We start from the raw sequence: 224,412 nt of genomic DNA, 5'->3' as shown, positions 1-224,412 counted from the left end.
CGCCGAGTACACGCTGGTCCCGGTCCGGCACGCGGTGCCGCTCGGCCCGGCCTCGTTCGACCTGGGCGCGGCGCTCGGTATCCCGTTCATGACCGCGCACCGCTGCCTGACCGCGGGCGAGTTCATGCCGGACAAGCTGCACGCCGGCGCGCTGAGCGACCACGTGGTGCTGGTGCAGGGCGGTGCGGGCGCGGTGGGCAACGCGGCGATCCAGCTCGCCAGGTGGGCCGACGCGTGCGTGATCACCACGGTGAGCAGCCCGGAGAAGGCACAGCTCGCGGCGGCGGCCGGCGCCAGCTTCGTGATCAACTATCGCGAGCAGGACGTGGTCGAGGAGGTCCGCAAGGTCGCGCCCGACGGGGTCCACACGATCGTCGAGGTGTCCGCCGCCCGCAACGCCGCCGCCGACGTGCGGATGCTGCGCACCGGCGGGGCGGTCTGCGTGTACGCCGACGACGGCGGCGGCGAGGTGACGTTGCCGATCCGGCCGCTGATGGGCCCGAACGCGCGCTGGCAGTTCGTGTTGATCTACACCGCGCCGAAGGTGGCGAAGGCGCAGGCGGTCACGGACATAGCGGCGGCGGTGGCGCAGGGCGCGATCCGGGTCGGCGAGGAGGCCGGGCTGCCGCTGCACCGGTATCCGCTGGCGGAGGCCGCCGCCGCGCAGCAGGCGGTGCAGGACGGCGCGGTGGGCAAGGTGCTGGTGAGCACCGCCGACGAGTAGACGACCGGATTTCCCCGACAGCCGGACAGACGCGAACAAGTTTCGCAACAATGACGGTGCGGGTCACACCCCGTAACGGACGGGCGGCCCCGGCGCGGTGCGAACGCCGGGGCCGCCCTCTGGGAGGAATGCCTGTTGGAAACGTGTTCCTGCCCGTATAGGCGACGGTACGCCGCGAAACGTTACGACGCGGTCAGTTCCCGCACGTCGAGCCCGCCGTCGGCGTACCGGGAGCGCACCACCTTCTTGTCGAACTTGCCGACGCTGGTCTTCGGCACCGCGTCGATGAACGCCCACCGCTCCGGCAACTGCCAGCGGGCCACCGACCCGGCGAGGAAGTCGCGCAGCTCCTCGGCGGTCACCGAGGCGCCCTCGCGGACCACGACAGTGGCCAGCGGCCGCTCGTCCCAGCGCTCGTCCGGTACGCCGACCACGCACGCCTCCAGCACCGCCGGGTGCGCCATCAGGGCGTTCTCCAGCTCGACCGAGGAGATCCACTCCCCGCCCGACTTGATCACGTCCTTGGCGCGGTCGGTGAGCGTGATGTAGCCGTCCGGCGAGAGCGTGCCGACGTCACCGGTACGCAGCCAGCCGTCCCGGAACTTCTCCTCCTCCGGGGCGTCGTCGCCGATGTACCGGGCGGTCACCCACGGCCCGCGTACCTCCAGCTCGCCCACCGACGTCCCGTCGGCGGGCAGCGGCTCGCCCGCCGGGCCGACGATCCGCGCGGTCACGCCCGCCGGGACGCGGCCCTGCGTGTAGCGGTAGCGCCAGGCGTCGTCGCCGGTCGCGCCGGCCGGTGCCCGGGAGACCGACCCCAGCGGCGACATCTCGGTCATGCCCCAGGCGTGGATGACATCGATGCCGTAGCGGTCGTGGAACGCGTGCATCAGCGCGGGCGGGCAGGCCGACCCGCCGACGATGACCTCCTTCAGCGAGGAGAGATCCACCTCGTGCGCGTCCAGGTAGGCCAGCAGATCGGTCCAGATGGTCGGCACCGCCCCGGCGAGCGTGGGGCGCTCGGCGGCGATCATGGCGGCGATCGGCTCGGCCTGGAGGAACCGGTCCGGCATGATCAGCGAGGCGCCGGAGAGGAACGCCGCGTACGGCAGGCCCCACGACATCGCGTGGAACATCGGCACGATCGCCAGCTCCCTGTCGTTCGGCCCGAGCCCGAAGCCCTCCGGCATGCAGACCTGGAGCGAGTGCAGGTAGATCGAGCGGTGGGAGTAGGCGACGCCCTTGGGGTTGCCGGTGGTACCGGAGGTGTAGCAGAGGGCGGCGGCGTCGCGCTCGTCCACCTCCGGCCAGTCGAAGTGGTCCGGGCGGCCGGCCAGCAGCGCGTCCCAGTGGTGCACGGTGATCCGGTCGCCGGCCGCGGCCAGCAGCGGGGCCGGGTCGCCGCCACCGACCACCACCACGTGGGTGACAGTGGTCATCTCGCCGATCACGCGGGCGAGCAGCGGGATGAGCGTGCCGTCGACGAGCACCACCCGGTCCTGCGCGTGGTTGGCGATGTAGGCGACCTGGTCGGGGAAGAGCCGGATGTTGAGCGTGTGCAGCACCGCGCCCATGCTCGGGACGGCGAAGTACGCCACCAGGTGCTCGTTGTTGTTCCACATGAACGTGCCGACCCGCTCGTCGCCGGTCACCCCGCACTCGTCCCGCAGCGCGTGGGCCAGCCGGGCGGCGGCACGGCCGACCTCCGCGTACGTCATCCGGCGGGGTTCGGCGCCGGTCCAGGTGACCACCTCCGCCGCGCCGTGCACGGTGGAGCCGTGTTCGAGGATCCGGGCGACCTGGAGAGGGGCGTCCATCATCGTGCTACGCATGGGTAACAACGTAGTGGTGGCGGTCACATCTGCGGAACCCCCCGGAATCGCCGAGGTGATCACGGATGATGCGTAGATTGTCCCGGTGAGCATCTCGTGGGCCGACTCGTACGTGGGGCAGCTCCGCGCCCTGGCCGGTGACCGCACCCTGATGTTCGTCGGCGCCCGCGCCGTGGTGCGCGACAACGCCGCCCGGGTGCTGCTGATCCAGCGGTCCGACAACGGCCAGTGGGCGTTGCCGGCCGGCGCCATGGAACTCGGCGAGTCGATCGCCGACTGCGCGGTCCGGGAGGTCCGGGAGGAGACCGGGCTGCGGGCGCTGCGGGTCAGCGCGTTCGCGCTCTACACCGGCCCGGACCGCACCCACACCAACATGTACGGGCACACGTACCAGGTCTTCACCACGGCGTTCCGGGTCGACGAGTGGGACGGCGAGCTGGCCCGGTTCACCGACGAGACCACCGACTCCGGGTTCTTCCACCCGGCGGACTTCCCGCACCCGCTGTCGTCGAGCGTGCACGAGACGCTCGCCGACCTGGACGTGTTCGAGCAAACCAACCGGCTGATCCTCAAGTAGCCGCCTGTCACAGCATCGTCTGCGACTTCGCCTCCATGTCGGCGGCGGCCTCCTCCTTCGACTCCTTCGTCAGCGGCTTGCCGCCGGGCGCGGGCGCCTTCCCGCCGATCGGGTCGGCGCCGCCGGTGGCCCCCTGCGGGCCGGTGCCGCGCAGCTGAAGGTTCGGCATCGCCAGCGTGACCAGCACCGCGACGATCGCGATCAGCCCGGTGGTCAGGAAGACCAGGTGCAGCGACTCGACGAAGGCGGCCTGGACGGCGGCGCGTACCGGCGCGGGCAGTGCGAGGATCGCCGCCGGGTCGTTGATCGAGAAGTTCCCGCCGGCCGACACCGCCGCCCGCTGCTCCGGCGGGAGCTGCGCCAGCGCGCCCGGCAGCCGCGCGGACAGCTCGGCGGTGAGCCGGGACGACAGCACCGCGCCGAGGATGGCCACCCCGAACGAGCCGCCGAGCGACCGGAAGAACGTCGCCGACGAGGTACCCGCACCCAGGTCGCGGACGCTCACCGCGTTCTGCACGGCCAGGATCAGCGACTGCATGCACAGGCCCAGCCCGACGCCGATCACCACCATGTAGCCGAACGCGAGCCAGAGCGAGGTGTCCACCTGGAGCTGCTGGAACAGCAGCATGCCGGCCACCAGCACGGCCGCGCCCGCCACCGGGAACCACTTGTACCTGCCGATCCGGCTCATCGCCCGGCCGGTGACGATCGAGGTGACGATGATGCCCGCCATCATCGGCAGCATCAGCAGACCACTGCGGGTCGGCGAGGCGCCCTTGACGATCTGGAGGTAGAGCGGGATGAAGATGATCGACCCGAACATCACCAGACCGAGCACGAAGCCCGCGCCGTTGGCGAGCGCGAACGTGGCGCTGCGGAACAGCCGCAGCGGCAGGATCGGCTCCCTGGTCCGGGCCTCCTGGACGACGAACAGCACGCCCAGCACCGCGCCCGCGGCGAACAGCCCGACGATCACGCCGGAGCCCCAGGCGTATTCGGCACCGCCCCAGCTCAGCGCCAGCAGCAGGCAGCTCACGCCGGCGACCAGCAGCGCCGCGCCGACCCAGTCGACCGTGTGCTCCCGGCGCTCGAACGGCACCAGGCGCATCACGTGCCAGCAGACCACGATGGCGAGGATCGCCAACGGCACGTTGATATAGAAGATCCACCGCCAGTTGTTCTCCGCGAAGTAGCCGCCGACCAGCGGTCCGGCCACCGACGACACGCCGAACACCGCGCCGAACAACCCCTGGTAGCGACCACGCTCCCGGGGCGACACCACGTCCGAGATGATGGTGAACGCCAGCGTCATCAGGCCACCCGCGCCCAGGCCCTGCACGCCCCGCGTGACGATCAGCTGGGTCATGTCCTGCGACAGCCCGGCCAGCAGCGAGCCGAGCAGGAACATCCCGATGGAGAACAGGAAGACGGGCCGGCGCCCGTACAGGTCGGCCATCTTGCCGTACAGCGGCGTCGAGGCGGTCGAGGCCAGCAGGTACGCGGTGACCACCCACGAGTAGTGGTTGATGCCGCCCAGTTCGCCCACGATCGTCGGCAGCGCCGTGCCGACGATTGTCTGGTCGAGCGCCGCCAGCAGCATGCCGGTCATCAGGCCGAACATCAGCAGGCGGATCTGGCGGGCGGGCAGCGCGGGAGAGCCGGTCTGGGCGGTCATCCCGCTTCCTATCCCACCGGGGGCGGATCATGCCCCCGGTGGGACGGCGAGTTCTCAGCGAGCGGTGTGCCGGCCCTCGGCGAACTCCTCGACGATCTTGGCGCAGAACGCCGGCAGGTCGTCCGGCTTGCGGCTGCTGACCAGCCCGTTGTCGGTGACGACCTCCTGGTCGACCCAGTTCGCGCCGGCGTTGGTGAGGTCGGTGCGCAGGCTCGGCCAGGAGGTGATGGTGCGGCCCCGCACCACGTCCGCCTCGACGAGCGTCCACGGGCCGTGGCAGATCACGCCGACCGGCTTGCCGGCGTCGAAGAACGCCTTGACGAACCGGACCGCCTCCGGGTCCGTCCGCAGGAAGTCGGGATTCGCCACGCCACCGGGCAGGACCAGGCCGTCGTACGCCCCGGCGTCCGCCTCCTTGGTGGTGACGTCGACCTGGTACTGCTTGCCGTGGTCGAGGTGGTTGAAGGCCTGGATCGTGCCGGACTCGATGGAGACCAGCTCGACCTGGGCGCCGGCGTTCTCCACCGCCTCCCGGGGCTTGGTGTACTCGACCTCCTCGACGCCGTCGGCGGCCAGGAAGGCGATGCGCTTGCCCTGAAGTGTCGCTGCCATGCTGCTCTCTCCTCTCCGGGGTACGTCTGCACGGTTCCCTCGCCCGATGCCGCGAAACCGGACGCATCGGGTGGCCCGCGTCGCGTTTGGCCCGACAGCCCGGGGGGATCCGCACAGGCATGGCAGGAGCAGCAGCGGAAGAGCGCCGGCTGGCCACCGTCGTGGCGAGCTGGCAGCAGCGCCCCGTGCTGGTCGTCGGGGACGCCATGCTGGACGAGTGGCGGTTCGCCGAGTCGGAACGGCTCTGCCGGGAGGCGCCCGCACCGGTCCTCACCCTGCGGCGGCGGATCTCCGCGGCCGGGGGCGCCGCGAACACGGCGGTGAACGTGGCGGCGCTCGGTGGCCGGGCCGCGCTCGTCGCCCCGGTCGGCGCCGACGTGGCCGGCGACGAGCTGCACGACTGCCTGGACCGGGCGGCGGTCTGGGACCGAACGGTGAGCCAGCCGGGCCGCCCCACGCCGGTCAAGCGGCGGATGCTCGCCGGCAACCAGATCCTGCTCCGCGAGGACTCCGGCGGTCCGGAGGACGGGCTGGACGCCGACGGCGTGGCCCGCCTGCTGACCGCGCTGCACTGTGCCACCGAGGAACTGCGGGCGGTGGCCGCCGGTCAGCCGCTCACGCTCGTGGTCTGCGACTACGGCCTGGGCGCGCTGCCCTCGGCGGTACGCGCCTGGCTGGTCGCCAACCGCGACCGGTACGGCACCGTGGCGCTCGACGCGCACGACCTGGCCGACTGGCGCGGGCTGAACCCGACGGTGGTGACGCCGAGCTTCGCCGAGGCGACCCGGCTGCTGGCCCGCGCCGCGGCCGGGTTCGCGCACGCCGGGCGGGGTGCCGTCCCCAGCGGCGACGTGCACCTGAACCACCCGGCGGAGACCGACGGCCCGTCCGAGCTGATGGTGGGCGCCGCCCCCGGCGGGTCCGGTGAGCGCGTACCGGGCAGCCCGCACCCGACCTCCGGCACGCCCGCCGCCGAGGCGCCGGCCGGCCCGACCGGCGAGCCGGTGCCGGGCGAGGAGCGGGTGGCGCTGACCGGCGACGGGCTGAGCGTCACCGGGACCGGCGTGACGGTGAGCGCGGCGGCCGGCGCCGGAGTGGACCGGGCGGTGCTGGCCGAGTCACGCCTGCCCGAGCTGCGGGAGCACACCGGCGCCGACGTGGTGGCGGTGACACTGGACACCGAGGGCGCGGTGGTCGGCGGCGCCGAGGGCGAACCCCGGCGCAGCCACAGCACCCCGGTCCCGGCCAGCCACGCGGTGGGTGCCGGGGACGCGTACCTGGCGGCCATGACGCTGGCGCTCGCCGCCGACGCGGGCCTGCCCACCGCCGCCCAGCTCGCTCAGCTCGCCGCCACGATCACCGTCGCGGACACCGGCACCTGCGTCTGCCGCCGGCAGGATCTGCTGGCCGCGCTGGGCACCGGCGCGGACGAGGGAGGGCACCCGGCCCTGGTCGGCGCCGACGAGCTGGCCGCGCTGGTGGGTGAGCACCGGCAGGCCGGGCGGTCGGTGGTGTTCACGAACGGCTGCTTCGACGTGCTGCACCCGGGGCACGTCCGCTACCTGACCCAGGCCCGCGCGCTCGGCGACCTGCTGATCGTGGCGGTCAACTCGGACGGCAGCGTACGGCGGCTCAAGGGCCCGGACCGGCCGGTCAACCCGGTCGAGGACCGGATCGCCCTGCTGGCGGCGCTGGCCTGCGTCGACCACGTGGTGGTCTTCGAGGAGGACTCGCCGGCCCGGCTGATCGAGGCGGTCCGCCCGGACGTCTACGTCAAGGGCGGCGACTACCCGCCGGAGATGGTGCCGGAGGCGCCGCTGGTCCGGCGGCTGGGCGGTCAGGTGCGCACGCTCGGGTACGTGCCGGACCGCTCCACCTCGGCGATCATCGACCGGATCCGCGCCCAGCAGCACAGCCCCGCCGTGGGCGAGGGCAGGCCGGCGTGACTCGTCCGCTCGACCCGGGCACGCCCGAACGGTTCCGGCACCACCGGCGGCTCGACGTGCTGATCCCCACCCGCAACCGCCCCGCCGAACTGGCTGTCACGCTGTCCGGGCTGGCCGCCCAGGTGGGCGTACCCGGGTTCGGGGTGGTGGTCAGCGACCAGTCCGACGGCGATCCCGCGTACGCCCATCCGGCCGCCGCCACGATGGTCCGCGCGCTGCGCCACCTGGGGCACCCGGTGCTGCTGACCCGGCGGCTGCCCCGGCGTGGCCTGGCCGAGCACCGGTCGTACCTGCTGGCCCAGTCGGCGGCCGACGCGGTGCTCTGCCTCGACGACGACGTGTGGCTGGAGCCGGGCGCGCTGTCCCGGCTGGTCACCGCGCTCGACGAGCTGGGCTGCGGGTTCGTCGGCAACGCGGTGCACGGCCTCTCCTACGCCGACGACGTCCGCCCGGAGACCCACCAGCACTACGAGGAGTGGACCGGGCCGCCGGTGCCGGAGCGCATCACGCCCGGCACGCCGCAATGGAACCGGGCGTCCATCCACCCGGCGGCGAACCTGCTGCACGTCACTGAGAAGCTGAACCTGGCGGCGGGCGAGTGGCGGGCGTACAAGATCTCCTGGATCGGCGGATGCGTGCTCTACGACCGGGCCAAGCTCGTCGAGGCGGGCGGATTCGACTTCTGGGAGCGGCTGCCCGAGCGGCACCAGGGCGAGGACGTCGCCGCGCAGCTCGCGGTGCTGGAGCGCCACGGCGGCGCCGGGGTGCTGCCCAGCGGGGCCTACCACCTGGAGTCGCCGACCACTGTCACCGAACGTGACGTGGAGGCGTGGGAGGTCGTGCTCAGCGAATCGCCCGCGGAGGTGTGAGCAGCTCCCGGGCCGCCTCGACCACCTCGGCCACTGGCACGTCGGCCACGAACGACACCCGGTGCGGGCACTCGCCGTCGCCCGGCCGGTGCGGGTAGATCCCGGGGGTGCAGTCGACGCCGCAGACCGGGCACCGGGTGGTCCAGGCGGCGATCGGGCGGTGCCGCCCGCGCAGCGGCGACGCCCCGTTGATCAGGTTGCCGACCCAGAACACGCCGACGGTCGGCGCGCCCACGGCGGCGGCCAGGTGCAGCGGGCCGGTGTCGTTGGAGACCACCAGCGCGCAGTCCGCGTACGCGGCGGCGAGCGCGCCCAGGCTGAGCGTGCCGACCTGGGGACGCACCGGCACACCGGCCGCCGCCACCACCGCGTCGACCGTCTCCTGCTCCGCCGGGGTGCCGGTGACCAGCACCTCGTACCCGTCTCCGGTCAGCTCCCGGGCGACCTCGGCGAAGCGTTCCGGCGGCCAGCGGCGCCGGGTGTCGGTGGCGCCCGGGTGCAGCGCGACCCGGGGCCGGGCGGGTTCGCCGAGCACGGCGGCGGCCTCCGCCCGGTCGGCGGCGGTGACCGCCAGCGCCGGGGTGATCGTGGTGGCGGGCGCCCCGACCAGGGCGGCCACCTCCAGGTAGCGGATCACCTCGTGCTGGTAGTAGACGTAGCGCAGCCACCGGTCCAGCGGCGGCGCTCCCTCGGCCCGCAGGCCGGCGGTGACCCGGGCGCCCAGCCCGGCCACGAACGGGTTCGAGTTGCCGCCGCCGCCGTGCACCTGCAACGCCAGGTCGAACCGTTCGGCGCGGGCGGCGGCCAGGAACGCCGGGACGTCACCGGATTCCTCGCCGGGCCCCGGGTCGCGGATGCCGGGCGCCGCCGGCACCACCAGCACCCGGTCCACCGGGCCGGGCCGGTCGCGCCAGAGCGCCGCGTGCCACGGCGCGCCGAGCAGCACGATCTCCGCCGACGGGTACGCGGACCGCAGCGCGTCCAGCGCCGGCAGGACGAAGACGAAGTCACCGAGCGCGTTGGCGCGCAGCACGGCGATCCGCTCGACGTCGGGGACACGCTCGCCGACCGGGCCGAGCACCGACGGCTCCAGGTCGCGGCGCGCCGAGCTGGAGTCGTCGGACGGACTGGTCACGCGGCCCTACGGCCTGTCGATCTCGTCGAGCGTGGTGTCCGGGTGGTGCAGCTCCCGGTCCGCGGCCGGGTCGGCGGGCATCGGCGTACGGTCGGCGCCCGGTCGCGGGCCGGTCCGGCCGACGGTGATGGTGCGCGGCGCGGGCCGGGACGCCCGGGGCAGGCGCACCCGGAGCAGGCCGTGGTCCATCACCGCGTCGATCCGGTCCGGGTCCACGCGGGACGGCAGGTCGACGCGGTATTCGAAGCCCCGGGTGGTGAATCCGCCCGGGATGCCGTGGTCGGCGTTCACCTCGGCCTCCGACCGGGCGCGTACGCACAGCTCCCGGTCGTCCAGCTCGACGGCGACCTCCTCCGGTGCCACGCCGGGAAGCCGGACGACCACCTCCCAGCCGTCGGCCGTCTCGGCCAGATCCACGTCCTGATTGCCGGACCGTCCACCGACCAGCCGGCTCAGCTCGGAGCGCAGCGACTGGAGCTCGCCCATCGGATCCCAGCCCTGCTGGCGGCCACGCCAGCCCTTCTGTTCGGTCATCGCACGTCTCCGATCCGCTGTGACGCCGAGGGGGGTCGCAGCGAGCTGGGCGCGTTGAGATCGTGCTCCGGGTCGACGCCGACACCGAGCCGGTCCACCAGCTCGCCGCCGAGCCACGCGCCGACCCCGAGGATCGCCAGGGCGACCACCTCGATGGCGACCAGCGCGCCGCCGGCCGCCCGCGAATCCGCGTTGAGCCGGACCGCCCAGACCGCGGCGAACAGCAGAATGACCGCCACGTTGGCGGCGGCGTGGGTGAGCCCGACCCGCTTGGCCCGGGTGCCGGCCGGCAGGGCGAGCAGGTCGAATGCCCCGGCCGCCGCGGCCAGCAGGCCGCCGATCAGACCGACGGTGATGTTCCAGTACGCGACCTCGGCCAGGAAGCCGGGCCCGCCGACGGTGTCCACCAGGTCGAAGATCACCGCGGTCACGAAGAGCGCCACCGGGAACATCACGAGCATCGGGTGCACGGGATGGCCGAGCACCTTGAGCCGGCTCTCCATCTCGGCCTCCATCCGTCGCTTCCGGACGCACGCTGCGAACCGGTCCCTACCCGCCGGTCCCCGGGGGCAAACCCCGCGCTCGACGCGCTCTCCTAGGCTGACAGTGGCGGATCACGGCCCGTCGCGGGTCGGAACCGCCGTCAAGGTCAACGGACGGGGGAGGAAGACGTGACGACCCGGGAGATCACCAGCGAGGCCGAACTACGCGAACTGATCGGCACACCGATGCCGCGGGCGGCCGCCAAGGACCGCCGTACGCTGCACGAACGCGACCGGGAGTGGCTCGCCGCCTCGCCGTTCTGCCTGATCGCCACCGCCGGCGCGGACGGCACCTGTGACGTCTCCCCCAAGGGCGACCCGCCCGGGTTCGCGCTGGTGCTCGACGACACCACGATCGCGATTCCGGAGCGGCCCGGCAACCGGCGGGCCGACGGCTACCGCAACATCCTGGCCAACCCGCACGTCGGGTTGATCTTCCTGATCCCCGGCCGCACCGACACGCTGCGGATCAACGGCCGGGCCCGGCTGATCTCCGACGCGCCGTGGTTCGCCGGCATGGAGGTCAAGGGCCACCGGCCGGTGCTGGCCGTCGAGGTCGCGATCGAGCAGATCTTCTACCACTGCGCCAAGGCGTTCCTGCGCTCCGACCTGTGGCAGCCGGAGACCTGGCAGCCGGACGTGCTGCCGACGCGGGCCCGGCTGATCAAGGAGGTGGAGGCCCCGGCGGAGAGCCTCGCCGACCTGGAGCGCCACTACGGCCCGGGCTACCTGGAGACGCTCTACCGCTGACCCGTCGCCCCGTCAGCGCTGGACGTTGCGCTTGCGTTTGCCCCGGCCGGCACAGCCGCGGCCGGCTGTCGCCGGTGCCGCCGGACGCGGCCGGCCGGGGCGGGCGGCGCCGTGACCGGGCCGGCCGGCGGGCCGGCGCCGGATGCGGGACAGCGTCAGCACCACCCCGGTGCCCAGGGCGGCCAGCCCGACCACACCGAGCACGCCCTGCACGCGTCCGCGGTGCCCGCTGAGCTGCCCGAAGTCGGTGACAAAGTCGCCCGGGTCCGCCGGGTTGACCCAGATCGGCACTTCGGTGCCCGCGGCCCGGCACACCTCGAAGCAGGCCACCTCCTGCGAGTGCGTCCGGCCGTCGACCACGTAACTGAAATACATGGTGCTCGACGAGGACTTCCGGTTGCCGCCGTTCTCGGTCACCTGATCGACGACGAGCGCCCGCGCGGGCGTACCCCGCTCGCGCAGCGTCGCTCCCCAGTCGTCGAGCGCCGCCTGCGTGTGGAACGGCAGCCAGAGCAGGGCGCCACCGGCGACCGCCAGCAGCACGTACGCGATGCCGGGCCAGGACGGCCGACGCATGATCACGCCGCCATCATGGCCGGGCGCCGCAAGCTACCCGGCCGGGGTGAAGCGCGCCGGCACGCCGACGTCGGACAGGGCGCGGGCGAGGTGCGGCGCTGTCGTCTTCACGTACGCCGCGCCGATGTGCGAGCCACCCCGGTAGATGAGCACGTTGCCGAACACCACCGGGCACCTGTCGGTCGGGCAGACGGCGTCGAACAGGTCGATCATCTTGACCTTCGGCGCGCCCGCGACCGCCTGCCGCTGCATCCGGTAGCCCGGGTCCTGGTCGTGCTTCTTGCGGTCGAACGCGCAGGCGGACAGACGTTTGCGGTTCTTGTCGGCGCAGGCCACCGCCGCGCCCGGATGCGGGTTGTTGGCGAGGACGACGACCTTGGTCCCCACCGAGTCGAGCTTCTTCCACGAGGCCCGTACGCCGGACACCATCGCGGCGACAGTGGCGCGCTTGCCTCCGCCGTCGAGGGCCGTCGACGCCGACTGGGAGGTGACCACGTAGTCGGGGCGCTCCTGCACCAGCCGGTCCAGCAACGAGCGGTTCCACTCGATGCAGTCGGTGTACGGCTTGCCGGACCCGTCGCCCTTGAGCACCTGGGCGCTGGTGAAGGCGCATCCCGCCTTCGCCATGACCAGCAGCTTCCAGTCGTTCTGGGCGGCGAGCACCTGGAAGGCGGGCAGCCACTGGTCCATCTTCGAGTCGCCGACGAGCGCGACAGTGGTGGACCCGTTCGGGACGCCGTACGTGCACGACAGCACCTCGGCGCCCTCGACCTGCTGGAAGCACTTGTCCCGGTTGGTGTCGGGCACGTCCATGAAGCCCTGCCGGATCTGTAACGGGTCCGGCGTGATCACGTCGAACCGCTCCGGGACCGGGCCGATCGGCGCGGTCCCGGGGGCTGTCGACAGAAGCGCGGCGCCCGGCGCGTACCGGCTCTTGGTGGTGGTCGCGGCGGCTGCCCACGCGCCCATCAGCACCAGCACCATCCCGGCGCAGATGCCGACGAGCGTGAAGTTGCCGCCCAGGCTCAACGCCAGACGCGGCGACGTGGAGATCTTCCGCGAGTAGCGCAGCGGATTCTCCACCAGCTTGAACGTGATCCAGGCCGGGATCACCGAGGTGAGCGCCACCAGCAGGCCCTCGGTCAGCGACAGGTCACCGAAGTGCGCTGCGGCCACCACGAGCATCGGCCAGTGCCACAGGTACAGCGAGTACGAAAGGTCACCGATCCACTGGAACGGGCGCATGCCGAGCACCATCACCGGCCCCCGGGAGCCGGCCGCGGCACCGGCCGCGATGACCGCCGCCGCGCCGAGCGTGGGCAGCGCCGCCGCGTACCCGGGCCAGGCGGTCTTCCCGCTGACCAGCAGCGCCGCCGCGACGATCGCGGCGAGGCCGAGCCACCCGAGGACGACCGCCACGGACCGGGGCATCCGGGCGGCGCGGACCGCCAGCAGCGCGACCGCCGCGCCGACCGCGAGCTCCCACAGCCGGGTGGTGGAGACGAAGAACGCGCGCTCGGGTGAGTTCGCCGTCTCGACGATCGACCAGACGAACGACGGCACCGCCAGCACCGCGAGACCGACCCACAGGACCGGCCGTACGTTCGCCCGCCGGAGGGTCCGCGCGGCGAGGATGGCCAGCACGATCAGCAGCGGCCAGAGCAGGTAGAACTGCTCCTCCACGGCCAGCGACCAGAAGTGCTGGACCGGCGACGGCGCGACGTCCTCGGCCAGGTAGTCGACAGCGCGGTCGGCGAACCGCCAGTTGACGACGTAGGTCGCCGCGGCGGCGATGTCGCCGCCGATGACCTGCCACTCACCCCGGGGTACGAACAGTCGGACCGCGACGGCGGTGGCCGCCAGCACCACAGTGGCCGCGGGCAGGATCCGCTTGGCCCGGCGCGCGTAGAAACCGGTGAGCGAGACCCGTCCGCTGCGCTCGATCTCCGAGATGAGCTGCCCGGTGATGAGGAAGCCGGAGATCACGAAGAAGACGTCGACGCCGACGAAGCCACCGGGGATGAACGGCAGCCCGGCGTGGTAGAGCAGCACCAGCCCAACGGCGACGGCTCGGAGCCCGGCGACGTCGGCCCGGAACCGGCTCGGCGTCGCCTCCTTGCCCGGCTCGCGTCCGGTCGCCGCGCCGGCCGGCCCCTCGACCGGCGAAGAGCCTTCCCGATCGGCACCTCTCGTCAACGGCGGGGAAGTCATCGCGATCCTCAAACTCTGCGGGCTGGGGCGAGGGAACGATAGCGGCTGGTCACGCGGGGGACAATCACGCCGCACAGCCTCGCGGAGCGGGTGCCGCGGCGCGCGGGCGCGCACTCCGGTGGCGACGAGCAGGCCGCTCCGACCCTAGACCGTCGCCCGGCGGCGTAGGGGGCAGGGTGGATACCGCGGGTGACGCCGGCCTGCGATGGGGTTGAATCGGCGGGTGGCGAAGACCCTGACGATCACCACCCGCAACGCGAGCTTCCAGCAGTGGCAGGCGCTGCTGACCAACCGCACCAAGCGGCAGCGCTCCGGGGAGTTCCTGGTCCAGGGGGTACGCCCGATCACCGTGGCGCTGGAACAGGGCTGGGAGATCCGCGCCCTCCTGTACCCGGACCGGCAGCCGGTGTCCCGCTGGTGCCGCGACCTGCTCGACCGCGCCGACGCCCGGCGGGTCGCCCTCGCGCCGGAGCTGATGCGGGAACTGAGCGGCAAGGAAGAGGAGTCGCCCGAACTGCTGGCCGTCGTGGCGCAGCCCGCTGACGACCTGGCCCGCATCCCGGTCGGCCCGGCGATGCTCGTGGTGGTCTTCGACCGCCCCAAGACCCCGGGCAACATCGGCACCCTGATCCGCTCCGCTGACGCCTTCGGCGCCTCCGGCGTGATCATCACGGGCCACGCCGCGGATCCGTTCGACCCGAAGGCGGTCCGGGCCAGCACCGGGTCGCTGTTCGCCGTACCCGTGGTGCGCGTCGCCAGTCACCGCGACGTCCTGGACTGGGTCGCCGCGGTGCGCGCGGACGGACTTCCGCAGGTCCAGATCATCGGTACGGACGAGCACGGGGACGTGGACGTCGCCGAGCACGACCTGACCGGCCCCACTGTCCTGCTCATCGGCAACGAGACGCACGGACTCAGCAAGGGCTGGCAGGAGGCGAGTGACCGGACGGTCCGGATCCCGATCGCAGGGGCGGCGAGTTCGCTGAACGCGGCGGCGGCCGGGACGGTGGCGCTCTACGAGGCGGCCCGGCAGCGCGCCGGGAGCCGGTAGCCGCTCGGCCCTGGCGCTGCGGGGAACAGGCGGCAGCCACCGCCTGCCGCGCCCCAGGCGCGCCGCTCCATTCGCCACCCAGCTTTGGCACTCATCGGTTGAGCGCCCCGACGCGAATCCGATTACCGTCAGGGTCCACCACCTCGAACTCACGTCCCCAGTCCTTCTGGCCGACGGCGTCCACGCCGCAGGCGGCCGCTGCGGCATCGATGTCATCGACATACAGGTACAGAAGAGTGCCGGACCGAGCATCTCCGGTGTGCTCAGACAGATGTATTTCAGCGTCGCCCCGGACAGTGCTGACGTAAAGCGGTAAGTCAGGAGCGAAACGGTGCTCCCACTGCTTGACGAATCCGAGGCGACCGAACCAGGTCGCGGTGGCGATCGCGTCCCTGGTCCACAGCACAGGTGCAATACGTTCGGTCATCGATGCAGTCTGCCGTGCCACTGGTCACCACGTCGACTGGGTCGAGCTGTGTCCAGATCGCCTCGGATTTCACGAGCCATGGGACGGGCTCTACGACACGTGACGCCTCACCGGCGCGGCACGTCAGAAGGCGGAACGGTTCGACGCTGACGGCTGGGCTGATCCGGCGGTGCCACTGATCCGGGTCCGTTTTGCCGCGGGACCGGTCGGGCAGAAGATCGTGGTGACCGCCGCCGATGAGTCTCCCACGATTGAATTCAGGCGCTCGGCTCGCCGTCAGGTTGCGCGGCTCGTCATCGTGCTCCTCGTGGGCGGGGCAGTAGGGGTTGTATTCAACCTTGCCCGAGGTCGGCAGTGGTGGGACGGGATGTTGATGCTTCCGCTCTGCTTGGCAGTTCTCATTTTCTCCGACCGCTTCGCCCGCCCGATGGGCAATGGCTACCGGTCACGGCTGCCCCTACGGCTAACCGGGGAGCATCTACAGGTTGCGGGGCCGGGCGACATCACCCTGTCTGTCGATTGGTCGAACATCGCCAGGGCTGAGATCCGCGGGGGGCTGGTGGCGTTCCTGGTGATTGAGCCGGTAGACCCGGATCAGGCGCGTCCCGCGATGAGGCGGTGGCAGTGGGCCGGGCATGGACAGAGCCGGCCGTACGAGATCGTCGTTCCGCTCGCCTACATGACTCCGGGGCGCGACCTGCTACGCCGCGAGCTGTCCCAGCGAACCGCTGCTGCTGACCGCCATGACGTCTGAGGTCGCGGCACGGGGCGCGGACAATCTGCGGACCAGCACGGGCGACGGTGCTGTCGTCGACCTTGGGAAACGGCGAAGCCCAGGCCGATGACCTGGGCTTCTGTACCGAGCCGCCTGACGGAATCGAACCGTCGACCTACGCATTACGAGTCAGCACCCGCTTCCTGCGTTCGTCGACGCTTCCCATGTAGCAGCGAGTGCCGTCGTCCGCGGCGGTTCACTCCCGCTCGACAGCTTGGCTGCTCGGATGGCTGCTCCCCGGCTCCGCGTGGACGGATGCGAACGCTCTCCCGGTTAGGAGGCGCAGGTGTTGAGCATGCCCTGCAGGGCGGACTTCTCGGAGGATTGAAGGGTCAGGCTCCAGTTGTACTTCACCGTGATCCACATCTTGCTGTAGGTGCAGCGGTACGACGTCAGGGGCGGCTGCCAGGTCGAGGGGTCCTGGTCACCCTTGGACTGGTTGACGTTGTCGGTGACCGCGATCAGTTGCGGGCGGGTCAGGTCGTTGGCGAAGCTCTGCCGGCGGCTCGTGGTCCAGGAGTTGGCTCCGGATCGCCATGCCTCCGCGAGGGGTACGACGTGGTCGATGTCGACGTCGGAGGCGGCGTACCAGGTCGCACCGTCGTAGGGGCTGTACCAGCGGCCGGAGGTAGCGGCGCAGGAGCTGTTGACCACGACGGAGGTGCCGTCGCGCTTGAGCACCTGTTCGCGGGTGTTGCAGGTGCCGGTGATGGTGATCCAGTGGGGGAACAGGTCCCGCGAGTAGCCGGCCGTCGAGCCCTGGGCTGCCACTGTCAGGGCGTTGAGCTGCGACTGCGCCGTCGCCTTGGAGGGGATGCCGGGCGGGGTAGCCAAGGCCGACTGGCCGTTCACGACGGCGAGAACGGCTCCCGCAAGGGCGGCGACAGTGACCGTGGCGGCACGGCGCCTGGCACGCGTGGTGAGAGTAACGGGCGTCATCGGCATGGCTGCGGCCTTTCGTCAGGGAGGGGACAGCAACCATCCCTGACGATCATGTCAATCGATCATCTTCCCTGTGAAGGACAGCTGTCCAGTTGTCGAGCATCGCGCCGTCTGGATGCTGTTCATCAGGCAGGCCACTCCGGCGACGTTCCCGTGGTACGCCGTGTCGATCCTCGGCGGCGCGTCAGGTCTGGTCACGTGTTTCGTGCGGGAGCCGCACGCTGTCCGTCGAGCCGGACGCGCTTGTCGGGTTCGCCCGTCAGGCCGACCGGGCCGCCTCCGACGTGCGGGAGATCCGCTCCTAACTCAACCGCCACGCCTTGGCGACCGGCGGCGAGCAGATTCAGATCGCCGGAGCCGACAGATCAGCGTCACCCTCAACATCTACGCGCACGTGGCTCCGGAGATCGCACGGGAAGCGGCTTCGCGGCCAGAAGGGGGCGCTGTGATCGGGTGAACAGGTTGGCTGCTCGCTCGGCTGCTCGGCCCTGCGGCGGTATGCGAAAGGCCCAGGTCATGATCGGCGATCAAGCCGGTGACCTGGGCCCTTCTATGGAGCCGCCTGACGGAATCGAACCGTCGACCTACGCATTACGAGTGCGTCGCTCTAGCCGACTGAGCTAAGGCGGCAACGATCGTCAAGTGTACGGCACGCCCCTCCGGAAGCCGAACCGGATCCCCCCGCCCCCGAACCCGGACACCGGACCACATCCGCCCCGCCACGGGAGAGACTTCGCGCGCCGTCCGGACTACCCTGCGGCGGGTGACCGACGAACCGCCGCGACCACCGGCTCCCGAGGCGCATCCCGGCGAGCGGGCCACCCGCCGCCCCCGCAGCATCGATCCCCGGGAGCTGGGTTTCACCCCGCGCCGGCCGGTGCCCTGGCTCGCGCCGCTGCTGCTGATCAGCACCGGCCTGCGTACGTTGCTGGCCATGCTGTTCGGGGCGTACCTGGACAAGCGCGAGTTGCAGAACGCGTTCGGCGACGGCACGTTCCGGCAGGTCGGGCCGGACGGCGGACTCTGGCTCGACTACGTGGCCGACCTGGGTGACGGCTTCGACGCCACGTACTCGGTGGCGTACCTGCTCGCCCAGCCGGAGCTGACAGTGGACGGGCATCGCCTCCCCCGTGCGCAGACGCTGGTGATGGGCGGTGACCAGGTCTACCCGGCGGCGGGCTACGAGGCGTACGAGGACCGGTGCAAGGGCCCGTACCAGGCGGCGCTGCCGGTCGCCCCGCCGGAGAAGCCGACACTGTTCGCGGTGCCCGGCAACCACGACTGGTACGACGGGCTGACCGCGTTCCTGCGCCTGTTCGTGCGGACCCGGGACCGGCACTTCGGCGGCTGGGGCACCGGCCAGTCCCGCTCGTACTTCGCGGTCGAACTGCCGGCCGGCTGGTGGCTGCTCGGCCTCGACGACCAGTCCGGGTCGTACCTGGACGACCCGCAGCTCACCTACTTCGACGAGGTGGCCCGCAAGCTCACCCCGGAGTCCAAGGTGATCCTGGCGGTACCGGCGCCGACGTGGGTCAAGGCCGTCGACCATCCCAACGCGTACGACTCGATCGACTACTTCATCCGTACCCTTGTCGCACCGACCGGGGCGCAGGTACGGGTGCTGGTCTCCGGCGACCTGCACCACTACGCCCGTTACGCCGGGCCGGACCGGCAGCTCATCACCTGCGGCGGTGGCGGCGCCTACCTGTACCCCACGCACCGGCTTCCGGAGAGGCTGGAGGTGCCGCCGCGTGACACGCTGACCCGGCGGGCCAGCAACACCCGGGAGTACGACCTGGCCGCGCGCTACCCGGACAAGGCGCGCTCCCGCCGGTACGGCTGGGGGATCTTCGCCCGGCTGCCGTTCCGCAACCCGGGCTTCACCACGCTGCTCGGCACCCTGCACACGTTGCTGATGCTGGCGATGGCCGGGGTGGCGGTGCAGCAGGAGGGCACCACCGAGCAGCGGCTGTTCAGCGTGCCGCTGGCGATCATGCTGGTGGTGGCGATGATGGCGGCGGTGTTCTTCGCCAAGCCGCCCACGGCGGGCGGGAAACGCCACGCCCGGCACTGGATCCTCGGGGTGGCGCACGGTCTGGCCCAGGTGGCGCTCGCGGCCGGGGGCACGTGGGTCTGGTTGCAGTTGCCGTTCTACGACTGGCCGTGGCCGCTGCCGGCGGTCGCCGCGGTGGTGCTCTACGGCCCGGTGAGCGGGTTGGTCGCCAGCCAGCTCGTGGCGCTCTATCTGCTGGTGGCGGGCGCGTTCGGGGTGAACCTGAACGAGTTGTTCGCGGGGCAGGGCATCGAGGACTCGAAGGCGTTCCTGCGGTTCCGGATCGACCCGGACGGCACGCTGACGATCTACCCGATCGCCGTCGACAAGGTGTCCCACGACTGGCAGCTCAACCCCGACGGCTCCCCCACCGCATCCTGGCTGACCCCGAAGGCCCCGCTGACCCCCCGCCTGGCCGAACCCCCGATCGTCATCCGCTGACCTCCACCACCCGGCACACACCCCGACCCCACCCCGTCGATCATGAAGTTGACGGCGGAGTCGATCACCATTTCGACCGCCAACTTCATGGTCAACGGGGAAGGCGAGGGAGAGGGAAGGGCGAGCGCCTTCAGGGCTGGGGGTAGTGCTGGTCGTGGGCCTGCCTCGGGCCGCAGACCGACGCCCGGGAGCACATCGAGCGGGAGCCGTCGGCGTCCAGGCGGACCGTGACCGCGTCGCGCGGGACGCTGTGGCCGACTACCTTGCCCTCGCCCTGCGGCGTGGACACCCGGCTGCCGACTGCCGGGGCCGACTCCTGGAACTTCTGGTACAGCGGGTGCTCGTACTTCAGGCAGCACATCAGCCGCCCGCACGCACCGGAGATGCGCAGCGGGTTGAGCGGCAGGTCCTGGTCCTTCGCCATCCGGATGGTCACCGGCTCGAAGTCGGTCAGGAACGTGGCGCAGCACAGGTCACGCCCGCAGGGACCGATGCCGCCCTGCACCCGGGCGGAGTCCCGGGCGGAGAGCTGCCGCAGCTCCACCCGGCAGTGCAGCGTCGCGCCCAGGTCGCGGACGAGCGAGCGGAAGTCGACGCGATGCGGCGCGGTGAAGTAGATCGTGGTGCGGTCGCTGCCGTTCTCCGGCGTGGCCAGGACGTGGTCGACGGCGACCACCTTCATCGGCAAACCGTGTTCGCGGATCAGCCGCTTGGCGGCCACCTTCGCCTCGGCCTTGCGCCGGCGCAGCATCTCGTCGCGGCGCAAGTCGTCGTCAGCGGCGATCCCGGCCAGCTTCGGGAAGCCGTCGGTGTCCTCGCTGACCCACTGCGCGGCCCAGACGCACTCGGCCACCTCGGGCCCTTCGTCGGTGGGCACCAGCACCCGGTCGCCCACCTGCGGGCGCAGTTCGCCCGGATCGAGGTAGTAGAGGCGCCCGTACCGGTTGAAGCTGACCGCGCAGAGCATGCCCATACGTCCCACCCTACGCGGATCGACGCCCACCGCACGGCGCACCTGTCGCCACCCGGTCACCCACCGCAGCGATCATCGTCGCCGGCCCGGCCGAACCGGCCCCATCGCCTCGCCCGGACGGCTGAATCTCCGTGGGGCCCCTGACAAACACCGCCCGGACGCGTTGAGTGAAGGCATACCTGCGGGGGGTGCAGGGGAAGGCCACGGCGTCGCCGCCGTCACCCGGCCACGGCCGGATCGGCGCGCGACGCCGTGGACCGTCAGTAGCCGATCCGGGTGGTACCGCCGTAGCGCGGGGCAATGGCGGCGCGGTCCCGCCACGGCGCCTCGGCCAGGCTCGGCCCCCACTGGCGCAGCAGCGTCTCGGCGCCGTCGTACGCCGCCCCGAGCACACCCAGGATCCTCGTGGCGATCTCGGCCGCGGCCGACGCCCCGGCCCGTCCGGCCTCGCCGCCCGGCCTCGTCGCCGCGTGCACCGCGACCGCCTCGGCCGAGCCCAGCACCTCGGCGAGCGCGCGGGCCAGCGCGGCCCGGCTGCCCTCCACCCAGCCGGCCAGCGCGTCGGCATAGCCCGCCGTCGACTCCAGCCGCCCGACCAGGCTCTCCGGCCCCTCGTCGAGGTGCCGCAGCAGGGCGGCACGTGCCTCGTCGTACGCCGACGCGGCAGCCCCGGACCAGGCGATCTGGTCGGCCAGCAGGGCGGACGTGTCGTCGTACCCCCGGACGAGCCGGCGCACGGCGTGGCCGGCGCCGGTCAGCGGCGCGGGATGCAGGTCGAGGAACTCGCGCACGGCCGCGCCGGGAAGCACCTGCATGCGGCGCAGCAGCGGCCAGAGCCGGTGCCCGTCGGGCGCACCGGCGGCCAGCAGCGTGTCGACGCGGGCGAGCAGGTCGAGCCCCGGCTCGGCGAGGCGGTCGAGGGCGTCCATCAGGCCTCCCGGGCCAGCCGCCGGGCGACCGCGTCGTCGGCGGCGGCGTAGCGGTCGGCGGCGCTGCGCAGCGCCGCCGCGGCGGCGGCCAGCCGGACGGCGGCGGCCTGCGCCTCGCGCGCCCGGTCGGCGGTCGCGAGGGTCCACTGGCGGTGCAGCGCGCGGCCCACCTCACCGGGGCGGCCGGTGGCGTGCGCCCCGAACGCGGGGTGCGGCGGGTCGGTGGCGGTCACCGTGCGGGAGAGGGTGGCGAGGGTCGCGCCGGCCTCGTCGAGGCGGGCGGCCAGGGCACGCAGCGTCTCCATGTCAGGCCCCCGCCAGCGGCCGGTAGGCCGCGAACGTCTCGTTGTGCAGCTTCTCCCGGGCCCACTGCGCCGCGTCGGCGGCGGCAGTGACCGCGGCCTGCACCGAACCGGCCACGTCGCGCGGGCTTCGGTGGTGCAGCGGGCCGAGGAAGCGCACGTCGGTGATCCGCCCGCCGGCGGTCACGACCACCTCGACGAGCCCGTCGGGTGAGCGGACGGTGACCTCGACCGTCGCGACCGCCTGGTCGAACTCGGCCTGCAGGTTCTCGATCCGGCGGTAGCGCCGCACCGCCTCCTCGATCCAGGCCTCGTCGATCTCGCCCCGCGGCATCGGCGGACTCCTCCCGGCCGGTCGGCCTTCACTGAGCGTGCCGCCTCGGTCACCGCGGCATCACCGGACCGTACCGCACGCCAATCGCGCGTGTCGATGCCCTGTGGACAGTGCGGAAGGGCCCGGCTCAGCCGCGCCAGAGGGCCAGCATCATCGCCTCCACCGCGATCCGCGGCTTGACGTTGGCCTCGATCGCCGCGCGGCACTCCAGCACCGCCTCCAGGCGGCGCAGCGAACCCTCGGCGTCCCACTTCTGCGCGCCCGCGCCGGCGAGCGATGCCGTGTCGGTGTGCACCGGGGCGACAGGCGCCCGCAACGCCATGATGAGCGCGTCCCGGTAGAACCCGGCCAGGTCGACCAGGGCCCGGTCCAGCGCGTCCCGCTGGGCGCGGGTGGCCCGCGACTTCTGCCGCTTCTCCAGGTCCTTGAGCTGACCAGCCGCGCCGCGCATCGCGCCGGCTGCGCCCCGGCCGGTGCCGCCCGCGCCGAGCGCGGTCTGCAACGCCGTACGCTCCGCCTCGTCGATCTCCGCGACGGAGGCGGCGGCCTCCGCCTCGGCGGCCTCGATCAGCGCCGAGGCCGCGTCGAACGCCGCGCCCACGCCGGTCAGCCGGCGCGGTACGGCCAGCACCGCGTCCCGCCGCTGCCGGGCCTCCGGGTCGCGGGCCAGCCGCCGGGCCCGACCCACGTGCCCCTGGGCCGCTGCGGCGGCCCACTCGGCCACGTCCGGCGCGATGCCGTCGCGCCGGACCAGCACCTCGGCCACCGCGGCCGGCGGCGGCTGCCGCAGCGGTACGACCCGGCAGCGCGACCGGATGGTCACGGAGATGTCGTCCGGGTGGGTGGACGGGGCGCAGAGCAGGAAGACGGTACGCGGCGGCGGCTCCTCGATCGCCTTGAGCAGCGCGTTGCCGGCGGCCTCGGTGAGCCGGTCGGCGTCCTCGATGATCACGATCTGCCACCGGCCGCCGGAGGGCGCGCTCGCCGCCCGCAGCACGAGGGCGCGCATCTCGTTGACGCCGATGGACAGGCCCTCGGGCACCACGAGGCGGACGTCCGCATGGGTGCCGGTGAGTGTGGTGTGGCAGCCGGGGCAGCTGCCGCACCCGGTGCCGTGCACGCACTCCAGGGCCGCGGCGAACGCGCGGGCGGCCACCGAGCGGCCCGATCCGGGCGGCCCGGTGAAGATCCAGGCGTGGGTCATCCCGGCGCCCGGATCGGCCGGTGCCGGCCCCGGGTCGCCGTCGTGCTCCTCGGCGAGCGCGTCGAGGTCGTCGTCCCCGCCCGCGGGGGCCGTCACCGGCGCGCGCAGCAGGGCGGCGGCCGAGGCGGCGGCCCGCCGCAGCGCGGCCACCGCCTCGTCCTGCCCGACCAGGTCGCCGAAGACACCGGTCATCGTCGGGTTTGCTCCATCGTCACCAGCTCCGCGTCGGATAACTCGGGCTGGACCGAGGTGTCCGGGCCCTGCGCCGGACGCGGGTGCACGATGCCGGCCGGATCGGCCAGCAGTTCGCTCACCCGGCGGGCGACCGCGTCGGCGGTCTCGTCGACCGGGCGGGACGCGTCGAGCACCAGGTATCGCTTCGGGTCGCCGGCGGCGAGGTCGAGGAAGGCGTACCGGACCCGCTCGTGGAACGTCAGCGACTCGGCCTCCAGCCGGTCGGTGCCCTCGTTGCGGTCCCGGACCCGACTCAGGCCGGTACGCGGCTCGACGTCGAGCAGCACCACCAGGTCGGGCTTGAGGCCGCCGGTGGCCCAGGAGGAGAGCCAGGAGACCTCGTCCACCGGCAGCGTCCGGCCGGCGCCCTGGTAGGCGAGCGACGAGTCGACGTACCGGTCGCTGATCACCACCGCGCCGCCCACGAGCGCCGGGCGGACGACTGTGGCCACGTGGTGCGCCCGATCGGCGGCGTAGAGCAGCGCCTCGGCGCGCGGTGACGGCGCCTCGCCGGGCGCGGTGCCGAGCACCAGGGAGCGGATCCGCTCGCCGACCGGCGTGGCGCCCGGCTCGCGGGTGACCACCACGTCGCGGCCCTGCGCGCGCAGCCGCTCGGCCAGCTCGGCGAGCTGGGTCGACTTGCCCGCACCCTCGCCGCCCTCGAAGACCACGAACAGGCCGCTGGAGACGAACGGCTCGGCCGGCATCAGCGGGCGGCCCCGGATCGAGCCCCACAGGTCGGCGAGGACCGGTACGCCCTTCTTGTCGTCCATCTGGCCGAACGCGCTGATTCCGGCGATGATGCCGGCCGCGCCGGCGGCGAGCAGCAGCAGGCGGGTGGAGGAGATGGAGATGCCCAGGTCGGCGATGGTGAGCTGGCGGGAGCCGCCGACGCCGACCAGGAGGCTGCTGAGCGCGATCGCCAGGATCAGCACCAGCCGGGTGCCGATCTGCACCACCGCGAAGACCCGGCCGCGCACCTCGTCGGCCACCTCGCCGCCGAGCAGCGTGGTGCCGGCCAGGAACGCCATGCCGGCCCCGGCGCCGACCAGGATCGCGCCGAGGATCGCCATGGACAGGTGGATGGCGAACGCGAGCACCAGCACGGAGGCGCTGGCGAGCACGATGCTCATGCCGAACCAGCGGCGGCGGGACATGTCCCGCACGATCATCGGCCCGAGCCCGATGCCGAGCGCCAGGCCGACGAAGATCGCGCCGAAGAGCAGCGAGAACGCGGCGTCGCCGGCGCCGAGCGAGTTGGCGAAGAACTTGCCCGTGCCGACCACGATGCCGCCGCCGGCGAACGCGCCGAAGATGCCCAGCACCAGGCCGCGGACGAGCGGGGTCTGGCCGATGTATTTCCAGCCCTCGGAGAACTGCCGGAACATGCTCTGCTCCGTACGCTCCGCCTCGGCGCGCTGGGCGTGGCTGATCTCCTTGATCCCGATCGCCACCACGAGCGCGGTGGCCAGGCGGGAGAAGGCGTTGAACCAGAGCGCGAGCTGGGCCGGCTCGGCCCAGTTCGGCAGGTCGCCGCCGAACGCGCCGGGCAGGCCGCGGGTCAGCACGGCCAGGGCGACGGCCGCGGCCACCGGCGTCAGGCCGTACGTGGTGATCAGCGTGAGCTGGTTCGCCGCCTCCAGCCGGGTGCGCGGGATGAGATTCGGGACCGCCGCCTCCTTGGCCGGGATCCACATCAACGTGATCGACTCGATCAGGAACGTGGCGATCAGCGCCCAGCCGACCACCAACCCGCCCGCGGCGCCGGTGAGCGCATACAGCGGGATCGAGGCGAACAGCACGAAGCGCAGCAGGTCGCAGATGACCATGGTCCACCGGCGGTCGAACCGGTCGGCGAACACACCCGCCACCGGGCCGAGCACCAGTGCCGGGAGCAGCCGGATCGCTGTCACACCGCCGAACGCGGCGCCCTGGGCGGTGCTGCCGGAGACCTGGGAGGCGGCGAACAGCGCGGTGGCGAGCAGGCCGAGCCAGTCGCCGAAGGAGGCGGCGCTGAGCACGATCCACAGCCTGCGGAACGGCCGGATGCGCAGCACCGACCGGATGGCGGCGGCACCGGAGTGGTCGGCGGCTGTCCCGGGTGACGACACGCCGGGCGACTCGCCGTTGTTCTGGCTTTCGATGGCCGTACCTCCACGTGCCGGCCCAGGTCTGGGCATCCCCGGTGGAACACTCTAGTCGCGCGGGAGGGGTCGCCCCCCGCGACATTCACCTGCTCGCCGAGCCTAGGCCGCCGGGACCACCGCCCGCAGCCCGGACAGACGCGAGGGTATTTCGCATTGTCGTCCAGACAGTTAGCGTGCAGACGTGGCCATCGACCGTGACAAACTTCGCGAGCGTCTCGACCGGGCGACCGCTCACCTCGACCCGCCGTACGCCGTGGTCGACCTCACCGCGTTCGACGCCAACGCCGAGGCACTCGCCGGCCGGTCCGGCGGCAAGCCGCTGCGCGTGGCAAGCAAGTCGGTACGCGTCCGCGAGCTGCTGACCCGGGCGCTCACGCGTCAGGGATGGCACGGCGTGATGGCCTTCACGCTGCCCGAGGCGCTGTGGCTGGTCCGCTCCGGGGTGAGCGACGACGTGCTCGTGGCGTACCCGACGGCCCACCGGGGCGGCCTCGCCGACCTGGCCGCCGACCCGGCGCTCGCCGACGCGGTGACGCTGATGGTCGACGACACCGCGCAGCTCGACCTGATCGACCGGGTGTGCCCGCCCGCGCGCCGGCCCGCGCTGCGGATCTGCCTCGACCTGGACGCCTCCTGGCGCCCGCTGGGCGGCCGGGTGCACGTCGGCGTGCGCCGCTCCCCGGTGCACAGCGCCACGGCGGCCGGCGCGCTCGCCGCCGCCGTCGCCGGGCGGCCGGGCTTCCGGCTGGTCGGCCTGATGTCGTACGAGGCACAGATCGCCGGCCTCGGCGACGCGCCGCCCGGACAGGCGGTGCTCGGCTCGGCGATCCGGGTGGCGCAGCGCGGGTCGTACCGGGAACTGCTGGCCCGCCGCTCGGCCGCGGTCAGCGCGGTCCGTGAGCACGCCGACCTGGAGTTCGTCAACGGCGGCGGCACCGGCAGCGTGGCCGCCACCAGCGCGGACCCCGCCGTCACCGAGGTCACCGCGGGCTCCGGCCTGTACGGGCCGACGCTGTTCGACGCGTACCGTGCCTGGCGGCCGAACCCGGCGGCGTTCTTCGCCTGCGCGGTGGTCCGCCGTCCGGCACCGGGGCTGGCGACGGTGCTCGGCGGCGGCTGGATCGCCTCCGGTCAGGCGGCGGACAGCCGGCTGCCGCGGCCCTGGCTGCCGGACGGGCTGAAGCTGCTCGGCGCGGAGGGCGCCGGCGAGGTGCAGACCCCGCTGGCCGGGACGGCCGCGGACACCCTGCGCGTCGGCGACCGGGTGTGGTTCCGCCACGCCAAGGCGGGTGAGCTGTGCGAGCACGTCAACGAGGTGCACCTGGTCGAGGGGGACGCGGTGGTCGCCACCGTGCCGACCTACCGGGGCGAGGGGCACGCCTTCCTCTGACGTGCCGCGACGTGACGACGGCGGGCCCCGGCGCACCCGGGAACCCGCCGCTCGGCGTGCCGCTCAGCCCTGGTGGACGACCTCCGTGGGGGCGTTCACCTGCCGGTGCAGGTACTCCCGGATGAGCGCCTTGGCCTCGACCAGCACCCGCTCGTCGCCGTCGGTGCGGCGGCGGAAGGCCAGCTTGATCAGGGCGTCCGCGGCCTCCACCGCGACCTCCAGGTGGAATCGCAGGTCGGGCACCCCGGCCAGGCCGAAACGCTCGGTGAGTACGCGGGCGAGCTGCTCGGCGATGACCCCGTTGTTGTCCCGCTGGTCGTCCAGCAGGTGCAGGTCGACCACGTCGCCGAAGTGCAGGGTACGGAAGCCGGGAACGGTGCGGTGCATCGAGATGTACTCGTCGATCGCCGCGTCGACCCCGTCCCACCAGTGGGTCAGGTCGTCCGAGGAGAACCGCTCGTCGAGCCGCTGGAGGTAGGACTCCATGGTGCGCAGGGTCAGCGCCTGCACGATGGCCCGCTTGTCCGGAAAGAACTGGTAGACCGACCCGATCGCCACCTCGGCGCGCTCGGCGAGCAGGGTCGTGGTCAGACCTTCGTACCCCACCTCGTCGACGAGCTCGGCGCAGGCGTCCAGCATCCGCTGGACCCGCGCGACACTTCGACCCTGCACCGGTACCCGACGCAGCGGCCCGGTCGTGGCGGCTGGTGTGGACACTCGGCGCCACCCCCCTTCGACGGATGAACATATCTGCACGTCACGAGTCTGTGACTACCGGTACAACGAGCCGGGCTCGATTGCGGTATTTACCAGGCACAACGTTCCTGATATGAATTCAGTTCATATTCATGTCGAGGAGTGGCCGCGATGACCGGTACCACCGCCACCTGGTCCAACTGGGCCGGCAACCAGCACAGTGCCGCGCTCCTCACCGTGCGCCCGCACAGCGTCTCCGACGTCGTCGAGGCGGTCAGTCAGGCCGCCGCGGCGGGCCGGACCGTCCGGGCCACCGGCAGCGGTCACTCCTTCACCGCCACCGCCGTCGCCGACGGGCACCGCATCGACCTCGCCGCGCTGGAGACGGACGTCACGATCGACGTGGCGCGCCGCCTGGTCACCGTACCGGCCGGGATGACGTTGCACACGATCAACGATCTGCTCGCGCAGCACGGGCTCGCGATGCCGAACCTGGGCGACATCGACGCCCAGACGATCGCCGGTGCGCTCTCCACCGGCACCCACGGCACCGGGGCGAAACTGGGCTGCCTGTCCACCTTCGTGGCCGGGCTGACGCTGGTCACCGGCACCGGCGAGGTGCTGCGCTGCTCGGCCGAGGAGAACCGCGACGTGTTCGACGCCGCCCGGGTCGGGCTCGGCGCGGTGGGCGTGCTGGTCGAGGTCACGCTGCGCTGCGTGGACGCCTTCGTGCTGCGCGCGCACGAACGCCCGGCCGCGCTCGCCGAGGTGCTCGACGACCTGCCCGGCCTGTACGACGCGCACGACCACGCCGAGTTCTACTGGTTCCCCTACACCGACCGGGTGCAGGTCAAGACCAACGACCGGGTACCCGCCGACGACCGGCCGCTGCCCGGATGGCGCGGCTGGCTGGACGACGAGTTCCTGTCCAACACCGTCTTCGCCGGCGCCTGCCGCCTCGGCCGCGCCGTACCCGCCCTCGCCCCCACGATCAGCGCCGTCTCCGCCCGCGCGCTCACCGAACGCACCTACACGGGCCGCTCCGACCGGGTGTTCTGCACGCCGCGCCGGGTCCGCTTCGTGGAGATGGAGTACGGCCTGCCGCGCGAGGCGCTGCCGACCGCGCTGGCCGAGCTGCGCCGGATCGTGGACCGGCTGCCGTTCAAGGTGCTGTTCCCGGTCGAGGTGCGGTTCACCGCCGCCGACGACATCTGGCTGTCCCACTCGTACGGGCGGGACTCGGCGTACGTCGCCGTGCACCAGTACGTGGGCATGCCGTACGAGCCGTACTTCCGCGCTTTCGAGGAGGTGGCGACGGAGTTGGGCGGCCGCCCGCACTGGGGCAAGCTGCACTGGCGCAATGCGGAGTCCCTCGCGACGGCCTACCCGAAGTTCGCCGACTTCCAGTCCGTCCGCGCCCGCCTGGACCCGTCCCGTGTGTTCCAGAACCCTTATCTGGCGCAGATCCTGGGCAGCTGAGGATCTTGGTACGAACCCGCCCGCCAAGGGGCGCTTCCGTACCAAGATCTCGGCGGCTGTCCACAGGGACAGCAGGGACGACGGGACAGCGGTTGAGATTCATGTGTGGAGATGCCGGGGGATGACGCGGACGAGTTGAGCTGGTTGCTGTTCCATCAGGAACGGGTGCTCGAAGCGACGCAGGCTCGACGGTTCCTGTCCGAGAAGGCGATCCGGCACCGGCTGTACAGCGGGCGCTGGCGGCAGGTGCACCGGCGCGTCTATGTCACCCACAACGGCCCGGTGGGTCCGAAAGAGTGGCGCTGGGTGGCTGTGCTCGCGGCGGGACCGGCAGCGACGCTGGGTGGACTCACCCCAGCCCAGAGATGGGGGCTACGGCGTTACGAGAGCCGGCTGGTGCATCTGCTGCTGCCGGCTCGGCATCAGGCGAGAACCCCGCCACCGGGCGTGCGGATCCATCGCACCACCGCACTGCCGCCGGAGGACGTGCTGGACGTCGGCAAGCCCCGCCGGACCATGCCGGCCCGCTCGCTCGTCGATGCGGCACAGTGGGCGGCGACCGACGAGGAGGCACGGGCTGTGGTCGCGGCAGGCTTCCAGCAACGCCTGGTCTGGGGCGACGACCTGCACCGGGTGCTGGAACGGCTCCCCCGGGCGCGTCGCCGTCGCCTGATCCTGGCGACCGCCACCGACGCGGCGGGCGGCGCCCACTCCCTCGCCGAACTCGATTTCCTCGACCTCGTCCGGCGGGCCGGGCTACCCGAACCGTCCCGCCAGGTCGTCCGCCGAGATGCCACCGGTCGGCGGCGTTACCTGGACGTCTGGTTCGAGCGGTGGCGGGTGCACGTCGAGATCGACGGTGGGCAGCACCTCGATCCGAGGACCACCTGGGCGGACATGCAGCGGCAGAACGACGTCTGGGCCACCGGTGACCGGGTGCTCCGCTTCCCCGCCTGGGCCGTCCGTAACAATCCCACCCGAGTCATCGCGCAGTTGCGTGCCGCCCTCCGAGCCGCAGGCTGGCCCGGCTGAGATCTTGGTACGAGCCCGCCCCTCCAGGGGCGTTCCCGCACCAAGATCACTCGTTCGGGGTGGAGGTCGCCTTCTTGGGGGCGGCCTTCTTCGCGGGGGCCTTCTTGGCCGCCGTCGTCTTCTTGGCCGCCGTTGTCTTCTTGGCCGCCGTCGTCTTCTTCGCCGGGGCGGCCTTCTTCGCCGCCTTCTTCTTCGGCGCCGGGCCCTTCGCGCGCTTCTCGGCCAGCATCTCCGACGCCTGCTCCAGCGTCAGCTCCTCCGGTGTCTGCCCGCGCCGCAGCGACGCGTTGAACTCGCCGTCGGTCACGTACGGCCCGAAGCGCCCGTCCTTGATCACCAGCGGTTTCTCGGTGAGCGGGTCGTTACCCATCTCCCGCAGCGGCGGCGCGGCGGCCCGCCGCTGGCGCGTCTTCGGGGCGGCCAGCAACGCCAGCGCCTCGTCCAGCGTGACGGTGAACATCTTGTCTTCCGAGTCCAGCGAGCGGAACTCGTCACCGCGCTTGACGTACGGGCCGTAGCGGCCGTTGTTGGCGAACACCTCGGCGCCGTCCGGGGCCACGCCGATCAGCCGGGGTAGGCGCAGCAGCTGCAACGCCTGTTCCAGGGTGAGGCTGTCCGGCGACTGCGAGCGCAGCAGCGACGACTTGCGCTCGCCGCTGGCCACGTACGGGCCGAACCGGCCGGACTTGAGCAGGATCGGCTCGCCGGTGGACGGGTCGTCGCCGAGCTTGCGCTCACCGCTGCCGCCGAGGAACAGCTCGTGCACCTTCTCCGGGGTCAGCTCGTCCGGCGCCAGCCCCTCCGGGATCGGCGCCCGGTCACCCTGCGAGCCGCTCTCCTCGCCCTCACCGGAGGGCGTGGGCTGCTCGCCGCCCGGCAGTTCGCGCTGCAGGTACGGCCCGTACCGGCCGACCCGGACGACGACCTCGCGGCCCTCGTCGTCGGTGAACAGCGGGATGGAGTTGACGCTGCGCGCGTCGATCTCGCTGAGGTTCTCGGTGACCAGCTTCTTCAGTCCACCGGCGTGCGCGATGGCCTGGTCGCCGGCGCCGTTGGTGCTGCCGAAGTAGAAGGAGGTGAGGAAGTCGACGGCGGCGTGGTCGCCACCGGCGATCTCGTCCAGCTCGTTCTCCATGCTGGCGGTGAAGTCGTAGTCGATCAGGCGCGGGTAGTGCCGCTCCATCAGCCCGATCACCGCGAACGCCAGGAACGACGGAATCATGGCCTGGCCGCGCTTCACCACGTATCCGCGGTCCTGGATCGTCTGCATGATCGACGCGTACGTGGAGGGCCGGCCGATGCCCAGTTCTTCGAGGGCCTTGACCAGCGACGCCTCCGTGTAGCGGGCGGGCGGCTGGGTGTGGTGGCCCTGCGCGGCCAGCTCGTCGGCGGTCAGCGGCTGGTCCTTGACCAGCGTCGGCAGCCGCCGCTCGGCGTCCTCCGCCTCGGCGTTCTCGTCGTCGCTGGACTCGACGTACGCGCGCAGGAAGCCCGGGTCGGTGATGGTCTTGCCGGTCGCGCCGAAGTCGGCCTCCTCCTGGGCGGAGGAGACGGCACGGATGCGCACCGACACGCTGGAGCCGACCGCGTCGGTCATCTGCGAGGCGATGGTGCGCCGCCAGATCAGCTCGTAGAGCTTGAACTCCTCGGCGGACAACTCCTTGGCCACCTCACCCGGGGTGCGGAAGTTGTCGCCCGCGGGGCGGATCGCCTCGTGTGCCTCCTGCGCGTTCTTCACCTTGCCGGTGTAGCGGCGCGGCTCCGGCGGCACGCTGCGCTCGCCGTACAGCTCGACGATCTGCCGACGGGCCGCCGCGATGGCCGTCTCGGACAGGTTCACCGAGTCGGTACGCATGTAGGTGATGTAGCCGTTCTCGTACAGGCGCTGCGCGGTGCGCATCGTCTGCTGCGACGAGAACCGCAGCTTGCGGGCCGCCTCCTGCTGGAGCGTGGAGGTGATGAACGGCGCGTACGGGCGGCGCCGGTAAGGCTTCTCCTCGACCCGGGTGACGGTGAACGGCTGGTCGGCCAGGCGGGCGGCCAGGCCCCGGGCGCCACCCTCGTCGAGGTGCACCACGCCCGCGCCGGGCCGCACCCGGCCGGTGGTCGGCTCGAAGTCCTTGCCGGTGGCGATCCGGTCTCCGCCCAGCGCGACGAGCGTGGCGTTGAACGTCCGCGGACCCTCGCCCGGCTTCGCCACCGCGAGCGTGGCCAGGATGTCCCAGTACTCGGCGGTGCGGAACGCCATCCGCTGGCGTTCCCGCTCGACCACGATCCGCGTCGCCACGGACTGCACCCGGCCCGCCGACAGCTTCGGCATGACCTTCTTCCACAGCACCGGCGAGACCTCGTAGCCGTAGAGGCGGTCGAGGATGCGCCGCGCCTCCTGGGCGTCGACCAGGTCGCGGTCGATCTCCCGGGGGTTCGCCACCGCGGCCTGGATGGCCGGCTTGGTGATCTCGTGGAAGACCATCCGCTTGACCGGCACCTTGGGCTTGAGCGTCTCCACGAGGTGCCAGGCGATGGCCTCGCCCTCGCGGTCCTCATCCGTCGCCAGGAAGATCTCGTCGACTTCCTTGGCCAGCTTCACCAGCTTGCTGATCTGCTGCTTACGGTCGGGCGAGACCACGTAGAGCGCGTGGAAGCCGTTGTCGACGTCGACGCCGAGTCGCGCCCACGGCTCACCCTTGTACTTCGCCGGGACGTCGGCGGCGTTGCGGGGCAGGTCCCGGACGTGGCCGAAGCTGGCCTCCACGACGTACCCCGGGCCGAGGTAGCCCGAGATCGTCTTGGCCTTCGCCGGTGACTCGACGATGACCAGACGGGTGGTTCCAGCGTTGCTCGGCACGTCTCTCCCCGACCTCACTCCTACGCCATGCCCGCTTCGGGCCGTGCTGCGCCACCCGGACCACAGGCGGTCCGGATGTCCAACGTAACGCGCCGTCCGCGTTCCGGGTTTCGTGGGCGGCAAACGGGCCGCCCTCCCGGCGATCGCCGGCCGCACCCTGCCGGACGGCGTCACGGTACACCGTGGGTAGGGCGACAGGCGGGTCACTGTGACGATCGCGTACCCCCGGCGGGGCCCTTCCCGGGTGTCCGGCTTCGGACAGCGGCGGTCAGGCCGGCGACCCCGGCCAGTCCGCCACCGGGGCCCTCGCCGGCCGTTCCCCCACCAGCTCCGCGAGCCGCGACATCCGCCGCCCGCCGATCCGGAACGCGGGGCCGCCTTCGTCCGGCTCGACGAACGCGGCCGGCAGGCCCACCGCCGCCAGCGCGGCGCGGACCACCGGCCAGGACTGCTCGTCGGCCGGGCCGAGCCGCAGCCGGAACCCGGCCGGCTCGGCCGTGCCGGCGGCCGCCGCCCAGAGCCGCAGCCGCCGCCCGTCCAGGTGGAAGCGGGCCGGTGGCCGCTTCACCGCGCCCCGCAGCCAGGCCCGCGCGAGCGGCGCCAGCATGCTCGTGTACGCGGTGCGCACCCGGTGCCGCCCGTCCTCGGTCGGCTCCCAGCTCGCCGGCACACCCCGGGCGCCCAGCTCGGCCACCAGCACGTGCACCCGCCAGGCGGCGTCGACCACCACGGAGATCCGGGCCGTGCCGCCCATCCGCCCCACCTCACCCGGCCCGGCGAGCAGGCCGGCGAGGTCCGCCAGCGTGGGGTCGGCCGCCTCGGTGGAGAACAGCGAGGGCTGGCGGGCCGGTTTCGGGGTGGGAGGGGTCAGCGACACTCCGGGACCTCGTCGAAGGCCTCTTTCAGCTCGGTCGAGTTGAGCTTGCTGGTGTCCAGCGCGCTCGCGTCGTACTCCTTGTTGAGCGTGTCCACGGCGGCGCGCACGCCGTCGTAGAACGGACCGGCCTGGGCGGTGTCGAGCCGGTCGACGGTGTCCCGGGCCCGGCCGTACGCGTCGCGCATCTTGCTCAGCGACCCCAGGAACCCGGCGGACACCTCGGCGCCGCGCTCGGCCTCGGGCACGCCTGCCTCCTCGACCTTGCGCCGGGCCGTCTCGCTGGCCTGTTCGGCGCCGGCGAAGAGCCGGACCAGGTTCTCCTTCGCCTGCGCCGGTGTGGTCTGCGCGGTCATCTGCTGCTGCGTGCTGCTGGTCAGCTTGGAGATCTCCGCGCGCCACGGGGTGAGCGCCTGGCACACCGACGCGGCCCAGACCCGGGGGGCGGGACCGCCACCGCATCCGCTGACGACGAGGATCAGCGTGGCCAGGACCACCGTGAGCTTTCCGGCGGTTGCCGCCCGGCGCGTACGCATGCGAAGCAGCGTACGACCTCCGGGCGGAACCGCCACCGGTCAGGTTTGCCGGGCCCGGGGTTCCCGGCCGGCCGGGGCCGGCCGGGAACCGTCGCGTGCGATCAGGCGTTCACCGTCTCCGGACGCTGGCCCGGGCTGCCGGCCCCGCTGTCCTCGTCGGTCATCGCCACACCCTTGCGCTTGCTGAACACCACGGCGCCCGCGATGACCAGCGCGGCGACCACGGCGATCGTGATACGCAGCGGGTTGTTCTTGTCGTCGCCCACGCTCCAGGCGACGACGGCCGGTGCGATCAGCAGCGACACCAGGTTCATCACCTTGAGCAGCGGGTTGATCGCCGGGCCGGCGGTGTCCTTGAACGGGTCTCCGACGGTGTCGCCGATGACGGTGGCGGCGTGCGCGTCGGAACCCTTACCGCCGTGCGCACCGTCCTCGACCAGCTTCTTGCCGTTGTCCCAGGCGCCACCGGAGTTGGCCAGGAACACCGCCATCAGCGTGCCCGCGCCGATCGCGCCGGCCAGGTACGCGGCGAGCGCGCCCGCGCCGAGGCCGAAGCCGACCGCGATCGGGGCCAGGATGGCCAGCAGACCGGGGGTCATCAGCTCGCGCTGCGCGTCCCGGGTGCAGATGTCCACGACCTTGCCGTACTCGGGCCGCTGGGTGCGGTCCATGATGCCGGGCAGCTCGCGGAACTGGCGGCGCACCTCCATCACCACGGCACCGGCCGAGCGGGAGACCGCGTTGATGGCCAGGCCGGAGAAGAGGAAGACCACGGCCGCACCGATGATCAGGCCGACCAGGTTGCGCGGGTTGGCGACGTTCAGCAGCTCGTCGATCAGCGCGGTGGTGTCCTGAGTCCCCGTCGCGTCCGCGTACGCCGTCTTGAGCGTGTCGGTGTACGAGCCGAACAGCGCGGTCGCGGCCAGCACCGCCGTGGCGATCGCGATGCCCTTGGTGATCGCCTTGGTGGTGTTGCCGACGGCGTCCAGCTCGGTGAGCGTCCGCGCGCCGTGCTCGTCGATGTCGCCGGACATCTCCGCCACGCCCTGCGCGTTGTCGGAGATCGGGCCGAACGTGTCCATCGCGACGATGACGCCGACCGTGGTGAGCAGGCCGGTGCCGGCCAGGGCGACGGCGAACAGCGACAGCGTGAGCGAGCTGCCGCCGAGCAGGAACGCGCCGAAGACGCCGGCGCCGATCAGCAGCGCCGAGTAGACGGCCGACTCCAGGCCGACGCTGATGCCGGCGAGGATGACGGTGGCCGCGCCGGTCTGCGAGCTCTTGCCGATGTCCTGCACCGGGCGCCGGTTGGTCTCGGTGAAGTAGCCGGTGAGCGCCTGGATCGCGGCGGCCAGCACGATACCGATCACCACCGCGCCGATGGCCACCAGCCGCGGGTTGCGGTCGACGTCGGTCAGCCCGCCCTCCAGCTCGGCGAACGTGGCCGGCAGGTACGCGAACGCGGCGATCGCGACGAGCACCGCGGCGATCAGCGCGGACAGGTAGAAGGCCCGGTTGATGGCGGTCAGGCCGTTGCGGTCGCTGGCGCGCAGGCGGGTGATGAAGACGCCGACGATCGCGACCAGCACGCCGATGGTGGAGATGATCAGCGGGAAGACCAGGCCGGTCTCGCCGAACGCGGCCCGGCCGAGGATCAGTGCCGCGACGAGCGTGACCGCGTACGACTCGAACAGGTCGGCGGCCATGCCGGCGCAGTCGCCGACGTTGTCGCCCACGTTGTCGGCGATGGTGGCGGCGTTGCGCGGGTCGTCCTCCGGGATGCCCTGCTCGACCTTGCCGACCAGGTCGGCGCCGACGTCGGCGGCCTTGGTGAAGATGCCGCCGCCGACCCGCATGAACATGGCGAGCAGCGCGGCACCGAAACCGAAGCCCTCCAGCACGGTCGGGGCGTCACCCCGGAAGATCAGCACGACCAGCGCCGCACCGAACAGGCCGAGGCCGACGGTGAGGAAGCCGACCACGCCGCCGGTGCGGAAGGCGATCTTCATGGCGCCCTCGCGCCCGCCTTCACGCTCCCGCGCGGCCGCCGCCACCCGCAGGTTGGCGCGGGTGGCCAGCCACATGCCGGCGCCGCCGATGAACGCGCTGAACAGCGCGCCCACCACGAAGAACGCCGAGCGGCCGACCTTCACCAGGGTCTCGTTGCCGTCGGTGTCGTGCACCGGCAGCAGGAACAGCAACACGACGGCGATCACCACGAAGATCGCCAGCGTGCGGAATTGCCGCAGCAGGTACGCCGACGCGCCCTCCTGCACCGCGCCGGAGATCTCCTGCATGTTCGTGGTTCCCTTACCGGCCGCCAGGACCGCCCTGGTGAGGGCGGCCGCGAAGACGAGCGCCACCAGCGCGATGACCGCGGCGATGACGACGTACGTCACGTTGGCTCCGGTAAGGGACAGTGCGCCGCCGTCGGCGGCCAAGGTCCCGGACATCTATGTCCTCCTGTACCGAACACTCGCGCCGGCTCGTGGAGACGCACGGGCCGACGCCTGGATGCGAACTCGCCAGCGCGCGCCATCCACCCGTTCCCGCTGGCCGCGGGCAGCGATCACTTGCTGACAACCCGGGTACTGTAGCCCTCCGGCGTGGCGGAGGTCACAGGCAGGGGGCACCGTGTCTCGATGATCTTCGTAACTGTGTTAGGCGAAAAAATCTGATATATGGCGCGGCCGATACGACGAGGCCGCGCTCCCCCCGAGGGAACGCGGCCTGCGTGTGCGGGTCGGGTCAGGCGCGGCCGGCCGGCCAGGACATCCGCACCTCGGTGCCGACGCCGTCGTCGACCGGGCGGACCTGGAGATCCTCCACGAAACCGGCGAGCAGCGCGAAGCCCACCCCGGTGGTGAGCGCGTCCTCGCTGAGCGACTCCTTGGCCAGCTCGTCCGGGCCCAGCGCGGCCAGGCCGAGACCAGCCTCGATCGGGGCCCGGTCCACCACCCGGACCGTGTAGCCGCCGCCGTCGGACATCTCCACATACACCGGTTCGGCCAGGCCGTACTGCCGGTGCAGCGCGACCGCCCTGGTGCACGCCTCACCGATGGCCAGGCGCACCTCGTCCAGCAGGTCCTCGCGTACGCCGGCCCGCCGGGCCACCGCGACGCCGACCAGGCGGGCGGTGCGCACGTGCACCGGGGCCGGAGAGAAGGACAGCTTGACGGTGGCCATCACGCGCCGGTGGAGTCGGCGGCGATGGCCGCGTCGACCGTCGGATGCAGCGGGAAGACCTGGTCCAGGGCGGTGATCCGGAAGATCTTGAGCAGCGGCTCCTTGTCGCAGACGAGCGCGAAGGAACCACCGGCCGAGCGCAGCCGCTTGAGCGCGCCGACGAGCACACCCAGACCGGTCGAGTCGAGGAAGTCCACCCGGCCGAGGTCGACCACCACGTGGCGGGCCCCGCCGTCGATCAACTCCAGGAGCCGTTCCCGCAGGCGGGGGGCGGTGTAGACATCCACCTCACCGCCGACCTCGAGCACCGTGTGCTCCCCCACGGCGCGGGTCGCCAGCGACAGCTCCATCGGCCCCTCCTCGGTAAACTCTCCTGGGCATCTAACCATCCCCCCGTGCGGCCCCCTCGGGTCACCGCCGGAGCTGTTCCCTTACCCCCACCCTGCGGTTTCCAATTCCGAACACCAGTGCGAGAGTGCAGGACGTGACCGACCACAGCCCCGGCCCACGGCGTGCGCCGGGCGAGCTGCTGCGCCGGCTGCGGCTGCGTCACCCCACCGACCCGGTCACCCACGTCGAGCGCGTCCCGGCCCGCGCCGGTGAGCCGGTCGGGTGGCCCGGCTGGGCGCCGGAGGAACTGCGGGCGGCGTTCGCGCGGCGCGGCGTCGTCGCCCCGTGGCGGCACCAGGCCGAGGCCGCCGAGCTGGCGTACGCGGGGCGGCACGTCGTGGTCGCCACCGGGACGGCGTCCGGCAAGTCGCTGGCGTACCAGCTTCCCGCGCTGAGCGCGCTGCTCGCCGACCCGCGCGCCACGGCGCTCTACCTGGCGCCGACCAAGGCGCTCGCCGCCGACCAGCTCCGCGCCGTCGCCGGTCTCGAACTCGACGGGGTACGCCCCGCCACCTACGACGGGGACACGCCGCGCGCCGAACGGGAGTGGATCCGCCGGCACTCCCGGTTCGTGCTGACCAACCCGGACATGCTGCACCACGGCATCCTGCCCGGCCACGCGCACTGGTCCGGGTTCCTGCGCCGCCTCGCGTACGTGGTGGTCGACGAGTGCCACACCTACCGGGGCGTCTTCGGCTCCCACGTCGCGCACGTGCTGCGGCGGCTGCGCCGGCAGTGCGCCCGCTTCGGGCGTACCCCGGTGTTTCTCCTGGCCTCGGCCACGTCGGGTGACCCGGCGACGGCGGCCGGGCGGCTCACCGGCCTGCGCGTCACCGCCGTCACCGAGGACACCTCGCCGCGCGGCGGGGTGACGTTCGCGCTCTGGGAGCCGCCGCTACTGCCGCCCACCGGCTCGGCTCCCGACGCCGACCTCGTCCAGGTCCGGCGCTCGGCGTTGCGCGAGACCGCCGACCTGCTCGCCGACAGCGTGGTCGAGGGGGTACGCACGCTCGCCTTCGTGCGGTCCCGCCGCGGCGCCGAGGTGGTCGCCGCGAACGCCCGGCGCTCGCTGGACGAGGCGGTCCCCGGTCTGGGCGATCGGGTGGCCGCCTACCGGGCCGGCTACCTGCGCGAGGAACGCCGCGAACTGGAACGGGCGCTGCTGCACGGCGACCTGCTCGGGCTCGCCTCCACCAACGCGCTCGAACTCGGCGTCGACCTGGTCGGGCTGGACGCGGTGCTGATCTGCGGCTGGCCCGGCACCCGCGCGTCGCTGTGGCAGCAGGCCGGGCGGGCCGGGCGCTCCGGCGACGAGGCCCTAGCCGTGCTGGTGGCCCGGGACGACCCGCTCGACACCTACCTGGTGCACCACCCGGAGGCGCTGTTCGGGCGGCCGGTCGAGGCGACGGTGCTCGACCCGGCCAACCCGTACGTGCTCGCGCCGCAGCTCGCCTGCGCCGCCCACGAGTCCCCGCTCACCCCGGCCGACCTGGACCTGTTCGGGGAGGGCGCGAAGGAGGCGGTGGACTCGCTGGTCGAGGCGGGCGCGCTGCGGCAGCGACCCACCGGCTGGTACTGGCGGCACCGGGAACGCCCCGAGGTCGACCTGCGCGGCGAGGGCGGCCCCCCGTTGTGCGTGGTGGAGGAGTCCACCGGCCGGCTGCTCGGCACCGTCGACGGCGGGTCGGCGCACTTCCTGCTGCACACCGGCGCGGTCTACCTGCACCAGGGCGTCTCGTACGTGGTCGACTCGCTCGACCTGGCCGACGGGTGCGCGCTCGTGCACGCCGAGGAGCCGGACTGGTCCACCCACGCCCGCGACGTCACCTCACTGTCCGTGGTCTCGGTCCGCTCGTACGTGGACGCCGGGCCGGTCGGGCTGTTCCTCGGCGAGGTGGACGTGACCAGCCAGGTGGTGTCGTACCAGCGGCGGCGCATCGCCACCGGCGAGGTGATCGACACCCGCCCGCTGGACCTGCCGGCGCGGGAGCTGCGCACCGTCGCGGTGTGGTTCACGCTCTCCCCCGAGTCGCTCACCGCCGCCGGTGTCGAGGCGGCGGACGTGCCGGGCGCGCTGCACGCCGCAGAGCACGCCGCCATCGGCCTGCTGCCGCTGATGGCGACCTGCGACAGGTGGGACATCGGCGGGCTCTCCACCGCGCTGCACCCGGACACCGAGGCGCCTACCGTCTTCGTCTACGACGGTCACCCCGGCGGCGCGGGTTTCGCCGAGCGGGCGTACGGCACCGCCGCCGCCTGGTTGCGCGCAACCCGGGACGCCGTCGCCGAATGCGGGTGCGAGACCGGGTGCCCGTCCTGCGTCCAGTCCCCGAAGTGCGGAAACGGCAACAACCCGCTGGCCAAGCCGGAGGCCGTGACGGTCCTCGACGTGGTGCTGACCAACCTCGCCACGGCCAGCGGCGAGGCGGCCGTGGCCGGCCCGGAGGCGGGCGCCGGCCCGGAGGCGGGCGCTGCCGGCCCGGACTCGGGTGGCCCGGAGCGCGGCGAGGTGTTGCCCCGGCAGGACGACCGGGCGGCCCGCCCAGCTCAGGCGGCCGGTGCCCCACCCGCCTGACCGCACCGGGCCGGTCGGGGCTGCCCGCCGCCACCTCGGGGAGGTTGCGGTATCGACAGGTGCTCGACCCCGCCACTTCCCCGAACTGGTGTCGATCAAGCTGGACCATGCGGCTCCGCGGGCGCCCAGGTGTCTGGTTGGTGGGACGGGTGCATGAGTGCGGGGCGGTCGGGGCATTGATGTATGGGAGCGCTTCCATGCATCATTTCCGGTAGCGCACAGGTGACCCGAGACCCGTCCCGCCGGAGGTGCCGCCGTGGCCGACACGATCGCCGAGACCGTCGAGCTGCTCTACACCATCGACCAGGAAAACCTCACCGCCGACCAGCAGATAGCACTGGGCACCGCGATCGCCACGCTCGCCCAGGCGGAACGGCTGGAACAGATCAACGAGCGTCTGCGCGGTATCCACCAGGTGCTGACCAGCTGGGCGATGAAGGCCACCGTCGACGGCGGCCGATGACCTCGCTGACCTGGCGCCTCACCCGGTGGGCCGGTGACGTGGCATCCGGGTGTGATCGGGTGAGCGGTGGCGGGCCTGCTGTGCAAGACTCCGGCGACCCCTCGAAGGAGATCACATGTCGCCCGACAACCTGCAGGCCCAGCACCGGTTCATCATCCGTCAGCGACTCCGGATGATGGTCAACCAGTACGAGGTGCACTCCGTGGCGCCCGACGGCTCCGAAGGCGGGCTGCTCGCGTTCGCGCAGCAGAAGCGGCTCGCCTTCAAGGAGCAGGTGACCATCTACACCGACGACTCCAAGCAGTACCCCCTTCTCGGCTTCAAGGCCCGTCAGCGGCTCGACCTCGGCGCCACCTACGACGTGACCGATCACGCGGGCAACCCCATCGGGCTGTTCCGCAAGGACTTCGCCCAGTCGCTGCTGCGCTCGACGTGGCACGTCGAGCAGCCCGGCCTGCCGCCCGCCACCGGGCAGGAGCGCAGCCTGCCGGTCGCGCTGCTGCGCCGGTTCGTCGACTCGCTCTCCTGGCTGCCGTACCACTTCGACTTCATGGCAGGCGGCCAGCCGGTGTTCTCGGTCGTCCGGAAGTGGGGCCTGCGTGACCGGTACTCCGTGGAGATCCAGCACCCGCAGATCGACCGTCGGCTGGTGATCGCCATGGCGGTCGGACTGGACGCACTCCAGTCCCGCTGACCTGCGGCCCCGGGCCCGGGGCCGGTCCTCGGTTCAGACGCGGCGTGCGCCGTCAGGACCGGGCCGGCCCGGCCCGGGACGTCGCGGTGGCGTCCCGGGCCAGCCCCGGCAGCGGTGCCACACGTACCCGGGCCGTGACGATCAGGTCCAGTCCGTCGGCCCGGCACCCGGTCATCCGGCCGCCGTTGGCCGAGACCAGATCGGCGGCGCGAGCGCAGGCGGCGTCGGCTCCGTCGAGCACCTGCACGGCACCCGCCAGCGCCCCGAAGTCCGCCGCGTTGCGGGCCTGATGCCGCGCGCACCGGGCCGCCCCGACCGCGGCACCGAACACGCCGACCAGCACGAACACCAGCCCGATCGCGAGCAGGCAGACGGTCGCGCCGCCCCGGTCGCCGTCAGCTCTCACGGCACCGGGCCCGGCGCGCCGGGCTCCACGGCGGCCACCGCCTCCCCGGACACGACCAGGCGAGGCAGCCGCGCGCCGAGCGCCCGGACCGGTGCCCGGACCGTCGCCGTGACCCGATCGCCTGCCACAGTCACCGACACCTCGGCGCCCTCCGGGGCGAACCGGCTTCCGGTGACCGTGCCGGACTCGCCCCGGGCCGCGGCGAGAGCCGCCTCCCGGGCCGCGTCGACACACGCGACCCGGGCACCCACCGCGTTCACCGCGGTCAACCCGGCGACGAGGAGCAGCATGAGCGCCGGCAGGCCGGCCGCCAACTCGGCGGTGAAGGAACCTCGCTCGCCCGCGACCCGCGAGCGCCACCGGCGCCGGACCACCCCGGCCCGGATCCCGGCGGCGACCCGGCTCGGGCCGGGCCCGGTGGACGCGCCGAGCGGGACCGCTGGTTCGCAGAGCCACCGACCAGCACGGCCGGCCCGCCGGCGCCCGATCACTTCAGGGCCCGGTCGATGACGGCGGTCAGCGCGGACTGCACGTTGCCGGAGGTGAGCACCTTCAGCAGGATCCCGGCGAACGCGACCGCGGCGAGGGTGCCCACTGCGTACTCGGCGGTGTTCATGCCGGCGTCACCCCGCAGGCGGGTGAAGAGCTTGCGCATGTCGTACGTCCCTTCTCGATGGTTCACAGCACGTCGCCGAGAACGGCGACGATCACCGGCACCAGACCGGCGAGAATGAAGGCGGGCAGGAAACACAGCCCGAGCGGCAGCACGATGAGCACGCCCGCACGGCGGGCCGCCGCCTCGGCCGAGGTCGACCGTTCGGCACGCAGGTCGTCGGCCAGCCGGGTCAGCGCGCGAGCCAGTGCGGCACCGCTGTTCGACGAGCGCACCGCCGCCGCGATAACGGGTTCGGCTCCGCCGACGCCGTCCAGGTGCGCCCAGGCCTCGCCGGGGCTGCCACCGAGGCGGAGCGTCCGGCCGACCCGGCCGAGCCGGTCCGCGAGTGGCCCGCCGAGCGCCTCCGCGACGGCGAGCACCGAACGGTCGACCGGCGCGCCCGCTCGCAGCACGGCGGCCAGCAGGTCCGCGGCCAGCGGCAGGTCGGCGGTCTCCCGCAGCCGTCGTTCCCGGGCTGCGCGCGGCTCGATCCGGCGCAGCAGACGGTCGGCGGCGACGCCGGCCGGCAGCCCGAGGAACACGCCCGTGACACCGCCGACGACCACCGCCACGGCGACCCCGGCCAGCGCCGCGCCGAGGCGTACCCGATCCGGCCACCACGCCGGGCGAGCCGGCCGCGATGCCGGAGCCAGCCGGCGCAGCCGCCGTGCCGGGCGGACGACCGGACCGGTGACGACCAGGAGCGACGCGGCGCCGCCGAGACAGACGGCGGCCAGCACCTGCCGTGACATCAGGCGGCCCGCCCGGGTGTGACGCCGAGCCGCTCGGCCCAGAGCAGCCCGCCGACCTGCAACGCGACCGCCGCCACCGCACTGCCGGCACCCACCGGCGTGTGCAGGAGCACCGCCACCGGGTCCACCCCGATGCCGTAGCCGAGACCGATCCCGCCGAGCGGCAGCGCGGCGAGCAGCCAGGCGGTCGCCCGCGCCCCGGCGGCCTGGGCGGCGGCAGCCGCAAGCCCCCGGTCGGCGGCGCGGGCGTCGGCCTCGATCCGTTCCAGCAGATCGGCCAGCGGCGCACCCGTCCGGTCGGCCAGCCGCCCGGCGGCCCGGGCCAGCCGCGCGACGCGTCCCGGGCCGTCGTCGATGCCGCCGTCGACGGGTAGCCCGGCCCGCAGGTCGGCGGCGACGGCGGCCAGCCGGTCGAGATCGCGGCGGTGCGCGGAGGTGGCCCACCGGTTGGTGCGCCGGCGCAGCACCGCCCGCGCCGCGAGCACGCCGTAGGTGGCGATTACCAGGGCGGCCACCGGCCCACCGAGCAGCGCCCCGGCCACGGCGCCACACAGCGCCGCCACGGGCAGCACGCGTCCGGCAGAGAGGGCGGAAGCGGTAGCTGAGGCGCGTCCGGCGAGGAACGCGAGCGCGTCGGTCGAGGCGCGTCCAGCGAAGCGCCCGGGAGCAGTAGCCGAGGCACGTCCGGCGGAGAGCGCCGACGCGGCGATCGAGTGGTCGGCCGATCGATGCGAGCCGGCGCCGAGGCCGGCCCACCTCCGGATCCGCTGCGCCAAGCCGGTGACCGGTGCCGGCGAGCCGGAAGCCGGAGCCGAACCGAGGTCCGTCCATCGCCTCACCTGATGCCCGGCTCCGGGCCGACGCCGTTCCCGGCCTCGACCGGGGGGACGGGTGGACGCCTTCGGCGCGGAGTCGAGCGGACGTCGTGGCGGGTCCGGGGGTGCTGAACGGGAACCCGTCACCCGCTCGCCCGGGGTGCCCGCGCTACCCAGGACCGCCATCCGCCGGGCGCGACCGGCCCGGACCGGCCAGGCGACGGCAACCGCCGCGGCGGCCAGGAGCAGGACCACCGACCAGAGGTGGCCGGTCACGCCGGTGCCGCCGGGGCTGGCCACGCCGCCTGGAGGATCGGCGGCACCGGCGCTCCCCGCTCCCGCAGCAGGCCGGCGAGTAGCTGGGCCGCCGGGGCAAGCCCTCGGCCGCGCGTCCAGGCCGGAACCACTGTCACCACCCGGTCGGGCCCGTCGGGTAGCAGCAGACCGATGGAGTCCAGGACGCGCCCCTCCCCGGTGCGGCGGAGTTGGAGAACGACCTGCAACGCGGCGGCGACCTGGGCGTGCAGCGCGAGCCGGGGCAGGCCGCCGAGCATCCCCAGCGCCTCCAGCCGGGCCGGTACGTCGGCCGGGGCGTTGGCGTGCAGCGTTCCCGCCCCGCCGTCGTGGCCGGTGTTCAACGCGGCGAGCAGGTCGACCACCTCGGCGCCCCGGCACTCGCCCACGACCAGCCGGTCCGGCCGCATCCGCAGCGCCTGCCGGACCAGGTCGCCGAGCCCGACGGCACCGGCACCCTCGACGTTCGCCGTGCGCGCCTGCAAGCCGATCACGTGCGGGTGTACCGGGCGCAGCTCGGCGGCGTCCTCCACCAGCACGATCCGCTCGGTGCCGGGCACCAGCCCGAGCAGCGTGTTGAGCAACGTCGTCTTGCCCGAGCCGGTGCCACCGCTGACCAGGTACGCGAGGCGGGCCGCCACGAGCGCGGCGAGCAGCGGTGCGACCGGCCGGGGCACGGTGCCCCGCTCGACGAGCTCGTCCACTGTGAACGGCCGCTGCCGGAACGTACGCAGTGACAGGTAGGGCCCGTCGGTCGCCACCGGAGGCAGCACCGCGTGCAGCCGGGTGCCGTCGGGCAGGCACGCGTCGGCGTACGGGGAGGCGTCGTCGAGCCGTCGACCGGCGGCCGCGGTGAGGCGCTGCGCCAACCGGCGTACGTCGTCGAGCGTGCCCAGCGGCACGGCTACCTGCTGTAGTCCCCGTCCCCTGTCGACCCAGACCCGCACCCCGTTCACCAGCACGTCGGTGACCTGTGGGTCGGCGAGCAGCGGCGCCAGCGGCCCGGCGCCCACCAGGTCGTCGTGCACCCGGTCGGCGATCCGCAGCAGCGTGGTGTCACCGAGCACCGCGGTCGCCGGTTCGGCGCGTACCGCGGTGACGATCGCCGCGGCCGTGACCGGGGTGGCCTCGGCGGCGAACCGGTGCCGGACCCGCGCGGCCAGAACCCCCGGGTCGGCCGGGGCGGTCATGCCGCACCCGCCGCGGGCGACCCGGCCAGCTCGTCCACGATCCGCTGGCACAGCGCGGCGAGCGGCCCCTTCCCGCTCGCGCCCGGAGCCTCGCCCCGCTCCAGCCCACGGCACAGTCCCGGCTCGGGTCGCAGCGTGCCCGCGAGCGGCAGCCCCAGCGCCCGGGACACCTCGACCGCACGCAGCCTTCCGGGTGCCGGGCCGCGCACGATGACCGACAGGTCGACGCAGTGCGGCGCGGCCACGGCGGCGACCCGGGCCGCCGCGGCGGCCGCACGCAACTCGGCCGGTACGACGAGCAGCGCGCGGTCGGCGGCCTGAAGCGCGACCACCGCCGCGTCGTCGAGGTGCCGGGGCAGATCGAGCACTACCAGGTCCCGCCCCCGCCGCCCGGCGTCGACCGTGGCCGCCATCGCCTCCGCCGGCAGGTGCCGCAGGTCGCCCCGGTCCCAGGAGAGCACCACCAGGTCGCCTCGGCTGGGCAGCGCGCGGATCAGCGACGGGGGGTCGACCCGCCCGTCCGTGCCGGCCAGTTCGGGCCAGCGCAACCCGTCGAGCTGCTCCCACCCGAGCACCAGGTCGAGACCGCCGCCGAGGGGGTCCGCGTCGACCAGGAGCGTCCGCAGCCGGGACCGGGCGGCACTGACGGCGAGCCCACCGGCCAGCACGCTGGCTCCGGCGCCGCCCCGGCCGCCGAGGACCGCCACCACCCGGCCCGAGCCCGGGCCGGCCGGACCGGCGGTGCATTCGGCGAACCGGTCGACCAGCCAGGGCTCGGCCGCCGGCAGCGTCGCGACGTGCTCCGCGCCGACGAGTTCGGCCAGCTCCGTACCCGGATCGAGCTCTCCGGAGCGACCGACCAGGACCGTGCGGGCGCGGCGGGGAAGGCGTGCCCGCAGGCAGGCCGCCGCCTGGTCGGCGCCGATGAGCACCAGCGGCGCCGGGGCCCAGCGGGCCCGGGCGGCGGCCGGATCGGCCGCCAGCTCGACCTCGGTGCCACCGGCCGCCGCGAGTCGCAGCAGCTCGTCGAGAAGGTCGCCGTCGGAGGTGACGAGCAGGGGCAGGCGACGGTACGGCGGGAGCGGGGTACGGGGCGGCATGGCGGCCTCCATCGGTCGGACTCGGACGTGCCGTTGAGCCTGCCCGGCCGGGGGATGCGAGACCGGTGCCCTGTGGACAACCGAGCGCGTTGTGGACAGGCCTCGGTGGGCCGGTTGATCTGCTATGGGCCGGGGACGGAGGAAGTCGAGTGGCCGGTCGGCCATTGACGACAGGGACGAGCGGTAACGGATAATCGAGGCCCCTCGCCGCCGATGGACGGCACCGGCTTGCGGAATCGAGGCCATGACCGATTCACCGCGCCCCCTCGCGACCCCCTCGGGTCGATCCCGCTCGCGGTCCGCCCCGACCACCGGTGGCGAAGTCTGGCTCCGCGATCCGTCGCCGACGCTGCTCGCCGCGATCGCCATCGGACTCGTGGTCGTGGTGCTGGCGAGCATCGTCAGCCTCCTCGCCACGCCGCGTCGCCCCGACCTCCCGCCGCCGCTCAAAGGTGAGGCGATCCTGGCGTCCCCGACGCGGGCAGGGCTGGTGACGGAGACGCCGGCCGAGTCCTACGCGCCGCCGTCGGTGTCGTTCTCCAGCCGCGCCGTGGCACCGACCCGCACCACCTCACCCACTCGCCGCGCCACCCCGAGCAGCCGGCCGGCCTCGCCGAAGCCCACGCCTCCCCGGCCCGAACCGCCGGTGCCCGGGCCCGCGGAACTGGCCGCACCACCGGTATCGCACGAATCGAGGCTGCGCTCGCACGGCGGTGGTCCGTCGACGTTCATCGACTTCGTCAACGCCCGGGAGTCGACCGTCGTGGTCCACTGGATCAACTACGACGGCCGTCGGCAGCAGTACGCGGTGCTCCGGCCCGGACAGTCGTACCGGCAGCAGACGTACGTCGGCCACCCGTGGGTAGTGGCCGACGAGCGGGGCCGAGGGCTGGCGTGCTTCGAGCCGGACCGGCAGACGCTGCGAGCGGTGCTCCGGTAACTCCCTTGCCGTGACCGACCGGCGGCTGCGACGCTCCGTCGGGTGCTCGACAAGCCGGACCTCGACGAGCGGATGCTGGCGGCTGAGGTCGCCGACGCCTGGTCGGTGGACGTCACCGATCTCGCGTTCATGCCGGTCGGGCTCGACGGGCACGCGTGGGCGTACCGGGTGGAGACGTCCGACGGCGGGCGCCACTTCCTGAAGGTACGCCGCGGCGACTTCACGCCGGCCGCCGTCGCGCTGCCCGGCTTCCTCCGGACGCAGGGCCTTCGGCAGGTCGTCGCGCCGCTGGCCCTTCCGGACAGCAGCGCCGGACGCCGGTTCGGGGACTACCGATTGCTGCTCTACCCGTTCCACGACGGCGGCAGCCTGTGGGGGCGTGGCCTCACCGACCGCCAGTGGATCGAGTACGGCGAGTTCCTGGGCCGGCTGCACCAGGTCACGCCGAGCGCTGAGGTCACCGCCGTCCTGCCGGCCGAGACGTACCGATCGAGCGCGGGCGAGCGGCTGCGGGCCCTCGGCGGGCAGGCCGCGGGGAGCGAGGTCCTCGGCGCCTTCTGGAACCGGTACGGCGCAGCGCTGCACCGGCTGGCGGAAAGGGTCGACGAGATGGCGTCCCGCGCGACGCGGGCCCAGCACGTCATCTGCCACGCCGACATCCATCCGGGCAACCTGATCGCCGACGGCGACGGTCCGCTGCACGTGGTGGACTGGGACGCGCCGATCCTCGCGCCGCGCGAGCGGGATTTGATGTTCGTCCACAGCGCCGACTTCGGCGACCACCCGATCAACGCGCACCGGGCCGAGCTGTTCCGCGAGGGCTACGGGCCGCTGGAACCGGACGCCGTTCTGCTGAGCTACTACCGCGGTGAGCGGCACCTCGACGATGTCGCGGCGTTTCTGGGCAGCATCCTCAGTCCTGGGGCCAGTGCGGAGTCCCGGGCCAACGACCTGCACTGGCTCACCCGGATCGCCGAGGCCGTCGCAAAACCCGGTTACGGGCCCTGATCTCACCACAGAACGCTCACTGCGGCGGTTTGATGCTCGAATCGCGGGGGCTGCGGCTGCCCCTGTTCATCTACGCCCTGATGGTCGCCCCGACCCTGGCGTCCGGGCTTCGTCTGCGGCGGCGAGCGAGTTGGCCCGTCGGCTATCGGGCAGTGCTGGCTGAGCTCTTCCTAACCCGAGTGCTGCTTCCGCTCCCGGCCGGCGGAGACCAGGCGTCGCTCGGCCGGTCCGGAGAAGCCGCCTCGATCTGGGCCGGAAGGGGAAGCCGCAAAAAGGGACGACCCCCGTCGGGGGGAGACGGGGGTCGTCTTGTGGTTCGGCTCCGGGGGGGGGTCGAGCCGAACCGACTCAGCGGTTACGGGGGGTGCAACCGCCGAGGCCCATCGGCGCCGGGTGTGCGAACTCCCGTCGCGAGGACAAGCATGCCGCAGTCGACCCTTATACGTCGAGTGTTGTTCACTCCACGCAAAGCTAAATTCATCGATAGCTGCCTGTGACCGCCGTCACTCCGCCGGGTGCTCATCGGCTTTCGCGACCCGGGCGGACGCCTCCACGCCTCCGGTCGGGCTAGACTTTCGCGCCGTGGGCCGCAGCGCCGCTTTCTTCGATCTCGACAAGACCGTCATCGCCAAGTCGAGCGCCCTGGCGTTCGGTCGGCCGTTCTACCGGGACGGGCTGATCACTCGGCGTGACGTGGTCAAGTCGGCGTACGCGCAGTTGATGTTCCGGCTGGGCGGCACCGACGAGCAGACCATGGCCCGCACCCGGGACTACCTGGCCACGCTCTGCAAGGGCTGGCCGGTGGAACAGGTCCGCCAGATCGTCGCGGAGACGCTGCACGAGCTGATCAACCCCTATGTGTACGCCGAGGCGGCCGCCCTGATCGAGGAGCACCAGGCCGCCGGGCGGGACGTCGTGCTGGTCTCCGCGTCCGGCGACGAGATGGTCCGGCCGATCGGTGAGCTGCTCGGGATCAACGACGTGATCGCCACCCGGATGGGTGTGGTGGACGGCCGCTACAGCGGCGAGGTCGAGTTCTACGCGGCCGGTCCGAGCAAGGTCGAGGCGGTCAGCGAACTGGCGCTGGAGCGGGACTACGACCTGGCCGACTCGTACGCGTACTCCGACTCGTACTCCGATCGGCCGCTGCTGGAGTGCGTGGGGCATCCGACGGTGGTCAACCCGGACCGGGCGTTGCGCAAGCTGGCGGTGGAGAACGCGTGGCCGGTGCTGGAGTTCCGGCACCCGATTCCGGTGGGCCGGCGGCTGCGCGAGCGGCCGGCGGTGCCGGTCGCGGCGGCGGCGCTCGGCGTGGGCGTCGGCGTGGCCATCGGCATCGCCTGGTACGGCCGGCACCGCCGCACCCGCGCCACCGCACCCACCGCCTGACACCCCTGCCCCCGTCAGGACGCCGCGAGGATCTCGTCGCCGATCAGCGTGATCTGGTCCGCGCCGACCTCCACCGCGCTCATGTAGTGCCGCAGCCAGGAGCGCAGGCCGTCGGGCGTGCCGGTGGCGAACGCGCCGGCCGCGCCCACGTACTCCGGTTCGCGCTCGCGGTGCCCGACGTCCACCGCGACCAGCCCGCGGGGGTCGAACCCGGTGGAGATCAACACCAGCCGGGCGGCCGCGCGGGCCACGACCCCGGACGGGCCCGGGAACGGGCGCAGGTTCAGGAGCTCGCCGTGTACGACGGCGGCCAGCACCAGCGGTGGCACCTTGGTGCCGCCGGCGACCAGGGCGGCCAGGCCGTCGAGGCGGGCCGCTACCACCGGGTCGGCGACGGGCCGGCCCAGTTCCTCCTCGGTCACCACGTCGCGGGCGGCGAGTACGTGCAGCCGGGCCATCACCTGCCGGGGCGCCTTGGGCCAGAGGTCGCTCAGCCCCGGCAGCGCCCCGGCGACCCGCAGCGCGCCCTGGAGCACCGGGTCGGTGACGGTGCCGGCGCGCACCTCCTCACGGTCGTGGACGCGGCCCTCCAGCGCGGCGCTGGCCACTGCCGAGCGGAGGCTGACCTCGGCGGCGACCTGGCCGCCCTGGCGGCGCAGCGCGCGGTGCCGGTGGGCCTGGTCGACCCGGTCGCGGGCCTGCTCGACGGCGGGGGCGACGTCGGCGAGCGCGAGCAGCGGGGCGAGCGGATCGGTGGTCACCCCGTCACGCTAGCGAGCGGCGGGCCCGTCGCACGGCCGGGGTTGTTAAGAAGGGGCCCTTCCTCTACCGGAGGCGTTAATAGGGGGCCCTTCCTTACATCTCGGCGCGGGGGGAGGGCCGCTTGGCGCGCGGGGAGGGGCCGGGCGGTCGCGGCGGGGGTACGGCGAGACTAACCTTCCCCGCATCAGGAGACGCAGGTCACGCGACGAAGGAGTCACCGCATGAGCGAGGCATTGGCCAACTTGCTGAACGAGACGCGCCAGTTCCCGCCGCCTGCCGAACTCGCCGCGAACGCCAACGTGACCGCCGGGGCGTACGAGGAGGCGGCCGGCGACCGGCTGGCCTTCTGGGAGCGCCAGGCCGGCCGGCTGGCCTGGGCCCAGCCGTGGGAGCAGGTGCTCGACTGGTCGAACGCCCCGTTCGCGAAGTGGTTCACCGGGGGCCGGCTCAACGTGGCATACAACTGCCTGGACCGGCACGTCGAGGCGGGCCTCGGCGACAAGGTGGCGATCCACTGGGAGGGCGAGCCGGGCGACACCCGTACCGTCACCTACGCCGACCTGCACCGGCTCACCTGCCAGGCGGCCAACGCGCTGACCGAGCTGGGCGTGACCGCCGGTGACCGGGTGGCCATCTACCTGCCGATGATCCCGGAGGCGGCGGTGGCGATGCTCGCCTGCGCCCGGATCGGCGCGACGCACAGCGTGGTGTTCGGCGGCTTCTCCGCCGACGCGCTCACCAACCGGATCCAGGACGCGAGCGCCAAGGTGGTGATCACCGCGGACGGCGGCTTCCGGCGGGGCAAGCCGTCGGCGCTCAAGCCGACCGTGGACGAAGCGGTGGCGAACTGCCCGTCGGTGGAGCACGTGCTGGTGGTCCGGCGCACCGGGGAGGAGATCGCCTGGTCGGCGAAGGACCACTGGTGGCACGAGACGGTGGAGACGGCGTCGCCGGAGCACGAGGCGCAGGCGTTCGACGCCGAGCACCCGCTGTTCATCCTCTACACCAGCGGCACGACCGCCCGCCCGAAGGGCATCCTGCACACCACCGGCGGCTACCTGACCCAGGCGTCGTACACCACGCACGCGGTGTTCGACCTGAAGCCGGAGACGGACGTCTACTGGTGCACCGCCGACATCGGCTGGGTGACCGGGCACTCCTACATCGTGTACGGCCCGCTCTCCAACGGCGCCACCCAGGTCATGTACGAGGGCACCCCGGACACCCCGCACAAGGGCCGGTTCTGGGAGGTCGTCGACAAGTACAAGGTGACCATCCTGTACACCGCGCCGACGCTGATCCGCACCATGATGAAGTGGGGCGAGGACATCCCGGCCGGGTACGACCTGTCGTCACTGCGCCTGCTCGGCAGCGTCGGCGAGCCGATCAACCCGGAGGCGTGGATCTGGTACCGGCAGCACATCGGCCGCGGTGAGCTGCCGGTGGTGGACACCTGGTGGCAGACCGAGACCGGCGCCATCATGATCTCTCCACTGCCCGGCGTGACCGAGGCGAAGCCCGGCTCGGCGATGGGCCCGCTGCCCGGCATCGTCGCCGACGTGGTCGACGACCAGGGCGAGTCGGTGCCGAACGGTGGCGGCGGATACCTGGTGCTGAAGGAGCCGTGGCCGTCGATGCTGCGGACGATCTGGGGCGACGACAACCGGTTCCTGGAGACGTACTGGTCCCGGTTCGGCGCGGGTGCGAACACCGGCGACGAGTGGGTCTACTTCGCGGGCGACGGCGCCAAGAAGGACGACGACGGGCACATCTGGCTGCTCGGCCGGGTGGACGACGTGATGCTGGTGTCCGGCCACAACATCTCCACCACGGAGGTGGAGTCGGCGCTGGTCAGTCACCCGTCGGTGGCGGAGGCGGCGGTGGTCGGCGCGACCGACCCGACCACCGGCCAGGCGATCGTCGCGTTCGCCATTCCGCGCGGCAGCGCGGAGACCTCGGGCGAGCAGGGCGAGCAGCTCATCGCCGAGCTGCGTAACCACGTGGCGAAGACGCTCGGCCCGATCGCCAAGCCGCGGCAGATCATGCTGGTGCCGGAGTTGCCGAAGACCCGCTCCGGGAAGATCATGCGCCGGCTGCTGCGGGACGTGGCGGAGAACCGGTCGCTGGGCGACGTGACCACGCTCCAGGACTCCTCGGTGATGGAGTTGATCTCGTCGGGGATGAGCGGCGGGAAGTCCGACGAGGACTGACGACGACGTACGACGAAGGGGCGGGCCGCCGGGCGGGCCGCCCCTTCGTCGTATCCGGGATCCGCGCCGGTCGATCGGTTGACCCGTGCCTGACCTGATCGGCCAGAGGGCCTGCTCACCCCTGTCGATGTCGCTCGTCGTCGGTTACGTTCAGCCGCACCGGCAGATTTCGACACGCGTCACTGAGACGGCCGGTCCCTCACCATTCCCTACGAACGGAGTGGCATGCTCCCCATGTCGCAGCACAGGGCACGGCGACGCCTACTCGTCGCGCTGCCCGCCATCGCGCTCGCGGCCTCGTCGCTGACCGTGACGGGCAGCGCGGCGGCTCAGCCGGCCCGGTCCGCACCGGTCACGATCGGTGCGGACGAGCACTACATCAACTACGCCGAGCCCGAGGTCCAGCCGGACACCGGCGGCAAGGAGGTCAAGGGCCGCGACGGCATCTTCTCCTCGCCCGCGGACGAGGCCCGCGCCTACGACCGCAAGTACGCCGGGGGCAACCCGATCGCGGCCCGCGAGCTGGCCAGGCTGGAGGCCAAGTCCATCCGCTCCGGCCAGAGCCCTCGGAAGATCAAGAAGGCCAAGAGCACGCAGACCGCCAAGCTGCTGACGCTGCTCGTCGAGTTCAACGACCAGGCCAACGACGACTTCACGAACGTGATGGTCCCGAAGACCGTGTTCGAGGACCGCACCTGCGTTCCCGGCACCGTGCAGAACGGGCCGCGGCACAACACGATCCCGAACCCGGCCACGCTGCCGCACAAGGACAACAACTCGATGTGGGTGCCGGACTTCTCGCCGGCCCACTACGACAAGATGCTGTACAGCAAGAAGGGCATCACCGAGCGGGTCCGCAAGGACCTGAAGGGGCCGGACGGCAAGCCGGGCATCAGCCTCGCCGGGCGGACCATGCACAACATGTACCTGGAGATGTCCAAGGGCGCGTACACCGTGGACGGGCAGGCCAGCCCGTGGATCACGGTGCCGCACTCGGAGGGCTGGTACGCCGCCTCGCGCTGCTTCCAGGACGAGAACGGCAACTGGGTCGCTGGGCGTGAGCAGTCGATGAACGGCCACCCGGACAACCCGCAGGGCGCGGGCCGGCTCGCCACCGACGCGATCGACGCGCTGGCCGCGGCCGACCCGGACTTCCCCTGGGCCGACTACGACATCGAGGACCAGAGCGATCGCGACGGCGACGGCAACTACCTCGAGCCGGACGGCGTGATCGACCACCTGGTGCTGGTGCACGCCAACCAGGGCAAGTCCCGCGGTGGCGGCGACGTCGGCGTCTACGCGGTCTGGGCGCACTCCTCGACCGTGGCCGGCGGCTACACGATCCCGGGCACCGACCTCAAGGTGTCGAACTACATCGTGCAGCCGGAGGACGCCGGCGTCGGCGTCTTCGCCCACGAGTTCGGGCACGACCTGGGCCTGCCGGACCTCTACGACACCTCCGGGAACGCCGACTCCGACGTGGATTTCTGGGACCTGATGGCGTCCGGCTCGCACTCCGGCGAGATCTTCCAGGCGCTGCCCACCCACATGGGCCTCTGGGACAAGTGGGTACTCGGCTGGGCCGAGCCGAAGACGTTCGGGCCGGGTGACCGGTCCAAGCTGGTCAAGCTCGGGCAGACGTCGCGTACGCCGGTCGGCACCGAGGACGGCATCAAGATCGACCTGCCGGACAAGGTGATCTCACTGGCGACGCCGCACAGCGGCTCGAACATGTGGTACTCCGGCGCGGACCAGAACTGGGCCGACGTCAAGCTCAGCCGCACGGTGACCGTCCCGAACGCCGCGGACGCGAAGTTCTGGATGTGGAACGACTACGTCATCGAGGCGGACTGGGACTACGGCTTCGTCGAGGTCTCCACCGACGGTGGGACCACCTGGACCGAGCAGAAGGTGTACGCCGAGGGCGGCGCGCTGGTCTCCACCAACGACGGCTACGCCGACCCGAACGGCCGCATGGTCGACTTCGGCAACAAGAAGTACGGCCTGACCGGCAGCACCGACGGCTGGCGGCACGACTACGTCGACCTGTCGTCGTACGCCGGGCAGACCGTGCAGGTGCGGCTGCGCTACGCCACCGACGAGGCGTTCGTGGAGCGCGGCTGGTTCGCCGACGACTTCTCGGTGACCGGCGGCGGCGCCACCACCTGGAGCGACGACGTGGAGAGCGGCGCGGCGGGCTGGACCCAGACCGGTGGCACCTTCACCGACACCAGCGGCGCGGGTTGGTACATCGACTCGGGCACCCAGGTGAAGTCGCACTACTACCTGGCCGAGTGGCGTAACTTCGACGGCTTCGACAAGGGTCTGAAGTACACCTACGACACCGTCTACTCGCACGAGGCGTGGAAGGTCGACCGGATCGCGTACAACGCGCCGGGCATGCTGGTCTGGTACCGGGACACCCAGCTCGGCGACGTCAACCACGTCACCGCGCAGATGACCGCGCTGCCCAGCTACGGCGCCAAGGGCGGTCTGCTGATCGTCGACTCGCACAACGACCCGCTGCGCCGCAAGGGCGTCGCGGCCGAGAAGGACCCGTCGGTGCTGAAGAACCTGCCCAGCCGGCCGCAGTCCTCCAACGCCGCGTTCGGCCTGAAGCCGACGTACCCGTTCAAGGAGTGCCTGGAGGCGGCGGACGAGCCGTACAGCGAGTACTGCACGAAGTTCGGTCCGCAGGCTCCGGTACGCGGCTTCACCGACGCCAAGGGCTGGTACCCCGGCATCGAGATCCGTGACGGCGCCGCGTACTCGCGGGACAACGACGCCTCGGTGGTCGTCCCGTCGCGGGGCAACCAGCAGTACACGACCCGGGTGGTGAACCCGGACGGCACCCCGGCGACCGACTGGTACGGCGAGGAACTGGCCGGCGGGGCGATCGTGCTCGGCACCGGCAACCCGCGCGACTCGGGCGTCCAGTACGGCGTCTCGATCATCATCAAGTGGGCCGCCAGGGACAACTCGTACGCCACGGTGTACGTGGTTCCGCCGCGGAGCTGAGCCGTACGTTCAAACCGGAACCGGAATGACCGGAAAATGAGCTGAAGAGGTTCGATGGGGGAAGGGTCGGGAGCGCGAGCGCTCCCGACCCATCCGCGCAGGCGGTTAATCCATGACTGTCACTGCACTGCACGATCCAGGCATCGCCGCTGGTCAACGGCTCGGTGACGGGCCGGCGTGTGACGGTGAAAAGCGTCCCCAACAAAAAGTTGCCACAAATCGACGCACACATCTTCCCACCAGTCCCAGCAGTGTCTATGTTCACCCTTGGTCCCACTAGTGGGACGTTCCACCGGCCCCTACCCCCAGTTGGGCCGGTTCCCTCACACCGGAGGTACCACGTGCGCAAAGTCGCAGTGGGTCTGCTCGGGCTTTCGCTGACCGCGACGGGACTGGTGGCAGGCACGTCCGCCAGCGCCGCGCCGACGCCGAAGCTGCCGGCCGCCGCCCCGTCGGTGGCCGAGCCTGCGCAGGCTGAGCACGACCTGCCCAACCCGCTCGAGGAGAAGCGGCGCGCGCTGCGCCAGGAGGGCCTCAGCGAGGTCCTGTCCGGCAGGGCGAAGGCCCAGAAGATCAACGGCAGCACGGTCGTCAAGGTCGGCGAGCAGGCTGTCGAAGGTGCCGCGGCGGGCAGGTCCGCCAAGAGCACCAAGGCCGGCAAGGGTCCGACCAAGGACCAGTACGTCGAACTCTCCCGCGAGCGGACCGACAAGATCTTCGTCATCCTCGCGGAGTTCGGCGACGAGCGGCACCCGAACTACCCGGACCAGGACACCGACCCGGACACCCCGGGCCCGTCCCGGTTCGACGGTCCGCTCCACAACCAGATCCCTCAGCCCAACCGGGCGGTGGACAACTCCACCGTGTGGCAGGCCGACTACAGCGCCGACTACTTCCGGAAGCTGTACTTCGGCACCGCCCCCGGTGACGAGTCGCTGAAGCAGTACTACGAGGCCCAGTCCTCGGGTCGGTACAGCGTCGACGGCGAGGTCACCAACTGGGTGAAGGTGCAGTACAACGAGGCCCGCTACGGCCGTTCCGACGGCTACCCGTGCGCCTCGAACGTCTGCACCAACACCTGGGCGCTGGTCCGCGACGCCGCCAACCAGTGGGTCGCCGACCAGAAGGCGCAGGGCCGCTCCGACGCGGAGATCGCCGCGGACGTCAAGGCGATGGACGAGTGGGACCGGTACGACTTCGACGCCGACGGCAACTTCAACGAGCCGGACGGCTACATCGACCACTTCCAGATCGTCCACGCCGGCGGCGACCAGGCCGACGGTGACCCGTACCAGGGTGAGGACGCCATCTGGAGCCACCGGTGGTACGCCTTCGCCAGCGACCAGGGCAACACCGGCCCGGCGAACTTCCCGGCCGGCGGTACCCAGATCGGCAACACCGGCGTCTGGATCGGTGACTACACGATCCAGCCGGAGAACGGTGGCCGGAGCGTCTTCTACCACGAGTACGGTCACGACCTCGGTCTGCCGGACGACTACAACGTGGTCAGTGGTGGGGACAACAACAACGAGCACTGGACCCTGATGGCCCAGAGCCGGCTCGGCGCCAAGAACGACGGCGGCATCGGCGAGCGCGGTGGCGACCTGGGTGCCTGGAACAAGCTCCAGCTCGGCTGGCTCGACTACGAGGTCGTCGTGGCCGGTCAGAAGCGCACCCTGGAGCTGGGCCCGCAGGAGTACAACTCCAACAAGGCCCAGGCCGCCGTGGTGGTGCTGCCGCAGCGGGAGTACACGTTCCAGAACGGCGCGCCGTTCGAGGGTACGAAGCAGTTCTTCTCGGGCAACGAGGACGACCTGAACACCACGATGACGCGGACCGTCGACCTCACCGGGAAGACCAGCGCCGCGCTGTCGATGAAGGGTCGCTACAGCATCGAGGCGGACTACGACTACCTCTTCTTCGAGGCGTCCACCGACGGTGGCCAGACCTGGACCTCGCTGCCCGGTACGGCCAACGGCAACCCGCTGAAGGAGATCTCCCCCGGGCGCTACGCCCTGGACGGCTCCAGCAACGACCAGTGGGTCGACATCAACATCCCGATGGACGCGGTCGCCGGCAGCGTCGTGCAGTTCCGGCTCCGCTACCAGACGGACGGCGGTGTCTCCGAGGGCGGCTTCTACGGTGACGCGATCACCGTGACCGCCGACGGCCAGACGCTCCTCACCGACGGCGCCGAGGCCGGTGCGAACGGCTGGACCCTCAACGGCTTCAGCATCGTCGAGGAGACCTACACCCGTAAGTTCGACAACTACTACATCGCCGGTAACCGGTCGTACGTCTCGTACGACAAGTACCTCAAGACCGGCCCGTACTACTTCGGCTACGCGAACACCCGCCCGGACTACGTGGACCACTACGCGTACCAGGAGGGTCTGCTGATCTCCTACTGGAACCTCCGGTTCGCGGACAACGACACGTTCGCGCACCCGGGTGAGGGTCGGAACATGATCATCGACGCGCACCCGCGGCCGATCTACAACCTGACCGGCAACCCCTGGCGGGCCCGCGTCCAGGTCTACGACGCGCCGTTCAGCCTGAAGAAGGCCGACTCGTTCACGCTGCACATCAACAGCCAGCCGCAGTACATCCGCGGCCAGGCGGCGCAGCCGCTGTTCGACGACACCAAGAAGTACTGGTACCCGGAGCTGCCGAACCACGGCGTCAAGCTTCCGGCCACCGGCACCAAGATCAAGGTTCTGGAGCAGAACGGCACCTCGATGAAGGTCCGCTTCTCCTGATCCACTGATCGACGCACCACGCGATGCCCGGGCGGTGAACCGCCCGGGCATCGCCCTTTCCGGGAACCCGGCATGCCCCACCCGCGTCCCATCCGGGGTGACGCCCCGCACCACGCGGCCGGCCGCCCTCGCGACGGCGCTGCCGCAGGTGTGCTCACGGCCGAGACGGAGGATCAGTGCCCGACGACCACCAGCCGGCCGCGAGCGGCGCGGCCTCGCCCGCCGATCGCCCCACGCCGCTGTCCGCCACCGACCTGCCGACGCTGCGGCGGCCCGCCGACCCGCCGAGGAAACCGACCGACAACCGGCCCACAGGCGTCGTCGCCGGCTGGATCACCAGGGGCGGTTCCGGGCCGTGCTACGGGCTGATGGACGAGAACGGCACGGAGTACGCGGTGTACGGCCCGAACGCCGGCGAGATGCGCAAGGGCGAGCTGGTCACACTGCGGCTCACCGCGCGGGACCGCTCCGTCGACTGCGGACCCGGCATCCCGATGCGGATCATCGAGGAGTGACAGGCGGTAGCGGCACCCTCACGCGCCCGGGTATGCGGTTCCGGGTGACCGCCCGGAGAAATCCCTGATCCTCGCCACCTGCGGGGCCGGTGGGTGACCGGCGGCCCTAGGCTGTGCCCCATGACCGACCAGCGCGGCGGACCCGTCGACGAGTCCTGCGTCCTGCCCGAAGGGCCGTGGACGCACCGGTTCGTCGGCGCCAACGGCAGCCGGTTCCACGTCGTCGAGGCGGGCACCGGCCCGATGGTGCTCTTCCTGCACGGCTTCCCCGAATACTGGTACGCCTGGCACGAGATGCTGCCGGCGGTCGCCGACGCGGGCTTCCGCGCGGTCGCGGTCGACCTGCGCGGTTACGGCGCGAGCGACAAACCACCCCGGGGGTACGACGGCTACACGCTCGCCGCCGACGTCGCCGGCCTGATCCGGGCGCTCGGCGAGCGGTCCGCCACAGTGGTCGGCACCGGCGCGGGCGGGCTCATCGGCTGGACCGCCGCCTCCTTCCACCCGACCCTGGTCCGGCGGCTCGTGGTGCTCGGCGCGCCGCACCCGCTGCGGCTGCGCGCGGCCATCTTCGCCGACCCGCGCGGGCAGTTCACCTCGGCCACCGCGACGCTGAAGTTCCAGCTTCCCCGCTACGAGCACGTCCTGGCCCGGGACGGCGCCGCCGAGGTGGAGGAGATCCTGCGCCGGTGGGGCGGCCCCCGCTGGGTGTCCGGCCCCGACTTCGCCGACTACACCCACTGCTGCCGGGTGGCGATGCAGATCCCGCAGGCCGCGTTCTGCGCGATGGAGGGCTACCGGTGGGCGTTCCGCTCGGTGCTGCGGCTGCACGGCTACCGCTTCGTGAAGCTGATGCAGAAGCCGCTGGTCACGCCGACCCTGCAACTGCACGGCGCGCTCGACCGGGCCTCGCTCCCCCGTACCGCCCAGGGCTCCGGCCGCTACGTCAGCGCCCCGTACGAGTGGCGGCTGCTCGACGACGTGGGCCACTTCCCGCACGTGGAGGCCCGGGACGTGGTGCTCGGCGAGATCCTGCGCTGGGCGAAGTCCTGACTCAGACCCGCTGCTCGCCCAGGTCGGCCACCTCGGCCGCTGGTGCCCAGCCCTGGTAGACGCCGAAGTCGAACGCCTCCAGCCTCATCGCCTCGGCCACCGGCCAGCGCCCGCCGGTGTACTCCAGCCGCAGCCAGCCGTCGTGCTCGGCCAGCACGATGAACGGCTGTCCCTGCCAGGTGCAGGTGGTCCGCACGTACGCCAGGTCCTCCACCTCGGCGGCCGCCACCACCCGGACGTACCGGCCGGGGCGTACCTCGGTGAAGCCCTCGCCGGGTCCGGGCTGGTAGAGGCGGATGTCGTCGCCGTCGGGGCTGGCCTGGTACTCCCGGCCCTGCCAGCGGGCCACGTAGCCGTCGCGGGTCACGCCTCGCCCGCCTTCCGCCACAACAGCTCGTCGGTGTCCAGGACCGCGACCAGCTTGCTGTCACCGTCCGCGCCGACCCGCCACAGCTCGGCGCCGTGCGGGAGCCGGGCACTGTCCACCTTGAACTCGGCGATCACGTCGCTGCTCTCCCCCGGTGCGAAGCCGTTGCCGCGGAACGGGGGCCGCTCGATCACCCAGCCCTCCATCGCCCGCATCGCCGCCTCGTTCGGGCCGCCGTAGGGGATCCGGTAGAGGCTCGGCCGGTAGGCGGGCCAGCGCAGCAGGTAGATCTCCTCGTCGTCCGGCGAGAACGGGGAGCCCGGGTGACCGAGCCCGAGCGCCCGGTAAAGCTCCGCCGGGGTACGCAGGTGCGCCAGTTCGCCGGCCCGGTGCACGAATCCGGAGACCCGGTCGTAGCCACGCTCCAGGTAGTACGCGAGCTGACTCGCCGCGATCGCCTTCTGCATGGTCACCGGCCGGTTCGCGGCGATCGTGGCCGCCTCCGGGCGCTGCCGCTCCGCCGGCTGCGGCGCGGCGGCCGGCTCCGGGTCGTCGCCGAGACCCACCTCGGCCGCCCAGTTGGCGAGCGCGAGGACCTGCTCCCCCGGGTACGTCGCGCCGACCGGGCTGCCCGGGTTGACCCGGAACGACCAGGCCACGTCCGGCCACCGGCGGATGAGCTGGACGAACTTGACCCGTACCGTCTCGATCCGGCCCTCGGTGTGTTCGGCCAGGCGCTCCGGGGAGGTGTAGACCGAGACGCACGTCCCGCCCTCGACCTGATCTGCGTGCCAGACGAAGCCGCTGTCACCCGGGCGGCTGCCCGCGGCCGAGTCCGGCGCGACCGGCAGCAGCACCCGGGCCAGCAACAGGGTGGTGAGGAAGCCGTCGGTGCTGCCGCTGCCCGCGGCGGCCAGCAGATCCTCCTCGACGTCGTTCGCCGGCACGAATACGCCGGCCGATCCGTCGCCCGACGGCGGATCGGCCGTCGTTTCGGAGGCCGCGGGCTCCGCCGTGTCCGGAGCCTGCGTGGACAGCGCCACGGTCGGCTCACCGGGCGCGAACAGCGATGTGGTGACCGGCTCGTCGCCGGTCGCGGGCTCGAAGAGGGACACGGTCGGCTGTTCCGCCGGCACGGGGTCGGACAGCGACACGGTCGGCTCGGCCGACACCGGGCTGATGAGTGGCGCGGTCGGGTCGTCCGGCGCGGGGGCGGACAGCGACGTCGACGGCTCGGCCGGTGCCGGATCGAACAACGACACGGTCGGCTCGGCCGGTGCCGGATCGAACAGCGAGACCGTGGGCTCGGCGTCAGCCGGGCCGGAGAGTGGCGCGGTCGGCTCGGCTGCCGGCGCTGGTGCGAACAGCGAGACCGTCGGCTCAGCCTCAGCCGCCCCGGACGACGGCGCAGCCGGCTCGTCCGGCAGGCGGTCGAACAGCGAGACCGTCGGCTCGGTGAGGTTCACCGTGTCGTCGGCGACCGGCGGGTCCACGGAGAGCGGCATGGTCGGATCGGCGCCGGCCCACGGCGTGGCCGCGCCCTCGGCCGGCTCCGCGGGCACCGGACCGGCCGGCTGCGGGGACCAGAGTGGCGCGGGCTCGGTCAGGTCGCGGGCCTCGATGACTGTGCCCTCGATGACGATGGGTGTGAAGTCGCGGCGTGCGGCGGGCGGGGCGGAGACCGGTTCGGCGATCGACGGAGGCAGTTCCTCCACCGGCTCGTCGATCGTCTCCCACCGCGTGGTTCCGCCCTCTTCGCCACCCGATACGGCCCCCCAGCCGTCAGCAGTGGCCGGTCCGGCGTGCGTCGCCGCACCCGGTGCTGCGTCGGCCGGTCCGGCGTGGCGGCGGGGCAACGCCTCGGTGGCGTCCTCGGGCGGGCGGGCCGGCCGGAACGCCTGAGTCGCCTCCTCCGGTCGGGGCACGGGTGACGAGTCGTCGCTCCGGGCCGGGAAGGCGTGGGTCGGGCCCTCGCGTACCGGCTCGTTCAGCGGCCGTCGGCGCGGAAACGGCTGCCCACCGGCGAACCTGGTCGGCGGGGCGGCCCGGTCGCCGGCCCGGCGCGACGGGTCCAGCGACGACGGGCGCCGGGCCGAGCGGCCACCGGACGAGGGTTCGAAGAACGAGCGGGAGGGCGGCGGCGCGGAGGCCACCGGCGACTCGCCGGCAGGTGCCGGCGGGTCGGCGGCGAAGGGGTCCGGCTCGTCCGGGCGGCGACGCAGATCGGTGAGCCAGCCGTCGAGGGCGTCCGTGCCCGGTTCGGCGCCGGGGGCGGTCCGGCTCGGGTCGCTGTCCGGCGTGCGGCGGCGGGGCGGCACGGTGGGCAGCCGCCGTCCCAGGACCGAGGCGGCCCGCATCGGCACCGTGGCCGGCCCGTCGGTCTCCATCAGCCGCTCGTCCCGGCCGGGGGCACCGGCAACCGGCGGCACAACCGGAGGCGGAACAGCGGGTGAAGGCACGACGGGAGGCGCGACAGCGGCCGGCGGGACGACGGCAGGGGACACGGGAGCGGGCGTGACGGCGGCGGGCGGGACGGGCACGGCCGGTGGGCGGGGCGTGGCCTCGGGCACCGTGTTCCGGGCTCCCCGGGCCGCGTTCTCCACCCGTTCCAGCCGGGCGCGGGCACCCATCGTCCGGCCGGGCAGCCGGACGTCGCCCCGGGAGAGCTGCGCCACGTACCAGGAGGGCAGGTAGCCCTCGATCGGCAGGCCCGGATTGACCGCGAGCCACCACTCGGGGTTGGGCCAGCCCGCCGCCAGATCCGGGTAGGCGACGCGGCGGGTGGGGCCCCCGTTCTCCCCGAGGCTCGCGCGCAGCGCGGCGACGGAGGTGAAGGCCAGCACGTGGGTGCGGCCCCCGGAGGTCCAGGTGCCCCACCCGGCGGTCGGTCCGCTCGCGACCGGAAGCAGGAGATCGACGCGGGTCAGCGCCCGGAAGTACTGCTGCTGGTCCTGCGCGCGCAGCGCGTCCCGCATCGCCACCTCGGCCTCGGTGGCCGGCTCCCATCCGGTCACGGCCACCTCTCCTTCCGCGAACAGGCCACAGGTATCGCCTACAACCTACAAGGTGGCAGCAAGATCAGGACTTCTGGCCATCGACGGTCGGCCCCGACGTGGGCGAGCCGCTAACATCCCGTTCCGGAGCCGACACGTTACGGAGGTCGTCGATGTCCCGGCCAGTCGCGTACCCCGCCGTGGCCGTCCTGGCGACGCTCCTCGTCACAGCGGTTCCGGCCGCACCGGCGGCGGCTCGCGCGCCCGCCGGCTGCGCCTCGCCGCCCGCGCCGGCCCGCCCGGTCGCGGGCGAGCCGTGGCCACAGCAACGGTACGCCCCGGATCGGCTCACCCCGCTCGCGACGGGTGCCGGGGTCGTGGTCGCGGTCGTCGACTCGGGGGTGGACCGGTCCCACCCGCAGCTGGCCGGGCGCGTTCTCGACGGCGCCGATTTCCTCGACCGGGGCGGGGACGGCACCCGGGACTGCGCCGGCCACGGCACCGGGGTGGCGAGCATCGTCGCCGCCGCGCCGCAGCCCGGCATCGCGTTCCGCGGTCTCGCGCCGGACGCGCGCATCCTGCCGGTACGGGTGAGCGAGCAGCAGGTCGTCGAGGGGCGGGAGTCGGGGCGTACGGTCGACGCGGCCGGATTCGCCCGGGCCATCCGCTGGGCCGTGGACCACGACGCCGACGTGCTCAACCTCTCGGTCGTGCTGTACGCGGACGACCCGGCCGTACGCGCCGCCGTCGCCTACGCGGTGCGGCGGGACGTAGTAGTGGTGGCCGCCGCCGGGAACCTGCACGACAACGGGGATCCCCGGCCCTACCCGGCGGCGTACGAGGGGGTGCTCGGCGTCGGCGCGATCGGGCGGGACGGGACACGCTCGGCGTTCTCCCAGACCGGCCCGTACGTGGATGTGGTCGCCCCGGGGAGCGAGGTGCTGATGGCGGCGCCCGGGGCGGGACACCAGCGCGCGGAGGGGACCAGCTACGCCACTCCGTTCGTGGCCGGCACCGCCGCGTTGCTGCGCCAGTACCGGCCCCGGCTGAGCGCGGACGAGGTGACCGGCCGGATCGTGGCCGCCGCCGACCCGGCACCGGGGCGGGACGCGGGCTACGGCGCGGGGGTGCTCAACCCGTACCGGGCGGTGACCGAGTCGGCCGGGGCGGTGGAATCCCGCGCCCGGCCGGGCGCCGTGCTTCCCGTCGATCGGCCGGACCCGGCCGCGCTGGCCCGCCAGTCCCGCCGGGACACGGCCCGGGACCGGGCGCTGCTGGCCGCCGCCGTCGCGGGCGGGGCGGTGGCACTCGTGGCGGCGCTCGCCCTGGTGCTGCCGCGCGGCGCACGCAGGCGGTGGCGGGCGGCGGGCCCGGCCGCTCCGAGGTGACCGCCGGCCACGTGCGGCGCCGCCCGGCCCGGGTCACCTGACCGGGCCGCGCGGCGTCGGGTCACTGGAACAGGTTGGCGTTGCGCTTCTCGGTGTCGAGGTAGTCGGTCGCGGAGTCCTCGACGGCGAGCTTGATGTCACGCAGCATCGCCTGGAGGTCCTGCGAGGCGGCCCGCCAGCGGGACTGCCGCACCTCGTACGCCTCGCGGGCTTCGCCGTTCCAGCTCGCCACCAGCGGGGCGGCGTCGCGTTCGAGCTGACCGAGCTGGCTCTCCAGCGTGGACAGCGCCCGTTGGATGTCGGCGCCCGCCTGTTGCAGGGCGGCGAAGTTGACGACCAGCACACCGTGCTCCATGGATTCGATCCTTCCGGTTGTCAGAGCGGCAGCTGGATGCCGCGGTTGGTGCCCGCCACCCGGCCGGCGGCCTCGGTGTCGGAGACGTCGTAGTGGCGGCCGGCGCTGCGGATCGCGGTCGCGGTCTCGCGCAGCGCCCGCTGCAAGGCGGCCTGATCCTGCGCCCACTGCTGCTTGACCTGGGCGAACGAGCGCCCACCGGCGCCCCGCCAGGCCTGTTGCAACACCTCCAGCTCGGCCATCAGGCCGCTGAGCATGGTCTGGAGCGACTGGTCGACCTGCTCGAACTTCGCGGCGGTCTGCTGCATCACCGCGGCTTCTGCCTGGGTCTGGGACATCCCGGACGTCACCTCGTCTCCTCGGTCGTGGCTGGCCACCGTGTGACCACCGTGGACTCGTCGGCGGGGCCCGGGGCCGGTGGAAGGGGGAAGCCCGGCGGCGGCGGACACGCGACTCGACGATTTCGTCGCTGACGGTAGCCGTCCGACTTCGGTTCTGCTACCCCTCCGGGCTCCCCTGTGGACAACTCGCCCACTACGATGAGCCACGGCAGCGTCACGCGGAGGTCCGGCGAGGAGGTGCGGTGACCGCGAGCACGTCCGAGCGGCCCGCGTCCGTCGCGGCCAGCACGCCACAGTGGACGACCCGTCCGGCCGCGCGGCTGCGCGCCGGCCAGATCGTGGCGACCCAGGTCGCGGCGGCGGTGCTGATCGCGACCGCCGGGCGGGGTGTGGTGCCGACGGCCGTCGCGTTGCTCTCGGCGGCCCTGCTGCTGCCGGCCGCGTGGGTACGGGTACGCGGGCGCTGGCTGCACGAGTGGCTCGTCACCGCCGCCGCGTACCTGACCCGGCGTCGTGCCCTGCCACCGGCGGCCGATCCGGCGGCGCTGCTGGAGCTGCTCCGGCCGGGCTCGGTGGTCGGCGCCACGGAGGCGTCCGGCGGCGCGGCCGTGCTGCACGACGCCGCCGGACTGACCGCGCTGCTGGAGCTGGGCGACCCGGACGACCTGCTCGGCGACCACGCGCACGAGCTGCCCACGCCGTTCGGCCTGCTTCCCCCGGCCGGTCCGGACGCCCCCGCGATCCGGCTGCAACTGGTGTTCTCGTCGTCGCCCGCACCGGCGCCCGCTGTCGCCGCCGGTCCGGCCGGGACGTCGTACCGCCGGCTCACCGACGGGCGGGTGGCCGGGCGGGCGCGCGTGGTGCTGGCCGTCCAGGTGCTGCGCGCCGACGGCTGGCCGGACGAGGACCTGTCGCGGGCGCTGTCCGGCACGCTGCGGCGACTCGTCCGCCGGCTCGGCCCGCTCACCGCCCGGCCGCTGGGCGGCGACGCGGCGCTGCGGGTGATCACCGAACTGGCCCACCACGAGCCCGGCGCCCCGGTACGGGAGACCTGGCCCCAGCTCACGGTGGGTGGCCTGACGCAGGCCACCTGGCGACTGCGCCGGTGGCCGGATCCGCGTGGCGAGGCGGCCCGGGGGCTGGTGGGACGGCTGCTCGCGCTGCCGGCCACCGCCACCACAGTCGCGCTCACCGCCGGTCCGCGCACCGGCAGCGCACCGGTCCCGGCCGAGCTGGCGGTACGGGTGGCAGCCGGGAGCGCGGCCGAACTGTCGACGGCCGAACGCACGCTGCGCCGGATCGCGGGTGACGTCGGTGGCGAGTGGCGCCGCCTCGACGGTGAGCACCTGGCCGGGCTGGCCGCCACGCTGCCGTTGGCGGTGTCCGGTGGGGCCGCCTCCCCGGCCGGGTCGCCGCCACCCGCACTCGACCTGCCCCCGGCCACCGCCGGCCTGATGGTGGGTGCGAACCGGCACGGCGCTGCGCTCACCGTCCGCCTGTTCCGCCCGGCCACGACCCGGGTGCTGCTCGTCGGCGGTGTGCCCGCGGCGCAGTTGCTCGTGCTGCGGGCGCTGGCGCTCGGCGCGCGCGTGGTGGTGCAGACCGGCCGTCCCCGGTTCTGGGAACCGTTCGTGCGGGGTGTCGGGACGGTCGGCGGTGGCGTACCGCTGCTCCCGCCGGGCCGTCCGGTCGGTGGCGCGCCCGGCTCGCCGCTGCACCCGCTGCTGGTGGTGGTGGACGCCGGGCCGGTGCCGCCGGAGGCCGGACCGGCAGCCGCCTGGCAGTCGGTGCTGGTGGTCCGCGACGAACTGACCCCGGCCGACACGCCCGCGCTGGCCCGCGCCGACCTGGCGGTCCTGCAGCCGCTCGATCCGGACGAGGCCGCGCTGGCGGGCGCGGCGCTGGGTCTGGGCGGCTCCGCGGAGTGGCTGACCCGGATCCGAGACGACATGGTGGCGGTGGTCAACCGGCGGGCCCTGCGGTGGGCGCTGCTCTCGCCCACGCCTGTCGAGTCGCAACTGGTCGGCCGACCCGCCCGGCACTGACGGGCCACGCGACTTCCCCTGGTGGTACGGCCGTGGCACGATCCCGGCCATGGGTTTCCTGAAGGGTCTTCTGATTCGCGTGGGTTCGACGGCGGTGGCGTTCTGGCTCGCCACCCTGCTCATCCCGGGCATCTCGCTCGACTCCGGCTCGGCCACCGAGACGGTGATCACGCTGGTGCTCGTCGCGGTCATCTTCGGCGTGGTGAACGCGGTGCTCCAGCCGATCATCAAGACCGTGGGGTGCGGCTTCTACCTGCTGACCCTCGGCCTGATCGCGCTGGTCGTGAACGGCCTGCTCTTCCTGCTCACCAGTTGGATCGCCGGTGAGGCCGGACTGCCCTTCCACGTGGACGGGTTCTGGCCGGAGGCGGTGCTGGGTGCGCTCTTCGTCGGCATCGTCACCTGGATCCTCGGCGCCGTCCTCGACCGCGACTGACATCGGGCCCCGGCCGGCCGCCGTGGCGACCGGCCGGGGCCACCAGGCCAGCAGCGGAGAATTGGCTGGCGAGGGTGCGGGGCGGGGGTACTAGCCTCGGCCGAGTGTTCACAGTGACGCGCGCGGACGGCTACGAGATCAGCACCGACCCGGACCGGATCGACCTGGACCGGGTGCACGTCTGGCTCGCCACCGACGCGTACTGGGCGCTGGGGCGGGACCGGGAGACGGTGGTGCGCGCCTTCGCCGGCTCGGTCGGCTTCGGCGTCTACCGGCTGGCCGACGGACGGCAGGTCGCGGTCGCGCGGGTGGTCACCGACGGCGCCACGTTCGCCTGGCTCTGCGACGTGTACGTGGACCCGGCCGAACGGGGTCGCGGGCTCGGCACCTGGCTGGCCGGAGCGGTCCGCGACCACCTGGGCGAGCTGGGCGTACCCCGGATCCTGCTGGCCACGCTGGACGCGCACGGGGTCTACGCGAAGATCGGCTTCCGGCCGGTCGCGGCGGATCGGTGGATGGAGCTGGATCAGCGGGTGACGCCGGTCACCGATAAGGACCAGGAGAGCGGTTCACCACTTACTGTGGAGCGGTGAACCAGCTCCGGCTCGGCTACCTGTACGGCGTCGGCGCGTACCTGATCTGGGGTTTCTTCCCGCTCTACCTGAAGCTGCTGCGCCCGGCCGGGCCGGTGGAGATCCTCGCGCACCGGATCCTCTGGTCGGTGGCGTTCGTGGCGTTGCTGCTGGCCGCCACGCGGCACGCCGACTTCCTGCGCAAGCTGGCCCGGCGGCCCCGGGCGCTCGCCGGCATCGGGCTCGCCGCCGCGCTGATCGCCGTCAACTGGGGCACGTACATCTACGGCGTGAACTCCGACCGGGTGGTGGAGACGGCGCTCGGCTACTTCATCAACCCGCTGGTTTCGGTGCTGTTCGGCGTGCTCGTGCTGCGGGAACGGCTGCGCCGGGCACAGTGGGCGGCACTCGGCGTCGGCGCGCTCGCGGTGGCGGTGCTCACCGTCGACTACGGCCGCCTGCCCTGGCTGGCGCTCACCCTGGCGTTCAGCTTCGCCGGCTACGGCCTGGTCAAGAAGCGGCTCGCGCTGCCCGCCACGGAAGGGCTGTTCGTCGAGTCGGCGGTGCTGGCGCTGCCCGCCATGGCGTACCTGGGGTGGCTGTCGGCGCGCGGCGACTCGACGTTCGGGCACGTCTCGGCCGGGCACACCGGGCTGCTGGTGCTCGCCGGCGCCGCCACCGCGATCCCGCTGCTGCTGTTCGCCGGGGCGGCGAACCGGCTGCCGCTGTCCACTGTCGGCATGCTCCAGTACCTCGCCCCGATCCTCCAGCTCGGCTGCGGCGTGCTGATCTTCCACGAGCCGATGCCGCCGGCCCGGCTGGCCGGATTCGCCCTGGTCTGGCTCGCCCTGGTGGTCTTCACCGCCGACGCCCTGCGCCACTCCCACCGCACCCGCCAGGCCGCCCGCACCGCGCCCCCCATCCTTTCTCCCCGCTGATCTTGCAGTTGCCGCCCCGGCGAAACGGGTGACAACACCCGCGCCGAGGGCCGCAAGTGCAAGATCGCCGGGGAGAAAGGGCCTCAGCGGAGGTCGTAGGCCAGGACGGGGGAATTCGCGCCTCGGAGCAGCTCCAGGCGGACCAGCTCACCCTTGGTGAAGCGGGTCACGCCGGAGAAGCGCAGGTCGTCGCCGGGGGCGGCGAGCCACGAGCCGATCTGCTCCGTCGCGCCGTCCGGGCCGTGCGCCACCAGCCGGAACGTGTACGCCTCCCGGTGCCCGGCCCGCCTGTCGTACCCGCAGTGCATGGTGACCTCGGTGCCCCACGGCGTCTCGGTCAGCCCCACCTCGGCGTGCACCGGCACCGTACCGGCCACCGGCCGCATGGAGGCCAGCGTCACCGGCGGCTTGGCCGGCTCGGCCGGCGACTGCACGAGCCCCACCCCGACGCCCGCCAGCACGGCGAGCGCGGCGGCGGCGAGCGCTGTCAGCGCGTACCGCCGGCGGGAGCGGGACCGGTCTCGGCGCTTGCGCTCGCGCGCGGCGTCGAGCAGCGCGGGCACCCGCGACGTCTCCGGCCCGACCTCCAGGAACTGCTCCAGCCCGGCCGGGTCGAGCCGCCCCAGCAGACCGGGCAGCACGGCGATCTCGGCCACCGCCTCCCGGCACTGCGCGCACCCGGCCAGGTGCCGCTCGTAGGCGACCCGGTCCGCCGGGGCGAGGGCGCCGAGCACGTACGCCCCGTCGTCGTGCGCGAACTCGCAGCGTGTCATCCGGTCACCCCCATCTCGGCCAGCGCCAACCGTAGTGAGCGCAGCGCGTAGTGGGTACGCGACTTCACCGTGCCCGGCGGTACGCCCAGCCGCGCCGCCGCCTCCGCCACCGAACGCCCCTGGTAGAAGCACTCGACCAGCACCTCCCGGTGGGTCGGGCTGAGCCGGTTGAGCGCCTCCGCGACGGTCCACGCCTCCACCGCGCGCTCGGTCTCGTCGACCGTCTCGGCGGTCTCCGGCAGTTCGTCCGTGTACACCTCGCCCACCCGGGCCGAGCGCCGCCGCCACGCGTCGATCGCGAGGTTCCGCGCCGTGGTGAACAGCCAGGCGCGTACCGAGCCGCGCCGCGGGTCCAGCGACTCGGGGTGCCGCCAGGCACGCAGCAGCGTCTCCTGCACCAGGTCCTCGGCGCGCGTCCGATCGCCGTTCACCAGCCGCAGGGCGTGCGCGTACAGCGCGTCGGCATGCTCGTCGTGCAGGGCACGCAGCAGTTGGGCGTCGTGGTCGCTGATGGCGGTACCTCGCTTCCGGCGGCGGGGAAACCGGCGATGCGTTCGCCCTTCCATACGTGCCGTAACGCCGAACGGTTCATCCGCAGGTCAGCGCGGAGCTGTTCACGTCCGGTTCAGGTCCGGGCCGATCGCCGCTCACCGTGCCCTGGCAGCGTCCGGCGGGTGAGCGCGCGGGCCGATCAGCCGTGCGCCTTCCGACGTTGAGATCAGGAGGCTCCACCTCATGAGCGACCGGCCTCGCCTGCTTCCGCTGCTGGGTGGCACCCGCCACGGCAGCCGCGACGCGATGACCTGTCTGTACCGGTGCGGCAACGCGTGTGACCACCCGGTGCCCAACCCGACCGACAACCCGTACTTCGGCGACGTGGTCGACACCGAGATCTCCCGGCGCGGCGTGGTCCGCGCCGGCGCGGTCGGCGCGCTGGTGCTCGGCTTCGGCGGCGCCGCCGCGGGCGCGCTCGCCGGCGCCGCGCCGGCCGCCGCGGCCCCCGCCGCCCCGCCCGCACCCGGCGGCGGCGAGGTCGCCGCTGCCGGAGCGGGCCGCCCGGGTAGCGGCGCGCTGACGTTCAAGCCGATCCCGCCGAACAAGCTCGACACCCTCGTGGTCCCGAACGGGTACGACCACTCCGTGGTGATCCGCTGGGGTGACGAGGTCGTGCCCGGCGCGCCCGCGTTCAGCCTCGGCCGGCAGACCGCCGCCGCCCAGTCCAAGCAGTTCGGCTACAACAACGACTTCGTCGGCGTACTCCCGATCGACCGTCGGCGCGCGCTGCTCGTGGTGAACCACGAGTACACCAACGAGGATCTGATGTTCCCCGGCTTCACCAGCCAGGACGCGCTCACGGTGGAGCAGGTGCGGGTGGCGATGGCCGCGCACGGCATGTCCGTGGTGGAGCTGGAGCGGGTGGAGAACACCGGGCAGTGGCAGCCGGTACGACGCGGCCGGCGCGAGTACAACCGCCGGGTCACCGCGCTGGCCACGAAGTTCGAGCTGACCGGCCCGGCCGCAGGCTCGGCGTGGCTGCGTACCGCCGCCGACCCGAAGGGCCGGACGGTGATCGGCACGCTCAACAACTGCGCCGGTGGCGTCACCCCGTGGGGCACCGTGCTCTCCGGCGAGGAGAACTTCAACCAGTACTTCGTCGGCGGCGACGGCGCGCCGGAGGAGCAGAAGCCGAAGCTGGCCCGGTACGGCATCCCGACCGACGTGCGCCACCCGAGCGGCAGCCGCAAGTGGGAGCGGGCGGACGAGCGGTTCGACCTGGCCAAGCACCCCAACGAGGCGAACCGGTTCGGCTGGGTCGTCGAGATCGACCCGTTCGACCCGCAGGCCAAGCCGCGCAAGCACACCGCGCTGGGCCGGTTCAAGCACGAGGGCGCGAACGTCATCGTGGCGCGCAACGGCCGGGTGGTCGCGTACATGGGCGACGACGAGCGCTTCGACTACCTCTACAAGTTCGTCTCGGACAAGAAGTTCATGCCGGGCAGGTCCTCGGTGGCGCGGCGGCACAACCTGACGCTGCTGGAGTCGGGCACGCTCTACGTCGCGAAGATCGAGGGCGACAGCCCGGCCGCCGAGATCGACGGTTCCGGCACGCTCCCGGCCGACGGCGGGTTCGGCGGCCGCGGCCGCTGGATCAAGCTGGTCAGCGGCAACCGCTCGTACGTCGACGGCATGACCGCCGCGGACGTGCTCACCTTCACCCGGCTGGCCGGGGACAAGGTCGGCGCGACCAAGATGGACCGGCCCGAGGACGTGGAGCCGAGCCTGCTCACCGGCAAGGTCTACGTGGCGCTGACCAACAACAGCGACCGCGGCAAGGCCGGCAAGGCCCCAGCCGACGAGGCGAACCCGCGCAACAGCAACCGGCACGGGCAGATCCTGGAGCTGGTCGAGGACCGCGGCGACAACACCGCCGAGACCTTCGCCTGGTCGCTGCCGATCGTCTGCGGCGATCCGGCCGACGCCTCCACCTACTTCGCCGGGTACGACAAGACGAAGGTCTCGCCGATCTCCTGCCCGGACAACGTCGCCTTCGACGCCACCGGCAACCTGTGGATCTCGACCGACGGCAACGCGCTGGGCAGTAACGACGGCTTGTTCGCCACGGCTGTCGAGGGTCCGGAGCGGGGCCACCTGAAGCAGTTCCTCACCGTGCCGCTGGGCGCGGAGACCTGCGGCCCGTTCATCACCGGCGACAACCGCTCGGTGTTCGTGGCCGTGCAGCACCCGGGCGAGGTCACCGGCGCGTCGGTGGAGAACCCCGCCTCCACCTGGCCGGACGGCGACTTCGCCAAGCCCGGCGTGGTGGTCACCTGGCGCCTCGACGGCGGCCCGGTCGGTAGCTGACCCATCCCGGGAGCGGTCCGGCGCTGGACCGCTCCGCGCGGGGCCGTCGACCCACCGGGTCGGCGGCCCCGCGTCAGTTCTCGGCGGCGATGCCGCCGGCGACGGCGTGCGGCTCGTCAGTTCTCCGAGGCGATTCCGTCGGCGATGGCGCGGGCGGCGGTGAGCAGCTTGGCGCGGACCACCCGGGCGGAGGTCATCATCTCGCCGGCCGGCAGCGCGCAGGCCAGCACCACCCGGCGCTCGATGTCCTTGTCCGGGGCCACGAGCACCGCGGCGCACGCCACGCCCTGCCGGAACTGCCCCAGCTCCAGCTGCATGCCACGCCGGTCCCCGGCGGCCAGGTCGGCCTCGAACGCCTCGACCGTGGTGAGGGTGGCGGTGGTGAACGGGCGCATGCCGTACTCGCGCAGGTAGCGGAAACGCTGTTCGGTGGTGAGCGTGGCGAGCAGGCTCTTGCCGAGCGCGGTGGCGTGCGCGCCCTCGTCGAAGCCCGGCACCAGGTCTTCCATGTAGGGCGAGCGCGGCCCCTCGGCGGACGCGGTCACCGCCACCTGCCCGCCGACGAAACGGCCGAGGTAGTGGCTCCAGCCGGTGTCCGACGCCGCGCGGCGCAGCGCCTCGCCCACCGCAGGCGGCCCCCGGAACGCGGTGACCAGCTCGCGGTAGCGGTCGGCCACCTCCAACCCCACGATGTACGTCCCGTCCTCGCGCCGGATCACGTAGCCCTCGTACGCGAGCGTGCGCACCAGGTGGTAGGTGGTGGCGACGGTCAGCTCGCAGCGCCGGGCGATCTGCTTCACGGTGAGCCCTCTCGGCGCACGGCCGACCGACTCAAGGACTCGAAGCGCGCGTGACACGCTGCGGATCAGGTCCGAGGGTTCCGCCAAGGGGTCGCGCACAACCACCTCCGCCGCCGGGGACTTACACCATATGAAAAACCGGCCGAGTGCGAAATGCCTGTTCGGATGGAGGATGCCAGAAGACCGGACACGGAACGTGTGTCGACGGACACGATGAGCAGCCAAAACGTTCGGCGTAAGGTGTGCTCGCGATGACTGAAACAGTTTCGCGAGCCGCCCCTCCGGCGTCCCGCCACGCCGTCACGGTCGGCGCCGGCGCCACGCTCACCACGATCGTGTGCGTCCTGCCCGTCTTCCTGGTCGGTGGGCTCGCCGTCCAGCTCGCGGACGAACTCCGCTTCAGCCCGGCCGGGCTGGGCCTGGCCGTCTCGATCTACTTCGGCGTGAGCGCGCTCGCATCGGTGCCCTCCGGCACCCTGGTCGAGCGCTTCGGCCCGGCACCGGTCGCCCGGGCCGCCGTCCTGCTCTCCGCCGCCTCGCTGCTCGCCGTGGCCGGGCTCGCCCGGTCGTATCCGGTCCTGGTGGCGCTGCTGGCCCTCAGCGCCGCCGCCAACGCCCTCGGGCAGCTCGCCAGCAACGCCGCGCTCGCCGAGCACGTACCCGCCCACCGGCAGGGCCTCTCGTTCGGCGTGAAGCAGGCCGCCGTACCGGCCGCCACGCTGCTGGCCGGTCTGGCGGTACCCACAGTCGCGCTCACCGCCGGCTGGCGCTGGGCGTTCGTGGCGGCCGCCGTGGCCGCGCTCGCGGCGCTGCCGGCCGTACCCCGGTCCGGGCGGGACCGGCGGGCCCGGACCGCCTCCGGCCGCCGTCCCGGCGGCACCGGCCCGCTCGTGGTGATCGGGGTGGCCGCGACGCTCGCGGCCGCCGCGGCGAACGCCCTCGGCACGTTCCTGGTCGACTCGTCGGCGGCGCGGGGCCTCTCCCCCGGCCTGGCCGGGCTGACGCTGACGTTGGGCAGCGTGGTGTGCGTGCTCGCCCGGGTCGGCGTCGGCTGGCTGGCCGACCGGCGCACCAGCGGGCACGTCGGGCTGATCGCCGGGATGCTGCTGACCGGCTCGATCGGCCTGATCCTGCTCGCGGTGAGCGGTTCGGCACCGCTGGTCGTGGGCGTGGTGCTCGGCTTCGGTCTCGGCTGGGCCTGGCCGGGGCTGATGAACTTCGCCGTGGTCCGCCTCCACCTGCAGGCCCCGGCCGCCGCCACCTCGATCACCCAGACCGGCGTGTACGCGGGCGGCTGTCTGGGCCCGCTCGGGCTGGGCGCGCTGGCCGGAGCGGCGGGCTACCCGGCGATGTGGCTCACGGCCGCCGCAGCGATGCTCCTGGCCGCCCTCCTGATGCTGCTGGGCGCCCGCCTCCTGCGCCCCACCCCCGCTCTTCCCTGACCGTCCGCCCCGACCCCGAGCCCCGTCGCGACGATCATGAAGTTAGCGGCGCGACACGCCGGGTGGGCGACCGTCAACTTCATGATCCACGAGAGCCCGGACGGGCGGTGAGAGCCCGAGCGGGCGAGGGAGAGTGGGGGTCAGCTGGTGCGGTCGGCGATGTAGTCGCAGAGCGACTCCAGCGCGCGACGCGCCGGGCCCTCGGGGAGCGGAGCCAGCCGGGCCCGTGCGTCCTCGGCGTAGCTGCGCACCGTCTCCCGGGCACGCTTGAGCGCCGGGGACTCCCGCAGCAGGCCCAGCGCCTCGGCGTGCAGGGCGTCGTCCACCAGCGGGCCGGTGGCCAGGAGCTCGCGCAGCCGTACGCTCGCCGCGTCCGCGTCGTCGGAGGCCATCGCGTAGAGCACCGGCAGGGTGGGTACGCCCTCGCGCAGGTCGGTGCCGGGTGTCTTGCCGGACTGGACCGACTCGCTGGCGATGTCCAGCAGGTCGTCGGAGAGCTGGAACGCGACGCCGATGATCTCGCCGTACTCGGCCAGGGCCTCGACGTGCGCGGGCGCCGCGCCGCCGAACATGCCACCGAAGCGGGCCGAGGTGGCGATGAGCGAGCCGGTCTTCTCGGCGATCACGTGCAGGTAGTGCGCGACCGGGTCGGTGTCGCGCGGGCCGACCGTCTCGGCGATCTGGCCGTGCACCAGCCGGGCGAACGTGCGCGCCTGGAGGCGTACCGCATCGGGGCCCAGGTCGGCGGCGATGTCCGCGGCCCGGGCGAAGAGGTAGTCGCCGACCAGGATGGCCACCGAGTTGGTCCAGCGGGAGTTGGCGCTCGGGGCGCCACGACGCACTGCGGCCTCGTCCATGACGTCGTCGTGGTAGAGGGTCGCCAGGTGGGTGAGTTCCATCACCACGGCGGCGGGGACGACCTGGGCGGCGTCCGGGTCGCCGAACTGGGCGCCGAGCGCCACCAGCAGAGGGCGGAACCGCTTGCCGCCGGCCTCGACCAGATGGCGGGACGCCTTGGTCACCAGCGGGTCGGCGCTCGCCACGCTCGCCCGCAGGCTCGCCTCGACCCGGTCGAGCACGCCCAGCACTGAGGCTTCGACGCGCGGGTCGGCGAGGTGCAGGCCGAGCGCGCCGAACTGACCTGAACGCTCGCCAGCCGGGTTCGCCACGTCCTCAACCATGCCACACCCGTTCGACCTGCTCGTCGACGGGGATACGCCGGGGGCCGGCACGCCACGGCGTGCCGGCCCCCGGTGGGATCACCGTTGTCATCTGACGAATTCGGCGGCACCGGTGGTCAGGTCGAGCAGCGGGCCGGGCACCACGCCGAGGACCAGCGTGGCGAGCACGCCGATGACCAGCGCGGCCGACGTGAGCGCGCCCGGCACGGTCACCGTCGGAGTGGACTCGCCCGGCTCGGACAGCCACATCATCACCACGACCCGCAGGTACGGGAAGGCCAGCACCATGCTGGTCAGCACGCCGGCGATCACCAGCCACGCCTGGTTGGCCTCCAGGGCCGGGCCGAAGACCGCGAACTTGCTGGTGAAGCCGCTGGTCAGCGGGATACCGGCGAAGGCCAGCAGGATGAACGTGAAGATCGCCGCGAAGAACGGCGAGCGGCGGCCCAGCCCGGCCCAGCGGGACAGGTGGGTGGCCTCCCCGTCGGCGTCGCGCACCAGCGTCACCACGGCGAACGCGGCGAGCACCGAGAAGCCGTACGCGGCCAGGTAGAACATGGTGCCGGAGAGCCCTTCACGGCTCGGCGCCAGCACACCGACGAGCAGGTAGCCGGCGTTCGCGATCGACGAGTACGCCAGCAGGCGCTTGATGTCGGTCTGGGTGACCGCCAGTACCGCGCCGACCAGCATGGTCAGCACCGCGATCGCGCCGAGCACCGGCGTGAAGTCCCAGGAGGCCCCGGCGAACGCGACGTGGAAGACGCGCAGCAGCGCGCCGAACGCCGCGACCTTGGTGCAGGCCGCCATGAAGCCGGTGATCGGGGTCGGCGCGCCCTGGTAGACGTCCGGCGTCCAGACGTGGAACGGCGCGGCGGCGGCCTTGAACAGCAGGCCGATGGCGAGCAGCGCCATGCCCGCGAACAGCAGTACCGGGCTGGACGGCGAATCGGTCACCGCGGCGTGCACGGTGGCGAAGTCGACACCCGCCCCGCGACCCGGGATCCCCGAGGTGAAGCCGTAGATCAGGGCGACACCGAACAGGAAGAACGCTGAGGCGTACGCGCCGAGCATGAAGTACTTCAGCGCCGCCTCCTGGCTCAGCAGACGCCGGCGGCGGGCCAGCGCGCAGAGCAGGTAGAGCGGCAGCGAGAAGACCTCCAGCGCGATGAACATGGTCAGCAGGTCGTTGGCCGCCACGAAGATCAGCATGCCGCCGATCGCGAACGACATCAGCGGGTAGACCTCGGTGGCGCCACCGACGCCCTCGGCCTGCCGCCGGTCCTCCGCCGACTCGGCGGTGACGGCGGCGTGCGCCACGAAGGCGCCGCCCCGCTCCACCGTGCGCTCGCCGACCAGCAGCAGCGCCATCACTGCGAGCACCAGGATGGCGCCCTGGAGGAACAGCGTCGGCCCGTCGATCGCGATGGCGCCGCCGACGGTGATCAGCCGGTCGTCGGCGTTCAGGATCACCATGACGATCGCGGCGAGCATCGCCACCAGGGCGAGCCCGAGTTGCACCACGTTGCGCAGGCGGCGCGGCACGAACGCCTCGACCAGGACCCCGAGCAGCGCCGCGCCCAGCATGATCAGGATGGGAGCGAGCGCCGCGTAGTCGATCGACGGCAGCTTGAGCTCGGTCATTTTGCGGCCTCCTGGACGCTGCCGACCTCAGGGGCGGGATCGGACTTGCCGACGTCCTGCATGGTCGCCTGGACGGCGGGGTTGATGACATCGGTGACCGGCTTCGGGTAGAAGCCGAGCAGCACGATCAGCGCGATCAGCGGCGCGACGACCACCTTCTCGCGCAGGGTGAGGTCGCGGCGCATGCCCTCGACCTCGGTCAGCGCCGGGTTCAACGTGCCCTGCGTGGTGCGCTGCACCATCCACAGGACGTACGCCGCCGCCAGGATGATGCCGAGCGTGGCGATCACCGCGACCGGCTTGTTGACGGTGAACGTGCCGATCAGCACCAGGAACTCCGAGACGAACGGCGCGGTGCCCGGCAGCGCCAGCGAGGCCAGACCGGCGAAGAAGAGCACACCGGCGAGCACCGGCACCAGCTTCCCGGCGCCGCCGAAGTCGCTGATCAGCGCCGAGCCGCGCCGGGCGATCAGCATGCCGACCACGAGGAACAGCAGGCCGGTGGCCAGACCGTGGTTGAGCATGTAGAGCACCGCGCCGGTGCCGGCCTGGGTGGTGAACGCGAAGATGCCGACGCCGATGAACCCGAAGTGCGCGATCGAGGTGTACGACACCAGCCGCTTCAGGTCGTTCTGGCCGACCGCCAGCAGCGCGGCGTAGATGATGCCGATGACGCCGAGCGCCAGCGCCCACGGCGCGAACCACCGCGACGCCTCCGGGAACAGCGGGAGGCAGTAACGCAGGATGCCGAACGTGCCGACCTTGTCCAGCACGCCGACCAGCAGCGCGGCGGCACCGGCCGGAGCCGCGCCACCGGCGTCCGGCAGCCAGGTGTGGAACGGGAAGAACGGCGCCTTGATCGCGAAGGCGACGAAGAAGCCGAGGAACAGCCAGCGGGCCGTGTCGGTGGCGAACTCCGCCTGGCTCAGCGTCTGCCAGTCGAAGGTCTTCCCGCCGACCACCCAGAGGCCGATCACCGCGGCCAGCATGAACAGACCGCCGACCAGCGAGTAGAGGAAGAACTTCACCGCCGCGTACTGCCGCTGGTGGCCGCCGTAGCTGCCGATCAGGAAGTACATCGGCACCAGCATGACCTCGAAGAACACGTAGAACAGGAAGACGTCGGCGGCGGCGAAGACGCCGATCATCGTGCACTCGAGGACGAGCAGCAGCGCGAAGTACGCGGGCACCGAGCGCTTCGACGCCTCGGCGTCGTGCCAGGACGCCAGGATCACCAGCGGCACCAGGATCGCGATCAGCATCAGCATGACCAGCGCGATGCCGTCCACCTCGAAGGTGAAGTTCACGCCCCAGTTCGGGATCCACGGGTACGACTCGCGGAACTGGAACCGGTCACCACCGGTGGAGAAGGCGAACCACATCACCACCGAGAGCACCAGCACCAGCAGCGACCAGCCGAACGCCACCAGCTTGGCCAGATCCGGGCGGCTGCGGGGCAGCAGTGCCACCACCAGTGCGCCGACCAGCGGCGCCACGGTCAGCACCGAGAGGAACGGGAAGTTGGACATTATTCGGCCTTACCTCCGTCGTGACTGCGTGGCCCGCCGGCGGGGGCGGCCGCGTTGCTGTCGATCACGCCAGCCACCCCGCCTGCACCGCCAGGAACGCCGCCACCACGAGCAGCGCGCCGGTCAGGATCGAGGTCGCGTACGACCGCACGAAGCCGGTCTGGAGCCGCCGGAGCCGGCCCGAGCCCCCGCCCACGGCGGCGGCCAAGCCGTTGACCAGCCCGTCGACGCCCCGGTTGTCGAGGAACACCAGCGCCCGGGTGAGGAAGATGCCCGGCTTCTCGAAGACCGCCTCGTTGAAGGCGTCCGTGTAGAGGTTCCGGCGGGCGGCGGTGACCACCACGCCGGCCGGCTGCGGCTCGGTGGCCGTGCCGGCGCGGAACAGGAACCAGGCCAGCCCGGCGCCCAGCACGGTGACCAGCAGCGACAGCGCGGTGAGCAGCCAGTGCGCCAGCACCGGCGCGTGCTCCCCGCTCTCGGCGGCGAGACCGTTGGTGGCGGTGAGCCAGTCCGGCACGGAGGTGGCGAGCAGGAAGCCCGCGCCGACCGAGCCGATCGCCAGCAGGATCAGCGGGACGGTCATCAGCTTCGGCGACTCGTGCGGGTGCTCGATGTCCTCGGTCCAGCGCTTCGGGCCGTGGAACGTGAGCACGAACAGCCGCGTCATGTAGAACGCGGTGAGCCCGGCGCCGAGCAGTGCGGCCATGCCGAACAGCCAGGCCGTCCAGCCCTCCCGCTCGAACGCGGCCACGATGATCGGCTCCTTGGAGAAGTAGCCGGAGAACGGGAACATGCCGATGATGGCGAGCCAGCCCATCATGAACGTCAGCCAGGTGACCTTCATGTACTTGGACAGCCCGCCGAAGCGGCGGATGTCCACCTGGTCGTTCATGCCGTGCATGACCGAGCCGGCGCCGAGGAACATGTTGGCCTTGAAGAAGCCGTGCGCCAGCAGGTGCACGATGGCCAGCGCGTACGCGCCGCCGCCGAGACCGACGCCCAGGAACATGTAGCCGATCTGGCTCACCGTCGACCAGGCCAGCACGCGCTTGATGTCGTCCTTGGCCGCGCCGATGATGCAGCCCATCAGCAGCGTGAGCGCGCCGACGCTGACCACGACGAGCTGGAGCGTCTCGTTGGCCGAGAAGATCGCGTTGGAGCGGGCGATCAGGTAGACGCCGGCGGTGACCATGGTGGCCGCGTGGATGAGCGCGGACACCGGGGTCGGGCCCTCCATCGCGTCCGGCAACCACGCCTGGAGCGGGAACTGGCCGGACTTGCCGGCGGCGCCGAGCAGGAGCAGCAGGCCGAGCACCAGCACGGTGGTCGAGGTCAGCGAGCCGACCCCGTTGAACACCTCGTCGTACTGGGTGGTGCCGAGCATGGCGAACATGATGAAGATGCCGATGGCCAGGCCGGCGTCGCCGACCCGGTTCATCAGGAACGCCTTCTTGCCGGCGGTGGCCGCGCTGGGCCGCCCGTACCAGAAGGAGATCAGCAGGTACGACGCCAGGCCGACGCCCTCCCAGCCGAAGTAGAGCATCACGTAGTTGTTGCCGAGCACCAGCAGGAGCATGGCGGCGACGAACAGGTTGAAGTACGCGAAGAACAGCCGCCGGCCCGCGTCGTGCGCCATGTACTCCACGGCGTAGAGGTGGATCAGGAAGCCCACCCCGGTGATCAGCAGGACGAAGACCGCGGCCAGCGGGTCGAAGAGCAGACCGAAGTCCACCCGCAGGTCGCCGACCGCCATGAAGTCCCAGAGGCTCAGCTCAACCTGCTTGTTCTCCAGCCCGCGGAGCTGGAGGAAGTAGGTGAGCCCGAGCACGAAGGCGGCGCCGATGGCGCCCACGCCCAGCCAGTGGCCCCAGCGGTCGGCCCGCTTGCCGAGCAGCAGCAGGATCGCCGCGCTGACCAGCGGGATCGCCACCAGCAGCCAGACACTGCCCAGCATCCCGTCCGCCGTGGCGAAGGTGACGGCTTCGGCTGGCTCAGACTGGGCGATCGTCAGAATCTGTTCCACCACGAGCCCCTCAGTACTTCAGCAGGTTGGCGTCGTCGACGCTGGCCGAGCGCCGGGTCCGGAAGATCGCCATGATGATCGCGAGCCCGACCACGACCTCGGCCGCCGCCACCACCATCACGAAGAACGCCATGATCTGGCCGTTCAGGTCGCCGTTGATCCGGCTGAACGTGACCAGGGTCAGGTTGGCCGCGTTGAGCATCAGCTCGATGCACATGAACAGCACGATCGCGTTGCGCCGGACCAGCACGCCCACGGCGCCGATGGTGAACAGCACCGCCGCGAGGATGAGGTAGTAGTCCGGGGTCACCGTGCCAGCCTTTCGTTCGCGACTGCGGGGCTCCGCTTCGCTGCACTCCTCGCGCTCACCGATCAGTCCCCTTCGGTGCGGTCTCCTCGGCCGTCAGCTCACGCACCGGCATGATCTCCGGGATGCTGCGGTCGGTCAGCCGGCCGTCGGGCAGACGGGCCGGGGTGGCCACCGAGGAGGACGTGGCGTAGACACCCGGGCCGGGCTTCGGTCCGGGGTAGTTGCCGGGGCGGAACCGCGCCTTCATGGTGGCGATCTGGTCCATCCGGTCCGCCTTGCGCCGCTCCACGTGCGCCAGCACCATCGCGCCGACGGCGGCGGTGATCAGCAGCGCCGAGGTCAGTTCGAAGGCGAAGACGTACTTGGTGAACAGCAGCCGGGCGATGCCCTGCACGTTGCCCTCGGCGTTGGCCTGGTCGAGCCCGGCCGCCTGGACGCCGTCGAGCGCGCGGTGGAGGCCGGTGCCGACCAGGCCGGCGAAGCCGAGCCCGAGGACCACGGCGGCGACACGCTGGCCGCGCAGCGTCTCGATGAGCGAGTCGGACGCGTCCCGGCCGACGAGCATCAGCACGAACAGGAACAGCATCATGATCGCGCCGGTGTAGACGATGATCTGCACCATGCCGATGAACGGCCCGGCCTGGAGCACGTAGAACACGCCCAGGCAGAGCATGGTCAGCACCAGCCAGAGCGCGGAGTGGACCGCGTTGCGGGCCCACACCATGCCGACCGCCCCGAGCAGGGCCAGCGGCGCGAGGATCCAGAAGGTGACCTCCTCACCCCCGGACACCTGTCCGGCGGCGGCGAGCACCGTTGCCGAGGTCATGCCTTGTCCTCCTTGCCCGCCGCGGCGGCGGACCGCTGCTCGGCCTGCTCGGCGCCGGGGAAGGTCACACCGGGGTGCTCCTCCACCTGGTACCGGCCGGGGCCCATCGGCGAGCGCTCGGCACCGGCCGAGGTGCCCGGGTTGGTGAGCGCGCCGACGTAGTAGTCCTTCTCGCTGTCGCCCAGCCGCATCGGGTGCGGCGGCTGCTCCATGCCTTCGAGCAGCGGCGCGAGCAGCTGCTCCTTGGTGAAGATCAGGTCCTGCCGGTTGTCCCGGGCCAGCTCGTACTCGTTGCTCATGGTGAGCGAACGGGTCGGGCAGGCCTCGATGCAGAGCCCGCAGAAGATGCACCGGGCGTAGTTGATCTGGTATGTGCTGGCGTACCGCTCACCCGGGGAGAAGCGCTGCTCCTCGGTGTTGTCGCCACCCTCCACGTAGATCGCGTCGGCCGGGCAGGCCCAGGCGCACAGCTCGCAGCCGATGCACTTCTCCAGCCCGTCCGGGTGCCGGTTGAGGATGTGCCGCCCGTGGTAGCGCGGCGCCGAGACCGGCGGCTTGAACGGGTAGTCGGTGGTGACGACCTTCTTGAACATGTGCGAGAAGGTGACACCGAAGCCCTTGAACGTTCCGGTGATCGCGCCCACGTCACACCTCCCTGGAGTCCGGGCCGGCGACGACGTTGGCCGGCTCCCGCTCGGCGAGCACGCGCTTCGTACGCGGGCTCGGCGGAACCTGAAGATCCATCGGCGGCAGCGGGAAGCTGCCGTACGGCCGGGTGTCCGCCTGCTCCTGGAGCGACGGCTTCGGCTCCTTCTTCCGCGACGGCCAGAACAGCGTGGCCAGCAGCAGCACGCCCGCGCCGACGGCGGTGACGAGCAGCCGGTCCCGGGCCTGCCAGTCCTCGATCGACCGCAGCCCGGCGAGCACCATGATCCAGACCAGGTTCAGCGGCAGCAGCACCTTCCAGCCGAAGCGCATGAACTGGTCGTACCGGAGCCGGGGCAGCGTGCCGCGCAGCCAGACGAAGACGAACACCAGCATGATGACCTTGCCGAAGAACCACAGCATCGGCCACCAGCCCTCGTTGGCGCCCGACCAGATCGTGATCGGCCACGGCGCGTGCCAGCCACCGAGGAACAGCGTCACGGTGAACGCCGACATGGTCACCATCGCGACGTACTCGCTGAGCATGAACAGCGCGAACTTCAGCGAGCTGTACTCGGTCTGGAAACCGGCCACCAGCTCCGACTCCGCCTCCGGCAGGTCGAACGGCGCCCGGTTCGTCTCACCGACGATGGCGATGAAGAACATGACGAAGCTGGGCAGCAGCAGGATCGCGTACCAGCCGGGCGCGGCGATCTCGAAGCCGCCGATGCTCAGCCGCGTGCCGTCGCCCTGCGCGGCGACGATCCCGCTCGTCGACATGGTGCCGGCGGTCATGAACACCGCGACCACGCTCAGGCCCATGGTGACCTCGTACGAGACCAGCTGGGCCGCCGAGCGCAGACCGCCGAGCAGCGGGTAGGTGGAGCCGCTGGCCCAGCCGCCGAGCACGATGCCGTACACGGCGAGCGAGGAGAAGGCCAGCACCACCAGCACCGCCACCGACACGTCGGTGACCTGGAGCGGAGTCCGGTGCCCGAAGATGCTCACCATCGGACCGAACGGGATCACCGACAGCGCGGTGACCGCGCAGACCACGGAGATCACCGGGGCGAAGAAGTAGACGACCTTGTCGGCCTTGCGCGGGAGGATGTCCTCCTTGAAGGCCAGCTTCACGCCGTCGGCGAGCGTCTGGAGCAGGCCGAACGGACCGGCCTGGTTGGGGCCGGGCCGCACCGCCATGCGGCCCACGACCCGGCGCTCGAACCAGACGCCGAGCAGCGTGGCCGCCACGGCGACGACGAACGCGAACAGGATCTTGCCGAGGACCAGCAACCACGGATCCTTGCCGAAGTCGGCAAGCGTCGGGTCCTGCGCCGCGAGGATGACCGGGTTCACTGCACCCACCTTTCGTTCCCGGCTGCGGAGACGCTCACCACGTCGCCGGACGTCGCGCCGAGGCCGCGCCGCACGGTGGAGCCGGGTGAGTTGGTCGGCAGCCAGACGACGCCGTCGGGCATCTCGGTGATCGCCGCCGGCAGCGTGATCGCGCCGCGGTCGGTGCCCACCGTGACCGGGTCACCGTCGGCCACGCCCAGCGCCTCGGCGGTGCCCTTGCCGAGCCGGACCACCGGCGGGCGGGCGGTGCCGGCGAGGTGCTCGTCGCCGTCGGTGAGGCTGCCCAGGTCGATCAGCTGGTGCCAGGTGGCGAGCACTGCCTCGCCCGGTCCGGGCTGCCGCACGGCGGCCGGCTCGACCGAGGGCGCCGACGGCCGCTCGACCCGGGTACGCGGCAGCGCGCCCAGCTCGCGGCGGATGCTCGGCACGTCACCGGTGCCGAGCCGCACGTCGAGCTGCGCGGCGATCGCGTCGAGGATCCGGGCGTCGGTCATCGCGCCGGTGTCCAGCACCTTCTCGAACGTGCGCAGCCGGCCCTCCCAGTCCAGGAAGCTGCCGGACTTCTCGACCACCGGCGCGACCGGCAGGACCACGTCGGCGCGGCGGGACACCGCGCTCATCCGCAGTTCCAGGCTGACCAGGAACGGCACCGCGTCCAGGGCCGTCTCGGCCAGGCGCGGGTCGGCCAGGTCGGCCGGGTCGACGCCGGCCACCACCAGGGCGCCGATCCGGCCGTTCGCGGCGGCGGTGAGGATCCCGTCGGTGTCGCGGCCGGCCTGGCTGGGGATCACCCCGGCCGGGATGTCCCACGCCTCGCCCAGTTCCGCGCGCGCGGCCGGCTCGGTGACGACCCGGCCGCCGGGGAGCAGGTTCGGCAGGCAGCCCGCGTCGACAGCGCCGCGGTCACCCGCGCGCCGCGGCACCCAGACCAGCCGGGCACCGGTACGCCGGGCGATGTCCGCCGCCGCCGACAGCCCGCCCGGCACCTCGGCCAGGCGCTCGCCGACGATCAGGATCGCGCCGGGCTGCCCCAGCGCCTCGGCCACAGTGGCGTGCTCGGCCAGCACGCCGGCCTCCTCGCCGGGCATCACCCGGGCGAGCTTCGCCCCGAGCTTCTCCAGGCCGCGGGTGGCGAACGGCGCGAGCGCGTACACGGTGAGCTTCTTCTTCAGGTACGCCTTGCGCAGCCGCAGGAAGAGGATCGGGCACTCCTCCTCCGGCTCCAGGCCGACCAGCACCACGGCGGGCGCGTTCTCCACGTCCGTGTAGGTCACGTCGGTGACCCCGGCGACGCTGCTGGCCAGGAAGTCGGCCTCCTCGCGGGAGACCGGCCGGGCCCGGAAGTCGATGTCGTTGGTGTGCAGCGCGATGCGGGCGAACTTCGCGTACGCGTAGGCGTCCTCGACGGTGAGCCGGCCGCCGGTCAGCACCGCCGTGCCGGTCGCGCCGTCGCGGGCCGCGCGCAGCCCTTCGGCGGCCCGGGTCAGCGCCTCGCTCCAGGACGCCTCGCGCAGCTCACCGGTCTTCTCGTCGCGCACCATCGGCGTGCTGACCCGGTCGAACGCGCGGGTGTACTGGAAGCCCCAGCGGCCCTTGTCGCAGTTCCACTCCTCGTTCACCGCCGGGTCGTCGCCGGCCAGCCGGCGCAGCACCTTGCCGCGCCGCCAGTCGGTGCGCTGCGCGCAGCCGGCCGAGCAGTGCTCGCAGACGCTGGGCGTGGAGACCAGGTCGAACGGGCGGGCCCGGAACCGGTACTGCGCGCCGGTGAGCGCGCCCACCGGGCAGATCTGCACGGTGTTGCCGGAGAAGTACGAGTTGAACGGGACGTCCCCCTCGTCGCCCTCCTCGCCGTACTCCTCGTCCCGGTAGATGTTGATCTCCTCGTGCGAGGAGCGTCCCATCAGGTCGATGAACTTGTCCCCGGCGATCTCCTCGGAGAACCGGGTGCACCGCTGGCAGAGCACGCAGCGCTCGCGGTCGAGCAGCACCTGGGTGCTGATCGGCAGCGGCTTCGGGTACTCCCGCTTGTGCTCGTGGAACCGCGAGTCCGTCCGGCCGGTGGACATCGCCTGGTTCTGCAGCGGGCACTCGCCGCCCTTGTCGCACATCGGGCAGTCCAGGGGGTGGTTGAGGAGCAGCAGCTCCATCACCCCCTCCTGGGCCTTCTTGGCGACCGGGGAGGTGAGCTGCGTCCGCACCACCATGCCGTCGGCGACGGTCTGGGTGCAGGAGGCGACCGGCTTGCGCTGGCCCTCCACCTCCACCAGGCACTGCCGGCAGGCGCCGGCCGGGGCCAGCAGCGGATGGTCGCAGAAGCGCGGGATCTCGGTGCCGAGCTGCTCGGCGACGCGGATCAGCAGCGCGCCCTTGGGCGCGGTGACCTCGACGCCGTCGATGGTCAGCGTGACGGTCTCGGTCTGCTTGGCTACGTCGGTCATTAGTGGGCTCCCACCAGAGACTTGTCGGAGAGCTTCGGCGCGGTACGTCCCTCGATGTAGTCGAGGTAGTCCTGCTTGAAGTACTTCAGCGACGAGGTCACCGAGCTGGTCGCGCCGTCACCCAGACCGCAGAACGAGCGGCCGAGGATGTTGTCGCAGGTGTCGAGCAGGGTGTCCAGGTCCTCGTGGGTGCCCTGGCCGGCCAGGATGCGCCGGTAGACCCGGACCATCCAGTAGTTGCCCTCCCGGCACGGGGTGCACTTGCCGCACGACTCGTGGTGGTAGAACTCCAGCCACCGGTAGGTCGCGTACACCGGGCAGTCCTGGTCGGAGAAGATCTGCGTGGCCGTGGTGCCCAGGATCGAGCCGGCGCCCGCCACCCCTTCGAAGTCCAGCGGCACGTCCAGGTGCTCGGCGGTCAGCAGCGGCGTCGACGAGCCACCGGGGGTCCAGAACTTCAGGTTGTGCCCGGGCTGCATGCCGCCGGCCAGCTCGATCAGCTCGCGCAGCGTGACGCCCATCGAGCACTCGTACTGGCCGGGGTCGGCGATCCGGCCGGACAGCGAGTAGATCATCGGGCCGGACGACTTCTCCGTGCCCATCGTCTTCCACCAGTCCGCGCCACCGAGCACGATGTACGGCACGCTGGCGATGGTGCCGACGTTGTTGACCACGGTCGGGCTGGCGTACAGGCCGTGGGTCGCCGGGAACGGCGGGCGCAGCCGGGGCTGGCCGCGGAAACCCTCCAGCGAGTCCAGCAGCGCGGTCTCCTCACCGCAGATGTACGCCCCGGCGCCGGAGTGCACCACCAGCTCCAGGTCGAATCCCGAGCCGAGGACGTTCCGGCCGAGATAACCCTTGGCGTACGCCTCGGCGACCGCGCTGCGCAGCCGCCGGGCGGCGTGCACGGCCTCGCCGCGGATGTAGATGTACGCCCGGTTGGCCCGGATCGCGTACGAGGCGATGATGACGCCCTCGACCAGCGAGTGCGGGTCGTGGGTCATCAGCGGCAGGTCCTTGCAGGTGCCCGGCTCGCCCTCGTCGGCGTTCACCACGAGGTAGTGCGGCTTCCCGTCGCCCTGCGGGATGAAGCCCCACTTGAGACCGGTCGGGAAGCCCGCACCACCCCGGCCACGCAGTCCGGAGTCCTTGATCAGCTGGATCAGGTCGTCCGGGTGCGCCTTGAGCGCCTTGCGCAGGGCGGCGTAGCCGTCCAGCTTCTCGTAGGTGCCGAGCCGCCACGCGTCCGGCGAGAGCCAGCGCTTGGTGAGCACCGGCGTGAGCTTGGCCAGCGTCTCCGGCCGAGGAGTGGTCACTTCCGGACCCCCGATCCGTTCGCGTCCGCCGGGTCGGCGCCGTCCGCGCCCGTACCGGACTCCGCTTCCTTGAGGTTGCGCTCCTGCGCGCCGGCCGCGTCGCCGGCGGGCTTGCCGTCGCCGGCCGGCGGGTTCGCCGCGACGCCGGCCGCCTCCGCCGCCCGCGCGTCGCGGGGCGCCGGGGCCGGGCCGTCCACCGGGACCTTGGTGCCGGGCGCGTCCGGCACCGGGGTGCTCGCGTCCGGCTGCCGGGTCTCGGCGGTACGCACCTGCGGCGACTTGGCGTCCGGCGCCTTCACGTCCGGCGCGGTGCTGCCGGTCGCCGCCTCGGGCTTGGCCGGCTCGGCGGTCTTGGCCGGCTCGGGCGCGGGGGCCGGCTTCGCGGCCTCGGCCTTCGCCTTCGCCTCGGCGGCGGCCCGGTCGGCCTCGGCCTTGCTGCGGATCGGGGTCTTCGGGTCGAAGCCCGGCACCGAGACGCCGTGCTGCTCGGCCAGGCGCAGGCCGCGCAGGCTCGGCTCGCCCGGCCCGCCGTCGGCCACCGCGCCGTCGCGCTCGTCGGCGAAACCGGCGAGCTGGACCGCCATCTCCTTGAGCGTGCACAGCCGCGCCCCACGGGTCGGCATCGGCCGGCCGCCGGCGCGCAGTTCCTCGACCACGTCGAGCGCGGCCTGCGGCTCCACGTTGTCGAAGAAGTCGTAGTTGACGGTCATCACCGGGCCGTAGTCGCACGCCGCCAGGCACTCGGCGTGCTCCAGGGTGATCTTCCCGTCGGCGGTGGTCTCCTCGTGCCCCACGCCGAGGTGCTCGGCGAGGGCGTCGTAGACCTTCTGCCCGCCGAGCACGTCGCACATGGTGTTGGTGCAGACGCTCACCAGGTAGTCACCGGTGGGCTTGCGCTTGTACATGGTGTAGAAGGTGGCCACGGCGCCGACCTGGGCCTTGTTGAGCCCGAGCACCTCGGCGCAGAACTCGACGCCGGCCGGGGAGACGTAGCCCTCCTCGGACTGGACCAGGTGCAGCAGCGGCAGCAGCGCCGAGCGGGACCGGTCCGCCGGGTACCGGGCGATGATCTCCCGGGCCCGGGCGCGAGTCGTTTCGGAAAAGCTCATCGGTCACAACCACCCATCACGGGGTCCAGCGAGGCGCCGCCGGCGATCACGTCGGCGATCAGGCCGCCCTCGGCCATCGCCGGGAGGGCCTGGAGGTTGACGAAGCTCGGCTCCCGGTAGTGCACCCGGTAGGGCCGGGTGCCGCCGTCGGACACCGCGTGCACGCCCAGCTCGCCGCGGGGCGACTCGATGCCGACGTACACCTGGCCCGGCGGAACCCGGAAACCCTCGGTGACGAGCTTGAAGTGGTGGATCAGCGACTCCATCGACTGACCCATGATCTTGGCGACGTGCTCCAGCGAGTTGCCCATGCCGTCCACGCCGATGGCCAGCTGCGCCGGCCAGGCGATCTTCTTGTCGGACACCATCACCGGGCCGGGCTTCAGGCGGTCCAGCGCCTGCTCGATCAGCTTCAGCGACTCGCGGATCTCCGCCACCCGGACCAGGTAGCGGCCCCACACGTCACCGTCGGTGTGGGTCGGCACGTCGAACTCGTACGTCTCGTACCCGCAGTACGGCATGGTCTTGCGCAGATCCCAGGCGAGGCCCGCGGACCGCAGCACCGGGCCGGTGACGCCGAGCGCCATGCAGGCGGTCACGTCGAGCACCGCCACGTGCTGCGTACGCTCCAGCCAGATCGGCTGGCCGGACAGCAGGTTCTCGTACTCCTTGAGCCGCTTCGGCATCAGCGTGAGGAAGTCGCGGATCTTGCGGATCGCGTCGTCCGGCACGTCCTGCGCCACGCCGCCCGGCCGCACGTACGCGTGGTTCATCCGCAGGCCGGTGATGGTCTCGAAGATGTCGAGGACGTACTCCCGCTCGCGGAAGCCGTACAGCATCATGTTGATCGCGCCCAGCTCCATGGCGGTGGTCGCCAGCCAGACCAGGTGCGACGAGACCCGGTTGAGCTCCATCATCAGCACCCGGATGGTGGTGGCCCGCTCGGTGATGTCGTCGGTGATCCCGAGCAGCTTCTCCACCGCGAGCGCGTACGCCGTCTCGTTGAACAGCGGTGACAGGTAGTCCATCCGGGTCACGAACGTCGAGCCCTGGACCCAGTTGCGGTACTCCAGGTTCTTCTCGATGCCGGTGTGCAGGTAGCCGACGACCGAGCGGGCCTCGCGGACCGTCTCGCCCTCCAGCTCCAGGACCAGCCGGAGCACGCCGTGGGTGGACGGGTGCTGCGGACCCATGTTGACGACGATCCGCTCGTCGTTGATCGGGTCCGTGCCGGAGACGACCTCGTCCCAGTCCCCGCCGGTGACGGTGAAGACCTTGCCCTCGGTCGTCTCGCGCTCGGTCGCGTAGTTCGACGTGGTCATTGGTACGACCTCCTACGGTCCGGCGGGGGGATCTCCGCACCCTTGTACTCGACGGGGACGCCGCCCAGCGGGTAGTCCTTGCGCTGCGGGTGCCCCTCCCAGTCGTCCGGCATGAGGATCCGGGTCAGGGCGGGGTGGCCGTCGAAGACGACGCCGAACATGTCGTACGCCTCCCGCTCCTGCCAGTCGGCGGTCGGGTAGACGGCGGTGACGCTCGGGACGTGCGGCTGCTCGACGGAGACCGCGACCTCCAGCCGGACCATGCGCCGGTAGGTCATCGAGGTGAGCTGGTACACCACGTGCAGGCGGCGCTCCGCGCCCAGGTAGTCCACGCCGGACAGCGACGAGAGCAGCTCGAAGCGCAGCGCGAGGTCGTCGCGCATCACCTGGCAGACCTCGGCGATCCGCTCCGGGCGGACGTGCAGGGTCAGCTCGCCCCGGTCGACCACGACCTTCTCGATCGCGTCGCCGAAGTCCGGGTACGCCTCCTCCAGCGCGTCCCGCACCTCGTCGAAGTAGCTCCCGTACGGCCGGGCCGCCTCCTCGATCGGCTTGCGCGGGCGGACCAGGCCGCCGTAGCCGGAGACGTCACCGGTGCCCTGGTTGCCGAACATGCCCCGGCCGGCCGGGCTGGCCGGCGGGTACTCCGCCGGGGCGGTCGAGCTGGCACCGGCCGGGGTGGTGGGTACCGGCACCCCGCCGTCGTTGGTCTTGTCGTTCGGAGTGGTCATTTCGGGCCCCTATGCGACGCCTGAAGGTGGTTCTGCGCCTTCATCCAGTTCTCGATCCGCAGCTGCTCCTCACGCCCCTCGCGGACCGCCTTCGTCCACTCGGCACGCCGGGCCTTGTCGCTGCGGTACGACGACGGCATCGAGCCGTACGGCACCACCGGCACGTCACCGCGCGCCTGGCGGGCCTCCAGCATCTTGCGGCCGTTCGGGCCCAGCGGCTCGTGCATGATCTTCTCGCGCAGCTTGAGCACCGCGTCGATGAGCATCTCCGGCCGGGGCGGACAGCCGGGGAGGTACATGTCGACCGGGACGACGTGGTCGACGCCCTGCACGATGGCGTAGTTGTTGAACATGCCGCCGCTGCTGGCGCAGACGCCCATCGAGATGACCCAGCGGGGCTCGGCCATCTGGTCGTAGATCTGGCGCAGGACCGGGGCCATCTTCTGGCTCACCCGGCCGGCCACGATCATCAGGTCCGCCTGGCGGGGCGAGGCGCGGAAGACCTCCATGCCCCAGCGGCCCATGTCGTAGTGCGGGCCACCCGCCGCCATCATCTCGATGGCGCAACAGGCCAGACCGAACGTGGCGCCCCAGACCGAGGTCTTCCGGGTCCAGTTGACCAGCTTCTCGACGCTGGTGAGCAGGACGCCGGAGGGGAGCTTCTCCTCGATGCCCATCTGCTACCTCCTCAGTCCCAGTCCAGGCCGCCGCGCCGCCAGACATAGGCGTATGCGACGAAGACCGCGACGATGAACAGGACCATCTCCACGAAGCCGAAGATCGGCAGAGCGTCGAAGGAGACCGCCCAGGGGTAAAGGAAGATGATCTCGATGTCGAAGACGATGAAGAGCATCGCCGTCAGGTAGAACTTGATCGGGAACCGGCCGCCGCCGACCGGCTGCGGGCTCGGCTCGATGCCACACTCGTACGCCTCGAGCTTGGCCTTGTTCAGACGCCGCGGACCGGCGAGTCGGGCAGCGGCCACGGAGAACAGCGCGAACGCCGCAGCGAGGGCGAACAGCCCGATGATGGGTGCGTAAGGAGAGAGCGTCATCGTTGTCCCCTGCTCGTCCTTCCCTGACCTCGGTGGTTGGCCAAAATCACACTATTCACGTCCCTCACGACCTCGGTCGGCGGGGTCGATCTCTGTCCGGCCCGTGGGCGTCCGGCCTCGGACCGTCGTCTTCTACACGGCCGGGGCCACCTTCGTCATCGCGTTGATGACCCGGTCCATCGCGTCCCCGCCGCGCGGGTCGGTCAGGTTGGCCAGCAGCTTGAGCACGAACCGCATGAGCATCGGGTGCGGCATGCCGTGCTTGGTCGCCATCCGCATGATCTCGGGGCGGCCGATGAGCTTCACGAAGACGCCGCCGAGCCGGTAGTAGCCGCCGAAGCGGGCCTTCAGCTCCTGCGGGTACGCCATCAGCGCCCGCTCCCGCTCCGCGCCGGCCGGGCGGGCGAGCGCCTGCACCACGACCTCCGCGGCCATCTCGCCCGACTCCATCGCGTACGCGATGCCCTCGCCGTTGAACGGGTTGACCATGCCGCCGGAGTCGCCGACGAGCAGCACGCCGCGGGTGTAGTGCGGTACCCGGTTGAAGCCCATCGGCAGCGCGGCGCCGAGGATCGGACCCTCCGCGTTGGACTCGTCGGTCATCCCCCAGTCCTCGGGGGTGTTCGCGAGCCAGTCGGTGAGCAGCTTGCGGTAGTTCGTCTTGCCGAACGCCGAGGAGGAGTTCAGCACGCCCAGGCCGACGTTCACCCGGCCGTCGCCGAGGCCGAAGATCCAGCCGTACCCGGGCAGCAGCGCGTCACTGCCCTTGGCCCGCAGCTCCAGCCAGGACTCCAGGTAGTCGTCGTCGTGCTTGGCGGGCGAGCGGTAGTAGCGGCGGACGGCCACGCCGATCGGGCGGTCCTCCCGCTTGGCCAGCCCGAGGGCGAGCGGGAAGCGGCCGGAGACACCGTCGGCGGCGACCACGAGAGGCGCGTGGAACGTGGCGGGTTCCTTGTCCGGGCCGACCTCGGTCTGCACGCCGATGACCCGGTCGTCGGCGCCGAGCACCGGCCCGAGGACGTTGACGCTGGTGCGCAGCTTCGCCCCGGCGGCGACCGCCCGCTGGACGAGCAGGTCGTCGAAGTCGAGCCGGGTCCGCACCAGGCCGTAGTTGGGGAAGCTGGCCAGGTCGGGCCAGTCCAGCTCCAGGCGTACTCCGCCGCCGATCACCCGCAGGCCCTTGTTGTGCAGCCAGCCCGCCTCGGGCGAGGTGTCCACGCCCATCCGGATCAGCTGCCGCACGGCGCGGGGCGTGAGCCCGTCACCGCAGACCTTCTCCCGGGGAAATTCCGTCTTCTCCAGCAGCAGCACGCGTACGCCGTGCCGCGCCAGGTGGTACGCCGTGGCCGATCCTCCGGGACCGGCGCCCACGACGATGACGTCGGCGTCGTTCTCCACCGCGGTCATCCGCGCCTCCTCCCGCATGCTCGTGAAATGCTTCACAAGCCGATCCGGTTGGAGTCTATGACCGGCGTTACACCAGTTCGCGCTGAGGGGGGCCTAACTTCGCGGAAACGTGCCGGTAAGAGCGTCGAGACCGGTCAGGGGCGCGCCTGCGCGGCCGGTCCGAGCCCGGCGTCGAGCCGGATCGTCTCGGGCAGATGGTCGCGCAACGCGCCACCCGCGGCCCGGTCCAGCGCGGCGAGCACCTCGGCGACGACCTGCCGGACGTCGGCGGGATCCGCGCCGGCCAGCTCACGGAGCTGCGCGATCAGCTCGGCGGCGTCGTCGTCGGTGGCGGCCTGGTCTGGTCCCGTCATGGGGCGAGCTTACGGGGACAAAGTAGACCAGAGCCGGACATTCACGAAATGACCAGCTCCTGCTGGCACGGACTGTCAGTTTCGGACGGCCCGGTGCAGCGCCACGACGCCGCCGGTCAGGTTGCGCCAGGCCACCCGGCCCCAGCCGGCCGCACCGATCCGCGCGGCCAGCGCCGCCTGGTCCGGCCAGGCCCGGATCGACTCCGCCAGGTAGACGTAGGCGTCCGGGTTGCTCGACACCGCGCGCGCCACCGCCGGCAACGACCGCATCAGGTACGACAGGTAGACGGTGCGGAACGCCGGACTGACCGGCGTGCTGAACTCGCAGACCACCAGCCGCCCGCCCGGCCGGGTCACCCGGGCCAGCTCGGCCAGCGCCGCGTCGGTGTCGTTGACGTTGCGCAGCGCGAAGGAGATGGTCACCGCGTCGAAGCTGGCGTCGGCGAACGGCAACCGCAGCGCGTCCCCGGCCAGCAGCGGCACCGACGGGCGGGTGCGCTTGCCGGCGTGCAGCATGCCCAGCGACAGGTCCGCGCCCACCGCGTACGCCCCGGAGTAGGCCAGTTCCTCGGTCGACACACCGGTGCCGGCGCCCACGTCGAGCACCCGCTCGCCCGGCCGCAGCCCGAGCGCCGCCCGGGTGGCCCGCCGCCAGGACCGGTCCTGCCCGAACGACAGCACGGTGTTCGTCAGGTCGTAGCGGGCGGCGACGCCGTCGAACATCGCGGCGACCTCGTGCGGCTGCTTGTCCAGGCTGGCGCGCTGGCCCTGCGGGGTACGGCTCACTCCTCCACTCTGCCAGCCGCGCCGCCCCCGCCTGCCCCCGGGTACGCGACAGGGCGGGGTGGTCACCCACCCCGCCCTGGTCGCGTACCGGTTCCCGGTCAGTCGCCGGTGCGCTCCTCACCCGGGGCCACCAGGACCACCTTGCGGCGGCGGGACAGCATCATCAGCGCCGCGCCGGCCGCGAGCACCGCCGCGCCGATGCCGCCGATCAGGCCGACCTGCATGCCGGTCACCGGCAGGCCACCGTCGCCGGTGCCGCCACCCGCGCCGCCACCGGCGGTCGGGGTCGGCACCGCCGTCGCGTCACCGGTCGGCGTCGGCTGGGCGGTCGGCGTCGAGGTCGGGCCGGCGGTCGGCGTCGGGCTCGGCGTCGACTGCGGGCTCTGGTCGACGAAGACGTCGAACTGGGCGGTGTTGTCGATGTCGTCGGTCTCGGCGAAGGCGCGCCGCTGCGCCGAGCTGGCGACCTTCGGCTCCTCCTCCGGCGTGCCGGTGGCGGCGTCCAGGCCGGCGGCCCAGACGAAGCCCGGCCGGAGCAGCTTCTCGGTCACGTCCGCGCCGACGGTCACCCGGACGTCGGCGGTGTAGTACTGGCCGGGCTTGAGCACCGCGCCCAGGTCCTCGCAGACCGCGTTGGTGGCACCACCCAGGTTCTGCTCGACGCAGCCGTCGGGCAGCTTCGCGAAGGTGACGCCGGCCGGCAGCGCGATCCCGTAGCTGATGCCGGTGGCGCGCTTGCCGCCGTGGTTGAACACGGCCCAGTCCAGCGGCGCGGTCTCGCCCGGCCGGACCGGGCGCAGGCCCGCCTCGTCGGCGTCGTCACCGTCCACTGTCACGCCCGCGTACACGTCCTGGACCCACGTCGTGAGGTCGTAGCCGGGCTTGGCGACGGTGATGTCGTGGTCGACCGTGTCCAGCACGCCGGTGCCGTTCGCCGCGCTGATCGAGACCGTGAGCGTGCCCGCCGCGCCCTTGCCGCCGGTGGAGAACAGCGGGATGCCGAAGTCCTCAGTGGTCCCGGCGGGCAGGTCGCCCAGCAGGCAGGAGAAGGCGGTGCCGCGGATGTCGCAGCCCTTCGGGACCAGCACGCCGACCTTGGCGGTCTTGAGGCCCTTCGTCTCGACGGTGACCCGGACGTCCTTCGCGTCGACGGTCCCGACTGTGTTGTTCACCTGGAACTTGAACGGCTTGGCCTTGGCCTCGCTGACGCCCTTGGCGAGCTGGTAGCTGAGCGGGATGAGCTGGAGGTCGGCCTTCTCGGCCGCCTGCGCCGGGCCGGCGAGCGCGCCGAGTCCGGCGGTGGAGAGCAGGGCCGCCACGCCGGCGCTGGCCAGCGTGGACCGGTAGCGGAAGGTCATTGTTCCCCCGGGGGTAGGGACGCGTGATCAGGTACCGAACGAACGGACGGTACCGGAGCGACGCGTCGCCACGCCACCGCCCGGCGGTGGGAATTCCCATCGACCCCGGCAGACGGCAGGGGCGGGATGGTCACCCATCCCGCCCCTGCCGCGGTGCGTTATGTGAACGGCCCTCATGGGCCGATGGAGGACGACGGTCCGACGAACGCCGCAAGCGTAATGGCGTCGCCGGCTCACCGGGCGGTGCTCAACCAGGTCGCCGCCGACCTGTTACCTGCCTGCTCGCGGCCCGGATCGGTGGTGTCGCGCGGGCAGGCTAGCCGCCGGTGATCACGCGGGTGAAGACCCCTGGCCGAAGCTCCACCGGAAACGGGCGGAGCTCCGGCCGCACGACGAACACCGACCGGCCGAAAGGCCGAACCCGGTCAGTTGACCTCGACCAGCGGCAGTGACTTCCCGGCACCGCCGCCGGGCAGGGCGATCGACGAGAAGTGCGAGACCACCCGCTCGTCGCTCGGGTCGTCGGCGGGCGTGTGGTGCACCGCGAGCCGGTTGTAGAGCGTGTCCCGCTGGGCCGGGATCCGGTCGGCGGACCGGATCATGCCGATCAGCTCGTGCAGGTTGGACCGGTGCCGGGCGCCGGCCGAGGAGATGACGTTCTCCTCCAGCATGATCGAGCCGAGGTCGTCCACGCCCATGTGCAACGCGAGCTGCCCGACGTCCTTGCCGGTGGTCAGCCAGGACGCCTGGAGGTGCGGCACCGTCTCGAAGAACAGGCGGGCCACCGCGACCAGGCGGAGGTATTCCAGCGTGGTCGCCTGGGTGCGGCCCTTGAGGTGGTTGTTCTCCGGCTGGTACGTCCACGGGATGAAGGCCCGGAAGCCGCCGGTGCGGTCCTGCACGTCGCGGATCATCCGCAGGTGCTCGATGCGCTCGGCGTTCGTCTCGCCGGTGCCCATCATCATGGTGGCGGTCGACTCCAGGCCCTGCCGGTGCGCCAGCTCCATGACCTCCAGCCAGCGGGCGCCGGACTCCTTCAGCGGCGCGATCGCCTTACGCGGCCGGTCGGGCAGCATCTCGGCCCCGGCGCCGGCGATCGAGTCCAGGCCGGCGGCCTTGATCCGGGCGATGGCCTCGTCCAGGCTCACGCCGGAGACCTTCGCCATGTGCAGGATCTCGCTCGGGCCGATCGAGTGGATGGCGAGCTGCGGAAACGCCTTCTTGACCGAGGAGAACAGCTCCTCGTAGTACTCGACGCCGTAGTCCGGGTGGTGCCCGCCCTGGAGCATGACCTGGGTGGCGCCCAGCTCGACCGCCTCGCCGCAGCGGCGCAGGATCTCCTCGGTCGGGTGGGTCCAGCCCTCCTTGTGCTTGGGGGCCCGGTAGAACGCGCAGAACTTGCACGCCGTCACGCAGACGTTCGTGTAGTTGATGTTGCGGTCGATCAGGTACGTGACGACGTTGTCCGGGTAGCGGCGCCGCCGTACCGCGTCGGCCGCCTCGCCCAGCGCGTGGAAGGGCGCGTCGGTGTAGAGCAGCAGCGCCTCCTCGGGCGTGATCCGCCCGCCGTCGGCGCCGCGTTGCAGGATGTCGTCGATCTCCCGGTTCGCCGTCACATCCCCGAGCGTACGTCGCCACCGGTGGATGCCGCCGTACCGGGCCCTCCGGTGTGAGCCGAACACACTCCCCCGGATATATCTGCAAGATCGAAATAAAACATTGGCGGTTCGTTGACAAAATGTTGAGCATCTCGCATCATCTTGTCAACATCCATCGACGCCATAGGGGGTGGGACGTGAGCGCGACGGACACCGCTCCAGGCATCGCGGCCCGTTGCCGAGCAGACGGAGGACTAACGGAAGCGACCCTCGGCGAGTTGCGGGACGAGTTGGGCTACCGCAAGCTCGGCCGCTGGGTCCTCGCCGAGATCGCTGACACGCTCAGGGCGACCGGCCTCGGCTTCTTCCCTCCCCACCGGCTCGACGCTGCGCTCAACACCGAGCCACGGCAGTCACAGACGGTCTGGATCTACGTCCGGGACGGCGGCCCCCGAGCACGTGTGATCGATGCAATCCTTCAGCCGGACGACTGTGACGTCCGAGCGGAGCTGGACGTCATCGGCACCAAGAACCCCGCCGGCCTGACCGCCCGGCAGAAGCTCGACCGCATCAGGGAAATCGTCAACGCCTGACCGGGTCCGAGCAGCGACAGGAGAGCCTCGTCCCATGACCGCGCACGTCTTCGTCGACGAGACCAAGGAGCGAGGGCTACTCGTCGCCGCCGTGGTCATGCACCCGGCCGACCTGACCGCTGCGCGCCGGTCGATTCGTGATCTCATCCTGCCCGGCCAACGCCGCATCCACTTCCACAAGGAGAGGGACGACCGGCGCCGTCAGATCATCGACGGGTTTCTCGCGCTCTCCGCGCACGCCGTCATCTTCGACGCGAAGGACCATCGCAACGCCCGGGTCGCTCGCGAAGCCTGCCTCGTCTCTCTGGTGGAGCACGCTGCGAAGATCGGGGCTGCCCGCCTCGTCCTGGAACGCGACGACTCGACTTTCCAGGCCGATCAGCGCCTGCTCTTCGAGCAGGTCAGGAAGTGCGGGGTGGACGGAAGGCTGCGTTACGACCAGCTACGTGCTCACGAGGAGTGCCTGCTGGCCGTTCCCGACGCGTTGGCGTGGTGCTGGGCCAAGGGCGGGCGCTGGAAGGACTCCATCCGCCGCATGATCAGTGAGTCACGACAGGTCTGACGAGGCGCAGACAGCGCGAGACCCGGCTCACCCACCGTCCGGAAGGCTGCCGGGTCCACTTCCACGGGGCTAGTGCCCCTGGCAGTTGAAGGTTACCGCTGTCCGAACCGTTCGGACAAGAAATGGACGTAGCACGCCGCGCCTACGCTCTCGGCGTGTCAGTCGTACCGCCCCCGCCCACCCCCGTACGCGTGGCCGGCGCCCGCTCCGCCCTCTGGTCCCTCACGATGACCGCCGTGCTGGCCGGCTTCGGCCTCGCCGTGATCGCCGTGATCACGGTGGTCGGCCACCTCACCGTGGGACTGCCGATCGCGGTGCCGATCTCCGTCGCCCTGGCCGGCTGCCTCGCCTTCGCGGTCGGCCTGCGGCTGCTGCACCGGAGCTGGTGGCTGACCCTCCTGTCGGTGGTGCCGGCCCTGTTCGTGCTGGTGGGCACCGTGCAACTCGCCCCGGAGTCGGTGCTTCAGCAGCGCGGCGTCGCCCAGCAGGTGACCATCACCGACGTGCAGACGGCCGGCAAGCGGCACGAGTTCGTTCTCCAGGGCGACACCGGCCGGCTCGACGAACCGCTGGTCTACCGGGGCAGCTCCCCCGGCTACCGGGTCGGCCAGCGGCTGACGGTGCTCGTCGACCCGCGGGGCGAGGTGGAACTGACCGACGCGCGGGACGTGGACCCGGACGGGAAGCGGGGCATGCTCGTGCTCGGCGCGGCGGGATGGACCCTGTTCGCGCTCGTCGGCGGATGGCGCGGCCACGTCAGCCGGGCCCGTGGCCGCGCCGCCACGGCACCGCCGGTGGTGATCTGACCGGCGGCGCCCTACGCGTCGTAGTCGACGGTGAGTTCGTCGGTGACCGGGCTGGACTGGCAGGTCAGCACGTACCCGGCTGCCACCTCGTCGGGCTCCAGCGCGTAGTTGCGCGCCATCGTCACCTCACCGGCCGTCACCTTGGCCCGGCAGGTCGAACACACCCCGCCCTTGCAGGCGTACGGCAACTCGCCGCGCACCCGCAGAGCCGCGTCGAGCACCCGCTCGTCCCGGCCCATCGTGAAGCTGGACGAGCGCCCGTCCAGCAGGATCGTCACCTCGGTGCCGGTCCCGGGCCGGTCGGTCTCGCGCCGGACCGGCTCCGGCGGGGCGTCGACGTGGAACAGCTCGGTGTGCACCGCCGCGTCCGGCACGCCGCGACCCGCGAGCACAGCCTTGGCGTCCACCACCATGCCGTACGGGCCGCAGAGGAACCACTCCTCGATCTCGGCACCCGGTACGACGGTGTCGAGCAGCCGGGTCAGCCGGTCGGCGTCGATCCGCCCGGACAGCAGCGCCGACTCGCCCATCTCGCGGGACAGCACGTGCACCAGGTGCAGCCGGGCCGGGTAGCGGTCCTTCAGGTCGGCCAGCTCCTCGGCGAACATCACCGTGTTCGCCGTGCGGTTGCCGTACACGAGCGTGAACGTGCTGCGCGGCTCCGTGGCCAGCGCGGTCGCGGCCAGCCCGAGGACCGGGGTGATGCCGGAACCGGCGACCACCGCGCCGTACCGGCGGACCCGGTCCGGGGTGAACGCGGAGGTGAAGTGGCCCAGCGGCGGCAGCACCTCGACGGTGTCGCCGTCGCGCAGCGCGCCGCAGGCGTACGCGGAGAACGCCCCGCCCGGGACCTCACGCACCCCGATCCGCAACCGGCCGTGCCGGGCCAGCTCGTCGGGGGTGGAGCAGATCGAGTACGACCGCCGCACCTCCTCGCCGTCGGCGCCGGCCGGGCGACGGACGGTGAGGTGCTGCCCGGCGGAGAACGCGAACGTCTCGCGCAGCGCCTCCGGTACCGCGAACGTGATCGACACCGAGTCGTCGGTGAGCCGGTCCACGGCAGTGACGGGCAGCGGGTGGAAGACCGGCCTGCGGCGCACCGGCCGGGTGATGGTGACAGTCACAGCGCCTTCAGGTGGTCGAAGGGTTCGGAACAGGAGCGGCAGCGCCACAGCGCCTTGCACGCGGTGGAGCCGAAGCGGCTGATCTGCGTGGTCTCCGGCGACCCGCAGCGCGGACAGCGTACGGCCAGGGTCAACGGCACCACCGTGTCGTCGCCGCGCCGCGCGGGTGGGGCGATGCCGGCGGCGGCGAGCTTCGCCCGGCCGGTGTCGGAGATCCAGTCGGTGCTCCACGCCGGGTGGTAGACGGTACGGACCTCCGCGTCCGGATGCCCGGCGGCGGCGAGCGCCCGGCGGATGTCCGCCCGGATCACGTCCATCGCCGGGCAACCCGTGTAGGTGGGGGTGATGGTGACGACGACCCGGCCGGTGTCCGGCTCCTCGTCGACCGCGCGCAGGATGCCCAGTTCGTCGATGGTGATCACCCGGATCTCCGGGTCCACCACCGCCGCCGCGGCCTCCCTCGCGCTTCTCACCAGCGTGCTCCGGGGTGGGCGCGGTGCAGCACCTGCATCTCGGCGAGGAGGTACGAGAGGTGCTCGGTGTGCAGGCCGTCCCGGCCGCCACCTGGTGCCCAGCCGGTCTCCGGCCGGGTCAGCGTGGCCTCGTCCAGCACGGCGGACACGGTGGCGTCGAAGTCGGCCCGAAGGGTGGACGGGTCGACCGGCGCCGCCGGGTCCGGGGCGAACAACTCGTGGACGTACGGCCACACCTGGTCTACCGCGTCCTGCATGCGCCGGTGCGACTCCTCGGTGCCGTCGCCGAGCCGCTTCACCCACAGCGAGGCGTGGTCCAGGTGGTACGCCGACTCCTTGCGCGCCTTCGCCCCGACCGCCGCCAGCCGTTCGTCCGCGCAGCCGGCCAGCGCCGTGTAGAGCGGCGACTGGTACGCCGCCAGGAAGAACAGCTTCGCCATGGTCACGCCGAAGTCGCCGTTGGGCAGCTCGACCAGCAGGCAGTTGCGGAACTCGCGGTCGCCGCGCAGATAGGCCAGGTCGTCCTCGTCGCGGCCCGCGCCCTCCAGCTCGCCCGCGTACGTGAGCAGCAGCCGCGCCGCGCCGAGCTGGTCGAGGGCGATGTTCGCGAGCGCGATGTCCTCCTCCATCTCGGGCGCGCGGGAGGTCCACTCACCGAGGCGCTGCGCCGCGACGAGCGCGTCGTCGCCGATGGCGAGCGTGAAGTCGAAACTCATAGGTGGGCCGCCCCTTCGGGGACCTCGTAGAACGTCGGGTGGCGGTAGACCTTGTCGGCGGCCGGGTCGAAGAACGCGTCCTTCTCGTCCGGGCTGGACGCGGTGATCGCGCTCGCCGGCACCACCCAGATGGAGACGCCCTCCTGACGGCGGGTGTAGAGATCCCGGGCGTTGCGCAGGGCCAGCTCGGCGTCGGGGGCGTGCAGGCTGCCGACGTGGGTGTGCGACAGACCACGGCGGGCCCGCACGAAGACCTCCCACAGGGGAGAGGACGGGCCGCTCATGCCGTGCTGGCTGGGCATGCCCTCACGGCCCTCGCTTCGCTCGGTGCGTTCGCTCATGCCGTGCCGACCGGGCATGCCCTCACGGCCCTCGCTTCGCTCGGTGCGTTCGCTCATGCCGCCACCGGTTCCTTTCGTTCCACCCGCTTCGCGGCGTACGCCGCGGCGGCCTCCCGTACCCACGCGCCGTCGGCGTGCGCCTTACGCCGGTGCGCCATGCGCTCCCGGTTGCACGGCCCGTCGCCCTTGATCACCCGCATCAGCTCGTCGTAGTCGGGCTGGGTGTAGTCGTACGCCTGCCGCTCGTCGTTCCAGCGCAGGTCCGGGTCGGGGAGGGTGAGGCCGAGCACTTCCGCCTGACCGACGCACATGTCGACGAAGCGCTGGCGCAGCTCGTCGTTCGAGAAGCGCTTGATCTTCCAGGCCATGGACTGGGCGCTGTGCGTCGAGTCGCCGTCCGGCGGGCCGAACATGGCCAGTGAGGGGTACCACCAGCGGTCCACCGCGTCCTGGGCCATCGCCTTCTGCTCCGGGGTGCCGTGCGCCAGCGTGTGCAGGATCTCGTAGCCCTGCCGCTGGTGGAACGACTCCTCCTTGCAGACCCGGATCATCGCTCGGGCGTACGGCCCGTAGGAGCAGCGGCACAGCGGCACCTGGTTGACGATCGCGGCGCCGTCCACGAGCCAGCCGATCGCGCCCACGTCGGCCCAGGTCAGAGTCGGGTAGTTGAAGATCGAGCTGTACTTCTGCCGCCCGTCGAGCAGCAGATCCACCAGCTCGTCGCGGCTGATGCCGAGCGTCTCGGCGGCCGCGTAGAGGTAGAGGCCGTGCCCGGCCTCGTCCTGCACCTTGGCGAGCAGGATCGCCTTGCGCTTGAGCGACGGCGCCCGGCTGATCCAGTTGCCCTCCGGCTGCATACCGATGATCTCGGAGTGAGCGTGCTGGGCGATCTGCCGGATCAGCGTCCTGCGGTACGCCTCGGGCATCCAGTCGCGGGGTTCGATCTTCTGGTCCGCGTTGATGACGTCGGCGAAGTACGCCTCGACGTCCTCGTCCGGTGCCGGACCGCCGCGCCGGGCCCGCGCCGCCGCCTCGCGCAGCGCTGCCTCCGCCGCCTCCACCTCGCCGAGCAGGCCGCCGCCCGGAGCGTCCTCCGGCGGGGCGAAGTCATTGCCATACATGCAGCCAGTGTTACAGCTCGCCACGAATGACACCAGAGGGTGTAACAGGTTTCGGGAGCTACTCGCGTCACCGGGCATGCACGCGCCGCCATCGGCCCTGGTAGCTGTGATGTCGATTACCCCAAGGTGAGAAAACCTCCCAAGAGTGGCAAAGGGGCTCAATATCCCGCCCACCCGGCAAAGTCACGGGTGTCGAGACCTGGCATCAGGGCTGTCCAGAAGTAGACTTCGCCCCGGCAAACCGTTCGTCTTCATGATCGTCACCGTTCAGGCCACCGTCCCCCGGCCTGTTGGCGACCGGTCGAACTCATGCGGAAGCGCCGGTCCCCCCGGCCAGACATCTGGAGCTCACCACTCATGCGACCTCGCGTGACCATGGTGCTCGCCATCGTGGCGGTCCTCATCGGCGGCGTCATGCTGGTGCCGGCCGCGTACGCGAAGCTCGCCGGCGGCAACGGCACGGGCGGCGCCGGCGGCGGCGAGCAGGTCCCGGCGCCGGCGCCGACCGCGCCGGCGGCCCCGACGCTCGCCGATGCCCCGGTGTCGGTGAACTTCAAGGGCGAGTTCTTCTCCTGGGCCCTGGTGGACCGGCGGACCGGCACCGTCACCGGCGCGAAGAACATGAACCAGACCAGTTCCACCGAGTCCATGCTCAAGGCCTGGATCGTCGCGGACTACCTGCGCCAGCTCGGCGACAAGCAGCCGAGTGCCGAGCTCAAGAAGGCGGCGGTCCTGGCGATCCGGAACAGCGATGACGACGGCGCCAACCGGGTCTACCGGGCGGCCGGCGGCTCCTACGTGCCACAGCCGGGCGGCCGGCCCGACCCGGTCATCGCACGGGCGATCCAGATCTGCGGCCTGACCGACACCAGGCCCGGCAGCGTGCCCGAATACAAGGGCTGGTGGAGCTTCACCGAGATGTCCCCCCGGGACGCGGCCCGCCTCGGCGACTGCATCGCCGACGGCCGGGCGGCCGGGCCCACGTGGACCAAGTGGCTGCTCAACGAGATGACCAAGGTGGCCGGCAGCGTCAGCAAGCAGAGCGCGCGGTCCGGCGGCGGCCGGTGGGGCATCATCGACGGCCTGCCGGCGACGATCAAGTCGCAGGGCCCGGTGCACATGAAGAACGGCTGGACCCAGCTCGGCTACGACGGCAACTGGCACGTCAACTGCCTGGCGTTCACCGACAAGTGGAGCCTCTCCGTGATGATGCGGTACCCGGGCCGCTCCGGTCTGTCGTACGGTGCGAAGATGTGTGCCGCCGTCGCCACCCAGCTCGTGACGCCGCAGCCCGGCGCCGCGCTCAAGGTGCCGCAACAGCCGGTCGGAAAGCTCTGATGGCCGGCGCCCGGCGTCGGCCCGGCAGCTATCGGCGCCCGCTCGCGTTCAGCGCCCTGGCTGCGGTCCTCGTCGGCCTGCTCGGCCTCTCCCTGCGTGTGATCCCCGGCTCCCCGCTGGAGGCCACCGCGAACTCGCGTCCCGCGCCGACGGGCGAACGGTCCGCGCAGCAGACGGTCGACCGCGGCGCGAAGCCCCGGGTCGCTCCCGCACCGTCGCTCGAACCGCTGCCGTTCGAGGCGAAGAACCTGGACAGCCTCAAGATCAAGGGCTGGTACGGCTGGTCCGTGCTGGACAAGCGGACCGGGAAGATCATCGGCTCGGCGGACATGAGTGAGACGAGCACGACCGCGTCGCTGATCAAGTCCTGGGTGGTGGCCGACTACCTGCGCCTGCGCGCCGAGGACGGCAAGACCCCGAGCGACGCGAAACTGGCCGACGCCACGAAGATCATCCGGGACAGCGACAACACCCGGGCGCAGGAGTTCTACGAGAGCGTCGGCGGCTCGGACTCGATCGAGCGGCTGATCTCGATCTGCAAGCTGACCGACAGCGAGGTCGCCTCCGACGGCGGCTGGAGCCGTACCGAGCTGTCCCCCCGGGACGCCGCCCGGCTCGGGCTCTGCATCGACGACGGCCGCGCGGCCGGGCCGAAATGGACCAAGTGGCTGCTCGACGAGATGCGCCTGGTACGCGGTTCCGGCGACTTCGGCATCCGCAAGGCGTTCCCGGCGGCCCAGCAGAAGAAGATCGCCATCAAGAACGGCTGGATCGACCGGGACAAGGAAGAGGAGTACCACGTCAACTGCCTGGCCATCGGCGACACCTGGACGATGGGCGTGATGCTGCGCACCCCGTTCGGCGTCGAGGGCGGCTGGGAGTACGGCATGGACGCCTGCGAACGGATCACCAAGGCGCTGCTGCGCCCCGCGACCTGAGCCACGCGGCCGGCAACCCGAGCCCCGCCCGGCTCGGTCAGCCCTGGAAGAACTCCGGACCGCCGGCCGGCAGCGCCGGCACCTCGCCGTACGCGGCCGCCCGGCGGGCGAACTCGCGCAGCCCGGCCACCTGCCGCTCACCGAGCGAGAAGTCCAGCGCCCGGAAGTACGTGGCGAGCGTCGACGCGTCGAACGTCTCCCAGCGGGCCGCCGCCTCCGCCACCTGGTCCAGCTCGGCCAGGCACAGGTCGCGTGAGCGCAGGAACGCCTCGTGCACCTCCTTGACCAGGCCCGGGTGGGCGGCGGCGAACTCGCGGCGTACCGCCCAGACGGCGAACACCATCGGCAGACCGGTCCAGTCGTGCCACGCCTGGCCCAGGTCGGTCACCTCGAGGCCCCTGGCCGGCGCCTCGTAGAGCGCGCGCAGCGCCACGTCGCCGATGAGCACCCCGGCGTCGGCCTCCAGCAGCATCTGGGTCAGGTCCGGCGGGCAGCGGAAGTACTCCGGGCGCACCCCGTGCCGCTCGGCGAGCAGCAGCTGGGCCAGCAGCACCCCGGTACGCGACGTGGAGCCGAGCGCCACCCGGGCGCCGTCCAGCTCGCCCAGCGGGCGGGTGGACACCACGTTCACCGAGAGCACCGGCCCGTCGCTGCCGACCGCCAGGTCGGGCAGGAGCAGCAGGTCGTCGGCGTGCTTGAGGAACTCCACCAGCGTGATCGGGCCGATGTCCAGGTCGCCGGCGACCAGGTCGGCGCTCAGCCGGTCCGGCGAGTCCTTGTGCAGGTCGACGTCGATCAGCGCGCCGGACCGCATCAGCCCCCAGTAGATGGGCAGGCAGTTGAGGAACTGGATGTGCCCCACCCGGGGGCGGGCGATGCGGTCGGCCATGACCCGACCGTATCGCCGTGGCTTCCACCTCGCCGCCGGGGGATCCGATCGAGTGGTGAACTCCGCACCCGGCGGGAAGGAAGGGCCCCCTGTTAACGCCTCCGGTAGAGGAAGGGGCCCTTTTTAACGCCAGCGGTCATGCGGGCTCCGCCGCCACGGCTGCGGCGGCAGGCGTGGCCGTGGCGGCGGCGGCCCGCTCGGCGCGTACCGCCCGGCGCACCGGCCAGGCCAGCGCCGCCACCACGAGCAGTCCGGCCACGCCGCATCCGGCGACGAGCACGCGCGGGCCGGCCACCTCCAGGAGCAGGCCCCCGACCAGGTAGCCGCCCATCGCGGCGCCCTGCGCGGCCGCGCCGAAGACGGCGAACGCCCGGCCCCGTGCGGCCTCCGGCACCCGTCGCGCCAGCAGCAGGTTGTTGAAGACGTTGTCGCCGCCGTTGCCCACGCCTCCCAGCAGCCAGATGGGCACGAGCAGCCAGGCCGAGGGCACCGCCGCAGAGACCAGCACCGCCAGGCCGCAGCCGCCGAGCAGTACCAGCCCGGCGCCGAGCAGCGCGCCGTCGTCGGCGAGCCGCCGGGCGACGCGGGCGAACAGCCACGCGCCGAGCACGATGCCGAGCGTCCAGGAGCCGGTGACCAGTCCGTACACGGTGGCGCTGCTGCCGAGCGTCTCCCGGATGAAGAAGACCTCGATGACGTTCACCGCGCCGACCGCGCCGATCACCGCGGCTAGGCTGCCGACCATCACCGTCAGCAGCGGGTCGCGCCGGAACCGCCACTGGGGCGCGACCGCCGCGGCCGTCCCGACCGTCAACCGGCGGCCACCCCTTCGGGTACGCACGAGCAGCCCGGCCGCCACCAGCGAGAGATAGCTGAGCGCGCCGAGGAGCAGCGGTACCCGGGTGCCGAACTGGCCGACCAGGAGCCCGGCCAGCGCCGGTCCGGCGAGCGCACCGAGCGTGCCGGCGGTCTGGTTGAGCGCGCCGGCCCGGGGCAGGTCCTCCGGACGCACCATGACCGGCACCAGCGCGGAGATCACCGGCTGGGAGACCGCGAGGCCGGTGGCGAGCAGTGCCACCAGAGCGATCACCAGCGCCGGGGCCTGGGCGTACGCGAGCGCCAGACAGGTCGCTCCCTGGCCGACGCCGGTGGCGATCAGCAGCACCCGGCTGTCCACCCGGTCGGCGAGCCGGCCGGTCAGTGGCGCGAGCACCACGAGCGGCAGCGTCGCGGCCAGCAGCAGCCCGGAGACGGCGAGGCCGCCGGCCCCGGCGGACTGGAGCGCGAGGGTGAGGGCGCTGGTGACCAGGAAGTTCCCGCAACTGGAGATGCCGCGCGCGGTGGCCGCGAGCCAGACGTCCGGCCAGCGCGACCCAGCAGTTGTGAAGGACATACTTCGAAAATAATCCTTCACAACTGCCAGCGCAACCCTCTCAGTCGATGGGCATCGCCCGGTACTGCGTCGCCACCGGCCGGGCCCCGGCCGGCGGATCGGTCCGGGTCCGCCGCCGGTACGGCTCCATCAGCGCCTGGATCGCCTGGTTCAGCTCGGTCAACTCCTCGGCGGTCATCAGCAGCACGCTGTCGCTGAACCAGGTCGCCGCGTACCACTCCGGCGACTCGTCCGGCGCGCGGCGCAACCACTCCCGGACCCGCTGGGCGTCGCGGACCATGTGCGCCTCGACCAGGGCCGCCTCGGCGGCACGCGCCTCCGGATCGGCGTCCGGCCCCGCCTCGACGTGGTACGACGGATTCACCGCCTGCCACACCCGCTCCCGGGCGTCACCCCGGCCGGGCGCCTGCCGGACCAGCCCGAACTTCGCCAGCTCACGCAGGTGGTAGCTGGTCGCGCTCGGCGACAGCCCGGCGATCTCGGCGCACTCGGTGGCCGTCGTACCGCCCTCCAGCGTGCCGAGATGTTCCATGATCGCCATGCGGGCCGGGTGAGCGAGCGCCCGCATCACCTGCGGATCACTGATCGTCACCCGGCTCCTGCCGGGAAGCGCCTCGGTCATGCCTCAATGATCCCCGCCAGGCCGGGCCGACGGACACGCCCCACGGCCGGTACCCGGAATTCGTTGGCGCGACGGGCTGGTGCTCCCGTAGCGTGGAGGGCCGCCCGACGGCCGCGGTGAGCATGCACCGCAGCGGACGTCCCCGCGCCGGGAGCAGGCCAACCGCCCCGGACACGCGAGCGAGCCTCAGTTGAGCCATCGGAGTTCATCGTGCCCGCAACCGACCTTGACGCCACACCGAGCCTCGACGCCGAACTCGCCGCCGAGCGTGCCCACCTCGACGCCTCCCGCGCCGCGCTGACCCGGATGCGGGAGCGCGCCGAAGCGCTCTTCGCCACCGGCGACAAGGTGGCCGGTGACTCGTACACCGCCGAACAGCTCGGCCGGCACATGGCCCGGCGGGTCAAGGAGCTGGCCGACGACCCCACCACCCCGCTGTTCTTCGGCCGCCTGGACTTCGGCGGCGACGAGCCGGACCACGCTGGGCGGGAGTACCACGTCGGGCGGCGGCACGTCACCGACGAGCTGGGCGAACCGCTGGTGCTGGACTGGCGGGCGCCGGTCTCCCGGTCCTTCTACCGGGCCAGCGCGCGCAACCCGCAGGGTGTCGCCGTACGCCGCCGGTTCGGGTTCAGCGCCGGGACGCTGACCAGCTTCGAGGACGAGCACCTGGACCGGGGCGAGGAACTCGGCACCGCCAGCCGCATCCTCACCGCCGAGATCGAGCGCCCCCGCGTCGGCCCGATGCGGGACATCGTCGCCACCATCCAGCCGGAGCAGGACGAGCTGGTCCGGGCCGACCTGGCCGACTCGATCTGCGTCCAGGGCGCGCCGGGCACCGGAAAGACGGCGGTCGGGCTGCACCGCGCCGCGTACCTGCTCTATCTGCACCGGGAACGGCTGCGCCGCTCGGGCGTGCTGATCGTCGGGCCGAACCGGGCGTTCCTGTCGTACATCGCGGCGGTGCTGCCCGCGCTCGGTGAGGTGGAGGTCGAGCAGGCCACCGTGGAGGACCTGGTCGCGCGGGTTCCGGTCCGCGCGGTCGACGACCCGGCCGTCGCCGCGCTCAAGCACGACGTCCGGATGGCCGAGGTGCTGCGCCGGGCCGTCGACGCCCACATCGGTACGCCCACCGAGCCGATCATGGTGTCGGACGGCTCGTACCGGTGGCGGATCGGACTCGACCCGTTGCACCGACTGGTCACCGAGACCCGCGCGGAGGGTCTGCCCTACGCGACCGGCCGGGAGCGGGTCCGCGCGCGGGTGGTGGGGCTGCTGCAACGGCAGGCGGAGGCGCGCCGGGCGGAGTCACCGAGCGACGCCTGGTTGCGCCGGATGAGCCGGATCAAGCCGGTCACCGACCTGCTCGACGCGGTCTGGCCCGCGCTCACCCCGGACGGGCTGCTGCACCGGCTGCGTACCGACGCCGACGCGCTGGCCGCCGCCGCGGACGGCCTGCTCACGCCCGAGGAGCAGGAGCTGTTCCGCTCCGGCAGGACCGGGCGCACCGCGAAGGCGACCCGGTGGACCGCCGCCGACGCGGTGCTCATCGACGAGGTGGCCGGGCTGCTGGAACGGCCCGCCGGCTTCGGGCACGTGGTGGTCGACGAGGCGCAGGACCTCTCCCCGATGCAGTGCCGCGCCATCGCCCGGCGCAGCGAGCACGGCTCGATCACGCTGCTCGGCGACCTGGCGCAGGGCACCGCGCCCTGGGCGGCCACCGACTGGCGGGAGTCGCTGGCCCACCTGGGCAAGCCGGACGCCGCTGTCGTGCCGCTGAGCGTGGGCTTCCGGGTGCCGGCCGCAGTGGTGGCGTTCGCGAACCGGCTGCTGCCGGCGCTCGCCGTCGACGTACCCCCGGCCCGGTCGCTGCGCCACGACGGCGCCCTGGATGTGCGTACCGCCGAGGACCTGACGGCCGCGACGGTGGCCGAGGTGCGGGCGGCGCTCGCGCACGACGGCTCGGTCGGTGTGATCGCCGCCGACGACGCGGTCGACCGGCTCCGCGCGGCGCTCGCCGACGCGGGCGTCGAGACCGCTACCGCCGACGAAGTCGAGGCCGCGGCGCGTGTCACTGTGGTCCCGGCGACGCTGGTGAAGGGCCTGGAGTACGACCACGTGGTGGTCGTCGAGCCGGCCGCGATCGTGGCCGCCGAGCCGCGTGGGCTGCACCGCCTCTACGTGGTGCTGACCCGGGCGGTCTCCCGCCTGGCCGTGCTGCACCGCGAGCCGCTGCCCGCGCCGCTGACCGCCTGACGCACGCCTCGGCCGCGCTGACGTGCGGGGACCGGCCGTGCTGACGTGGCCGGCCGGCCGCGGTTCTGGACGGCCCGGCCGCGGTCCCGGCGGGCGGGCCGGTCAGGCGGACAGTGCGGCGGCGACCGCACGCAGAGGGCCGCCGGACTCGGTGATCGGCACGGTGAACGACAGCCAGGAACCGTCGGTGAAGTCGATCCGCAGCCGCTTCGGGTTCAGCCGGTGCCAGCCCACCCGGGCGGAGGCGATCTCTGCACGCGCGGCCGACCAGGCCACGGCGGTCTCGGCCAGCGCGCGTTCCTCGGCCTCGTGCCCGGCCAGCAGCTTGACCCCGCCGGTGCGGCAGACCAGCAACCGCCGGTCGGTGACCGCGAGCAGCGTCTCCCGGATCTGGAGGTCGGGCCGGGGCGGACGGAGCGCGCGGTGCAGGCGCGAGGCGGCCGAGCCGGGGGCGCCGCGCCCGGCGATCCCCCAGCCGATCGCGTCGACCAGGCGGTCGCCACGGTCCCAGGTGGCCAGTGGCAGCAGCACGTTGAGCAGCACCGAGCCGATCGTCCGCCGGCTCGGCTCGGCAGCGGACTCCGGCTCGGGCGGCGGTGCCGGAGCGAGCCCCTGGCCGACATCGGCCTTGGCGTGCGCCAGGACACGCTCGCCCGGCTCGACGAGCAGGCCGATCCGGTCGCGGTATCTGGTCTCGTCCATCGGCTCAGTATCGGTCGTGGCCGTAGCCGTCGTCGGCGGGGCGCTCCGCGCCCGGCGCGTTGCCCATCACCTCGCCGACGATCTCGCGTACGCGAGCGGCGGCGGCCTCCTGCGCCCGGTTCGCCGCCGAGGTGATCTCCTCGGCGAGCGTGTACGAGTCGAAGCGCATGGCCCGCGCGTTGATGTCGGTGGAGAGGATCTTGCCGTCGGCGGCGGCCACGACAGTGACCAGGCCGGAGTCGCTCACCCCCTCGGCGCTGCTCTGCTCCAGCTCGGCCATCCGCGCGCCGAGTTCGCGCTGCCAACCGTCCAGGTTGCGGGCCAGCGCCTCGATCCGGTCCAGGGCCGGGAACGTCATTGCTGCCTCTCAGTTCACGATCGAGTCGAACACGTTCTGCACGCCCGTGGTGTACGGGCCGAGATCCTCGCGGTACGTGCCGTCCACCAGGTAGTTGCGGTCCTTGCGCCCGTCGGAGACGTCGTGCAGGCCCATCCCGGTGTCGAGCAGGGCGCCGCCGATGCCGGGGACGTTCACCGGGGACGCCTGGTTGATGACGAACTTGCCCGGGAAGAGGACGGCGGCGCGTTCGACCTTGAAGGCGAGCGCCGCCTTCGTGTAGCCGGACTTGTTGAACGCGCTGTACGCCTTCTTGGCCCGGCGCAGCTCCATCACCACCTTGGCGTAGTGGTCGAGCAGGTTGGCGACCTTCTGGAGCTTGGTCGCGAGCTTCGTGAGGATCTCCGCGAACCGGGCCACGATCTTGACCATGCGGCCGACTGTGGTGGCGAGCCGGGCCAGCACCCGCACCACTGTGGCGGCCAGGCTCACCCCGGCGCTCAGCGCCGCCGCCACCGCGGCGATGATGATCTCGGTCAGGAACCAGAGCAGGAACTCCAGGATCAGCTCGACCAGCAGGTTGAACGCGTCCACCGCCGCGTTCGCGGCGTCGACCAACACCTCCTTGGTGCCGTCCAGCCCCTTGGCGAGATCGTCCATCGCGTCCTCGATGGACTGCATCGAGGCGTGGAACTTGTCCGCCGCGTCGCCGTCCCACGCGCCGCGCAGCCGGGCCCGATCGGCGACCTGGTCACCGGCGATCTGCCGGACCGCCTCCCCGGTGGTCATCGCGAGCTGGGCGGCCCGCATCAGGTCGTCCGGCTCACCGGCGACCAGTTCCAGGAGCTGCTCGAACGGCCACAGCACCGCGTTCGACAGCGGCTTGAACGGGTCGGGGGTGCCCGACACGATCTGCTCGAAGTAGGTCTTGTTGCGCTGGAGCGCCTCGGTGCTCATCCCCGCTCCCTCAGCCGCCCGCGGTGAACATGGTGTCGTTCGCCGCGTCCGTGTCGTCGTAGGCGGCGGCGGTCTCGGCGAGCCCGGTGGCGATGGTCAGCATGGTCTCGGCGCCGTCCGCCAGCCCCTGCAGGCACGCCTCGAACTGCTGCTCGTACGCGGCGGCGAGGCTGAACGACGCGGGCATCACGCCGAAGGAGTGCCGGGCCACGTGGCCGTCGCGGAACGCCCGCTCCAGCTCGCGGAACCGGGACGACCGGTCCCGGGAGGCGGCGGCGAAAGCCCTCAACGCCTCCGGCTGGACGTCGAGATTCCTGCTCGGACTGGTCACGGACCCTCCCCAGTGTCCGGTCGGAACTTCCACCGTCGTCGACGGCGCCACCAGACTAGGGGATGCGCGTACCCGGCCAGGGGACACCGCGGCTGGCGCGGGCACGGTAGACAGGAAAGGCACAGCCCCTCCGTCCGAGGAGACCGCCGATGATCCTGGCCCGCGCCGAACAGGTCAGCCGTCGCTACGGCGAGGTGCTGGCACTGGACCGGGTCGACCTGACCGTCCGGGCCGGGGAACTGGTCGGCCTGCTCGGCCCCAACGGCGCCGGCAAGAGCACCCTGATCAACCTGCTGGTCGGGCTGCGCCGCCCCACCGCGGGCCGGGTCGAGCTGTGCGGCGGCGACCCGCGCGACCCGGCGAGCCGGCGGCAGCTCGGGGTCACCCCGCAGGAGACCGGCCTGCCCGGCACGCTGCGGGTCGGCGAGGTGGTCGACTTCGTCTCCGCGCATTTCCCCGACCCGGTGCCGCGCGGCGAGTTGCTCGACCGGTTCGGCCTCGCCGACCAGGTACGCCGGCAGACCGGCGGCCTCTCCGGCGGGCAGCGTCGCCGGCTGGCAGTGGCGCTGGCGTTCGTCGGCCGTCCCCGGCTGGTGGTGCTCGACGAGCCGACCACCGGCCTCGACGTGGAGGCGCGGCACGCGCTCTGGGACGCGATCCGTGGCTTCCACGCCGACGGCGGCACCGTGCTGCTGAGCAGCCACTACCTGGAGGAGGTGGAGGCGCTCGCGCAGCGGGTGGTGGTGATCGGCCACGGGCGGGTGCTGGCCGACGACTCGGTGGCGGCGGTCCGCGGCATCGTCGGCGTGCGCCGGGTCAGCCTGGTCGCCGACGACCTGCCGGCGCTGCCGGGAGTGGTTGCCACCGAACACGCCGACGGGCGGCTGCACCTGCTCACCAGCGACGCCGACCAGCTCGTGCGCGACCTGGTCACCGCCGGGGTGCCGTTCCGCGACCTGGAGGTCCGACCCACCTCGCTGGAGGAGGCGTTCCTCGCCATCACGGCCGACGACCGGCCCGCGCCCACAGCCGCCTAGGAGACCGCCGTGCCGCTCGCCCTGGTCCACGCCCGCTACCAGCTCCTGGAGATCATCCGGATCCCGGTGGCGGTGGTGGGCAGCGCGTTCTTCCCCGCCGCAGCGATGCTCTTCTTCGTGGTGCCGTTCGCCGGCGCCGACCCGGTCGGCGCCACCTACGCGACCGCCGCCATGGTGACGTTCGCGGTGATGAGCGCCAACATCTTCCAGTACGGCGTGGGCGTCGCCGAGGACCGCGACCAGCCCTGGAACCCGTACACCCGGACCCTGCCGGCCGGACCGGCGCCGCGGCTGGCCGGGCGGATCCTGGCCGGGCTGGTGCTGACCTACGTCTCGATGATCCCGGTGGTGCTGATCGCGGCGGTCGCCACCGAGGCCCGGGTCAGCGCGGTGCAGTTCCTGCTCGGGCTCGGCGCGGTCGCCGTGGTCTCGGTGCCGTTCACGCTGCTCGGCCTGGCGATCGGCTACTCGCTGCCGAGCAAGGCGGCGATCGTGGTGGCCCAGGTGATCTTCTTCCCGCTGGCGTTCGGCGGTGGCCTGCTCTCCGGGCCGGACGACGCGCCCGGCTTCATCAAGGCGATCGCCCCCTACCTGCCGACCCGGGGCGCCGTGGAACTGATCTGGGCGGCGGTCACCGACTTCCGGCCGGACACCCGGGCGCTGGTGATGCTGGTGGTCTGGGTGCTGGTGCTCGCCGCGCTCGCCGGCTGGGCGTACCGGCGGGACGAGGGACGCCGCTTCAGCTGACCTTTTGTCCGGTTCCGGCCCGGCGGCCGTCCGGGCGGTGCCACGATGCCGACAGGGCGGGCGAGCGGTGCCCGCCCCGGCGAGAGGGGTCACCGTGAACGGCGTCGAGCCCGGCACGCCCTGCTGGACCGACCTGGCCACACCCGGTCTGGACGACGCACGACGGTTCTACCCGGAGCTGTTCGGCTGGACCGGGCAGATCTCCCCCGAGCCGGACGCCGGCGGCTACACGGTCTTCCGCAAGGACGGCAAGGCGGTCGCCGGGGCCGGGCCACCCGGTACGCCGGACCAGGTGCCGGTCTGGTCGACGTACGTGGCGACCGACGACGCGGACCTGGTCGCCACCCGGGTGGAGGCGGCCGGCGGGCAGGTCGTCGTCTCCCCGTTCGACGTCGCCCAGCAGGGCCGGATGGCGGTGCTCGCCGACCCGGCCGGCGCGGTGTTCAGCGTGTGGCAGCCGATGGCGATGCGCGGAGCGGAGCTGTACAACGCGCCGGGTGCGATGTGCTGGAACGAGCTGGTCACGCCGGATCCGGAGGGTGCGAAGGAGTTCTACGCGCTGGTATTCGGCTGGCATCCGGAGGAACGCCCGGCCGGGCCGGTCGCGTACACCGGCTGGCGCTGCGGGGCCCGGATCGTCGCCGGGATGCTGCCCCGGGCCGAGCCGTTGCCGGCGGACCTGCCCGCGTACTGGGCGGTCTACTTCGCGGTGGAGGACGCCGACGCGACCGCCGCCCGGGCCGCCGGGCTGGGCGGCACCATCCTCGTCCCGCCGCGCGACAACCCGGCCGGCCGCAGTGCCGCCCTGCGCGACCCGGCCGGCGCCCTCTTCTCCGTCTCCACGCTGCGCTGACAGCCCACCCCCGCCCCACCCCACCCCAGCCCCGCCCTGCCCCGCCGATCTTGCAATTGCGGCCCTCCCAACGAGGCATACACACCTTTTGCCGGGGCCAAAAGTGCAAGATCGACGGGGCGGGGCGGAGGGCGATTGAGATCTTGGTAGGAAAGGGCCCCTATGGGGCCCCCAGGAGGCCTATTCGTACCAAGATCTGCCTGCCGTTCCGGATTCCGGGACACCGGTCCGGGATTTGAGACGGCGAACGCTCGGGGCGGGCAGTCCGGCGGCAGGAGCGCCGACGCTCCGTCGACCTTGCAGTTGCGGCCTTTCCAACGCGGCATACGCACCTTTTGCCGGGGCGGAAAGTGCAAGATCGACGACGCGGGGCTGGGGCGGGAGGCGGGGAGGGGGTCAGGTGGGGCGGACGGGGACCACCAGGGGGCCGTGGTCGCCGGGGATGACGCGGATGTGGGCGCGGTAGTGGCGGGCCAGCAGCTCCTCGGTGAGCACCTCCTCCGGCGGCCCGGCGGCTGCCACCCGTCCGTCGGCGAGCAGGACCAGGCGGTCGGCGTACTCGCCGGCGATGGAGAGGTCGTGCATGGTGGCGAGCACCGTCAGCCCGTGTGCGCGGCGGAGCTGGTCGACCAGTTCCAGCACCTCCTGCTGGTGCCCGATGTCCAGCGCGCTCGTCGGCTCGTCCAGCAGCAGCAGGGTGGCGCCCTGGGCCAGCGCCCGGGCCAGGAAGACGCGCTGTCGCTCGCCGCCGGAGAGCGTGGCCAGCTCACGGTGCGCGAAGGGGCCCAGGTCGAGCCGGTCCAGCACCTCGTGCACGGCGGCCAGGTCGGCGGCCGACTCGCGGCCCAGCGGTGGGATGTACGGGGTGCGCCCGAGCAGCGCGTAGTCGAACACCGACATCCCGATCGGTACGACCGGGGACTGCGCCACAGTGGCCACCACCCGGGCCCGTTCGCGTCGGCGGAGCACGCCGATCGGCGTACCGAAGAGGGCCACCTCGCCCGGGCCGGTGAGCAGGCCGCCGACGGCGCGCAACAGGGTCGACTTGCCGGCGCCGTTGGGGCCGATCACGGTGACCCACTCGCCGGCGGCGACGGTGAGGTCGACGCCGGCCAGGACCGGGGTGCCGCCGAGGGTGACGCGCAGGTCGTGGACGCGCACCGCGGGGGCGTTCACATCGCCACCCGGCGGGCGGTACGCAGGACCAGTACGAAGAACGGGCCGCCGAGCAGCGCGGTGACCACGCCGATCGGGATCTCGGCGGGTGCCGCGGCGGTCCGGGCGACCACGTCGGTGAGCGCGAGGAACGCGCCGCCGAACAGCATCGACAGCGGCAGGATCACCCGGTGGCTGGAACCGAAGAGCAGCCGCATGGTGTGCGGCACGATGATGCCGACGAAACCGATCAGCCCGGACGCGGACACGGCGGCGGCGGTGCCCAGCGACGCGGCGGCGATCAGCAGGTAGCGGGAGCGCTGCGGGTGCAGGCCGAGACCGGCGGCCTCGTCGTCGCCGACGGAGAGCACGTCCAGCTCGCGCCGGTGCAGCAGCACCACCACGGAGGTGAGCACGAAGTACGGCAGGACCAGCCAAACGTCGTGCCAGCCGGCGGTGGCCAGCCGCCCGAGCAGCCAGGAGTAGACCTGCTGGATGTTGTCGGAGTGCTGTTGCAGCAGGTACGTCTGCCCGGCGCCGAAGAACGCCGAGACCGCCACCCCGGCCAGGATCAGCGTGGCCGGTGACCGGTCCCGTCCGCCGGCCGCGCCGAGGAGGTACGTCAGCACGACCGCACCGAGCGACCCGACGAACGCGGCGAGCGGAATGGTGATCGGCAGCCCGGTCAGCGCCCCGCCGGCCCCGGCGCCGAGCACGATCGCCGTGGTGACCGCGAAACCGGCACCGGCCGCGACGCCGAGCAGGTACGGGTCGGCCAGCGGGTTGCGGAAGACGCCCTGGTAGCAGCCGCCGGCCAGGGCGAGGAGCGCGCCCACCAGCAGCCCGAGCACGACCCGGGGCAGCCGCAGCTCGGTGATGATCGCGACTTCCCGCTCGGTGAGCCCGCTGTCCAGGTGCACGCCGGGTAGCAGGTTGAGCAGTTCGGCCGCGACGCTGCCGGGCGGCAGGCTGACCGGGCCGAGGGAGACGCCTGCCACGAGCGCGACGAGCACCGCCACGACACCGGCGAGCAGCCAGCGCTTACGCAGCCCGGCGGGCCGGATCGGGGCGCCGGGCGCACCGCGTGCCGTTCGCCGCCGGGGACCAAACAGCGGCCGGTCGCCCGGCCGGGGCGCGTCGGGCGTCCCGGCCGGGTTCGGGGCGGAAGCCGCCTCTCGGAGGGCCACGGTCAGGCCGGAACCTTGGCGGTGGCGTCGACGATCACCTTGAGCAGCTCGACCACGCGCGGGCCCCAGCGCGAGGCGATGTCGTCGTCCAGCTCCACGATCTGGTTGTTCTTCACCGCGGTGATGCCGGACCACCCGCTGCGCGCCTTCACCGTGTCGGCACTCTGCTTGCAGCACTTGGTGTCGGACAGGAAGACGAAGTCGGGGTTCGCCTTGACGATGACCTCCTGGGAGAGCTGCGGGTAGCCGCCGTTCTTCCCGTCGGCGTCGGACGCGTCGGCGATGTTCTCCAGCCCGGCGAGCGCGTAGATGGTGCCGATGAACGTCTTGCTGGTCGCCGTGTACAGCTCCGGGCCCAGCTCGTGGTAGTAGGTCGGCTTCTCCGTACGCTTCGGCAGGTCCTTGGTCAGCGCGGTGATGTCGTCCTTCATCTTCTGCACCACGGCGTCCGCCTCGGACCGGTGGCCGGTGAGCGTGCCCAGGTCGGTGAGCTGCCGGTACGAATCGTCGAGCGTGGTCGCGGCCGGGGTCTGCAGGACCGGGATCTTCAGCGCGACGAGCTGGTCGACGATCTTGTTGAGGTTGTCGGAGAGCACCACCAGGTCGGGGCTCCTGGCCGCGATCGCCTCGGCGTTCGGCTGGTAGCCGGACAGGTCGGTGCGGGGCGCCTCGGCCGGGTGGTTCGACTGGTCGTCGACGGCGGTGACCTGCTTGCCGGCGCCGATGGCGAAGAGCATCTCGGTGGCGGTCGGTGAGAGCGAGACGATCTTCTCCGGCCGCTTCTCCAGCGTGAGTTTGCCGACGGTGACCGGGAACGCGCCCCCGGAGCCGCCGGAGGCGGGGGTGTCGGTCGAGGTCTTCTCGGCGCAGCCGCCGAGAAGCAGCACGCCGGCCGCGAGCGCGGTGGCGAAGAGCCGAGGGGTACGTCGGGACATGGAGCCTCCTGTCGGTCGAGGAGTGGTGCTTCGCCGACAGGTGGAGGCCCGTCCGCGAGGCGCCCTTCCTCGAGAGCGCGTGTCGCGACCGGGCCGCAGGCGACCTGGCTCGTCCCACGTCCGTCGGCGCCGGCGGGAGGCCGGCGCCGAGCGTACGGGGCATCACAGTTGCGGGACAGCGCCGGTTTCGCACCGGCTTCGCTGTGGCACGGTCGGTGCCACGGTAGCGCACGACCAGCGGAGATCGTCCGGACGGGAGGGGTGGGCGGGAACCCCGGCGGGGGTGGAACCGGGGTTCCCGCCCGGTAGGAGGTCAGCAGTACTGGCTCTGCTTGCCGATCGCCCGGTACGGGCAGTCGGCGTACTCGGACAGGATCAGCACGGCCTCCCGGTTGCGTGAGGTCTGCGCCGGGATCACCTCGTCCGGCGGGTAGAAGCCGCCGCCGGAGGCCGAGCCGGGGTACATCTCGAAGGTGTACGCCCAGATCTTGTGGGCGCCCCACATCCAGTCGATGCTGGTGCCGTCGGCGATGTAGAGGTCGCTCGACTGCTCCGGGGTGTAGTTGTTCGTCGCCGCCATCTGCCGCCCGATGGTGGCGAAGGTGTTGTACTGGTCGGCGTTCATCCCGGTGGCGGTGTTGTTGTACGTGTACCCGTACGGCCAGAGCACCAGCTCCGAGTAGGTGTGGAAGTCGATGTTGGCCTTGATCTGCTGCACCCCGCCGACGACCCGGCTGTTGACGAAGTTGCGCAGCGCCGCGGTCTCCGGGGCGGAGAAGGCGGACGGGCCCCGGTAGGTGCTCGACGACTTGGTGCCGGACGAGCCGCCGCAGCAGCCCCACTGGTAGCCCCAGTTGCGGTTCAGGTCGGTGCCGACGGCCGTCGAGCCGCTGTTCGGCTGCCGGTTCTTGCGCCAGGAGCGGTACGACCCGGTGGCGATGTCGTACTCGCTGCCGTCCGGGTTGACGGTGGGGACGATCCAGATCTCCCGGGAGTTGACGATGCCGGTGATCCGGGAGTCGCTGCCGTAGTTGTCGGTGAAGAGGTTGAGCAGGTAGATCGCCATCTCCACGGTCAGGTGCTCACGGGCGTGCTGCTGGGCGTTGAAGAGGATCTCCGGCTCGGCCTCGTCGGTGGCGACGTTGTCGGAGATCTTCACCGCCATCAGGTCCCGGCCCTGGTACGACGTGCCGATGCTCAGTTTGCGGGCGATCGTCGGGTGGTCGGCGACCACCTTGTTGACCACGGCGGTCAGCTCGGCGTAGTCGTGGTAGTTCGAGTCGGCGGGCGGGAACGCGCTGGCGGCCATGTCCCCGTCGCCGTGGTCGTGCTCCGGCACGGCGTCCTTCTCGAGCCGGAACCCGAGCCGGGTGATCGCGTTGGCCTCGGCCTTCGTCGCCGTGACGTGCAGCACGCCGTGCTCGGAGTAGTCGATCGCGGCTCCGGTGGAGGCGACCGCGGTGCGGTCGGCCGCCGTACGCGGTCCGAGCACCCGGTAGGCGACGGTGGCCGGCTCGCCGGAGCCTTCCGGCGCGGGCCGGGCGACGGCGGGCGCGGCGGCCGCGGTGAGGACGATGGTCAGGCCGACGGCGGCGGCGAGCGCCAGCCGGCGGCGGAGCGGAGAGGTGCGGAAGGCCATGGACAACCTCCTGGGGGTACGGGAGAACTCCCGTTGTCCGCACACTCCACCAGGAGACACATGGTCATATCAATATTCGTCGTTCTCTTGAGTCATCCCACCCTGATCCTCACTTCGGCAATGATTTTCTTTGCTCCAACATCTGGCGAAACTTCCCGCCAAGCGCGACAGTGAACGGCAACGATGCCGTCTCCCTGTGGAGCTGCCATGTTCGGACGACCCATGCGCGCGGCCGCCCTCGCCGGCCTCACCGCGCTCACCCTCCTCGGCACCAGCGCACCGGTCCAGGCACATGCCCCGCGGCCGGGCGTCACGCACGACGAACAGATCACGTTCCAGGAGTTCTCCCGCTTCCCCGACTGGCGTAGCGGCACCCACCAGGGCACCCGGGCCGTGCCGGGACGCCACCCGGCGCTGACCATCGCCCGCCCGGCCGGCACCACCGAGTTCACCGACGAGCACACCGGCACGACCCGCACCTGGGAGTACGCCACCTGGACCTCCCCCGAGCGGCGGATCGGCTTCGACGCCACCGAGATGATCGCGTCGTGGAACGCCGCCACCCCGGCCGGCACCTGGATCCAGGTCGAGCTGCACGGCACGTACAACACCGGGGCACAGACCCCGTGGTACGTCATGGGCCGCTGGGCCTCCGGCGACCAGGACATCAAGCGCTCCACACTGGACGGCCAGGGCGACCCGTGGTCGAGCATCTGGACCGACACGTTCTCCGTCGACGACGCCGACGCCGGGGTGCTGCTGCGCTCGTACCAGTTGCGGCTGACGCTCTACCGCGCGCCCGGCCAGGCCGCCGCGCCGCAGGTCCGGATGGTCGGCGCGATGGCGTCGAACGTGCCGGACCGGTTCACCGTCACCCCGAGCCGGGGCGGCATCGCCTGGGGCCGGGAACTCGCCGTGCCGCGCTACTCGCAGAACATCCACATCGGCGAGTACCCCGAGTACGACGGCGGCGGTGAGGCGTGGTGCTCACCCACCTCGACGGAGATGGTGGTCGAGTACTGGGGCCGCAAGCCCTCGGCCGAGGACACCGCCTGGGTCGACCCCTCCTATCCGGACCCGACTGTCGACCACGCCGCCCGGATGACCTACGACTACGAGTACGAAGGCGCCGGCAACTGGCCGTTCAACACCGCGTACGCGGCGAGCTTCCCGGGCCTGGAGGGGCGGGTCACCCGGCTGCACTCGCTGGACGAGGCGGAACGCTTCATCAGGGCGGGCATCCCGGTGGTGACCTCGCAGTCGTTCCTCGCCAGCGAGCTGGACGGGGCCAACTACGGCACCGCCGGGCACCTGTTCGTGATCGTCGGCTTCACCGCCGAGGGCGACGTGATCGTCAACGACCCGGCGTCCTCGTCCAACGACGCGGTGCGAAACGTCTACAAGCGGGAGCAGTTCGAACAGATCTGGCTGCGCACCAAGCGCTACCGCGCCAACGGCACCGTGGCCTCCGGCTCCGGCGGCATCGCGTACCTGATCAAGCCGGTCGACCGGCCCTGGCCGGTCGTCCCGGGCTCGACCAACTGGTGAGCGGCTCGGCCATCTGGTGAACTGCGAAGGGCCCGGCGCGACGTCGCGCGCCGGGCCCTCGCCGGTCCGCTCAGCCTTCGCGGCGCTCGCCGTCCGGCTCGGCCTGGTCGTCACCGGCAAGCGCGGACCGCAGCCGCTCCTTCTCCGTGCGACGCCGCTCCGCGGCCTCCGCCATCTCCTCGGCCATGTCGTCCCGCAGACCCTTGAGCAGGAAGAACGACAGCGTGGCGGAGAAGATCAGCGCCAGCATCAGCCGTAGGAACATGTTCATGTCGACGAACCAGAGGGCCGCCAGTACGGCGACGAACAGCCCGATCCGGCCCAGCGTGTACTTGAGCGCCGCGCTCATTCCCGCATTCCCACTCTCTTCGTGCCTCAGCCCGTACGCCGGGCCAGCCAGTGCACGCCATGAAACCAGACGACCGCGTAGACCACTGTGAACACCGCCGCGGCCAACGCTCCGGTGAACAACGCGGGCAGCCCCGAGGCCAGCCCGGCGGCGAGCAGACCGGCGAGGACGCCGAGCGCGATGCCGACGAGCGCGGCCACCACCCGGGCGGCACCGAACTCCCAGGCCCGGAACTCGTCCCAGAACAGCCAGAGCGGCAGGATCACCGCCAGCCAGCCGTTCGTGCCCCCGAAGCCGCTGTCGCCCACGGTGGCGAACGCCCACTCGAAGACCAGCAGCGCCAGCACCCCGATGACCAGGCCGGCCAGGCTCACGCCGAGCAGGTCACCCAGGGTGAGGATGCGCCCCTCGGCGTCGCGCCGCGGGAAGGTGCGCTGCTGTTCCTCGCCGCTCATCGCCAGGTCAGGCCCAGACCTGCTGCGGCTCGGACCGGCGCTCCGCCAGCGACGGCGGCCCGTCGTACTCGCGGACGATCTCGTAGCGGGTGTTCCGCTCAACCGGGCGGAAGCCGGCGTCCCAGATCATGTGGAGCAGGTCGTCGCGGTGCATGGTGTTCGGCGTGCCGTACGAGTCGGCGTCGTGGGTGATCTTGTATTCGACGACCGAGCCGTCCAGGTCGTCGACGCCGAAGTTCAGCGAGAGCTGCGCGACCGACAGCCCGTGCATGACCCAGAAGCACTTGACGTGCGGCACGTTGTCGAACAGCAGCCGGGAGACCGCGAAGGTCTTGAGCGACTCGGCCGGCGAGGCCATCGTGGTCCGGGCCTGGATCCGGTTACGGATCTTGCCGTCCGCCGAGTCGACGAAGTCGTGCTGGTAGCGCAGCGGGATGAAGACCTGGAAACCGCCGGTCTCGTCCTGGAGCTCACGCAGCCGCAGCACGTGGTCGACCCGGTGCCGGGGCTCCTCGATGTGGCCGTAGAGCATGGTCGACGGCGTCTTCATGCCCTTCGAGTGGGCCAGCCGGTGGATGCGCGACCAGTCCTCCCAGTGGCAGTTGTGGTCGACGATGTGCTGCCGGACCTCCCAGTCGAAGATCTCCGCGCCGCCGCCGGTGAGCGACTCCAGGCCGGCGTCCATCAGCTCGTCGAGGATCGCGTCGGCGGTGAGCCCGCTGATCTTCTCGAACCACTGCACCTCGGTCGCGGTGAACGCCTTGAGGTTGACGTTCGGCAGCGCGGCCTTCAGTTCGCGCAGCACCTTCGGGTAGTAGCGCCAGGGCAGCGTCGGGTGCAGGCCGTTGACGATGTGCAGCTCGGTGAGCTGCTCGTCCTCCATCTCCTTGGCCTTGCGGACCGCCTCGTCGATGCGCATCGTGTAGGCGTCCTTCTCGCCCGGCTTGCGCTGGAACGAGCAGTACGCGCACGACGCCGAGCAGACGTTCGTCAGGTTCAGGTGCCGGTTGACGTTGAACATCACCCGGTCGCCGTTGAGCTCCGTACGCCTGTGGTGGGCCAGCCGGCCCAGCCAGGTCAGGTCGTCGCTGGCGTAGAGGGCGATGCCGTCCTCGCGGGTCAGCCGCTCCCCCGCGTACACCTTCGCCTCGAGTTCGCGTTTGAGTCCGGCGTCCATCCGAAAGCCACGTCCTTCCACCTGGGTTCCCGATCGAGCGTACGTCGCGGGTCCGACCGGCCGCCGACGTGGTCGCGCCGGTTCGCCGGCGGTCACGCTCCGCACATCGACATCGTCGCACCCGTGAGGTAAGACATGGTGGGGCGGAACACACACCAGGGCCGTCCTGTCCCGACACGCCCCAAGCACGCGTGGCCGGACCCCAAACCGGACGGGGAGCGGTATGGCTCACAGCACCAAGGCCCGACGGCGACGAGGACGGCAGCCGGTGATCTCACCGGTCCTGCGCCCGGCGCTCTGGTCCGCCCTCCTGGGGGCGGTCGCGGCCGCGGCGCTCGCCACACCCGCCTGGGCTGACCCGCTGCCCGACGTCGTGCCCGACACCGGCTCCCGGCCCCAGGTCACCGGCCCCCTGCAGCTGCCCGGCTCGTCCGGCGCCGTCCGCGGCGTGCCCGGCACCGTTCCCGGCGTGCCGGGCACCGTTCCCGGCGTACCCGGCACCGTCCCGGTTCTGCCCGGCGTCGCCGTCCCGGGCGGCACGGCCGGCCTGCCGGGCACCACCGGCGTCACCAACCCGGCCGACGGCCCGCTGATCGCGCAGATCAACCAGCTCGACGCCCGCGTCACCCAGCTCGGCGAGGAACTGCTCCGGATCAAGACCGAGCGGGACGCCGTACAGACCGAGCTGGCCCAGTCCGCCGCCCGCCTCAAGGAGGCCCAGGACGCGCTCGCCCGCGCCCAGGACAACGCCAAGAGCGCCGCCGCCGACGCGGTCAAGGCCGACGCGGCGCTGCCGCCCGGCGAGTTCGGCGCCAGCCTGCGCGACTTCGCCAACCTCCAGCGGATCACCCGGGGCGACCGGGCGGAGGGCGCCACCACGTCGGTGACCGGCGAACTCCTCCGCGCCACGGGTGCCGAGGAGGCCGCCCGGAAGGCACACGAGTCGGTTCAGCGCCGGGCCACCGAGCGGGCCGGGGAGTACACCCGTGCCGAAGGCGACCTGCGCAAGCAGGAGATCGCCCTCGTCGCGCTGCGCAAGGAGAACGCGGCCAAGCTCCTGGAGATCGAGCGCCTGGCGGACGCCGCCGAGCAGAAGCTCGGCACCTCGTACGTGGTCGACCAGAGCATCGACGGCCTGGTGGCGGAACCGCGGGCGCTCGCCGCCGTGCGCTACGCCCTCGCCCAACTCGGTGACCCCTACCTGTGGGCCGCGGAGGGCCCGGACCGGTTCGACTGCTCCGGCCTGGTGCTCGCCTCCTACCAGGCGGCCGGCTACCGGGGTCTGCCCCGCGTCGCCAAGGACCAGTACTTCGCCACCCGTTCCCGCACCGTCTCGCCGAACGCCCTGCTCCCCGGTGACCTGCTGTTCTTCGCCTCGGGCAGCAGCTGGACCAGCGTCCACCACGTCGCCATGTACATCGGCAACGGCAAGATGGTGGAGGCGCCGCGGACCGGCGACGTCGTCAAGATCTCGGTGGTCCGCTGGTCCCGGCTCTACGCCTCGACCCGGGTGATCGGAGCCGTACCCGCTCCGGCCACCCCCGCCCCGCCGCCGACCGTGCCGGCCACGCCGAAGCCGTCGACGACCCCCAAGCCCACGCCGACCACGCCGAAGCCGTCGACCACGCCCAAGCCCACGCCGACCACGCCGAAGCCCACCACGCCGACGCCGAAGCCGACGACGTCCAGCCCGGCGCCCAGCACGCCGCCGCCGAGCCCGACCGACTCGCCGGACCCGACGCCGAGCCAGACCGCGAGCGCCGAGCCGGACACCAGCAGTGCCGCGCCGAGCACCAGCAGTGCCGCGCCGAGCAGCAGCAGTGTCGCCCCGTCGAGGAGCAGTGCCGCCCCGTCGAGCAGCACGTCCGGCAGCGGCTCGGCCAGCCCGAGCAGCAGCGCCGACTGACCCAACCGCCACTCCGGCTGTGCTCCCGGGCCGGAATATGGCACGGTGAGATCCAGGCACTTCCGGTCGGCGCCACGGCCGGAGGCGAGCGTGGGGTGCGGAGGGGCGAGATGGGCGAGCAGGACGTTCCGGCGGAGAGGGTCCACCCCGGACCGACGCCTGACCCCGCCGAACCGGCCGGCGACGACGACCACGGCTCGGCCACACCCGGGCCGGTAGCCGTCGCGCGGGCGCGGGTGTCGGTCGCCGGCTCGGCCGTGCCGCCGCCCGCCGGTGACGAACAGCCGCTTCCGCAGGCCGGTCCCACGACGTACCGGGCGGGCACCCCGGCGGACACCCCACCCCCGCTGGACCGGCGCCTTCCCGGCGCCACCGTGCCGCCGTCCAGCTGGTCCGCCTTCGCCGTGGCCGATCGCCAGGCGACGCCCCCGCCCGCCGCCTCGCCGTCCGGCACGGCACCCGAGTCCGCCACGGCACCGGCGGGGGACGGCGGCGCCTCTCCGGGTACGCCCGGCAGTGCTCCCGCGGCCATCCCGGCACCCCGCGTCTCCGGTTCGGCACGCGTGCCCGCACCCGCTCCGCCCGTCGCCGATCCGGCGGCTGTGGACGCCGCAGCGCCGGCCGACGCCGGGAGCCGGCCGGACGACCGGCCGACCCGCGACACCGCACCGGCCCGGACCGACGGAACCGCCTCCGAACCACGCAGCGACTCGGCGACCTCCCCCGCCGGAACCACCGGGGGCCCGGCGGCCGGGTCCGTCGAGTCCTCGCCGGCCACCCCCGTCACCGCCCCGTCGGCCGGGTCCGCAGGCTCCCCGCCAGTCACGTCCGCCGGCTCCCTGCCGCATGAGTCCACCGATTCGCCGCCGGCCTCCGCGGCCGACCGCCCGGCTTCACTCACCAGCGCGTTCACGGGCGCTGAGCAGGCCGGGTCCACTCCCGCGCGGGCCAGCGCGTCGGTGCCCGGCCTGAGCCGCGTCTCCGCCGAGGAGGTCGCCGCCTCCGTGGTGGCCGCGCCGCCCGCCGCTGCCACCGTCTACCGCGCCGGACCGGTGAACTCGGAACCGCCGGAGCCGGTCCAGCCGCCGGAGCCCGCGCAGCCCCCGGCGCCGAACGGCCCGGAGCCCGAGCCGGCGCCGACCCCGGTGCCCGGCCCGACGCCGCCGTCGCCCGCGCCGCCGGTACCCGAGCCGGAGCCCCCACTCCGGCCCACGCCACCCCTGCCCACGCCGCCCGCACCCACCCCGCCGACGCCCACGCCCACGCCCGGGCCGGTGCCACCGGTCCCCGGGCCGCCCGTGCCGCCGCCGGGTCCGCCCGTACCCCCGCCGCCGCCCCCGCCGGGTCCGATGCCCGCGCCGCCGTTCCCGCCGCCACCGGCGATGACCGGCGGGGCGGATCCGCTGCCCGCGCCGCTGTTCCCCGCCCCGGCGGCCGGGCCGTCGTTCCCGCCCGCGCGGGCCGCCGTACCGAGCCCGCCGGCCACCCCCGGCACGTCGGACGGTGCGCTGCCGTCGTGGTCCGCCGCGCCCGTGTCGGCAGCGCCGCCGCCCGTGGTGCCGGCCCCGGCGCTGCCGACCTGGCCGCCGCCGGCCACGCCCGCCCGCGACGCCGACACGACCCGTCCGGTACGCCCGCAGCCCGCCGGCCCGGATCTCGGCACCACCGCGTACGGCGGGACCGACGGGCCCGGCTTCGCCACCGTGTCGTTCCCCCAGGGCAACCCGCTGGAGAACTCGGGATCACTGACCGGGCACATCCTGGCCCAGGGCTGGTCCGAGGAGAGCCCGGCGGCCCGGGGCGGCAACACCAAGGTGATCATCGTGCTGGCCGTCGCGATGACCATGCTCATCGCGATCAGCCTGCTCGTGGTCTTCCTGGCCAACGACGCGCTGAGCGGACTGACCGGGACCGTGCTCGTCGAGTGACAGGGGTGAGCCCGCCCACTACCTCCTCGCGTTGCCGTGGCGGAGTCGGCGGCGCGCCGTACACTTGTCTGCGATCACTGACCCGGCGCGCCCCGACTGCGCGCCCATGGGCGATCTTGCGGGCGATTCGGCGGCGTGACAGGCCGCGGCGGGCCATCGCGAAGATGCGCCCCGCTCGAGAGGTATTTCTTGACCACGTTCGCTGAATCCAGCACGTCCCCGTCCGTCGACCCGACGCCCGACACCGTCGACTTCGCCTCGCTCGGCCTGCCCCGGCAGGTCGTCGAGGCGCTCGCCCGGCAGGGCATTACCACCCCGTTCGAGATCCAGCGGGCCACGCTGCCCGACTCGCTCGCAGGCCGCGACGTCCTCGGCCGCGGCCAGACCGGCTCGGGCAAGACGCTCGCCTTCGGCCTGCCGGTGATCGCCCGGCTCGCCGACCGCAACCGCGCCCGGCCGCTGCACCCGCGCGCCCTGGTCCTGGTCCCCACCCGTGAACTTGCCATGCAGGTCAACGACGCCCTGGTGCCGCTCGGCAAGGCGGCCGGCGTGTTCCTGAAGACCGCCGTCGGCGGTGTGCCGTACGACCGGCAGATCGACGCGCTGCGCCGCGGCGTGGAGATCGTCGTGGCCACCCCGGGTCGGCTCGGCGACCTGATCGAGCGCGGCGTGTGCCGCCTCGACGACGTCGAGATCACCGTGCTGGACGAGGCCGACCAGATGGCCGACATGGGCTTCCTGCCCGAGGTCACCCAGCTGCTGGCGAAGACTCCGGCGGACGCGCAGCGGCTGCTGTTCTCGGCCACCTTGGACAACGACGTCGACACGCTCGTCAAGCGGTTCATGACCGACCCGGTCACCCACTCGACCGCACCGGCCACCGCCGCCGTGTCCACCATGGATCACCACCTGCTGCTGATCCCGCCGCACGACAAGTTCGCGGTCGCCGCGTCCATCGCCGCCCGCGAGGGCCGCACCATGCTGTTCGCCCGTACGCAGCTCGGCGTGGACCGGCTCGTCGAGCAGCTCGCGGCCGTCGGCGTACGGGCCGGTGGGCTGCACGGCGGCAAGACCCAGCGCATGCGCACCCGGACGCTCGCCGAGTTCCGCGAGGGCCGGACGCCCGTGCTGGTCGCCACCGACGTGGCGGCCCGGGGCATCCACGTCGACGGCGTCTCGCTGGTGCTGCACGTGGACCCGCCGAAGGACCCCAAGGACTACCTGCACCGGGCCGGCCGTACGGCCCGCGCCGGTGAGTCGGGCGCGGTGGCGACGCTGGTGCTGCCGAAGCAGCGCCGCACCACTCTGGCCATGATGGAGAAGGCGGGCGTCGAGCCGGCCGAGACCCGGGTCCGGGCGGGTGACGAGGCGCTGGCCGAGCTGACCGGTGCGCGCGAGCCCAGCGGCGTACCGGTCCGGGACGAGCCGGAGCCGCGACGCGGCGGCGGCTCGCGCCGCTTCGGCGACCGCGACGGCCGGGGCTTCGACCGTGGCGGACGCGGCTTCGGCGGCGGACGCGACTTCTCCGACCGTGGCGAGCGCCGGTTCGGCGACCGTGACGGCCGGGGCGAACGCCGCTTCGGCGACCGGCCCACGGGCGAGCGCCGCTTCGGTGACCGGCCCACGGGCGAGCGCCGCTTCGGCGACCGGCCCACGGGCGAGCGGTCCGGTGACCGGTTCGCGGACCGCGGTGGTGACCGCCGGTTCGGCGACCGCCCGGCCGGTGAGCGCTACTCGGGCGAGCGGTCCGGGGGCGAGCGCCGCTTCGGGCGGCCGGAGCGCCGCGACGACCGGAGCTTCGGCGACCGGGGCGAGCGCTTCGGTGACCGGCGGTCCGAGGGCCGGAGCTTCGGCGAGCAGCGGTCCGACGAGCGCGGCCAGCGCTTCGGCGGCCAGCGCGGCGACGACCGTCGCTTCGGCGAGCGGGCCGGCCGGCCGTACGGCGACCGGCAGAGCCCGGCGGCCGGACGCGGGTACGACCGCGACGAGCGTCGGTACGACGACCGGCCGGGCGGCTCGCGCGGCTTCGGTGACCGGCGCCAGGACGACCGCCCGCACGCCGAGCGGCGTTTCGCTGACCGGGGCGACGCGCGACCGGCCGAGCGCCGGGGCGGTTTCCGGGCCGAGGGGCGGGGCCGGGACGACAGTCGAGGCTTCGGCGGGCGCCCGCCGGCACGTACCCACTGATCTGAGCGCACCCCCTGCCGCCGCCGAGCAACCGCTCGGCGGCGGCGGTGCGTCTGGGGTGATGTCGGCTCCCGTTCTAGCTGCGCGGTGTGAGGACGGGGTATCGCCAGGTCGGCTCGTTCCACAGCGACAGGCGATGACGAGGCCGCCAGTCGGGCGGTGGCGTCGGGATGGCCTTGTCGATGGTCTGCCGGAGGCTGCGCCGAGCGGACCGGCCCCACGACCAGGCGACCCAGCAGCCGAACGCCTGGGCGATGACGGCGGCCAGCAGCAGCCCGGTGCCGACCGGGTCAGACATTGCGCACCGACCGCAGCCAGCCCAGGAACCGGATGTGCATCTCGGCGGGGTCCGGCGGCTCGGAGTAGAGCCTGGTCAGGTCATCGGTTGCCTGCCGCATCAGGGCGGCCAGATCGACGGCGAGGTGGCGTCGGTCGTGCTCGTAGTCAGCGACCAACTCGGTCTTGGCGTTCTCGCACGGCCAGTTGAGCAGATCTGCCGTACAGACCCAAAAGGGCTTCAGCGGAGCATGGCGCTGGGTCACTCGGGGCCTCCTGGGCGGGTCGGCTTCCATGTGGCCACCCCCGCCCGCCGCGAAACTCGCCACCGGACGGGGGGCCTTGATCCATCGCACCCCGGCGGATACCCCCTGTCAAGCATGGCACGCCCTACAGGGCAGGTGTTTTGCATGGCAGGCCCTTTAGGGCAGGCCCTACTGGGTAGGCCCGACGGTGCCTACCTTCATGGTCATGGGCGAGGTTCCGGCCCGCTCGTCGGAGCGGCTGAGATTCAGGCGATGCTGGGCGTGAGCCGTTCACGGTTCCGGCAGATCGTCCTGATGCCTCATTTCCCCGCGCCGTTCCAGACACTGATCGGCGGTTCGGTGTGGCTGCGCTCCGACGTCGAGGAGTACATCCGCGAGTACCGACAGCCCCGGCCGGCGGACGACGACGAGTAGCCCGACGGAGCATGACCAGTACGTCTCGTGCCTCCTTTCGGCGGGTGAGACGACCACGCCTCTACGGGCCCGGCGAGCTGGCTGCCCTGTTCGGCGTATCGCGTCAGCGGGTTCTGCAGATCACCCGCCGCCCCGGGTTCCCCGAGCCGCTCGCCCGTCTGGTCGGCATGAACGTCTGGGACGCGGACGAGGTCGACGCGTGGGCTCGCCACAACCGGCCGCCCCGCCCCACCGAGGGCGACGAGCAGGGGTAGGCGGGCAACAAGCCCGGACCCGCTCGGCGTTCGCGCATACGCTGCCGATGACCGCCGGGTCGCGTAACGTCCGGTCCATGCCGAAGTCGCTCTTCTGGGCCCGGACCGACACCGCCGGCTCCGAGCACGTCGTGCTCGACGGGCCCGGGCTCACCGCGCAGGGTGTGGCGCTCGCCGTCGATCCGATCCCGTACACGTGCCGGTACCGCCTGAGCGTCGGGCCGGACTGGTCGACGAACCGGCTGGAGGTCGAGTCCGAGGGCGCGGGCTGGTCGCGGAGCGTACGCCTGGAGCGGGGCCGGGACGGGTGGCGCGTGCGTACCGGCGAGGAGGGTGACCTGGACGCGGCGCTGAGCGCGGCGGGCCACCCACCGGCGGGCCTGCCGGGCACCGACGACCCGGGTCGGCTGGCCGAGGCGCTCGACGTCGACCTGGGCGGTTCCCCGTTGACGAACACGCTGCCGATCCGCCGGATCGGGCTGGGGCGGCTGCCCGCCGACCTGGCCACAGCCGTGACTGTGGCCTGGGTGCTGCTGCCCGGCCTGGCCGTGGTGCCCGCCGAGCAGGTCTACACCTCGCTCGGTCCGGGCCGGGTCCGGTTCGCGAGCGGCACGTTCACCGCGGATCTGGAGGTCGACCCGGACGGTTTCGTGGTGCGCTACCCGGGGCTGGCCGAGCGGGCCGCCCCGCTCTGACCACCCGGCTCACGCCGCCGGCCAGGCGCCGTCGGTCAGGAACCGGTCGATGGTGGCGAGGTGCGGGGCGAGGTCGAGGCCCTGCGCGGCCACCCACTCGTCCGAGTAGTAGGTGTCGACGTACCGGTCGCCCGGGTCGCAGATCAGCGTGACCACCGAGCCGGTACGCCCGGCCGCGCGCATCTGCGCGATCAGCCCGAACGCGCCCCACAGGTTGGTGCCGGTGGAGCCACCCACCCGGCGGCCGAGCACCGCCGATCCGGCCCGCATCGCGGCGAGCGAGGCGGCGTCCGGCACCTGCACCATCCGGTCCACCACGCTGGGCAGGAAGGACGCCTCGACGGTGGGCCGACCGATGCCCTCGATCCGGGAGCCGCGGCCGGTGCGCACCGACCAGTCACCGGCCTGCCAGGCGGGGTAGAACGCGGAGTTCTCCGGGTCCACCACGCAGAGCTTGGTGGGTAGCCGCCGGTAGCGGGCGTACCGGCCGATGGTGGCGCTGGTGCCGCCGGTGCCGGCACCGACCACGACCCAGGCGGGCACCGGATGCCGTTCCAGCGCCAGCTGGGCGTAGATCGACTCGGCGATGTTGTTGTTGCCCCGCCAGTCGGTGGCCCGCTCGGCGTAGGTGAACTGGTCCATGAACCGGCCGCCGCTGTCCTCGGCGAGCCAGCGCGCCTCCACCACGACCTTGGACGGATCCTCCACCAGGTGGCAGCGCCCGCCCTGGAACTCGATCTGGGCGATCTTCTCCGGCGACGTCGAGGCGGGCATGACCGCGATGAACGGCAGGCCGAGCATCCGGGCGAAGTACGCCTCGGAGACCGCCGTCGAGCCGGACGACGCCTCGACGACCGTGGTGCCCGGGCCGATCCAGCCGTTGCAGAGGCCGTAGAGGAACAGCGAGCGGGCCAGCCGGTGCTTCAGCGAGCCGGTGGGGTGCACCGACTCGTCCTTGAGATAGAGGTCGATCCCCCACTCGCGGGGCAGCGGGAAGGGCAGCAGGTGGGTGTCGGCGGAGCGGTTGGCGTCCGCCTCGACAGCGGCGATCGCCTCGGTCACCCAGCGCCGGCTGGCCTCGTCGCACCGGTCGAGATGAGTCACGTCGGCAACGTTACAAGCGAGGTGGGCTCGGGTTCTCCCGGACCCGGCGGGCCTGCCGCCGCTGACCGGCCCGTCCGGCGGCCCGGATCACCGGCGTGAGGGCCAGGGCGAGCCGGGGGAAGGCGTCCAGGAGCCGCACCTGGGCGCCGCGCCAGCGCGGCAGGCTGACCACCGGCCGGGGCCGGAGGGCCAGCCGGGCGGCCCGCGCGGCCACCCGCTCCGGCGTGAGCAGCGAGCCGGTGAACGACGCCAGCGCTCCCGGGTCGTCCAGCTTGTCGTGCAGCATCGGCGTCCAGATGCCGTCCGGGCACAGACACGACACGTGTACGCCCCGGACGCCGGCCATCCGCAGGTCGCTCAGGATGCCGAGGCTGAACGCGAGCAGGGCGTGCTTGCTGGCCGCGTACACCGTCTCGCCCGGCGCGGCGATCAGCCCGGCCAGCGAGACGACGTTGAGCACGTGGCCGCGGCCCTGCTCGCGCATCACCGCGACGGCGGCGAGCGTGCCGTTCATCGCGCCGAGCGCGTTCACCTCGACCAGCGTGCGGCGGGTCCGGGCGTCGTGCGCCCAGGACGGGCCGGTGACCAGGACGCCCGCGTTGTTCACCCAGAGCCCGAGGCCGCCGGGCGCGGCCGCCGCCTCGGCGGCGACCTCCGCGCAGGCGGATTCGTCGCGTACGTCGAGCGGGCGGGACCAGCCACCCAGCGGCGCGGCGGCAGCCGACACGGCCCCCGCGTCGGTGTCGGTGAGCAATACGTTCCAGCCGTCGGCGTGCAGCGCGGCGGCGATCGCCCGCCCCAGCCCGCCGGCCGCTCCGGTCACCACTGCGGCACCGCGTCCCGCGCTCGTCATCGGCGCACGGTAACCGCAACCCCCGGCCCGGGGCCAGAGGCGTCAGGTGGTGGGTGGTTCCAGCGGCTGCGGGCGGTTCTCCCACTTGGTCGACAGGGCGATGCTGGTGCGGGTGGACGCCACACCGGCCGTCCGGTTCAGCCGGACGATCAACTGCTCCAGCTCGGCGATCGTGCCGACCCGCGCCTTGAGCAGGAAGGACTCGACACCGGCCATGAAGTAGCAGGACTCGATCTCGGGGATGCGGCGGAACGACTCCAGCACGTCGTCGGTGTCCGCGTCGGAGTCCTCGATGATCCCGATGAGCGCTGTCACGCCGAGCCCGATCGACTCCGGCTCGACCTCGGCCCGGTACGCCCGGATCACGCCGCTGGACTCCAGCTTGCCGACCCGCTCGTGTACGGCCGGGGCGGAGAGGCCGACCTGACGGGCCAGCTCGGCGTACGACAGACGGGCGTTGCCCCGCAACAGCTCCACGAGGCTCAGGTCGATCGTGTCCACGGAGAGTGACCCTATCCGTTCGGCGCCCACGGAACGCGGTCGGTACCCGTGGATCAACCCTTCACAAACGTACGATCACGGGGGTTCTCCGCCGGTACCATTTCCTATCCTTCCCAGTGTGTGCGTTTTTCGCGTTTGGCGGACACGTCCGGTAGCCGGTGCTGTAATTGCCATACGTCCCTCATGACGGCTCTGGGCTCGCACCGGCCGGGGGCAGTGTGTTCAGCCGGGGGCTTCGTCGACGCGAGGAGGGGGCTGTGGACACTGGAGATCGCCTGCTGACACCGGGTGAGGTCGCTGCGCTGTTTCGGGTGGACCCGAAGACCGTGACCAGATGGGCAGCGGCCGGCCGGATCGGCAGTATCCGGACTCCAGGAGGGCACCGCCGGTTTCGGGAATCCGAGGTGCGGGCCCTGCTCGAGGGGGAGGGCATGCTGGACGAGGCGGAGGACATGGGCAAGGCCCGCAACATGGGCCCGACCGCTTCCACCGGCCCCGGACCGGCGAACGCCGGCATGTACTGAACGTACGGGGCGCGGTCCGGCCGAGGGCCGCGCCCCGTATGCCGGCAACCGGGTCCGTCAGTCCGGATCCGTCTCCCGGCGACCGGCGGCCAGCTCGCCGGACCACCGCCGGAACAGCGTGTGCTCGACGCCGAGCGCGTCGAGCACCTTCCCGGCCACGAAGTCCACGAGCTGCCCGGCGGACGCCGCCGCACCGGCACCGTAGAAGCCCGGACTGGCCGGCAGCACCACCGCGCCCGCGTCGTGCAGCGCGATGAGGTGTTCCAGATGGCTGCGGGTCACCGGCGTCTCCCGGGGCACCACGACGACCGGGCGGCGCTCCTTGAGGTTCACCTCGGCGGCGCGCTGGAGCAGATCCTTGGAGAGCCCGATGGCGATGCCGGCGCACGCGGCGGTGCTGGCGGGCACCACCGCCATGCCGCGTACCGGGTAGGAGCCGCTGCTCGGGCCCGCGGCCAGGTCACCGGCGGGCCAGTGCCGCAGGTCCGCGCCGGTGAGGTCGCGGTCGAGCCAGGCGGCCAGGTCCTCGGTCCAGTGCGCGTCCCGGAAGGACCGGCCGGTCTCGTCCAGCACTGTCAGCCGGGCCGCCCGGGAGACGATCAGGTCCACCGCCTCTCCGGCATCGAGCAGGCCCCGGACGACAGCTGCCGCGTACGGCGTCCCGGACGCGCCGGAGACACCCACCACCCATGGTTCGCGCATGCCCTCAAGCGTGCCTGGTCGTCGCGGACGCCGGGCGGCGACCCCCGTTCGGTCGGCCCGCCCGGGATGTCCGGGGGGTTCACGGGACTTCCCGCGACGTGAAATTCTCTGCTCGGCGATCGACGTCCACGGAAGGGCCGGTGATGACGGCGGCGGTGCTGCGGGCGCTGCGCTCCGGCTGCCCCATCCCGCCCCGCCTCTCCCCGTACGCCGACGACGTGCAGGGCTGGCTCGTGGAGCAGGTCGACCGGCTCGGCCTGCCGGCTGACCCGGCAGCCCGGCGACGGCTGGCGCGGGCCGGCTTCGCCCGGTACGCCGGACGCCTCTATCCGGACGCCACCGAGCCCGACCTGCGCGTGCTGACCGCGTTGTTCACCTGGTTCTTCCTCGTCGACGACGCCTGCGACGGGCGGGACGGGCTGACTCCGGCACAGATCCGCGCGCTGCGCGACGGCGCGCTCGCCCTGCTGCGTGAGGGTCCGCGCGCCCGCCACCCGGGCTTCTCCGGCCCGCTGCGCCGGCTGCTGGTGCAGGCGTGGCGCGAGCCCCGCCGCCGGATGCCGGCCCGGTGGCGGCTGCGGTTCGCCGACGCGGTCGCCGACCACCTCGACGGGGTCCACCGGGAGGCCACTGCCACGACGGCCGGGCGCCCACCGGGCGTCGCCGAGTACGTGCGGCGGCGCCGGGCGACGTCGGCGGCGTACGTGTCGTACCCGCTGATCGAGTTCGCGTCCGGGCGTGCGCTGCCCGACGCGGTCTACCACCATCCGGCGCTGCGGCGGCTCGCCGCCCTGGCCAACGACCTGCTGTCCTGGTTCAACGACATCGCCTCGCTGGAGCGCGACCGGGCCACCGGCGGCGGGCACAACCTGGTGCTCGCGACGGCCGCCGAGCGGGGTGTGCCGCTGCCGGCGGCGGTCGACCTGGTGGCCGGGCACTGGCGTACCGAGATGGACCGGTTCGCGGCGCTCCGGGCGGCCGCGCCGTCGTTCGGCCCGACGCTCGACGACGCCGTCGCCGTCCACCTCGACGGGTTGGCCGCCGCCGTGCGCGGCACCGTCGACTGGACGCTGGAGAGCGCCCGCTACCCGGTCGGCGCGGCGTCCTGACCGGGGTGCGGCCCGGCGCTGCCGCTACGGCCGCAGGCCGAGCCGGATCACCAGGTCGAGCAGCGCGAGGACGAACAACGCGATGCCGACGAAGCCGTTGGCGGTGAAGAACGCCCGGTTGACCTTGCTCAGGTCGGTGGGGCTGACCACCATGTGCTGGTAGGCGAAGGCGACAGCGGTGAGCGCCAGCCCGATCCACCACAGCCAGCCGAAGCCGACCCAGGCGCCGAACCAGATGAACAGCGCGAACGTCACCACGTGCGCGACAGTGGAGGCGTGCAGCGCGAAGCGGCGGCCGTACCGGGCGGGGACGCTGTGCACGCCGATCTCCCGGTCGATCTCCGAGTCCTGGCAGGCGTAGATCAGGTCGAAGCCGCCGATCCACAGGCCGACCGCGGCACCGAGCAGCCAGGCCGGGCCGGAGCCGTCGAGCGTGCCGGTGACCGCCAGCCACGCGCCGACCGGGCCGACCGCCTGGGCCACCGCGAGGATGGCGTGCGGCCAGTTCGTGAACCGCTTGCCGTACGGGTAGACCACGAGCGGCACCACGGCGAGCGGCGCGAGCACCAGGCAGAGCGGGTTGAGCAGGGCGGCTGCGGCCAGGAACACCACGAGCGCGACGGCCGCGCCGGTCCAGGCCGTCCGCACGCTCACCGCGCCGGTGACCAGTTCCCGGTTCGCGGTACGCGGGTTCCGCGCGTCGATCCGCCGGTCGAGGATCCGGTTCGCGGCCATGGCGAACGTCCGCGCGCCGACCATCGCCACGGTGATCAGCAGCAGGTCTCCCCAGCGCACCCGGCCGCCGTCGAGCTGCATCGCGGTCAGCGCCGACAGGTACGCGAACGGCAGCGCGAAGACCGAGTGCTCGATGGCGACGAGCTTGAGGAAGGACGAGACCCGGCCGGGCCGTTCCTGTACTGCCGCCGTCATCGGATCCCGTATTCCTTCCAGCGCTTGTCGACCAGCGAGACCACCTCGGGCGACATCCGCATCTCCTCCGGCCAGCCCCGGCTGTAGCCCTCCTCGGGCAGCTTGCGGGTCGCGTCGATGCCCGCCTTGCCACCCCAGAACTGCTGGTACGAGGCGTGGTCGAGGTGGTCCACCGGCCCCTCGGTGACCATCAGGTCGCGGGCGTAGTCGACGTTGCCGAAGGCGCGGAACGCGACCTCGTTGTAGTCGTGCACGTCGCAGTCCTCGTCGACGATCACGATCAGCTTGGTCAGCGACATCATGTGCGCGCCCCAGATCGCGTTCATGACCTTCTGCGCATGCTTGGGGTAGCGCTTGCGGATCGACACGATCGCGCAGTTGTGGAAGACCCCGGCGGCGGGCAGGTCGTAGTCGACGATGTCCGGGATCAGGAACCGCAGCAGCGGCGCGAAGATCCGCTCGGTGGCCTTGCCGAGGCCGTGGTCCTCCTGCGGCGGCTGGGACGTGACGATCGAGTGGTAGACCGGGTCGCGCTGCATGGTCATGCACTCGATGTGCATCACCGGGAACGGCTCGACCGGCGTGTAGAAGCCGGTGTGGTCGCCGAACGGCCCTTCGGGCAGGCGCTCGCCCGGCTCGATGTAGCCCTCCAGCACGATCTGCGCGTGCGCCGGCACCTGCAACGGGACGGTCAGGCAGTCCACCATCTCGACCCGCTCACCGGCGAGGAACCCGGCGAACAGGTATTCGTCGATGTCGGCGGGAAGCGGCGCGCTGGCCGAGTACGCCACCACCGGGTCCGCGCCGATCGCGATCGCCACCGGCAGCCGCTGGCCGAGCCGCTCGGCGACCGCGTGGTGCGCTGTCGAGTTCTTGTGGATCTGCCAGTGCATGCCGATGGTGTTGTGCGAGTGCTGCTGGAGCCGGTAGAGCCCGAGGTTGCGCTTACCGGTCTCCGGGTGCTTGGTGTGGGTCAGCCCGAAGTTGTGGAAGATTCCGCCGTCACCGGGCCACACCTGCAACCCGGGCAGCCGGTTCAGATCGACGTCGTCGCCCCGGTAGACCACCTGCTGGCAGGGTGCGGTCTTGACCTTCTTCGGCGGCATCGACTTGAGCTGCATGACCTTGCCCAGGCCGCCCATCATCCCGGAGAAGCCCTGCGGCAGCTCCGGCTTGAGCATGTCGCCGATCCGCTCGCCGATCTCGTCGAGGTGCTCCACCCCGAGTGCCATCGCCATCCGCTTCTCGGTGCCGAACAGGTTGATCGCCACCGGCATCTCACCCCGGGTGGGCCGTTCGAACAGCAGCGCCGGTCCACCGGCCCGGACGGTGCGGGTGACGATCTCGCTGATCTCCAGCGTGGGGTCGACCGGCGCGCTCACCCGCCGCAGCTCGCCCGCACGCTCCAGCGCCGCGAGGAAGTCCTTCAGATCGGTGTACGGGAAGCGAGCCGCCATACCACCATCCTCCCGTACCCTCCTGCGGAGGTAAGGACGGGCCCCCTTTTAACGCCTCCGGTAGAGGAGGGGCCCCTTCTTAACATCCGCAGCTCAGGCGGCGGGCTGCCAGGCATACGCCATCAGCGGCGGGTCGAGCGGGGCCTCGGTGAGCCGGTTGGCGAACGTGGAGATCGTGTACGTGCCGACGCCGAGCACCACGTCCAGCGCGTGCCGGGGCTGCCATCCGGCGGCCAGGAGCGCGTCCAGGTCGGCGTCGGGGACCGCGCCCCGGTGGTCGAGGACGGCGACGGTGAACCGGCGCAGCGCCTCCAGCCGGGGGTCGGGCAGCGTCGCGCCGGTCCGCAGCGCCTCGATCAGCTCGGGCGCGGCACCGTGCCGGACCAGCGTCGCGGTGTGCATGGCGACGCAGAGGTGGCAGCCGTTGCGGGTGGCGACCGTCAGCACGACCACCTCCCGGGCGACCGGGTCCAGGTCGGTGGCCTCGAACGCGGCGTTGGCGGCGAGGAAGCCCTTGAGCAGTTCGGGCGAGCCGGCCATCAGGCCGACGGCGGCGGGCAGGTGGCCCAGCGTGCGGCGTACGCCGGCCATGACCGGGCGGGCGGCGGCGGGCGCGGTGTCCGGCTCGTACGCGGTGAAGCGGGACATGACGGGGCCCCTCTCGTAAGATGGTCAACGTGGTTGACGAAATAGTAAACGTGGTTGTCGAACATGGCAACGCCTGACCGCCCCGGCTTCGCGCTGCCGCTGCTCCTGCTCGCCGGCTTCCGTACGCTCGTCGACGACCTGCACGCCGAACTGGCCCGTCAGGGGCACCCCGAGCTGCGCCCGGCCCACGGCTTCGTCCTCCAGGCCGTCGGACCGGCCGGCACGACCGCCTCCGACCTCGGGCAACGCCTCGGCGTCTCCAAGCAGGCCGCAGGGAAGACGGTGGACCGGCTGGTCGCACTCGGCTACCTGGAACGCGTGGACGACCCCGCCGACGCCCGCCGCAAGCTCGTCCGGATGACCGCGAAGGGCCACGACGGTCTGCACCGCTCGGCAGTCGTCTTCGACGAGTTGCGCGACCGGTGGGCGGCCACGCTCGGCGCTGACCGGGTCGCCGCCATCGAGGACGACCTGCGCCGGATGGTTCCCGCCGACGTGTTCCGCCTCGACGTCCCCGGCTGGTTCGGCGGATGACTTCGTCACTGACAGCTTCGCCGACGGCGGTTCATCATCGACTGATGGACGACGCGTACGTGGTGGGTGACCCCGACGGCCTTAGCCCGCTCCAGGCCGAGATCCGCGACGCGGTCGCTCGCGAGCTGCACGCCCAGTTCGCGCTGCGGGCGGACCGCCTCGAACTGGCCGATCTGCCCGAGGTGGCCTACCAGGTCACGCGCCGGGTGGACGAGGTGCTGAGCGCGCGCCCGGTCACTCCACCCCGGCGTACGAGTGCAGACCGGTGAAGAAGAAGTTCACCCCGAACAGGTTCATCATCACGGTCAGGAAGCCCACGATGGCGATCCAGGTGGCCACGTTGCGCTTCACGCTCGGCGTGGCCCGGGCGTGCAGGTAGCCCGCGTACACCACCCAGGAGATGAACGCCCAGGTCTCCTTCGGGTCCCAGCCCCAGGCGCGGCCCCAGGCCGCCTCGGCCCAGATCGCGCCCGCGATCACCGCGAACGTGAAGATCGGGAACGAGAAGGCGTGCAGCGTGAAGGTCAGCCGCTCCAGCCCGGCCGCCGCCGGGAGGCGGCGGGCCAGGGTGTACGGGAAGCTGCGCCGGCCCTGCTCCCAGCCGTTCCGCATCAGGTACGCGGCGGCGGGCACCACGCCCAGCAGGAAGATGCCCGAGGCGAAGATGATGGTCGAGACGTGGATGACGAACCACCACGACTGGAGTGCCGGCATCAGCGGCTCGACCTGCACGTAGAGCTTCAGCTCGGCGAACGCCAGCAGCAGCACCATGACCAGCGTCAGGAACAGCCCGAGCCGGCGCAGCCCCGGCTGCTTCCAGAGCACCACGAGCCAGGCCGCCACCCCGATCCAGGTGCCGGTCAGCACGAACTCGTACATGTTGCCCCAGGGCATCCGGTCGGCGGCCAGGCCCCGGGTGACCACGGCGCCCAGGTGCAGCGCACCGGCGAGCACGGTGACCCAGGCGGCGATCCGGCCGGCCAGCACGGCCCGCGCGGCGGTGCGGTCCGGGCGCTGCGGCGTGGCCGGGACGACCGGCTCGTCGATCACGCCGCCGGCGCCGCCGACGCCCGCGCCGACCAGTTCCCGCGCCGGTGCGGCCGCGGGCACCTTCCGCGCGTTGCCCAGCGCGAACTCCACGGCGTGGCTGATCATCGCGATCAGGTACGCCAGGATCGCGAACGTGACCAGCTGGTCGGAGAGTGCGGCCATCACTCGTCTCCTTCTCGCGCCCGCCGCGCGTCCGGCGCGTCGCCGCTCACCGCGGCGACGAGCTGCGCGAACTCGTCGGCGAACCCCGGGTGCTCGGTGCGCGGCAGCCCACCGGCCTCCACCAAACTACTACCGCCCGTCGGAGATCCACCCTCGGGGGGCGAAACCCGGAACCAGACCCGGCGCCGCCGGGCGAACAGCGAGCCCATCAGGCCCAGCAGCAGCGTGCCACTGGCCACCAGCAGCAGCGTCTGCCCGGGTGCGTGCCGCACCGAGATCGTGATGTACGGCTCGGTGCCGACGAACTCCAGCGTGCTGCCGTCGTCCAGGGTCCACTTCTCGCCCGGCCGCAGGATCTTGGTGCCGATCTCCTTGAGCTTGCCGTCGTCGAGCTGCCGCTTGTCCAGCTCGTAGACCGAGCCCGGGATGCCCGCGTCCAGCCCGAGGTTGCCCCGGTACGCGATCAGGTTCACCGCCGGATCTCGTTCCTCGGGCCAGGCGGAGCGGACGGGAGGGCCCTCGGCCGGCACGGTGGGCAGGTAGAACCCGTCGAAGGCGATCTGCTGGTCCGGGGCACGCGCGCCGGTCTTCGGATCGACGTTGGCGTCCGGGAAGATCGCCACGCCCTCCTCGGTCGCGTTCGAGTCGCCGGTACGCAGGAACGGGGTCTGGCTGGTCTGACTCCGGCCGTACCTGTCGGTGTACTTCAGCACCGGTGCGTAGCCGTTGCCCAGTAGGTAGACGTTCGCCGAGCCGAGCCGAAGCGGCGAGTTGACCGAGAAGCCGGCGGTCCGCTCCGCGCCGCCGGGCTCGTCCACGCCGACCGTCGCCCAGTAGCGGGACGCCTGCCCGGACGGCAGGTAGTCGGCCTCGAACCTCTCCAGCGTCAGGCAGAACGGGGGCAGGTCGGAGCTGTCCACGCGCGGACCGAGCGACGCCTCGGCGTACTGCTGACGGGTGTTGCAGAACGCGTTGTCCGCGCCGGCGACCAGGATGCGGTTGCCGTGCCATCCGTACCAGGAACCGAGCGCGACCCCGAGCAGGACGGCGACCAGCGATACGTGGAACAGCAGGTTGCCGGTCTCCTTGAGGTAGCCCTTCTCGCCGGAGACCTCGTTGCCGCGCACGGTGACCCGCCAGCGGCGGCGGCGCAGCACCGCCGCGATCGCCTCGGGGTCGGCGGCGGCCGGCGCCTCCAGCACGGCGTGCTGCGGCAGCCGCTCGAACCGCTTGGGCGCGGCCGGCGGCTTCATCAGCAGCGCGCGGACGTGGTCCCGGGCCCGGGGCAGGATGCAGCCGATCAGCGAGGTGAACAGCAGCAGGTAGATCGCGGAGAACCAGACCGAGCCGAAGACCTCGAACGCGCCGATCTGGTTCAGCCGGGGCGCAAGGTCGGGGTGGTCGACGAACCACTGGTCGACGCGCTCCGGGTTGACGCCACGCTGGGGCAGCACCGAGCCGGGGATGGCCGCGACGGCGAGCAGGAACAGCAGGATCAGCGCCGTACGCATGCTGGTGAGCTGCCGCCACGAGTTGCGCAGCAGGGCCAGCACCGGGTTGACCCGCCGCCGCGGCGCCTGCGCGGGCGGGGTCGACGGCCGGTCGTCCACGGTCGTCATCAGATGCTCACCTCGCCCACGCCCACGTTCGTCTGCAGCCAGATCACCACGTTCACCCAGCCGCCGGTGATCAGCGCCAGGCCGATCGCGATCAGCAGCGCACCGCCGATCCGGGTGACCCAGCGGCTGTTGCGCCGGACGGCGCGGAACACTCCGAGCAGGCGCTGGAAGCCCAGCCCGAAGACGACGAACGGTATCCCCAGCCCGAGGCAGTACGCCACGGCGAGCAGCACGGCCCGGTCGGTCCCGCCCTCGGTGGCCGCCATGCCGAGCACCGCGCCGAGCGTCGGGCCGGTGCAGGGCAGCCAGCTGAGCGCGAAGACCGCGCCGAGCACCGGCGCGCCGAGCAGCCCGGCGGCGGGCAGCCAGCGGATGCGGAACTCCCGCTGCATGCCGGGGATCACACCGAGGTAGCCGAGGCCGAGCAGCACCACCAGCGCGCCGATGACGATCTCCAGCGTGCGCTCGTACCGGAAGAAGAGCTTGCCGACGCCGGAGAAGAGGATCGCGGTGGCGACGAACACGACGGTGAAACCGGCGATGAACAGCAGCGTGCCGGCGAGCACCCGGCCCTTGACGGCCGCGGTGGTCCGCTCCGGCACCGTCCGCTCGGCGACGCTCACGCCGCCGCCGGTGCTGCCCGCGCTCGCGCCGCCGCCGGCGCCGGCGGTGTTAATAGGGGGCCCTTCCTCTACCGGAGGCGTTAACAGGGGGCCCTTCCTTACACCCTCCAGGTCGGTGCCGGCCAGGCCGGTCACGTACGACAGGTAGCCGGGCATCAGCGGGAGCACGCACGGGGACAGGAAGCTGACCAGTCCGGCCAGCGCTGCCGCGCCGACCGCGAGCAGCAGCGGGCCGGACTCGGCGAGCTGGCGGAACGTCTCGCCCATCAGCGGGCGCCGTTCGGCGGTGGCGCCTCGGCGGCGATCTCCTCGACGATCGGCCGCAGCTCGTCGCGGGTGACGGCCCGGCGGATCACCACGGCGATCCGGCCCTCTCGGTCGAGCACGACGGTGGCCGGGGTGGTGTTCGGCGGGATGTCGAAGTTGAGCGCCTGCCGGCTGGCCGGGTCGAAGATGCTCGGGTACGTGACCCGGCCCTCCTCGAAGGCGATCGCCTTGTCCTTGCTGTCCTGCACGTTGATGCCGAGGAACGTCACGCCGGAGCCCTTGGTGGCCTGGTAGGTGGCCTCCAGGTCGTCCGCCTCGGCGCGGCAGGGCGCGCACCAGGAGCCCCAGAAGTTGACCACGACGACCTGCCCGCGGTCGCGGGAGATGTCGTAGCTGCCGCCGGTGAGCAGTTCACCGCTCACCTTCGGCGTCTTGGAGCGCTGGTCGGGGGCGCAGGTGACGGTCGAGCCGTCGGCCGCGCACCGGCTCTCCTGGCTGCCGGAGGAGCAGCCGACCAGCGCCGTACCGGCGGTGACGGCGGCGAGCAGGGCGGCGGCGAGCCTCCGGGTGAGCATCAGGCCCCCTTGGCCGTCCGGGCGGTCGGCGAGATCGACACGAGGTGGGCCGCCGGCTCGGAGTACCCGATGCCGACGATCTTGGCGCCGTCGAAGTGGAACGAGGTCAGGCTGGCCAGACCGCACTGACGGCGGCGCGGGTCGTGCCAGAGGCGCTTGCGCTCGACGTGCCGGCGCAGCGTCCAGATCGGGAGCTGGTGCGACACGAGCACCGCCTCCCGCCCCTCGGCGGCGACCCGGGCGGCGTGCAGCGCCGCGAACATGCGCTCGGCGATGGCCTGGTACGCCTCACCCCAGGACGGGGTCACCGGGTCGCGCAGCACCCACCAGTTGCGCGGGTCACGGAACGAGCCGTCACCGGGCGAGACCTTCTTGCCCTCGAACCAGTTCGCGCTCTCGATCAGCCGCTCGTCGACGCCGACGGACAGGCCGAACTGCGCCGCGATCGGCTCGGCGGTCTGCTGGGCGCGCTCCAGCGGGCTGGCCACGACGTGCACCACGGTCCGGTCGGCGAGCGCCTGCGCCGCCGCCTTGGCCATCTGCACGCCCAGCTCGGAGAGGCGGAACCCGGGCAGGCGGCCGTAGAGGATGCCGTCCGGGTTGTGCACCTCACCGTGCCGCAGCACGTGGACCACCGTCTCCGCCATTGCTAGGCCCCCTTCGTTCGCGACTGCGGGGCTCGCAAACCCGGCTCACTCCTCGCGCTCACTGCTACCCCCCGTGTCCTGCCGCTGCCGCCGCCCGCGCCGCCACCGGGAGGGCGGCGGCGATCTGCTCCCACGCGGCGTCGTCGATCGCGGTCGAGACGAACCACGACTCGAACGCGCTCGGCGGCAGGTAGACGCCGCCGGCGAGCATCGCGTGGAAGAACGCCTTGAACGCCGGCACCACCTGGGTGCGGGCGCTGTCGTAGTCGTGCACGTCCGCGTCGGTGAAGAAGACCGAGAACATGTTGCCCGCGGTGGAGAGGCGGTGCGGCACGCCGGCCCCGGACAGCGCCTCGGTGGTCAGCTTGCCCAGCGCGGCGGCGGTCTCGTCGAGCCGCCGGTAGAGCGCGTCGTCGGCCAACCGCAGCGTGGCCAGCCCGGCCGCGCAGGCCAGCGGGTTACCGGACAGCGTGCCCGCCTGGTAGACCGGGCCGGCCGGGGCGAGCTTCGCCATGATCTCCGCGCGCCCGCCGAACGCCGCGGCGGGCAGGCCGCCACCCATGACCTTCCCGTACGTCCACAGGTCCGCGTCCGACGGGTCGAGGCCGTGCCATCCGGCGCGGGACACCCGGAACCCGGTCATCACCTCGTCGACGATGAGAAGCGCGCCGTTGGCGTGCGCGATCCGGGCCAGCGCGGCGTTGAAACCGTCGCGGGGAGCGATCACGCCCATGTTGCCGGCGGCGGCCTCGGTGATGATCGCGGCGATGTGCTGCCCCTCGGCGGCGAACGCCTCCTCGACCGCGCGCAGGTCGTTGTACGGCAGCACGATGGTGTCGCCGGCCGCCGCGCCGGTCACGCCGGGCGAGTCGGGCAGGCCGAACGTGGCCACGCCGGAGCCGGCGGCGGCGAGCAGCGCGTCGGAGTGGCCGTGGTAGCAGCCCGAGAACTTGATGATCTTGGAGCGGCCGGTGAAGCCGCGGGCCAGCCGGATCGCCGACATCGTCGCCTCGGTGCCGGAGTTGACCAGGCGGATCTGCTCCACCGGCGTCCGCGCGATGATCTCCTCGGCCAGGTCCACCTCACCCGGCGTCGGGGTGCCGAAGCTGGTGCCGAGCGCCGCCGCCTCGCGCAGCGCCTCCACCACGGCCGGGTGCGCGTGGCCGAGGATCAGCGGACCCCAGGAGCAGACCAGGTCGACGTAGCGACGACCGTCGGCGTCGAAGAGCCACGGACCCTCCCCCCGGACCATGAAGCGCGGGGTGCCGCCGACGGCACGGAATGCGCGCACGGGGGAGTTGACCCCGCCGGGCACGACGGCCTTGGCGCGGTCGAACAGGGCCACGGAGGCCGGGGCGTCGGCCGGGTAGCGGCCGGATCCGGCGGAATGCGTCTCGGTCACGATGGGGCCATTGTGTCAGCGCCGGAGTGCTGCCCGGCAGCCACCCCGCGACGGGGGTTACCAGGCTCACCCGCCTGAGCGGCGCGGCGGGCCGACGGCGATCCGCTCGACAGGCCCGTCGGTCGAGATCGCGATAGGCTGACCGGGTGGATCGTGCCGAACTGTCCATCACCGTACACCGGACGGGTGACGAAGCAGTGCTTCGCCTGGCCGGTGAGATCGACATGCTCACGGCCGCCCAGCTCTCGACGGTGGTCAACGAGGTGCTGGCGGATCCGCCCCCGCGCATCGTGCTCGACCTGGGCGGGGTCACGTTCTGCGACTCGCAGGGCCTCGGCACGCTCGTGGTGCTCAGCCGCAAGGCCAGTCACACCCAGTGCCTGCTGATCCTCACCAACGTCGGCGACTTCCTGATCCGCGTCCTGGACATCACCGGCCTCCGCAGCGCCCTGATGATCCGCAACGAAGCCACCCCGTAGCCCCGCCCTCCCTTCCCCCGCGATCTTGCACTTGCGGCCCCTGCGTCGGGGGATTCGCCCCTTTCGCCGGGGCCACAAGTGCAAGATCAACGTGGCTAGAGGACGGGGATGTCGCGGCGGCGGAACGTCAGCAGGCCCGCTGTGGCCAGGGTCACCGCCAACGCCGTCAGCACGTACAGCGGGGTGGGGGTCCAGGCGTCGCGCAGCACCTGCGGGGTGTGCGTGAACGGGGACACGTCCAGCAGCCACTGGTCCAGCTCCAGCACCGCGCCGAGCTGCCCGAGCAGCACACAGACCGCCAGCACCACCCAGGCGGCCGACGCGAGCCGGGGCAGCAGCCCGTAGAGCAGCACGGCGAGCCCGGCCAGCACCCACGCGGCCGGCACCTGGGCCAGGCCGGCGGCGAGCATCCGGCCCAGCTGGCGGGGCACGTCACCGGTGCTCAGCCCGTACGTCACGCCGGTGGCCAGCCCGGTCACCGCGAGCACCACGACCGGGCCGAGCAGCGCGAACGCCACGTGCGAGAGCAGCCAGGTCGAGCGCCGCGTACCGGTGGCGAGCACCGGCTCGGCGTGCCCGGCGGACTCCTCCGCGCGCATCCGCAGCGCGGCCTGGATGCCGTACCCGGCGGCGGCCAGCCCGGCCAGGCTCAGCGTGACCCCCAGGTACGCGTCGGCCATCCCGGACGCCCCGCCGAGCCGGGCCACGATCTCCTCCATCCGCGGACTCCCCTCGACCGACCGGCCGGCCGCCTCGGCCGCGCCGCCGAGGATCAGCCCGAGCAGGCCGAACCCGACCGACCACCAGAGGATCTGTCCCCGGTGCAGCCGCCAGGCCAGCCCGAACGGACCGGACAGGGCACCACCCGCGCCGGCCGGGCCGAGCCGGGGCGGCAGCACGCCCGCGCCCAGGTCGCGGCGGATCGAGATCGGGTACGCGAGCACGGCGAGCAGCACCGTGGCGGCCAGCGGCAGCAGCAGCACCCACCACCGCTCCCCCTCGTACGGCCGGACGCGGGCGCCCCAGCCCAGCGGGGACAGCCAGCTCGGCCAGTCGTTACCGGCGGTGTCCCCGGCCAGCCGCAGCCCGAACGCGGCGCCGAGACCGGCGAGGCCGATGCCCCGCGCCCCGCCCGCGGTCTCGGTGAGCTGGGCGGCCAGCCCGCCGAGCGTCGCGAAGACCACGCCGGTCAGCACGGTGACCAGGCCGTACGCGAGCGAGCCGCCGACCGGCAGCCCGGTCGAGACGAGCCCGGCGGCGGTGAGCAGGCCGAGCACCAGGTCGGCCGCGTACGTGACGAGCAGCGCGGCGGTCAGCCCGGCGTGCCGCCCGAGGACGCTGCCGCCGAGCAGTTCCCGCCGCCCTGCCTCCTCCTCGGTTCGGGTGTGCCGGATGACCGTGAGCAGGCTCGCCAGCGCGACGATGAGCAGCAGGAAGCCGCTGCGCTGGGCGGTCAGCCCGCCGACGCTGTCGCCGTACGCCGGGCCCAGCAGCGCGACGATCGACGGGTTGCGGGCGGTGCCCTCCAGGTACGCGGCCCGCTCGGCGGCGGTCGGGAACAGCTCGAAGAAGCTGGCCGCGTACGTCATCGGCAGCACCGCGAGGACCAGCACCCACAGCGGCAGCAGGAGACGGTCCCGGCGCAGGAGCAGCCGGACCAGGTGGCGCGTGCCGGTGAGCGCGCTCACGACCGGTCCGCCGCTTCTTGGCGCGCCGCGTCGGAGGAGGGCGCCGCGTCGGAGGAGGGCGCCGCGTCGGAGGAGGGCGCCGCGTCGGAGGGCGCCGACTCGGAGGACGCCGTCTCGTAGTGCCGCAGGAACAGTTCCTCCAGCGTGGGCGGCGTGCTGACCAGGCTGCGGACGCCCAGCTCGGTGAGCCGGCGCAGCGCGGCGTCGAGCGACGCGGTGTCCACGTCGAAGCGGACCCGCTGCCCGTCCACCCGCAGGTCGTGCACGCCCGGCAGGTCGGCCAGGCCGTCCAGCGGGGCGGCGACCTCGGCGTCGATCGCGGTGCGGTGCAGGTGGCGCAGTTCGCCGAGCGTGCCGGACTCGACCGTCCGGCCGGCCCGGATGATCGTCACCCGGTCGCAGAGCGCCTCCACCTCGGCCAGGATGTGGCTGGAGAGCAGCACGGTGCGCCCGTCCTGCCGGGCCCGGCGGACCCAGTGCTGGAAGACCTCCTCCATCAGCGGGTCGAGCCCGGAGGTCGGCTCGTCGAGGATGAGCAGCTCGACGTCGGAGGCGAGCGCGGCGACCAGGCCGACCTTCTGCCGGTTGCCCTTGGAGTAGGTGCGGCCCTTCTTGCGCGGGTCCAGCTCGAACGACTCCAGCAGCTCGGCGCGGCGTTTCGGGTCGAGCCCGCCGCGCAGCCGGCCGAGCAGGTCGATCACCTCGCCGCCGCTGAGGCCGGGCCAGAGCGTGACGTCGCCTGGTACGTACGCGAGGCGGCGGTGCAGCGCCACCGCGTCCCGCCACGGGTCGCCGCCCAGCAGCCGGACGGCCCCCGCGTCCGCCCGCAGCAGGCCGAGCAGCACCCGGATGGTGGTCGACTTGCCGGATCCGTTCGGGCCCAGGAAGCCGTGCACCTCCCCGGCGCGGACGGTCAGGTCGAGCCCGTCGAGGGCCCGGGTGCGGCCGAAGGTCTTCACCAGGCCGGACACGTCGATTGCTGTTTCCATGCTTCAGAAGCTACGCTCGTTTCACAAACTTGTGAAGACTGTAGGGTCACGGGGTGAGCGCCGAGGAGCCGACCATGAACGTGCCGCCCCATCACGACGGTGAAGAGGTCCACCTGTTCGTCGAGCGGATGGCGATGGCCTTCGCCGACGTGGGCTTCCCCCGGATGGCCGCCCGGGTCCTGTTCACGGTGATGAGCGCCGACGGCCCGCTCACCGCGGGCGAGATCGCCGAGCGGCTCGGCGTCAGCGCGGCGGCCGTGAGCGGCGCGGTGCGCTACCTGACCCAGTTCGCCATGCTGGTCCGCGAGCCGGTCAAGGGCTCCCGGCGCGACCGCTACCGGATGCCCGACAACCCGTGGTACGAGGCGACGATCACGAAGACCACGCTCTACAAGAACTTCATCGACATCGCCGCCGGCGGGGTCGACGCGCTGCACGGGCGCAGCACACCGGCCGGCGAACGGGTCGCCGAGATGCGCGACTTCTTCCTCTTCGTACAGGAGGAACTGGAATCGCTCGGCGACCGCTGGCGGGCCCGGCGAGCCGCGACCGGGCACGGCGGCCCGGCCGGCGGCTGAACCGTCAGCGGGTGTTGCCCCAGCGCGCCTGCTCCAGCAGCTCCACCGCGCGTTCCCGGGCCGACGGGTCGTCGTCGGCGCGTAGCAGCGCCGTGGCCTCGTCCACCGCGTCGGTCAGGTGCCGCCACTGGAGGTCGCGCTCCCGCACCAGGTCCGACTGGGCGGCGAGCTGCCGCGTCTTCACCCACAGGTCGACGAAGACGGTCACCTTCGCCCGCAGCACCCACGGGTCGAACGGCTTGGTCAGGTAGTCGACCGCACCGGCCGCGTAACCGCGCAGCGCGAGCTGGGCGTCCTTGTCCGCGGCGGTCAGGAAGATGATCGGTACGTGCCGGGTGCGCTCGCGCCGCTTGATGTGGGTGGCGGTCTCGAACCCGTCCATGTCCGGCATCTGGGCGTCCAGCAGGATCACCGCGAAGTCGTCCACCAGGAGCTGCTTGAGCGCCGCCTCGCCGCTCTCCACCGCGACCGACTGCACCGGTAGACCCTGGAGGATCGCCTCCAGCGCCATCAGGTTCTCCCGCCGGTCGTCCACCAGCAGGGCCTTGGCCGTCTGCGTCACGCGTTCTCCTCGCCTCGGCTCCGGCCGATCCAGGACGCCATCAGTTCGATCAGCTCGTCCAGGTCCACCGGCTTGGTGATGTAGTCGCTGCCGCCGGCACTGAGCGCCGACTCCCGGTCGCCGGGCATCGCCTTCGCGGTCAGGAACACGATCGGCAGGTCCGCGAACCGGTGGTTGCGGCGGATCTGCGCGGTCGTCTCGTACCCGTCCTGGTCCGGCATCATGGCGTCCATCAGGACGATGTCCACCTCCGGGTGCTCGGCGAGCTGGCGGACGCCGTCCGCCCCGTTGTCCGAGTACAACACGGTCATCCCGTGCAGTTCCAACGCGGACGTCAGCGCGAACACGTTCCGCACGTCGTCGTCGATGATCAGCACGGTCACGCCGTCCAGGCGACGGGTCGCGGGCGTCTCCTGCGGTTGCGGCAGCTCCATGGGCATGAGCAGCGACGACGGCAGGCCCGCGCGGCTCGGCGACGGCGGCGCCGGCGCCACCACCGCGTCCGGTGCCAGCACATCGGGTACGAAGAGCGTGAACGTCGAACCCTGACCGGGCGCGGACGAGACGGTGATCGTGCCGCCGAGCAGGCGGGCCAGGTCCCGGCTGATGGACAGCCCGAGGCCGGTGCCGCCGTAGCGGCGGCTGGTGGTGCCGTCCGCCTGCTGGAACGCCTCGAAGATCAGCGACAGCTTGTCGTCGGAGATCCCGATGCCGGTGTCGATCACGGTGAACGCGATCACCCGCTGCGCGTTCGTCAGCGCGGGCACGTCGAAGACGGCGTTGTCGGCCGCCGGGCCGATCCGCAGCGTCACCGCGCCGTTGTCGGTGAACTTCACCGCGTTCGACAGCAGGTTGCGCAGGATCTGCTGCAACCGCTGGGCGTCGGTGACCAGCGCGGGCGGCAGGTCGCGGCTGACCCGCACCTGGAAGTCCAGGCCCTTCTCCTCGGCCTGCGGCGCGAACGCCTGCTCGACGTAGCCGCGGATCTCGGCGAACTGGATCTCGGTGGGCTCCACGTCCATCCGGCCCGCCTCGATCTTGGACAGGTCGAGGATGTCGTCGATCAGCGACAGCAGGTCGGACCCGGCGCCGTGGATGGTCCGGGCGAACTCGATCTGCTTCGCGCTGAGGTTGCGCTCCGGGTTCTCGGCCAGCAGCCGGGCCAGCAGGAGCAGCGAGTTCAGCGGCGTACGCAGCTCGTGGCTCATGTTCGCCAGGAACTCCGACTTGTACGCCGACGCGCGGGTGAGCTGCTGCGCCTTCTCCTCCAGGCCGAGGCGGGCCAGCTCGATCTCCCGGTTCTGCGTCTCGATGTTGGCCTTCTGCTCGGACAGCAGCTTCGCCTTGTCCTCCAGCTCGGCGTTCGTGCGCTGCAACTCGGCCGACTGGTCCTGCATCTCGTGCGCCAGCCGCTGCGACTGCGCCAGCAGCTCCTCCGTACGCCGGTTGGCCTGGATGGTGTTGACCGCGACGCCGATGGTGAGCACCAGCCGCTCCAGGAACGCCAGGTGCAGCTCGGAGAACGTGGCCACGCCGGCGAACTCGATCACGCCGAGCAGCTCGCCCTCGAACTGGACCGGCAGCACCACCAGGTCGGCCGGGGGCGTGTCGGCCAGCCCGGACCGGACGACGAGCCGCCCGTCCGGCTGCGCCTTGACCCGGATGGTCCGGCGCGACAGGGCGGCCTGCCCGACCAGCCCCTCACCCGGGCCGAACGTGACGTCGTGGCCGCGTGCCACGTACCCGTAGGAGGCGGTGAGCCGCAACCGCATGCTGCCCTCGGAGCTGTCCGCCAGGAAGAACGCGCCGAGTTGCGCGTCCACCAGCGGGGTCACCTCCTGCATGATCATCCGGCAGACCTCGCCCAGGTCCCGCTGACCCTGGAGCAGACCACCGATCCGGGCCAGGTTCGAGTCGAGCCAGCCCTGCTCGGCGTTCTTCTTGGTCGTCTCCCGGAGGGTGACGATCATCTGGTTGATGTTGTCCTTCAGCTCGGCGACCTCACCCTGCGCCTTCACGTTGATCCGCTGGGTCAGGTCGCCGCGGGTCACCGACGTGGAGACCTGGGCGATCGCGCGCAGCTGCGTGGTCAGGGTCGAGGCGAGCTGGTTGACGTTCTCGGTCAGATCGCGCCACGTACCGGAGACGCCCTTGACCTGGGCCTGACCACCCAGCTTGCCCTCGGTACCCACCTCACGCGCCACGCGCGTCACCTCGTCGGCGAACGAGGAGAGCTGGTCGACCATCGTGTTGACGGTGTTCTTCAGCTCCAGGATCTCGCCCTGCGCGTCCACGGTGATCTTCTGACCCAGGTCGCCGTTCGCGACGGCCGTGGTGACCGAGGCGATGTTCCGCACCTGGCTGGTCAGGTTGGACGCCATCGAGTTCACGTTGTCGGTCAGATCGCGCCACGTACCCGAGACGCCCTTGACCTGGGCCTGACCACCCAACTTGCCCTCGGTACCCACCTCACGCGCCACGCGCGTCACCTCGTCGGCGAACGACGACAGCTGGTCCACCATCGTGTTGACTGTGGACTTCAGCTCCAGGATCTCGCCCCGGGCGTCCACGGTGATCTTCTGCGACAGGTCACCCTTCGCCACAGCTGTCGACACCTGGGCGATGTTGCGGACCTGCGCGGTCAGGTTCGACGCCATCGAGTTCACGTTGTCGGTCAGGTCGCGCCAGGTGCCGGCGACGCCGCGCACCTGGGCCTGGCCGCCGAGCTTGCCCTCGGTACCCACCTCGCGGGCCACGCGCGTCACCTCGTCGGCGAACGACGACAGCTGGTCCACCATAGTGTTGACAGTGGACTTCAGCTCCAGGATCTCGCCCCGCGCGTCCACAGTGATCTTCTGCGACAGGTCACCCTTCGCCACGGCCGTGGTGACCGAGGCGATGTTCCGCACCTGACTGGTCAGGTTGGACGCCATCGAGTTCACGTTGTCGGTCAGATCGCGCCACGTACCGGAGACGCCCTTGACCTGGGCCTGACCACCCAGCTTGCCCTCGGTACCCACCTCGCGGGCCACGCGCGTGACCTCGTCGGCGAACGACGAGAGCTGGTCGACCATCGTGTTGACGGTGTTCTTCAGCTCCAGGATCTCGCCCTGCGCGTCCACGGTGATCTTCTGACCCAGGTCGCCCTTGGCGACCGCCGTGGAGACCTGGGAGATGTTGCGGACCTGGCTGGTCAGGTTGCCGGCGAGCTGGTTGACGTTCTCGGTGAGGTCGCGCCAGGTGCCGGAGACGCCCCGCACCTGCGCCTGGCCGCCCAGCTTGCCCTCGATGCCCACCTCGCGGGCCACCCGCGTCACCTCGTCGGCGAACGACGACAGCTGGTCCACCATCGTGTTCACGGTGTCCTTCAGCTCCAGGATCTCGCCCTGGGCGGCCACCGTGATCTTCTGCGACAGGTCACCCTTGGCGACCGCCGTCGACACCTGGGCGATGTTGCGGACCTGCGCGGTCAGGTTCGACGCCATCGAGTTGACGTTGTCGGTCAGGTCCTTCCACGTTCCCGCCACACCCGGCACCTCGGCCTGACCGCCGAGCTTGCCCTCGGTGCCCACCTCGCGGGCCACCCGGGTCACCTGCTCGGCGAACAGCCGCAGCGTGTCGGTGAGCGAGTTCATCGTGTCGGCCAGCTCCGCCACCTCGCCGCGCGCCCCGACCGTGATCTTCTGCGACAGGTCGCCCTTCGCGACGGCTGTGGCCACCTGGGAGATCGACCGCACCTGCCCGGTGAGGTTCGACGCCATGGTGTTCACCGAGTCGGTGAGGTCCTTCCAGGTGCCGGCGACCCCGCGCACGTCGGCCTGGCCGCCCAGCTTGCCCTCGGTGCCCACCTCGCGGGCCACCCGCGTCACCTCGTCGGCGAACGACGAGAGCTGGTCCACCATCGTGTTCACGGTCCGGCCGATGCGCAGGTACTCACCGCGAAGCGGGCGACCGTCTATCTCCAGCGCCATGTGCTGGGAGAGGTCGCCGTCGGCCACCGCCACGATGACCCGGGCGATCTCCGTGGTCGGCCGGCCCAGGTCGTCGATGAGCGAGTTGACCGCTCGCTGCCCCTCCGCCCAGGAGCCGTCCAGGCCCTCGTCGTCCAGACGCTCGGTGAGCCGGCCGTCGCGGCCGACGATCCGGCTGATCCGCCGCAGGTCCAGGTGCTGCCGTTCCTGCAACGACACCACGTCGTTGAAGGCGTCGGCGACCTCACCGGGCAGACCCGCCCGCCGGGGCAGGCGCACCCGCAGATCGCCGCGTCCCACCCGGCGCAGCGCCTCGACCAGTTCGCCGAGGATCACCTCGTGGTCGGACGCGGACGGGTCCGCGGTCACCGACTGATTCACCGTGGCCATCGTTCCTCGCTCCGCTCGGGCTCGTGCGGTCACACGGGCCATCCCATCATTGTGCCGCGCGATCCGTCGAGGTCACCGCGTGTAATGGCGCGTCACGTGCGGTATCGACCCGGGTGGCGGGTTCGGCCTGATGCTTGGCACCCGGGGTGGGCGCGGTGGAGGATACGAAGATGTCAGCGGAGGCAGGGCCGGTCAGCGGCGGCGCGGACGAGCGCGTCCGCCGCGTTCGCCTCCCCGCCGACCGCCGCACCCCGGCGGCGGCCCGCGCGCTGGTCCGCACCATGCTGCTCGAAGCCCGGCTCCCCGAACTGCTGAACGAGGCGCTGCTGCTCACCACCGAGCTCACCACCAACGCCGTCGAACACGCGCGCACCGAACTGGACATCGAGGTCGACACCGACCGCAACGGCCTCACCGTGACCGTCACCGACTTCGCCTCCGGCCCGGTCGACGAGCTCATCGTGGGTGTGCGCAACACCACGTCGGACATCACCGAGGTCGCCGCCCGAGGGCGAGGCCTGCTGCTCGTCGACCACTTCTCCAGCCGGTGGGGCACCACCTACCTGCCCACCGGCAAGGGCGTCTGGTTCCGCCTGGACCGGCCCGGCCCCGGCGGATCCGCCCGGCCGTCGGCCGGCCCACTGCGCGTCGCCGCACCGGAAGGAACCGGCGACGGTACGCCGAGCGCCGCGGCGATGAGCGACCTGATGCAGCTCACCCCCGACGCGTACGCCGACGACCCGCTGCCCGAGTTCGCGACCGGACTGCTGACCCGGGTCGCCGAGATGGTCGGCGCCGCCGGTGGCACGGTCCGGCTGGACCGGGGCGACGGACTCGGCACCCAGGTCTTCGCCCGGTACGGCCGGCCGCCGCGCGAGGGCACCGAACTGCTGCGCGTACCGCTGGCGGTGCACCGCCCGTACGCCGGCGAGCTGGAACTGGACGCGGCGCCCTCGGCGTACGCCCGGCCACTGGCCGTGCTGGCCGCCGAGCGGCTGTCGCTGCACCTGGAGAACGACCGGTTGCGCCGCGCCGACGTACGCCGCTCCACCTGGCTGACGTTCCTCGCCGAGGCGAGTGAACTGCTCGCCCAGTCGCTCGACGTCGAGCTGACCATGGCACTCATCCCGCAGCTCGTGGTGCCCCGGCTCGGCCAGTGGTGCGCCGTGCACACCACCGACGAGTGGGGACGGCTGCGCCTGGCCGCATCCAGCCACGCGGACGAGACGATGCTGCCGCAGCTGCACCGGATCCTCCAGGAGACCGGCCCCGACTCGATCCAGTCCCGGCTGCGCGAGGCGTCCCGCAACGCCGCGCAGGTGCCGCTCGGCGCACCGATGGAGGGCTTCGCCGTACCGCTCATCGCTCGTGGCCAGCGGCTCGGCACCCTCGCCGTGGGCCGGCACCAGCGGCACCGGCACGACCCGGACGAGGTCTCGGTGCTGGAGGACGTCGCCCGCCGCGCCGCCCTCGCCATCGAGAACGCCCGCATCCACGCCGAGCGCCGCCGGGTCGCCCAGACGCTCCAGCAGTCGCTGCTGCCGCCGGTGCTCCCGGTGGTCGAGGGCATCGGCTTCGCCGCCGAGTACGTCCCGACCGGCGACGACGCGGAGGTCGGCGGCGACTTCTACGACGTGCTCCCGCTGCCGGACGGCCGCTGGCTCGTGGTGGTCGGCGACGTGTCCGGCAAGGGCGTGCAGGCCGCCGCCGTGACCGGCCTGGTCCGGGACGTGATCCGGGTCCTCGTCGGCGACGGCAAACCGCTGCCCGAGGTGCTCGGCCGGCTCAACGAGACGCTCGTCGAGCGCGGCGGCGGACGCTACTGCACGCTGGCGCTGGCGGCTGTCGCACCCGGCGACGGCGACCACCTCGACGTCTCGCTGCACCTGGCCGGCCACGACCGCCCGGTGCTGCTGCACGGCGGTGGTGGTGCGACGTTCGTCGGCGCGGGCGGTACGGCGCTGGGCCTGCTCGACACGATCACCACGCCGACCGCCGAGCTGACGCTCAAGCCCGGTGACGCGCTGATCTTCTACACCGACGGGGTCACCGAGCGGCGGCGCGGACGGGAGCTGTTCGGCACCGACCGGCTGCGCGAGTCGGCGGCGCCGCTGGCCGGGTACTCGGCCGACGTGGTGGCCGCCCGGCTGCGCGCCGCCACCATCGCGTTCTCGGTGGAGCCCCCACGCGACGACATAGCCGTCCTGGTCCTGAGAAACGACACCCCCTAGCCGTTCTGCCCCCTCCCGCCCCGCCCCGCCCCGTCGATCATGAAGTTAGCTGCTCAATTCGCCCGATTCCTCCCCGCCAACTTCATGATCAACTCGCTTTGGCACGCCCACGGTCGGCTCCAGGCCGCCCGTCGTCGCGCCTCAGCCCGCCCTCGTCGCGCTTCAGCCCGCCTATCGGCGGTGATCAAGGAGTTTGTGTTCCCTGGGGGCGCGAAATTCGACGCAAAGCCCTTGATCGCCGGGGCGGGGTAGGGCGGCGCTGGGACGGGAGGCGGGGACGCGGGTGGCGCCGAGGCTGTGTGCCAAGACCGGGGCGCCCCGACGGGCGGGGGCACCCGGCGGGCACCGTCGAGCAGGGGCCGGCACGGGTGTGCCCGGACGTCGGCAGGCTGGCGCCCGGGGAGGGCGAGGGCTGGTCAGAGGCCGCCGGGGAGGCGGCCGGGGGCCAGGCGGTGGTGCGGGTCCAGGTGGGCCTTGGCGCTGCGCAGTCTCGGCAACGCGGGCAGCTCGCCCCAGAGGTCCACGGCACGGCGTACCGCCGCAGGCGCGGCCACCACGACACACCGGCCCCGCCGGGCGATCAACACACTGCGGACCGCGGTGAGGATGGACGCGACCCGCTCGGGCGGCAACGCGCCGGGCAGGGCGGCGTGGACGGTGCCCGAACCGGCCGAGCCGCGTACCGGCACCGGGGCGCCGGCGGCGTCACGCAGCGCGTAGACAGCGGCGTGCAGGTCGCCTATCGGCACCTCGATGCGCAGCGCGGTGTCTCCGGGCGCGAACGGGTAGCGCCCCCACCACTCCGGCGCGTGGTGGCTGACCATCGCCTCGGCGCCGAGGACGGCGGTGAGCCGCCCGGCCCGCTCGGTCACGTCGGCCGGGCCGCCCTCCAGCAACATCACCAGGCTGCCCGCAGCGGGTCGCCCGGTCACGGCCGGATGGTCGGGACGGTTGACCACCGACGGGTGCGTCGGCGGAATGCGGCGCCGGGGCAGCGGCACCGGCACCGGGAGGTCCAGTTCGACGGCGGCCGGGTCGACGCCGGCGGCCAGTACGGCCCGGACCAGGTCGTGCACCTCCAGCGGCGTCCAGACCGGGCGGGACACCCAGAGCCGGCCGGCCGGGACGGCGTGCACCCGCATGGTGGCCGAGACCAGCACGCCGAGCCCGCCCTGCGAGCCGCAGAGCAGCCGGGCCACGTCGAGCCCGGGCACGTCGCCCCGCCCGAGGATCGCGTCCCCGCCACCCGGCTCGTCGCCGAACGCACCACCGGCACCCCAGCCCGCGCCACCCGCCGAACCGCCGGCCGCCCACCCGGATCCACCTGCGCCACCACCGGCAGCACCGCCACCGCCGCCCGCCGGACCGCGCCCGCCGGACCGGCCACCGCCGCCCGGGGCAGCCCGGCCCAGCGCCTGCGTGCCGGACTCGCCGACGCTCACCAACTCGCCGTCGGCGTCGAGGTAGCGCACCCCGACGAGCTGGGCGCACGGGCTGCCGTGCCGGTGCCGCAGAGGACCGGATTCGTCGGCGGCGAGCACCCCGCCGAGCGTCGCGCCCGGCGAGGGCGCGTCGACCGGCAGCCGCCGGTTGGTGCGCGCCAGCGTGGCCTGGACGGCGCGCAACGGCGTACCGGCGCCGATCTCGGCCACCGCCGCGTCGCGCGGCTCGTGCCAGACCCCGGCGAGGCGGCCGGTGTCGAGCATGATGTCCACCTGCGCCGGAGCGGCACCCCAGTCGATCTTCGTGCCGGCGCCGCGGGGCACCACTGTCAGGTCGTACGCGGCGGCCAGCCGCAACACCTCGGCCGCGGCGTGCGGGCCGCCCGGCACCGCCACCCAGCGGGCGGTACGGCCGGCCACCTCGTCGGCCGGGCCGGCGAAGCGGGCGAACGGTTCGCCGCAGATCGCGGCCAGCTTCCGGGTGATGTCGAGGGCTCCGAGTCGATCGGTGGAACGTGCCGCATCCGCCATGGCGGTTATCGTACACATGTTCGAAAGACCTGGCGGCGAGTCGCGGGATTCGGGCGGCGGGCGCGCCCGGCGGCGGCCCGTCGACCGGTAACGTGGCGCCGTGACCGAAACCCCACCGCCCGTCGCCAAGCGCGTCCCGACCGAGCGCGTCCATCACGGTGACACAGTCCTCGACGAGTACGCCTGGCTCGCCGCCAAGGACGACCCGGACACGATCGCGTACCTGGACGCCGAGAACGCGTACACCGAGGCGCGCACCGCCCACCTGGCCGGGCTGCGCGCGGAGCTGTTCGAGGAGACGCGCCGGCGCACCCAGGAGACCGACCTGTCGGTGCCGACCCGCAAGGACGGCTACTGGTACTACACCCGCACGGTCGAGGGTCAGCAGTACGGCGTGCACTGCCGGCGGGCGGTCCGGCCGGGCGAGACGGCACCCCCGGTCAGCGCGGACGGCGCCCCGCTCGACGGTGAGGAGGTGCTGCTCGACGGCAACCAGCTCGCCGAGGGGCACGACTTCTTCTCCCTCGGCGCGTTCGACGTCAGCCCGGACGGGCGCTGGCTGGCCTACTCCACCGACTTCTCCGGCGACGAGCGCTTCACGCTGCGGGTCAAGGATCTGACCACCGGCGAGTCGCTGCCGGACGAGGTGCCGGACACGTTCTACGGCACCGCGTGGTCCAGCGACGCGTCCACGCTGTTCTACGTGACGGTGGACGAGGCGTGGCGGCCGAATCGGGTCTGGCGGCACACCGTCGGCACCGCCTCCACCGAGGACGTGGTGGTGTACCAGGAGGACGACGAGCGGTTCTGGGTCGGTGTCGAACTGACCCGCTCCGAGCGCTTCGTGGTCATCGACATCCACAGCAAGATCACCAGCGAGGTGTGGGTGATCCCGGCGTCCAACCCGACCGGCGAGCCCGCCGTCGTGGCCCCGCGGCGTCAGGGCATCGAGTACGCGGTGGAGCACCACGGCCACCGCTTCCTGATCCTGCACAACGACGGCGCGGAGGACTTCGCGCTGGCGTACACCTCGGCGGACGCGCCGGGCGAGTGGGAGCCGCTGATCCCGCACACACCCGGCACCCGGCTGGAGGCGGTCGACGCGTTCGAGCACCACCTCGTGGTGTCACTGCGCGCCAACGGCCTGACCGGCCTGCGGGTGCTGCCGGTGGGCAGCGACGACAGCTGGGACATCGACTTCCCCGAGCCGATCTACAGCGTCGGGCTGGACGCGAACCCGGAGTACCGCACGAACGAGGTACGGCTCCGCTACACCTCGCTCGTCACCCCGGACTCGGTCTACGACTACGATCTGGTCACCCGCGAGCTGACGCTGCGCAGGCAGAAGCCGGTCCGCCCCGGGCCGGACGGGCGGGCGTACGACCCGGCCGACTACGAGCAGCACCGGGACTGGGCGCTCGCCGACGACGGCACCCGCGTACCGATCTCGCTGGTCTGCCGCCGGGACACGCCGCGCGACGGCTCGGCGCCCGCCGTCATCTACGGCTACGGGTCGTACGAGGCCAGCATGGATCCCTGGTTCTCGATCGCCCGGCTGAGCCTGCTCGACCGCGGCGTGATCTTCGCGGTGGCGCACATCCGAGGTGGCGGTGAGCTGGGCCGGCGCTGGTACGACGAGGGCAAGCTGCTGGCGAAGAAGAACACGTTCACCGACTTCGTGGCCTGCGCCCGGCACCTGGTGAAGGCGGGCTGGACGGCGAGCGACCGGCTCGTCGCCCGGGGCGCCTCGGCCGGCGGGTTGCTGATGGGCGCGGTGGCGAACCTCGCCCCGGACGCGTTCACCGGGATCGTCGCGCAGGTGCCGTTCGTGGACGCGCTCACCTCGATCCTCGACCCGTCGCTGCCGTTGACGGTCACCGAGTGGGAGGAGTGGGGCAACCCGCTGGACGACCCCGAGGTCTACGCGTACATGAAGTCGTACACGCCGTACGAGAACGTGACCACCGCCGAGTACCCGGCCATCCTGGCGGTGACCAGCCTCAACGACACCCGGGTGCTCTACCACGAGCCGGCCAAGTGGATCGCCCGGCTGCGGTCGCTCGCACCGGCCGGCGACTATCTGCTCAAGACCGAGATGGGCGCGGGCCACGGCGGCCCGAGCGGCCGGTACGACTCCTGGCGCGAGGAGGCGTTCGTCAACGCCTGGATCCTCGACCGCGTCGGCCGCGCCTGAGGTGTAAGGAAGGGCCCCTTGTTAACAGACGTCTGTTAATAAGGGGCCCTTCCTTACACCTGTCCGTCGCCGGCTCGGCCGGGCTGCTCGGCCGCTGACCGGTCAGGTGCTGCGCAGTTCCTCCACCGAGGTCGCGGCGCGCAGGAACAGCAGGCCGGCCACGACCGTGCCCAGCACCGCCGCCAGCCCACCCACCGCGAGCCAGGCCAGCTGATCCCACGGTACGTCCGGCGGGATGGTGGTCTCCGGCACCCATTCGGTACGGGTGTACCGCGCCGCCGTGGCCGGGTCGCCGCACAGCTCCGTACCGGCGTCGCAGATCGTCTAGGCGAAGCCGCCGTTGCTGGGTGCCGGCATGACGCCCCGGACCAGCAGGTAGCCGACCGTCAACGCGAGCCCGATCGCGGGTACGGCGGGGGCGAGCGCGGCCCAGAGCAGTGACCGGGCGATGGTGGCGCGTGGCACGCCGGTCGCCACCTGCGCCGCGTACGCCCGTCGCCGGCTGGTGATCCCCTCGACCACCGCCACGAGCAGCCCGCCGCCGGCGATCGCCATCGCCACCACGACCGCGAGGTCGACGAGATCCATCGCGCCGAGGAAGAAGTCCGGGTCGGCCAGTCCGGAACCGGTGCGGCGGGTCAGCTCGGCCTCAGCCTGGAAGTCGGCACGCATCCCCGCGGCACCGGCGCCGAAGATCAGCGCGGCCAGCAACGCGGCGAAGGTGCGGCTGCCGGCCCACGGGTCGGCGGCCAGCCGGCGGGAGGCGAGCAGGGCGGCCGGGCCGCGTCCGTGCCGGTGCAGCAGCCGGCCGGTGTGGTACGAGATCCAGCCGGTCCCGGACACGACGCCGATCATGGCGGTCAGCCCGCCGAGGACGAGCAACGTCGGCACCAGCCAGTCGGGGTCCGCGGCGCCACGCCGTTCGTACCAGAGCAGCAGCGGGCGGATCGCGGCGAACATCGCCAGTGCGGCGAGGATGAGCACGCCCGGCCACGGCCAGGGCGCCCGGGTGCGGACCTTGCGTACGACGCCGAACGGCGTGGTGGCGACCCGCCGCAGCAGCAACGCGCTGATCAGCGCGGCGGCCAGCGGCAGGCCGAGCACGACGGCGGCCACCGCCACCGGGGCCGGGTGCACGTCGGTGGGCAGTGGCAGCCGCCCGGCCGCGTCGGGCCGGTGCAGCAGCCGGCGCCCGGCCAGGAAGACGGCCAGGCCGGCGAGGGTGCCGAGCAGGCTCGCCACGCCGGTCTCGGCGACCGCGACCCGGGTGACCTGCCCCGGGGTGGCACCGGCCAGCCGGAGCGCGGCCAGCCGCCGGTCCCGGCCCGGCGCGCCGAGTCGGGCGCACTGCCCGGCCAGCCCCAGGACCGGTACGCAGAGCAGCAGCAACGCGAACGCGACACCGGGACGCAGGCCGGGCTCCCGGAGCAGGGCGTTCGTGTACTGGTCGGACTGCGTCCAGGCATCGCCGGGCGGCTTCACCACCGACAGCACTGTGAGCGCGGCCAGCCCGGCCAGCGTCGCCAGCGCGGCGCTCAGCGCGGTGAGCACCACCCGGGCGGCGTCGGTGCGGGTGCCGGCCACCGCGAGTCGCAGCAGCGTCCCGGGCCTCACCGTGACCCGCCCGGCAGCGCCGGGTCGAGCCCGAGCCCGGTGTGGTCGACCATGCCGTCGCGCAGGCTGACCTCCCGGTCCGCGTACGCGGCGATGCGCGGCTCGTGGGTCACCAGCACGACTGTGGTGCGCTGCTCGCGGGCCAGCCGGACCAGTTGGGTGAGCACCTGCTCGCCGGCCAGCGTGTCGAGCGCACCGGTCGGCTCGTCGGCGAAGATCACCCGTGGTTCGGTGACGAGCGCCCGGGACAGCGCGCAGCGTTGCTGCTGCCCGCCGGACATCTCACCGGGCCGGGCGTCGGCGACGTCGGCCACGCCGAGCCGGTCCAGCCAGGCCAGCGCCGCGGTCCGCGCCGCTCGCCGCCCCGTGCCGGCGAGCAACAGCGGAAGCGCGACGTTCTCCGCGGCGGTCAGCTCGGCGACGAGCTGACCGAACTGGAACAGCACCCCGAATTCGGTACGGCGCAGCCGCGAGCGGGCCGCCTCCGACCGCGTGTCGATCCGTTCCCCGCGCCAGGTGACCTGGCCGGCGTCGGGGCGCAGGATGCCGGCGAGGCAGTGCAGCAGCGTGGACTTGCCGCAGCCGCTCGGGCCGGTGACCGCGACTATCTCGCCTTCGGCCACGTCGAGCGTCACACCGCGCAGCGCGGGGGTGCGACCGTATGCGCGGACCACTCCGCGCGCTTGCAGGAACGTCACGAGCGCACCTCCCGGTGCCAGTCGGCGACCCGGTCCAGGGTGGTGTGCAGCCACCGGAGATCGGCGTCGAGGTGGGCGATGGCGAAGTCGGCGGCGACCACCTCGTCGAGGCGGGCGCCGGGGGCCGTCTTCAGCGCGGTCAGTTCGCGCAGGCGTTGCGTGTGCGCCCGCCGCTGCGCGATCAGGTAGGCGCGGGCCTGGTCGACGTCGGCCACCAGGAGCGCGACCACCACCTTGGCGAAGAGCGTGCTGGCCACGTACGGCATCGGCGGTTCGACGGTGCCGAGCCAGTGGTCCAGCGCCGCCCGCCCGTCGTCGGTGAGCGCGTACGAGGTGCGGTCCGGGCCGCCCTCGCGGGTCTGGCCGGCCGTGGCCACGAGGCCGTCGCGGCACAGACGCGCCAGCGTCGCGTAGACCTGCCCGAAGGCGAGCGGACGGGCGCGGGGCAGCCGCTCGTCGTGCGCGCGCTTCAGCTCGTAGCCGTGGCGTGGGCCGGCGGCGAGCAGCCCGAGCAGGACGTGCGACGTGGACACGGCCCTACTATTCGCTGAGCGAATAGCGGTGTCAAGAACGGCCCGCGCGGCGCACCGCGCGGGCCGTCGGAGTTCAGCGGGTCCAGGCCGGGTCGCGCCCGGCCCGGCCGAGCAGCGCGTCCATGCTGTCCGGTGCCGCGCCGGTGGGCACCGGCGGGCCGAACGCGCCCATCTTCTGCCCCGTGTCGCCCATCCGGTCCATGAACTCGTGCCCCGCGGCCACCACCGCCGGGTCCACGGTCAGCTCCTGGCCGGTGGCCCGCGCCAGATCCCAGCCGTGGACGGTGAGGTCGATCAGGGCCATCATGCCGACCGTCTCCTGCGGCAGTCCCATGCCCGGGGAGACGCCCTCCTGGGTGGACGGATCCGACCACGCCTCGGTCAGCCGGGCCGCCTCGGTCGCGAACCGGTCCCGCCAGCCGTCGGTCAGGTGGTCGGTCTTGCCGGACCAGTCGACCTCCTCCCGGCGGGCCAGCGCCTGGAAGTTGACCACCACGTCGAACAGGTGGCCGAGCAGGTCGCGCACGGTGTAGTCCGGGCAGGGGGTGGGCAGTACGAGCTGGTCGTCGGAGATGCCGCGCACCACCGCGGCCGTACGCGGCGCCGCGACGGCGAGCAGTTCACTGGTCCTCGTATCCATGGGGGCCAGCGTATGAGGCGACCGCGGTGGTCGAGGGGACGAAGCGCCGACCGGACCGTCCCCGCGGAGCGCGGGCATCACCCGGCGCCGCCTGACCCAGCGCCGCCTTGCCCAGCGCCGCCTTTGCTCTGCACCCATGGACGCACCAGTTCTCCCCGCCCATGACCGACCACCGTCCCGCCCGACTGGAAGCGGTTTCCCACTCCTGAGGACACGGAGAGATCTTGGAAGGAAAGTGCCCCTATGGCGGGCCATTCGGCACCAAGATCTCGTTGCCGCCCTCCAACGGCGGAGGCATTCCGGGATGCATACCGAAAGTGACGACTGCGGCACGACACCGCGGACCAAGGTCAAGATGAAAGGCCTGGTCAACCCGCCGATGCGCCGATGGCTGCAGAGCAAAGGGAGCAGCGGTCCCTTCACCCGGCAGACCGTGGAAACAACTCAACGTGACGGGGCACTGCGGTGCGGCTCAGCGGCGGCGGACCGCCACCACCGCCACGTCGTCGTGGATCTCCGGCGGCGCCAGCTCGACGAGCAGCCGGCGGCAGAAGTCGTCCAGGTCGTCGTCCACCCGGGTGGCGACCACGCCGAGCGCCGCCATGCCGTCGTCGATCGTGGCGTCCCGCCGCTCGATCAGCCCGTCGGTGTAGAGCACGAGCGTGGACCCAGCGGGCAGCACGAACTCCAGGTCCGGCGGGCGCGGCGCGCGCACGCCGAGCAGCGGCGCGGACTGCGTCACGAACTCGACCCGCCCGTCCCGGCTCAGCAGCGCCGGCAGGTGCCCGGCGCTGGCCATCCGGACCAGCCCCGTCGGCGGGTGGAGTAGCAGGACGCAGATGGTGGCCAGCTCGGTCGGCAACAGGTTGAGCATCAGCTCGTTGACCCGGTCCAGGATCACGCCCGGCTGATGCCCCTCGACCGCGTATGCCCGCACCGCGTGCCGCAGCTCGGCCATCACGGTGGCGGCGTGCAGCGAGTGCCCGGCCACGTCACCGATCGCCACCAGCAGGTGCCCGTCGAGCATCACCAGTTCGTAGAAGTCGCCGCCCACCTCGGTCTGTGCGCTCGCCGGCTCGTACCGGACGGCCAGGTCCAGGCCGACGACGTCGGGCAGCCGCTGCGGAAGCAGGCTGCGCTGCAACGTCACCGCGATCCGGTGCTCCTCGTCGAAGGACCGCTGCGCCTCGACGGCCGAGGCGACCGCCTGGGCGAGCTGCACCAGCACCGGCGTGCGTACGGTCTGGGTGGCGGTCGGCACCACCACGTAGAGCGGGGCCCGGTCCTCGCGCAGCCGGGACGCGGCCACCGTCACGGTGTCGCCCTCCGGCCAGCCGGCCAGCGCCCAGTTGGCCGGCTCGTCGACGCGTACCCGGGTGCCGATCGGCACGCCGGTGTCGTCCACCACCCACGGCACGATCGTGGCCGGCGTGTGCGGGTCGGACGCCACCCCGGCCAGGCAGTCCCCGTCGAACGTCTCCGCGACCACCGCCGCCGGGGCCTTGAAGATCCGTGCCGCGCCGCTCGCGGCGGCCTCCAGCAGCCGGACGAAGTTCGTTGACGCGTGCATCTCCACAGTGGCGTCCGCGAGCGCGGCGAGCCGTTCGGCGAGCTGCTCGGCCCGCCGCCGGGCCTGGTAGTACCGCAGCACCGCGTGGGTGGTGGCGACCAGTTCCTCCGGCTCGATCGGCTCGGCCAGGTAGGCGTCCGCGCCCCGGGTGAGGCCCTGCGCCCGGTCGACCACATCGACCGCGTGCGCGGAGACGTGGATGACCGGCATCGAGGGGTGCGCCTCCTTGATCCGCTCGCACACCTCGAAGCCGCTCATGTCGGGCAGCCGTACGTCGAGCACCACGAGGTCGACGTGCTCCCGGGCCACCCGCTCCAGCGCCGCCGTGCCGTTCTCGGCCTCGACGGTGACGAAGCCGGCCCGGGTCAGCCAGTTGACCAGCAGGTATCGCTTGGGGCCGCTGTCGTCGACCACAAGCACGGTCACCGGCCCGCTGTCCACCGTCACGCTCCGCCCGCGGGGAGGACCACTGTGAACGTGCTGCCCCGGCCGGGTTCACTGGTCAGCTCCAGCGTCCCGCCGAGCAGCGTGACCAGCCGGCGCGCGTACGGCAGGCCGAGCCCGGTGCCGCCGACCCGGGTCGTGCCGGGCACCTGGTAGAACTCCTCGAAGACCCGTTCGCGCAGCTCCGGCGGGATGCCCACGCCGGTGTCGGTGACCGACAGCGTCCACTGCTCGCCGCGGCGCTCGGCGCGCAGGCGTACCTCGCCGCGCTCGGTGAACTTCAGCCCGTTGTGCAGCAGGTTGCGCAGCACCTGGGCGAGCAGCACCTCGTCGGAGCGCACAGTGGCCGGGGTCGGCGGTTCCTCGACCACCAACTCCACCTCGGGGCGCGAGGCGAGCGCCCGCAGCGTGCCGCGCAACTGCCCGAACACCGCACGCAGGTCGACGTCGGACCAGTCCGGCTCGATCCGGCCCGACTCCGCCTTGGCCAGGTCGAGCAGCTCGTTGACCAGCCCCAGCAGGTCGCCCGCCGAGGAGCGGATCAGCCCGACCTGGCGGGCCTGTTCGCCGGTGAGCGGGTCGGAGGCGGAGTCGGCGAGCAGCCGGGCCAGGCCGATGATCGCGGTGACCGGGGCACGCAGCTCGTGGCTGACGTTCGCCAGGAACCGGCTCTTCGACTCGCTCGCGGCCCGCAGCTGGGCGGACTTCTCGTCCAGCTCGGCGTAGAGCGCCACCACGCCGCGGTTGGTCTCCTCCAGCTCCTCGGTGAGCTGGTTGTAGAGCGCCATCACGCCCTGGTTGGTCTCCTGGAGTTCGGAGTTGAGCACCGCCAGCTCGTCGCGCTGGCTGCGCACCTCGTCGAGGGCGGCGATGAGCTGCGCGTTCTGGGCGGCCAACTCGTCCAGCGCGGACCCCGGCGCGTGCTCGGCCAGCTCGGCGCGAAGCTCGGCGGCGCGCTCGGCCGTCAGCTCCTCGGCGTGGTCGGGCACTCGGCGGGACATCCTCACGACGGTATCGCCCTCGACGGCCACCACCCGCAACGTGTCCACCAGACGCGCGACGGCGCCGGACTGCGGCTCGTACCGTCCACCGGGGAGCGGGCGCAGCGGTGACAGGTCCACCTGGAGGATCCGGCGGCCGGCGGCGTCCCGGTCCAGGGCGAACGTCACGTCCGCGCCGTCGACACCGTGCAACAGCTCGCGGGCCACCTCGCTGAGCGCGGTGGCGATCCGTACCTGGTCCTGGTGTTCCAGCCCGACCGCCGCGGCCACCTCCCGGCCACGCTGCCGGACCAGGAAGATGTCCTGCTCCACCCGGAGCGCGAGGTGCAGGAGGGGTTCGGTCATGCCGCCCCCCGGGCCACCAGGACGCAGGCGTCATCGCGGCGGACCCCGGCGTCGCGCAGCAGGGTCGCGGCGGCCAGCAGCGGGTTGCGGCCGGCGAGCCCGGGATAGTCGTCCAGATCCCAGCGGTCCACCACCCCGTCACTGTGCATGACCAGCGTGGCGTCGCGCGAGAAGGGGTAGTCGTACCCGCGGATCACCGGACGCTGGTGCCCGGCGATGCCCGGCAGCGAGACCAGCCCGCGCCGCCGCTCGCCCGGCGCGACGATCATCGCGGCGATGTTGCCCAGCCCGGCGTAGCGGAGCACCCCGGTGGCCGGGTCCGGTTCGGCCACCGCGAGCGCGGCGCCCCGGGTGTGCGAGATGGCGGCGTGCAGGTGCCGCACCACGACGTCCGGCGGCCCGGCCGGCGCCGAGCGGAACGCGGACACGGCGGCACCCGTGGCGGCGGCGGCGAGCGGACCGTGGCCCAGCCCGTCGGAGACCAGCACCTGCCGCCGTCCGTCGACCTGGCGGACCGCGTACCCGTCGCCGCTTGTCTGCTCGCCGGTGATCGGCCGGGCCAGCCCGGCCGCCCAGTCCGGCTCCGGCGGTACGGCGTCCCAGACCTGGACGACCAGGACCGTGCCCTTCCCCGGCGACGAGTAGCCGTCGAAGCGGCTCGACTGCCTGACGATCGCGCCGAGCCCGATGCCGAGCGTGCCGGCGGTGGAGTGGCCGTCGACGGAGGAGAGCGTGAGGTCGGCCATGCCGGGGCCGGAGTCGATCGCCACCAGCTCCACACCGGCATGCCCGCCGCGGCGCGCCGGGCGCATCAGGAGCGCTCCCTCGCGGGCGTGCTTGACCAGGTTGCTGGTGATCTCGGCGGTGACGATGGCCAGGTCCGCGACACGCGGCGCGCTCAGTTCGAGCTGCCGGCCGAGACGCTCGGCGGCCCGGCGTACGCTGCCGGCTGTCGCGCCGGTGTCGACCCGGAACCAGATGCCGTGGTCGGGTACCACGTCGGCGATCATCGCGACCACTTGGTGACGGTGATCCGCGTCCCCTCGCCGACAGCCGTCCGGATGTCGAAGTCGTCGACGAGCCGGCGGGCGCCGCTCAGTCCCAGGCCCAGCCCGCCGCCGGTGGTGTAACCGTCGGTGAGCGCCAGGTCGAGGTCCGGGATGCCCGGTCCCTCGTCGGCGAAGACGATCCGCACGCCACGGCGGCGGCCGTCGGAGACGGTGCTCACCTCGGCGCTGCCCCCGCCGCCGTAGATCAGCGTGTTGCGGGCCAGCTCGCTGGCGGCGGTGACGAGCTTCGTCTGGTCGACCAGGGAGAGCCGGACCGCGACAGCTGTGGTACGCACCAACTGCCGGACCCGCACCACGTCCTCGTCGCTGCGGATCGCCTGGGTTGCCGGCACACCCAGGTCGACGCCCGTGGTCATGCCGTCGCCGTCGTCTCGGTGTCCCCGTCGTCGGCCGCCTCGTCCCACTCGTCGGCGCGGCTGGCCGCGACCAGCTCCATGCCGCGCTCGACGTTCAGCGCGGTACGGATGCCGTTGAGCGACAGCCCCAGCTCGACCAGCGTGATGGCGACGGCCGGGCGCATGCCGACCACCACCGTCTCGGCGTCCAGCACCTTCGAGATGGACGCGATGGTGGACAGCATCCGGCCGACGAAGGAGTCGACGATGTCCAGCGCCGTGATGTCGATGATCACGCCGTGGCAGCCGGTGGCGACGATCCGCTCGGCCAGGTCCTCCTGCAACTGGATCGCCGTCTGGTCGGACATGTCGACCTGGATGGAGACCAGCAGGATGTCGCCGATCTTGAGGATCGGGACCCGTTCCATCAGGACTCCCGGCGCGGGCGGCGGGCGGTGGTCTCGACCCCGGTCAGGCGCAGCACGTGGCGCAGCGCGTCGGCGAGGCTCGCCTTGGTCGCGATGTCGCCGAACTCGATGCCGAGGGCCACGATCGTCTGCGCGATCTGCGGGCGGATGCCGGAGATGATGCAGTCGGCGCCCATCAGCCGGGCGGCCACCACGGTCTTGAGGATGTGCTGGGCGACCTGCGTGTCCACCGCCGGCACGCCGGTGATGTCGATGATCGCGTACGGCGAGCCGGTGTCGACCAGGGTCTGGAGCAGCCGCTCCATCACCACCTGGGCGCGGGCCGAGTCCAGCGTCCCGACCAGCGGGACGGCGACCACGCCCTCCCAGAGCTTCACCACCGGCGTGGACAGCTCCAGCAGCTGCTCCGCCTGGTCGGCGATCAGGCTCTCCCGGGCGCGGACGAACGTCTCGAAGGTGAACAGGCCCATCTGGTCGACGAGCGCGGAGAAGGAGACGAAGTCGCGCAGGGTCTCGTCGCCCTTCCCCTCCTCCATCAGCTCCAGCAGGGCGTCCTTGAGCGCGAACACGCTGATCGCGGTCTCGGTGGCGGAGAACCCCTGCCGGGCCCGGTTGGTGGACAGCTCGGACAGCACCGCCCGCAGCTCACCGCCGTGCTCGTCGGCCAGGCCGGAGACGCCCTGGCGGCCGGCGTCGACCAGCGCGCGGTGCAGCTCCTGGACCTGGCGGGCCAGTTCGGCGCGGCTCAGGCGACCACGCAGCGAACCGGCGACGATCTCCGTCCAGCGGTTGGTCAACCGGTCCGCGTGCTGACTGAGCAGGTGGGCGAGCCGACCACCCTGTTCGGCGCTCAACGCCATGCTGACCTCCCTGATTTGGACGGGCGGACTCTATCACCGGAGGCTGCGGCGCTACTTGTCGCGGAGCAAAGAATGATCGAGCGCACCCGGTGACCGCTCCCGTTCTGCGCGGCACGCCCGTCGTGGGATACCGTTTCTCCCGAACACAGGAGGTCGACGTATGTCCCTGACGGTGCACACGGAACAGCACGGCGACGTGGTCGTCGTGTCGGTCGCGGGCGAGCTGGACATGGCCACGGCACCGCAACTGCAGGACCAGATCACGGATCTGCTGGACAAGGGGCGCAGTCGCCTCGTCTTCGACCTGGCCGAGGTGTCGTTCTGCGACTCCACCGGGCTGTCGGTGTTCGTCCGGGCGAAGAACAACTGCGACGAGGCGGGCGGCGTGGTCCGGCTGGCCGCCCCGCAGCGCGGCGTGCTGCGCATCCTCGAGGTCAGCGGCCTGGTCGAGGTGCTGCACACGTACCCGACGGTGGAGCAGGCCGTCGCGGGCGACCCCACCCCGGCCTCCTCCTGACTGAAATCTTTCAGCGCTCGTCCTCGATGTAGCGGGGACGAGCGATCACCATGCCCGCGGACGTCTGCACGGCCAGCGCCACCAGCAGGAAGCCGATCGGGGCGGTCCAGCCGCCGGTCGCCTCGTAGAGGATGCCCACCAGCAGCGGTCCGAGCGCCGCGATCACGTACCCGGTGCTCTGCGCGAACGCGGACAGCGCCACGGTGCCCTCGGCGGTCCGGGCGCGCAGCCCGATCGTGGTCAGGATGAGCGGGAACGCGCCCTGGCCGAGCGCCAGCAGCAGCACCCACAACGGCGCGAGGCCACGCGGGGCCAGCGCCAGACCGGCGTACGCGGCGGCGGAGAACACGGTCAGCGACAGCACCAGTGGCCGGAGCGTGGCCAGCCGGCCGGCCAGCGCCGGCATCATCAGTGCCACCGGCACGCCCAGCGCGGTCACGCCGGCGAGCAGCAGCCCGGCCGTCTCCGGCCGGTACCCGGCGTCCCGGAAGAGCTGGGCCAGCCAGCCCATGATCGCGTACCCGCTGAGCGACTGCGCCCCGAAGTAGACCGCCATGGCCCAGCCGAGCCGGGTCCGCCCCGGCTGCACGCGGGCCGGGGCGGCGACCGCCACCGCCGGGGGCGCGGCCCGTCGCGCGGCGCGGGCCCGCAGCGCCAGCGGCACCCACGGGAGTACGGCCAGGGCGGCCAGCCCGGCCCAGATGCCGAGTCCGGCCCGCCAGGAGCCGAATGCGTGCGCCACCGGCACGGCGGAGGCGGCGGCCACCGTCGTACCGACGGTCAGGGCCATCGTGTACGCCCCGGTGACCAGTCCGGTTCGGTGCGGGAAGTGCTGCTTGACGAGCATCGGCAGCAGGATGTTCGCCACCGCGATGCCGGCCAGCGCGAGCGCGCTGGTGAGCACGAAGACGGCCGCCGAGCCGGTGACCGCGCGCAGCACCTGCCCGGCGGTGAGCGCCAGCATGGCCAGCACCAGCACCCGGGGCGCGGCCCAGCGGCGGACCAGCCACGGGGTGAGCGCGCCCAGCCCGGCGAACGCGATGGTGGGCAGCGTGGTGACCAGGCCGGCCATCGCGCCGGAGAGGCCCAGACCGACCCGGATCTCGTCGAGCAGGGCGCCGAGGCTGGTCACCGCGGCCCGCAGGTTCAGCGCGACGAGCAGCATCCCGGCCAGGACGAGCAGGCCGCCCCGGACCGGTCCGGCCGCCGGGGCGGCGCCCGCCGCGGGGGCGGGGCCCGCCGCGGGCGTGACGGCCGGGGCGGGCACTGTCGCGACGGGCGCAGGTGGCGGAGTCATGACCTCGAACCTACAATCATGGGATGAATTTCGGCACGAGGTGTAACCGGTGACACCCGCCCGGGATTCCGTCGCCGTGCCTCCGCGCGGCCACCGGGTCCGGCAGACGATCGAGCAGCTCCGGGAGCGGATCCTCGGCGGCGAGTGGCCGGTGGGCGGGCGCATCCCCACCGAGCCGCAACTGGTCGCCGCGCTCGGCGTCGGGCGGAACACGGTCCGCGAGGCGGTCCGGGCGCTCGTGCACGCCGGGGTGCTGGAGTGCCGGCAGGGCTCCGGCACCTACGTGGTGTCGACAGACGAGCTGGCGCCGGTGGTGGCCCGCCGGCTCACCGACGACCGGATGACGGAGGTGGTCGAGGTCCGGCGCGCGTTCGAGGTGGAGGCCGCCCGGCTCGCCGCGTTGAGGCGTACCCCCGAGGACCTGGTGGCGCTCGACGGCGCGCTCGCGGCCCGCGAGGCCGCGTGGCGCGGCGGCCGGGTGGACGAGTTCGTCGAGGCGGACGCCGCTCTGCACACGGTCGTGGTGGCGGCCGCGCACAACGCCATGCTCGCCGAGCTGTACGCCTCGGTCGGCGCCGCGCTGCGCAGCACCGTGGCCCAGGCGATGGGCGAGGCGCTGACCCCCGAGCGGTACGTGGACCACGGCCGGCTGGTCGAGGCGATCCGGGCCGGCGACCCGCAGCGGGCGGCGATCGAAGCAGGTGCTTTTCTCGAAGGGCCTGCCGGGGCATAGGTTGTCCCCGACGCAGACTCATCAGGGCACGGGAGTACGGATGCTCAAGGGCTTCAAAGACTTCATCATGCGCGGCAACGTCGTCGACCTGGCGGTCGGTGTCGTCATCGGCGCCGCGTTCACCGGCGTGGTCACCCAGCTCACCAAGTCGTTCCTGGAACCGCTGGTACGCGTGTTCATCGTGTTGATCACCGGCAACGAGGACGGGATCGGCGGCTCGACGCCGTCCTTCCGCGGTGTCGACTTCGACTGGGTGGCCTTCGTCAACGCGCTGATCACGTTCGTGCTCACCGCGGCGGCGCTCTACTTCCTGGTCGTCTACCCGATGAACCGGCTCGCCGAGCGGCGCAAGCGCGGCGAGGAGCCGCCGCCCTCCGCCCCGAGCGAGGAGGTCAAGCTGCTCACCGAGATCCGGGACGCGCTGCTCGCCGGCAACCACGGCACGCCCGGCCAGCGCAGCGCCCTGGACGACGTGCTCGGCCGCCGGCAGGAGCCGCCCGCACCCCGCTGAACGCCATAGCCGATCGGCCCCCGCGACGATCTCGCGGGGGCCGACGTTTATCGAACACATGTTCGATAGAGTCCGGGCATGGAGCAGCGTAGGCACTGGTGGAACGGGAAATGGGGACGCCTCGCCCGGCGTGACGTCTTCCTCCGGGTGGACGGCGACCGCTGGCACGTGGAGCAGCGGGCCGGCGGCGCCGAGGGGGTCTCCCGGTTCTACGAGCACGCCAACGTGGAGGAGGCCGAGGAGACGGTCCGGGCGCTGCTGGACGGCACCGACACCTGGCGCGAGCTGTCCCCCCGCCCACCGGGCGGCTGGACTCCCTCCGTTTAGCGCCCGCGCGCCCCGGGAACCGCTTCTGCATGAGCCAGCAGCAGGACACCGTCTCCCGGGTCACCACCGGCATGCGGGTGGTCGACTCCGCAGGCGTCGAGGTGGGCACAGTCGATCTCGTGCAGCGCGGCGACCCGGCCGCGGTGACCGTGCAGGCGCCCGCCCCGGTCGACCCGGGCAGCAGCCTGGACGAGCTGATCGAGTCCGCGGCGGCCGAGGAGCCGGACGTACCGGCCGACCTGGCCGCCCGGCTGCTGCGCGACGGCTACCTCAAGGTCTCCACCGAGCTGGTCCGCACCGGCGCGGTCTACGTGCTGGCCGATCGGATCGCCGCGGTGAGTGACGGCGCGGTACGCCTCACGGTCCCGGCCGCGGAGCTTCCCGCCGAGGAGTGACGGGTCACCCGGCCCGGCTGGGAAGCGGCGCGGCGGTCTCCTCCGCGGCTTCCTCCTCCGGCGGTTCGGCCACCGGGCGGGCTGCCGTCCGGCGGCGGAACAGCAGGAGCATCAGCCAGCCCGCGACCAGCCCCCAGAACGCGCCACCCACCCCCAGCAGGCTCACCCCGGACGCGGTGACCACGAACGTGACCACCGCCGCCTCCCGCGCGTCCGGCTGGGCGACCGCTGCCGTGACGGCTCCGGCGAGCGCGCCGAGCAGGGCGAGCCCGGCGACGGCCTCGACGAGCACCGGCGGGGAGAGCAGCACCAGGGCGGTCGCCGCGCCGGCGCCCAGGCCGAGCAGGGCCAGGCCGATCCCGGCGGTGACGGAGGCGATCCAGCGCCGCTCCGGGTCCGGGTGGGCGTCCGGGCCGGCGGCCAGCGCGGCGGTGATCGCGGCCAGGTTCACCGCGTGCCCGCCCGCCGGGGCGCCGAGGGCGGTGGCGAGCCCGGTCACCCGCAGCGCCGAGCCCAGCGGGGCCCGGTAGCCGTACCCGGCGAGCACCGCGGTGCCGGGCACGTTCTGGGCGGCCATGGTGACCAGGAACAGCGGCAGCGCGAGCCCGACGACGGCGGGTAGCGTCCAGGTCGGCGCGGTGAGCGCGACGACCGGTGCGGCGTCCAGCCGGGCCGGCCCGGAGGTGGTGAGCGCGATCGCGACCACCGCCACGGCGAGCGCGCCCGGCACCGCCCAGCGGCGGGCGAACCGGTGCAGCAGCAGCCACACCAGCACCACCGGCCCGGCAAGCCGGGGCACCTCGACCAGGGCGCGTACCGGTGCCGTACACAGCGGCAGCAGCACCCCGGCGAGCATGGCGGAGGCGATCGGGGCGGGGATCGCGGCGACCGCGCGGCCGAGCGCGGGGATCAGCCCGGCCGCGATGATCAGCAGGCCGGCGAGCAGGAAGGCACCGACCGCTGCGGGCCAGCCGCCGGCGACGGGTCCGGTGGCCACGAGCAGCGCCGCGCCCGGCGTGGACCAGGCGATCGACAGCGGCAGCCGGTGACGCAGGCCGAGCCAGAGCGCGCAGGCGCCGCTGGCGACGCAGAGCGCGAGCAGGCCGGAGGCGGCCTGGTCCGGTTCGGCGCCGACCGCGCGCAGCCCGGCCAGGACGACTGTGAACGAGCTGGCGAAGCCGACCAGGGCGGTCACCACGCCGGCCAGGACGGGTTGGAGCCGACCGCCCATGCTCTCCTCCTCCGACCGTTCCGTTTACGGAACGGCACGGTGTAGCACGATAACCCCCATGACAGCCGCCGCACCAGCCGATGACCGGGGCGCCCGGGAGGTCGGCCGGCGCATCCGTTCGCTCCGCACCGAGCGGGGCATCTCCCTGTCCGAGCTGGCCCGCCTCGCGGGCGTCGGCAAGGCGACGCTCTCCGGCCTGGAGAACGGCGTGCGCAATCCCCGGCTGGAGACCCTGTACGCGATCACCGCGCAGCTCGGCGTACCGCTGACCGCCGTGCTCTCCGCGCCCGGCGAGGCGCCGACCGTACGCGGGACGGCGGTCGGAGCCACGCTGCTGGAGGTGTTCGACGACCGGGAGGCGACCTACGAGCTGTACCGGATGCGGGTCGACCCGGGCCCGGCGCAGCTCTCCCCCGCCCACTCCAGCGGCGTGACCGAACACGTGACGGTCTTCTCCGGCGTGCTGCGCGCCGGGCCGGCCGACGCCCCGCTGACCGCCGGTCCCGGTGGCTACCTGCGGTGGACCTCCGACGTGCCGCACACGTACGCGGCGGTGGGCGAGGAGGAGGTCCACGCGAGTCTCCTGCTGCGCCATCCTCGTCCGTCCACACCGGACAGTTGACGCATACCCAGGATGCAAGCTGATGACATTTCTTTCAGCAGACCCGCCACCGCGTGCAGACGCGGAGCCGTTCTTCTTGGCAAGCTTGTCCTCATGACGCTCATCCTCCGCTCGGCCATCCTCAACGACGTCGGCCTCGTCCGGACCAACAACGAGGACTCCGCCCTCGCCGGTGACCGCCTCGTGGCGGTGGCCGACGGCATGGGCGGGCTCCCCGCCGGCGAGGTGGCCAGCGAGATCGTCATCCGGATCCTGGACGAGCTGACGCCGCCCACCGGCGCCGACGAGGCGGCCGACGCGCTGCGCGCCGTCGTGAGCACCGCGAACCAGCGCATCCGCGCGGCCATCACGGTGGACCCGGCCCGCGACGGCATGGGTACGACCCTCACCGCCGCCCTGCTCGCCGGGGACACCCTGGTGCTGGCCCAGGTCGGCGACTCCCGCTGCTACCTGCTGCGCGACCACGAGCTGACCCAGCTCACCCGCGACGACACGTTCGTGCAGGCGCTGGTCGACCAGGGCGCACTCTCCCGCGACCAGGCCCGGCACCACCCGCAGCGCTCGCTCGTCACCCGCGCGGTGCAGGGCTCCGACGCGCCACCCGCCGTCGGGGCGCTCTCCGTGTTCGCCGGCGACCGGCTGCTGCTGTGCAGCGACGGCCTCTCCGACTACGTGGAGGACGCCGCCATCGCGGCGGCGCTCGCCACCTACGGGGACCGCCAGCAGTGCGGCGAGCAACTGGTGAAGCTGGCCCACCAGGCCGGCGCGCCGGACAACGTGACTGTGGTCATCTCGGACGTCACCGAGGCGTGAGCGGGCCCCCTTTCCGGTTGCGGACCGCGCCCGGTGCGGTTGGGATGAACGGATGCGCATCCGCCGGCTGGCCACCGATGAACGACTGAACACCAGCTTCCCGCTCCAGGCGTACGCGTTCGAGGCCTCGCCGATGGACGCCTCCCGGACCGACCAGTTCCGCGCATACCTGCCGTACAACGCCGGGAACACGACGCTGGTGGCCGAGGAGGACGGGGTCACCGCGGCGGCCGCGTCGGCGATCCCGATGCGGCAGAATCTGCGCGGCGCGGTGCTGCCGATGGCCGGTGTCGCGGGCGTGGCCACCCATCCGCTGGCCCGCCGGCGCGGCCACGTCCGCACGCTGATGCAGCAACTCCTCGACGGCATGCGCGACGAGGGCCACCAGCTCACGGCGCTGCACCCGTTCCGCGCCTCGTTCTACGAGCGCTTCGGCTACATCGGGCTGCCCCGGCGGCGTACCGCGATCCTCAACCCGGTGGACCTGGCGCCGCTGCTGCGGGCCGGACTGCCCGACGAGCTGGTCTGGGAGCGGATCGGCGCGGGCTACCCGAGGTGGCGCGCGTACACGGAGCGGTGCCTGCGCGAGCGGCACGGCTTCGCGGTCTTCCCGGACTTCCGGGCGGTCGGGCTGCGCGACCGGGACGACCGCTGGCTGGTCAGCGTGGTGCGCGGCGGCAAGACGGTCGGCGCGGTGACCTACCGCATCGACGACCACGCCGGCACGCTGTTCGCCGACGACCTGCTGGTCGACGACCCGTACGCCCGCGCGTCGGTGCTCCAGTTCTTCGCCCGGCACGTCGACCAGGTGGCCCGGATCAGCGTCCAGGTGACCCCCGACGAGCTGCCCGAGCTGTGGCTCACCGACCTCGACGTGCAGGTCGAGGCACGGGTGACCCGGCCTGACCCGACCGCGCCGATGGCCCGGCTGCTCAGCCTGGACGCGCTCGCCGAACAACCGGTCGGGGTCGGCCGGGTGCTGGTCGAGGTGGTCGGTGACCGGTGGCTCGCCGGCCGGCACCTGATCGACGGCACCACCGGCAAGCTGGCGGTGCTGCCGGCGCAGACCGCCGCCGAGGGCAGCGTGCCGGCCGCGCGGCTCACCGCCGCCGGGCTGTCCGCCCTGGCGTACGGGGTGCTCGACCCGGCCGAGGTGGTCGTACGCGGGCTGGGTGAGGTTCCGGTGGACGCGGCGGTCGAGCTGCGCCGCCTCTTCCCCCGTGAGCTACCGCACCTGTTCGCCGACTTCTGACCCGGTTGGCGGCGCCCGTCCGGGGGTAGGGTCCACCGCGTGCCGGAGTGGCTGGAAGCGGGATTCTGGGGCCTGCTCGCCGGGTCGGCCCTGCTGGTCGGGGCGGCCGTCGGGTTCTTCGCGCGCGTGCCGCGCCGGGTGACCGCCTCGGTGATGGCGTTCGGGGCGGGCGTGCTGCTGTCCGCCGTCTCGTTCGAGCTGGTCGAGGAGGCGCACGAGCAGGGCGGCCTGTCGCCGGTGGCGATCGGCGCGGCGGCGGGCGCGCTGCTGTACACCGCGGCGAACGTGCTGCTGGCCCGGCGGGGCGCGCGGCACCGCAAGCGCTCGGGCGGCGAGCAGCCCTCCGAGCGGGAACAGCCCGGTTCGGGTAATGCGATAGCGGTCGGCGCGCTGCTCGACGGCGTACCCGAATCGGTGGTGATCGGCGCGAGCCTGCTCGCGGGCGGCCCGGTCAGCCTGGTCACCGTCATCGCGGTGTTCCTCAGCAACGTGCCGGAAGGGCTCTCCAGCGCGGCCGGCATGCGGCAGGCCGGACGCACCCGGCGTTACGTGTTCGGGCTGTGGACGGCAATCGCGTTGATCTCCGGCGCGGCGTCGCTGGCCGGGTACACGCTGCTCGGCGGCGCGCCGCCGGAGGTTCTGGCGACGATCACCGCGCTCGCCGCGGGCGCGATCCTCGCGATGATCACCGACACCATGGTCCCGGAGGCGTTCGCCGACGCGCACCTGCTGGTCGGGCTGATCACCGTGCTCGGTTTCCTGGTCGCGTTCGCGCTCTCGCACGCCTGACCGGTTGCGGTGGGCACCGCTGCCTCCGCTGTTGGCGGCTTCGGCTTAGCGGTGGGTTAAGGATCGTCTGCGGACTCGTGCCGGGGCGGCCGGTCCTCCTAGCATCGGACGGTGCGCGTGAAGTCGGCTGTCACTCTCCTCGTCCTCGCCCTGGCGACGGCGACGCTCCCCGCCTGCGGCGGCGATGATCCGGCCCCGGTCCCCGCCCCGGCCGCCGCGACCCCGTCCGCGCCGGGCGCCGCCCCGTCGGCCTCCCCGAGCGGGCGGGCCGGTCTCGGCAGCGCCCGGCCGAGCCCCAGTGCGGCCACCGTCGCGTTCCGCGCCGGCAACCCGGACGGCCGGGCCGCCGTGCCGGCCGAGGCGCGGGCGGTGGACACGTCGCGCCCGACCCGTACCGTCGGCAGCGGTACCCCGGCGAGCTGCACCTCGGAGGCGGTGGTGAAGGCCGTCGCGGCCGGTGGTCTGATCACGTTCGACTGCGGGCCCGCGCCGGTGACCATCACCATGAAGGCCACCGCCAAGGTGGTGAACTCGCACGGCCCGCGCGTCGTGCTGGACGGTGGCGGCAAGGTCACGCTGAGCGGCGGCGGCAAGCGCCGCATCCTCTACATGAACACCTGCGACAAGGCGCAGGGCTGGACCACCTCGCACTGCCAGAACCAGGACCACCCACGCCTCACCGTGCAGAACCTGACGTTCGCCGACGGGGATGCCACTGGGGATCGCACCGAGGGCGGTGGAGGCGGCGCGGTCTTCGTCCGCGGCGGGCGGTTCGCCGTGATCAACTCACGGTTCGTCGACAACCGCTGCGACCGTACCGGCCCGGACCTCGGGGGCGCCGCGCTGCGCGTGCTCAGCCAATTCGAGAACAAACCGGTGTACGTGGTGAGCAGCACCTTCACCGGCGGGGTGTGCGCCAACGGCGGGGCGCTGAGCAGCATCGGCGTCTCCTGGACGGTGCTGAACAGCGTCTTCCGGGACAACCGCGCGGTTGGCACGGGCGCGAACCCGGCCCGGGGCGGTACGCCGGGCGGCGGCAGCGGCGGCGCGATCTACTGCGACGGCAACGAGTTCGCGGTACGCATCGCCGGCACGGTGATCGAGGACAACAGCGCGAACGAGGGCGGCGGCGCGATCTTCTTCGTCAGCAACAACCGCACCGGCACCCTGAAGATCGACAGCAGCACCCTGCGGCGCAACCCCAGCCGAGGCTTCGAGACGAAGGGCCACCCCGGCATCTTCTTCCTGGGCGCCCAGATCTCCTGACCCCTTTCCCCTGCCCCGCCCCGCCTCACCCTGTCCCGTCCCGTCCCGTCGATCATGAGGTTGGCGGCCTGCCCGTAGGCGTGTCGCGCCGTCAACCTCATGATCGATCTGCTGACCGACCGACCTGCGGGCACCCCTCTCGCCTCGCCTCGCCGATCATGAAGTTGGCGGTCCCGGTATCGGCGTGTCGCCCAGCCAACTTCATGGTCAGCAGCCAGTTCCCGGCCGCCAGAGCCCTCCCCCGCCCGCACACGCCCTCGGCGAGGTGATCAAGGAGTTTGCGTCCTGGTCGATCTCTGGGAGGGACACAAACTCCTTGATCAACAGGACGAGGCAGGGCAGGGGGCGGACGGGGCGGGAGCGCGCCAGAGGCGGGCCTAGGCCGACGCGGGGTGAGCCGGAGCGGTGGGCCGGAGCGGGGCCGGTCGGGGTCAGTAGGGGTTGGGGTGGCCGGGGAGGTGGCCTTTAGCCAGGGCGGCGGGCCGCCCGGGGAGCGTCGGGTCCGGGGACAGCGGCGGGGAGTCGGTGCCGGCCCGAGTGGCCATGCCGGCGAACAGCTCCTTCAGGGCGGTCACCGTGTCGACGCTCGGGCTCCAGCCGAGTTCGGTCTCGGCACGATGGCTGGACATCAACGGCACGTTCAGCGCCAGGTCGACCCAGCCGGTGTCGACCGGTTGCAGCCGCGCCCGCCAGGTCAGCGCCGCCGCGGCGCGCAGCACCGGCGTCGCCACCGGCACCGTCCAGCCGTGGAAGTGCCGGGCCACCAGCTCCGGCGTCAGCACCGGGTCGGCCGCCACGTTGAAGGCGCCGCTCGCGTCCCCCACAACCGCCCGGGCGTACGCGTCCGCCACGTCGTCGGCGTGCACCGCCTGCATCCGGAGCCGCTTGTTCGACGGCACCAGCGGAATCCGGCCGTACCGCAGCAGGCGCACCGGCACCAGCGGGCCGAGGAAGTAGCGGCTGATCTCCGTACCGGCCTCCCGCTGGAAGATCAGTCCCGGCCGCAGCCGTACCACGCGCAGGCTCGGGTGCTCCCGCTGCACGCCGTCGAGCAGTGCCTCCACCTCCGCCTTGTCCCGGCTGTACGACGACGTCTCCACACCGGTCGCCGGCCAGTTCTCGCTGACCGGGTGGTTCTTCGGGCCGGGCGCGTAGGTGCCGACCGACGAGGCGTACACCAGGGCCGGAACGCCGACCCGGACGGCGGCCTCGATCACCGCGCGGCTGCCGCCGACGTTGGTCCGGTAGAGCGTGCGCCGGTCGTGGCTGGGCTGGATCTGCCAGGCCAGGTGCACCACCGCCCGCGCCCCGGCGAAGATCCGCACGAGCTGGTCGGCGGCCGCCGGCGCGCCGATGTCGCAGAAGTGCCACTCCACGTCGTCGTACGGTTCACCGGCGTCCGGTCCGGGCAACCGGCGGGCCACGCCGACCAGTTCCGTGCCCGCCTCCCGCCGCAGCCGGCGCAGCACTGCCGTCCCCACGTTGCCGGTCGCCCCCACGATCACGATGCGCATGACAGGTGCGGTACCCGCTGAACCGGGCAGCAACCGCTCACGGACGGGGGTTCGTGCGCACCCAGCCCTTCTCCCGGTCACGGCGACCGGCGGTGGCGGCCAGGCAGCGCGGGCAGACCCAGCCCTCCGGGTCGGCGTCGGTGAACACGTCGGTGCCGGAGTAGTCGAACGGCACGTGCGGGAATCGACGCAGCCGGGTCCGGCTCAGCGGCAGCCCGCACAGCGTCTGGTTCCGGCCCGGCAGCCAGGCGTGCACCTCACCGCCGGGACGGCGTACACCGTCGTCGCCCGGCACCTCGCGGGACGCCGCCACGGCGGCGGTGGTCGTGACTCGCATGGTCGCCCAGGTTCCCCGGCCGCCGCCGTTCACGCCCGGCGGCGACAACCCCTGGGGTACGCGGGCGCAGCGCGTACCCCAGTGGTGGTAGCCCGGTCGACGACTCCGGGGCGACGACCGGCTGCGATGCACGTCCATACGCTGCCGCCGTCACCACTTACCGTGACCCGAGGGAGTCCCGAGATGTCCATTCGTCACCTGCTCGCCGGCACAGTCGCCCCGGCCGCGCACACCTCACTCGCCGCCGGGGGCATCGGCGGCTCCGGCCGGGCCGGTGCCACAGTCATCGCCGTGGTGGGCCTGGCCGGCGTGGTCGTCGGCGGGCTGGCGCTGACCCGCTCCCGGCGCGGGGCCGGCGCGGGGCGGGTCCATGCCCTGGTGGCGGCAGCGGCCGGACTGGTCAGTCTGGTCCTCAGCGTGTGGCACCTGGCCCTGACCACCGAGGGTTTCGGCACCGGCCAGGGGCGCGCGGGCGCGATCGCCGGGGTGGCGTTCGGGCTGGTCGGGGCGGTGCTGGGCGGGCTGGCGCTGGCCCGTTCCCGGCGCACCGCCTGACCGGCCGCCCGTTCCGTTCCGGCGTCTCACCTCGGCCCGGTCGCTCGCGTCGGCCGCTCGGTCAGGAGGCGGTGAGCCAGCCGGGCACGGTGAGCCCCGACTCGTACGCGAGCACCACCAGCTGGGCGCGGTCCCGTACCCGCGTCTTGGTCATGATCCGGCTGACGTGCGTCTTCGCGGTGGCGGGGCTCAGCACCAGCCGGGCCGCGATCTCGTCGTTGGACAGGCCGGCCGCGACCAGGGCGAGCACCTCCCGTTCCCGTTCGGTGAGCGCGTTCAGCCGGGGGCCCGGGTCCGGGTGCCGCGTCCGGGCGGCGAACTCGGCGATCAGCCGGCGGGTGACGGCCGGGGCGATCAACGCGTCGCCCCGGGCCACCACCCGTACGCCGTGGATCAGCTCCGCCGGCTCGGTGTCCTTGACCAGGAAGCCGCTCGCCCCGGCCCGCAACGCGCCGTAGACGTAGTCGTCCAGGTCGAACGTGGTCAGGATGATCACGCGGGCGTCGGTGCCGGCGACGATCTCCCGGGTCGCCGCGATGCCCTCCAGCAGCGGCATCCGGATGTCCATGAGGACGACGTCCGGCCGCAGTTCTCGCACCAGCCGCACCGCAGTGGCACCGTCGGCGGCCTCGCCGACCACCTCGATGCCCTCCTCGCCGTCGAGGATGGAGCGGAAGCCCGCGCGTACCAGGGTCTGGTCGTCGGCGAGCAGCAACCGGATCATGTCGTCTCCCCCGGTAACCTGCGTGGCGCCGGGACCGGCAGCGGGACGGACCGCAGCGGAAGGCGGGCCCGCAGCAGGAACCCGCCGTCCGGCCCCGGCCCGGTGGTGAGCGAGCCGCCCAGCGCCCGGGCCCGTTCGCCCATGCCGAGGATCCCGTTCCCGGGCGGCCCGGACGGACCGGCGCCGTCGTCCGCCACCTCCACCAGCAATTCGTCGCCGTCCGGCACGACCCGGACCACCGCCGTGCTCGCGCCCGCGTGACGGCTCACGTTGGTGAGCGCCTCCTGGACGATCCGGTACGCGGACAGATCCACCTCCGGCGGGAGCGACCCGGTCTCCGTCACCTCGGTACGCACCGCCAGCCCGCATCGCTCGGCCGCCGTGACCAGCTCGTCGAGGCGGTCGAGACCGGGCGCGGGCCGGCTCGGCGACGTACCCTCCTGCCGGAGCACACCCAGCGCCGTCCGCAGTTCGCGCAGCGTCTCCCGGCTCGTCTGCTTGATCACGGCGAGTGCCTCCGCAGACCGCTCCGGATCGGGCCGGTGCAGCGCGGCGCTCGCCTGCACGCTGATCAGCGACAGGTGGTGTCCGAGCAGGTCGTGCAGCTCGCGGGCGATCCGCAGCCGCTCCTCGGTGGCCTGGCGGCGGGCCTCCTCCTCCTTACGCTGCTCCGCTGCGAGCACCCGCGCCTGCACCTCGGCGAGATAGGCCCTCCGGTTACGGGTCACGCCGACGATGACCGCGACCAGCCACCCGGCGTGCAGCAGGGTCGCCCCGTTTCCACTGACACCGGGCCGGGTGTAGCTGTCCGCGACGGCGAACGAGACGACCGAGGCCAGGCCGAGCCCCACCGCGACCGCGAGGTGTCCCTCGTCGACGACGGTGTACAGCGCCACGACGAACACCAGCATGATCGGCCCGGGCCGGTGCAGCAGAGCCCCGTACGCGGCGACCGCGGCCAGCGCTACCGCGCCCACCGCCACCGGGTGTCGACGGCGCAGGTAGAGCGCGCCGGAGGAGGCCAGGACGACAAGCAGCGCCACGAGGTCGGTGGTGGTGTCGATGCCCGCCGACTGCACTACGAGGCCGAGGAGGGCGACCAGGGCGACGGCGGGCACCGCTGCGGCTTCCGCTTTGAGGCCGTGCCGGCGCCAGCTCGACATTGCCGAAGCGTAGCGGTCCGTGGACGCAGCGGAGGGCCCCGAAGTGGCGTCGTGTCGGTGTCGTGGCGTGCCGGAGGGTCGATGCGCGACGCACGCCGGGCTGATCGGGTTCGGGTAACCTGTGCCGTGCGGGCCGCTAGCTCAATGGCAGAGCTGTGGACTTTTAATCCATAGGTTCAGGGTTCGAGTCCCTGGCGGCCCACCTGTTGATCTTCCGTGCGAAACCCGGCCGGACCGCTCACGTGAGGTACAGTTTTCTGTACTTGCCCTGGAGGTGGCCATGCGAACCGTGAACTTCACACAGCTGCGGCAGAACCTGGCCGCCGAACTCGACAGCGTGATCAACGACGCGGAGGAAGTGGTGGTGACCCGGTCAGGCCACGATCCCGTGGTGATCGTGCCGCTTGCGGAGTACGAGTCGATGAAGGAGACCGAGTACCTCCTGCGCAGCCCGAGTAACGCCGCCGCTCTGCGACGATCGATGGCGGAGCTTGAGAAGGGTGACGCGGCCGAGAGGGATCTGATCGACCCGGCCGCCGTGCGGGATGTCGCATGAGGCTGGTCTTCACCGCGACGGCGTGGAGCCAGTACCTCAGCCACACGGACCGTAAGTTGGTCAAGCGCATCAATGACCTCATCGCGGACGTGATGCGCAACGGATACGAGGGCATCGGCAAGCCGGAGCCTCTTCGGGGGGAGCTGTCCGGCTACTGGTCCCGCCGGATCGATCGCGAACACCGGCTGGTGTATCGGATCACCAAGGACGACGTCGAGATCATCGCCTGCCGCTACCACTACGTTGACCGGTAGCGGGCTGGACTGGAATCGGGAACGTCGGTCGTCTGGCCACCGAACCTCGGGACGCGCGAACTGAGGCTTCGCAGAGGCAGCGGGTCACCGGTGATGGTCGCCGGTTGGTTCGCATGGTGGTACCTCCGGCCCACTCAGCAGCGCACCTGAGCTGCGGTTCTTGGCTATGCCGCAGTCGTCATGCGAACCGGTTGATCGAAGCTCGAGTCTTTCTTGGCGAGCGGGTAGTGCTGCATGCATAATGAATGCATGGTTGCTCTCCAGATTCGGGACGTGCCGGAAGAAGTACGAGACGCCCTGGCGGCGCAGGCCAAGGCGCGCGGGCAGTCACTCCAGGCGTACCTGCTGGATCTGGTGGAGACGCAGGCTCGGCGGCTGCGCAACACCGCGGCCCTTGATCGCTTCGCCGGCCGATCGGACGGTGCCCGCTCCCTGCCGGGGGAGAGCGCGGCCGAGTTGAACGACCAGCGGGAGCAACGCGGACCATGGGGAAGCGCGGCATGATCGTCGTGGATGCGTCGGTTCTGGCCGATGCCTTGGTCGACGATGGGCCGGTCGGCGACGCGGCGCGGGCAGAGCTGACCGGCGATCCGCACTGGGCCGCGCCGAGCCATCTTCTGGTCGAGGTCGTATCGGTGATCAGGGGCAAGGTTCTCGGTGGGAAGCTGGGCCTTGCTCGGGCTCAGGAGGCGATCGACACCCTGCCCTCGTTGGTCATCGACGAGGTTGGCGTCGCGATGCTGCTCGACCGAATGTGGCAGTTGCGAGGCAATGTCACCGCGTATGACGCAGCCTACGTCGCGGCGGCGGAGCTGTTGGCCTGCCCACTCGTGACCGGTGATGGTCGGCTCGCCAAGGCCAGCGGCGTCCGCTGCGAGTTCCGACTGCTCGCGGCGTCCTGACGGTGGCCGCCCGAGGATCATCGACCTGACGCCCCTGGGCCGGCCAACCTGAATGGAGCGGATCATCGGCGATCGCCGCGGGGGGTCGCATGACGGCACCTCCAGTCCATGACTGCGCATCCAGACTCGGCAGGCGAGCTTCGATGCTCGTGCGTCCCGACAGCGACGACGAGGTTCGTCGTTGCGGGCCCGGCACCGGTCGACCGAGCGGCCGTCGAACAGCCGCGAGGATGGGCGGTGCGGTGCTGGGCGCGCAGGCGGTGGTCCTACGGACCTGGTCAGGCCGGAGTCATCCGCGCCCCCGGGACGCCAGAGCCCGCTCCGCGTACGCCCAGAGGCGATCGGCGGCGGCCGGGTCAACCGCGTGCGCGGCGACCCCTCCGGTGGCCTCCGGGCCGCCGGCCACTACCTCGACCTCCTGGTTGTCGTCGAAGTACCGGCCGGTGACACCCTCGAGCAGCGGCGACGCAGCCAGCAGCACGGTGGTCGCCGCGCCCTGTTCACGCGTCTTGAAGTAGGGCTGCTCGATGCGATTGCCCGCCTCGTCCATCGCCCCGAACGCGCGCAGCGTCTCGTCGTCCATGTGGCGCTGGAGGTTGGTCGTGATGAAGCCGGGGTTGAGGGCGTTTGCGGTGATCCCGTCTGCGGCCCAGTGCCGGGTGATGCCGACGGCGAGGAGAACCTCTGCGGTCTTCGACCGGCCGTAAGCCGACCACGGGTCGTAGGGCTGCCGTTCGAACTGCGGGTCGTCGAAGTCGAAAGCCTCCCGCAGATGCGCTCCAGAGCTGACGAGCACCACCCGGGCCGAGCCGGCGGCGCGCAAATTGTCGTGCAAGCCGCGGATGAGCGCAAAGTGGCCGAAAAAGTTGGTGCCGAGCTGAAGCTCCCAGCCCTGCGGGGTGAGCTGTCTGGTCGGGATCGCCATGATCCCGGCATTGGCGACCAGCACGTGTAGCGGCCCGGTCCAGGATGCGACAAAGGCGTCGACCGAGGCCAGGTCGGCCAGGTCGAGGGCGGCAGCCCGCACGGAACCGGGGCCGGAACCAGCGAACTCCGCCACCAGTTCGTCGGCGCTCGCCGGGTTGCGGGTGGCGACGGTGACGTCCGCTCCGGCGCCGGCCAGGGCACGGACCGTCTCAGCGCCGATGCCGGAGGCGCCGCCGGTGACGATCATTCGGCGACCGGTGAGGTCGACGCCGTCGAGGGTTTCCGCAGCGGTGGTGCGGGCGGTGAACGGCGTGCTGACCCGGCTGTGGAATGTCATGACCTCGACGCTACAAACGGATGCTCTGGAATGTCCGTCATCCAGGATCTCTGGGCAGACACCGGGAGACGTACGTGGTCCGCGACTGCCGGAGCCGGTGGAGAGCTCCGCCCCGGCAGCCCTACCCCGGCGCCGGCCCTCAGCCGGGCCGGATCAGCAGCAGAGCCACGGTAGCCACGTAGATGGCCGGAATGGCGATTCCCTCGAAGCCGACTCCCCGACGTTCCCTGATGATCAACCCGGCCGCCAGTGTGGCGGTCATCAGGGTCGTCATGCCGGTGAACAGCAGCCCTGACAGATTCGCCTCGGAGTAGATCGATCCGGACCGGTAGGTGCCGTCGGCCAGCAGGATCATCAAGGAGTCGAAGGCGTTGCCGCCGAGGATGTTGCCGATGCCGAGGGTCAGCGCCCCGATGCGAATCGCCGCGATGAGGGTGATCAACTCCGGTAGTGAGGTGATCGCCGTGGTGAGGGTGAAGCCCACGAAGCCGCTGGGCAGCCCTGAGGCGGCGACCACGCCGAGTCCGCCCTGGCCGATCAGGTAGCCGGTGGCGGCCACCACGGCAGCCAGTGCGGCCAGCCGGAACCACAGCCGGCGGAGGCTCACATCCGACGGCGTCGGGGCCGGCACGTCCGAACGAGTCTCGGCGGTCCTGCGGGCGATCCACATCGGTTCTCGGCGGAGGCGGCGAAGCAGCACCAGACCGTACAGGTAGATCACGGGTATCAGCAGGGACGCCGGGTGCACCCACAACACGGTGAGTTCGGGCGTCGCGTACGCCACCACAGGCAGACAGAGCAACGCCACCAGGACGAGCGACTGCAGCACGTTCTCCAGTGACGCGGCCGCGTGTTCGATGTTGGACCGGCGGTAGAGCAGGTCGGCGATGGCCAGCCACACCGTCTGCACCGCGATGCCACCGATCGGGTTGGCGAGGGCGAACTCGGCGTCCTGTCGCACCGAGCCGATGATCGTGGTGGCGATGCCGGGCAGCGAGGTCACCGCGCCGAGCAGCAGAGCGCCGGCCACCGCCTCGCCCATGCCGGTCCGGTCCGCCAGCTCGTCTGCCGTCCGGGCCAGCGCCCCGCCGGCGAACAGAATCGCCACCAGCGCGGCGAGCAACGCGATCACGCTGGGCACGAGGGGCCAGGTACCGGCGGCCGTCACGAGTTGCCGCCGTCAGTCGGCCTGTAATCGAGGACCATGCTCTACCCGTACCCGACCGACGGGACTTTGGCACGGCGCCGCGGTCCGCTACTCCGTCTACGTCTCGAACGGCGGCTGACGACGACGTCGACGGCTGCCCCCACGTTAACGTTCGTTAGGGCTAGAGCCAGCGACCATGGCGGATGCGGATCGACGCTTGGGACTGGGCCACGGGAGCGCGTTCGGCGAGCGCGGCGTGGCGAAGAGGCTGGGCACGTTGAGCCGGCACACACCGCTGACCGGCCGGCGATTATTGGAGATCGGCTGCGGGGACGGCACTTACACGATGCGGCTGGTCGGCGCGTTCGCGCAGATCGAGGCCGTGGACATCCAGCGATGTCGGTTGGAACTGTTCCGGCACCGGCTGACCGATGATCCGGCGGCTGAGAAGATCAACGTACGGGAGTTGTCCGCCACCGAGCTGGACTACCCGGACCAGAGCTTCGATCTGGTCACCGCCATCGAGGTGGTGGAGCACATCGACGACCTCGATGCCGCCCTGCGGCAGGTCCACCGCGTGCTCGTTCCGGGCGGCCGCTTCGCGCTGACGACGCCCAACAGATGGTTCCCGTTCGAGACGCATGGCTTCCTGATCCGGGGAAAGCGCTACCGACCGGCGCGGGCTCCGTTCCTGCCGTGGATAGTGCCGCTGCATCGCCGGCTGGCCGACGCCCGTTGCTTCACCGCCCGTGGCCTGTCCGCACAGCTTCGGCGGGCCGGGCTGGAGCCGGTAGCGGTGGACTACATCATGCCGCCGTTCGACCGGTCCCGCTTCGGACGTCGTATCCGGCCGGTGACCGACGCGATCGAACGCTCGCCGTTGAAGTTCTTCGGCATGGCCCTGGCGGTTGTCGCTCGCCGACCGGAATGACGAGCACTTCCTGCGCGTCGGCGACCGGATGGATGCCCCTTCCCCTGGCAGGCACGAGTCAGGCGTGCCGGGAGGCGATCTCGCGCAGGCCTTCGTAGAACGTGACCAACTCGGTGTCGCTCTGGTCGATGATCCGCAGGCGGCCGGTCACGCCCTCGACGAGCGCCGCCGCGATTCGCTCGGCTCGGTCCGGTTCCATGACCGGCAGCCTCAGCAGGCCCATCGCCCGAGCGGGCCACACATGCAGCTCCAGGTCGTCGTCCTGGAGCATCCCGGCGGGCACCGACCTGACGATGTCCGCGTAGACGCGCCCCTGTATGTACCACTCCCGGTCGGCGTCGAAGACCACGATCATCATCGCCGTCTCCGCTCCCCCGCGCGCCCGGCCGCCTCACACACTCCGATTCAGCCTAGTGCTCGCCAGACGCGACGAGCGGGCCCGGTTTCGGCGTCTGCACCGGGCCCGCCCGTCATGCACCTTCCGGAGGTGCGTCAGCTCGTCGCGACGAGCTGGAACCGCTGGTTGGCCTGGCCGTTGCAGGCGTAGATCTGCACCTGCTGCCCGTTGCCGGTGCCCCAGACGTCGAGGCAGCGGCCGGACTGGACTCCGGTGATGGTGCCGTTGGAGTTGACGTTCCACTGCTGGTTCGTCTGGCCGTTGCAGCTGTAGATCTGGACGGCCGAGCCGTTGCCGGAGCCGGCGGCGTCCAGGCACATCGAGCCGTACACGGTCAGTTGCCGGCTGGAGGTGTAGGTCCACCGCTGGTTGGTCAGCCCGTGGCAGTCGTAGAGCTGCACCCGGGTGCCGTTGCTCTGCGAGGAGTTCGGCACGTCGATGCAGCGGCCGGACTGGTTGCCGACGATCCGGCTGGCGCCGGTGGTCGGCGGCGGCGTGGTCGGCCCGCCCGTCGGCCCGGCGGTCGGCGACACGGTCGCGGTCGGCGTGGGGTTGGGCGACGCGGAGTTGAGGACGTTGAGGACGGAGTTGTACGCGGCCTTCTTGTTGCCGCCGCCGTCGAACAGCAGCGGGTTCTCGTTCGAGCGCCAGGAGTCGCTGTCGCGCACACCCCACACCGTGATGCCGATACACCGCGGCACGTTCACGCACGCCTGCGTCAGCCCCGCGTACTGGCTGGTCGAGGAGTTCGTGACGTCGACCTCGGTCAGCGCCACGTCCACACCCAGGGCGGCGAAGTTCTGCAGCGTGGTCTGGAAGTTGCCCGGCAGCGAACTGCCGCCGGTGAAGTGGGTCTGCAACCCCACACAGTCGATCGGCACACCACGGGACTTGAAGTCCCGGATCATGTTGTACACACCCTGCGTCTTGCCGTACGACCAGTTCTCGATGTTGTAGTCGTTGTAGCAGAGCTTCGTCGACGGATCGGCCGCCCGCGCGGTCCGGAACGCCACCTCGATCCAGTCGTTACCCGTGCCCTGCAGATTCGACTGCCGACGGCTGCCGTCCTCGTTGAACGCCTCGTTCACCACATCCCACGCCACGAGCTTGCCCCGGTAATGGGCCATCACCCCGTTGATGTGGTCGATCATCGCCTGACGCAGGCTGCTGCCGTTCAGGCTCTGCATCCAGCCCGGCTGCTGCGCGTGCCAGGCCAGCGTGTGGCCGCGGACCTGCAGGCCCCGCTGGGTCGCCCAGTTGTAGATCTGGTCACCCGAGGAGAAGTTGAACTGACCCCGCTGGGGCTGCAACGCTTCCGGCTTCATCTCGTTCTCAGCCGTGATCATGTTGAACTCACGCGCCGCGATCGTGCTGTACGTCGAATCACCCAGCCGGCTCGCCGCGATCGCGGTGCCGAAGTAGCGGCCCGACTGTGCCGCGGCGGCGCCGAGCGTGCTCGCCGCCGCCTGAGCCAGGCTGGGCACCACGAGCGCGGCACCGGCCAGTGCCAGCGCGCTGGTGACGGCGGCCAGCACCACGCGGTGACTGCGCCTCGGTAGATGTTTCATGACACTCCTCTGCATATCGGACGATGATGCGCTGGCGATGCCCGGCTGGACGCGGGTGGGAGCCGGCGGTGCGCTCACTCCCGCGTCACTGCCCTGAAACTTTTCGAAGATGTACCGGTAACTTCTCTGGGAAGATATCCGCGACGGCACGATCGGTCAATGTCGATGCCAACGCGAACATGGACTCGACCGGCCGATCAGCCCGGGAGTCCACAGATCTGCATGAGAACGAAGCGCGACGAGAACAGCGCCTAGGACCGAAACTTTCGGAGAATCCCGGCGCGGCCGGTCAGCGATCGGCGGCGGCGTCGTACCGCTCGCGGTTGGCGTGCACCTCGTCCATGTGCGCCTCGGCCCACAGCTTCATGCCGTACATCAGCCGGTGCAGCGACTGACCGAGCTCGGTCAGCTCGTAGGTGACAGTCACCGGCACGCTCGGCGTCACGGTGCGGGTGACCAGGCCGTCGCGTTCCAGGGAACGCAACGTCTGGGTGAGCATCTTCTGACTCACCCCGGCCAGCCGCCGGGACAACTCGGAGTAGCGCATGACCTGCGGCTCCGCGTTGCGGTCGGGCCCGTCGCGGCCGAGTGCGGCCAGGATCAGCGCCACCCACTTGTCGGAGATCCGGTCCAGGAGTTGCCGGCTCGGGCATTCGGCGAGGAACGCGTCGTACTCATCCCGCGCCTGCGCCCGCTTCTGCGCCGCCGTCTGCGTCGGCATCGTCCGCGCCTCCTACCCCCGGGGTACCCAACGCACTCCGAAGTGCGTACTTCCCGAAAGAAAGTTACCCCTCCATCGTGGAGCAGGTCACCCCTCAAGAACAAAGGAGACACCACAATGGGTACGCGCACCTTCCGCACCGCCGTCGTCCGCACCCCGGGCGGACCCGCCGCGATCGAGGTCATCGACGTCCCGGAGCGCGAGCCGGGGCCCGGCGAGGTCCGGGTGACGGTCGCCGCGGCGGCGGTCAACCCCGTCGACCTCGGGGTCGCGGAGGGCTTCTTCCACTCGCTGGGGCTGATCCACCAGCCGCACCACACCGGCCTGGGCTGGGACTTCGCCGGCACCGTCGACGCCGTCGGCCCGGGCGTGGACCTGACCGCCGGCACCCGGGTCGCCGGGCTGGTCGTCGGGTTCGACCGCGACTACGGCACGTACGCCGAGCAGCTCGTCGTGCCCGCGGCCGACCTCGCCGTCGTACCCGATGATCTGGACCTGGTGGCGGCGGCGACAGTGCCGCTCAACGGCCTGGCCGCGGCGCAGGTCGTCGATCTGCTCGGCGAGCCGCCCGCCGGTGGCCGGTTGCTGGTCACCGGGGCGGCCGGCGCGGTCGGCGGCTACGTCCTCCCGCTCGCCGCCGCGCGGGGGTGGCGGGTGACCGGCCTGGCGCGGGCCGGTGACGAGGAGTTCGTCAGCGGCCTCGGCGCCGGCTTCACCACCGCCGCCGAGCCGGGCTGGGACGCGGTCGCCGACGCCGCCGCATGGCAGGAGCGGGCGCTCGCACTGGTCCGCGACGGCGGCGTGTTCGTCGGCGTGCGGCCCAACGCGCAGCCCGCCGCCGAGCGCGGCGTCATCGTCCGCGTGATCGAGACCCGCACCGACGGGGTACGCCTCGCCGACCTGCTCGCCCGGACGGCGGCCGGTGAGCTGCCGGCCCGGGTGCACGCGGTGCTGCCGCTGGAGCGGGCCGCTGACGCGCACCGGGCGATGACCGAGGGCGGGGTACGCGGGCGCTACGTGCTGCGCCCCTGACCAGCGGCGACGCCGATCAACAGCGCACCGCCACCCGAGCGACCGCACGGTCGGCGGCCTCGGGTGGCAGGTCGCTCTGACCGCCGACGTCCAACGCCAGCAGGCCCTGGTCAAGGCCGACGAGCAACGTTCCGCCGACCGTGCAGCAGGTGAGCGCCGGGTGATAGACGGGAATGGTGTGCACTGCCCGTCCGGTGGACGGATCCCAGATCCGCACCGTCCGGTCCCGGCTGGTCGAGGCGAGCAGATCCCGGCCACCGACGCGCACCAGGCTCAACCCGGTGACGGCAGCCGTGTGGGCGGTGAACACGCCCACAGGTTCGCCCCACTCGGCGTCCCACAGACGGATCGTGTGATCGGCGCTGGCCGACGCCAGCATCCGGCGACCCGCCACGACGAGGCCGCAGAGCGCGGTGACCGCATCCTGGTGTCCCTGCCGGGTCCAAACCGGTGTGTCACCACCGCCCCACAGCATCACCGTGCCGCTCTTGTCGGCCGACGCGAGCGCCTCCACGCTGGGCCACCGGACCGTCGCGAGGGCGGTCACCCAGGCACGGGTGACGTGCCCGAGCAGGACCGCCCGGACGACGCCGGTCTGCGGGTGCCAGAGCCGGATGGCCTGGTCGTCGCCGGCCGACGCGACGAGCGTCTCACCGCCGATGACGATCGGGCAGACCGTGGCTACGGAGCCGTAATGCTCGGCGCCGTGAATGAGCCCTTGCGCTTGCTCGCGCTCCCGCACCTTCCACACCAAGGCCGAGGGCCCAGCGTGGACAGTGACTAGTAAAGGTTCCTCAACATCCGCAACCGCACACATCGCGTTGACGGGGCCAATCGGCGTGGGAAGGTCCCACAATTCCTTGCCCGTAGCCGGATCCCAGAACCGCACCCGACTATCGGCACCGCCGCAGGCCACCAAGCCAGATCGCTCCCCAGGGATCGGGCAGAGACTGAGCACGGGCCAGCCTCTGGTCTGATCCGTGATCGTCTCCGGCCAGCCGCCAGCGGGATCCCATAGCCGGACCGTGCCGTCGTCCCCTGCTGTTGCCAGCAGACGGTCCCTCGCCGTCTTGAGCTCACACACCGCGTGGATCCAAGTGGTATGCCCCTTAAGGCTCGGCTGGCTTGTCCAGGTCCCCACCTCCCACAGCCGAACCACTCCGTCGTCACCGGTCGAAACCAGCAGGGAGTCTTCATTGACCACGCAGAGGTCGGTGATCGGTCCCGCCGTTTCTAGGACATGAGCACATTCGCCCGTCTGCGGGTTCCAGAGCCGGACAGTGCCGTCGTAGCCTGCGGAGGCAAGCAACGTACCGCCCGGCGCACGGACGGCACATAGGGCGGTCACCCAGCCGACATGCCCGGTGAGCACCAGCCTCGGCCGTGTGTCACTTGTTGGCTCCCAGACCCGGACCGCGCCGTCGAAGCCGGTGGACGCGAGCAGGTGCCGGCCGCCCACCGGGACGTAGGTTACGGCGGTCACCCAGCCCGAGTGCCCGGTCAACGCGTGGCACTGTGTCCCGGTCACCGGATCCCAGATCCGGACCGCCCGATCGTCGCCCGCCGAGGCCAATAGGTCGCCGTCCGGCAACGGGATGACACAGATGGTGCGGACCCAGTCGTCGTGCCCGCGCAGTTCGTGCCGGCGCTGACCGGTACGCGGATCCCAAAGGCCGATGGTCCCGTCGTGGCTGGCGGTGGCGATCAGCGTCTCGCCGACCCCGGTGCGGACGGCGCACAGCCCACGGATCGTGTCGTCGTGACAGGTGAGGACCGCCACGGCCTGGTTGGTCAACGGATCCCAGAGCCGGACCGTGCCGTCGTCGCCAGCGGAGGCGAGCAAACGCCGATCGTTCAGCTCGATAGCCGCCACGTCGTAGACAGCCTGCGAGTGCCCGTCAAGCACGCTGCGCTCCTGTCGGGGCGGGGTGTGGGCCCAACGTGCCCGGTAGGGCGCGGCGACCGTCTCGATCCCGCTGCCCAGCCCGTCAAGCCGCTCGACAACTGAGAAGAGGGCAGCACGTTCAGCCGGCGACGCCACCATCGCCAGCGGCGTGCGCTGCATCAGCTTCACCCTAGCCTGCGACAACGAAGACAGCGGACGTTCCGTGTCTATAACCGAGAGGAGTCGATCCAACTGTGCATGCAACATGTAGTCATCGTCAGCAAGGAGCTGTTCGACGAGCCCGGCCCGAGCGGCATGGTGGGACAGCGAGGACCGCAGATAGCCGGGTACAGAAGCCCATCCGGTCTCGGTCGCCAGGTCAGTCCAGGCGGCGACCAGCCGCCGCTGATCGTCCTCACGGGTTCTCCGCTCGTCCCTGCCGGCCAGCAACGCGTCGTTGAGGGCCTGGTGGAACAGGCGATACGCGGGCTGGCTACCGCCACCGGTCTCGACCAGGAAGTTCGCCGCCGACGTACGGGCGAACGCGAGGAGTTCATCCTCGGTGACCGTGCCGCCGAGCGCCGTCACCGCGATCCGCCAGAGTGACAGCGGCAGACCCGGTGTCTCGGCGTACGCCAGGGCGGTAAGGGCGAGCCGGGCGGAGGCCGAGCCGGTGGCCGGCAACCCGGCCAGGTAGGAGTCGAGCGCATGGGCCACGGTCGCGCTGAACGACACCGAGGCCGGGTCGACCGGCTCGATGTCGCGCAGCGCGTGTGCCCGGGCGACGAGACCGGCCACCAGGAAGTTTCCCTTCGCCAGCTCGGCGATGCGGCGGGCCAGAAGGGCAGCCGCCGCCGGATCGTTGTACGGATTGCCCGGCCGTTCCGCGCCGAGCAGCCGCAGGGTCGCCAGGGCGTAGTTCACCAGATCGGCCTCGGCGAAGTATTCGGGCGTGTCCAGATCCACCAGCTCGACCGGGCCACCGAAGCAGGAGATCAGGTCGCCCCGGTCGTCGCCGCGCCGGGTGCCGACGACCACCCGGGCGCCGTACCGGCCGCACTCCCGGGCCAGCGGCAGCAGGAGGTCGTCAACGACCTGCCGCGCCTGACCGGGGTCGGCCGTCTCGTCCAGCGCGTCGATGACGAGCGCGAAGCGAGCCGGACGACGCGCCAGCCGGTCACGTACCGCCGGCATCAGGTCGGCCGGCGCAGCCGGCAGGTCGACGGCGGCGGCCCGTGCGATCTCGACCGCCACCTCGAGCGCGGTCTTGCCCTTGGCGTGCACGGCGCAGGACACCGAGCCGACAGTGGCCCGGACGGCGTTGTCGCCGCCCGGCAGGCTGTCCCGGATCTGCTGGTCGGCCGTCGTCACGACGCGTCCCAGGACGGCGGACTTGCCGACCCCGGGTGAGCCGGTGACGATCAGCGGCCCGGTCACTGGCGCCTCCCCGTCGATGAAGTCGACGATCCGCCGGAGCGCGGCCGCACGCCCCCGGAACCGGGCACCACCCTCGGTGTCCACGGCGACGCCCCGCGCCCGGGGCAGCCAGTGCCGGCCGGCCTCACCGTCGGTGCTCAACGTCCACCCCCAGGCCGAGAGCGCGGCGTCGTCGGCGTCCTCGACCCGCCAGGCCGACAACGCGCCCAACGTCATGGCCGGCACCTGTTCGTCGGCGTGGCTCAGGGTGACCGCCTGGCCCTTGCCCTTGCCGTCGGCCGTGACGACCACGCCGACCACCGCCTGATACTCCGGGGACCACACGGCGCCCCCGCTGAACCCCTTGCTGAGCGGCCCGGCGGCGCCGCTGTCGATGGTCAGGTGGCCGTACCCGCTGGCTTCGACGACGGAACCGGTCGCCTGGAGGCCGCCGACCACTCCGGCCGGGAAGCCATACGCCCAGAAGGGACGATCGAGCAGCGGTTGGGGGGCGAGGCAGCGCAGCCGGGCCGGCGTGACGGTCGCCGGCACCGGCTCGACGAGCTCAAGGACGACCAGGTCGACGTACGCCTCCCGCATGCCGTCGTGCTGGCACTGCCGGACCTTGCGCCGGTCGAAGTAGGCGACCTTGGGTGCGCGCGGAAAGGCGACAGTGAGATCGGGGCGGAGGGTGCCGTCGGCGGTGAACGCCACGTGGTGGCAGGTGAGCACCAGGTTGGTGGCGATGACGATGCCGGTGCCGAGCGCCGTGTGCGGGTCCGCCTCACGGTGCAGAGCCACCGCCCACGAGCACTCGTCCGGGGCCGTTGTCACGGGCCGGGCCGTCCGTCAGCGCCGTGGGCCGGCACCGCGGTCGGTGGGGCCCTCCGGCTGCCAGGCGAGTGTGACCTCGAAGTTCGCCTCTCCGGTCGCCTTCGCCACCACCCAACTCGCCGTGCCGGTGGCCTTGATCCCGAAGCGCACCTCCACCGCGTCGGGAGAGACGGTCTTGACCTGTTCCAGCAATTCCCGGGCGGCGGCGACCGCCGGCGCCGCGGATTCACGTACCCAGCCGGCGACGTCGCCGAAGCCGGCGGGCTGGAAACCGGGCGTCGGCTCGACTTCGATCAAGGCAACCGTTTCGTCGTCGACCTGGTAGCGGACCACCTCAGACTGCACGGTCACCTCCGTGACGTATTTCAGGAGAACAGGCGGGAGGGGTCGCGGCGGAGCAGAAACTCCGGCCCTCTCGCCGGTCTGCCATGCTGCCCGTTGTCCTTGTCACTTCGCAATGGTCCGGCCGGCGAACCGCGCCGAAGCGCCCGAACAGGCGTTTCAATCGGCGCGTCCACGCAGGACCGCTGGAGATCAACTGCGCGGTCCTGTCGGCTTTCGTCAGCGAGATCGGTGACCTTGCGCGCGTCCGGCACCGTCGGCAGAATCGGCCCGTGCGCCGGGTCCTTCCCGTTACCCACCTCGATCATGGCCATCCCTTCAGACCCTTCGATCCACCGTCGACGCGGTGAGAGCTCGTGCCGCAGAGGAGCATCCGCATGCCGGAAAAGGAACTGACCCTCGTCGACCGGTGCATTCTTGTCACGCTGATGGTGAAGGCGGCGCCACTGCCGCAGACCTACTTCAAGAACGTCGCCGGAATCAGCCTGAAGCCGGAGCACCGCAGCCGACTCAAATCACTCGGTCTGATCGAGGTCACGGAGAAGCCGAGGATTGTTCTGGCCCTCACCGACGAGGGCTGGGATCGGGCCACTGAGGAGTTGGGGGCAGAGCCGCCAAAGCGCGCGGGTGCGGCGGGCGGCACGCTCTACGTCGCGCTCGACTTCCTGCGCCGGCTGATCGACCACTCCGGAACCCGCGCCGACGACCTGTTCCGGATGCAGATCAACCGGGACGATGTAGTCGCACCGGCGGTGGCGTCGTCGGCCTCCCCGGCCGGGGACGCGGTCGCGCTGATCCGGCAGGCGTACCACGAGCTGGCCGCCAGACCCGGTGACTACGTCATGCTGGCCGATCTTCGCGACGCACTCTCGGAGTTGTCCCGCCCCGAGTTCGACGCCGCGCTCGTGACGCTCAACCAGGAGCGCGGCGTGTATCTGGTACCCGAATCCAACCAGAAGGCGCTGAGGTTGCGGGAGCGGGCGGCGGCGGCGACCATCGGCAACCAGGACAAGCATCTGCTCGCCATCTCGTCATGATCGGGGACGAGCAACGCCGCGCCCTGGCGGCGCTGAGGTTCAACTGGGCTCCGACCCCGGACGACGTCTGGAAACCCACACCGTTCCACGTGGAGGGCCTGCACCACGACGTCGTCACGACGGTGCTGGACAGCTTCGCGGAGGCGCAGGCCAGCAGCGACTCCAGCCCGGTGGGTGTCGCCCTAGTCGGCCAGCGTGGCATCGGCAAGACACACCTCATCGGCACGGTTCGCCAGCAGGTGCAGCAACGCGGCGGGTTCTTCTTCCTGGTCGAGCTGCTCGAGGCCCGGACGTTCTGGCAACGCACCGCGATCTCGATGCTGGAGGGTCTGGTCCGGCCGATGCCGGACGAGACGACCCAGCTACGGACGTTCCTCCGCCGGCTGGCCGACGAGGTGGGGGCGCCCCGGACGGTGCGGCGCGCGGTCGCCGGCGAGACCGAACTCAGCCGTCCGGCGCTCGACGCGTTCGCCGACCTGATCCGCAAGAAGGACCGGCAGATCGGCACGGAGTGCCAGGACACCGCGCGGGCCCTGGTGCTCTACGCGGCCGAGCAGTCGGCGGTGCAGGACATCGGCTACGACTTCCTGTGCTCGATGGACGAAGAGGAGCCCGGCCAACGGGCCGGGTGGGGGCTGCGGCGCACTCGGCGTGCGTCCCAGGAGGTGGTCCGGGACATCTCCCGGCTGCTCGCCGTCGTCGGCCCGACGGTGATCGCGGTGGACCAGATCGACCTGATGATCGCCCAGTCCGTGAAGGCGACCAACCAGGACGCCCGGGGCGAGGCGGACTGGCAGACGTCGCTCCTGCTCGAACAGGTCGCCAGCGGCCTGATGGCGCTGCGCGAGACCACCCGCCGGACCCTGTCCGTCGTCTCGTGCTTGCCGCACACCTGGTACAGCATCCGGCATCAAGCGACGGACACTGTCCAGGACCGGTTCCGGGAGGCTGCACCGCTCAAGGAGATCCCCTCCGTCGAGGTGGGCCGCGAGCTGGTCGAGAAGCGGTTCGCGGTGCTCTTCGAGGGCCTCGGGTTCACCCCGCCCCACCCCACCTGGCCGGTCCACCCGGACGCGTTCCAGGAGGTCGTCGGTTTCACCCCCCGTGAGCTGCTGCGGCGGATCGACACACACGTCCGGGCCTGCCTGGCCGACGGAGAGGCGCGGGAACTGCGGCACCTGCTGCACGCGAGCGGCGATCGCGTCGCCGACGGGCTCGTCCACGCCCCGGTCACCGAGCCGCCGCCGGAGAACCGGGCGAACGGATTCGGCAAGATCGACGCCCGGTACGCGGAGCTGGTCGCCGCCGCCGACACCACCTCCGCCCTGTCCCCGCAGTCGGAGGATGCCCGCGTCCCGCGCCTGCTCGAAGCCGGCCTGACCGCGTGGATCGCCGCGCAGGGCGCGGCCGTCGAGGCGTTCAGCCTCGACCCGATTCCCGCTGGGACCAAGCCGGCGCTGCACGCGCGGCTACGGCACAGCCTGAGTGAGGACAGCGAGGACGAGGAGCACTGGTCGTTCCGGGCGATTTCCGCACCGCATCACATCGCCGTGCTCAACCGGATCCGCAACGCGATCACGACCGCCGGACTCACCGAGGGGGTCGCCAAACGACGGCTCTTCCTGTTGCGCAGCGCGGAGTGGTCGACCGGTGCCCGTACCCGGGAGGTGCTGGACGCGTTCGAACGGGCCGGCGGCCGGCGTCTTCCCCTGGACGCACCGGATGTCGCCCGGCTGGCCGCGCTCGAACAACTCATCCAGGACTACGGGCGGGAGACGCTGCGGCCCTGGTTCGCTGATCGGCGGCCGGCCTCCGACATCACCTGTCTGCGGGAGGCGCTCGGCGACTGGCCGGGCGCGCCGGAAGCCGTCCGGACCGAGGAGCGGCCAGCGGAGGCGCCGGACCGACTCCCGGTCGGGACGCCACCGCCGGTCACCGCTGCGCCGCGCTCCGCCGGTCCCGTCCCCGCACCGCGGTCCGCCGGTTCCGGCCCGGTTCCACCGATGATCGCTCCCCTGCCGCCGGTGGCGGGCATCGACCCGGAGCGGATGGAGATCGGCACGGTCACCGGCCGGCCGGACCCGGTCGCCATCGACCTCGAAGCGCTGCGCCGGCACACAGTCATCTTCGCCGGCTCCGGCTCCGGCAAGACCGTCCTGATCCGCCGCCTGATCGAGGAGTGCGCCCTGCGCGGCGTGTCGGCCATCGTGCTCGACCCCAACAACGACCTGGCCCGGCTCGGCGAGGCCTGGCCCGAGCCGCCGCCGGGCTGGGGCGCCGACGACGCCCCCCGCGCGGCGGAGTATCTGGCCGGCACCGACGTGGTCGTCTGGACGCCGGGACGGCAGGCCGGTCGGCCGTTGAGCTTCCAGCCGTTGCCGGCCTTCGCCGACGTGCTCGACGACCCGGACGGGTTCACCTCGGCCGTCAACGCGGCCGTCGCCACGCTCGCCCCGCACGCCCGGGTGGACGGCGGGACCGACAAGGCCCGGCTCGGCCGCGCCGTGCTGCGCGAGGCTCTGATCGGCTACGCCCGCAGCGGCGCAAGCGACCTGCGTGAGTTCACCGACGTCCTCAACGACCTCCCGGACGGGGTGAGTCAGCTCGACAGCGCGCCCAAGCTGGCCGCCGGCATGGCACAACTGCTCAAGGCCGCCCTGATCAACGACCCGCTCCTGGGTGGCGTCGGAACGCCTGTCGACCCGGGCGAACTGCTCACCCCGCCACCCGGTCGCCGCGCCCGGGTCTCGGTGATCAACCTCGCCGGGCTGTCCGAGGAGAATCAGCGGCAGAGCTTCGTCAACCAGTTGCAGCTCGCCCTGTTCACCTGGATCAAGCGCCACCCGGCCGGGGACCGGCCACTCGGTGGACTCTTCGTCATGGACGAGGCGCAGACACTGGCCCCGTCCGGTGCCGTGACCGCCTGCACCCAGAGCACGCTCGCGCTGACCTCGCAGGCCCGCAAGTACGGGCTGGGGCTGGTCTTCGCCACCCAGGCGCCGAAGGCGTTGCACAACCAGATCCCCGGCAACGCCGCCACGCAGTTCTTCGGCCTGCTCACCGTGCCGGTGCAGATCGAGGCAGCCCGAGACGTGGCCAGGGCGAAGGGCACCGACGTCCCGGACATCGGCAAACTGCGTACCGGCCAGTTCTACGCCACGGTGGAGGGTGCCCGGTTCGTCAAGATGCAGGCGCCGATGTGCCTGACCCATCATCCGCGCAGCCCGCTGACCGCGGAGGAGATCGTCCGGCTGGCCGCGCTCGGGTGATGTCGCGGCGCATCGGAACGACCACGGCGACCGCGGTGGCCAGCGCGCACCCGGTCAGCAGCAGGGCACCGGCGGCCGGTGGCAGGAGCGCGGCGGTGGCTCCACCGGGCAGGAGCGGGTAGAGCGCGTTGACGCCGGGGATCATCATCAGCACGGGCCCGGCCAGGTACAGGTAGCCGGCCACGACGCACACGGATGGCAAGGCAGGCCGGCGAAAAGAGGACGGCGCCGGCAGGCAGCCGTCAGGCGGGCGGGCGGGTGTGGTGGGCCAGCACCCGCGCCAGCAGCCGGGTCAGGTCCGCGCGCTCGCCCGGCGACAGCGGCGCGAGCAGCTCGTCCTGCACGGCGGCGAGGCGCTTCTCCAGCCGCCGCAACTGCCGCCGTCCGGCTGCGGTGATCGTGACGACGTTGCGCCGCCGGTCGGCCGGGTCCGGGCTGCGGGTGACGAACTCCCGCTCGCCGAGTTCGTTGAGCGCCGCCACCACGTCGCTGACGTGGATGCCGCTGCGACGGCCGAGCACCGCCTGGCTGGCCGGACCGAACTCGTCGAGCGTGGCGAGCAGCCGGAAGTGGTAGCCCCGCGCGTCGGCAGCCGCGAGGCCGTCGGCGACCAGCCGGCCGGCACGTACGGCGGTCTGGGTGATCAGCCAGCTCGGCAGTCCGGCCAGGCGGGTCGGTACGAGGTCCGGCTCCGGGTTCTCCACGAACCCAGCCTAGCCGGAAACGTTGGCAGGCCCAACAGTTTGCGATAACGTTGGGCATCCCAACGTTAGTTGCACCAACGATCGGAGACGACAGTGATCGAGCCGTTCCGCGTCCACGTCCCCCAGGCCGACCTCGACGACCTGGCCGACCGCCTGGCCCACACCCGCTGGCCCGACGAGCTGCCGGACGCCGGGTGGGACTACGGCATCCCGCTGGCCCGGGTGCGGGAGCTGGCCGAGCACTGGCGCACCGCGTACGACTGGCGGGCGGCCGAGGCCGAGCTGAACCGGTATCCGCAGTTCACCACCACCATCGACGGGCAGAACATCCACTTCCTGCACGTACGCTCCGCCGACCCGAACGCGCTGCCGCTGATCCTCACGCACGGCTGGCCCGGCTCGGTCGTGGAGTTCCTCGACGTGCTCGCCCGGCTGTCCGAGCAGTTCCACCTGGTCGTACCGTCGATCCCCGGGTTCGGTTTCTCCGGCCCGACCCGGGAACGCGGCTGGGACGTCGACCGCGTCGCCCGCGCCTGGGCCGAGCTGATGCGGCGGCTCGGCTACCGGCGGTACGGCGCACAGGGTGGTGACTGGGGTTCGGTCATCTCCACCCGGCTCGGCGGTGTCGACCCCGAGCACGTCGTCGGCGTACACCTCAACTACCTGCCCACGCCCCCGCCACCCGGCTGGACCGGGGACGCCGGACTGTCAGACGAGGACCGGGACCGGCTCGCCCGGATCATGCGGCTCAAGACGCAGCGGCACCCCCATCAGGTGCTCTACGCCAGCCGGCCGCAGACCGTGTCGTACGCGCTGCACGACTCGCCCGTCGGGCAGCTGGCGTGGATCGCCGAGAAGTTCACCGAGTGGACCGACCCGCGATCCGCAGTCGGCGTCGACCGCATCCTCACCGACGTCTCGGTCTACTGGTTCACCCGCACGGCCGCCTCGTCCGCGCGGCTGGTGCGGGAGAGCGCGTTCGGTGGCCCGCCCGCGCCCTGCCCGCCCCCGCTCGGGGTCGCCGTGTTCGCGCACGACATCACCCGGTCCGTGCGGCCGATCGCCGAACTGACGTACACGATCCGGCAGTGGAGCGAGTTCGACCGGGGTGGTCACTTCGCCGCGCTGGAGGTGCCGGAGCTGTTCGCCGACGACGTCCGGTCGTTCTTCCGGAGCCTGCGGTGACGGCCGCGCTCAGCCCATGGCCGCCGCGAACATGCCCGGCTCGTACGAGCCGCCGCGCTGGTGCACGAGCACCGCGAACCGGTTCGCCGCGTTGATCAGCCCGAGCAGGCAGACCAGCGCGGCGATCTGGTCGTCGTCGTAGTGCTTGCGCACCTGCTCCCACGTCTCGTCGGACACGCCCTGATGGGCGTCGGCCAGGCGGGTGCCCTCCTCGGCGAACGCCAGCGCCGCGCACTCGGCCTCGGTGAACACGGTCGACTCACGCCAGGCGGCGACCAGGTTCAGCCGGACCGCGCTCTCGCCCCCGGCCACCGCCTCCTTGGTGTGCATGTCGATGCACCAGCCGCAGCCGTTGATCTGGCTGGCCCGCAGCGACACCAGCTCCTGCACGGTGCGGGGCAGCGACGACTGGTGGATCATCAGGCCCGCACCGGCGAAGCGCTTCATGAACGTCGCCGAGACCGGGTTCTCGAACAGGTTGAATCGGGTCTGCATGGTTGCGCCCTCTCTGCTGGGGGTGGGTGCCTGACGAACACGAGATGCCGGGGACGCGTCCGGCGTGACGGCGGCGCCGGGTGAGGACCGCCACAGCGACCGGATGTCACACGGCGGCGGTGGCCGGCGTCTGGTGGGGAACGCAGCCGAGCAGCGAAGGAGCCAGCCATGGCGGACCCGGCCACCGAGGACTTCCTCGTGCACCGGAACCTGCTCTTCACAGTGGCGTACGAGATGCTCGGCTCGGCGGCCGACGCGGAGGACGTGGTGCAGGAGACCTGGCTGCGCTGGGCCGGCGTGGACCTCGGCGAGATCCGGGACCGGCGCGCCTACCTGGTGCGGATCACCACCCGGCAGGCGCTGTCCCGGTTGCGCACTCTGGGGCGGCGCAAGGAGTCCTACGTCGGCTCGTGGCTGCCCGAGCCGCTGCTCACCGCGCCCGACGTGGCCGACGACGTGGCGCTGGCGGAGAGCGTGTCGATGGCGATGCTGCTGGTGCTGGAGACGCTCACGCCGACCGAGCGGGCCGTGTTCGTGCTGCGGGAGGTGTTCGACATCGGCTACGACGAGATCGCCGAGACGGTCGAGCGGACTACGGTCGCCGTGCGGCAGATCGCGCACCGGGCGCGGGCCCACGTCGCGGCGCGCCGCCCCCGGCGTACCGTCCCGGCGGCCGAGGCCCGCGACGCCCTCGACGCGTTCCGGCGGGCCGTCGAGACCGGTGACCTGGACGGGTTGCTCCGCGTCCTGGCGGCGGACGCGGTGCTCGTCGGCGACGGCGGCGGGATCAAGCAGGCGATCGTCCGGCCGGTCACCGGCGGCGACCGGGTGGCTCGGCTGCTCGCGGGCGGCTGGCGCCGGATCGCAACGGTGGCGTCGATGGAGCCGGCGCAGGTGAACGGCTACCCGGCGCTGCTGGTACGCCTCGACGGCGAGCTGGACACGGTCGTCGCGGTACGCCTCGACGACGGCCGGATCAGCGGCCTCTACGCGGTGCGCAACCCGGAGAAGCTGTCCCACATGACCCGCGAGACGACGCTGCGGCGCTGACCGGCGGGACCGTGGCGAGCGGGCGCGGCGCGAGGACGCGGCGCACGCGCGGATCGTGCGACGATCGCCGGATGAGCAGTGCCGCCCCACCCGACGTCAGCGCTCTCGCCATCAACGTCACGGTGCCGGAGGATCTGCGCTGGACCGACACCCGGCGCGGCGAGGAGTTCACCCTGACCACGCTCAACGTCCGGCTGCTGCCGGACGGGCGGCTCGCCGCGAAGGCGTACGGCCGGCCCACTGCCGGTGGCCGCGGCGCGTACGTCTCGTTCCGGTTACCCGACCGGCCGGAGCTGGCCGCGCTCGTGGCGGCGGCGGCCGACCGGGCCGCGGCGCTCTGGGCCGCGCACGGCGGCCTGGACTGACGACGGCGGATCAGCGGCGGACGCCCACCACGCCGTAGCCGTGCGACACCGCGGCCTGCGGTTCCCCGTCGGGCCGCCAGTCCGCCACCTTGACCAGGCCCGGATCGACCGGCTCGTACCCGTCGAGGAACCGGGCCACCTCGTCGCGGGTGCGGGGCACCAGCGGGGAACTGCTGCGGCGGTAGATCGCCGTGCCCTGCTCGGTGGGCAGTGCCGGCAGGCCGTCCATGGTGAGGTGGGACAGCGCGAGCACGCTGCCCGGGACGGTGGCGTCGCGCAACGTCGCCACCGCGGCGTACGGGTCGTCGGCGTCTGGCACGAAGTGCAGCACCGCGAGCAGCAGCACCGCCACCGGCTCGCTCAGGTCGATCGTGGCCCGCAGCGTCGGGTCGGCCAGCAGCTCGCCGGGACGCCGCAGGTCGCCCTGGAGCACGACGGTGCGGCCGTCGACGGGCAGCAACCGCCGGGCGTGCGCGACGGCGACCTCGTCGTGGTCGACGTAGACCACCCGGGCGTCGGGGCGGACCGCGCGGACCACCTCGTGCACGTTGCCCTGGGTGGGCAGGCCGGCGCCGATGTCGAGGAACTGGCGTACGCCCTGCTCGGCCGCCCAGCGCACGACCCGGCGCAGGAACGCGCGGTTGCCCTGCGCGGCGACGCCGGTGTCCGGGAAGATCTTCAGGATCTCCTCGGCGGCCGCGCGGTCGGCGGCGAAGTTGTGGCAGCCGCCGAGATAGTAGTCGTACATCCGGGCGACATTGGGTCGGTTCTCAGCCTCCGTCACGCCTCGATGTCTAGCACCCTGCGCGACACACCGCTGACCCGTCGTGTCGGTGATCCGGTTGATCCCCGCGTCCACCTGGTACGACGGTGGGACATGCCGGCGCGAGGAGGTACCGATGACAGGTGGACGGGAGACCGTGGAGGTCGAGCCGGCGGTGTTCCGCGCCGTCTACGACTCGCCCGCGTCACTACCCGGGCGGCACCGGTGGACCACCCCGGAGGCGGACGTGCGACGGCTGGAGAAGCTGCTGAACATGCCCGCGCGCAGCATCGGCGCGCCGCTGTGGGTCAGCGGCGACGAGCCGGACTGCCCGAAGTGCGGGCGGCGGGTCACCTGGTACGACATCGTCGCGTCGGCGCTGCACGGCGTGCACGACCACACGACGATCGCGCGGGTGATCCTCGGCGAGCGCAAGTACGTGAACACCGAGGTGCCGGACGCGATCCCGGGTGTCCACTGTGCCGACTGCCGCACCCCGATCACCGGGCTGCGCAGCTTCAAGTGCCACAACTGGGCGTACGCGTTCGAGGCGCTGGAGGAGGTCGTCGCCCGGATGTCCGGCCTGCCGGCTCAGTCGCCGCCCGCCGCCTCCTGAGCGCGCCGTTCCGGACGGCGGCCGGGCGGGGACTGCGGCTCGGGACCGGGGTCGGGCACCTGTGGCATCGGCCGGGTGACCGGCCCGTCGCCGGTGACCCGGAGCTGTTCGCCGTGGTGCCACAGCTCCACCGCGTCGCCCGGCCCGGCGTCCGGCAGCTCGTAGCGGGCCTCCCGCTCGGTGAGCGTGACCCGCAGCCGGTGCCCGTGCCGGCGCAGGTGGAACGCCAGCCGGGTGATCGGCCCTGGTAGCCGCGGCTCGAAGGAGAGCACGCCCCGGTCGTCGCGCAGCCCGCCGAAGCCCTGCGCCACCACCAGCCAGGCGCCGGCCAGGGACGCCAGATGCAGCCCGTCGGCGGTCTTGTCGCCCAGGTCGGCGAGGTCCTGGAACGCCGTCTCGGCGAACAGGTCGTACGCCAGGTCGAGGTGCCCGACCTCGGCGGCGAGGATCGCCTGCGCGGACGCCGACAGCGACGAGTCCCGGACGGTCCGCGCCTCGTAGTAGGCGACGTTGCGCACCTTCTCCTCGGCGGTGAACTCCCCCGGGCAGCGCAGCATGGCCAGCACCAGGTCGGCCTGCTTGACCACCTGCTTGCGGTACAGCTCCAGGTAGGGGAAGTGCAGCAGGAGCGGGTAGTCGTCGTCGCCGGTGCCGGCGAAGTCCCACTCCGGCTGCGCGGTGAATCCGGCCGCCTGCTCGTGCACGCCGCGCTTGCCGTCGTACGGGACGAACATGGCGTCGGCGGCGGCCCGCCAGCCGGCCGCCTCGGCGGCGTCGACGCCGAGCCGCGCGGCCGCCTCCGGGCAGTCCTGGACGGCGTCGGCGGCGCCGCGCAGGTTGCGCCGGGCCATGAGATTGGTGAAGACGTTGTCGTCGACCAGCGCGGAGTACTCGTCCGGGCCGGTGACGCCGGTCAGGTGGAACGTGCCACCGTCGTCGAAGTGGCCGTAGCCGTGCCACAGCCGGGCGGTCTCGATCAGCACCTCGGCCCCGCACTCGGCGAGGAAGGCGGTGTCGCCGGTGGCGGCGACGTACCGCAGCACGGCGTCGGCGATGTCGGCGTTGACGTGCAGGCCCGCGCTGCCGGCCGGCCAGTAGCCGGAGCACTCCCGGCCGCTGAGCGTCCGCCACGGGTAGGTGGCGCCGGTCAGGCGCAGCTCGGCCGCGCGCTCACGGGCCTCGGGCAGGTGGGTGTGCCGCCAGCGCAGCGCCGAGCGGGCCAGTTCCGGCGCCAGGTACGTCAGCACCGGCAGCACGTATCCCTCGGTGTCCCAGAGCACGTGCCCGTCGTAGCCGTTGCCGGTCAGCCCTTTGGCCGGGATGGTCCGGTCGCCGTCGGCGCGGCCGGACTGAAGCAGGTGGAACACGGAGAACCGCACCGCGAGTTGCAGTTCCGGGTCGCCGTCCAGCTCGACGTCGGCGGTGGCCCACGCCGCGTCGAGCGCGGCGCGCTGCTCGGCCAGCAGGGCGTCGAACCCGTCGCGCCGGGCCGTGTCCGCCTCCGCGACGACCAGGTCGGCCAGCTCACCGGCCGGGGTGCCGTCGACGTCCGCGCACTCGTACGCGGCGAACCGGGTGACCCGGACCCGTTCGCCGGGGCGTACCGGACCGGACAGCGCCAGCCGGAACCGGTCGGCGGTCAGTTCGGTGTCGGTGGCGATCTCGTCGGGCGCCTCGACCCGGTGCGCGACGGCGACGGCGACCCGCTGGCCGCTGCGCCCGGTGCGGTGCACGAGCACACCGTCGAGGCCGTCGTCGCGGCGGATCTCGCCGGTGAGCGCGTCATGGATCACCGAGGCGGCCCGGGGGTCGTCGGCGCGTTCCGGCACCCGCTGGTTGGCGAGCAGGTCGGCGCCGACCCGCAGCCGGACCGGCTCGTCCAGCGGCTCGACCGCCCAGTCGAGCGCGGCGACCGGACGGCGGGTGAGCGAGACCAGGCGGGTGCTGCGGACGCGCACGCCCCGGCCGCCCGGCGAGACCCACTCGGTCTCCCGGCGGACCACTCCGGCGCGCAGGTCCAGTTCCTGGTGGTGCCGCCGGATCGTGCCGGTGCTCAGGTCCAGCGGCTCGTCGTCGACCCAGAGCCGGATCAGGGCGGCGTTCGGCGCGCTGATCACGGTGTCACTGCGTTCCGGGAACGCGTAGCCGCTCTCCGGGTAGGTCAGCTCGTGCTGCTCGTGGAACCCGTTGAGGTAGCTGCCGGGCATGCCGCAGGGCTCGCCCTCGTCGAGCGTCCCGCGCCAGCCCACCCAGCCGTTGGCGAGCGCGAAGACGGATTCCGTCTCGCCCAGCCGGTCCAGGTCCGCACTGGTACGCCGGATCCGCCAACCGTCGTCGCCGTGCGGCACGCGCCCTCCCGAGTCCGAAGCTGGACCGCCACCGAACCAGACCCGGCTGGGAGGTGGCTGTGATTCCGGTACCCCCGGGAACACTCACCCGCACCTGCGGGTGGTCGATCACACGGTGACGAGCACCAGCGCGGCGGCGGTGCCCAGCACCAGGAACGGCCCGAACGGCAGGTGCCCGGACCAGCGGACCCGCCGGGCGGCGAGCAGAACCACCCCGGCCAGCCCGGCAAGGACGAGCGCGAGCACCAGCCCGGCCACCAGCACCGGCCAGCCGTACCAGCCGAGCAGCGCGCCCGCGCCGAGCGCCAGCTTGGCGTCGCCGAGGCCGAACCCGCGCCGCCCGAACAGCAGCGTGGTCGCGGCGAAGCCGCCGCCGAGCGCCAGACCGGCCAGGGCGGCGCGTACCAGCGGGTCCGCGCCCGGCCCGGTCAGCGCGGCCACCCCGAGCAGCGCCCACGCGCCGGCGGCGGACGGCCAGGTGAGCCGGTCGGGCAGGCGGTGCGCCATCGCGTCCACGATCGTCATCGGCACCGCCCAGACCAGCCACCACGCCAGCGCCAGCCGCGCGGCGGGCACGCCGCCGGCGACCGCCGGCACCGCCACCGCGAGCAGCAACGCGACCTCCACCACTGCGGGCGCCGCGCCGACCCGGGCCCGGCAGGCCGGGCAGCGGGCCGCGGGGCCGAGCGCCGGCAGCGGCCGGTCCAGCCCGATCGGGGCGCCGCAGCCGTCGCACGCCGTCCGGTCCGGAGACCCCGGCGGTACGGCGTAGCGCGCGACCGCCAGCCGGAGCAGGGGTACGACAGTCAGGGCGGCGATCAGCCGGGCGCTCGGACGGCGGGGATCGGCCACCGGTCCGGTACGCCGTACCCGTTCAGCCGTCATGCCGGCTCCCCCGTCCGGTCGCCGTGTGTTCCATCGTGGAGCACGCAGAGTGATTTCTCGTTCGCGTGGATGTGACGACCGAGGCGCGCAGGGATGCCTGATCCGACGCGGCGGCGGCCGGAACGAGCGGTGCGTGAATCCGGGCGGACCGGCGGGACGGATCGGACGAGCGGCATGCTCCCCACCCATACCGGCGGCTCGTCGCCGCCGTCGTGGCGCGTACGGGTGAGCACACGCCCGCCGGCCCGGAGCCCCGCCGAAGCCCGCTCGTCATCGTGGTGACACACACCGGCCACCACCTCCCGTCTTCACTCACCGTGTTCACGTGAATTACCTCTGTTGCATCGGCGGACGTGAGCCTATGCTCGCCCCTTGGGTACGACGCAACCCCCGATCAATGGGCGTCGGAGGCACCAGGCACAGAATCCGCAGTGATCAGTACAGGTCAATACAAGTGGCGGCGACGGGGGCCCGGAGTGACAGTTCCGGGCGCGCTTCCGCATGCCCGGAGCGGGTCGGCGTGATCGCCCCGGGCCGGCACCGAGGAGGGATCGGCGTTGCGCACACGGCAATCCCGCCGATGGGAAATCTTCCTGCTCAGCGTTGCGCTGATGGTCGGCTCGGCCGGCTGCGGCACCGAGCCGGAGGCGGCCACCCGTCCGCTGACCGGCCGCGCCGCCGCACCCGCCGCCCATTACAGCGCCGAGGAGGACGCGGCCGGAAAAGCGGCGCTGGCCGCCTATTCCGGCTATCTCGACGCGTCCCGGGCAGCCAGTGCGCGCAGCGATCCGTCCCATCCCGCGCTGACCCGTTTTCTGGCCGATCCGCTGCTGACTCGGGTGCGAATGGCGATTCTCGACGCGAAGGAGCACGGCGCGATGCGTACCGGGAAACTGCTCTCCGACCCCGAGGTCGTGTCGGTCGACCTGGCCGCCCGCCCACCCACCGTCGAGATCCAGGACTGCCTGGACGCGAGCGGCTACCGGCTCGTCTACGCCAAGGACCGCAAGGCCGTACCCGGCACCCGCGGTGGGCGCTACCTGGCCACCGCCACGGCGGTCCGGTACCCGGACGGCCGGTGGCGCGTCAACGGCGGCGCCGCGCACCAGGACCAGCCGTGCTGACCTGGGGAGGAAGGGGCGTCCCGGCCCGGCCGGCCCGGGCCGGGACGCTCCGCCGGCTGCTGCTCGCCGCCGGCTTGGCCGCGCTGCTGACGCTCACCGGCGCACCCGCCCGCGCCGCCGACCCGGGCGGCTCCTGCCCGCCTGAACAGACCGACTGCGACGTCTGGGACGACGACCCCGGCATCCCCGGCGGACCGGGCGGGCCGGGTGGCGGCGGCGACAACGGCGGCGGGGGCGGCAACGGCGGCGGCACGCCGAAGTGCCAGTGGAACGGCCGGGCCATCCCCTGTTACCACGAGGTTCTCGGCTGGTTCAACAACGCCGACGGCTGCTACTACAAGCTCGAGGAGCCGCAGGGCGAGGCGCCTCCCGGCCAACAGTGGTACCAGCTCACCTGCAACGGCGGCGACCTCGGCAGCATCCGTCGGGCGCTTCTCGACGCCCCGCCGGCCGGCTACGGCGCACCGCCGGACCCGGAGGAACTGGCCCGCCGCGCGCTGGCCTCGATCTCGCTGCTCCCGCCCCGGGCCGCCGTGGCGCCCCGGCGCAGCCAGGGCCCCGGCCTGGTCGGGCTGCCGGTCTGGATGTGGGCCAGCCCGGGTGCCTCGTACTTCGGGCCGCTGTCCGCGTCCGCCTCCGACCGGGGGCTGACCGTGGAGATCACCGCGAAGGTGGACCGGATCGTCTGGCACATGTCCGACGACATCGAGGTCACCTGCGACGGGCCGGGCACGCCGTACCGGGCGGACGGGCCGAGGGCCGGCTCCACCTCGCCCGACTGCGGCCTCGACCAGGGCTATCCGGCCGCCGGCACCTACGAGGTGAGCGCCACGACGTTCTGGACCGTCGAGTGGTCCGGCGGCGGGGAGAGCGGCGTCATCGCCCAGAGCCGGTCCAGCGGCGTCGTCCTGGTACAGATCAACGAGCTTCAGGTGGTGACCCGATGAGTGTCGTGGCAGCCCGCAACGGAACCCCGGTGGAGGCTCCCGTCGCGCCGCCGAAGGTGGTCCGGCAACGACGCGTACGTCCCGGCCTGCTCGGCCTGGCGGTTCTGCTGATCGCCCTCGGCGGGCTGGGCGCGGCGTTCGCGGTCACCTCGGTCCGCTCCACCGGCACGTACCTGGCGGTGGCCCGGCCGGTCGACGTGGGACACCAACTGACCGCCGACGACCTGGTGCCGGTACGCGTCTCCGGCGGGCGGGAACTCCAGCCGGTGCCCGCCGACCGGATGGACGAGGTGCTGGGGTTGCGGGCGGCCGTCCGGCTCACCCCGGGCACGCTGCTCACCTCGGCGCAGCTCACCGAGGCCCCACTGCTCGGCCCCGGTCAGCAGCAGATCGCGCTGGGGCTGGAACCCGAGCAGGTGCCCGCCCGCAAGCTGCACCCCGGCGACAAGGTGTTGCTGGTCAGCACGCCCAGCAACGCCACCGGCGGCGGCTCCGAGGCGTCCCGCGGCGGCGGCACCCGGTTCGAGGGCACGGTGATCGACACCGCCGCGCCCCAGAACGGCGACGTGGTGGTCTACCTGGCGCTGGCCGTACGGGACGTGCCCGCTGTCGTGGCGCTCGCCGCCGACGACCGGATCGCGCTCGTGCTCACCGAGGCGGCCTGATGGCGATCATCGCCCTGGTCTCGGCGAAGGGGTCGCCGGGCGTCACCACCGCCGCGCTCGCCGCCGCGCTGAGCTGGCACCGGCGGCTCGTGCTGGCCGAGTGCGATCCGGCGGGCGGCTCGATCCTCGCCGGTTACCTCGGCGGGGCGCTCGACGGCCCGCGCGGCATCGGTGAGCTGGCGGTGGGCGAGCTGCGCGACGGCAGCCTGGAGCACGCGTTCTGGTCCCAGCTGGTCGACCTGGACGCGCCCCGCCGCGAACGGCTGCTGCTGCCCGGTGTGGTGGACCCGGCGCAGGCGGGCAGCGTGATCCCGCTCTGGCAGCGCTTCGCCGACTACTTCACCGGGCTGGAACGGGGCGAGCCGCCGTACGACGTGCTGGTCGACTGTGGCCGGCTGGCAGTGGGCGGTCCACCGTGGCCGCTGCTGCGGGCCGCCGCGGTGGTGCTGCTGGTCACGCGCGCGCACCTGCCCGACCTGTCCGCCACCCGGGCCACCGCCCGTGCCGTCGAGCGGGATCTCACCGAGCACCGCGTACCGCCGGGCACGCTGCGACTGCTCGTGGTCGGCGACGGGCACGGCACCAGCGAGATCAGCAAGGCGCTACGGCTGCCGGTGATCGCCCGCCTGCCGCACGACCCGCGTACCGCCGAGGTGCTCGCCCACGGCGGCACCGTACGGGCCAACCGGCCGCTGATGCGCGCGGCCGGTGCCCTGGAGGTGCCGGTCCGGGCGCTGCTGGACCGGCGTCGCGCCCGGCTGGCCTGGCCCGGGACGACCACACCGCGCGCGGTGACCGCGCCGAGCGTGCCGGGGGTGTCCGGTGCGGTTTGAGCCGGTCTCCCACGACCCACGCGGGCAGCAGCCGGGCGTCGTCTCCACGGTCCCGCCGCTCGCCCCGCCGAACGGGCGGCACCACGTCCCCGGCCCGGTGCCCGCCGCGCCCCCGGCGCCACCGCCACGCCCCCGGGTCGACTTCGCGGTGGTCCGCGAGCTGCGCCGGGAGCTGAGCGAACGGCTCACCCACTGGCAACGCGGACGCGAGTTCGACGCCGACGCCGAGGAGGTCGAGCGCGCCCGGCTGGCGGTCGCCGTGGTGTCCGCGTACGCCGACTCGGTACGACGGGCCGGCACACCGATGGCGGCGGACGCGGAACGGCTGCTGCTCGACCAGGTCACAGCCGAACTCGTCGGACTGGGCCGGCTCCAGACGCTGCTCGTCGACGACAGCATCGAGGAGGTGCACATCCTCGGCTGCGACCAGGTACGCATCACCCGGCACGGCGGCGGCGTCGACTGGGCCGAGCCGATCGCCGAGACCGACGACGAGCTGGTGGAGATCCTCCAGGCGGCGGCCCGCCGGGCCGGGGCCACCGAGCGGTCACTGTCCACGTCGAAGCCCACGCTCGACCTGCAACTGCCCGACGGCAGCCGGCTCGCCGCCGTGTTCCTGGTCAGCCACCGCCCGTACGCGGTGATCCGCAAGCACAACACGCTCGACGTGAGCCTGGAGGACATCGCGGGCGGCCGGGCCGACCTGGACGAGATGATCGACCCGCTGCTGCGCGACTTCCTCCGCGCGTCCCTGCGGGCCGGGCTGAACATCATGGTCGCCGGGCTAGCCGGGGCCGGGAAGACCACAGTCATCCGCGCGCTGATGGACGAGATCCCGGCCGACGAGCCGTACGTGCTGCTGGAGGAGAGCCGGGAACTGCTGCCGGCCCGGCGCGGGCACAAACACCGTGCGGTGATGAGCTTCGAGTCCCGGGAGGGGCACGGCGAGCGCGGCGCGGACGGGCGGCCGGCGGGTGAGGTCAGCATCGCCGACCTGATCCCGGTGTCACTGCGCATGGGCGTGCTGCGGATCATCGTCGGCGAGGTGCGGTCCCGGGAGATCGTGCCGATGCTCCAGGCGATGACGACCAGCCGCGGGTCGATGTGCACCATTCACGCGCGTACCCCCTCGGGGGTGAGCGAACGCATCATCGAGCTGGCGCTGTCGCACGGCCGGGAGATGACTGTCGACCAGGCCCGCCGGATGGCCGGCAACGCGCTCGACCTGATCGTCTACGTGACGGTCGAGGACGAGACCGCGATCGGCGGGCGCAAGCACCGCTTCGTCTCGCACGTCGAGGAGGTCATCGGCGTCGGCGAGGGCAACCGGATCACCACGACGACCGTCTTCGGTCCCGGCCCGGACGGCCGCGCGGTCCCCCGCCACCTGCCCGAGCGCATCCGCGACCAGCTGCTGCGCGTCGGCTACGACGCCCGCCTGCTCACCCGGTTCGTCGAGGCCGGCATGGGCGCGTGGCGGCGGCCCCGGCACACCCGTCTCGGGGCCCGGCCGAGCGGAGGCCCGGCGTGACGCAGATCGAACTGATCGCCCTGGTCTCGGGCGCGGCCTGCGTGGCCGGGCTGGTGCTGACAGTCGTCGCGCTGGTCGGCACCCGCCGCCCGCCCGGCCCGGCGCCCGGCACCGGGCCGGGCCTGAGCCGGCTCTGGACCGGTTCCGGCGCGAGCCGTGCCGACCAGCGCCGCTACCAGCTCCTGCTCGGCGCCGCGATCGTCGCCGGGGCGGTGGCGTTCCTGCTCACCGGGCTGCCGGTGGTCGGCCTGCTGGTGGCGCTCGCGGTGCCGGGCGTGCCGTGGCTGTTCGCGGTCGGCCGGGCCGAGCAGCGGGCCATCGCCCGGGTCGAAGCCGTAGGCGAGTGGACCCGCCGGCTCAAGGACATCTCGGCCACCGGCCAGGGACTCCAGCAGGCGATCGTCGGCACCATCGCCACCGCGCCGGAGGAGATCCAGGAGGAGGTACGCACACTCGCGGCCCGCCTCCAGGCCGGCTGGCTGGCCCGCTCCGCCCTGCTCGCCTTCGCCGACGAGATCGCCGACCCGGTCGCCGACCAGGTGGTGGCGGCGCTGATCCTGCACCTCACCGACCGGGGTGAGCGCCTCGGCGACGTGCTCGGGTCGATCGCCACCGCCGCCTCGGCCGAGGTGGCGACCCGGCGCGAGGTCGAGGCGAAGCGCACCCAGCCCCGGTTCGCGGTCCGCTTCCTCACCGGCATGACGCTGGCGACGCTCGCGTACGGGCTGGTGAACAGCGACTACATCCGTCCCTACGGGACCGTGACCGGTCAGCTCGTGATGGCGGTCCTCGGAGCGGCGTTCGTCGGCCTGCTGGTCTGGGTGCGCTCGATGAGCCAGCCGCCCCGGCCCGCGCGGTTCCTGCCGGCGCCCGACCCGGAGGAGGCGATCGCGTGAGCGCGAGGAGTGAGCTTGCGAGCCCCGCAGTCGCGAACGAAAGGGGGGCACGATGAGCGCGCTCAACTGGCAGCTGGCGATCGCGGTGCTCGGCGGGTGCGCGGTCGGGCTCGGGCTGTTCCTGGTCGTACGCGAGGCGCTGCCGGCCACTCCGGCGCTCGGCCCGGCGCTGCGCCGGCTGCACCAGCCGCCCGGCCAGGCTCCGGCCGCCGGCGCCGGGCCGGACTGGCTCGGTGGGTTCGCCCGCTGGCTGCGCCCGCCGCACCGGCAACTCGCCCTGCTCGACCGCACCCCGGAGCAGTACGCGCTGTCAGTGCTGCTCTCCGCGCTCGTCGGGTTCGCCACCCCGGCAGTCGCCTCGGCAGTGCTCTTCGTCGGCGGGGTGGCGCTGCCGGTGGCCGTACCGGTGGTGGCCAGCCTGGGCCTGGCGCTGGGCGCCGGACTGCTCGCGCACCGCGCGGTCCTCGCCAAGGCGGACGCCGCCCGGGACGAGTTCCGGCAGGCGGTCTGCACCTACCTCGACCTGGTGGCGTTGCAACTGTCCGCCGCGCACGGCCCGGTGCAGTCGCTGGAACGCGCGGCGGCGGTCTGCGACGGCTGGGTCTTCGACCGGATCCGGGAGGCGCTGCGGCTCGCCCAGCTCCAGATGCACTCGCCCTGGGACGAGTTGCAGGAACTGGCCGAGCGGATCGGCATCCCGGAGCTGGGCGACGTGGGCGCCATCATGCGCTCCTCCGGCAGCGAGGGCGCCCAGGTGCACGAGACGTTGCGGTCCCGCGCCGACTCGCTGCGCGACCAGATCCGCACCGACAACCTGGCCCGGGCCGAGGGGGTCACCAGCAAGTTGGACATCCCCGGCTCGCTGCTGGTGTTCGTCCTGCTCGGCTTCGCCGTCTATCCGTTCCTCGCCCGTCTGTGAACCCACCTTCGAGAAGGAGACGACCATGCACCTCTACGCCTACCTCTACGTGGCGGTGAGCACCCGCCTCGCCGAGCTGCGCCGGGACTCCGAGCGCGGCGACAGCCCGGTGCCGACCGCGGTGATCATCTTCGGCCTGGTCGCGGTGGCCATGGCGGTCACCGGGCTCGCCCTGGCCAAGGCGAACAACTGGATGAACGCCATCCCGAACAACACGGCGCCGCAGGCCCCGTGATGCCGCGCCCCGCCCGTACGGTCCGGAGCCGGCCGGCGTCCGCCGGCCGGCCCGCCGGCCCGCCCGGTCCGGGGCGGTTCGCCGCTGCCCTGCGCGCCCGCCTGGCCGAGGGCGAGCGGGGCGCCAACCCGGTCGAGCTGGCCGTGGTGATGCCGGTGATCCTGGTGATGCTGTTCGGCTCGATCCAGGTCGCCGTCTGGTTCGTGGCCCGGTCGACTGCGCTGAACGCCGCGCAGACCGCCGTGAACGCCCAGCGGACGATCGACGCCGGGCCGGACGCCGGACGCCAGCGGGCGATCAGCTTCCTGCAACAGTCCGGAGACTGGCTGGTCGGCTGGGAGCAGCCCGGCCCGGCCTGCGTCGACAGCGCCACCGGCGTCACCTGCACGGTGCAGGGACGCTCCCTGTCGGTCATCCCGGGCGTCTCGTTCGAGGTCACGCAGACCGCGCACGGCCCGGCCGAACGCTGGACCACCGGATGAGCGCCCGGCCGCGGCGGGACCGGGGTTCCGTCTCGATCGAGGTGGCGGTGCTCGCACCCGCCTTCATCGGGCTGATGGTGCTGGCCGGTGTGGCCGGGCGGACCGCGATCGCGGACGAGGCGGTGGAGTCGGCCGCCCACGACGCCGCCCGGGCCGCCTCGCTCGCCCGCACCGCCGACGACGGCGCGGAGGCCGCCGAGGCGGCGGCCCAGGACCAGCTCGGCTGGGCGGGGCTGAACTGCACCGGCCCACCCCAGATCGATCTCGCGGGCTCGGTGGCCGGGACGGCGACGAACTTCGCCGCCGCGTACGCAAGCGCCGCGGGCGTGCCCGCGACCGTGACGGTCACTGTGACCTGCACCGTCTCCTTCGACGACCTGAGCGCGCCCGGCCTGCCCGGCGTGCCGGGCGGCAAGACCGTCTCGGCGAGATTCACCTCGCCGCTGGACACCTACCGGAGTCGCGGATGACCGGGCGGCGCGAGGCGGAGAACGGCCGGGTGAGCCTGTTCCTGGCCGTGGCGATGACCGGCGTACTCGCGATCATCGGCCTCGCCTACGACGGCGCCGGTCAGCTGCGCACGCTCCAGCGCGCGGACAACCTGGCCGCCGAGGCGGCCCGCGCCGGTGGCCAGATGATCGACCGCGCGCGGGCCATCGAGGGCGGCCCGAAGCGGATCGACCAGGTCGCCGCCCGCGCCGCCGTCGCGGGCTACCTCGCCGCCGCGGGCGGCGTCCAGGACCACGAGGTCGACTTCCCAGTGGTCGGCACCGAGACCCAGATCCGGGTGACCGTGCAGATCACCTACAGCCGGGACCTGCTGGGTCTGTTCGGCGCACAGAAGACCGCCACCGTCACCGGTGAGGCCACCGCTCGGGCGCTCACCGGCCCACCGTAGGAAGGAAGGCCGACATGCGTGCACTCCGACGCTCCCCCGTCCGCCGCGCCGGCCAGGTCCTCACCGGGCTCGGCGCCCTCGTCGTGCTCGTCGGTGTACTGGCCGGCGGGCCGGTCGCGCTGCTGGCGTTCGCCGGCAACCCGCTGCCGGATCACCTGCCCACGCTGACCGAGGTCGGTACGGCGTTGACCAGCCGCGACGACGGCCGGCTGTTCCTGCGGGCGCTGGCGGTGGTGGGCTGGTTCGGCTGGGCCACGTTCGCTTTCTCCGTCGTGGTCGAGCTGCTCGCGGCGGCGGTACGCCGGCCGGCGCCGAAGCTCCCCGGCATGCACCGCCAGCAGAAGGCGGCCGCCGCGCTCGTCGGATCGGTGGCGCTGATCCTGGTGGCGAGCCCGGCCGCGGCGAGCGCCGCCGCGCTGACCGCCCCGCAACCGGTCGTCGCGGCCCCGACGGTCGCAGCTCCGGCGGCGGCGCCGGGTGTCGCGTCACCGGCGGTGCCGGTGGCGGCGGAGACGAGCGACCCGGCCGTGTACCGGGTGGCGAAGGGCGACTACCTGGGCGAGGTGGCGGATCGCTACCTGGACGACTTCGACAGATACAAGGAGCTGGCCCGGCTGAACCGGCTCACCGACCCGGACCGGATCCGCCCGGGTCAGCTCATCACGCTGCCGGAGGGCGCGACGGATTCGGGTGCCCGGCGGCACGCCGCAGGACGGATCGTGGTCACCAGGGCGGCCGAGACGGCACCGGTCAAGCCCGGTGGCGGCGGCGCCTCCTCGACCACCCCGAAGGCGAAGCCCAAGCCCACGCCGCGCGACGCGACGCCCACCGTGGAGGCGCCGGTCGGTCAGCCGCCGGCCATGTCGGCGGGCGCGTCCCGGCCGACCGCCGAGGAGGGCATCAACCGTCCGCTCGCCATCTCGGCGGTGTTGGCCGTGGCGAGCATCGTGGGCGCCCAGATCGGCGCGCTGCTCGGGTTGCGCAAGCGCCCGGTGCCCGCCCGGGCGCTGCCGAGCGGGCGGCACCGGCGGGACTGACTCAGGGCAGCCGGGCCTCGACCCGGCCGGACACCACGCGGCTGGGCAGCACGACCTGGTCGTTGGCGGACGGGCCGTGTACGACCTCGCCCCCGTCGAGCCGGAACGCGCTGCCGTGCCAGGGGCAGACCACGCAGGCGTGGCCGTCGATCTGCTCGATCGTGCCCTCGCCGAGCGGGCCGCTCTGGTGCGGGCAGCGCTCCAGCATCACGCTGACGTCGTCGCCGTCCCGGTAGAGGATCACCGAGACGTCGTCGATCTTCTTGGTGACCAGCTCGTGCCGGGGCAGGCTGCTCAGGTCGCCGACCTGGTGCCACCCGTCGCTGATCAGGTGCATCTCGGAGACGCTCTGGCTCGCCTGGGCGCCCTGCTTGTACGCGAGGTGCCCACCCAGGTACGCCCCACCGCCCGCGGCGGACAGCCCCAGATAGGACAGCGTCCGGCCGAGGCCGTGCCGCCCGTTGAGCCGTGCGGCCAGCGAGCCGGCGTACAGCGCCAGGCCGACCGTGTTGGCGGCGGCGTGCACCAGCCCGACCCGGCGCTGGTCGCGGGTGAGCGTGGCCCAGTCGTTGAGCCCGGCGACCGCAGCAGGCAGCGCGCTCACCGTGCCGAGGCCCACCAGCGCGGTGGCGGCCCGGCGCTGGCCGGGCAGCAGGTCCACCACGGCGGCGGAGATCCAGGCGCCGACCGGCATCTGCACCATCGCGGGGTGCAGCGGATGGCCGAGCCACACGCCGTGCAGCGCGTCGCGTACCCGTTGCGAGCGCAGCGTGCCCTGGACCGCGCGCTGCAACCGGTCACCCACCCGGTCGAGACCGGTGGCCTGTTCGATCTTCGTCAGTAGTTCGCGCACCTGATCCGACTTCCCGGCAGGACCGCCCCCAAACCGGACGCCGGGAATTCCCTCGCACGACATCTCCGCTGGATATACTCAAGCGGCGAACCGTATATAGGGAGCCGCGATGACCAAGATCCTGGTGGACGTCGACGACGAGGCGCTCGCGGATGCCGCCGAGGCGTTCGGTACGAAGACCAAGAAGGACACGGTGAACGTCGCTCTCCGCGAGGGCGCGGCGCGACTGCGCCGCGCCCGGGCGCTGGCGGAGCTGGCGGAGCGCGGGCAGGCCGGTGACTTCGACGAACTGCTCGACAAGGGTGCCTACCGCTCGTGAAACTGGCCGACTACCTGATCGACACCAGCGCCCTCGTCCGGCTCCTGCGTGATCCCGACGTGCTTGCCCGCTGGGAACAGCAGGTGACAGCGGGTCTTCTCGCCGTGTGCCCGCTGGTCGAGCTGGAATTCCTCTACACCGCCCGCTCGATCGCCGACCGGGCGCGCCTGACGGAGCAGCTCCGGGCCGCCTTCGGCTGGGTGGTCATGCCGGACCGGATCTACGAACGCGCCGCCGAGATCCAGGGCGAGCTGACCGCGCGGGGCACGCACCGCTCGGCGGGCGCGGTCGACCTGCTGGTCGCCGCCACCGCCGAATACCACGGACTCTCGCTGCTGCACTACGACCGGGACTTCGACCAGGTCGGCGCCGTCACCGGCCAGCCGATGCGCTGGCTGACCCGGCCCGGCACGATCAAATAGGGCGTAGCCACGGCAGCGCCGTCGCGGGCATGCTGGGCCCATGGGGGTACGCGTCGAGCACGCCGGTGCCGTGACCACTGTGATCCTGGACCGGCCCGTGGCCCGTAACGCCGTGGACGGGCCCACCGCACGAGCCCTGGCCGACGCGTTCCGCGCGTTCGACGCCGACCCGGACGCGGCGGTCGCCGTGCTCTGGGGAGCGGGCGGCACGTTCTGCTCCGGCGCCGACCTCAAGGCCGTCGGCACACCGCGCGGCAACCGCGTCGAGCCCGACGGCGACGGGCCGATGGGCCCCACCCGGATGCGGCTGTCC

Annotated in this window: 218 protein-coding genes, 2 tRNA genes, 1 pseudogene and 1 riboswitch (2 of these 222 cut by a window edge); of the genes and pseudogenes, 92 read left to right on the top strand and 129 right to left on the bottom strand. The window is 72.6% G+C overall.

What is annotated here, in order from left to right; all coding sequences use genetic code 11:
* Nucleotides 1-724, top strand: the 3' portion of a protein-coding gene (locus tag KSK32_RS14630; RefSeq protein WP_216931715.1) for an NADPH:quinone reductase. The gene continues 290 nt to the left of window position 1, outside the view; 724 of the gene's 1,014 nt are visible here — the last part of the coding sequence; its start codon lies beyond the left edge, outside the window; its stop codon occupies nt 722-724.
* Between the two features lie 182 nt (nt 725-906).
* On the opposite strand, the gene KSK32_RS14625 is transcribed toward KSK32_RS14630, so the two are convergent.
* Complete coding sequence (locus tag KSK32_RS14625) at nt 907-2,541, bottom strand: fatty acid--CoA ligase (RefSeq protein ID WP_216936090.1); 1,635 nt, start codon at nt 2,539-2,541, stop codon at nt 907-909.
* Nucleotides 2,542-2,641: 100 nt separating this feature from the next.
* Between KSK32_RS14625 and KSK32_RS14620 the strand changes: the two genes are divergently transcribed.
* Nucleotides 2,642-3,133, top strand: coding sequence for an NUDIX domain-containing protein (locus KSK32_RS14620; RefSeq protein WP_018785677.1), 492 nt, complete (start codon nt 2,642-2,644; stop codon nt 3,131-3,133).
* A 7-nt stretch (nt 3,134-3,140) separates the two neighbouring features.
* Here the strand turns inward: KSK32_RS14620 and KSK32_RS14615 are convergent, their stop codons facing one another.
* Nucleotides 3,141-4,808, bottom strand: a complete 1,668-nt coding sequence (locus KSK32_RS14615) for an MDR family MFS transporter (RefSeq protein ID WP_216931714.1) — start codon at nt 4,806-4,808, stop codon at nt 3,141-3,143.
* A gap of 54 nt (nt 4,809-4,862) precedes the next feature.
* Nucleotides 4,863-5,420 (bottom strand): type 1 glutamine amidotransferase domain-containing protein, encoded by a 558-nt coding sequence (locus tag KSK32_RS14610; protein ID WP_121685807.1) that lies wholly within the window; start codon nt 5,418-5,420, stop codon nt 4,863-4,865.
* Nucleotides 5,421-5,539: 119 nt separating this feature from the next.
* Between KSK32_RS14610 and rfaE2 the strand changes: the two genes are divergently transcribed.
* Together rfaE2 and KSK32_RS14600 are read left to right on the top strand one after the other, a co-directional pair.
* Entirely contained in the window at nt 5,540-7,366 is a 1,827-nt protein-coding gene (gene rfaE2 / locus KSK32_RS14605) for a D-glycero-beta-D-manno-heptose 1-phosphate adenylyltransferase (RefSeq protein ID WP_216931713.1), read from the top strand.
* Nucleotides 7,363-8,235, top strand: coding sequence for a glycosyltransferase family 2 protein (locus tag KSK32_RS14600; RefSeq protein ID WP_216931712.1), 873 nt, complete (start codon nt 7,363-7,365; stop codon nt 8,233-8,235). Before rfaE2 ends, KSK32_RS14600 begins: the two co-directional genes overlap by 4 nt.
* Here the strand turns inward: KSK32_RS14600 and KSK32_RS14595 are convergent.
* From KSK32_RS14595 to KSK32_RS14585, 3 genes are read right to left on the bottom strand one after another with little or no spacing between them, the layout of a single operon-like run.
* The gene (locus tag KSK32_RS14595) at nt 8,210-9,370 is read right to left on the bottom strand and encodes a glycosyltransferase family 9 protein (RefSeq protein WP_216931711.1); all 1,161 of its coding nucleotides are present in this window, start codon (nt 9,368-9,370) and stop codon (nt 8,210-8,212) included. The genes KSK32_RS14600 and KSK32_RS14595 overlap by 26 nt on opposite strands.
* 6 nt (nt 9,371-9,376) lie before the next feature.
* Entirely contained in the window at nt 9,377-9,904 is a 528-nt protein-coding gene (locus KSK32_RS14590; RefSeq protein ID WP_216931710.1) for an Hsp20/alpha crystallin family protein, read from the bottom strand.
* A complete protein-coding gene (locus KSK32_RS14585; RefSeq protein WP_216931709.1) occupies nt 9,901-10,407 on the bottom strand; it encodes a DUF2231 domain-containing protein in 507 nt (168 codons plus the stop codon). The genes KSK32_RS14590 and KSK32_RS14585 overlap by 4 nt, the downstream gene beginning before the upstream one ends.
* Before the next feature lie 168 nt (nt 10,408-10,575).
* Between KSK32_RS14585 and KSK32_RS14580 the strand changes: the two genes are divergently transcribed.
* On the top strand, nt 10,576-11,196 hold the full coding sequence (locus tag KSK32_RS14580) for a pyridoxamine 5'-phosphate oxidase family protein (protein ID WP_216931708.1): 621 nt from the start codon (nt 10,576-10,578) through the stop codon (nt 11,194-11,196).
* A 12-nt stretch (nt 11,197-11,208) separates the two neighbouring features.
* On the opposite strand, the gene KSK32_RS14575 is transcribed toward KSK32_RS14580, so the two are convergent.
* The gene (locus KSK32_RS14575) at nt 11,209-11,772 is read right to left on the bottom strand and encodes a DUF3592 domain-containing protein (protein WP_216936087.1); all 564 of its coding nucleotides are present in this window, start codon (nt 11,770-11,772) and stop codon (nt 11,209-11,211) included.
* A gap of 33 nt (nt 11,773-11,805) precedes the next feature.
* On the bottom strand, nt 11,806-13,983 hold the full coding sequence (locus KSK32_RS14570; RefSeq protein ID WP_216931707.1) for an acyltransferase family protein: 2,178 nt from the start codon (nt 13,981-13,983) through the stop codon (nt 11,806-11,808).
* 223 nt (nt 13,984-14,206) lie between these two features.
* On the opposite strand from KSK32_RS14570, the gene KSK32_RS14565 reads away from it, so the two are divergent.
* Nucleotides 14,207-15,034, top strand: coding sequence for a TrmH family RNA methyltransferase (locus tag KSK32_RS14565; RefSeq protein WP_216931706.1), 828 nt, complete (start codon nt 14,207-14,209; stop codon nt 15,032-15,034).
* Between the two features lie 91 nt (nt 15,035-15,125).
* On the opposite strand, the gene KSK32_RS14560 is transcribed toward KSK32_RS14565, so the two are convergent.
* The gene (locus KSK32_RS14560) at nt 15,126-15,461 is read right to left on the bottom strand and encodes a glyoxalase superfamily protein (RefSeq protein WP_216931705.1); all 336 of its coding nucleotides are present in this window, start codon (nt 15,459-15,461) and stop codon (nt 15,126-15,128) included.
* A gap of 169 nt (nt 15,462-15,630) precedes the next feature.
* On the opposite strand from KSK32_RS14560, the gene KSK32_RS14555 reads away from it, so the two are divergent.
* A complete protein-coding gene (locus tag KSK32_RS14555; RefSeq protein ID WP_216931704.1) occupies nt 15,631-16,215 on the top strand; it encodes a hypothetical protein in 585 nt (194 codons plus the stop codon).
* Between the two features lie 294 nt (nt 16,216-16,509).
* On the opposite strand, the gene KSK32_RS14550 is transcribed toward KSK32_RS14555, so the two are convergent.
* Nucleotides 16,510-17,175, bottom strand: a complete 666-nt coding sequence (locus KSK32_RS14550; protein ID WP_374226748.1) for an HNH endonuclease family protein — start codon at nt 17,173-17,175, stop codon at nt 16,510-16,512.
* Nucleotides 17,176-17,731: 556 nt separating this feature from the next.
* Nucleotides 17,732-17,808 (bottom strand) — tRNA-Thr (locus KSK32_RS14545).
* 133 nt (nt 17,809-17,941) lie between these two features.
* Between KSK32_RS14545 and KSK32_RS14540 the strand changes: the two genes are divergently transcribed.
* Nucleotides 17,942-19,672, top strand: a complete 1,731-nt coding sequence (locus KSK32_RS14540; protein WP_216931702.1) for a metallophosphoesterase — start codon at nt 17,942-17,944, stop codon at nt 19,670-19,672.
* A gap of 130 nt (nt 19,673-19,802) precedes the next feature.
* Here the strand turns inward: KSK32_RS14540 and KSK32_RS14535 are convergent, their stop codons facing one another.
* The 6 genes from KSK32_RS14535 to tmk all read right to left on the bottom strand — a co-directional run bounded on the left by KSK32_RS14535 (nt 19,803) and on the right by tmk (nt 25,759).
* Complete coding sequence (locus KSK32_RS14535) at nt 19,803-20,645, bottom strand: regulatory iron-sulfur-containing complex subunit RicT (protein WP_216931701.1); 843 nt, start codon at nt 20,643-20,645, stop codon at nt 19,803-19,805.
* Nucleotides 20,646-20,905: 260 nt separating this feature from the next.
* A complete protein-coding gene (locus KSK32_RS14530; protein WP_216931700.1) occupies nt 20,906-21,574 on the bottom strand; it encodes a hypothetical protein in 669 nt (222 codons plus the stop codon).
* Nucleotides 21,574-21,879, bottom strand: coding sequence for a hypothetical protein (locus KSK32_RS14525; protein ID WP_018788783.1), 306 nt, complete (start codon nt 21,877-21,879; stop codon nt 21,574-21,576). Before KSK32_RS14525 ends, KSK32_RS14530 begins: the two co-directional genes overlap by 1 nt.
* Before the next feature lies 1 nt (nt 21,880).
* Nucleotides 21,881-22,210, bottom strand: coding sequence for a YbaB/EbfC family nucleoid-associated protein (locus KSK32_RS14520; RefSeq protein ID WP_013473591.1), 330 nt, complete (start codon nt 22,208-22,210; stop codon nt 21,881-21,883).
* A gap of 127 nt (nt 22,211-22,337) precedes the next feature.
* The gene (locus KSK32_RS14515) at nt 22,338-23,606 is read right to left on the bottom strand and encodes a DNA polymerase III subunit delta' (protein ID WP_216931699.1); all 1,269 of its coding nucleotides are present in this window, start codon (nt 23,604-23,606) and stop codon (nt 22,338-22,340) included.
* Nucleotides 23,603-25,759 carry a dTMP kinase gene (gene tmk / locus KSK32_RS14510; RefSeq protein WP_289256600.1) on the bottom strand — a complete coding sequence of 719 codons (2,157 nt, stop codon included), beginning with the start codon at nt 25,757-25,759 and terminating at the stop codon, nt 23,603-23,605. The genes KSK32_RS14515 and tmk overlap by 4 nt, the downstream gene beginning before the upstream one ends.
* A 217-nt stretch (nt 25,760-25,976) precedes the next feature.
* Between tmk and KSK32_RS14505 the strand changes: the two genes are divergently transcribed.
* Nucleotides 25,977-27,185 carry an amino acid deaminase/aldolase gene (locus KSK32_RS14505; RefSeq protein ID WP_216931698.1) on the top strand — a complete coding sequence of 403 codons (1,209 nt, stop codon included), beginning with the start codon at nt 25,977-25,979 and terminating at the stop codon, nt 27,183-27,185.
* 63 nt (nt 27,186-27,248) lie between these two features.
* Here KSK32_RS14505 and KSK32_RS14500 read toward each other — a convergent pair whose 3' ends face one another.
* Nucleotides 27,249-27,824, bottom strand: coding sequence for a TetR family transcriptional regulator (locus KSK32_RS14500; RefSeq protein WP_114919313.1), 576 nt, complete (start codon nt 27,822-27,824; stop codon nt 27,249-27,251).
* Nucleotides 27,825-28,043: 219 nt separating this feature from the next.
* On the opposite strand from KSK32_RS14500, the gene KSK32_RS14495 reads away from it, so the two are divergent.
* Nucleotides 28,044-29,360, top strand: coding sequence for a D-arabinono-1,4-lactone oxidase (locus KSK32_RS14495; RefSeq protein ID WP_216931697.1), 1,317 nt, complete (start codon nt 28,044-28,046; stop codon nt 29,358-29,360).
* 111 nt (nt 29,361-29,471) lie between these two features.
* Nucleotides 29,472-30,392 carry a DUF559 domain-containing protein gene (locus KSK32_RS14490; protein ID WP_216931696.1) on the top strand — a complete coding sequence of 307 codons (921 nt, stop codon included), beginning with the start codon at nt 29,472-29,474 and terminating at the stop codon, nt 30,390-30,392.
* A gap of 46 nt (nt 30,393-30,438) precedes the next feature.
* Here the strand turns inward: KSK32_RS14490 and topA are convergent, their stop codons facing one another.
* The 6 genes from topA to KSK32_RS14460 all read right to left on the bottom strand — a co-directional run bounded on the left by topA (nt 30,439) and on the right by KSK32_RS14460 (nt 38,186).
* A complete protein-coding gene (gene topA, locus KSK32_RS14485) occupies nt 30,439-33,240 on the bottom strand; it encodes a type I DNA topoisomerase (RefSeq protein WP_216931695.1) in 2,802 nt (933 codons plus the stop codon).
* Between the two features lie 268 nt (nt 33,241-33,508).
* Entirely contained in the window at nt 33,509-34,117 is a 609-nt protein-coding gene (locus KSK32_RS14480; protein WP_216931694.1) for a hypothetical protein, read from the bottom strand.
* On the bottom strand, nt 34,108-34,650 hold the full coding sequence (locus tag KSK32_RS14475; protein WP_216931693.1) for a hypothetical protein: 543 nt from the start codon (nt 34,648-34,650) through the stop codon (nt 34,108-34,110). Before KSK32_RS14475 ends, KSK32_RS14480 begins: the two co-directional genes overlap by 10 nt.
* Nucleotides 34,651-34,751: 101 nt before the next feature.
* Nucleotides 34,752-37,103, bottom strand: coding sequence for a sodium-translocating pyrophosphatase (locus tag KSK32_RS14470; RefSeq protein WP_216931692.1), 2,352 nt, complete (start codon nt 37,101-37,103; stop codon nt 34,752-34,754).
* A 295-nt stretch (nt 37,104-37,398) separates the two neighbouring features.
* Nucleotides 37,399-37,836, bottom strand: a complete 438-nt coding sequence (locus KSK32_RS14465) for an ATP-binding protein (protein ID WP_216931691.1) — start codon at nt 37,834-37,836, stop codon at nt 37,399-37,401.
* Nucleotides 37,836-38,186 carry an STAS domain-containing protein gene (locus KSK32_RS14460; RefSeq protein WP_013283649.1) on the bottom strand — a complete coding sequence of 117 codons (351 nt, stop codon included), beginning with the start codon at nt 38,184-38,186 and terminating at the stop codon, nt 37,836-37,838. The genes KSK32_RS14465 and KSK32_RS14460 overlap by 1 nt, the downstream gene beginning before the upstream one ends.
* 134 nt (nt 38,187-38,320) lie before the next feature.
* On the opposite strand from KSK32_RS14460, the gene KSK32_RS14455 reads away from it, so the two are divergent.
* The 3 genes from KSK32_RS14455 to KSK32_RS14445 all read left to right on the top strand — a co-directional run bounded on the left by KSK32_RS14455 (nt 38,321) and on the right by KSK32_RS14445 (nt 41,958).
* The gene (locus KSK32_RS14455) at nt 38,321-40,801 is read left to right on the top strand and encodes a DEAD/DEAH box helicase (protein ID WP_216931690.1); all 2,481 of its coding nucleotides are present in this window, start codon (nt 38,321-38,323) and stop codon (nt 40,799-40,801) included.
* A gap of 256 nt (nt 40,802-41,057) precedes the next feature.
* On the top strand, nt 41,058-41,264 hold the full coding sequence (locus KSK32_RS14450) for a hypothetical protein (protein WP_216931689.1): 207 nt from the start codon (nt 41,058-41,060) through the stop codon (nt 41,262-41,264).
* Between the two features lie 115 nt (nt 41,265-41,379).
* Nucleotides 41,380-41,958 carry a hypothetical protein gene (locus KSK32_RS14445; RefSeq protein ID WP_216931688.1) on the top strand — a complete coding sequence of 193 codons (579 nt, stop codon included), beginning with the start codon at nt 41,380-41,382 and terminating at the stop codon, nt 41,956-41,958.
* Nucleotides 41,959-42,010: 52 nt separating this feature from the next.
* On the opposite strand, the gene KSK32_RS14440 is transcribed toward KSK32_RS14445, so the two are convergent.
* The 7 genes from KSK32_RS14440 to ssd all read right to left on the bottom strand — a co-directional run bounded on the left by KSK32_RS14440 (nt 42,011) and on the right by ssd (nt 47,170).
* On the bottom strand, nt 42,011-42,364 hold the full coding sequence (locus KSK32_RS14440) for an Rv3654c family TadE-like protein (RefSeq protein ID WP_216931687.1): 354 nt from the start codon (nt 42,362-42,364) through the stop codon (nt 42,011-42,013).
* Nucleotides 42,361-42,750 (bottom strand): TadE family type IV pilus minor pilin, encoded by a 390-nt coding sequence (locus KSK32_RS14435; protein WP_289256659.1) that lies wholly within the window; start codon nt 42,748-42,750, stop codon nt 42,361-42,363. The genes KSK32_RS14440 and KSK32_RS14435 overlap by 4 nt, the downstream gene beginning before the upstream one ends.
* Before the next feature lie 101 nt (nt 42,751-42,851).
* Entirely contained in the window at nt 42,852-43,019 is a 168-nt protein-coding gene (locus KSK32_RS14430) for a DUF4244 domain-containing protein (RefSeq protein ID WP_216931686.1), read from the bottom strand.
* Nucleotides 43,020-43,042: 23 nt separating this feature from the next.
* Nucleotides 43,043-43,771 (bottom strand): type II secretion system F family protein, encoded by a 729-nt coding sequence (locus KSK32_RS14425; protein WP_216931685.1) that lies wholly within the window; start codon nt 43,769-43,771, stop codon nt 43,043-43,045.
* Nucleotides 43,771-44,334: a hypothetical protein gene (locus tag KSK32_RS14420; protein WP_374226712.1), complete on the bottom strand. Its 564-nt coding sequence runs from the start codon at nt 44,332-44,334 to the stop codon at nt 43,771-43,773. The genes KSK32_RS14425 and KSK32_RS14420 overlap by 1 nt, the downstream gene beginning before the upstream one ends.
* A gap of 524 nt (nt 44,335-44,858) precedes the next feature.
* Nucleotides 44,859-46,070, bottom strand: a complete 1,212-nt coding sequence (locus KSK32_RS14415; RefSeq protein ID WP_216931683.1) for a TadA family conjugal transfer-associated ATPase — start codon at nt 46,068-46,070, stop codon at nt 44,859-44,861.
* A complete protein-coding gene (gene ssd, locus KSK32_RS14410) occupies nt 46,067-47,170 on the bottom strand; it encodes a septum site-determining protein Ssd (RefSeq protein ID WP_216931682.1) in 1,104 nt (367 codons plus the stop codon). Before ssd ends, KSK32_RS14415 begins: the two co-directional genes overlap by 4 nt.
* A 244-nt stretch (nt 47,171-47,414) precedes the next feature.
* Here ssd and KSK32_RS14405 point away from each other — a divergent pair, with 244 nt between their 5' ends.
* The 3 genes from KSK32_RS14405 (at nt 47,415) to KSK32_RS14395 (ending at nt 50,507) form a co-directional block, all read left to right on the top strand.
* Nucleotides 47,415-48,110 (top strand): hypothetical protein, encoded by a 696-nt coding sequence (locus KSK32_RS14405; protein ID WP_216931681.1) that lies wholly within the window; start codon nt 47,415-47,417, stop codon nt 48,108-48,110.
* A gap of 42 nt (nt 48,111-48,152) precedes the next feature.
* Nucleotides 48,153-49,118: a phosphotransferase enzyme family protein gene (locus KSK32_RS14400; protein ID WP_216931680.1), complete on the top strand. Its 966-nt coding sequence runs from the start codon at nt 48,153-48,155 to the stop codon at nt 49,116-49,118.
* 582 nt (nt 49,119-49,700) lie between these two features.
* Complete coding sequence (locus tag KSK32_RS14395; protein ID WP_216931679.1) at nt 49,701-50,507, top strand: HAD family phosphatase; 807 nt, start codon at nt 49,701-49,703, stop codon at nt 50,505-50,507.
* A gap of 14 nt (nt 50,508-50,521) precedes the next feature.
* Here the strand turns inward: KSK32_RS14395 and KSK32_RS14390 are convergent, their stop codons facing one another.
* A complete protein-coding gene (locus tag KSK32_RS14390) occupies nt 50,522-51,268 on the bottom strand; it encodes an oxidoreductase (RefSeq protein WP_216931678.1) in 747 nt (248 codons plus the stop codon).
* 222 nt (nt 51,269-51,490) lie between these two features.
* Here KSK32_RS14390 and acs point away from each other — a divergent pair, with 222 nt between their 5' ends.
* From acs to KSK32_RS14365, 5 genes are all read left to right on the top strand, one after another.
* Nucleotides 51,491-53,479: an acetate--CoA ligase gene (acs, locus tag KSK32_RS14385; protein ID WP_216931677.1), complete on the top strand. Its 1,989-nt coding sequence runs from the start codon at nt 51,491-51,493 to the stop codon at nt 53,477-53,479.
* Nucleotides 53,480-53,713: 234 nt separating this feature from the next.
* Complete coding sequence (locus tag KSK32_RS14380) at nt 53,714-56,497, top strand: immune inhibitor A domain-containing protein (RefSeq protein ID WP_254187056.1); 2,784 nt, start codon at nt 53,714-53,716, stop codon at nt 56,495-56,497.
* 356 nt (nt 56,498-56,853) lie between these two features.
* Nucleotides 56,854-59,256: an immune inhibitor A domain-containing protein gene (locus KSK32_RS14375; protein ID WP_216936081.1), complete on the top strand. Its 2,403-nt coding sequence runs from the start codon at nt 56,854-56,856 to the stop codon at nt 59,254-59,256.
* A 176-nt stretch (nt 59,257-59,432) separates the two neighbouring features.
* Nucleotides 59,433-59,771 (top strand): hypothetical protein, encoded by a 339-nt coding sequence (locus KSK32_RS14370; protein WP_216931675.1) that lies wholly within the window; start codon nt 59,433-59,435, stop codon nt 59,769-59,771.
* 120 nt (nt 59,772-59,891) lie between these two features.
* Nucleotides 59,892-60,824 (top strand): alpha/beta fold hydrolase, encoded by a 933-nt coding sequence (locus KSK32_RS14365; RefSeq protein ID WP_216931674.1) that lies wholly within the window; start codon nt 59,892-59,894, stop codon nt 60,822-60,824.
* A gap of 1 nt (nt 60,825) precedes the next feature.
* Here the strand turns inward: KSK32_RS14365 and KSK32_RS14360 are convergent, their stop codons facing one another.
* The gene (locus tag KSK32_RS14360) at nt 60,826-61,191 is read right to left on the bottom strand and encodes a hypothetical protein (RefSeq protein WP_216931673.1); all 366 of its coding nucleotides are present in this window, start codon (nt 61,189-61,191) and stop codon (nt 60,826-60,828) included.
* On the bottom strand, nt 61,188-64,205 hold the full coding sequence (locus tag KSK32_RS14355) for an SseB family protein (RefSeq protein ID WP_216931672.1): 3,018 nt from the start codon (nt 64,203-64,205) through the stop codon (nt 61,188-61,190). The genes KSK32_RS14360 and KSK32_RS14355 overlap by 4 nt, the downstream gene beginning before the upstream one ends.
* A gap of 152 nt (nt 64,206-64,357) precedes the next feature.
* Here KSK32_RS14355 and mycP point away from each other — a divergent pair, with 152 nt between their 5' ends.
* A complete protein-coding gene (gene mycP, locus KSK32_RS14350) occupies nt 64,358-65,572 on the top strand; it encodes a type VII secretion-associated serine protease mycosin (protein ID WP_216931671.1) in 1,215 nt (404 codons plus the stop codon).
* Between the two features lie 61 nt (nt 65,573-65,633).
* Here the strand turns inward: mycP and KSK32_RS14345 are convergent, their stop codons facing one another.
* Nucleotides 65,634-65,927: a WXG100 family type VII secretion target gene (locus tag KSK32_RS14345; protein ID WP_013473567.1), complete on the bottom strand. Its 294-nt coding sequence runs from the start codon at nt 65,925-65,927 to the stop codon at nt 65,634-65,636.
* A gap of 20 nt (nt 65,928-65,947) precedes the next feature.
* A complete protein-coding gene (locus KSK32_RS14340) occupies nt 65,948-66,265 on the bottom strand; it encodes a WXG100 family type VII secretion target (protein ID WP_018787788.1) in 318 nt (105 codons plus the stop codon).
* 245 nt (nt 66,266-66,510) lie between these two features.
* On the opposite strand from KSK32_RS14340, the gene eccE reads away from it, so the two are divergent.
* The 4 genes from eccE (at nt 66,511) to rarD (ending at nt 70,259) form a co-directional block, all read left to right on the top strand.
* Nucleotides 66,511-68,313, top strand: coding sequence for a type VII secretion protein EccE (gene eccE / locus KSK32_RS14335; protein WP_216931670.1), 1,803 nt, complete (start codon nt 66,511-66,513; stop codon nt 68,311-68,313).
* A 49-nt stretch (nt 68,314-68,362) separates the two neighbouring features.
* Nucleotides 68,363-68,749, top strand: a complete 387-nt coding sequence (locus tag KSK32_RS14330; protein WP_216931669.1) for a phage holin family protein — start codon at nt 68,363-68,365, stop codon at nt 68,747-68,749.
* A 104-nt stretch (nt 68,750-68,853) separates the two neighbouring features.
* The gene (locus KSK32_RS14325; protein ID WP_216931668.1) at nt 68,854-69,342 is read left to right on the top strand and encodes a GNAT family N-acetyltransferase; all 489 of its coding nucleotides are present in this window, start codon (nt 68,854-68,856) and stop codon (nt 69,340-69,342) included.
* Nucleotides 69,339-70,259, top strand: coding sequence for an EamA family transporter RarD (gene rarD / locus KSK32_RS14320; protein WP_216931667.1), 921 nt, complete (start codon nt 69,339-69,341; stop codon nt 70,257-70,259). The genes KSK32_RS14325 and rarD overlap by 4 nt, the downstream gene beginning before the upstream one ends.
* Nucleotides 70,260-70,342: 83 nt before the next feature.
* Here the strand turns inward: rarD and KSK32_RS14315 are convergent, their stop codons facing one another.
* Both KSK32_RS14315 and KSK32_RS14310 read right to left on the bottom strand, forming a co-directional pair.
* On the bottom strand, nt 70,343-71,032 hold the full coding sequence (locus KSK32_RS14315) for an anti-sigma factor (protein WP_216931666.1): 690 nt from the start codon (nt 71,030-71,032) through the stop codon (nt 70,343-70,345).
* On the bottom strand, nt 71,029-71,598 hold the full coding sequence (locus KSK32_RS14310) for a sigma-70 family RNA polymerase sigma factor (RefSeq protein ID WP_018787794.1): 570 nt from the start codon (nt 71,596-71,598) through the stop codon (nt 71,029-71,031). Before KSK32_RS14310 ends, KSK32_RS14315 begins: the two co-directional genes overlap by 4 nt.
* Before the next feature lie 169 nt (nt 71,599-71,767).
* Here KSK32_RS14310 and KSK32_RS14305 point away from each other — a divergent pair, with 169 nt between their 5' ends.
* A complete protein-coding gene (locus KSK32_RS14305) occupies nt 71,768-73,894 on the top strand; it encodes a PhoX family phosphatase (RefSeq protein ID WP_216931665.1) in 2,127 nt (708 codons plus the stop codon).
* Nucleotides 73,895-74,010: 116 nt separating this feature from the next.
* On the opposite strand, the gene KSK32_RS14300 is transcribed toward KSK32_RS14305, so the two are convergent.
* Nucleotides 74,011-74,793 carry an IclR family transcriptional regulator gene (locus KSK32_RS14300; protein WP_026268458.1) on the bottom strand — a complete coding sequence of 261 codons (783 nt, stop codon included), beginning with the start codon at nt 74,791-74,793 and terminating at the stop codon, nt 74,011-74,013.
* Between the two features lie 152 nt (nt 74,794-74,945).
* Here KSK32_RS14300 and KSK32_RS14295 point away from each other — a divergent pair, with 152 nt between their 5' ends.
* Nucleotides 74,946-76,136: an MFS transporter gene (locus KSK32_RS14295; protein WP_216931664.1), complete on the top strand. Its 1,191-nt coding sequence runs from the start codon at nt 74,946-74,948 to the stop codon at nt 76,134-76,136.
* Nucleotides 76,137-76,276: 140 nt separating this feature from the next.
* Here KSK32_RS14295 and KSK32_RS14290 read toward each other — a convergent pair whose 3' ends face one another.
* The 20 genes from KSK32_RS14290 to mqnC all read right to left on the bottom strand — a co-directional run bounded on the left by KSK32_RS14290 (nt 76,277) and on the right by mqnC (nt 99,137).
* Nucleotides 76,277-77,317 carry a polyprenyl synthetase family protein gene (locus KSK32_RS14290; RefSeq protein ID WP_216931663.1) on the bottom strand — a complete coding sequence of 347 codons (1,041 nt, stop codon included), beginning with the start codon at nt 77,315-77,317 and terminating at the stop codon, nt 76,277-76,279.
* 87 nt (nt 77,318-77,404) lie between these two features.
* Complete coding sequence (gene nuoN, locus KSK32_RS14285) at nt 77,405-78,958, bottom strand: NADH-quinone oxidoreductase subunit NuoN (protein WP_216931662.1); 1,554 nt, start codon at nt 78,956-78,958, stop codon at nt 77,405-77,407.
* Nucleotides 78,955-80,487: an NADH-quinone oxidoreductase subunit M gene (locus tag KSK32_RS14280; protein WP_018787800.1), complete on the bottom strand. Its 1,533-nt coding sequence runs from the start codon at nt 80,485-80,487 to the stop codon at nt 78,955-78,957. The genes nuoN and KSK32_RS14280 overlap by 4 nt, the downstream gene beginning before the upstream one ends.
* A 64-nt stretch (nt 80,488-80,551) precedes the next feature.
* Nucleotides 80,552-82,513 carry an NADH-quinone oxidoreductase subunit L gene (gene nuoL / locus KSK32_RS14275; protein ID WP_216931661.1) on the bottom strand — a complete coding sequence of 654 codons (1,962 nt, stop codon included), beginning with the start codon at nt 82,511-82,513 and terminating at the stop codon, nt 80,552-80,554.
* 7 nt (nt 82,514-82,520) lie between these two features.
* Nucleotides 82,521-82,820, bottom strand: a complete 300-nt coding sequence (gene nuoK, locus KSK32_RS14270; protein WP_013283611.1) for an NADH-quinone oxidoreductase subunit NuoK — start codon at nt 82,818-82,820, stop codon at nt 82,521-82,523.
* Between the two features lie 55 nt (nt 82,821-82,875).
* Entirely contained in the window at nt 82,876-83,646 is a 771-nt protein-coding gene (locus tag KSK32_RS14265) for an NADH-quinone oxidoreductase subunit J (protein ID WP_216931660.1), read from the bottom strand.
* The gene (gene nuoI / locus KSK32_RS14260) at nt 83,643-84,290 is read right to left on the bottom strand and encodes an NADH-quinone oxidoreductase subunit NuoI (RefSeq protein ID WP_216931659.1); all 648 of its coding nucleotides are present in this window, start codon (nt 84,288-84,290) and stop codon (nt 83,643-83,645) included. Before nuoI ends, KSK32_RS14265 begins: the two co-directional genes overlap by 4 nt.
* Nucleotide 84,291: 1 nt before the next feature.
* Nucleotides 84,292-85,647 (bottom strand): NADH-quinone oxidoreductase subunit NuoH, encoded by a 1,356-nt coding sequence (gene nuoH / locus KSK32_RS14255; protein ID WP_216931658.1) that lies wholly within the window; start codon nt 85,645-85,647, stop codon nt 84,292-84,294.
* On the bottom strand, nt 85,644-88,085 hold the full coding sequence (locus KSK32_RS14250; protein WP_216931657.1) for an NADH-quinone oxidoreductase subunit G: 2,442 nt from the start codon (nt 88,083-88,085) through the stop codon (nt 85,644-85,646). Before KSK32_RS14250 ends, nuoH begins: the two co-directional genes overlap by 4 nt.
* Nucleotides 88,085-89,401: an NADH-quinone oxidoreductase subunit NuoF gene (gene nuoF, locus KSK32_RS14245; protein ID WP_216931656.1), complete on the bottom strand. Its 1,317-nt coding sequence runs from the start codon at nt 89,399-89,401 to the stop codon at nt 88,085-88,087. The genes KSK32_RS14250 and nuoF overlap by 1 nt, the downstream gene beginning before the upstream one ends.
* The gene (gene nuoE / locus KSK32_RS14240; RefSeq protein ID WP_216931655.1) at nt 89,398-90,510 is read right to left on the bottom strand and encodes an NADH-quinone oxidoreductase subunit NuoE; all 1,113 of its coding nucleotides are present in this window, start codon (nt 90,508-90,510) and stop codon (nt 89,398-89,400) included. Before nuoE ends, nuoF begins: the two co-directional genes overlap by 4 nt.
* A complete protein-coding gene (locus KSK32_RS14235; RefSeq protein WP_018787808.1) occupies nt 90,507-91,832 on the bottom strand; it encodes an NADH-quinone oxidoreductase subunit D in 1,326 nt (441 codons plus the stop codon). The genes nuoE and KSK32_RS14235 overlap by 4 nt, the downstream gene beginning before the upstream one ends.
* A complete protein-coding gene (locus tag KSK32_RS14230; protein ID WP_216931654.1) occupies nt 91,829-92,563 on the bottom strand; it encodes an NADH-quinone oxidoreductase subunit C in 735 nt (244 codons plus the stop codon). The genes KSK32_RS14235 and KSK32_RS14230 overlap by 4 nt, the downstream gene beginning before the upstream one ends.
* Nucleotides 92,560-93,240: an NADH-quinone oxidoreductase subunit B family protein gene (locus KSK32_RS14225; protein WP_013283602.1), complete on the bottom strand. Its 681-nt coding sequence runs from the start codon at nt 93,238-93,240 to the stop codon at nt 92,560-92,562. The genes KSK32_RS14230 and KSK32_RS14225 overlap by 4 nt, the downstream gene beginning before the upstream one ends.
* Nucleotides 93,241-93,251: 11 nt before the next feature.
* On the bottom strand, nt 93,252-93,617 hold the full coding sequence (locus KSK32_RS14220) for an NADH-quinone oxidoreductase subunit A (protein WP_013283601.1): 366 nt from the start codon (nt 93,615-93,617) through the stop codon (nt 93,252-93,254).
* A 132-nt stretch (nt 93,618-93,749) separates the two neighbouring features.
* Nucleotides 93,750-95,024, bottom strand: coding sequence for a geranylgeranyl reductase family protein (locus tag KSK32_RS14215; RefSeq protein WP_216931653.1), 1,275 nt, complete (start codon nt 95,022-95,024; stop codon nt 93,750-93,752).
* A gap of 134 nt (nt 95,025-95,158) precedes the next feature.
* On the bottom strand, nt 95,159-95,377 hold the full coding sequence (locus KSK32_RS14210) for a hypothetical protein (protein WP_018787811.1): 219 nt from the start codon (nt 95,375-95,377) through the stop codon (nt 95,159-95,161).
* A gap of 75 nt (nt 95,378-95,452) precedes the next feature.
* Nucleotides 95,453-96,163 (bottom strand): demethylmenaquinone methyltransferase, encoded by a 711-nt coding sequence (locus KSK32_RS14205; RefSeq protein ID WP_216931652.1) that lies wholly within the window; start codon nt 96,161-96,163, stop codon nt 95,453-95,455.
* 98 nt (nt 96,164-96,261) lie between these two features.
* Complete coding sequence (locus KSK32_RS14200; RefSeq protein WP_216931651.1) at nt 96,262-97,521, bottom strand: cell wall anchor protein; 1,260 nt, start codon at nt 97,519-97,521, stop codon at nt 96,262-96,264.
* A 425-nt stretch (nt 97,522-97,946) separates the two neighbouring features.
* Entirely contained in the window at nt 97,947-99,137 is a 1,191-nt protein-coding gene (mqnC, locus tag KSK32_RS14195) for a cyclic dehypoxanthinyl futalosine synthase (RefSeq protein ID WP_216931650.1), read from the bottom strand.
* Nucleotides 99,138-99,397: 260 nt separating this feature from the next.
* Between mqnC and KSK32_RS14190 the strand changes: the two genes are divergently transcribed.
* From KSK32_RS14190 to KSK32_RS14180, 3 genes are all read left to right on the top strand, one after another.
* The gene (locus KSK32_RS14190; protein ID WP_216931649.1) at nt 99,398-99,712 is read left to right on the top strand and encodes a hypothetical protein; all 315 of its coding nucleotides are present in this window, start codon (nt 99,398-99,400) and stop codon (nt 99,710-99,712) included.
* A gap of 34 nt (nt 99,713-99,746) precedes the next feature.
* A complete protein-coding gene (locus KSK32_RS14185; protein WP_216931648.1) occupies nt 99,747-100,274 on the top strand; it encodes a hypothetical protein in 528 nt (175 codons plus the stop codon).
* 155 nt (nt 100,275-100,429) lie between these two features.
* The gene (locus KSK32_RS14180) at nt 100,430-101,080 is read left to right on the top strand and encodes a hypothetical protein (protein ID WP_289256599.1); all 651 of its coding nucleotides are present in this window, start codon (nt 100,430-100,432) and stop codon (nt 101,078-101,080) included.
* 11 nt (nt 101,081-101,091) lie between these two features.
* On the opposite strand, the gene paaE is transcribed toward KSK32_RS14180, so the two are convergent.
* The 5 genes from paaE to paaA form a co-directional block, all read right to left on the bottom strand.
* Nucleotides 101,092-102,204 (bottom strand): 1,2-phenylacetyl-CoA epoxidase subunit PaaE, encoded by a 1,113-nt coding sequence (paaE, locus tag KSK32_RS14175; protein WP_216931647.1) that lies wholly within the window; start codon nt 102,202-102,204, stop codon nt 101,092-101,094.
* On the bottom strand, nt 102,201-102,677 hold the full coding sequence (gene paaD / locus KSK32_RS14170) for a 1,2-phenylacetyl-CoA epoxidase subunit PaaD (RefSeq protein ID WP_216931646.1): 477 nt from the start codon (nt 102,675-102,677) through the stop codon (nt 102,201-102,203). Before paaD ends, paaE begins: the two co-directional genes overlap by 4 nt.
* Nucleotides 102,674-103,393 carry a 1,2-phenylacetyl-CoA epoxidase subunit PaaC gene (gene paaC / locus KSK32_RS14165; RefSeq protein ID WP_216931645.1) on the bottom strand — a complete coding sequence of 240 codons (720 nt, stop codon included), beginning with the start codon at nt 103,391-103,393 and terminating at the stop codon, nt 102,674-102,676. The genes paaD and paaC overlap by 4 nt, the downstream gene beginning before the upstream one ends.
* Nucleotides 103,390-103,677 (bottom strand): 1,2-phenylacetyl-CoA epoxidase subunit PaaB, encoded by a 288-nt coding sequence (paaB, locus tag KSK32_RS14160; RefSeq protein ID WP_254187937.1) that lies wholly within the window; start codon nt 103,675-103,677, stop codon nt 103,390-103,392. Before paaB ends, paaC begins: the two co-directional genes overlap by 4 nt.
* 110 nt (nt 103,678-103,787) lie before the next feature.
* The gene (gene paaA, locus KSK32_RS14150; protein WP_216931644.1) at nt 103,788-104,855 is read right to left on the bottom strand and encodes a 1,2-phenylacetyl-CoA epoxidase subunit PaaA; all 1,068 of its coding nucleotides are present in this window, start codon (nt 104,853-104,855) and stop codon (nt 103,788-103,790) included.
* A gap of 357 nt (nt 104,856-105,212) precedes the next feature.
* Here paaA and KSK32_RS14145 point away from each other — a divergent pair, with 357 nt between their 5' ends.
* The gene (locus KSK32_RS14145; RefSeq protein ID WP_216931643.1) at nt 105,213-106,193 is read left to right on the top strand and encodes a hypothetical protein; all 981 of its coding nucleotides are present in this window, start codon (nt 105,213-105,215) and stop codon (nt 106,191-106,193) included.
* Nucleotides 106,193-107,131, top strand: coding sequence for a hypothetical protein (locus KSK32_RS14140; protein ID WP_216931642.1), 939 nt, complete (start codon nt 106,193-106,195; stop codon nt 107,129-107,131). The genes KSK32_RS14145 and KSK32_RS14140 overlap by 1 nt, the downstream gene beginning before the upstream one ends.
* A gap of 37 nt (nt 107,132-107,168) precedes the next feature.
* Here the strand turns inward: KSK32_RS14140 and KSK32_RS14135 are convergent, their stop codons facing one another.
* The 3 genes from KSK32_RS14135 to KSK32_RS14125 form a co-directional block, all read right to left on the bottom strand.
* Entirely contained in the window at nt 107,169-108,020 is an 852-nt protein-coding gene (locus tag KSK32_RS14135; RefSeq protein ID WP_216931641.1) for a menaquinone biosynthetic enzyme MqnA/MqnD family protein, read from the bottom strand.
* A 136-nt stretch (nt 108,021-108,156) separates the two neighbouring features.
* Complete coding sequence (locus KSK32_RS14130) at nt 108,157-109,413, bottom strand: MFS transporter (protein ID WP_216931640.1); 1,257 nt, start codon at nt 109,411-109,413, stop codon at nt 108,157-108,159.
* Between the two features lie 40 nt (nt 109,414-109,453).
* Entirely contained in the window at nt 109,454-110,035 is a 582-nt protein-coding gene (locus KSK32_RS14125) for a helix-turn-helix transcriptional regulator (RefSeq protein ID WP_216931639.1), read from the bottom strand.
* A gap of 210 nt (nt 110,036-110,245) precedes the next feature.
* Here KSK32_RS14125 and KSK32_RS14120 point away from each other — a divergent pair, with 210 nt between their 5' ends.
* Nucleotides 110,246-112,291: an AAA family ATPase gene (locus KSK32_RS14120; RefSeq protein ID WP_216931638.1), complete on the top strand. Its 2,046-nt coding sequence runs from the start codon at nt 110,246-110,248 to the stop codon at nt 112,289-112,291.
* A 102-nt stretch (nt 112,292-112,393) separates the two neighbouring features.
* Here the strand turns inward: KSK32_RS14120 and KSK32_RS14115 are convergent, their stop codons facing one another.
* From KSK32_RS14115 to KSK32_RS14100, 4 genes are read right to left on the bottom strand one after another with little or no spacing between them, the layout of a single operon-like run.
* Nucleotides 112,394-112,993: a hypothetical protein gene (locus tag KSK32_RS14115; protein WP_216931637.1), complete on the bottom strand. Its 600-nt coding sequence runs from the start codon at nt 112,991-112,993 to the stop codon at nt 112,394-112,396.
* A gap of 4 nt (nt 112,994-112,997) precedes the next feature.
* Complete coding sequence (locus KSK32_RS14110) at nt 112,998-113,351, bottom strand: YbaB/EbfC family nucleoid-associated protein (protein ID WP_013283579.1); 354 nt, start codon at nt 113,349-113,351, stop codon at nt 112,998-113,000.
* Between the two features lie 9 nt (nt 113,352-113,360).
* The gene (locus tag KSK32_RS14105; protein WP_216931636.1) at nt 113,361-114,287 is read right to left on the bottom strand and encodes a WXG100 family type VII secretion target; all 927 of its coding nucleotides are present in this window, start codon (nt 114,285-114,287) and stop codon (nt 113,361-113,363) included.
* A gap of 10 nt (nt 114,288-114,297) precedes the next feature.
* The gene (locus KSK32_RS14100; RefSeq protein ID WP_216931635.1) at nt 114,298-114,618 is read right to left on the bottom strand and encodes a type VII secretion target; all 321 of its coding nucleotides are present in this window, start codon (nt 114,616-114,618) and stop codon (nt 114,298-114,300) included.
* A 149-nt stretch (nt 114,619-114,767) separates the two neighbouring features.
* On the opposite strand from KSK32_RS14100, the gene KSK32_RS14095 reads away from it, so the two are divergent.
* From KSK32_RS14095 to KSK32_RS14085, 3 genes are all read left to right on the top strand, one after another.
* Entirely contained in the window at nt 114,768-115,655 is an 888-nt protein-coding gene (locus KSK32_RS14095) for an ABC transporter ATP-binding protein (protein WP_216931634.1), read from the top strand.
* Between the two features lie 9 nt (nt 115,656-115,664).
* Nucleotides 115,665-116,402, top strand: a complete 738-nt coding sequence (locus tag KSK32_RS14090; protein WP_216931633.1) for an ABC transporter permease — start codon at nt 115,665-115,667, stop codon at nt 116,400-116,402.
* 94 nt (nt 116,403-116,496) lie between these two features.
* Nucleotides 116,497-117,255 carry a VOC family protein gene (locus tag KSK32_RS14085; RefSeq protein WP_216931632.1) on the top strand — a complete coding sequence of 253 codons (759 nt, stop codon included), beginning with the start codon at nt 116,497-116,499 and terminating at the stop codon, nt 117,253-117,255.
* Nucleotides 117,256-117,651: 396 nt separating this feature from the next.
* Here KSK32_RS14085 and KSK32_RS14080 read toward each other — a convergent pair whose 3' ends face one another.
* The 4 genes and pseudogenes from KSK32_RS14080 to KSK32_RS14065 form a co-directional block, all read right to left on the bottom strand.
* Nucleotides 117,652-118,431: an ABC transporter ATP-binding protein gene (locus KSK32_RS14080; RefSeq protein ID WP_216931631.1), complete on the bottom strand. Its 780-nt coding sequence runs from the start codon at nt 118,429-118,431 to the stop codon at nt 117,652-117,654.
* Nucleotides 118,428-119,522: an iron ABC transporter permease gene (locus tag KSK32_RS14075; RefSeq protein WP_216936076.1), complete on the bottom strand. Its 1,095-nt coding sequence runs from the start codon at nt 119,520-119,522 to the stop codon at nt 118,428-118,430. Before KSK32_RS14075 ends, KSK32_RS14080 begins: the two co-directional genes overlap by 4 nt.
* Nucleotides 119,523-119,599: 77 nt before the next feature.
* Nucleotides 119,600-120,532 (bottom strand): ABC transporter substrate-binding protein, encoded by a 933-nt coding sequence (locus KSK32_RS14070; protein WP_216931630.1) that lies wholly within the window; start codon nt 120,530-120,532, stop codon nt 119,600-119,602.
* A gap of 103 nt (nt 120,533-120,635) precedes the next feature.
* Nucleotides 120,636-120,729, bottom strand: a riboswitch (cobalamin riboswitch).
* 119 nt (nt 120,730-120,848) lie between these two features.
* Nucleotides 120,849-122,171 (bottom strand): annotated as a pseudogene (locus tag KSK32_RS14065) (M14 family metallopeptidase); the annotation flags it as partial.
* Between the two features lie 207 nt (nt 122,172-122,378).
* Between KSK32_RS14065 and KSK32_RS14060 the strand changes: the two are divergent.
* On the top strand, nt 122,379-123,719 hold the full coding sequence (locus KSK32_RS14060; protein WP_216931628.1) for a C39 family peptidase: 1,341 nt from the start codon (nt 122,379-122,381) through the stop codon (nt 123,717-123,719).
* A gap of 70 nt (nt 123,720-123,789) precedes the next feature.
* Here KSK32_RS14060 and KSK32_RS14055 read toward each other — a convergent pair whose 3' ends face one another.
* From KSK32_RS14055 to mqnE, 3 genes are read right to left on the bottom strand one after another with little or no spacing between them, the layout of a single operon-like run.
* The gene (locus KSK32_RS14055; protein ID WP_216931627.1) at nt 123,790-124,068 is read right to left on the bottom strand and encodes a DUF4229 domain-containing protein; all 279 of its coding nucleotides are present in this window, start codon (nt 124,066-124,068) and stop codon (nt 123,790-123,792) included.
* Nucleotides 124,069-124,094: 26 nt separating this feature from the next.
* The gene (locus KSK32_RS14050; protein ID WP_216931626.1) at nt 124,095-124,523 is read right to left on the bottom strand and encodes a hypothetical protein; all 429 of its coding nucleotides are present in this window, start codon (nt 124,521-124,523) and stop codon (nt 124,095-124,097) included.
* A gap of 7 nt (nt 124,524-124,530) precedes the next feature.
* A complete protein-coding gene (mqnE, locus tag KSK32_RS14045) occupies nt 124,531-125,700 on the bottom strand; it encodes an aminofutalosine synthase MqnE (protein WP_018787841.1) in 1,170 nt (389 codons plus the stop codon).
* Between the two features lie 223 nt (nt 125,701-125,923).
* Here mqnE and KSK32_RS14040 point away from each other — a divergent pair, with 223 nt between their 5' ends.
* From KSK32_RS14040 to KSK32_RS14030, 3 genes are all read left to right on the top strand, one after another.
* Nucleotides 125,924-127,606 (top strand): C40 family peptidase, encoded by a 1,683-nt coding sequence (locus tag KSK32_RS14040; RefSeq protein WP_254187055.1) that lies wholly within the window; start codon nt 125,924-125,926, stop codon nt 127,604-127,606.
* 110 nt (nt 127,607-127,716) lie between these two features.
* Nucleotides 127,717-129,534 (top strand): hypothetical protein, encoded by a 1,818-nt coding sequence (locus KSK32_RS14035; RefSeq protein ID WP_216931624.1) that lies wholly within the window; start codon nt 127,717-127,719, stop codon nt 129,532-129,534.
* 189 nt (nt 129,535-129,723) lie between these two features.
* Nucleotides 129,724-131,721, top strand: coding sequence for a DEAD/DEAH box helicase (locus KSK32_RS14030; RefSeq protein ID WP_216931623.1), 1,998 nt, complete (start codon nt 129,724-129,726; stop codon nt 131,719-131,721).
* A gap of 76 nt (nt 131,722-131,797) precedes the next feature.
* On the opposite strand, the gene KSK32_RS14025 is transcribed toward KSK32_RS14030, so the two are convergent.
* Nucleotides 131,798-132,019 (bottom strand): hypothetical protein, encoded by a 222-nt coding sequence (locus tag KSK32_RS14025; protein ID WP_216931622.1) that lies wholly within the window; start codon nt 132,017-132,019, stop codon nt 131,798-131,800.
* On the bottom strand, nt 132,012-132,263 hold the full coding sequence (locus KSK32_RS14020) for a flavin reductase (RefSeq protein WP_216931621.1): 252 nt from the start codon (nt 132,261-132,263) through the stop codon (nt 132,012-132,014). Before KSK32_RS14020 ends, KSK32_RS14025 begins: the two co-directional genes overlap by 8 nt.
* Before the next feature lie 261 nt (nt 132,264-132,524).
* On the opposite strand from KSK32_RS14020, the gene KSK32_RS14015 reads away from it, so the two are divergent.
* The 3 genes from KSK32_RS14015 (at nt 132,525) to KSK32_RS14005 (ending at nt 133,626) form a co-directional block, all read left to right on the top strand.
* Nucleotides 132,525-132,677, top strand: a complete 153-nt coding sequence (locus tag KSK32_RS14015; RefSeq protein ID WP_216936517.1) for a hypothetical protein — start codon at nt 132,525-132,527, stop codon at nt 132,675-132,677.
* A gap of 44 nt (nt 132,678-132,721) precedes the next feature.
* Entirely contained in the window at nt 132,722-132,931 is a 210-nt protein-coding gene (locus tag KSK32_RS14010; RefSeq protein ID WP_308163668.1) for a DNA-binding protein, read from the top strand.
* A gap of 77 nt (nt 132,932-133,008) precedes the next feature.
* Nucleotides 133,009-133,626: a putative glycolipid-binding domain-containing protein gene (locus KSK32_RS14005; protein ID WP_216931619.1), complete on the top strand. Its 618-nt coding sequence runs from the start codon at nt 133,009-133,011 to the stop codon at nt 133,624-133,626.
* Nucleotides 133,627-133,635: 9 nt separating this feature from the next.
* On the opposite strand, the gene KSK32_RS14000 is transcribed toward KSK32_RS14005, so the two are convergent.
* From KSK32_RS14000 to KSK32_RS13990, 3 genes are read right to left on the bottom strand one after another with little or no spacing between them, the layout of a single operon-like run.
* Nucleotides 133,636-134,730: a PLP-dependent cysteine synthase family protein gene (locus KSK32_RS14000; RefSeq protein ID WP_216931618.1), complete on the bottom strand. Its 1,095-nt coding sequence runs from the start codon at nt 134,728-134,730 to the stop codon at nt 133,636-133,638.
* A 10-nt stretch (nt 134,731-134,740) separates the two neighbouring features.
* Nucleotides 134,741-135,583 (bottom strand): SDR family oxidoreductase, encoded by an 843-nt coding sequence (locus KSK32_RS13995; protein ID WP_216931617.1) that lies wholly within the window; start codon nt 135,581-135,583, stop codon nt 134,741-134,743.
* A 42-nt stretch (nt 135,584-135,625) separates the two neighbouring features.
* Nucleotides 135,626-136,084 (bottom strand): Lrp/AsnC family transcriptional regulator, encoded by a 459-nt coding sequence (locus KSK32_RS13990; RefSeq protein WP_216931616.1) that lies wholly within the window; start codon nt 136,082-136,084, stop codon nt 135,626-135,628.
* A gap of 257 nt (nt 136,085-136,341) precedes the next feature.
* Between KSK32_RS13990 and KSK32_RS13985 the strand changes: the two genes are divergently transcribed.
* A complete protein-coding gene (locus KSK32_RS13985) occupies nt 136,342-136,608 on the top strand; it encodes a BldC family transcriptional regulator (RefSeq protein ID WP_013473529.1) in 267 nt (88 codons plus the stop codon).
* Nucleotides 136,609-136,665: 57 nt separating this feature from the next.
* On the opposite strand, the gene KSK32_RS13980 is transcribed toward KSK32_RS13985, so the two are convergent.
* On the bottom strand, nt 136,666-137,310 hold the full coding sequence (locus KSK32_RS13980; protein WP_216931615.1) for a UbiX family flavin prenyltransferase: 645 nt from the start codon (nt 137,308-137,310) through the stop codon (nt 136,666-136,668).
* Between the two features lie 143 nt (nt 137,311-137,453).
* On the opposite strand from KSK32_RS13980, the gene KSK32_RS13975 reads away from it, so the two are divergent.
* Nucleotides 137,454-138,419 carry a terpene synthase family protein gene (locus tag KSK32_RS13975; protein ID WP_216936074.1) on the top strand — a complete coding sequence of 322 codons (966 nt, stop codon included), beginning with the start codon at nt 137,454-137,456 and terminating at the stop codon, nt 138,417-138,419.
* A 24-nt stretch (nt 138,420-138,443) separates the two neighbouring features.
* Here the strand turns inward: KSK32_RS13975 and mqnP are convergent, their stop codons facing one another.
* The 3 genes from mqnP to KSK32_RS13960 form a co-directional block, all read right to left on the bottom strand.
* Nucleotides 138,444-139,370 carry a menaquinone biosynthesis prenyltransferase MqnP gene (gene mqnP / locus KSK32_RS13970; RefSeq protein ID WP_374226747.1) on the bottom strand — a complete coding sequence of 309 codons (927 nt, stop codon included), beginning with the start codon at nt 139,368-139,370 and terminating at the stop codon, nt 138,444-138,446.
* Complete coding sequence (locus KSK32_RS13965) at nt 139,346-140,806, bottom strand: menaquinone biosynthesis decarboxylase (protein ID WP_194802076.1); 1,461 nt, start codon at nt 140,804-140,806, stop codon at nt 139,346-139,348. Before KSK32_RS13965 ends, mqnP begins: the two co-directional genes overlap by 25 nt.
* 93 nt (nt 140,807-140,899) lie before the next feature.
* On the bottom strand, nt 140,900-141,454 hold the full coding sequence (locus KSK32_RS13960) for a carboxymuconolactone decarboxylase family protein (RefSeq protein ID WP_216931613.1): 555 nt from the start codon (nt 141,452-141,454) through the stop codon (nt 140,900-140,902).
* Nucleotides 141,455-141,517: 63 nt separating this feature from the next.
* Here KSK32_RS13960 and KSK32_RS13955 point away from each other — a divergent pair, with 63 nt between their 5' ends.
* Together KSK32_RS13955 and KSK32_RS13950 are read left to right on the top strand one after the other, a co-directional pair.
* Nucleotides 141,518-141,988 carry a MarR family winged helix-turn-helix transcriptional regulator gene (locus KSK32_RS13955; RefSeq protein WP_216931612.1) on the top strand — a complete coding sequence of 157 codons (471 nt, stop codon included), beginning with the start codon at nt 141,518-141,520 and terminating at the stop codon, nt 141,986-141,988.
* Between the two features lie 44 nt (nt 141,989-142,032).
* Nucleotides 142,033-142,257 carry a hypothetical protein gene (locus KSK32_RS13950; RefSeq protein ID WP_216931611.1) on the top strand — a complete coding sequence of 75 codons (225 nt, stop codon included), beginning with the start codon at nt 142,033-142,035 and terminating at the stop codon, nt 142,255-142,257.
* Here KSK32_RS13950 and ccsB read toward each other — a convergent pair.
* The 6 genes from ccsB to hemL form a co-directional block, all read right to left on the bottom strand.
* Nucleotides 142,223-143,200: a c-type cytochrome biogenesis protein CcsB gene (gene ccsB / locus KSK32_RS13945; RefSeq protein WP_216931610.1), complete on the bottom strand. Its 978-nt coding sequence runs from the start codon at nt 143,198-143,200 to the stop codon at nt 142,223-142,225. The two genes, KSK32_RS13950 and ccsB, sit on opposite strands and share 35 nt — an antisense overlap.
* Entirely contained in the window at nt 143,200-144,819 is a 1,620-nt protein-coding gene (locus tag KSK32_RS13940) for a cytochrome c biogenesis protein ResB (RefSeq protein ID WP_216931609.1), read from the bottom strand. Before KSK32_RS13940 ends, ccsB begins: the two co-directional genes overlap by 1 nt.
* Nucleotides 144,819-145,709, bottom strand: coding sequence for a cytochrome c biogenesis CcdA family protein (locus KSK32_RS13935; RefSeq protein WP_216931608.1), 891 nt, complete (start codon nt 145,707-145,709; stop codon nt 144,819-144,821). The genes KSK32_RS13940 and KSK32_RS13935 overlap by 1 nt, the downstream gene beginning before the upstream one ends.
* Nucleotides 145,709-146,284, bottom strand: coding sequence for a TlpA disulfide reductase family protein (locus tag KSK32_RS13930; RefSeq protein WP_216931607.1), 576 nt, complete (start codon nt 146,282-146,284; stop codon nt 145,709-145,711). The genes KSK32_RS13935 and KSK32_RS13930 overlap by 1 nt, the downstream gene beginning before the upstream one ends.
* Entirely contained in the window at nt 146,284-146,931 is a 648-nt protein-coding gene (locus tag KSK32_RS13925; protein ID WP_216931606.1) for a histidine phosphatase family protein, read from the bottom strand. Before KSK32_RS13925 ends, KSK32_RS13930 begins: the two co-directional genes overlap by 1 nt.
* Before the next feature lie 64 nt (nt 146,932-146,995).
* Nucleotides 146,996-148,333, bottom strand: a complete 1,338-nt coding sequence (gene hemL / locus KSK32_RS13920) for a glutamate-1-semialdehyde 2,1-aminomutase (RefSeq protein WP_216931605.1) — start codon at nt 148,331-148,333, stop codon at nt 146,996-146,998.
* Nucleotides 148,334-148,479: 146 nt separating this feature from the next.
* On the opposite strand from hemL, the gene KSK32_RS13915 reads away from it, so the two are divergent.
* Nucleotides 148,480-148,812, top strand: coding sequence for an STAS domain-containing protein (locus KSK32_RS13915; protein WP_216931604.1), 333 nt, complete (start codon nt 148,480-148,482; stop codon nt 148,810-148,812).
* 95 nt (nt 148,813-148,907) lie between these two features.
* Here the strand turns inward: KSK32_RS13915 and KSK32_RS13910 are convergent, their stop codons facing one another.
* The gene (locus KSK32_RS13910; protein ID WP_216931603.1) at nt 148,908-150,500 is read right to left on the bottom strand and encodes an ABC transporter permease; all 1,593 of its coding nucleotides are present in this window, start codon (nt 150,498-150,500) and stop codon (nt 148,908-148,910) included.
* A complete protein-coding gene (locus tag KSK32_RS13905; RefSeq protein ID WP_216931602.1) occupies nt 150,497-151,489 on the bottom strand; it encodes an ABC transporter ATP-binding protein in 993 nt (330 codons plus the stop codon). Before KSK32_RS13905 ends, KSK32_RS13910 begins: the two co-directional genes overlap by 4 nt.
* A gap of 53 nt (nt 151,490-151,542) precedes the next feature.
* Between KSK32_RS13905 and KSK32_RS13900 the strand changes: the two genes are divergently transcribed.
* Nucleotides 151,543-152,067 carry a GbsR/MarR family transcriptional regulator gene (locus KSK32_RS13900; protein ID WP_289256585.1) on the top strand — a complete coding sequence of 175 codons (525 nt, stop codon included), beginning with the start codon at nt 151,543-151,545 and terminating at the stop codon, nt 152,065-152,067.
* A gap of 4 nt (nt 152,068-152,071) precedes the next feature.
* Here the strand turns inward: KSK32_RS13900 and KSK32_RS13895 are convergent, their stop codons facing one another.
* Entirely contained in the window at nt 152,072-152,629 is a 558-nt protein-coding gene (locus KSK32_RS13895; protein ID WP_216931601.1) for a two-component system response regulator, read from the bottom strand.
* On the bottom strand, nt 152,626-156,990 hold the full coding sequence (locus tag KSK32_RS13890) for a HAMP domain-containing protein (RefSeq protein ID WP_216931600.1): 4,365 nt from the start codon (nt 156,988-156,990) through the stop codon (nt 152,626-152,628). The genes KSK32_RS13895 and KSK32_RS13890 overlap by 4 nt, the downstream gene beginning before the upstream one ends.
* Before the next feature lie 170 nt (nt 156,991-157,160).
* Between KSK32_RS13890 and KSK32_RS13885 the strand changes: the two genes are divergently transcribed.
* Nucleotides 157,161-159,221 (top strand): SpoIIE family protein phosphatase, encoded by a 2,061-nt coding sequence (locus tag KSK32_RS13885; RefSeq protein ID WP_216931599.1) that lies wholly within the window; start codon nt 157,161-157,163, stop codon nt 159,219-159,221.
* A gap of 416 nt (nt 159,222-159,637) precedes the next feature.
* Here KSK32_RS13885 and KSK32_RS13880 read toward each other — a convergent pair whose 3' ends face one another.
* On the bottom strand, nt 159,638-161,194 hold the full coding sequence (locus KSK32_RS13880; protein WP_254187052.1) for an FAD-binding oxidoreductase: 1,557 nt from the start codon (nt 161,192-161,194) through the stop codon (nt 159,638-159,640).
* 100 nt (nt 161,195-161,294) lie between these two features.
* On the opposite strand from KSK32_RS13880, the gene KSK32_RS13875 reads away from it, so the two are divergent.
* The gene (locus KSK32_RS13875) at nt 161,295-163,388 is read left to right on the top strand and encodes a S9 family peptidase (RefSeq protein WP_216931597.1); all 2,094 of its coding nucleotides are present in this window, start codon (nt 161,295-161,297) and stop codon (nt 163,386-163,388) included.
* 102 nt (nt 163,389-163,490) lie between these two features.
* Here the strand turns inward: KSK32_RS13875 and KSK32_RS34965 are convergent, their stop codons facing one another.
* From KSK32_RS34965 to KSK32_RS13825, 11 genes are all read right to left on the bottom strand, one after another.
* Entirely contained in the window at nt 163,491-163,640 is a 150-nt protein-coding gene (locus KSK32_RS34965) for a hypothetical protein (RefSeq protein WP_254187051.1), read from the bottom strand.
* A 72-nt stretch (nt 163,641-163,712) separates the two neighbouring features.
* Nucleotides 163,713-165,002, bottom strand: coding sequence for an FtsX-like permease family protein (locus tag KSK32_RS13870; protein ID WP_254187050.1), 1,290 nt, complete (start codon nt 165,000-165,002; stop codon nt 163,713-163,715).
* Nucleotides 164,999-165,700 (bottom strand): ABC transporter ATP-binding protein, encoded by a 702-nt coding sequence (locus KSK32_RS13865; RefSeq protein WP_216931596.1) that lies wholly within the window; start codon nt 165,698-165,700, stop codon nt 164,999-165,001. Before KSK32_RS13865 ends, KSK32_RS13870 begins: the two co-directional genes overlap by 4 nt.
* Nucleotides 165,697-166,233 (bottom strand): PadR family transcriptional regulator, encoded by a 537-nt coding sequence (locus KSK32_RS13860; protein ID WP_216931595.1) that lies wholly within the window; start codon nt 166,231-166,233, stop codon nt 165,697-165,699. The genes KSK32_RS13865 and KSK32_RS13860 overlap by 4 nt, the downstream gene beginning before the upstream one ends.
* A gap of 73 nt (nt 166,234-166,306) precedes the next feature.
* Entirely contained in the window at nt 166,307-166,873 is a 567-nt protein-coding gene (locus tag KSK32_RS13855; protein WP_216931594.1) for a TIGR03086 family metal-binding protein, read from the bottom strand.
* 472 nt (nt 166,874-167,345) lie between these two features.
* Nucleotides 167,346-168,884: a SpoIIE family protein phosphatase gene (locus tag KSK32_RS13850; RefSeq protein ID WP_216931593.1), complete on the bottom strand. Its 1,539-nt coding sequence runs from the start codon at nt 168,882-168,884 to the stop codon at nt 167,346-167,348.
* Between the two features lie 2 nt (nt 168,885-168,886).
* On the bottom strand, nt 168,887-170,233 hold the full coding sequence (locus KSK32_RS13845) for a sensor histidine kinase (protein WP_216931592.1): 1,347 nt from the start codon (nt 170,231-170,233) through the stop codon (nt 168,887-168,889).
* Nucleotides 170,230-171,243 carry a SpoIIE family protein phosphatase gene (locus KSK32_RS13840; protein ID WP_216936071.1) on the bottom strand — a complete coding sequence of 338 codons (1,014 nt, stop codon included), beginning with the start codon at nt 171,241-171,243 and terminating at the stop codon, nt 170,230-170,232. The genes KSK32_RS13845 and KSK32_RS13840 overlap by 4 nt, the downstream gene beginning before the upstream one ends.
* Nucleotides 171,240-171,659 (bottom strand): ATP-binding protein, encoded by a 420-nt coding sequence (locus KSK32_RS13835; protein ID WP_121684395.1) that lies wholly within the window; start codon nt 171,657-171,659, stop codon nt 171,240-171,242. Before KSK32_RS13835 ends, KSK32_RS13840 begins: the two co-directional genes overlap by 4 nt.
* Entirely contained in the window at nt 171,656-172,066 is a 411-nt protein-coding gene (locus KSK32_RS13830) for an STAS domain-containing protein (protein WP_216931591.1), read from the bottom strand. Before KSK32_RS13830 ends, KSK32_RS13835 begins: the two co-directional genes overlap by 4 nt.
* Nucleotides 172,066-172,926: an STAS domain-containing protein gene (locus tag KSK32_RS13825; protein WP_216931590.1), complete on the bottom strand. Its 861-nt coding sequence runs from the start codon at nt 172,924-172,926 to the stop codon at nt 172,066-172,068. The genes KSK32_RS13830 and KSK32_RS13825 overlap by 1 nt, the downstream gene beginning before the upstream one ends.
* A gap of 160 nt (nt 172,927-173,086) precedes the next feature.
* On the opposite strand from KSK32_RS13825, the gene KSK32_RS13820 reads away from it, so the two are divergent.
* Nucleotides 173,087-173,443, top strand: coding sequence for an STAS domain-containing protein (locus tag KSK32_RS13820; protein ID WP_216931589.1), 357 nt, complete (start codon nt 173,087-173,089; stop codon nt 173,441-173,443).
* Nucleotides 173,444-173,453: 10 nt separating this feature from the next.
* Here the strand turns inward: KSK32_RS13820 and KSK32_RS13815 are convergent, their stop codons facing one another.
* Nucleotides 173,454-174,740: an MFS transporter gene (locus tag KSK32_RS13815; RefSeq protein WP_254187049.1), complete on the bottom strand. Its 1,287-nt coding sequence runs from the start codon at nt 174,738-174,740 to the stop codon at nt 173,454-173,456.
* Between the two features lie 49 nt (nt 174,741-174,789).
* On the opposite strand from KSK32_RS13815, the gene KSK32_RS13810 reads away from it, so the two are divergent.
* The 4 genes from KSK32_RS13810 (at nt 174,790) to KSK32_RS13795 (ending at nt 176,706) form a co-directional block, all read left to right on the top strand.
* Nucleotides 174,790-175,473 carry a FadR/GntR family transcriptional regulator gene (locus KSK32_RS13810; protein WP_216931588.1) on the top strand — a complete coding sequence of 228 codons (684 nt, stop codon included), beginning with the start codon at nt 174,790-174,792 and terminating at the stop codon, nt 175,471-175,473.
* A gap of 40 nt (nt 175,474-175,513) precedes the next feature.
* Nucleotides 175,514-175,984 (top strand): large conductance mechanosensitive channel protein MscL, encoded by a 471-nt coding sequence (gene mscL / locus KSK32_RS13805; RefSeq protein ID WP_216931587.1) that lies wholly within the window; start codon nt 175,514-175,516, stop codon nt 175,982-175,984.
* Between the two features lie 78 nt (nt 175,985-176,062).
* Nucleotides 176,063-176,311, top strand: coding sequence for a hypothetical protein (locus KSK32_RS13800; RefSeq protein ID WP_216931586.1), 249 nt, complete (start codon nt 176,063-176,065; stop codon nt 176,309-176,311).
* Nucleotides 176,312-176,340: 29 nt separating this feature from the next.
* Entirely contained in the window at nt 176,341-176,706 is a 366-nt protein-coding gene (locus KSK32_RS13795; protein WP_128138611.1) for a hypothetical protein, read from the top strand.
* A 4-nt stretch (nt 176,707-176,710) separates the two neighbouring features.
* On the opposite strand, the gene KSK32_RS13790 is transcribed toward KSK32_RS13795, so the two are convergent.
* Nucleotides 176,711-177,937 (bottom strand): benzoate/H(+) symporter BenE family transporter, encoded by a 1,227-nt coding sequence (locus KSK32_RS13790; protein ID WP_216931585.1) that lies wholly within the window; start codon nt 177,935-177,937, stop codon nt 176,711-176,713.
* Nucleotides 177,938-177,995: 58 nt separating this feature from the next.
* Here KSK32_RS13790 and KSK32_RS13785 point away from each other — a divergent pair, with 58 nt between their 5' ends.
* The 5 genes from KSK32_RS13785 (at nt 177,996) to KSK32_RS13765 (ending at nt 182,679) form a co-directional block, all read left to right on the top strand.
* Nucleotides 177,996-178,559, top strand: a complete 564-nt coding sequence (locus KSK32_RS13785; RefSeq protein WP_216931584.1) for a helix-turn-helix domain-containing protein — start codon at nt 177,996-177,998, stop codon at nt 178,557-178,559.
* A gap of 93 nt (nt 178,560-178,652) precedes the next feature.
* A complete protein-coding gene (locus KSK32_RS13780; protein WP_216931583.1) occupies nt 178,653-179,372 on the top strand; it encodes a PP2C family serine/threonine-protein phosphatase in 720 nt (239 codons plus the stop codon).
* A 52-nt stretch (nt 179,373-179,424) separates the two neighbouring features.
* Nucleotides 179,425-180,624, top strand: coding sequence for an enhanced intracellular survival protein Eis (eis, locus tag KSK32_RS13775; RefSeq protein WP_216931582.1), 1,200 nt, complete (start codon nt 179,425-179,427; stop codon nt 180,622-180,624).
* 39 nt (nt 180,625-180,663) lie between these two features.
* The gene (locus KSK32_RS13770) at nt 180,664-181,413 is read left to right on the top strand and encodes a ZIP family metal transporter (protein ID WP_216931581.1); all 750 of its coding nucleotides are present in this window, start codon (nt 180,664-180,666) and stop codon (nt 181,411-181,413) included.
* 117 nt (nt 181,414-181,530) lie between these two features.
* Complete coding sequence (locus KSK32_RS13765) at nt 181,531-182,679, top strand: hypothetical protein (RefSeq protein ID WP_216936067.1); 1,149 nt, start codon at nt 181,531-181,533, stop codon at nt 182,677-182,679.
* A gap of 431 nt (nt 182,680-183,110) precedes the next feature.
* Here KSK32_RS13765 and KSK32_RS13760 read toward each other — a convergent pair whose 3' ends face one another.
* Nucleotides 183,111-184,193, bottom strand: coding sequence for an NAD-dependent epimerase/dehydratase family protein (locus KSK32_RS13760; RefSeq protein WP_216931580.1), 1,083 nt, complete (start codon nt 184,191-184,193; stop codon nt 183,111-183,113).
* Between the two features lie 37 nt (nt 184,194-184,230).
* The gene (locus tag KSK32_RS13755) at nt 184,231-184,530 is read right to left on the bottom strand and encodes a hypothetical protein (RefSeq protein WP_216931579.1); all 300 of its coding nucleotides are present in this window, start codon (nt 184,528-184,530) and stop codon (nt 184,231-184,233) included.
* Between the two features lie 183 nt (nt 184,531-184,713).
* Here KSK32_RS13755 and KSK32_RS13750 point away from each other — a divergent pair, with 183 nt between their 5' ends.
* Nucleotides 184,714-185,085 (top strand): DUF6223 family protein, encoded by a 372-nt coding sequence (locus KSK32_RS13750; protein WP_216931578.1) that lies wholly within the window; start codon nt 184,714-184,716, stop codon nt 185,083-185,085.
* Nucleotides 185,086-185,146: 61 nt separating this feature from the next.
* On the opposite strand, the gene KSK32_RS13745 is transcribed toward KSK32_RS13750, so the two are convergent.
* Both KSK32_RS13745 and KSK32_RS13740 read right to left on the bottom strand, forming a co-directional pair.
* Nucleotides 185,147-185,809 carry a response regulator transcription factor gene (locus tag KSK32_RS13745; RefSeq protein WP_216931577.1) on the bottom strand — a complete coding sequence of 221 codons (663 nt, stop codon included), beginning with the start codon at nt 185,807-185,809 and terminating at the stop codon, nt 185,147-185,149.
* The gene (locus KSK32_RS13740; protein WP_216931576.1) at nt 185,806-186,972 is read right to left on the bottom strand and encodes a sensor histidine kinase; all 1,167 of its coding nucleotides are present in this window, start codon (nt 186,970-186,972) and stop codon (nt 185,806-185,808) included. Before KSK32_RS13740 ends, KSK32_RS13745 begins: the two co-directional genes overlap by 4 nt.
* 130 nt (nt 186,973-187,102) lie before the next feature.
* Here KSK32_RS13740 and KSK32_RS13735 point away from each other — a divergent pair.
* The 5 genes from KSK32_RS13735 (at nt 187,103) to KSK32_RS13715 (ending at nt 188,684) form a co-directional block, all read left to right on the top strand.
* Nucleotides 187,103-187,174: transfer RNA gene (locus KSK32_RS13735), tRNA-Lys, on the top strand.
* 78 nt (nt 187,175-187,252) lie between these two features.
* Nucleotides 187,253-187,528: a type II toxin-antitoxin system Phd/YefM family antitoxin gene (locus KSK32_RS13730; protein WP_216931575.1), complete on the top strand. Its 276-nt coding sequence runs from the start codon at nt 187,253-187,255 to the stop codon at nt 187,526-187,528.
* Nucleotides 187,525-187,782, top strand: coding sequence for a Txe/YoeB family addiction module toxin (locus KSK32_RS13725; protein WP_216931574.1), 258 nt, complete (start codon nt 187,525-187,527; stop codon nt 187,780-187,782). The genes KSK32_RS13730 and KSK32_RS13725 overlap by 4 nt, the downstream gene beginning before the upstream one ends.
* A 249-nt stretch (nt 187,783-188,031) precedes the next feature.
* Complete coding sequence (locus KSK32_RS13720; protein ID WP_092381133.1) at nt 188,032-188,286, top strand: hypothetical protein; 255 nt, start codon at nt 188,032-188,034, stop codon at nt 188,284-188,286.
* Nucleotides 188,268-188,684, top strand: coding sequence for a type II toxin-antitoxin system VapC family toxin (locus KSK32_RS13715; RefSeq protein WP_216931573.1), 417 nt, complete (start codon nt 188,268-188,270; stop codon nt 188,682-188,684). The genes KSK32_RS13720 and KSK32_RS13715 overlap by 19 nt, the downstream gene beginning before the upstream one ends.
* A 289-nt stretch (nt 188,685-188,973) precedes the next feature.
* On the opposite strand, the gene KSK32_RS13710 is transcribed toward KSK32_RS13715, so the two are convergent.
* Nucleotides 188,974-189,948: an SDR family NAD(P)-dependent oxidoreductase gene (locus KSK32_RS13710; protein ID WP_216931572.1), complete on the bottom strand. Its 975-nt coding sequence runs from the start codon at nt 189,946-189,948 to the stop codon at nt 188,974-188,976.
* A 139-nt stretch (nt 189,949-190,087) separates the two neighbouring features.
* Nucleotides 190,088-191,089, bottom strand: coding sequence for a sodium:calcium antiporter (locus KSK32_RS13705; protein ID WP_289256575.1), 1,002 nt, complete (start codon nt 191,087-191,089; stop codon nt 190,088-190,090).
* A 202-nt stretch (nt 191,090-191,291) separates the two neighbouring features.
* On the opposite strand from KSK32_RS13705, the gene KSK32_RS13700 reads away from it, so the two are divergent.
* Nucleotides 191,292-192,026 (top strand): bifunctional 2-polyprenyl-6-hydroxyphenol methylase/3-demethylubiquinol 3-O-methyltransferase UbiG, encoded by a 735-nt coding sequence (locus tag KSK32_RS13700; protein WP_216931570.1) that lies wholly within the window; start codon nt 191,292-191,294, stop codon nt 192,024-192,026.
* Nucleotides 192,027-192,084: 58 nt separating this feature from the next.
* Here KSK32_RS13700 and KSK32_RS13695 read toward each other — a convergent pair whose 3' ends face one another.
* The 3 genes from KSK32_RS13695 to KSK32_RS13685 all read right to left on the bottom strand — a co-directional run bounded on the left by KSK32_RS13695 (nt 192,085) and on the right by KSK32_RS13685 (nt 194,712).
* Nucleotides 192,085-192,384: a hypothetical protein gene (locus KSK32_RS13695; RefSeq protein ID WP_216931569.1), complete on the bottom strand. Its 300-nt coding sequence runs from the start codon at nt 192,382-192,384 to the stop codon at nt 192,085-192,087.
* A gap of 134 nt (nt 192,385-192,518) precedes the next feature.
* Entirely contained in the window at nt 192,519-193,991 is a 1,473-nt protein-coding gene (locus KSK32_RS13690; RefSeq protein WP_216931568.1) for an endo-1,4-beta-xylanase, read from the bottom strand.
* A gap of 289 nt (nt 193,992-194,280) precedes the next feature.
* Nucleotides 194,281-194,712, bottom strand: a complete 432-nt coding sequence (locus KSK32_RS13685) for a helix-turn-helix domain-containing protein (RefSeq protein WP_216931567.1) — start codon at nt 194,710-194,712, stop codon at nt 194,281-194,283.
* A 117-nt stretch (nt 194,713-194,829) separates the two neighbouring features.
* Here KSK32_RS13685 and KSK32_RS13680 point away from each other — a divergent pair, with 117 nt between their 5' ends.
* Nucleotides 194,830-195,744, top strand: a complete 915-nt coding sequence (locus KSK32_RS13680; RefSeq protein WP_216931566.1) for an NADP-dependent oxidoreductase — start codon at nt 194,830-194,832, stop codon at nt 195,742-195,744.
* Between the two features lie 16 nt (nt 195,745-195,760).
* Here KSK32_RS13680 and KSK32_RS13675 read toward each other — a convergent pair whose 3' ends face one another.
* The 3 genes from KSK32_RS13675 to KSK32_RS13665 are packed head-to-tail and all read right to left on the bottom strand — an operon-like array spanning nt 195,761 to nt 200,535.
* A complete protein-coding gene (locus KSK32_RS13675; protein ID WP_353939636.1) occupies nt 195,761-199,846 on the bottom strand; it encodes a trypsin-like peptidase domain-containing protein in 4,086 nt (1,361 codons plus the stop codon).
* A 48-nt stretch (nt 199,847-199,894) separates the two neighbouring features.
* A complete protein-coding gene (locus tag KSK32_RS13670; protein WP_051090466.1) occupies nt 199,895-200,224 on the bottom strand; it encodes a CU044_2847 family protein in 330 nt (109 codons plus the stop codon).
* Nucleotides 200,225-200,244: 20 nt separating this feature from the next.
* The gene (locus KSK32_RS13665) at nt 200,245-200,535 is read right to left on the bottom strand and encodes a hypothetical protein (protein WP_216931564.1); all 291 of its coding nucleotides are present in this window, start codon (nt 200,533-200,535) and stop codon (nt 200,245-200,247) included.
* Between the two features lie 63 nt (nt 200,536-200,598).
* On the opposite strand from KSK32_RS13665, the gene KSK32_RS13660 reads away from it, so the two are divergent.
* Entirely contained in the window at nt 200,599-201,258 is a 660-nt protein-coding gene (locus tag KSK32_RS13660; protein WP_216931563.1) for a hypothetical protein, read from the top strand.
* The gene (locus KSK32_RS13655) at nt 201,255-204,527 is read left to right on the top strand and encodes a helicase HerA domain-containing protein (RefSeq protein ID WP_216931562.1); all 3,273 of its coding nucleotides are present in this window, start codon (nt 201,255-201,257) and stop codon (nt 204,525-204,527) included. Before KSK32_RS13660 ends, KSK32_RS13655 begins: the two co-directional genes overlap by 4 nt.
* 242 nt (nt 204,528-204,769) lie before the next feature.
* Here the strand turns inward: KSK32_RS13655 and KSK32_RS13650 are convergent, their stop codons facing one another.
* Nucleotides 204,770-205,231: a MarR family winged helix-turn-helix transcriptional regulator gene (locus tag KSK32_RS13650; RefSeq protein ID WP_216931561.1), complete on the bottom strand. Its 462-nt coding sequence runs from the start codon at nt 205,229-205,231 to the stop codon at nt 204,770-204,772.
* Nucleotides 205,232-205,324: 93 nt separating this feature from the next.
* On the opposite strand from KSK32_RS13650, the gene KSK32_RS13645 reads away from it, so the two are divergent.
* Nucleotides 205,325-206,416, top strand: a complete 1,092-nt coding sequence (locus KSK32_RS13645) for an epoxide hydrolase family protein (RefSeq protein ID WP_216931560.1) — start codon at nt 205,325-205,327, stop codon at nt 206,414-206,416.
* Nucleotides 206,417-206,425: 9 nt separating this feature from the next.
* On the opposite strand, the gene KSK32_RS13640 is transcribed toward KSK32_RS13645, so the two are convergent.
* The gene (locus tag KSK32_RS13640; RefSeq protein WP_013283476.1) at nt 206,426-206,911 is read right to left on the bottom strand and encodes a carboxymuconolactone decarboxylase family protein; all 486 of its coding nucleotides are present in this window, start codon (nt 206,909-206,911) and stop codon (nt 206,426-206,428) included.
* A gap of 168 nt (nt 206,912-207,079) precedes the next feature.
* On the opposite strand from KSK32_RS13640, the gene KSK32_RS13635 reads away from it, so the two are divergent.
* Nucleotides 207,080-207,961 (top strand): RNA polymerase sigma-70 factor, encoded by an 882-nt coding sequence (locus tag KSK32_RS13635; RefSeq protein WP_216931559.1) that lies wholly within the window; start codon nt 207,080-207,082, stop codon nt 207,959-207,961.
* A gap of 71 nt (nt 207,962-208,032) precedes the next feature.
* The gene (locus KSK32_RS13630) at nt 208,033-208,326 is read left to right on the top strand and encodes a hypothetical protein (protein WP_216931558.1); all 294 of its coding nucleotides are present in this window, start codon (nt 208,033-208,035) and stop codon (nt 208,324-208,326) included.
* Nucleotides 208,327-208,336: 10 nt separating this feature from the next.
* On the opposite strand, the gene KSK32_RS13625 is transcribed toward KSK32_RS13630, so the two are convergent.
* A complete protein-coding gene (locus KSK32_RS13625) occupies nt 208,337-209,110 on the bottom strand; it encodes an SAM-dependent methyltransferase (RefSeq protein WP_216931557.1) in 774 nt (257 codons plus the stop codon).
* A 115-nt stretch (nt 209,111-209,225) separates the two neighbouring features.
* Between KSK32_RS13625 and KSK32_RS13620 the strand changes: the two genes are divergently transcribed.
* The gene (locus KSK32_RS13620; RefSeq protein WP_216931556.1) at nt 209,226-209,705 is read left to right on the top strand and encodes a hypothetical protein; all 480 of its coding nucleotides are present in this window, start codon (nt 209,226-209,228) and stop codon (nt 209,703-209,705) included.
* Here KSK32_RS13620 and KSK32_RS13615 read toward each other — a convergent pair.
* Nucleotides 209,681-212,053 (bottom strand): glycoside hydrolase family 65 protein, encoded by a 2,373-nt coding sequence (locus KSK32_RS13615; RefSeq protein ID WP_216931555.1) that lies wholly within the window; start codon nt 212,051-212,053, stop codon nt 209,681-209,683. The two genes, KSK32_RS13620 and KSK32_RS13615, sit on opposite strands and share 25 nt — an antisense overlap.
* Before the next feature lie 108 nt (nt 212,054-212,161).
* Nucleotides 212,162-212,938: a prepilin peptidase gene (locus KSK32_RS13610; protein WP_216931554.1), complete on the bottom strand. Its 777-nt coding sequence runs from the start codon at nt 212,936-212,938 to the stop codon at nt 212,162-212,164.
* Nucleotides 212,939-213,495: 557 nt separating this feature from the next.
* Between KSK32_RS13610 and KSK32_RS13605 the strand changes: the two genes are divergently transcribed.
* The 12 genes from KSK32_RS13605 to KSK32_RS13550 are packed head-to-tail and all read left to right on the top strand — an operon-like array spanning nt 213,496 to nt 222,505.
* Nucleotides 213,496-214,062 carry a hypothetical protein gene (locus KSK32_RS13605; protein ID WP_254187048.1) on the top strand — a complete coding sequence of 189 codons (567 nt, stop codon included), beginning with the start codon at nt 213,496-213,498 and terminating at the stop codon, nt 214,060-214,062.
* Nucleotides 214,056-215,009, top strand: coding sequence for a hypothetical protein (locus KSK32_RS13600; RefSeq protein ID WP_216931553.1), 954 nt, complete (start codon nt 214,056-214,058; stop codon nt 215,007-215,009). The genes KSK32_RS13605 and KSK32_RS13600 overlap by 7 nt, the downstream gene beginning before the upstream one ends.
* Nucleotides 215,006-215,674 carry an SAF domain-containing protein gene (locus tag KSK32_RS13595; protein WP_216931552.1) on the top strand — a complete coding sequence of 223 codons (669 nt, stop codon included), beginning with the start codon at nt 215,006-215,008 and terminating at the stop codon, nt 215,672-215,674. Before KSK32_RS13600 ends, KSK32_RS13595 begins: the two co-directional genes overlap by 4 nt.
* Nucleotides 215,674-216,507, top strand: a complete 834-nt coding sequence (locus KSK32_RS13590; RefSeq protein ID WP_091414211.1) for a hypothetical protein — start codon at nt 215,674-215,676, stop codon at nt 216,505-216,507. Before KSK32_RS13595 ends, KSK32_RS13590 begins: the two co-directional genes overlap by 1 nt.
* A complete protein-coding gene (locus tag KSK32_RS13585) occupies nt 216,497-218,038 on the top strand; it encodes a CpaF family protein (protein WP_216931551.1) in 1,542 nt (513 codons plus the stop codon). The genes KSK32_RS13590 and KSK32_RS13585 overlap by 11 nt, the downstream gene beginning before the upstream one ends.
* Complete coding sequence (locus KSK32_RS13580) at nt 217,981-218,934, top strand: type II secretion system F family protein (protein ID WP_374226711.1); 954 nt, start codon at nt 217,981-217,983, stop codon at nt 218,932-218,934. Before KSK32_RS13585 ends, KSK32_RS13580 begins: the two co-directional genes overlap by 58 nt.
* A 52-nt stretch (nt 218,935-218,986) precedes the next feature.
* Nucleotides 218,987-219,853 carry a type II secretion system F family protein gene (locus KSK32_RS13575; RefSeq protein ID WP_216931549.1) on the top strand — a complete coding sequence of 289 codons (867 nt, stop codon included), beginning with the start codon at nt 218,987-218,989 and terminating at the stop codon, nt 219,851-219,853.
* Between the two features lie 25 nt (nt 219,854-219,878).
* Nucleotides 219,879-220,088, top strand: coding sequence for a hypothetical protein (locus tag KSK32_RS13570; protein ID WP_013283462.1), 210 nt, complete (start codon nt 219,879-219,881; stop codon nt 220,086-220,088).
* The gene (locus KSK32_RS13565; protein ID WP_254187047.1) at nt 220,088-220,570 is read left to right on the top strand and encodes a TadE/TadG family type IV pilus assembly protein; all 483 of its coding nucleotides are present in this window, start codon (nt 220,088-220,090) and stop codon (nt 220,568-220,570) included. Before KSK32_RS13570 ends, KSK32_RS13565 begins: the two co-directional genes overlap by 1 nt.
* Nucleotides 220,567-221,040, top strand: coding sequence for a TadE/TadG family type IV pilus assembly protein (locus tag KSK32_RS13560; protein ID WP_216931548.1), 474 nt, complete (start codon nt 220,567-220,569; stop codon nt 221,038-221,040). Before KSK32_RS13565 ends, KSK32_RS13560 begins: the two co-directional genes overlap by 4 nt.
* On the top strand, nt 221,037-221,468 hold the full coding sequence (locus KSK32_RS13555; RefSeq protein WP_216931547.1) for a pilus assembly protein TadG-related protein: 432 nt from the start codon (nt 221,037-221,039) through the stop codon (nt 221,466-221,468). Before KSK32_RS13560 ends, KSK32_RS13555 begins: the two co-directional genes overlap by 4 nt.
* A 14-nt stretch (nt 221,469-221,482) precedes the next feature.
* Nucleotides 221,483-222,505 (top strand): LysM peptidoglycan-binding domain-containing protein, encoded by a 1,023-nt coding sequence (locus tag KSK32_RS13550; RefSeq protein WP_216931546.1) that lies wholly within the window; start codon nt 221,483-221,485, stop codon nt 222,503-222,505.
* A gap of 1 nt (nt 222,506) precedes the next feature.
* Here KSK32_RS13550 and KSK32_RS13545 read toward each other — a convergent pair whose 3' ends face one another.
* Entirely contained in the window at nt 222,507-223,358 is an 852-nt protein-coding gene (locus tag KSK32_RS13545) for a Rieske (2Fe-2S) protein (RefSeq protein WP_216931545.1), read from the bottom strand.
* 109 nt (nt 223,359-223,467) lie between these two features.
* On the opposite strand from KSK32_RS13545, the gene KSK32_RS13540 reads away from it, so the two are divergent.
* The 3 genes in view from KSK32_RS13540 to KSK32_RS13530 are tightly spaced (at most 40 nt apart) and all read left to right on the top strand, a layout consistent with a single transcriptional unit that may run on beyond the window.
* A complete protein-coding gene (locus KSK32_RS13540; RefSeq protein ID WP_030500628.1) occupies nt 223,468-223,677 on the top strand; it encodes a type II toxin-antitoxin system VapB family antitoxin in 210 nt (69 codons plus the stop codon).
* The gene (locus KSK32_RS13535; RefSeq protein WP_216931544.1) at nt 223,674-224,099 is read left to right on the top strand and encodes a PIN domain nuclease; all 426 of its coding nucleotides are present in this window, start codon (nt 223,674-223,676) and stop codon (nt 224,097-224,099) included. Before KSK32_RS13540 ends, KSK32_RS13535 begins: the two co-directional genes overlap by 4 nt.
* 40 nt (nt 224,100-224,139) lie before the next feature.
* A protein-coding gene (locus KSK32_RS13530; protein ID WP_216931543.1) for a crotonase/enoyl-CoA hydratase family protein crosses the window boundary here: on the top strand, nt 224,140-224,412 show its beginning. It continues 492 nt past the right edge of the window; 273 of the gene's 765 nt are visible here — the first part of the coding sequence; it begins with the start codon at nt 224,140-224,142; its stop codon lies off the right edge, out of view.

The sequence above is a fragment of the Micromonospora sp. WMMB482 genome, assembly GCF_019038635.1.
Lineage (GTDB): Bacteria > Actinomycetota > Actinomycetes > Mycobacteriales > Micromonosporaceae > Micromonospora > Micromonospora marina.
This window is presented reverse-complemented; position numbering and strand designations above follow the sequence as displayed.

Excerpts from the sequence above, each read along its gene's own strand:
- KSK32_RS13550 (WP_216931546.1), top strand. The coding sequence starts at position 221,483 with ATGCGTGCACTCCGACGCTCCCCCGTCCGCCGCGCCGGCCAGGTCCTC.
- KSK32_RS13950 (WP_216931611.1), top strand. The coding sequence starts at position 142,033 with ATGGACGACGCGTACGTGGTGGGTGACCCCGACGGCCTTAGCCCGCTC.
- KSK32_RS13955 (WP_216931612.1), top strand. The coding sequence starts at position 141,518 with ATGGCAACGCCTGACCGCCCCGGCTTCGCGCTGCCGCTGCTCCTGCTC.
- KSK32_RS14145 (WP_216931643.1), top strand. The coding sequence starts at position 105,213 with ATGCGACCTCGCGTGACCATGGTGCTCGCCATCGTGGCGGTCCTCATC.
- KSK32_RS13785 (WP_216931584.1), top strand. The coding sequence starts at position 177,996 with ATGACAGCCGCCGCACCAGCCGATGACCGGGGCGCCCGGGAGGTCGGC.
- paaA (WP_216931644.1), bottom strand. The coding sequence starts at position 104,855 with ATGTATGGCAATGACTTCGCCCCGCCGGAGGACGCTCCGGGCGGCGGC.
- KSK32_RS13890 (WP_216931600.1), bottom strand. The coding sequence starts at position 156,990 with ATGGCCACGGTGAATCAGTCGGTGACCGCGGACCCGTCCGCGTCCGAC.
- KSK32_RS14315 (WP_216931666.1), bottom strand. The coding sequence starts at position 71,032 with ATGACACGCTGCGAGTTCGCGCACGACGACGGGGCGTACGTGCTCGGC.
- KSK32_RS13835 (WP_121684395.1), bottom strand. The coding sequence starts at position 171,659 with ATGACCACGGGCGTCGACCTGGGTGTGCCGGCAACCCAGGCGATCCGC.
- KSK32_RS14110 (WP_013283579.1), bottom strand. The coding sequence starts at position 113,351 with ATGACGTTCCCGGCCCTGGACCGGATCGAGGCGCTGGCCCGCAACCTG.
- acs (WP_216931677.1), top strand. The coding sequence starts at position 51,491 with ATGAGCGAGGCATTGGCCAACTTGCTGAACGAGACGCGCCAGTTCCCG.
- KSK32_RS13655 (WP_216931562.1), top strand. The coding sequence starts at position 201,255 with ATGATCGGGGACGAGCAACGCCGCGCCCTGGCGGCGCTGAGGTTCAAC.
- KSK32_RS13720 (WP_092381133.1), top strand. The coding sequence starts at position 188,032 with ATGGTTGCTCTCCAGATTCGGGACGTGCCGGAAGAAGTACGAGACGCC.
- KSK32_RS14225 (WP_013283602.1), bottom strand. The coding sequence starts at position 93,240 with ATGGGCATCGAGGAGAAGCTCCCCTCCGGCGTCCTGCTCACCAGCGTC.
- KSK32_RS13960 (WP_216931613.1), bottom strand. The coding sequence starts at position 141,454 with ATGTCCCGCTTCACCGCGTACGAGCCGGACACCGCGCCCGCCGCCGCC.
- KSK32_RS13570 (WP_013283462.1), top strand. The coding sequence starts at position 219,879 with ATGCACCTCTACGCCTACCTCTACGTGGCGGTGAGCACCCGCCTCGCC.
- KSK32_RS14040 (WP_254187055.1), top strand. The coding sequence starts at position 125,924 with ATGGCTCACAGCACCAAGGCCCGACGGCGACGAGGACGGCAGCCGGTG.
- KSK32_RS14295 (WP_216931664.1), top strand. The coding sequence starts at position 74,946 with ATGACTGAAACAGTTTCGCGAGCCGCCCCTCCGGCGTCCCGCCACGCC.
- KSK32_RS13725 (WP_216931574.1), top strand. The coding sequence starts at position 187,525 with ATGAGGCTGGTCTTCACCGCGACGGCGTGGAGCCAGTACCTCAGCCAC.
- KSK32_RS14525 (WP_018788783.1), bottom strand. The coding sequence starts at position 21,879 with ATGGAGACGCTGCGTGCCCTGGCCGCCCGCCTCGACGAGGCCGGCGCG.
- KSK32_RS14345 (WP_013473567.1), bottom strand. The coding sequence starts at position 65,927 with ATGGAGCACGGTGTGCTGGTCGTCAACTTCGCCGCCCTGCAACAGGCG.
- KSK32_RS13925 (WP_216931606.1), bottom strand. The coding sequence starts at position 146,931 with ATGGCGGAGACGGTGGTCCACGTGCTGCGGCACGGTGAGGTGCACAAC.
- KSK32_RS13975 (WP_216936074.1), top strand. The coding sequence starts at position 137,454 with ATGACGGCGGCGGTGCTGCGGGCGCTGCGCTCCGGCTGCCCCATCCCG.
- KSK32_RS14310 (WP_018787794.1), bottom strand. The coding sequence starts at position 71,598 with ATGGAAGGGCGAACGCATCGCCGGTTTCCCCGCCGCCGGAAGCGAGGT.
- KSK32_RS14365 (WP_216931674.1), top strand. The coding sequence starts at position 59,892 with ATGACCGACCAGCGCGGCGGACCCGTCGACGAGTCCTGCGTCCTGCCC.
- KSK32_RS14050 (WP_216931626.1), bottom strand. The coding sequence starts at position 124,523 with ATGAGCGGCGAGGAACAGCAGCGCACCTTCCCGCGGCGCGACGCCGAG.
- KSK32_RS13800 (WP_216931586.1), top strand. The coding sequence starts at position 176,063 with ATGGAGCAGCGTAGGCACTGGTGGAACGGGAAATGGGGACGCCTCGCC.
- KSK32_RS13680 (WP_216931566.1), top strand. The coding sequence starts at position 194,830 with ATGGGTACGCGCACCTTCCGCACCGCCGTCGTCCGCACCCCGGGCGGA.
- KSK32_RS14330 (WP_216931669.1), top strand. The coding sequence starts at position 68,363 with ATGGGTTTCCTGAAGGGTCTTCTGATTCGCGTGGGTTCGACGGCGGTG.
- KSK32_RS13780 (WP_216931583.1), top strand. The coding sequence starts at position 178,653 with ATGACGCTCATCCTCCGCTCGGCCATCCTCAACGACGTCGGCCTCGTC.
- KSK32_RS13745 (WP_216931577.1), bottom strand. The coding sequence starts at position 185,809 with ATGATCCGGTTGCTGCTCGCCGACGACCAGACCCTGGTACGCGCGGGC.
- KSK32_RS13640 (WP_013283476.1), bottom strand. The coding sequence starts at position 206,911 with ATGCAGACCCGATTCAACCTGTTCGAGAACCCGGTCTCGGCGACGTTC.
- KSK32_RS13885 (WP_216931599.1), top strand. The coding sequence starts at position 157,161 with ATGTCAGCGGAGGCAGGGCCGGTCAGCGGCGGCGCGGACGAGCGCGTC.
- KSK32_RS14550 (WP_374226748.1), bottom strand. The coding sequence starts at position 17,175 with ATGACGCCCGTTACTCTCACCACGCGTGCCAGGCGCCGTGCCGCCACG.
- KSK32_RS14615 (WP_216931714.1), bottom strand. The coding sequence starts at position 4,808 with ATGACCGCCCAGACCGGCTCTCCCGCGCTGCCCGCCCGCCAGATCCGC.
- KSK32_RS14230 (WP_216931654.1), bottom strand. The coding sequence starts at position 92,563 with ATGACCACTCCGAACGACAAGACCAACGACGGCGGGGTGCCGGTACCC.
- KSK32_RS13565 (WP_254187047.1), top strand. The coding sequence starts at position 220,088 with ATGCCGCGCCCCGCCCGTACGGTCCGGAGCCGGCCGGCGTCCGCCGGC.
- KSK32_RS13995 (WP_216931617.1), bottom strand. The coding sequence starts at position 135,583 with ATGACGAGCGCGGGACGCGGTGCCGCAGTGGTGACCGGAGCGGCCGGC.
- KSK32_RS14625 (WP_216936090.1), bottom strand. The coding sequence starts at position 2,541 with ATGGACGCCCCTCTCCAGGTCGCCCGGATCCTCGAACACGGCTCCACC.
- KSK32_RS14585 (WP_216931709.1), bottom strand. The coding sequence starts at position 10,407 with ATGGAGAGCCGGCTCAAGGTGCTCGGCCATCCCGTGCACCCGATGCTC.
- KSK32_RS14590 (WP_216931710.1), bottom strand. The coding sequence starts at position 9,904 with ATGACCGAACAGAAGGGCTGGCGTGGCCGCCAGCAGGGCTGGGATCCG.
- KSK32_RS14095 (WP_216931634.1), top strand. The coding sequence starts at position 114,768 with ATGATCCTGGCCCGCGCCGAACAGGTCAGCCGTCGCTACGGCGAGGTG.
- KSK32_RS13730 (WP_216931575.1), top strand. The coding sequence starts at position 187,253 with ATGCGAACCGTGAACTTCACACAGCTGCGGCAGAACCTGGCCGCCGAA.
- KSK32_RS14475 (WP_216931693.1), bottom strand. The coding sequence starts at position 34,650 with ATGCGTACGCGCCGGGCGGCAACCGCCGGAAAGCTCACGGTGGTCCTG.
- KSK32_RS14215 (WP_216931653.1), bottom strand. The coding sequence starts at position 95,024 with ATGACCGCGGTGGAGAACGACGCCGACGTCATCGTCGTGGGCGCCGGT.
- KSK32_RS13595 (WP_216931552.1), top strand. The coding sequence starts at position 215,006 with ATGAGTGTCGTGGCAGCCCGCAACGGAACCCCGGTGGAGGCTCCCGTC.
- KSK32_RS13855 (WP_216931594.1), bottom strand. The coding sequence starts at position 166,873 with ATGGATACGAGGACCAGTGAACTGCTCGCCGTCGCGGCGCCGCGTACG.
- KSK32_RS14515 (WP_216931699.1), bottom strand. The coding sequence starts at position 23,606 with ATGACCGGTGTCTTCGGCGACCTGGTCGGGCAGGACGAGGCGGTGGCC.
- rfaE2 (WP_216931713.1), top strand. The coding sequence starts at position 5,540 with ATGGCAGGAGCAGCAGCGGAAGAGCGCCGGCTGGCCACCGTCGTGGCG.
- KSK32_RS13760 (WP_216931580.1), bottom strand. The coding sequence starts at position 184,193 with ATGCGCATCGTGATCGTGGGGGCGACCGGCAACGTGGGGACGGCAGTG.
- KSK32_RS14460 (WP_013283649.1), bottom strand. The coding sequence starts at position 38,186 with ATGGAGCTGTCGCTGGCGACCCGCGCCGTGGGGGAGCACACGGTGCTC.
- KSK32_RS13635 (WP_216931559.1), top strand. The coding sequence starts at position 207,080 with ATGGCGGACCCGGCCACCGAGGACTTCCTCGTGCACCGGAACCTGCTC.
- KSK32_RS13755 (WP_216931579.1), bottom strand. The coding sequence starts at position 184,530 with ATGCGAGTCACGACCACCGCCGCCGTGGCGGCGTCCCGCGAGGTGCCG.
- KSK32_RS14235 (WP_018787808.1), bottom strand. The coding sequence starts at position 91,832 with ATGACCACGTCGAACTACGCGACCGAGCGCGAGACGACCGAGGGCAAG.
- KSK32_RS13610 (WP_216931554.1), bottom strand. The coding sequence starts at position 212,938 with ATGACGGCTGAACGGGTACGGCGTACCGGACCGGTGGCCGATCCCCGC.
- KSK32_RS13790 (WP_216931585.1), bottom strand. The coding sequence starts at position 177,937 with ATGGGCGGTCGGCTCCAACCCGTCCTGGCCGGCGTGGTGACCGCCCTG.
- KSK32_RS14125 (WP_216931639.1), bottom strand. The coding sequence starts at position 110,035 with ATGACCGAGGCGCTTCCCGGCAGGAGCCGGGTGACGATCAGTGATCCG.
- KSK32_RS13965 (WP_194802076.1), bottom strand. The coding sequence starts at position 140,806 with ATGGCGGCTCGCTTCCCGTACACCGATCTGAAGGACTTCCTCGCGGCG.
- KSK32_RS14135 (WP_216931641.1), bottom strand. The coding sequence starts at position 108,020 with ATGGCCGACCGCATCGCCCGCCCCCGGGTGGGGCACATCCAGTTCCTC.
- eis (WP_216931582.1), top strand. The coding sequence starts at position 179,425 with ATGCGCATCCGCCGGCTGGCCACCGATGAACGACTGAACACCAGCTTC.
- mycP (WP_216931671.1), top strand. The coding sequence starts at position 64,358 with ATGTCCCGGCCAGTCGCGTACCCCGCCGTGGCCGTCCTGGCGACGCTC.
- KSK32_RS13715 (WP_216931573.1), top strand. The coding sequence starts at position 188,268 with ATGGGGAAGCGCGGCATGATCGTCGTGGATGCGTCGGTTCTGGCCGAT.
- KSK32_RS14380 (WP_254187056.1), top strand. The coding sequence starts at position 53,714 with ATGTCGCAGCACAGGGCACGGCGACGCCTACTCGTCGCGCTGCCCGCC.
- nuoE (WP_216931655.1), bottom strand. The coding sequence starts at position 90,510 with ATGAGCTTTTCCGAAACGACTCGCGCCCGGGCCCGGGAGATCATCGCC.
- KSK32_RS13845 (WP_216931592.1), bottom strand. The coding sequence starts at position 170,233 with ATGACCGAACCCCTCCTGCACCTCGCGCTCCGGGTGGAGCAGGACATC.
- KSK32_RS14520 (WP_013473591.1), bottom strand. The coding sequence starts at position 22,210 with ATGCCGCGGGGCGAGATCGACGAGGCCTGGATCGAGGAGGCGGTGCGG.
- KSK32_RS13820 (WP_216931589.1), top strand. The coding sequence starts at position 173,087 with ATGTCCCTGACGGTGCACACGGAACAGCACGGCGACGTGGTCGTCGTG.
- KSK32_RS13700 (WP_216931570.1), top strand. The coding sequence starts at position 191,292 with ATGGCGGATGCGGATCGACGCTTGGGACTGGGCCACGGGAGCGCGTTC.
- KSK32_RS14220 (WP_013283601.1), bottom strand. The coding sequence starts at position 93,617 with ATGACGCTCTCTCCTTACGCACCCATCATCGGGCTGTTCGCCCTCGCT.
- KSK32_RS13630 (WP_216931558.1), top strand. The coding sequence starts at position 208,033 with ATGAGCAGTGCCGCCCCACCCGACGTCAGCGCTCTCGCCATCAACGTC.
- KSK32_RS13555 (WP_216931547.1), top strand. The coding sequence starts at position 221,037 with ATGACCGGGCGGCGCGAGGCGGAGAACGGCCGGGTGAGCCTGTTCCTG.
- mqnE (WP_018787841.1), bottom strand. The coding sequence starts at position 125,700 with ATGGACGCCGGACTCAAACGCGAACTCGAGGCGAAGGTGTACGCGGGG.
- KSK32_RS13590 (WP_091414211.1), top strand. The coding sequence starts at position 215,674 with ATGGCGATCATCGCCCTGGTCTCGGCGAAGGGGTCGCCGGGCGTCACC.
- KSK32_RS13540 (WP_030500628.1), top strand. The coding sequence starts at position 223,468 with ATGACCAAGATCCTGGTGGACGTCGACGACGAGGCGCTCGCGGATGCC.
- KSK32_RS14035 (WP_216931624.1), top strand. The coding sequence starts at position 127,717 with ATGGGCGAGCAGGACGTTCCGGCGGAGAGGGTCCACCCCGGACCGACG.
- KSK32_RS13575 (WP_216931549.1), top strand. The coding sequence starts at position 218,987 with ATGAGCGCGCTCAACTGGCAGCTGGCGATCGCGGTGCTCGGCGGGTGC.
- KSK32_RS13695 (WP_216931569.1), bottom strand. The coding sequence starts at position 192,384 with ATGATGATCGTGGTCTTCGACGCCGACCGGGAGTGGTACATACAGGGG.
- KSK32_RS13690 (WP_216931568.1), bottom strand. The coding sequence starts at position 193,991 with ATGAAACATCTACCGAGGCGCAGTCACCGCGTGGTGCTGGCCGCCGTC.
- KSK32_RS13980 (WP_216931615.1), bottom strand. The coding sequence starts at position 137,310 with ATGCGCGAACCATGGGTGGTGGGTGTCTCCGGCGCGTCCGGGACGCCG.
- KSK32_RS13930 (WP_216931607.1), bottom strand. The coding sequence starts at position 146,284 with ATGCTCACCCGGAGGCTCGCCGCCGCCCTGCTCGCCGCCGTCACCGCC.
- KSK32_RS13685 (WP_216931567.1), bottom strand. The coding sequence starts at position 194,712 with ATGCCGACGCAGACGGCGGCGCAGAAGCGGGCGCAGGCGCGGGATGAG.
- KSK32_RS14535 (WP_216931701.1), bottom strand. The coding sequence starts at position 20,645 with ATGGGCATGCTCTGCGCGGTCAGCTTCAACCGGTACGGGCGCCTCTAC.
- KSK32_RS14105 (WP_216931636.1), bottom strand. The coding sequence starts at position 114,287 with ATGAGCACCGAGGCGCTCCAGCGCAACAAGACCTACTTCGAGCAGATC.
- paaB (WP_254187937.1), bottom strand. The coding sequence starts at position 103,677 with ATGAGCGGCCCGTCCTCTCCCCTGTGGGAGGTCTTCGTGCGGGCCCGC.
- KSK32_RS13560 (WP_216931548.1), top strand. The coding sequence starts at position 220,567 with ATGAGCGCCCGGCCGCGGCGGGACCGGGGTTCCGTCTCGATCGAGGTG.
- ssd (WP_216931682.1), bottom strand. The coding sequence starts at position 47,170 with ATGCCGCCCCGTACCCCGCTCCCGCCGTACCGTCGCCTGCCCCTGCTC.
- KSK32_RS14305 (WP_216931665.1), top strand. The coding sequence starts at position 71,768 with ATGAGCGACCGGCCTCGCCTGCTTCCGCTGCTGGGTGGCACCCGCCAC.
- KSK32_RS14060 (WP_216931628.1), top strand. The coding sequence starts at position 122,379 with ATGTTCGGACGACCCATGCGCGCGGCCGCCCTCGCCGGCCTCACCGCG.
- KSK32_RS14210 (WP_018787811.1), bottom strand. The coding sequence starts at position 95,377 with ATGACGGGACCAGACCAGGCCGCCACCGACGACGACGCCGCCGAGCTG.
- KSK32_RS13840 (WP_216936071.1), bottom strand. The coding sequence starts at position 171,243 with ATGATCGCCGACGTGGTACCCGACCACGGCATCTGGTTCCGGGTCGAC.
- KSK32_RS14610 (WP_121685807.1), bottom strand. The coding sequence starts at position 5,420 with ATGGCAGCGACACTTCAGGGCAAGCGCATCGCCTTCCTGGCCGCCGAC.
- KSK32_RS14070 (WP_216931630.1), bottom strand. The coding sequence starts at position 120,532 with ATGTCCCGACGTACCCCTCGGCTCTTCGCCACCGCGCTCGCGGCCGGC.
- KSK32_RS13710 (WP_216931572.1), bottom strand. The coding sequence starts at position 189,948 with ATGACATTCCACAGCCGGGTCAGCACGCCGTTCACCGCCCGCACCACC.
- KSK32_RS14445 (WP_216931688.1), top strand. The coding sequence starts at position 41,380 with ATGTCGCCCGACAACCTGCAGGCCCAGCACCGGTTCATCATCCGTCAG.
- KSK32_RS13825 (WP_216931590.1), bottom strand. The coding sequence starts at position 172,926 with ATGGCGTTGAGCGCCGAACAGGGTGGTCGGCTCGCCCACCTGCTCAGT.
- paaC (WP_216931645.1), bottom strand. The coding sequence starts at position 103,393 with ATGAGTTTCGACTTCACGCTCGCCATCGGCGACGACGCGCTCGTCGCG.
- KSK32_RS14250 (WP_216931657.1), bottom strand. The coding sequence starts at position 88,085 with ATGACCGACGTAGCCAAGCAGACCGAGACCGTCACGCTGACCATCGAC.
- KSK32_RS14130 (WP_216931640.1), bottom strand. The coding sequence starts at position 109,413 with ATGTCCTTCACAACTGCTGGGTCGCGCTGGCCGGACGTCTGGCTCGCG.
- KSK32_RS13750 (WP_216931578.1), top strand. The coding sequence starts at position 184,714 with ATGTCCATTCGTCACCTGCTCGCCGGCACAGTCGCCCCGGCCGCGCAC.
- KSK32_RS14470 (WP_216931692.1), bottom strand. The coding sequence starts at position 37,103 with ATGTCCGGGACCTTGGCCGCCGACGGCGGCGCACTGTCCCTTACCGGA.
- KSK32_RS14570 (WP_216931707.1), bottom strand. The coding sequence starts at position 13,983 with ATGACTTCCCCGCCGTTGACGAGAGGTGCCGATCGGGAAGGCTCTTCG.
- KSK32_RS14265 (WP_216931660.1), bottom strand. The coding sequence starts at position 83,646 with ATGACCTCGGCAACGGTGCTCGCCGCCGCCGGACAGGTGTCCGGGGGT.
- KSK32_RS14340 (WP_018787788.1), bottom strand. The coding sequence starts at position 66,265 with ATGTCCCAGACCCAGGCAGAAGCCGCGGTGATGCAGCAGACCGCCGCG.
- KSK32_RS14560 (WP_216931705.1), bottom strand. The coding sequence starts at position 15,461 with ATGACCGAACGTATTGCACCTGTGCTGTGGACCAGGGACGCGATCGCC.
- KSK32_RS14280 (WP_018787800.1), bottom strand. The coding sequence starts at position 80,487 with ATGTCCAACTTCCCGTTCCTCTCGGTGCTGACCGTGGCGCCGCTGGTC.
- KSK32_RS14500 (WP_114919313.1), bottom strand. The coding sequence starts at position 27,824 with ATGCTGGACGCCTGCGCCGAGCTCGTCGACGAGGTGGGGTACGAAGGT.
- KSK32_RS14055 (WP_216931627.1), bottom strand. The coding sequence starts at position 124,068 with ATGAGCGCGGCGCTCAAGTACACGCTGGGCCGGATCGGGCTGTTCGTC.
- KSK32_RS13815 (WP_254187049.1), bottom strand. The coding sequence starts at position 174,740 with ATGACTCCGCCACCTGCGCCCGTCGCGACAGTGCCCGCCCCGGCCGTC.
- KSK32_RS14415 (WP_216931683.1), bottom strand. The coding sequence starts at position 46,070 with ATGACCGCCCCGGCCGACCCGGGGGTTCTGGCCGCGCGGGTCCGGCAC.
- KSK32_RS13880 (WP_254187052.1), bottom strand. The coding sequence starts at position 161,194 with ATGGCGGATGCGGCACGTTCCACCGATCGACTCGGAGCCCTCGACATC.
- KSK32_RS14115 (WP_216931637.1), bottom strand. The coding sequence starts at position 112,993 with ATGGACGAGACCAGATACCGCGACCGGATCGGCCTGCTCGTCGAGCCG.
- KSK32_RS14490 (WP_216931696.1), top strand. The coding sequence starts at position 29,472 with ATGCCGGGGGATGACGCGGACGAGTTGAGCTGGTTGCTGTTCCATCAG.
- KSK32_RS13620 (WP_216931556.1), top strand. The coding sequence starts at position 209,226 with ATGACAGGTGGACGGGAGACCGTGGAGGTCGAGCCGGCGGTGTTCCGC.
- KSK32_RS14405 (WP_216931681.1), top strand. The coding sequence starts at position 47,415 with ATGACCGATTCACCGCGCCCCCTCGCGACCCCCTCGGGTCGATCCCGC.
- KSK32_RS13940 (WP_216931609.1), bottom strand. The coding sequence starts at position 144,819 with ATGACGACCGTGGACGACCGGCCGTCGACCCCGCCCGCGCAGGCGCCG.
- KSK32_RS14530 (WP_216931700.1), bottom strand. The coding sequence starts at position 21,574 with ATGGACGCCCTCGACCGCCTCGCCGAGCCGGGGCTCGACCTGCTCGCC.
- KSK32_RS14575 (WP_216936087.1), bottom strand. The coding sequence starts at position 11,772 with ATGCGTCGGCCGTCCTGGCCCGGCATCGCGTACGTGCTGCTGGCGGTC.
- ccsB (WP_216931610.1), bottom strand. The coding sequence starts at position 143,200 with ATGGCCGCACTCTCCGACCAGCTGGTCACGTTCGCGATCCTGGCGTAC.
- KSK32_RS13660 (WP_216931563.1), top strand. The coding sequence starts at position 200,599 with ATGCCGGAAAAGGAACTGACCCTCGTCGACCGGTGCATTCTTGTCACG.
- KSK32_RS13740 (WP_216931576.1), bottom strand. The coding sequence starts at position 186,972 with ATGTCGAGCTGGCGCCGGCACGGCCTCAAAGCGGAAGCCGCAGCGGTG.
- KSK32_RS13905 (WP_216931602.1), bottom strand. The coding sequence starts at position 151,489 with ATGGAAACAGCAATCGACGTGTCCGGCCTGGTGAAGACCTTCGGCCGC.
- KSK32_RS14200 (WP_216931651.1), bottom strand. The coding sequence starts at position 97,521 with ATGACCTTCCGCTACCGGTCCACGCTGGCCAGCGCCGGCGTGGCGGCC.
- KSK32_RS13935 (WP_216931608.1), bottom strand. The coding sequence starts at position 145,709 with ATGGGCGAGACGTTCCGCCAGCTCGCCGAGTCCGGCCCGCTGCTGCTC.
- KSK32_RS14290 (WP_216931663.1), bottom strand. The coding sequence starts at position 77,317 with ATGGTTGAGGACGTGGCGAACCCGGCTGGCGAGCGTTCAGGTCAGTTC.
- KSK32_RS13795 (WP_128138611.1), top strand. The coding sequence starts at position 176,341 with ATGAGCCAGCAGCAGGACACCGTCTCCCGGGTCACCACCGGCATGCGG.
- nuoN (WP_216931662.1), bottom strand. The coding sequence starts at position 78,958 with ATGACCGAGCTCAAGCTGCCGTCGATCGACTACGCGGCGCTCGCTCCC.
- KSK32_RS14425 (WP_216931685.1), bottom strand. The coding sequence starts at position 43,771 with ATGTCACGGCAGGTGCTGGCCGCCGTCTGTCTCGGCGGCGCCGCGTCG.
- KSK32_RS14025 (WP_216931622.1), bottom strand. The coding sequence starts at position 132,019 with ATGTCTGACCCGGTCGGCACCGGGCTGCTGCTGGCCGCCGTCATCGCC.
- KSK32_RS14185 (WP_216931648.1), top strand. The coding sequence starts at position 99,747 with ATGACCGCGCACGTCTTCGTCGACGAGACCAAGGAGCGAGGGCTACTC.
- mscL (WP_216931587.1), top strand. The coding sequence starts at position 175,514 with ATGCTCAAGGGCTTCAAAGACTTCATCATGCGCGGCAACGTCGTCGAC.
- KSK32_RS14465 (WP_216931691.1), bottom strand. The coding sequence starts at position 37,836 with ATGGCCACCGTCAAGCTGTCCTTCTCTCCGGCCCCGGTGCACGTGCGC.
- KSK32_RS14005 (WP_216931619.1), top strand. The coding sequence starts at position 133,009 with ATGCCGAAGTCGCTCTTCTGGGCCCGGACCGACACCGCCGGCTCCGAG.
- KSK32_RS13830 (WP_216931591.1), bottom strand. The coding sequence starts at position 172,066 with ATGGAACGGGTCCCGATCCTCAAGATCGGCGACATCCTGCTGGTCTCC.
- KSK32_RS13665 (WP_216931564.1), bottom strand. The coding sequence starts at position 200,535 with ATGGCCATGATCGAGGTGGGTAACGGGAAGGACCCGGCGCACGGGCCG.
- KSK32_RS14140 (WP_216931642.1), top strand. The coding sequence starts at position 106,193 with ATGGCCGGCGCCCGGCGTCGGCCCGGCAGCTATCGGCGCCCGCTCGCG.
- KSK32_RS14430 (WP_216931686.1), bottom strand. The coding sequence starts at position 43,019 with ATGCGCAAGCTCTTCACCCGCCTGCGGGGTGACGCCGGCATGAACACC.